Annotated in this window: 136 protein-coding genes, 1 other RNA gene and 3 pseudogenes; 98 read left to right on the forward strand and 42 right to left on the reverse strand. The window is 61.7% G+C overall.

All coding sequences use genetic code 11. The annotated features are described in order from the left end of the window. The coding region (locus RV1423_RS11125; protein WP_034296537.1) for a chloride channel protein at positions 1 to 526 on the reverse strand (526 nt) is incomplete at its 3' end. 273 nt (positions 527 to 799) lie between these two features. Between RV1423_RS11125 and RV1423_RS11130 the strand changes: the two genes are divergently transcribed. After that, positions 800 to 1,132, forward strand: a complete 333-nt coding sequence (locus RV1423_RS11130; protein WP_034296539.1) for an STAS domain-containing protein — start codon at positions 800 to 802, stop codon at positions 1,130 to 1,132. A gap of 57 nt (positions 1,133 to 1,189) precedes the next feature. Here RV1423_RS11130 and RV1423_RS11135 read toward each other — a convergent pair whose 3' ends face one another. Together RV1423_RS11135 and RV1423_RS11140 are read right to left on the reverse strand one after the other, a co-directional pair. Next, positions 1,190 to 2,161 carry a pyridoxamine 5'-phosphate oxidase family protein gene (locus tag RV1423_RS11135; protein WP_051516633.1) on the reverse strand — a complete coding sequence of 324 codons (972 nt, stop codon included), beginning with the start codon at positions 2,159 to 2,161 and terminating at the stop codon, positions 1,190 to 1,192. A 41-nt stretch (positions 2,162 to 2,202) separates the two neighbouring features. Next, complete coding sequence (locus RV1423_RS11140) at positions 2,203 to 2,826, reverse strand: glutathione S-transferase family protein (protein WP_034296541.1); 624 nt, start codon at positions 2,824 to 2,826, stop codon at positions 2,203 to 2,205. A 273-nt stretch (positions 2,827 to 3,099) separates the two neighbouring features. Between RV1423_RS11140 and RV1423_RS11145 the strand changes: the two genes are divergently transcribed. The 4 genes from RV1423_RS11145 to panE all read left to right on the forward strand — a co-directional run bounded on the left by RV1423_RS11145 (position 3,100) and on the right by panE (position 6,061). Further along, positions 3,100 to 3,660 (forward strand): TetR/AcrR family transcriptional regulator, encoded by a 561-nt coding sequence (locus tag RV1423_RS11145; protein WP_051516634.1) that lies wholly within the window; start codon positions 3,100 to 3,102, stop codon positions 3,658 to 3,660. Between the two features lie 246 nt (positions 3,661 to 3,906). Beyond that, entirely contained in the window at positions 3,907 to 4,710 is an 804-nt protein-coding gene (locus RV1423_RS11150) for an SDR family oxidoreductase (protein ID WP_034296543.1), read from the forward strand. A 23-nt stretch (positions 4,711 to 4,733) separates the two neighbouring features. Further along, positions 4,734 to 5,126: a helix-turn-helix domain-containing protein gene (locus RV1423_RS11155; RefSeq protein ID WP_034296545.1), complete on the forward strand. Its 393-nt coding sequence runs from the start codon at positions 4,734 to 4,736 to the stop codon at positions 5,124 to 5,126. Between the two features lie 2 nt (positions 5,127 to 5,128). Continuing rightward, a complete protein-coding gene (gene panE, locus RV1423_RS11160) occupies positions 5,129 to 6,061 on the forward strand; it encodes a 2-dehydropantoate 2-reductase (protein WP_034296547.1) in 933 nt (310 codons plus the stop codon). Positions 6,062 to 6,127: 66 nt separating this feature from the next. Here panE and RV1423_RS11165 read toward each other — a convergent pair whose 3' ends face one another. Next, complete coding sequence (locus RV1423_RS11165; protein WP_034296548.1) at positions 6,128 to 7,579, reverse strand: efflux transporter outer membrane subunit; 1,452 nt, start codon at positions 7,577 to 7,579, stop codon at positions 6,128 to 6,130. Between the two features lie 199 nt (positions 7,580 to 7,778). On the opposite strand from RV1423_RS11165, the gene RV1423_RS11170 reads away from it, so the two are divergent. Continuing rightward, the gene (locus RV1423_RS11170) at positions 7,779 to 8,867 is read left to right on the forward strand and encodes an HlyD family secretion protein (RefSeq protein ID WP_034296550.1); all 1,089 of its coding nucleotides are present in this window, start codon (positions 7,779 to 7,781) and stop codon (positions 8,865 to 8,867) included. Between the two features lie 2 nt (positions 8,868 to 8,869). Then, positions 8,870 to 10,444 (forward strand): DHA2 family efflux MFS transporter permease subunit, encoded by a 1,575-nt coding sequence (locus tag RV1423_RS11175; RefSeq protein ID WP_034296553.1) that lies wholly within the window; start codon positions 8,870 to 8,872, stop codon positions 10,442 to 10,444. Here the strand turns inward: RV1423_RS11175 and RV1423_RS11180 are convergent. Next, on the reverse strand, positions 10,441 to 11,310 hold the full coding sequence (locus RV1423_RS11180) for an oxygenase MpaB family protein (protein WP_034296555.1): 870 nt from the start codon (positions 11,308 to 11,310) through the stop codon (positions 10,441 to 10,443). The two genes, RV1423_RS11175 and RV1423_RS11180, sit on opposite strands and share 4 nt — an antisense overlap. Before the next feature lie 164 nt (positions 11,311 to 11,474). Between RV1423_RS11180 and RV1423_RS11185 the strand changes: the two genes are divergently transcribed. The 5 genes from RV1423_RS11185 (at position 11,475) to RV1423_RS11205 (ending at position 20,834) form a co-directional block, all read left to right on the forward strand. Then, positions 11,475 to 14,693, forward strand: coding sequence for an efflux RND transporter permease subunit (locus RV1423_RS11185; RefSeq protein ID WP_034296556.1), 3,219 nt, complete (start codon positions 11,475 to 11,477; stop codon positions 14,691 to 14,693). 16 nt (positions 14,694 to 14,709) lie between these two features. Continuing rightward, positions 14,710 to 15,963 (forward strand): efflux RND transporter periplasmic adaptor subunit, encoded by a 1,254-nt coding sequence (locus RV1423_RS11190; RefSeq protein ID WP_034296557.1) that lies wholly within the window; start codon positions 14,710 to 14,712, stop codon positions 15,961 to 15,963. Further along, positions 15,963 to 17,396: an efflux transporter outer membrane subunit gene (locus RV1423_RS11195; RefSeq protein WP_034296559.1), complete on the forward strand. Its 1,434-nt coding sequence runs from the start codon at positions 15,963 to 15,965 to the stop codon at positions 17,394 to 17,396. The genes RV1423_RS11190 and RV1423_RS11195 overlap by 1 nt, the downstream gene beginning before the upstream one ends. Before the next feature lie 388 nt (positions 17,397 to 17,784). Further along, entirely contained in the window at positions 17,785 to 20,031 is a 2,247-nt protein-coding gene (locus RV1423_RS11200) for a catecholate siderophore receptor Fiu (RefSeq protein ID WP_034296562.1), read from the forward strand. Positions 20,032 to 20,153: 122 nt separating this feature from the next. Further along, positions 20,154 to 20,834 (forward strand): Fe2+-dependent dioxygenase, encoded by a 681-nt coding sequence (locus tag RV1423_RS11205; RefSeq protein WP_034296565.1) that lies wholly within the window; start codon positions 20,154 to 20,156, stop codon positions 20,832 to 20,834. Between the two features lie 85 nt (positions 20,835 to 20,919). Here the strand turns inward: RV1423_RS11205 and RV1423_RS11210 are convergent, their stop codons facing one another. From RV1423_RS11210 to RV1423_RS11220, 3 genes are read right to left on the reverse strand one after another with little or no spacing between them, the layout of a single operon-like run. Continuing rightward, a complete protein-coding gene (locus RV1423_RS11210) occupies positions 20,920 to 22,458 on the reverse strand; it encodes a DHA2 family efflux MFS transporter permease subunit (protein WP_034296568.1) in 1,539 nt (512 codons plus the stop codon). 13 nt (positions 22,459 to 22,471) lie between these two features. Next, positions 22,472 to 23,698: an HlyD family efflux transporter periplasmic adaptor subunit gene (locus RV1423_RS11215; RefSeq protein ID WP_034296569.1), complete on the reverse strand. Its 1,227-nt coding sequence runs from the start codon at positions 23,696 to 23,698 to the stop codon at positions 22,472 to 22,474. Positions 23,699 to 23,742: 44 nt separating this feature from the next. Next, positions 23,743 to 25,203, reverse strand: coding sequence for an efflux transporter outer membrane subunit (locus tag RV1423_RS11220; protein WP_081768797.1), 1,461 nt, complete (start codon positions 25,201 to 25,203; stop codon positions 23,743 to 23,745). A gap of 174 nt (positions 25,204 to 25,377) precedes the next feature. Between RV1423_RS11220 and RV1423_RS11225 the strand changes: the two genes are divergently transcribed. From RV1423_RS11225 to RV1423_RS11250, 6 genes are all read left to right on the forward strand, one after another. Further along, positions 25,378 to 25,983: a TetR/AcrR family transcriptional regulator gene (locus RV1423_RS11225; RefSeq protein WP_034296570.1), complete on the forward strand. Its 606-nt coding sequence runs from the start codon at positions 25,378 to 25,380 to the stop codon at positions 25,981 to 25,983. A 280-nt stretch (positions 25,984 to 26,263) separates the two neighbouring features. Continuing rightward, positions 26,264 to 27,817, forward strand: coding sequence for a methyl-accepting chemotaxis protein (locus RV1423_RS11230; protein ID WP_034296572.1), 1,554 nt, complete (start codon positions 26,264 to 26,266; stop codon positions 27,815 to 27,817). A 611-nt stretch (positions 27,818 to 28,428) separates the two neighbouring features. Next, the gene (locus RV1423_RS11235; RefSeq protein ID WP_197034923.1) at positions 28,429 to 30,687 is read left to right on the forward strand and encodes a bifunctional diguanylate cyclase/phosphodiesterase; all 2,259 of its coding nucleotides are present in this window, start codon (positions 28,429 to 28,431) and stop codon (positions 30,685 to 30,687) included. A 112-nt stretch (positions 30,688 to 30,799) separates the two neighbouring features. Then, on the forward strand, positions 30,800 to 31,750 hold the full coding sequence (locus RV1423_RS11240; protein ID WP_034296575.1) for a dihydrodipicolinate synthase family protein: 951 nt from the start codon (positions 30,800 to 30,802) through the stop codon (positions 31,748 to 31,750). Positions 31,751 to 32,218: 468 nt separating this feature from the next. After that, positions 32,219 to 33,319 carry a patatin-like phospholipase family protein gene (locus RV1423_RS11245; RefSeq protein WP_034296576.1) on the forward strand — a complete coding sequence of 367 codons (1,101 nt, stop codon included), beginning with the start codon at positions 32,219 to 32,221 and terminating at the stop codon, positions 33,317 to 33,319. Between the two features lie 178 nt (positions 33,320 to 33,497). Next, positions 33,498 to 35,171, forward strand: a complete 1,674-nt coding sequence (locus RV1423_RS11250; protein WP_034296577.1) for a methyl-accepting chemotaxis protein — start codon at positions 33,498 to 33,500, stop codon at positions 35,169 to 35,171. A 147-nt stretch (positions 35,172 to 35,318) separates the two neighbouring features. Here the strand turns inward: RV1423_RS11250 and RV1423_RS11255 are convergent, their stop codons facing one another. Together RV1423_RS11255 and RV1423_RS11260 are read right to left on the reverse strand one after the other, a co-directional pair. Next, positions 35,319 to 35,708, reverse strand: coding sequence for a hypothetical protein (locus tag RV1423_RS11255; protein ID WP_034296727.1), 390 nt, complete (start codon positions 35,706 to 35,708; stop codon positions 35,319 to 35,321). 154 nt (positions 35,709 to 35,862) lie between these two features. Next, a complete protein-coding gene (locus RV1423_RS11260) occupies positions 35,863 to 36,060 on the reverse strand; it encodes a hypothetical protein (protein WP_034296579.1) in 198 nt (65 codons plus the stop codon). Between the two features lie 27 nt (positions 36,061 to 36,087). Between RV1423_RS11260 and RV1423_RS11265 the strand changes: the two genes are divergently transcribed. From RV1423_RS11265 to RV1423_RS11295, 7 genes are all read left to right on the forward strand, one after another. After that, on the forward strand, positions 36,088 to 36,414 hold the full coding sequence (locus RV1423_RS11265) for a hypothetical protein (protein WP_034296581.1): 327 nt from the start codon (positions 36,088 to 36,090) through the stop codon (positions 36,412 to 36,414). 257 nt (positions 36,415 to 36,671) lie between these two features. After that, the gene (locus RV1423_RS11270) at positions 36,672 to 37,547 is read left to right on the forward strand and encodes a fumarylacetoacetate hydrolase family protein (protein ID WP_034296583.1); all 876 of its coding nucleotides are present in this window, start codon (positions 36,672 to 36,674) and stop codon (positions 37,545 to 37,547) included. A 31-nt stretch (positions 37,548 to 37,578) separates the two neighbouring features. Then, entirely contained in the window at positions 37,579 to 38,631 is a 1,053-nt protein-coding gene (gene gtdA / locus RV1423_RS11275) for a gentisate 1,2-dioxygenase (protein ID WP_034296585.1), read from the forward strand. Between the two features lie 82 nt (positions 38,632 to 38,713). Beyond that, positions 38,714 to 39,919, forward strand: a complete 1,206-nt coding sequence (locus tag RV1423_RS11280; protein ID WP_034296587.1) for an NAD(P)/FAD-dependent oxidoreductase — start codon at positions 38,714 to 38,716, stop codon at positions 39,917 to 39,919. 134 nt (positions 39,920 to 40,053) lie between these two features. After that, complete coding sequence (locus RV1423_RS11285) at positions 40,054 to 41,154, forward strand: porin (protein ID WP_051516635.1); 1,101 nt, start codon at positions 40,054 to 40,056, stop codon at positions 41,152 to 41,154. Between the two features lie 76 nt (positions 41,155 to 41,230). Beyond that, positions 41,231 to 42,592 (forward strand): MFS transporter, encoded by a 1,362-nt coding sequence (locus RV1423_RS11290; RefSeq protein ID WP_051516636.1) that lies wholly within the window; start codon positions 41,231 to 41,233, stop codon positions 42,590 to 42,592. Between the two features lie 97 nt (positions 42,593 to 42,689). Next, positions 42,690 to 44,381 carry a methyl-accepting chemotaxis protein gene (locus tag RV1423_RS11295; protein WP_197034926.1) on the forward strand — a complete coding sequence of 564 codons (1,692 nt, stop codon included), beginning with the start codon at positions 42,690 to 42,692 and terminating at the stop codon, positions 44,379 to 44,381. A gap of 15 nt (positions 44,382 to 44,396) precedes the next feature. Here the strand turns inward: RV1423_RS11295 and RV1423_RS28520 are convergent, their stop codons facing one another. Continuing rightward, positions 44,397 to 45,089 carry a TetR/AcrR family transcriptional regulator gene (locus tag RV1423_RS28520; protein WP_081768789.1) on the reverse strand — a complete coding sequence of 231 codons (693 nt, stop codon included), beginning with the start codon at positions 45,087 to 45,089 and terminating at the stop codon, positions 44,397 to 44,399. A 381-nt stretch (positions 45,090 to 45,470) separates the two neighbouring features. On the opposite strand from RV1423_RS28520, the gene RV1423_RS11305 reads away from it, so the two are divergent. The 3 genes and pseudogenes from RV1423_RS11305 to RV1423_RS30635 form a co-directional block, all read left to right on the forward strand. Next, complete coding sequence (locus tag RV1423_RS11305) at positions 45,471 to 46,625, forward strand: branched-chain amino acid ABC transporter substrate-binding protein (protein ID WP_034296589.1); 1,155 nt, start codon at positions 45,471 to 45,473, stop codon at positions 46,623 to 46,625. A 338-nt stretch (positions 46,626 to 46,963) separates the two neighbouring features. Beyond that, entirely contained in the window at positions 46,964 to 47,269 is a 306-nt protein-coding gene (locus RV1423_RS11310) for a DUF4148 domain-containing protein (protein WP_034296591.1), read from the forward strand. Positions 47,270 to 47,469: 200 nt separating this feature from the next. Beyond that, positions 47,470 to 47,637, forward strand: a pseudogene (locus RV1423_RS30635) (porin); the annotation flags it as partial. Positions 47,638 to 47,784: 147 nt separating this feature from the next. Here the strand turns inward: RV1423_RS30635 and RV1423_RS11315 are convergent. Continuing rightward, complete coding sequence (locus tag RV1423_RS11315) at positions 47,785 to 48,684, reverse strand: IclR family transcriptional regulator C-terminal domain-containing protein (protein ID WP_034296593.1); 900 nt, start codon at positions 48,682 to 48,684, stop codon at positions 47,785 to 47,787. A gap of 411 nt (positions 48,685 to 49,095) precedes the next feature. Here RV1423_RS11315 and RV1423_RS11320 point away from each other — a divergent pair, with 411 nt between their 5' ends. The 4 genes from RV1423_RS11320 to RV1423_RS11335 all read left to right on the forward strand — a co-directional run bounded on the left by RV1423_RS11320 (position 49,096) and on the right by RV1423_RS11335 (position 53,169). Further along, positions 49,096 to 49,776 (forward strand): 3-oxoacid CoA-transferase subunit A, encoded by a 681-nt coding sequence (locus RV1423_RS11320; protein ID WP_034296594.1) that lies wholly within the window; start codon positions 49,096 to 49,098, stop codon positions 49,774 to 49,776. Beyond that, positions 49,773 to 50,414, forward strand: coding sequence for a CoA transferase subunit B (locus tag RV1423_RS11325; RefSeq protein ID WP_034296596.1), 642 nt, complete (start codon positions 49,773 to 49,775; stop codon positions 50,412 to 50,414). The genes RV1423_RS11320 and RV1423_RS11325 overlap by 4 nt, the downstream gene beginning before the upstream one ends. A 29-nt stretch (positions 50,415 to 50,443) precedes the next feature. Next, on the forward strand, positions 50,444 to 51,646 hold the full coding sequence (gene pcaF / locus RV1423_RS11330; protein WP_034296598.1) for a 3-oxoadipyl-CoA thiolase: 1,203 nt from the start codon (positions 50,444 to 50,446) through the stop codon (positions 51,644 to 51,646). A gap of 332 nt (positions 51,647 to 51,978) precedes the next feature. Further along, entirely contained in the window at positions 51,979 to 53,169 is a 1,191-nt protein-coding gene (locus RV1423_RS11335) for an ABC transporter substrate-binding protein (RefSeq protein WP_231502204.1), read from the forward strand. A 7-nt stretch (positions 53,170 to 53,176) separates the two neighbouring features. On the opposite strand, the gene RV1423_RS11340 is transcribed toward RV1423_RS11335, so the two are convergent. Further along, the gene (locus RV1423_RS11340; protein ID WP_034296602.1) at positions 53,177 to 54,370 is read right to left on the reverse strand and encodes a diguanylate cyclase; all 1,194 of its coding nucleotides are present in this window, start codon (positions 54,368 to 54,370) and stop codon (positions 53,177 to 53,179) included. Between the two features lie 362 nt (positions 54,371 to 54,732). Here RV1423_RS11340 and RV1423_RS11345 point away from each other — a divergent pair, with 362 nt between their 5' ends. Both RV1423_RS11345 and RV1423_RS11350 read left to right on the forward strand, forming a co-directional pair. Further along, positions 54,733 to 56,430 (forward strand): methyl-accepting chemotaxis protein, encoded by a 1,698-nt coding sequence (locus RV1423_RS11345; protein ID WP_034296604.1) that lies wholly within the window; start codon positions 54,733 to 54,735, stop codon positions 56,428 to 56,430. A gap of 182 nt (positions 56,431 to 56,612) precedes the next feature. Continuing rightward, positions 56,613 to 58,385 (forward strand): sensor domain-containing diguanylate cyclase, encoded by a 1,773-nt coding sequence (locus RV1423_RS11350; RefSeq protein ID WP_034296605.1) that lies wholly within the window; start codon positions 56,613 to 56,615, stop codon positions 58,383 to 58,385. Positions 58,386 to 58,462: 77 nt separating this feature from the next. On the opposite strand, the gene RV1423_RS11355 is transcribed toward RV1423_RS11350, so the two are convergent. From RV1423_RS11355 to RV1423_RS11365, 3 genes are all read right to left on the reverse strand, one after another. After that, positions 58,463 to 58,735, reverse strand: coding sequence for a hypothetical protein (locus tag RV1423_RS11355; RefSeq protein ID WP_034296608.1), 273 nt, complete (start codon positions 58,733 to 58,735; stop codon positions 58,463 to 58,465). 402 nt (positions 58,736 to 59,137) lie between these two features. Continuing rightward, positions 59,138 to 59,428, reverse strand: a complete 291-nt coding sequence (locus RV1423_RS11360; RefSeq protein ID WP_034296610.1) for a DUF4148 domain-containing protein — start codon at positions 59,426 to 59,428, stop codon at positions 59,138 to 59,140. A 229-nt stretch (positions 59,429 to 59,657) separates the two neighbouring features. Further along, on the reverse strand, positions 59,658 to 60,545 hold the full coding sequence (locus RV1423_RS11365; RefSeq protein WP_034296612.1) for a LysR family transcriptional regulator: 888 nt from the start codon (positions 60,543 to 60,545) through the stop codon (positions 59,658 to 59,660). A gap of 236 nt (positions 60,546 to 60,781) precedes the next feature. Between RV1423_RS11365 and RV1423_RS11370 the strand changes: the two genes are divergently transcribed. Next, entirely contained in the window at positions 60,782 to 61,576 is a 795-nt protein-coding gene (locus RV1423_RS11370; protein ID WP_197034924.1) for a TauD/TfdA family dioxygenase, read from the forward strand. Positions 61,577 to 61,591: 15 nt separating this feature from the next. On the opposite strand, the gene RV1423_RS11375 is transcribed toward RV1423_RS11370, so the two are convergent. Beyond that, positions 61,592 to 62,602, reverse strand: coding sequence for a response regulator transcription factor (locus tag RV1423_RS11375; protein ID WP_034296616.1), 1,011 nt, complete (start codon positions 62,600 to 62,602; stop codon positions 61,592 to 61,594). Next, complete coding sequence (locus RV1423_RS11380; RefSeq protein WP_034296618.1) at positions 62,580 to 66,014, reverse strand: ATP-binding protein; 3,435 nt, start codon at positions 66,012 to 66,014, stop codon at positions 62,580 to 62,582. The genes RV1423_RS11375 and RV1423_RS11380 overlap by 23 nt, the downstream gene beginning before the upstream one ends. A 559-nt stretch (positions 66,015 to 66,573) precedes the next feature. Between RV1423_RS11380 and urtA the strand changes: the two genes are divergently transcribed. From urtA to RV1423_RS11425, 8 genes are all read left to right on the forward strand, one after another. Further along, complete coding sequence (gene urtA, locus RV1423_RS11385; protein WP_034296621.1) at positions 66,574 to 67,836, forward strand: urea ABC transporter substrate-binding protein; 1,263 nt, start codon at positions 66,574 to 66,576, stop codon at positions 67,834 to 67,836. A gap of 398 nt (positions 67,837 to 68,234) precedes the next feature. Beyond that, a complete protein-coding gene (gene urtB / locus RV1423_RS11395) occupies positions 68,235 to 69,152 on the forward strand; it encodes an urea ABC transporter permease subunit UrtB (protein WP_034296625.1) in 918 nt (305 codons plus the stop codon). Positions 69,153 to 69,201: 49 nt separating this feature from the next. Then, on the forward strand, positions 69,202 to 70,407 hold the full coding sequence (gene urtC / locus RV1423_RS11400) for an urea ABC transporter permease subunit UrtC (protein ID WP_034296627.1): 1,206 nt from the start codon (positions 69,202 to 69,204) through the stop codon (positions 70,405 to 70,407). Next, entirely contained in the window at positions 70,404 to 71,171 is a 768-nt protein-coding gene (urtD, locus tag RV1423_RS11405; RefSeq protein ID WP_034296630.1) for an urea ABC transporter ATP-binding protein UrtD, read from the forward strand. Before urtC ends, urtD begins: the two co-directional genes overlap by 4 nt. A gap of 31 nt (positions 71,172 to 71,202) precedes the next feature. Beyond that, the gene (gene urtE / locus RV1423_RS11410; RefSeq protein WP_034296632.1) at positions 71,203 to 71,892 is read left to right on the forward strand and encodes an urea ABC transporter ATP-binding subunit UrtE; all 690 of its coding nucleotides are present in this window, start codon (positions 71,203 to 71,205) and stop codon (positions 71,890 to 71,892) included. Positions 71,893 to 71,915: 23 nt separating this feature from the next. Then, entirely contained in the window at positions 71,916 to 72,938 is a 1,023-nt protein-coding gene (locus RV1423_RS11415) for an aliphatic amidase (RefSeq protein ID WP_034296635.1), read from the forward strand. Positions 72,939 to 72,967: 29 nt separating this feature from the next. Beyond that, positions 72,968 to 74,146: a formamidase gene (fmdA, locus tag RV1423_RS11420; protein ID WP_034296637.1), complete on the forward strand. Its 1,179-nt coding sequence runs from the start codon at positions 72,968 to 72,970 to the stop codon at positions 74,144 to 74,146. Between the two features lie 74 nt (positions 74,147 to 74,220). Beyond that, positions 74,221 to 74,517, forward strand: a complete 297-nt coding sequence (locus RV1423_RS11425) for an FmdB family zinc ribbon protein (RefSeq protein WP_034296639.1) — start codon at positions 74,221 to 74,223, stop codon at positions 74,515 to 74,517. Between the two features lie 23 nt (positions 74,518 to 74,540). Here RV1423_RS11425 and RV1423_RS11430 read toward each other — a convergent pair whose 3' ends face one another. Continuing rightward, entirely contained in the window at positions 74,541 to 75,488 is a 948-nt protein-coding gene (locus RV1423_RS11430; RefSeq protein WP_034296732.1) for an AraC family transcriptional regulator, read from the reverse strand. A 168-nt stretch (positions 75,489 to 75,656) separates the two neighbouring features. Here RV1423_RS11430 and RV1423_RS11435 point away from each other — a divergent pair, with 168 nt between their 5' ends. Together RV1423_RS11435 and RV1423_RS11440 are read left to right on the forward strand one after the other, a co-directional pair. Continuing rightward, complete coding sequence (locus RV1423_RS11435) at positions 75,657 to 76,508, forward strand: oxidoreductase (RefSeq protein WP_034296641.1); 852 nt, start codon at positions 75,657 to 75,659, stop codon at positions 76,506 to 76,508. 175 nt (positions 76,509 to 76,683) lie between these two features. Next, positions 76,684 to 76,923, forward strand: a complete 240-nt coding sequence (locus RV1423_RS11440) for a hypothetical protein (protein ID WP_197034925.1) — start codon at positions 76,684 to 76,686, stop codon at positions 76,921 to 76,923. A 162-nt stretch (positions 76,924 to 77,085) separates the two neighbouring features. Here RV1423_RS11440 and RV1423_RS11445 read toward each other — a convergent pair whose 3' ends face one another. Further along, positions 77,086 to 79,185 (reverse strand): TonB-dependent siderophore receptor, encoded by a 2,100-nt coding sequence (locus tag RV1423_RS11445; RefSeq protein ID WP_034296643.1) that lies wholly within the window; start codon positions 79,183 to 79,185, stop codon positions 77,086 to 77,088. A gap of 430 nt (positions 79,186 to 79,615) precedes the next feature. Here RV1423_RS11445 and RV1423_RS11450 point away from each other — a divergent pair, with 430 nt between their 5' ends. From RV1423_RS11450 to RV1423_RS11520, 15 genes are all read left to right on the forward strand, one after another. Further along, a complete protein-coding gene (locus tag RV1423_RS11450; RefSeq protein WP_034296646.1) occupies positions 79,616 to 80,389 on the forward strand; it encodes an enoyl-CoA hydratase/isomerase family protein in 774 nt (257 codons plus the stop codon). Positions 80,390 to 80,452: 63 nt separating this feature from the next. Beyond that, entirely contained in the window at positions 80,453 to 81,511 is a 1,059-nt protein-coding gene (locus RV1423_RS11455; protein ID WP_034296648.1) for an ABC transporter substrate-binding protein, read from the forward strand. A gap of 13 nt (positions 81,512 to 81,524) precedes the next feature. After that, complete coding sequence (locus RV1423_RS11460) at positions 81,525 to 82,583, forward strand: ABC transporter ATP-binding protein (RefSeq protein ID WP_034296650.1); 1,059 nt, start codon at positions 81,525 to 81,527, stop codon at positions 82,581 to 82,583. 18 nt (positions 82,584 to 82,601) lie between these two features. Beyond that, positions 82,602 to 84,338 carry an ABC transporter permease subunit gene (locus tag RV1423_RS11465; protein WP_034296653.1) on the forward strand — a complete coding sequence of 579 codons (1,737 nt, stop codon included), beginning with the start codon at positions 82,602 to 82,604 and terminating at the stop codon, positions 84,336 to 84,338. An 8-nt stretch (positions 84,339 to 84,346) separates the two neighbouring features. Further along, on the forward strand, positions 84,347 to 85,891 hold the full coding sequence (locus tag RV1423_RS11470) for an AMP-binding protein (RefSeq protein WP_034296656.1): 1,545 nt from the start codon (positions 84,347 to 84,349) through the stop codon (positions 85,889 to 85,891). 113 nt (positions 85,892 to 86,004) lie between these two features. Continuing rightward, positions 86,005 to 86,871, forward strand: coding sequence for an IclR family transcriptional regulator (locus RV1423_RS11475; protein WP_034296657.1), 867 nt, complete (start codon positions 86,005 to 86,007; stop codon positions 86,869 to 86,871). 460 nt (positions 86,872 to 87,331) lie between these two features. After that, a complete protein-coding gene (locus tag RV1423_RS11480) occupies positions 87,332 to 89,920 on the forward strand; it encodes a chemotaxis protein CheW (RefSeq protein ID WP_051516639.1) in 2,589 nt (862 codons plus the stop codon). 246 nt (positions 89,921 to 90,166) lie between these two features. Continuing rightward, a complete protein-coding gene (locus RV1423_RS11485; protein ID WP_034296658.1) occupies positions 90,167 to 90,943 on the forward strand; it encodes a MipA/OmpV family protein in 777 nt (258 codons plus the stop codon). A gap of 28 nt (positions 90,944 to 90,971) precedes the next feature. Further along, positions 90,972 to 91,670, forward strand: a complete 699-nt coding sequence (locus tag RV1423_RS11490) for a response regulator transcription factor (RefSeq protein WP_034296659.1) — start codon at positions 90,972 to 90,974, stop codon at positions 91,668 to 91,670. Further along, entirely contained in the window at positions 91,667 to 93,046 is a 1,380-nt protein-coding gene (locus RV1423_RS11495) for a HAMP domain-containing sensor histidine kinase (protein WP_081768793.1), read from the forward strand. Before RV1423_RS11490 ends, RV1423_RS11495 begins: the two co-directional genes overlap by 4 nt. A 143-nt stretch (positions 93,047 to 93,189) precedes the next feature. Beyond that, positions 93,190 to 94,440 carry an Hsp70 family protein gene (locus tag RV1423_RS11500; protein WP_034296660.1) on the forward strand — a complete coding sequence of 417 codons (1,251 nt, stop codon included), beginning with the start codon at positions 93,190 to 93,192 and terminating at the stop codon, positions 94,438 to 94,440. A 308-nt stretch (positions 94,441 to 94,748) separates the two neighbouring features. Next, complete coding sequence (locus tag RV1423_RS11505; RefSeq protein WP_373419956.1) at positions 94,749 to 96,932, forward strand: CHASE2 domain-containing protein; 2,184 nt, start codon at positions 94,749 to 94,751, stop codon at positions 96,930 to 96,932. 508 nt (positions 96,933 to 97,440) lie between these two features. Continuing rightward, entirely contained in the window at positions 97,441 to 99,021 is a 1,581-nt protein-coding gene (locus tag RV1423_RS11510) for a ShlB/FhaC/HecB family hemolysin secretion/activation protein (protein WP_034296661.1), read from the forward strand. A 1-nt stretch (position 99,022) separates the two neighbouring features. Continuing rightward, positions 99,023 to 103,342 (forward strand): S-layer family protein, encoded by a 4,320-nt coding sequence (locus tag RV1423_RS11515; RefSeq protein ID WP_034296663.1) that lies wholly within the window; start codon positions 99,023 to 99,025, stop codon positions 103,340 to 103,342. Between the two features lie 65 nt (positions 103,343 to 103,407). After that, positions 103,408 to 104,127, forward strand: coding sequence for a FecR domain-containing protein (locus RV1423_RS11520; protein ID WP_231502200.1), 720 nt, complete (start codon positions 103,408 to 103,410; stop codon positions 104,125 to 104,127). Between the two features lie 30 nt (positions 104,128 to 104,157). Here the strand turns inward: RV1423_RS11520 and RV1423_RS11525 are convergent, their stop codons facing one another. Then, a complete protein-coding gene (locus RV1423_RS11525) occupies positions 104,158 to 104,931 on the reverse strand; it encodes a 3',5'-cyclic-nucleotide phosphodiesterase (protein WP_034296664.1) in 774 nt (257 codons plus the stop codon). 564 nt (positions 104,932 to 105,495) lie between these two features. Here RV1423_RS11525 and RV1423_RS11530 point away from each other — a divergent pair. The 5 genes from RV1423_RS11530 (at position 105,496) to RV1423_RS11550 (ending at position 112,436) form a co-directional block, all read left to right on the forward strand. Then, positions 105,496 to 107,127 carry an HD family phosphohydrolase gene (locus RV1423_RS11530; protein ID WP_155835089.1) on the forward strand — a complete coding sequence of 544 codons (1,632 nt, stop codon included), beginning with the start codon at positions 105,496 to 105,498 and terminating at the stop codon, positions 107,125 to 107,127. Between the two features lie 85 nt (positions 107,128 to 107,212). Next, positions 107,213 to 108,124 (forward strand): LysR family transcriptional regulator, encoded by a 912-nt coding sequence (locus RV1423_RS11535; protein WP_034296666.1) that lies wholly within the window; start codon positions 107,213 to 107,215, stop codon positions 108,122 to 108,124. 232 nt (positions 108,125 to 108,356) lie between these two features. Then, positions 108,357 to 109,691 (forward strand): MFS transporter, encoded by a 1,335-nt coding sequence (locus tag RV1423_RS11540; protein ID WP_081768794.1) that lies wholly within the window; start codon positions 108,357 to 108,359, stop codon positions 109,689 to 109,691. A gap of 15 nt (positions 109,692 to 109,706) precedes the next feature. Next, the gene (locus RV1423_RS11545; RefSeq protein ID WP_034296667.1) at positions 109,707 to 110,690 is read left to right on the forward strand and encodes a M14 family metallopeptidase; all 984 of its coding nucleotides are present in this window, start codon (positions 109,707 to 109,709) and stop codon (positions 110,688 to 110,690) included. A gap of 264 nt (positions 110,691 to 110,954) precedes the next feature. Then, complete coding sequence (locus tag RV1423_RS11550; protein ID WP_051516645.1) at positions 110,955 to 112,436, forward strand: SulP family inorganic anion transporter; 1,482 nt, start codon at positions 110,955 to 110,957, stop codon at positions 112,434 to 112,436. Positions 112,437 to 112,624: 188 nt separating this feature from the next. Here RV1423_RS11550 and RV1423_RS11555 read toward each other — a convergent pair whose 3' ends face one another. The 5 genes and pseudogenes from RV1423_RS11555 to RV1423_RS11575 form a co-directional block, all read right to left on the reverse strand. Further along, positions 112,625 to 113,128 (reverse strand): DUF1993 family protein, encoded by a 504-nt coding sequence (locus RV1423_RS11555; RefSeq protein WP_034296668.1) that lies wholly within the window; start codon positions 113,126 to 113,128, stop codon positions 112,625 to 112,627. Between the two features lie 163 nt (positions 113,129 to 113,291). Next, entirely contained in the window at positions 113,292 to 114,869 is a 1,578-nt protein-coding gene (locus RV1423_RS11560; RefSeq protein WP_051516642.1) for an efflux transporter outer membrane subunit, read from the reverse strand. 27 nt (positions 114,870 to 114,896) lie between these two features. Then, positions 114,897 to 118,108, reverse strand: a pseudogene (locus RV1423_RS11565) (efflux RND transporter permease subunit). A 76-nt stretch (positions 118,109 to 118,184) separates the two neighbouring features. Next, positions 118,185 to 119,390 carry an efflux RND transporter periplasmic adaptor subunit gene (locus RV1423_RS11570; RefSeq protein WP_034296742.1) on the reverse strand — a complete coding sequence of 402 codons (1,206 nt, stop codon included), beginning with the start codon at positions 119,388 to 119,390 and terminating at the stop codon, positions 118,185 to 118,187. Positions 119,391 to 119,401: 11 nt separating this feature from the next. Further along, positions 119,402 to 120,241 carry an alpha/beta hydrolase gene (locus RV1423_RS11575; protein ID WP_034296744.1) on the reverse strand — a complete coding sequence of 280 codons (840 nt, stop codon included), beginning with the start codon at positions 120,239 to 120,241 and terminating at the stop codon, positions 119,402 to 119,404. A 336-nt stretch (positions 120,242 to 120,577) separates the two neighbouring features. On the opposite strand from RV1423_RS11575, the gene RV1423_RS11580 reads away from it, so the two are divergent. From RV1423_RS11580 to RV1423_RS11590, 3 genes are all read left to right on the forward strand, one after another. Continuing rightward, complete coding sequence (locus RV1423_RS11580; protein ID WP_034296669.1) at positions 120,578 to 121,597, forward strand: LysR family transcriptional regulator; 1,020 nt, start codon at positions 120,578 to 120,580, stop codon at positions 121,595 to 121,597. A 751-nt stretch (positions 121,598 to 122,348) separates the two neighbouring features. Beyond that, complete coding sequence (locus RV1423_RS11585) at positions 122,349 to 123,356, forward strand: AraC family transcriptional regulator (RefSeq protein ID WP_034296670.1); 1,008 nt, start codon at positions 122,349 to 122,351, stop codon at positions 123,354 to 123,356. A gap of 94 nt (positions 123,357 to 123,450) precedes the next feature. Further along, positions 123,451 to 124,458 carry an aldo/keto reductase gene (locus RV1423_RS11590; protein ID WP_034296672.1) on the forward strand — a complete coding sequence of 336 codons (1,008 nt, stop codon included), beginning with the start codon at positions 123,451 to 123,453 and terminating at the stop codon, positions 124,456 to 124,458. Between the two features lie 27 nt (positions 124,459 to 124,485). Here the strand turns inward: RV1423_RS11590 and RV1423_RS11595 are convergent, their stop codons facing one another. The 3 genes from RV1423_RS11595 to RV1423_RS11605 all read right to left on the reverse strand — a co-directional run bounded on the left by RV1423_RS11595 (position 124,486) and on the right by RV1423_RS11605 (position 127,531). Further along, a complete protein-coding gene (locus RV1423_RS11595; protein WP_155835090.1) occupies positions 124,486 to 125,154 on the reverse strand; it encodes a hypothetical protein in 669 nt (222 codons plus the stop codon). Positions 125,155 to 125,434: 280 nt separating this feature from the next. Then, positions 125,435 to 126,190, reverse strand: coding sequence for an HpcH/HpaI aldolase/citrate lyase family protein (locus RV1423_RS11600; RefSeq protein WP_034296674.1), 756 nt, complete (start codon positions 126,188 to 126,190; stop codon positions 125,435 to 125,437). A gap of 66 nt (positions 126,191 to 126,256) precedes the next feature. Further along, positions 126,257 to 127,531, reverse strand: coding sequence for a D-amino acid dehydrogenase (locus RV1423_RS11605; protein ID WP_034296676.1), 1,275 nt, complete (start codon positions 127,529 to 127,531; stop codon positions 126,257 to 126,259). A 353-nt stretch (positions 127,532 to 127,884) separates the two neighbouring features. Here RV1423_RS11605 and rnpB point away from each other — a divergent pair. Continuing rightward, an RNA gene (gene rnpB, locus RV1423_RS28525) (RNase P RNA component class A) lies at positions 127,885 to 128,211 on the forward strand. Positions 128,212 to 128,288: 77 nt separating this feature from the next. Beyond that, positions 128,289 to 129,434 carry an enoyl-CoA hydratase/isomerase family protein gene (locus RV1423_RS11610; protein ID WP_034296677.1) on the forward strand — a complete coding sequence of 382 codons (1,146 nt, stop codon included), beginning with the start codon at positions 128,289 to 128,291 and terminating at the stop codon, positions 129,432 to 129,434. Here RV1423_RS11610 and RV1423_RS11615 read toward each other — a convergent pair. Next, on the reverse strand, positions 129,431 to 130,006 hold the full coding sequence (locus RV1423_RS11615; protein ID WP_034296679.1) for a TetR/AcrR family transcriptional regulator: 576 nt from the start codon (positions 130,004 to 130,006) through the stop codon (positions 129,431 to 129,433). The genes RV1423_RS11610 and RV1423_RS11615 overlap by 4 nt on opposite strands. Before the next feature lie 19 nt (positions 130,007 to 130,025). Then, the gene (locus tag RV1423_RS11620) at positions 130,026 to 130,499 is read right to left on the reverse strand and encodes a nuclear transport factor 2 family protein (protein ID WP_034296681.1); all 474 of its coding nucleotides are present in this window, start codon (positions 130,497 to 130,499) and stop codon (positions 130,026 to 130,028) included. 639 nt (positions 130,500 to 131,138) lie between these two features. Here RV1423_RS11620 and RV1423_RS11625 point away from each other — a divergent pair. The 5 genes from RV1423_RS11625 to RV1423_RS11645 all read left to right on the forward strand — a co-directional run bounded on the left by RV1423_RS11625 (position 131,139) and on the right by RV1423_RS11645 (position 136,739). Next, a complete protein-coding gene (locus tag RV1423_RS11625) occupies positions 131,139 to 131,972 on the forward strand; it encodes an NAD(P)-dependent oxidoreductase (RefSeq protein ID WP_034296683.1) in 834 nt (277 codons plus the stop codon). 14 nt (positions 131,973 to 131,986) lie between these two features. After that, the gene (locus RV1423_RS11630) at positions 131,987 to 132,865 is read left to right on the forward strand and encodes an SMP-30/gluconolactonase/LRE family protein (RefSeq protein WP_034296685.1); all 879 of its coding nucleotides are present in this window, start codon (positions 131,987 to 131,989) and stop codon (positions 132,863 to 132,865) included. 84 nt (positions 132,866 to 132,949) lie between these two features. Further along, complete coding sequence (locus tag RV1423_RS11635; protein ID WP_034296686.1) at positions 132,950 to 133,975, forward strand: TRAP transporter substrate-binding protein; 1,026 nt, start codon at positions 132,950 to 132,952, stop codon at positions 133,973 to 133,975. 70 nt (positions 133,976 to 134,045) lie between these two features. Continuing rightward, complete coding sequence (locus tag RV1423_RS11640; RefSeq protein WP_373419957.1) at positions 134,046 to 135,899, forward strand: TRAP transporter large permease subunit; 1,854 nt, start codon at positions 134,046 to 134,048, stop codon at positions 135,897 to 135,899. Between the two features lie 72 nt (positions 135,900 to 135,971). Continuing rightward, entirely contained in the window at positions 135,972 to 136,739 is a 768-nt protein-coding gene (locus RV1423_RS11645) for a 2-keto-4-pentenoate hydratase (RefSeq protein WP_034296688.1), read from the forward strand. A 149-nt stretch (positions 136,740 to 136,888) separates the two neighbouring features. Here the strand turns inward: RV1423_RS11645 and RV1423_RS11650 are convergent, their stop codons facing one another. Further along, entirely contained in the window at positions 136,889 to 137,173 is a 285-nt protein-coding gene (locus RV1423_RS11650) for an HU family DNA-binding protein (RefSeq protein ID WP_007880659.1), read from the reverse strand. A 657-nt stretch (positions 137,174 to 137,830) separates the two neighbouring features. Between RV1423_RS11650 and mraZ the strand changes: the two genes are divergently transcribed. The 17 genes from mraZ to lpxC all read left to right on the forward strand — a co-directional run bounded on the left by mraZ (position 137,831) and on the right by lpxC (position 157,474). Continuing rightward, positions 137,831 to 138,259: a division/cell wall cluster transcriptional repressor MraZ gene (gene mraZ, locus RV1423_RS11655; RefSeq protein WP_034296691.1), complete on the forward strand. Its 429-nt coding sequence runs from the start codon at positions 137,831 to 137,833 to the stop codon at positions 138,257 to 138,259. A 12-nt stretch (positions 138,260 to 138,271) separates the two neighbouring features. Then, positions 138,272 to 139,234, forward strand: coding sequence for a 16S rRNA (cytosine(1402)-N(4))-methyltransferase RsmH (gene rsmH / locus RV1423_RS11660; protein ID WP_034296692.1), 963 nt, complete (start codon positions 138,272 to 138,274; stop codon positions 139,232 to 139,234). After that, positions 139,231 to 139,503, forward strand: a complete 273-nt coding sequence (ftsL, locus tag RV1423_RS11665) for a cell division protein FtsL (RefSeq protein WP_034296694.1) — start codon at positions 139,231 to 139,233, stop codon at positions 139,501 to 139,503. The genes rsmH and ftsL overlap by 4 nt, the downstream gene beginning before the upstream one ends. Beyond that, the gene (locus RV1423_RS11670) at positions 139,500 to 141,281 is read left to right on the forward strand and encodes a penicillin-binding protein 2 (RefSeq protein WP_034296696.1); all 1,782 of its coding nucleotides are present in this window, start codon (positions 139,500 to 139,502) and stop codon (positions 141,279 to 141,281) included. Before ftsL ends, RV1423_RS11670 begins: the two co-directional genes overlap by 4 nt. Then, the gene (locus RV1423_RS11675) at positions 141,281 to 142,825 is read left to right on the forward strand and encodes a UDP-N-acetylmuramoyl-L-alanyl-D-glutamate--2,6-diaminopimelate ligase (protein ID WP_034296698.1); all 1,545 of its coding nucleotides are present in this window, start codon (positions 141,281 to 141,283) and stop codon (positions 142,823 to 142,825) included. Before RV1423_RS11670 ends, RV1423_RS11675 begins: the two co-directional genes overlap by 1 nt. A gap of 11 nt (positions 142,826 to 142,836) precedes the next feature. Continuing rightward, entirely contained in the window at positions 142,837 to 144,267 is a 1,431-nt protein-coding gene (murF, locus tag RV1423_RS11680; protein WP_034296747.1) for a UDP-N-acetylmuramoyl-tripeptide--D-alanyl-D-alanine ligase, read from the forward strand. A 1-nt stretch (position 144,268) separates the two neighbouring features. Then, positions 144,269 to 145,438: a phospho-N-acetylmuramoyl-pentapeptide-transferase gene (mraY, locus tag RV1423_RS11685; protein ID WP_034296700.1), complete on the forward strand. Its 1,170-nt coding sequence runs from the start codon at positions 144,269 to 144,271 to the stop codon at positions 145,436 to 145,438. Between the two features lie 38 nt (positions 145,439 to 145,476). Then, on the forward strand, positions 145,477 to 147,489 hold the full coding sequence (murD, locus tag RV1423_RS11690) for a UDP-N-acetylmuramoyl-L-alanine--D-glutamate ligase (RefSeq protein ID WP_034296702.1): 2,013 nt from the start codon (positions 145,477 to 145,479) through the stop codon (positions 147,487 to 147,489). Then, a complete protein-coding gene (gene ftsW, locus RV1423_RS11695; protein ID WP_034296704.1) occupies positions 147,486 to 148,751 on the forward strand; it encodes a putative lipid II flippase FtsW in 1,266 nt (421 codons plus the stop codon). Before murD ends, ftsW begins: the two co-directional genes overlap by 4 nt. Beyond that, a complete protein-coding gene (gene murG, locus RV1423_RS11700; protein ID WP_034296705.1) occupies positions 148,748 to 149,833 on the forward strand; it encodes an undecaprenyldiphospho-muramoylpentapeptide beta-N-acetylglucosaminyltransferase in 1,086 nt (361 codons plus the stop codon). The genes ftsW and murG overlap by 4 nt, the downstream gene beginning before the upstream one ends. 106 nt (positions 149,834 to 149,939) lie before the next feature. Continuing rightward, positions 149,940 to 151,349 carry a UDP-N-acetylmuramate--L-alanine ligase gene (murC, locus tag RV1423_RS11705; protein WP_034296706.1) on the forward strand — a complete coding sequence of 470 codons (1,410 nt, stop codon included), beginning with the start codon at positions 149,940 to 149,942 and terminating at the stop codon, positions 151,347 to 151,349. Further along, positions 151,346 to 152,359, forward strand: coding sequence for a D-alanine--D-alanine ligase (locus RV1423_RS11710; RefSeq protein ID WP_034296707.1), 1,014 nt, complete (start codon positions 151,346 to 151,348; stop codon positions 152,357 to 152,359). The genes murC and RV1423_RS11710 overlap by 4 nt, the downstream gene beginning before the upstream one ends. Positions 152,360 to 152,368: 9 nt before the next feature. Next, complete coding sequence (locus RV1423_RS11715) at positions 152,369 to 153,142, forward strand: cell division protein FtsQ/DivIB (protein ID WP_034296708.1); 774 nt, start codon at positions 152,369 to 152,371, stop codon at positions 153,140 to 153,142. Between the two features lie 10 nt (positions 153,143 to 153,152). After that, positions 153,153 to 154,385 (forward strand): cell division protein FtsA, encoded by a 1,233-nt coding sequence (ftsA, locus tag RV1423_RS11720; RefSeq protein WP_007878109.1) that lies wholly within the window; start codon positions 153,153 to 153,155, stop codon positions 154,383 to 154,385. A 131-nt stretch (positions 154,386 to 154,516) separates the two neighbouring features. After that, the gene (gene ftsZ, locus RV1423_RS11725) at positions 154,517 to 155,701 is read left to right on the forward strand and encodes a cell division protein FtsZ (RefSeq protein WP_034296709.1); all 1,185 of its coding nucleotides are present in this window, start codon (positions 154,517 to 154,519) and stop codon (positions 155,699 to 155,701) included. 162 nt (positions 155,702 to 155,863) lie between these two features. Further along, positions 155,864 to 156,370: a peroxiredoxin gene (locus RV1423_RS11730; RefSeq protein ID WP_034296710.1), complete on the forward strand. Its 507-nt coding sequence runs from the start codon at positions 155,864 to 155,866 to the stop codon at positions 156,368 to 156,370. Between the two features lie 168 nt (positions 156,371 to 156,538). Next, positions 156,539 to 157,474 (forward strand): UDP-3-O-acyl-N-acetylglucosamine deacetylase, encoded by a 936-nt coding sequence (gene lpxC, locus RV1423_RS11735; protein ID WP_034296711.1) that lies wholly within the window; start codon positions 156,539 to 156,541, stop codon positions 157,472 to 157,474. 90 nt (positions 157,475 to 157,564) lie between these two features. On the opposite strand, the gene RV1423_RS11740 is transcribed toward lpxC, so the two are convergent. Next, positions 157,565 to 158,071 (reverse strand): DciA family protein, encoded by a 507-nt coding sequence (locus RV1423_RS11740; protein ID WP_034296712.1) that lies wholly within the window; start codon positions 158,069 to 158,071, stop codon positions 157,565 to 157,567. 54 nt (positions 158,072 to 158,125) lie between these two features. Here RV1423_RS11740 and RV1423_RS11745 point away from each other — a divergent pair, with 54 nt between their 5' ends. From RV1423_RS11745 to RV1423_RS11770, 6 genes are all read left to right on the forward strand, one after another. Then, positions 158,126 to 159,100 (forward strand): M23 family metallopeptidase, encoded by a 975-nt coding sequence (locus RV1423_RS11745; protein WP_034296713.1) that lies wholly within the window; start codon positions 158,126 to 158,128, stop codon positions 159,098 to 159,100. 294 nt (positions 159,101 to 159,394) lie between these two features. Beyond that, positions 159,395 to 162,163 (forward strand): preprotein translocase subunit SecA, encoded by a 2,769-nt coding sequence (gene secA, locus RV1423_RS11750; RefSeq protein WP_034296714.1) that lies wholly within the window; start codon positions 159,395 to 159,397, stop codon positions 162,161 to 162,163. Between the two features lie 262 nt (positions 162,164 to 162,425). Beyond that, positions 162,426 to 163,064 carry a DUF2272 domain-containing protein gene (locus tag RV1423_RS11755; protein ID WP_034296748.1) on the forward strand — a complete coding sequence of 213 codons (639 nt, stop codon included), beginning with the start codon at positions 162,426 to 162,428 and terminating at the stop codon, positions 163,062 to 163,064. 117 nt (positions 163,065 to 163,181) lie between these two features. Next, positions 163,182 to 164,417: a bifunctional glutamate N-acetyltransferase/amino-acid acetyltransferase ArgJ gene (argJ, locus tag RV1423_RS11760; protein WP_034296715.1), complete on the forward strand. Its 1,236-nt coding sequence runs from the start codon at positions 163,182 to 163,184 to the stop codon at positions 164,415 to 164,417. A 231-nt stretch (positions 164,418 to 164,648) separates the two neighbouring features. Beyond that, a complete protein-coding gene (locus RV1423_RS11765) occupies positions 164,649 to 165,521 on the forward strand; it encodes an ATP-binding protein (RefSeq protein WP_034296716.1) in 873 nt (290 codons plus the stop codon). After that, the gene (locus RV1423_RS11770; RefSeq protein WP_034296717.1) at positions 165,521 to 165,940 is read left to right on the forward strand and encodes an NUDIX domain-containing protein; all 420 of its coding nucleotides are present in this window, start codon (positions 165,521 to 165,523) and stop codon (positions 165,938 to 165,940) included. The genes RV1423_RS11765 and RV1423_RS11770 overlap by 1 nt, the downstream gene beginning before the upstream one ends. Positions 165,941 to 165,968: 28 nt before the next feature. Here RV1423_RS11770 and yacG read toward each other — a convergent pair whose 3' ends face one another. From yacG to RV1423_RS11815, 9 genes and pseudogenes are all read right to left on the reverse strand, one after another. Further along, positions 165,969 to 166,157: a DNA gyrase inhibitor YacG gene (yacG, locus tag RV1423_RS11775; RefSeq protein ID WP_034296718.1), complete on the reverse strand. Its 189-nt coding sequence runs from the start codon at positions 166,155 to 166,157 to the stop codon at positions 165,969 to 165,971. A gap of 25 nt (positions 166,158 to 166,182) precedes the next feature. Next, positions 166,183 to 166,938, reverse strand: coding sequence for a cell division protein ZapD (gene zapD / locus RV1423_RS11780; protein WP_034296719.1), 756 nt, complete (start codon positions 166,936 to 166,938; stop codon positions 166,183 to 166,185). Between the two features lie 130 nt (positions 166,939 to 167,068). Beyond that, positions 167,069 to 167,719 carry a dephospho-CoA kinase gene (gene coaE / locus RV1423_RS11785; RefSeq protein WP_034296720.1) on the reverse strand — a complete coding sequence of 217 codons (651 nt, stop codon included), beginning with the start codon at positions 167,717 to 167,719 and terminating at the stop codon, positions 167,069 to 167,071. After that, a complete protein-coding gene (locus RV1423_RS11790) occupies positions 167,719 to 168,585 on the reverse strand; it encodes an A24 family peptidase (RefSeq protein WP_051516643.1) in 867 nt (288 codons plus the stop codon). The genes coaE and RV1423_RS11790 overlap by 1 nt, the downstream gene beginning before the upstream one ends. Continuing rightward, positions 168,585 to 169,823: a type II secretion system F family protein gene (locus RV1423_RS11795; RefSeq protein WP_034296721.1), complete on the reverse strand. Its 1,239-nt coding sequence runs from the start codon at positions 169,821 to 169,823 to the stop codon at positions 168,585 to 168,587. Before RV1423_RS11795 ends, RV1423_RS11790 begins: the two co-directional genes overlap by 1 nt. Positions 169,824 to 169,845: 22 nt before the next feature. After that, positions 169,846 to 171,021 (reverse strand): annotated as a pseudogene (pilB, locus tag RV1423_RS11800) (type IV-A pilus assembly ATPase PilB); the annotation flags it as partial. A gap of 152 nt (positions 171,022 to 171,173) precedes the next feature. Continuing rightward, a complete protein-coding gene (locus RV1423_RS11805) occupies positions 171,174 to 172,463 on the reverse strand; it encodes an HlyC/CorC family transporter (protein ID WP_034296752.1) in 1,290 nt (429 codons plus the stop codon). A gap of 165 nt (positions 172,464 to 172,628) precedes the next feature. After that, the gene (locus tag RV1423_RS11810; RefSeq protein WP_034296722.1) at positions 172,629 to 173,858 is read right to left on the reverse strand and encodes an amino acid aminotransferase; all 1,230 of its coding nucleotides are present in this window, start codon (positions 173,856 to 173,858) and stop codon (positions 172,629 to 172,631) included. Positions 173,859 to 173,895: 37 nt separating this feature from the next. Continuing rightward, a partial coding sequence (locus RV1423_RS11815; RefSeq protein ID WP_034296723.1) for an electron transfer flavoprotein subunit alpha/FixB family protein occupies positions 173,896 to 174,638 on the reverse strand: 743 nt, incomplete at its 5' end.

Consider the following 174,638-nt stretch of genomic DNA (forward strand, 5'->3'; position numbering starts at 1 on the left):
GCGTGCCGAACACGGCGGTCATGCCGGCGGTGGCCCCTGCGACCAGCAGCGTTTTGCGTTCCGCCGCGCTGACATGGAAATGCTGGGCGATCAGCGAGCCGATGGCGCCGCCGGTCATGATGATCGGCCCTTCGGCACCGAACGGACCGCCACTGCCGATGACGATGCCGGAGGCCAGCGGCTTGAGCAATGCGACCTTGCCGGACATCTTGCTCTTGCCGAACAGAATCGCTTCGATCGCTTCCGGAATGCCGTGGCCGCGAATCTTGTCGGAGCCGAAACGCGCCATCAGTCCGACGATGAGTCCGCCGGCAACCGGGACCGCCATCACCCACATGCCGAGCGTGTGTTCCGCCGGTGAACGGTCGGCGAGCGAAAACGTCTGAAAAAAGAACAGGTTGGTAAAGAAATGAATCAGGTTCAGCAGTACGAAGGCGGCGACGGTGGCGGCCATGCCGATGCCGACGGCAATGCAGGCGAGGAAAAGTACGCGGCGATCAAGGCCGAAGTCGCGTTGGTGGCGCATGGTGGAAGTTGTTCAAGAAGGATGAAAGGAACTGTTGTCGTCCAGGAATACAGGAAAATAAATATATCACATTGTGATGTATTTATCGGTCTGCCTGGTAAATCATCGATGAAGCAACTTCATTAATTTTAGAAAATGCAATATTTATTGGATTTGGCGGGAGATGGCAATGAATTCGTGTTTAATCCACGGGGTTGGTGATGGTTGGGAAGACGCTAAATACGTCGCCCGATTTTTATCACGACGAGGCGGAATTGTCTGACGAGAAAAATCATGAAGATTGAAACAAGCCAAAGCAATGAAGTGTTGATCGTTCGCGCGGCCGGCCGGCTGGACTCGGCCGGCGCGTCGGAGTTCGTGAGGCAATTGACCATGCGATGCGACGGCACGGCAAGGAGACTGATCCTGGATTTCAGTGAATTGACGGAGCTCGGGTCGGCGGGTTTGCGCGTGCTTTTCCTGCTCAGCAAAAAGGCGCAGGGCGCGCGCGACCGGTTACTCGTGGCGGGTATGCAGCCGGCGGTGCGGGAAGTATTCGACAATACCGGCTTCGCCGCACTCTACAAAGTCATCGAGAGCATTCAGGAATGTCCTTGGATCAATTGAATACAGCCGACTTCAGCGACGTTCCCGGAACGCGCGTTTTCCTTTCCCTGCGGTGAATCAGCTCCATGTGCCCATGGATTCCAGAAACGGTGATTGCACCGCCTCGCCCCAGCGCAGCGGAAGCACCGAACTGACCAGCTTCGCTTGCGTCACCTGAAAGCGCAGCAGCCTTTGCGCGCCTGCATAGGACTCCACGTCGGCGCCGCCCCAGATGACTTCGGCGACGACTGCCAGATAGAGCAGGTCGCCGCTGGCGAAATCGACGAACAGCAATCCGGCGCGCGGGTGCGTGAGCAGATTGCCGATGGTGTTGAAGAAAAAGTTGCCCACGAAGTCCGGCGCCGTCAGTGTGCGGTCGCCATCGATGCGAACGAATCCCGGCTTGCCGCCGCGATGCGAGACATCGGCGCCGTGCCGTCCTTCGGTGCGATTGGCTTCTCCGTGGACGGCGGTGGCAATGAAAAAGGTGTCGGCGGCGGCGATGATGCGCTGCATCGCCGGCGTCAGCACCGCGCTTTCCTCTACGGCGACGGCCGCCGCATCGATATCGACCAGCCGTGGCTCGCGCGCCTGTATGTATTTGGGACAATTGCCGAAGCTCTGGGCGATGGCGACCGAAAATCCGTCGCGGTCGAAACTGTGGGCAATGCCGTTGGCGCGATTGCGCCGCCGCGTGTGCGGTTCGATCCCCAGCAAACCGAGCGCCGCGCCTTCGCGCAGGTTATCGTGCAAAGGATCGGAGCGATGCGGTTGTGCGCGGATGTCGAGCCGCTGTTCGTCGGGAGATGAAACAAAGCCGGGCTCGCCGACCAGGATCGACGCCCAGGGTTGGCCGTCGTCGTCCTGGCTGCCGATCAGCATGAACGGCAATTGTCCGAAGAATTGCCGATGCTGCTCCGGCATGAAGGTGCGAATCACCTTGGAACCGATGGTCGCCATCTTCTCCAGCGCGCCGGCGCGCTGTTGCGCATGCAGCTCGCCGGAGTGGAAGGCGTTGTCGGGCGGCGGGGCGGGGATGAATTCGTTCATGGTCGGCTCCGGCTTTGTCGGTTCATCGCATCAACCAACGATCACGCCGCCAACGGCGAAGCGGGCATCGGCACGAAGTCCGGCAGGCTTTCGATACGGGCGACCCAGCCGCGCACATGCGGATAAGCATCCAGGCTGACGCCACCTTCGGGCGCATGCGCAACGTAGCTGTAACAGGCGATGTCGGCAATGGTCGGGCGCGTACCGACCAGGAAGTTGCGGCCGGCCAGGTGCGCGTCCAGCAGTTGCAGCAACGAGAATGCTTTTTCCTTTGCTTGCTGATAATCCAAAGGCGCGTTGAAGAGTTTCACCATGCGCGCCTTGGCCGGACCTTCAAGCACTTCGCCCGAGGCCAGCGAGAGGAATTGCTGTACGCGTGCTGCGTCGACGGGATCGCCGGGCAGCCAACCACCGTCGCCGTATTGCCTGGCGAGGTAGACCAAGATGGCAGTCGAGTCGTACAGCGTAATGTCGCCGTCCTCGATCACCGGCACCTGGCCGCGCGGATTCCTGGCGAGGAACGAGGCTTCCTTTTGCGCCTTGTTGGGCAGGTCGACATAGATGAACTCATGCGGCAAGCCGAGCATGTTCAGGAACAACTGCACGCGATGGCTATGGCCGGAAAGCGGAAAGCCGTAGAGGCGGATGGGTTGGTTGGGTTGCATGGCGGAATCTCCTCTGGATGATGATAATGACAACGATGGCAACGAAAGCGGCGGATCGGTCGTATCCTCAATAAACTGTACCGAACGATCGGTACAATAAACAATCGAAATCGTATTGTCAAATAAATTTATAATCCTTGAAAACGAAAACCGCGCCGTCACCTGTCCGCAAGCACGTAATCGCACGTAATTGCATCCGGGCGGCGCGTTGCGGACGCGTTCATGTCGCCTTCATGCAGTCCGTCAGCCTCACTTAATCTTGAAATCACGCTTATGCCCGCGCCTACCTTGTCCCGAGATGAAGTCGTCCAACGCATCCTTGCCGAGTTCCGGCGTTCGGGATATCAGGGGGCGACCCTGGCGAGCCTGTCGCAAGCCACCGGCCTGGGCAAATCCAGTCTCTACCATTACTTCCCCAACGGCAAGGCAGACATGGCTGAAGCGGCGCTGGAAGCGGTCGGCATCTGGCTCGGCGAGCATGTGATGCCGGCGCTGGCGGAAGACGCGCCGGCGGAAAAGCGCCTGAAGAAGTTCAGCGCCGGACTGAGCGAGTTTTACGCCAAGGGCGCCAAGCCGTGCCTGACCGACCTGTTCACCATCGGCGAAGCGGGCGATTTGTTTCAACAATACCTGAAGCAGCGCCTGAGCGGTCTGATCAAGGCGCTGGCCGCCGTGGTCGCCGAAACCGGCGTCGGCGCCGAAGAGGCCGCACGCCGCGCCGAGGACGCGATGATTTCCCTGCATGGCGCGCTGGTGGTTTCGCGCGCGCTCGGCAACACTGCGCCGTTCGTGCGCACCATGCGCAACTTCCCGGGCCTGCTGCTCGGCGAGTGATCCGCGAGTGATCCATTGCGTCCATCGGGCGCACTGCTTCGCCGGAAATATTCCGCGCAAGCACTTTCTGTCCACATCCGCATCTGCATTCTTCGCCGATGCGGAAAGAGCGCGTGCGTCGGCCTTAGCCATTCCCTATCGATCCGATTGAAATAGTGTGCTTGCTTGACATGCGTTTAGTTACTATTATAATGAAAGTAACTGTCCGAATGGTCGGGCATTACTTCTAACCTTTCGGAGAACAAGATGAGCAACGCAACAAGCAATAAGTCCGGCACCGCCGTGATCACCGGCGCCTCGACCGGCATCGGCGCCACCTACGCCGATCGTCTGGCCCACCGCGGCTACGACCTGATCCTGGTCGCACGCGACGTGCAACGCCTGGAAAAACTGGCGGAGCGCCTGCGTCGGGAAACCGCCGTGAAGGTGGAAGTATTGCCGGCCGATCTGGTCAACAAGGCTGACCTGCTTAAAGTCGAACAGCGCCTGCGCAGCGACGCCTCCGTGGCGATGCTGGTCAACAACGCAGGCATGGCGATCGCCGGCGAACTGGCGGATGGCGACGTTGAAAAATACGACGCCATGATCCAGCTCAACATCACGGCGGTGCTGCGTCTGGCAGCGGCGGTTGCGCCCGGCTTCATCGCGCGCAAGGGCGGCACGCTGATCAACATCGCCTCGGTGCTGGCGCTGGCGCCTGAAATGTTCAACGGCGCCTACAGCGGCACCAAGGCCTTCGTGCTGAACCTGAGCCAGTCGCTGCAAAACGAACTGGGCAAGCACGGCGTGCGCGTGCAGGCCGTGCTGCCGGGTGCCACGCGCACCGAAATATGGGAGCGTTCCGGCACCGATATCGAACATCTGCCGGAAGCCATGCTGATGGGTGTGGACGATCTGGTCAACGCCGCGCTGGCTGGTCTGGATCTGGGCGAGCAGGTGACGATTCCGTCGCTGCCGGACGTTGCGCAGTGGGAAGCGCTGACTGCGGCGCGCCAGGCCATGGGCCCGAACCTGTCGCTGAAGAATCCTGCTGCGCGCTATCGGCAGTAAGCCGGCGAGCACCGATATCGCGCATGCGCCACAAATGCATCGACGATCAGGAATGCCCAATCGCTTGCACGCTGCAGATGGTGGGCGAGTGGTGGAGCATCCTGATATTGCGGGATTGCCTGCGCGGATTGAGCCGCTTCGACCAGTTTCAGAAAAATCTGGCAATATCGCCGAATATGTTGGCGCGCCGATTGCAGACGCTGATCGATGCGGGGCTGCTGGAACGCCGCCAGTATCGGGAACATCCGCCGCGCTACGAATACATCCTGACCGACCGTGGCCGGGACTTTCATATTGTGATCGCCGCCATGTACGATTGGGGCAACCGTAATCTTCCCTATACCGGCGCCGGTCAAAGCGGTGTGCAGCATGTGACTGCGCAAGAATATCTAGAGGCGAAAAACAAGGAGACTTAGCAATGCGAACATTGGTGGTGGGAGCCGGCGCGGTCGGCGGATATTTCGGCGGCCGCATGCTGGCTGCGGGACGCGACGTGCACTTCCTGGTGCGCGCCAAACGCGCGGAACTGCTCGCGGGGAACGGTTTGCAGATCAGGAGCCCGGTGGGCGACCTGAACCTGCAACAGCCGCCGACGGTGCTGAAAGAGAACCTGGAGCAGAGCTACGACCTGATCATCCTCAGTTGCAAGGCTTACGATCTCGCCGACGCCATCGATTCCTTCGCTGCGGGGGTGGGGCCTCAGACGGTGATTTTGCCGCTGCTCAACGGCATGCTGCATCTCGATGTGCTGAGCGAACGCTTCGGTGCGGAGAAAATCCTTGGCGGCCAGTGCGTGATCGCCAGCACCGTCGACGCCGACGGCGCGATCCGCCATCTCAACACCTTCCACGGCGTGACCTTCGGGGAACGCGATGGCGCCATGTCCGCGCGCGTGGGCGCGATCGAAAAGGAAATGGCAGGCGTCGGCTTCGACGTGAACCCCAGCCCGGCCATCTTGCAATCGATGTGGGAAAAATGGATCATGCTGGCCTCGCTGGCCGGCAGCACCAGCCTGATGCGCTCCAGCATCGGTCCGATCATGGAAGCGCCGGGCGGATTGGAATTCGTCAGCGCCCTGCTCGAAGAATGCAGCGGCATCGCCGCCGCCAACGGCCACGCGCCGGGCGGACCGTTTTACGAACGCACCCGCAAGCTGCTGACCGAAGCCGGCTCGACGCTGACCGCCTCGATGTTCCGCGACATCGGCAACGGCGCGCGCATCGAAGCCGACCACATCATCGGCGACCTGCTGCGCCGCGGGCGCGAAGCCGCTGTCAAGACGGACCTGCTGCAAGTGGTCTATACCCATCTCAAGACTTACGAAGCACGCAACCGGGCCGCATCGGCCTGAAGCCTTTTTGCCTTTCCGCGCACGCTGTCTTGGCAGACGGCTGCGCCGGAAACGCCTTCCTTATCTTTACCAGCCTCCGCCCAAAGAACGGAATGCCGACACCGCAGCACGCGCGTCGTCGCCGCGTACTTGTGCCAACTGGTCGCGGGCGCGCAGCAGCAAACGGTCTTCTTCCAGCACTTCGCTCAGGCTGAGCACGCCGCCCTTGTAGGCATCCTCCGCGGTGCTGCGCGCGTGCTGGCGGGCAGCGACTTCATCAGCCAGTTCGGCGCTTTGCTTTTCCAACTGGACCAGCGTGACGATAGCATTCTCGACGTCTTCGGTGGCGCGCAGGATGGATTGCCGATAGCGAGCCAGTGCTTCGTGGTTGGCGCCTTTGGCGCGTTCCACCTCGGCATCGATACGGCCGAAATCGAACAGGCGCCAGCGCAATCCGAGCGCCGCCTGCGGCTGGAAGCTGTCGGCCGTGAACAGGCCGGCAGCGCCGAGGCTTTCAAAACCGAGCAGCGCCGACAGAGACAGCTTGGGGTAGTACTCGGCCATCGCCACGCCGATGCGCGCATTCGAGGCGGCCAGCTTGCGCTCTGCGGCGAGCACATCGGGGCGGCGGCGCAGCAGGCCGGCGCTGCCTTCGGCGACGCTGATGGCGGGCACGGCGGCGATCGCCGTATCGGCGCTGGCGTTCAGTTCACGCGCATAGGTGCCGGGCGCGGCGCCCATCAGGACGTCGAGCCGATTGAGCTGGCGTTCCAGTTCGATGCGCAGCGGCGGGATGGTGGCGCGCGCCTGCGATAGTTGCGCCAGCGCCAGGGCATCCTCGCGCTGGCTGGAAAGGCCGTCGTGCAGACGCAGCCGGACCAGGTCCAGCAACTTTCCGCTGGTCCGCGCCTGATCTTCCGCCAGGCGGATGCGCGCCTGCGCGCTGCGGATGCGGAAATAAGCGTCCGCCGATTCCGCCGCAATCGAAATGCGCACGCCCAGATGATCCGCTTCGGCGGCGTCGCGCTCGGCATTGGCGGCTTCGGCGCCGCGCTTGAGCGCGCCGGCCAGGTCCAGTTCCCAACTCGCGCCGACGCCGACATCGTACAGTGTCTGGGTGCGCTCATAACCGGGGAAGTTGGAGGCGATCTTGCCGAGCGGACTGTTGAGCGACTGGCGCTGGCGCACCGCTTCGGTGTCCAGCGATGCTTGCGGCAGGCGCTGCGCGCCGGCCTGTTGTGCGGCGGCCTGCGCCTGCTCCACACGCGCCAGCGAAGCGGCGAGGTCGAGGTTCTGTTCCAGCGCGCGCTGTACGATGCGGCTCAGGACCGGATCGTTGAAACCTTGCCACCATTGATCCAATTGCGGCATTGGCGCAGCCGCGTTGTGCTGCTCCAGCAGGGCGGCGTTGTGAAACGGCCCGGTCGCCGTGGTCGGCGCCAGGTAGTCGGGGCCGCTGGCGCAGCCAGCCAGAAAGATGCCCGCCGCCAGTGCAATGACGGAGAGTTTCGCCGATCCCGTGAGTCTGCTGCTGTCCATGTCGCTTCCCCTCAACAAATGTCGAAATGTGGTGTCTTGAAAAGTTACTTGCAAAATGATAGTGTCTAGTTTAATCTAACTATCAAAATGAAAGCAACTAGCAGTTGGAAAAATATTTGTGCAGTAAACAACTTGCCGCAAGGCGACTTTTCATTACCGGCCCCAAGCGGGCGAAACCAAAGAAAGACTGGGGTAGAACATGACGAATCAAGCAAGTGTTGCGGAAACAAGCGGGAGCGCTGCACGGACAGGGAAAAAGGGCGCGGTCAAACTGAGCGTGTCGGCGCTGGTTGCGCTGGCCGTGATCGGCTATCTGATTTACTGGTTCACGGAGGGACGTTATTGGGAGCACACGGACGACGCCTACGTCGGCGGCGACATCACGGTGATCGCGCCCAAGGTGGCGGGCAACATCGCGCAAGTGCTGGTCACCGATAACCAGCGCGTCAAAGCCGGCGACTTGCTGATCAAGATCGACGACCGCGATTACCGGGCAGTGCTGCTCAAACTCGATGCAGCCGTCCAGGCGCAGCAGGCAACGCTGGCCAACATCGACGCCGAGCGCCGTCTGCAGGAAGCCGTGATCGAGCAGAACAAGGCTGGAGTCGTTGCCAGCAACGCCGATGTGACGCGCACGCGCGACGACCAGACGCGCTATCAGAGCCTGTCGGCGAAAGCGGCCGTCTCGATCCAGAGCTTCCAGAAGGCCGATGCCGACTACAAGCAGGCGGTCGCCAACGGCCAGAAGGTGCAAGCCGGCCTGATCGCAGCGCAACGCCAGCTCGACGTGCTCGCCACGCAAAAGCAGAAAGCGCAGGCGGCGCTGCAGCAGGCTGTCGCCGAACGCAACCTGGCCGAACTCAATGTCGCCTATACCGAACTGCGCGCGCCGGTCGACGGCGTGGTCGGCAACCGGCGCGCGCGCCTGGGCGCGTATGCGGCCACCGGCGCACAATTACTGTCGGTGGTGCCGGCGCAGGGCTTGTGGGTCGACGCCAACTTCAAGGAAAGCCAGATCGCCCGTTTCCAGCCCGGCATGGCGGTGAAGATCAAGGCCGACATCCTGCCCGGCGAGGTCTTCGAAGGCCATCTTGCCAGCATCGCGCCGGCGACCGGCGCCCAGTTCAGCATCCTGCCGGCGGAAAACGCCACCGGCAATTTCACCAAGATCGTCCAACGCGTGCCGGTGCGCATCCTGCTCGACGGCGAAGCGGCGCGACTGGGCAAGCTGCGGCCCGGCTTGTCGGTGACGGCGGAAGTCGATGAACGCCCGGCCAAGCGGAGCTGAGCATGAGCGCCGCCGGAGTTTCCGCAGCCGAGTTGACGCAACGCGCCAAGATACTCGCCTTCGCCACGATGTGCGTTGGCATGTTCATCGCCTTGCTCGACATCCAGATCGTCTCGGCCTCGCTGGCCGACATCGGCGGAGGCTTGTCGGCCGGCGCTGATGAAACCGCCTGGGTGCAGACCAGTTATCTGATCGCCGAGATCATCGTGATCCCGTTGTCAGGCTGGCTGTCGCGCGTAATGTCGACGCGCTGGCTGTTCAGCGCGTCGGCGGTCGGCTTCACTATTGCCAGCATGTTATGCGGCGTGGCGTGGGACATCAACAGCATGATCGCATTCCGCGCGCTGCAAGGTTTCCTCGGCGGGTCGATGATTCCGATGGTGTTCACGTCGGCGTTCTTTTACTTCTCCGGCCATCAGCGCGTGATCGCCGCCGCGACCGTGGGCGCGCTGTCATCGCTGGCGCCGACGCTGGGGCCGACCGTGGGCGGCTGGATCACCAGCAATTATTCATGGCACTGGCTGTTCTTCATCAACCTGGCGCCGGGGATTTTCGTGGCGGTGGTGGTGCCGATGCTGGTGCGCATCGACAAGCCGAATCTGTCGCTGCTCAAGGGCGCGGATTATTTCGGCATGATCCTGCTGGCGACGAGTCTCGGTTGTCTTGAGTATTCGCTGGAAGAAGGGCCGCGCCTGGGCTGGATGGGTGACGAGGTGATCCGCACGACGGTGTGGATTTCCATCGTGGCCGGCGTCGGCTTCATCTGGCGCAGCCTGGTCTACGACAATCCGGTGGTCGACCTGCGCGCGCTCAAGGATCGCAATTTCGCGCTGGGCTGTTTCTTCTCTTTCGTCACCGGCATCGGCATCTTTTCGACGGTCTACCTGACGCCGGTGTTTCTCGCGCATGTGCGCGGTTTCAGCGCGCTTGACATCGGATTGTCGATTTTCTCGACAGGCCTTTTCCAGGTCTGCTCGATTCCGTTGTACGCCTATTTTGCCCGCCGCATCGACCTGCGCTGGCTGATGATGTTCGGCATGAGTTGCTTTGCGCTGAGCATGTGGAACTTCACGCCGATCACGCACGACTGGGGCTGGCGCGAGTTGATGTTGCCGCAGGCCTTGCGCGGTTTCGCGCAGCAATTCGCGGTGGCGCCGGTGGTGACCCTGACGCTGGGAGCGCTGAAGCCGGAGCGCCTCAAGCTGGCCTCGGGCTTGTTCAACCTGATGCGCAACCTCGGCGGCGCCATCGGCATCGCGGTCTGCGGCACGATCCTCAACGACCGCGCCAATTTGCATTTCCTGCGCCTGGCCGAACATCTCAACAGCACCAACGAAGCGATGAACACTCTGATTCAGGGCAACGGCGCCAACTTGCTGGCGTGGGGACTGGACGGCGGCAGTGCACCGACGGCGGCCCTGCAGCAGTTGTGGCGCCTGACCATGCGCGAAGCGCAGACGCAGACTTTCGCCGACGCTTTCATGGCGGTGATGGCCTGCTTCCTGGTGGCGGTCGCGCTGGTGCCGCTGATGCGCAAGGTGGGAGCGCCGGCAGCGCCGTCAGCCGACGCGCACTAAGCGCCGGTCACGCGCTGGCGAGCCAATTGGGCGGAACTTTGCCGCACCGCCCAGCGCACCGGTTTGGCTGCGACCGCAACGGCCTGATGCAGGATCGCCTGTTGCAAAGGCCGTAAGGCCTTCACGCCCAGTTGCTGCTTGGCCCAGTCCGGCAGCAAATCCACGCCGGCATGCATCATCAAGCGCGTCCAAGGCACCGCCAGCGCATGCGGCGAAGGCGCATTCATCACCAGCCCCAGCGTCTTCAGCGTGCGTTCTTCGCAGCGTAACTGAGGGCGCATGTTTTCTATATACTCCTGCATGTCTGCCAGGTTGCGTGGCACATTCCTTGCTCCCAATTTTTGTGCAATCAGGGCGATTTCGTCGAGATATTGGTTCTGACGTTCGGGGCTGAACGCGGGATGGCGATAGCGCACATAGGCACGCAGGAAACTCGATACTTCCGCCGCATGCACCCAGGTCAGCAATTCCGGATCGTCCGCCGCATAGACGCGCCCGTCTGCGGCAACGCCGCGCACAGCGCCGTGGATATGGCGCACGCGCGCGATCAGCCGCTCGGCATCGGCGCTGCTGCCGTAGGTGGTCCCCGCAATGAATTGCGCGGTGCGCCGCAGGCGTCCAAGCATGTCTTGCTGAAATGTGGAATGATCCCAGACGCCGGCCAGCGGCAACGGATGCAGCATCTGCAATAACAGCGCGCTGACGCCGCCGATCAGCATGGCGGTAAAGTCGCTGTGCACTTGCCAGCAGGCTGACGCCGGACCGAACAGCCCGGGGTCGCCCTTGGGCAGGCGGAAGTCCGGACTGCCCGGCGGCCGGCTGATACCGATGACGCTGGCCTCGATACGGGTGCGCAAGGCTTCCATGGGATGTCGTGGTGGCATGAGGTTGAAATGGTAAGGCTTTTGTGGGTCGGCTGCAGAAAGACGGCAATATAAAGGCAATAAGGGCGGAAAAGGCCCCGTGATAGTAGCTTTGCAGAAAATTATTCTGAGTATAATTAAAGTCTCACTTCAGGGAACCAACGTTCATGTCCATGGTCGAGCTGGCGCTACGTCGCCCTTACACCTTTATTGTGATGGCGATGCTGATCGTGCTGTCAACGCCGCTGGTCCTCATGAAAATGGCGACCGATATTTTCCCGGAAATCAATATTCCGGTGATCAGCATCATCTGGAACTACAACGGCCTGTCGGCCGAGGAAATGGGCCGCCGCATCTCGGCGCAGAATGAGCGCGGCCTGACCACGGTGGTCAGCGACATCGAGCACATCGAATCGCAATCGCTGGCCGGCGTCGCCGTCATCAAGGTATTCTTCCAGCCTAACGCCAACATCCAGAACGCCATCGCCCAGGTGGTCGCTTCGGTGCAATCGCAATTGCGCCAACTGCCGCCGGGCATTACGCCGCCGCTGGTGATCAAGTATTCGGCCTCCAGCATTCCGGTCATGCAACTGGCCTTGTCGAGTCCGACCTTGCCCGAGCAATCGCTGTTCGATACGGCCATCAACACCTTGCGTCCGCAACTGATCACGATACCCGGCGTCGCGGTGCCGTATCCGTACGGCGGCAAGAGCCGCCTGATCTCGGTCGACCTCGACACGCAGGCGATGCAGGCGCGCGGCCTGTCGCCGGTCGACGTGGTCAACGCCATCAATGCGCAAAACCTGATCCTGCCGTCCGGCACCGCCAAGTTCGGCGCCACGGAATATAGCGTCAAGATGAACGGTTCGCCTGAAGCGGTGGCGGGCCTCAACGACCTGCCGGTGCGCACCAGCGGCGGCGCCACCACGTATATCAAGGACGTGGCCTACGTGCGCGACGGCTTCTCGCCGCAAACCAATGTGGTGCGCCAGGACGGCGTGCGCGGCGTCCTGCTGTCGGTGCTGAAAAACGGCGGCGCGTCGACGCTGGACATCGTCAACAACCTGCGCGCGCTGCTGCCGCAGGCGCAGCAGACCATGCCGTCGGACGTCAAGATCACGCCGCTGTTCGACCAGTCGCTGTTCGTCAAGGCGGCGGTCAAGGGCGTGGTCGCCGAAGCGCTGATCGCCGCCGGCCTGACGGCCGCGATGGTGCTGCTGTTCCTGGGCAACTGGCGCAGCACGCTGATCATCGGCCTGACCATCCCGCTGTCGATCCTGGCCTCGATCCTGGTGCTGTACATGCTCGGCGAGACGCTCAACCTGATGACGCTGGGGGGGCTGGCGCTCTCGGTCGGCATCCTGGTCGACCAGGCCATCGTGACCATCGAAAACATCGAGCGTCACATGCATATGGGTAAGCCGCTGCATGACGCCATCATCGTCGGCGCCGGCGAAATCGGCGTGCCGGCGTTCGTTTCGACCGTGTGTATCTGTATCGTGTTCGTGCCGATGTTCTTCCTGTCCGGCGTGGCGCGCTTCCTGTTCGTGCCGCTGGCCGAAGCGGTGGTGTTTGCGATGGCGGCGTCCTATATCCTGTCGCGGACGCTGGTGCCGACGCTGGTGATGCTGTTGATGGGCAATGCGCATGGCGATGACGGCGGCAAGCCCAGCCTGCTGCAACGCGTGTACCGCGGCTTCGACAGTCGTTTCGAGCGCGTGCGCCGCGCCTACACGCTGGTGCTGTCGTCGCTGCTCTCGCACCGCCGCCGCTTCGCGCTGGCCTTCCTCGGTTTCTGCCTGCTGTCCTGCCTGCTGTACCCTTTCCTCGGGCGCGACTTCTTCCCCAACGTCGACGGCGGTCAGATCCGCCTGCACATGCGCATGCCGACCGGCACCCGCATCGAGGAGACCGCACGTGCCGCCGACCAGGTGGAGGCGGCCATCCGCGAAATGATCCCGGCGGAGGAGCTGGAAACCATCCTCGACAACATCGGCGTGCCCAACAGCGGCATCAACCTGTCATATAGCAACGCCGGCACCATCGGCACGCTCGACGGCGAGATCCTGATGTCGCTGCGTGAAGGCCATCGCCCCACCGAACGATTGGTCAGCATGCTGCGCGCCGAACTGCCCAAGCGCTTCCCCGGCATCGAATTCTTTTTCCAGCCGGCCGACATCGTCACGCAGATCCTGAACTTCGGTCTTCCCGCTGCGATCGACGTCCAGTTCACCGGACAGAATATGGAAGCGAATGCCGCGCTGGCCGCGGAGCTGACCAAGCAGATCCGCCAGATTCCGGGCGCGGTGGACGCGCACGTCCATCAACGCCTGGATGGGCCGAGCCTCGACATGCGGATGGACCGCACGCGGCTGCAGCAATTCGGTCTGTCGGCGGCCAACGTCGGCCAGAACGTGCTGATCGCCTTGTCCGGCAGCTCGCAGACGGCGCCGGCCTTCTGGCTTAATCCGCAGAATGGCGTGGTCTACAACATTGCGGTGCAGTCGCCGCAATACCGTGTCGATTCGCTCGACGCGTTGCTCAATATTCCGGTTGGTGCCGGCGGCGCGGCTGCCGTTGCCGCTGGCGCCCAGAGCAACACCCAATTGCTGGGCAACCTGGTGGAAGTCACGCCGGGCAAGCAATTGGCAGTCGCGTCGCGTTACAACATCCTGCCCGCCATCGACGTCTATGTCAGCGTGCAGGGCACCGACCTGGCGACCGTCGCCGGCAAGGTCGAAAAGCTGGTCGCAGAGATGCGTCCGAAACTGTCGCGCGGCAGCCAGATCGTCGTGCGCGGGCAGGTGCAGACCATGCAGTCTTCCTTCATCGGCCTGGGCGTCGGCCTGGCGATGGCGATCGTGCTGGTGTACCTGCTGGTGGTGGTCAACTTCCAGTCATGGATCGATGCCGCCATCATCATCGCCGCCTTGCCGGCCGCATTGGCGGGGATCGCCTGGATGCTGTTCATCACCGGGACCACGCTGTCCGTGCCGGCGCTGACCGGCGCCATCATGACCATGGGGGTGGCGACCGCCAACAGTATCCTGATCGTCTCGTTCGCGCGCCAGCGCAAGGACGAGGGCGCCACGCCGCTGGCCGCCGCGTTGGAATCGGGCGCCACGCGCATCCGTCCGGTGCTGATGACGGCGCTGGCGATGATCATCGGCATGATCCCGATGGCGCTGGGCCTGGGCGAAGGCGCCGAGCAGAATGCGCCGCTCGGCCGCGCCGTGATCGGCGGCCTCATCTTCGCTACCGTGTCGACTTTATTTTTCGTTCCCGTCGTGTTTGCGGGCGTTCATCAACGGCTGGCGCGCCGTCAAGAAGCACGCCGCCATCGCACGCCGGCAGAGGGTGGTACACATCAGCCGCAACAGCCGTAACAGGAGATTTGAAGCAATGTCGCAAGAACGTCATTCCCAGCTCGGCATCCATCCTCTCGATCCGGGCGAGGCAGGAGAACTGTTGAAGCGCCGGCAGATCGTGCGTCGCACCAGAATCGTTGTGATCGTCGTCATGCTGCTGCTGGCGGCCGGCGCTGCACGCACCGTCGTCAGCCGCGTGTTCAATGCGCGCGAGCTGGAAGCCGGCACCGTCGAGCGCGCCAGGCAATATGTCAAGACCGCCACCGTCAACAGCAGCGGCGCGAGCCAGACGCTGTCCTTGCCCGGCACCCTGCAAGGCTATGTGCAGTCGCCGATCTCGGCGCGCGCCGGCGGTTATCTGAAGCGCTGGTACAAGGACATCGGCAGCCGCGTCGAAAAGGGCGAGCTGCTGGCCGAACTCGATACGCCGGAAACCGATCAGCAACTGTCGCAGGCCATCGCCGCACGCCAGCAGGCCGCCTCCAGCCTCGATCTGGCCAAAAGTACCGTTGATCGCTGGGAAGCGCTGCGCAAGAAAGACGCCGTCTCGCAACAGGAACTCGATGAACGCCGCAGCGCCTTCGCACAGGCCGGCTCCAACCTTGCCGCCGCCGACGCCAATGTCGGACGCCTGCGTCAGGTGGAAGGTTTCAAACGCATCGTCGCGCCGTTCGCCGGCGTGATCACGCGCCGCAACGTCGACGTCGGCGATCTGGTCGATCCGGGTTCGGGCGGCGGCGCGGCGCGCGCGCTGTTCATGTTGTCGCAGACCGATCCGCTGCGCGTCTACGTCAACGTGCCGCAGTCCTACGCCAATCTGGTCAAGCAAGGTCAGAAGGTCGTCGTCACGCAGACTGAATTGCGCGGCCAGAAGTTCGAAGGCAAGGTGGCGCGCACCGCTGCTTCCATCGACACGACCACCCGCTCGATGCAGGTCGAAGTGGCGCTGCCCAATCCGGACGGTATCCTGTTGCCGGGCGCTTTCGTCCAGGTCGCGTTGCCGCTCAAGCCCAGCGGCGCGCTGGTTGTTTCCACCGACACCTTGCTGTTCCGCCGCGACGGCACGCTGGTGGCGACGGTCGACGCCGGCAACCGGGTACGTCTCAAACGCGTGCAGATCGGCCGCAATTTCGGCCAGACCGTGGAAGTGCTGGACGGCATCAGCGGCAACGAGCGCCTGATCCTGAATCCGTCGGACTCCGTGGCCGAAGGCGATGAAGTCGCTTTCGCCACCGAGGCGCAACCGAAGCCGGCCGCCAAGCCGCCTGCCGAGCAAGGCAAGTCGTGATGAAGCTGCGTCCTCTCGTTCTGACCGCCATCGCAGCCGCTGCGCTGGCCGGCTGCGCGGCCGGCCCCAACTACCGCAAGCCCGATGTCGACATGCCGGTGAGCTGGCAGCTCGACGCGCCGTGGCGGCAAAGCACGCCCAGCGACGACCAGGCCAAGGGCGCATGGTGGGAGCGTTTCGGCGATGCTCAACTGAATGCCTTGCAAGAAAAGGCGATGCAAGACAACCAGACGCTGGCCATCGCCAGCGCTCGCCTGATGCAAGCCCGCGCCGCCGCCAACGCCACTTCGGCCGGCATGTTCCCGCAAGTCGGCGTCGGCGCGCGCGCGTCGCGTCTGCGCATTTCCGGCAACCGGCCGCTGACCAACTACAACTCGCCTAATTTCTCGACGGTGCAGAGCGACTTCGCGCTCGGTCTGAACGTCAATTATGAGGTCGACCTGTTTGGCCGCGTGCAGCGCAGCGTCGAAGGTGCTCGCGCCTCGGCCCAGCAGTCGGCTTCCGACCTGCAAAACACGCGTTTGCTGTTGAGCGCCGAACTGGCCTCCAGTTATTTCAACCTGCGCGAGCTGGACGTCGAACTCGACGTGCTGTCGCGTTCCATCGATCTGCAAAGGAAAGCGCTCGAACTGGCGACCTCGCGCCATGATCTGGGTGCCACCTCAGGTCTTGATGTCGCCCAGCAGCAAGCGCTGCTCGACACCACGCTGACCCAGGTCGACGTGCTGCGCAAGGCGCGCTCGCAATATGAGCACGCCATCGCGACACTGGTCGGGACGCCGGCGCCCAGCTTTTCGCTGCCGTCGGCGCTGGTGCCGATGACGCCGCCGGCGGTGCCGGTCGGCGTGCCGTCCGATCTGCTGGAGCGCCGTCCCGACATTGCCGCAGCCGAACGCGCGATGGCCGCCGCCAATGCGCAGATCGGCGTGGCCAGCGCGGCGTTCTATCCGAGCATCATGCTGGCGCCTTCTTACGGCGTCGACAGCCGTTCCTTCGGTGCCTTGTTCGATGCGCCCAGCGTGCTGTGGTCGCTGGGCGTGTCGGCCACGCAGACGCTGTTCGACGGCGGCCGCATCAGCGCCGGCGTCGATTTCGCCAAGGGCGGGTATGAAGCCTCGGTGGCCAATTACCGCCGTGTGGTGCTGACCGCCATGCAGGAAGTGGAAGACGGCATCACCGGCATCGCCGCGCTGGACCGCGCCTATACGCAATCGCAGGCTGCCATCGTCAGTGCGCGCCGCGTACTGGACCTGGCCGACAGCCGTTACGTTGGCGGCGTCGCGACATATCTGGATGTGATCACGGCGCAGCAATCCTTGCTCAACAGCGAACGCCAGGCGGCGCAACTGATGGGTCAGCGCATGCTGACGTCGGTATTCCTGATCAAGGCGCTGGGCGGCGACTGGCCGGACGCCAGGATGGCACTCAAGTAGCGTCGGCAAACATATTCGCCGGAACCGGCCGCCTCTCCGGTTCCGGTTCCAATTGCGCTTTCGGCGGGCGGCGGCTGCGCAATGCATGTTGCCGGATGTGACTCAACGTAAATTTTTGTCTCAAATTTGTAACAATTTATTCAAATAATAACGATTATCACCTAGAATTCGTTCGAGTGAAGAGTGTTGGAATATTCATCTCTCGACGCCGTTCTCTTTGAGCGCCTTGCCAGCCACAGCGGTTTTTTCTTCCGTCCAGCCCGTTTGCGTCGTGAACGTATCGAGCCATCGATACAACAATTAAAACCATTCATCCCCGTGTAGCCCGCCAGATCTGTGTTGCAGATGTAAGCCAGCCAGTCCGAAACTTTTACTATGAGTTCCGTTCATGACTTACATAAGAAATCGCAAACATGCACAGCCTCGCTTCAATCCAAAAGTGACAGCGGCGATTGCCGGCGCGCTTCTGCTGCCGGCGGTCGCCCATGCCCAACAGGCACAATTGCCCAGCGTCGAAGTGACCGCGACGCAGGACAACGGCTATAAGGCGGAGCGGGCTTCTTCCGCCAAATATTCGCAACCGCTGGTCGATACGCCGCAGACCATCTCCGTGATCAAAAAGGAAGTTCTGGCAGACCAGCACGCAATCACATTGACGGACGCAGTACGGAATACGCCTGGCGTCGGTACTTTCTACCTCGGTGAAAACGGCACGACCAATACCGGCGACGCCATCTACATGCGTGGCTTCGACGCATCCAGCAGCATCTACGTGGACAATGTCCGCGACCTCGGTTCGATTTCCCGAGACATGTTCAATATCGAACAGGTCGAAATTCTGAAAGGGCCGGCCGGCACGGACAACGGCCGGGGATCTCCGACCGGCTCGATCAACCTGGTCACGAAACAGCCCGAACTGGTCAATTCTTTCAACTCCTCGGTCTCCTACGGCAGTTGGTCGCAGAAGCGCGCAACCGCCGATTGGAACAAGGTTATCGATGATGAGAAGGGCATGGCCTTCCGCTTGAACCTGATGAAGCAGGATAGCGGCGTCCCAGGCCGCCATGAAGTGAATAACGAGCGCACGGGCATTGCCCCATCGTTTGTATTCGGCCTGAACACGCCGACACGCATCTATCTCGACTATCTGCACGTCGAACAAGACAATACGCCTGACGGCGGAGTGCCTACAGTCGGTTTGCCGGACTATCGGACTCCTGATGCGACGCGTCCCTTCATCAGAAATGCGGGGAGAGTCAGCTCATCGAACTTTTATGGCCTGAGCAGCGATTACGACAAGGTGAAATCCGACATGTTTACCGTCCGGGTCGACCACGATTTTTCGCCCAACGTAAAGCTGCAAAACACCACGCGCTACGCCAGGACGACGCAAGATTACCTGCTGACCGGTTTCATGGGCAGCGCGGCCAACCTGTTGACGCCGAATCCCGCCAATCCGGCGACATGGACCATCGCCCGTTCCAATCCGACGCGCAAGAACCAGGAAAATGAGATTCTGACCAATCAGACCAATATCACGACCGAGCTGGAAACAGGTGCGCTCAAGCACACGCTGGTGGGCGGCGTCGAGGTGACTCAGGAAAAGCAGCACGCGCTCTCGTTTACCCGAGTCGGCAATTTGCCGGCCGCGAACCTCTACAATCCGAATCCCAACGACGCCATTCCGGCCGGATACAGCTTGAACGCGACCGGCTATAACGACGGGAAGACAGATACGGCATCGGCTTACCTGTTCGACACGGTGAAGTTCAATGAAAAATGGTCGCTCAATGGCGGCGCGCGCGTGGATCACTATCGCACGACTTATTTCGCCAACGCCGCCGGGGCGATCACGAACCTGTCCACCTCGGGCAACCTGTTCAACTGGAAGTTGGCCGGCATCTATAAGCCGACGGATTACAGCAGTGTCTATGCCTTGTACGCCACATCGCAGCAGCCTCCCGGCGGCGCGAATTTTGCGCTGAGCGCCGCGGCCAATAGCGCAAGCAACGCCAACTACGCGCCGCAAAAGACAAAGACCGCCGAAGTCGGTACAAAGTGGGATCTGTTGAATAAAAAGCTGGCGCTGACGGCTGCCGTTTATCGTACCGAAGTCGAAAATGAAGTCGAGCTCGACGCCACCAGCGGTCTCTATTTTCAGACCGGCAAAAAGCGCGTCCAGGGTCTTGAACTGGGCGCAACAGGCGAAATTACCTCGAATTGGTCGGTAAGCGCAGGCTATTCGTTGATGAATACCAGTGTCCAAAGCGGCGCGGTTGTGACGCAGGCAGGCGAAAACAGCCTGAGCTATACGCCTCGCCAAGCCTTCACTTCCTGGACGACCTACAAGCTGCCGCACGGTTTCACCATTGGCGGTGGCGGCCGATACGTCGGCAAGCTCTACCGCGGCACCGACGGCCCGGCGGCGTCGCCGACGCCGACACCTCAATATGTGGAGTCCTATTGGGTATGGGACGCAATGGCGAGCTATGTCGTCAGCAAGAATCTGACGCTGCAATTGAACATGTACAACTTGTTCGACAAAGACTATGTGGCAGCGATCAACAAGAGCGGTTATCGATACAATCCCGGCCTTGCACGATCAGCCGTGCTTACCGCCAACATCAAATTCTGATGCGGTTTTGATTCGGCGCAAACTGTCGGTTTTCCCGCATGGTTTATAGTGGGCAGCCGTACAGGCGAATGCATGGAATCTGGCCCCTCCCGCACGGAGGGGCTTTTTACTGGAGAGCGATCATGATGTTGCATATTCCGGAAGTGCTGACGGCAGCCGAAGTGGCGTTCATCCGGCAGGAACTGGCCGGTGCCGACTGGGTCGACGGCAAGGCGACCGTCGGCGAGCAGGGCGCCAAGGTCAAGCGCAATCGCCAACTGCCGGAGTTTTCGCCGATGAGCATCAAGCTCGGCGAGATCGTCCTGGCGGCGCTGAAAAAGAGTCCGTTATTCTTCGCTGCCGCATTGCCGAGAATGACAATACCGCCCTTGTTCAACAGCTACGAAGGCGGCGAGCATTACGGACTGCACATCGACGGCTCGGTGCGTGCCGTGCCGGGCACGTCGCTGAGCATCCGAACCGATTTGTCGTCGACCTTGTTCCTGTCTGAGCCGGAAGAGTATGAAGGCGGAGAACTGGTCGTCGTCGACACCTACGGCATGCATGAAGTCAAACTGCCGGCCGGCGATCTCATCCTGTATCCGTCGACCAGCCTGCACCGTGTGGAGCCGGTTACCAGCGGCGCCCGCGTGTGTTCTTTTTTCTGGACGCAAAGCATGGTGCGCGACGACTGGCAACGCAGCCTCCTGTTCGAACTGGACCAGAACATCTCAAGCCTGCGCGGCAAGATCGGCGACACCGAAGAAGTCCTCGGCCTGACCGGGCATTATCACAATCTGCTGCGCCAGTGGGCTGAGCTGTAAGTGTTGCTGCCGGTCTGAGCAAGAAGTGAAAAAAGGATGCCCTCGATGAAACGGCATCCCTTTTTCTCTCTGGCCGGGTGCGATCTCAGTGAGCGGCCGACGTATCCGCGACCCGCGTCGGCTTGGGCGCAAACCATACCGCCGTCGCCGCCAGCGCGAACGAAATCGCCGCCATCATGAAAATGTGATTGGTCGACAGCATGATGCTTTGCGACTGCAGGATCTGCTCCATGTTTACGCGCGCCTGATCGATCGACATGCCGGCCTGCGTCAACGCATTGCTGACGTCGCCGAACTGATCGACCATGCCGGCCAGCTCCGCATGATAGTAGATCGACTTGTTTTCCCAACTGGTGTTGACCAGCGAGGTGGCGATTGCGCCCGACATGGTGCGGCAGAAACTCATCAGGCCGGCGGCGGAGGCGGTCTCCGATTCGTCGACGCTGGCCAGCGCCAGACCGGTCAGCGGCACAAAGAAGAGCGGCAGACCGATGCCTTGCAGCAGCAGCGGCCAGCCGATCTGGAAGTTGGTCATGTCCGAAGTGTTGAAGCTGCGGAACAGCGTCACCGCGCCCAGCCACATCACGCCGATGAACACCAGCTTGCGTGGATCGACTTTGGTCGACAACCTGGCCACGAAGGGCGCCGTCAGCACCGCGAGAATGCCGCTCATGGCGGTGGTCTCGCCCGAGTGCGTCGCGGTGTAGCCCATGTAGCCTTGCAGCCACAGCGGCGTCAGCACGGTGGCGCCGAAGAAGGCGCCGAAGGCGAGGCAGATAGTGGTCACGCTGGCGGTGTAGCCGCGGTGGCGGAACACGCGCAAGTCGACGATGGGATTGCGTTCGGTCAGTTCCCAGATCAGGAAGGCGATGAAGCCGGCGACGGCAACCAGCGCCAGGATGATGATTTCATTCGAGGCGAACCAGTCCTTCTCCTTGCCTTCATCAAGCATGATCTGCAATGCCGCGACCCAGACGATCATGAGGATCAGGCCGATCTTGTCGATTGGCAGTTTCAGCAGCGGCGACTCGTAGCGCTTGAGCATTCTCCAGCCGATATAGCCGCAGACCAGCGCCACGGGAACGTTGATGTAGAAGATATAAGGCCAACTGTATTGATCGCACAGCACGCCGCCCAGAATCGGTCCGGCGATCGGCGCAATCAGCGTGGTCATGGCCCACAGGCCGATCGCGGCAGGTGCTTTCTCCTTGGGGAAAATGCGCAGCAGCAGGGTTTGCGATAGCGGCATCAGCGGACCGCCGGCCAGGCCTTGCAGCACGCGGAACGCGATCAGCATGCCGAGCGAACCGGCCAGGCCGCACAGCGCCGAGAACACGCCGAACAGGATCATCGAAGCGATGAATACGCGCACCGTGCCGAACCGGTTGGCGAGCCAGCCGGTCAGCGGCACGGTGATCGCTTCAGCCACCGCATATGACGTGATGACGTACGTGCCCTGGCTGGACGAAGCGCCGAGCGCGCCGGAGATCGTCGACACCGACACGTTGGCGATGGTGGTGTCGAGCACCGCGATGAAATTGGCAGCCGCCAGCAGCAGGCCGGCGCCGACCAGTTGCGCGCCCTCCAGCGGCTTCATGGCGGCGTCGGAAAAATGGGATGACATGGGTGCCGCCTGTTTACAGAGTCGGAGATTTGATCGCGTTGTCCGCCGTCACTGCGTTCATTGCGGTGCCGCCGGTAGCGGTTGTACTGCTCTTGCCGCGCGTGTCGATCGAGACATCCATCGACAGGCCGACGCTCAGCGGCTTCTCCACCAGTTCCTTGCGATCGATCGAAATGCGCACCGGCAGGCGTTGCACCACCTTGATCCAGTTGCCGGTGGCGTTTTGCGCCGGAATCACCGCGAATGCGGAACCGGTGCCGCCGGCCACGCCGACCACCGTGCCGTGATATTCCACCGCGCTGCCGTAGATGTCGGCTTTCATCGTGACCGGTTGACCCAGATGCACTTGCGACAACTGGCCTTCCTTGAAGTTGGCGTCGACATGCAGCGCGCGTGTCGGCACCACCGACAGCAAGGCGGCGCCGGCCTGCACGCGCTGGCCGACCTGAACCTGGCGACGCGCGATCACGCCTTCGATCGGCGCGCGCAAGACGGTGCGCTCCAGATCGAGTTTGGCCTGGTCGCGTTTGGCGCGCGCCAGCGTGACTTCCGGATTGGTGTCGACAGTGGTGTTGGCGGTCAGCACGGTGCTGGCCTTTTGCGCGCCGATGGTGGCTGCGCGGTTGGCGTCGGCTTGCACTCCGGCGGCCTCGGAGGCCTTCAGATTGGCTTGCGCGGTCAGCACGGCGGTGCGCGCGTTGGTCAGTTCTTCGCCCGATACCGAACCGGATTTTTCCAATGCCTCGCGGCGACGCAGATCGAGTTCGGCGCGCTGCAGGTCGGCTTGCGCAGACAGCAGTTGCGCTGCCGAGCGTTTTTGTTCGGCTTCGCGCGCCAGCACTTGCGCGGCCAGTCCGCTGTCATTGGCGAAGTAGCTCTGGACACGGCGTTCGGCGCGGCTCAGGTCGGCTTCGGCCTGGGCCAGCGCGAGCGCGGCGTCGCGGTTGTCGATCACCACCAGCACGTCGCCTTGCCTGACGTATTGGGTGTCGACCACTTTTACGTCGGCGACGATGCCGTTGACGGCCGGCGTCACCTGCGAAATTTCCACGGCGGTGTAAGCATTGTCGGTGGTGACGTAGCGCGAACCGATGAAATACCAGTAGGTGGCGTAACCGATTGCCGCGACGGCGATTACGCCGGCGAAGATGGTGAACAGTTTCTTGCGCTTGTTGCCGGCATTGCCGGCGGCGCTGCTGTCCGCGATGGTCTGGATTGCCTGGGAATCACTGTGTGACATATCGTTTCCTTCGTAATCTTGTGGATCGTATTGAGATGACGCGTTCAGCCGGCGTGCTGGTAGCCGCCGCCGAGCGCGCGGACCATCGAGACGTCGAGCGCGAACATGCGCGAACGCAGGGTCGACAGCTCGCGCAGATTGGTCAGCAGCGTGTCCTGTGCAGTGAGCACGTCGAGGTAATTGGCGAGGCCGCCTTCATAACGGTTGCGCACGATGCGATAGGCCTCTTCGGCCGCATGCGCGGCGGCTTCGACGCGGTCGAGACGTCCGCTTAGCGCTTTTTCACTGACGGCGACATCGGCGACATCCTGCAAAGCTTGCGTGACTGCGCTGTCGTAATTGGCGACGGCTTCGTCATAGCTGGCGCTGGCCGAACGGAACTGGCCGCGCAGACGGCCGCCTTCGAAAATCGGCAATGAAATCGCCGGTCCGACGCTGCCGATGTCAGAACCGGCCGAGGTCAGCAAATTGGTGCCCAGCGACTGGAAGCCGAAATAGGCGGTGAGATTCACGTTCGGATAAAACTGCGCGCGCGCCACCTTGATCTGCTTGGCGGCGGCTTCGGCGCGCAGGCGTGCGGCGACGATGTCGGGACGGCGTCCCAGCAGGTTGGCCGGCAATTCCTGCGGCAGGCTGAACGGTTTTGACATGTCGATGACCGGGCGCGCCAGTTGCAGACCGCGGTCCGGACCCGCGCCGGCCAGCGCGGCCAGCCTGTTGCGCTGCAGGGCGATCGATTCGTCGATGCTGAGCAGATCGGCTTCAGCCATGGCGCGGCGCGCTACCACTTGCTTGACGCTGCCTTCGGTTTCAAGGCCGTTGAGGCGGCGTTGTCCGAACAGGTCTTCGGTTTCCACGCGCACCTGCAATGCCGCTACGGCAGTATCGCGCTGGCTGAACAGGCGTTCCAGTTCGGCATACGCGGCGGCAATGGAAGTCGCCAGCGCGATGCGCGCCTGGGCCGCGTCGGCGCGCGCCGCCTCGAGATCGGAAGTGGCGGCCGCCAGCGCGGCGCGGTTCTTGCCCCAGAAGTCGATCTCATAGCTGAAGTCGAGGGCGACGCGGGTTTCGTTGTTGTAATTTTTGGGCACGAAGTCGGGCGGCACGCCGTTGTTGTAACTCTGCTTCATGCGATCAAGCGAGGCGTTGCCGGTGACTTGCGGCAATAGCGCTGCGCCTTGCTGTTGCGCCACGCCTTCGGCTTTCAGCAGACGGGCGCGCGCCACCGCCATCGACGGCGCGCCGCGCAGGGCCTCGCCCATCAATGCGTCGAGTTGCCTGTCGCCGTAGATCGTCCACCAGTTGTCGTCGGGCCAGGCGACTGCGGCTGCGCCGTTGAGCGATTGAGCAGTCTGATAGGCGTCGATGGCCTTGGGCTCGGCGCGTGGGCCGAGGTCGGAAAACTGTGCGCAGCCAGCCAGCGTCAAGGTCGCAAGCGCTAGTGCGGAGAGCGCGGCGACGGAGCGCGAACGTTTTCCTCTGCCGAAAGAAGATTGAACTTGCATGATCGAATTCATTCATAATTAAACTGTACAGTTCAGTATAGTATTTGATTTTAAAGACCGTCAAGCAAAACTGGGCGAAAATAGAACTCGGCAAATGCTGCGTTGGCACAAAAAGCAACAGCCTTGGGGAAACCAGGCGGGACCGAGGTTCCGCCGCATAAGCAAAGAATTGACATGCGCAAGAAGAGTGAAGAGCGACGCCAGGCGATCATCGATGTCGCCGCGGAATTATTTAATGAAATCGGATTCGATCGCGCGTCGATGGCGGAGATATCTGCGCGCCTGGGCGGGTCCAAAGCGACGCTGTACAACTATTTTTCTTCCAAGGAAGAAATCTTTTTGCAGGTCATGAAGCAACAGGCCGGCATGCAGTTCGAGTCATTGTTCGCCATCCTTGGGGAAAGCGGAAAGGGCGATACACGTACGACGCTCAAATTGTTCGCCAACAAATATCTGCATCTGGTGCTGTCGACCGAAGTCATCGCGATCAGGCGTTTGTTGTATTACAACGCCGAGCGCTCGGATCTCGGTTGCATGTATTACGAAAATGGTCCGAAGCGCGGCTGGCTTGCCATCGCGGACTTCATGAAACGGGCAATGGCAAAAGGCGACCTGCGTGAAGCTGACCCGTGGCTGACAGGCATCCAGTTTCGCGCGCTGGTCGAGGCCGAATGGGTCGAAGGCCGTATTCTCGGCGTGATCACCAGCGTGCCGCCGGCCAAGGTCAGGGAATCAGTCGAGCGTTCACTGGACGCCTTCTTCCGGATTTACGGAGTCTGACGCCAGCCTGACTGCATCAGGTCATTTGCTCATCACATTGCCGTGTGAGAATGCCTCAGCGGCACTCTCGCATCGGATCGCTCGCAAGCCAGCAGCGACGGCTCTTGCATACGGATCGCCCAGTACAAATGAATGGTAAACAACCGCCTTCTTCCGTAATGAAGACGGCGGTGGCGTGCGTACCATGAGTGGGCGCAATGCGCCGATTGACGGCGACATTTTGCGCAAACGGTGTAGGTCGCACACCTTATTTCAATTTCTCACCCGCGAGGCAACAATCATGAGTTGGTTCTATAACCTGAAAATCGCCAAAAAACTGCTCCTCTCCTTCTTGGTCGTCATTACGTTGACAGCGGGCTTGGGAATTTTTTCCATCGTCGAGCTGGTCTCGGTCAACAAGGCATCGACCGAAATCGCCACCAACTGGATGCCAAGCATCAAGCTGGGTCTGCAATTGCAGACTTCCATGGCGCGTTACCGCATATCCGAATTGCAGCATATCGTGTCGACCGACGAGAAAGGCTACAACGACGCCGAGCAAGCGATGAAGACGCGCATGGACATCATCCGCAAGGACCTGTCTTCCTATGAGCAACTGATTTCCGAACCCGAAGAGCGAGTGCTGTATCCGCAATTCCAGCAGACCATGGAAAAGTATCTGGCGGAGAACAAGAAGATCATGGCATTGTCCCGCGCCAACCAGAAAGACGAAGCGCGCGCGCAATTCAAGGGCGACTCCAACAAGCTGTTCCGCCAGGCGGTCGATCAACTGGGCGGACTGGTCAAGATCAACGACGACGGCACCACGCGTTCCAATGAGGGGGCCGACCACACATTTGATCTCGCGCGCGGCTGGATCCTCGGTCTGCTGATCGCCATCGTGGTGATCGCGCTGGCGCTGGCGATCTGGGTGGCGCGCATCGTCTCGGTGCCGCTCAACAAAGCGGTAAGCGTCGCCCGGCGCGTGGCCGAAGGCGACCTCGGCGCCGACATTCGCCCTGAAAGCACGGATGAAACCGGTGAACTGATGGTATCGCTCAAAGCCATGAATGACAGCCTGCTGAAGATCGTCGGCGAAGTGCGTACCGGCACCGACACGATTGCCACCGCATCGACGCAGATTGCCAGCGGCAATCTCGACCTGTCGTCGCGCACCGAGCAGCAGGCAGGTTCGCTGGAAGAGACGGCATCGGCGATGGAAGAACTCACCTCGACCGTCAAGCAGAATGCCGATAACGCCCGCCAGGCGAATCAACTGGCCGTCTCGGCGTCCGAAGTCGCGCAGCAGGGCGGGGCCGTGGTGGGCCAGGTGGTCGACACGATGGGTTCCATCAACGAATCGTCGAAGAAGATCGTCGACATCATCAGCGTGATTGACGGCATCGCTTTCCAGACCAATATCCTGGCGCTCAATGCCGCGGTCGAAGCAGCGCGCGCCGGCGAACAGGGCCGCGGCTTTGCCGTGGTGGCAAGCGAAGTGCGCAGCCTGGCGCAACGCTCCGCAGCAGCGGCGAAGGAGATCAAAGTGCTGATCGACGACTCGGTCGACAAGGTCGATTCCGGCAGCAAGCTGGTGGAGCAGGCCGGCACCACCATGGCCGAAGTGGTCGCCAGCGTGCGCCGCGTGACCGACATTGTCGGCGAGATCAGCGCGGCCAGCACTGAGCAGAGCACCGGTATCGAAGAGGTCAATCGCGCCATCACGCAGATGGACGAAGTAACACAGCAAAACGCCGCGCTGGTGGAGCAGGCAGCAGCGGCGGCGCAGTCATTGCAGGAACAGGCCGGGAAGTTGGCGCAAGTGGTCAGCGTGTTCAAACTGACGAGGTCCTGAAGTCCCGGATATTGAACAAGGAAGCAGTTTCGAGAGACCCGCATCGTCTGATCGCGGGTCTTTTTTGTCTGAAAAATGCGAGTAGATAAGAGAAATATCATGCCGTGAGTTGTAAATGCGGCTTGGTTGTTGTTTTGGCAATGTGAAGCATGACCCCCGATGGCGATAGCTGGCTAACGTAGTCACAGTCAAATTCAGCGCGGTACGCTTTCCCCGGACAAGGACAAAATGACAGCCGGAAAACATGTCATTTAACAACCAATTTCGTTGTGGGCAAGCGATTTCTTTGTTAAATAAGCAATATGAAAATTTGCGACTAAAGAAGGGGGCACGGAAAGACTACCTCGCGATAATGGTCAATTCGATTGCTGAGTGGAAACTATTTGTGAGATTATATAAATAGAGACGGCATGTGCCTGCCAATTACGGAGAAATACGAGCAAACGCCAAACTTGGCGTGACCGAACCCGATGGCCGCGTTGAACGGCATCAGCGCAAACGTCACAACGATGGCATTGGCCTTTCGTTGTTTTCTTCCGGCTTGTATTTATCCTAGACAGGTCAGGCGCCGTCCGCCGCGTCATTTTCGTTCCCACGCAAAGATAAAAATAATGTTTCAGTGGCTACTGCTTAAAGAGAATTCGCTGAGCGCAGCAGAGAACACGGTCTGGAAGGAGAGCGCTTTGCGCATCATCCTTGTCTCCGGCTTGCTGCTGGAGTTTTGCATCGGCGTGCTCAGCGTCATTGACGCGTTCAAGGTGGGGGCTTATTACATCCTCCTCGTCGTTCTCGGCTTTTTCGTTGCGCTGTCGCTGGCCGTCTATGCTTCGGTGCGGCGTCCCGTCATCGGCAGCGCGATACTGATCGCGACGATTTACGCGGCGGCGTTTTGCATCGTCTATTTCATCCACGATCTCGAGATTGCCAAGCTCGGGATCATGTTTGTGTACACCGCTCCCCTGATCGGCCGCATTTTCTTCGGCTCGCGCGTTGCATTGATGCTGATGACGGTCAATATCTTTCCGTTCATGCTGCTGGTCCGCAACGAGCCTCTGCCGAGCTATCCCGATCTGGGTCCGCCGCTGGCCAACGCGAATGCCTACATCCAGTCGCTGCTGTTCCTGTTCTTCAACATTTGCGTGCCGCTCGGCGTATTCCGCTTGCTGCATGCGTTGGATGCGGCGATCAAGCGGCATCGTGCGGCGAGCATGGAACTGCAAAGCAGCCACGCGCAGTACCAGGAGATTTTTGAAAATGCCGGCGGCGCTATAGTGCTTTGCGACGCGCAAGCGCGCATTCTCAAGGCCAATACGCTGGCCGACAACCTCATCGGCCGCACCGGCGGTAAAAGCGGCAAGGCGGCAAACCTGTTTGCACTGCTCGAGCACAAATGCCGGAACAAGACGGAGAAAGCCGCCGACATTCTCGACCTCAAGCGCGGGCAGGAGTTTGAAACCAAGGACGGTCGCCTGATCGCGATCGAGAACATCTCGCCGACGTCGGCGCGTCACTATATCGTGCTGTTGCGCGACATCTCGCAGATGCGCCGCATCCAGGAAGCGCTCGACCGCAGCAAGGCGCGAGAGACCTTCCTCAGCAGCCACGACCAGTTGACGCAGTTGCCGAACCGCGATTTGCTGTGCCAGCAACTCGAGGAGCGGATGTCCGCGATGTCGCCGCGTCGCCAACTGGCGCTGATCGTCATTCGTCTCGACAGCATCAAGTACGTCAACGACGCGCTCGGCAGCGCCGCCGGCGATGCGTTGATCGTGGCGTTCGCCGACGCGCTCAAGCGTCTGCTGCCCGGCAGCAGCCTGATTGCACGGCTGCGCAGCGTGGTGTTTAGCTTCACCATTGAAAACGCAGACGCCAGCGGCGACGCGATTCCGCAGATCGAACACATTCGCCGCAGCCTGCCTGAGGAAATCATCCTCGGCGAAGAGAAGCATCCGGTGCAGATTTCAATGGCGGTGGCGTTCTCCCGTCCCGGCGAAATCGGCGGCGACGAATTGATCCAGCGCGGCAAGATGGCGCTGGACACGGCGCGCAAATCGGGCACGCAGGACGTTGCCGTGTTCGACGATGAAGCTGCGGCGCAGATCCGGCGTCGCCTCAACATCGAGCAGGCTATCGTCATGGCGCTGCGCGAAAACGAACTGCGCCTGGTCTACCAGCCGAAAGTGACCCACGACGGCGACATCGTGGGGTTGGAGGCGTTGATCCGCTGGCGCTCGCCGACGCTGGGCGATGTGCCTCCCGCGGAATTCATCCCGGTGGCGGAAAGCAGCGGCGCCATCCATTTCATCACAGCGTTCGTGGTCGACAAGGTTTGCGCCTACATCCGGCAGACGCTGGATGCCGGCCGGCGCTGCCTGCCGATCGCCATCAACCTGTCGGCCATCGATATTGTGCGCACCGATCTGCTGGACCTGGTCAATGCGTGCTGTCAGAAATACCGCATCAGTTCCGACTACCTTGAATTCGAGATCACCGAGACCGGCCTGGTCGGCAACGAGAATCTCGCCATCCGGCATCTGGAAGCGCTCAACGCCAAAGGTTACGGCATCACCATCGACGATTTCGGCACCGGCTATTCGTCCTTGCAGAAGCTCAGTCGCTTCCCGACGAAAAGTATTAAGATAGACCAGTCTTTTGTCGCGCAAATCGGCATCAGCGAGAAGAGCGAACTGATCATCCGCGCAGTGGTGTCGCTGGCAAAAATCCTTTCCTGCACCACCGTCGCCGAAGGCGTGGAGACGCTGGTGCAGGAGAAATTCCTGAAAGCGATCGGTTGCCAGTTTTTCCAGGGCTTCTACTACTATCCGCCGATGGAATTCCAGCAGGTGAATCAACTGCTGAAAGGACGCTGACGCCGAATTCCCGCTTTGCCCTGCCGATGGTGCCGACAAAGACAAGTGGAACGCATCTCACGCCTATTGATGAAATGAGTTCTACATAACAAAACCAAAGAGAGACGACACCATGAGCAAGAAAACACCTCCGGCCGCTTCCGCTTCTGTTCCTGTCTACCGCGGCGTTTTCCCGGTCGCGCCGACCATCTTCGACGACCACGGCGGCATCGACCTGGAAGGGCAGCGCCGCTGCATCGATTTCATGATCGATGCAGGCTCCGACGGCATTTGTATCCTGGCCAATTTTTCCGAGCAGTTCGCGCTCGCCGACGACGAGCGCAGCGCCCTGATCAGCACGGTGCTGGAGCATGTTGCCGGCCGCGTGCCGGTGATCGTGACGACCACGCATTTCAGCTCGCGCGTCTGCGCCCAGCGCAGCCGCGATGCGCAGGATGCCGGCGCGGCCATGGTCATGATCATGCCGCCCTACCACGGCGCCACGATCCGCATCGGCGAACGCGGCATCCATGAGTTTTTCAGCGTTGTGTCGGACGCAATCGATATCCCGATCATGATCCAGGATGCGCCCGTCAGCGGCACCAGCGTGTCGCCGGCTTTGCTGGTCAGGATGGCGCAGGAAATCGCCCATGTCTCCTACTTCAAGATCGAGGTGCCGCAGGCAGCCAACAAGCTGCGCGAGATTATTGCGCTCGGCGGCGACGCCATCGTCGGTCCCTGGGATGGGGAAGAGGCGATCACGCTGATGGCAGACCTCGACGCCGGCGCTACCGGCGCCATGACCGGCGGAGGCTATCCCGACGGCATCCGCCGCATTCTCGATGCTTATGTTGCCGGCGACGTTGAACTGGCGGCGCAGCATTACCAGCAGTGGCTGCCGCTGATCAATTATGAAAACCGCCAGGGCGGCCTGGCGTCGTGCAAGGCGCTGATGAAGGAAGGCGGCATCATCAAGTCCGATGCGGTGCGCCATCCGCTGGCGCCCATGCATCCGGCTACGCGCGAGGGCCTGATCAGGATCGCGCGCCGTCTCGATCCGCTGGTGCTGCGCTGGGGCAAGTAAGACCGCCTAGGCGGAGTCGGCGAGCGGACGATGCGGCGTCTTTTGTGGTTGCATCGTCGCGCGTGATCGTGTCATCGCAAATACGGAGCGACTTCTCCGGTTATTTCATCCGTCACTTTCTTATATGTCGGCGATTTCCTATTTCATTCCATCGCCGACGCATGAAACACGCTCCTCCTTTCATGACGATCCAATGACACCCGGTCGACATTGACGACAGAAATCCGTGCAGCTCCGATGCCATAGCGAAGTTCAAACAGGGGGCGATGCCGCGCAAAGTCATATGGGTCATCCGATATCAGTTCTTTGAATACCTGATATGCGTTAATTAAATCACTGCAAGTACTTCCGCTTTATTTCTTTGCGGCTATATTTCCCTCACGGAGAAAAATTTTGCAGTGCGTCATTTTCCTCTTTTCACCGAGGTGCATTGCTCCAAAAAACACAACGGGAATCTGAGAGGCTTACATGACCAATCAGTATAGGGCGGGAAAAAAAGCATTGGTGATCGGCGGCGGCGCGCCGAATTCCACCTTGATTGCCGGCGCATTGACGGCGTTTCTGGATGAGGGCATCGAATTCGATGTCATCTCGGCTTCCGGAGCGGGCGTACTGATGGGGCTACTGTACCAAGCGCCGCTGGACTGCTCGCCACGCGAGGCGCTGATGCGCTGGGCCGAGGTCGGCGTGGCCGATAGCATCTACAAGCTGTTTCCCATCAACTACAAGATTTTCAAAAAGCCGGGACAAGAGGCGCGCAGCTTCCGCGACACCGTGCCGCCCGTGGCCGGCGTCTCTGCCATGCCGGCAGCCAATCCTTTCCTCGACGTGTTCACGCAGCATTTCGCGGAAGCCTCGGGCGCATGGAACGACTGGATGCACCTGATGCTGTCGGCATTGTCGCCGTCGGACCTGTCGTCCAAGAGTCTGGGATTGTGCGCGCATCATCCCTTCCTCGAACAGTCGATCGACTTCGACGCCATCGCACGCATGAAGCCGGAGTTCTACATCAACGCCTACAACATGAGCAAAGGCGAGATGCAGATCTGGGACAAGAATGAGATTGCGCCGATCCATGTGCGCGCCGCGCTGTCGTTTCCTTTCCTGTATCCGCCGACCGAAATCGACGGCGACGACTATATCGAAGGCGCGGCGCTCGACACCCTCAACTTCAATCCGCTGCTGGCGGGCGGCAAGCACGGCGACATCGACACGCTGGTGGTGCTGGACATCCTCGGCGAAGACCGCCTGATCCGCAAGCCGCGCAATCTCTACGACGCCTGGGTACGCTCCATCATCACGCCGCTGGTGAAGATTTCAAAAACGGAAATGCGCCTGTTCGAACTGGAGCACAACACCCATCCGGACACCGGCGAACCCTTGCGCCGCCTGTTGAAGGTCGATCTCATGGGCGGCATTCCGGAGCAGCATTGGCCGGAAGTGCTGGACTGGTCCTCCTCCAACATGCAGTTGCTGTTCGACGTGGGCTATCGGGCCGGGCTCAAATTCTGCCTCGAACATGGCGAGTCGTTGCAGGAGGCATTGGAAGGAACCTCGCTGGCGGCGTGACCGCCACAGGTTCATCAGCCGGTCATACGCCATCGTTAATATGGCGTTCCGGCCGGCAAGTGCAACACACGTTGCCAATGAGATCGCCAGCATCGCTTCCGTCGCAGAGGAGGCAGCGCCAGTCCCGTCGCCGACGAGGCAGCGGATCCCATTCACTTTCTTGAGAAACGATACGACCATGACAATCACCAAACGCCTGATTCTTACGCTGTCGATGGCCTTGCTGGCTCTGCTGTTCGTCGGTGTCGACGGACTGATGCAATTGCAGCGCGCGCAGCAGCGTTTCGACACCGTGCAGAACCGCATCATCCCCAGCATCCACGGCCTGAACGCCGCCAAGGGTTTCCTCGCCGACACGCGCCTGGCGGGTTATCGCCTGTCGGTGTTCTCCAATCTGGCGGACAAGAGCGCGCTGGACAAGGCGGTGGCCGACGCCAACAAGGCGTTCGATGATATCGTCGCCAAGTATGAAAAAGAACGCATCTACGATGACACCGACCGCAAGATGCTGGAAGCGGACAAGGTCAACATGGAGGCATATCGCAAGGCGCTGATCCCGTTCTTTGCGGCTGCGCATGCGGGCGACATGGACGGCGTGCGCGCCACGCTGGTCGCCGGCAGTCCGCTGGCCGTATCGGCGGCAGGCGTGAAGAAGGGGATCGATGAGCACATCGACTACAACACCAAACTGGTCAATGACGTGCGCGCGGAAAGCGTGGCCGCCTACGAATTCGCCTTCAAGAGCATGATCGCCGTGATCGTCGTGGCCATCCTGCTGACCGGCACGCTGGCGTTGACCCTGTACCGCAACATCAGTGGCAGCCTGCGTAACATCCGCAACACCTTTGAAGAAGTCAGCGCCTCGCTCGACCTGTCCCAACCCATGCGTGTCGATCGCATGGATGAGATCGGCCGTACCGCCACCGCGTTCAATAAATTGCGCGGACGTATCGTCGACGTGATCGCAACCGTGCGCACCTCGACCGACTCGGTCAGCGTCGCGGCCAAGCAGATTGCCGTCGGCAACATCGACCTGTCTTCGCGCACCGAACAGCAGGCGGCGTCGCTGGAAGAAACCGCATCCAGCCTTGAACAACTCACCTCGGTCGTCAAACAGAATACCGAAAACGCCAAGCAGGCCAACCAATTGGCCTTGTCGGCGTCGCACATTGCTTCGCAAGGCGGCGACGTGGTGCGCCAGGTGGTCGACACCATGAATTCGATCAACGAATCCTCGCGCAAGATCGTCGACATCATCAGCGTGATCGACGGCATCGCGTTCCAGACCAACATTCTTGCATTGAATGCGGCAGTCGAGGCTGCTCGCGCCGGTGAACAGGGCCGCGGCTTTGCCGTGGTGGCGTCGGAAGTACGCAGCCTGGCACAGCGTTCTGCCGCCGCCGCGAAGGAAATCAAGACACTGATCGACGATTCCGTCGACAAGGTCGGCTCGGGCAGTAAACTGGTGCAACAGGCAGGGACCACGATGAGCGATATCGTCTCCAGCGTGCAGAAGGTCACCGACATCGTCGGCGAGATCGCCAGCGCCAGCGAAGAGCAAAGCAACGGCATCAGCCAAGTCAACCAGGCGGTGTCGCAAATGGACGATGTCACGCAGCAGAACGCCGCGCTGGTGGAAGAAGCCGCTGCAGCGGCGCAAGCCTTGCAGGATCAGGCCGAGACACTGGAGCAGGTAGTCAGCGTGTTCAAGCTCGACGCCGCCCGCCTGGTGACCAGCGCCGCCTCACAGTCCTCCAGGCAATCGCTCAAGCGCGCCATCGACATCACGCCGCCGGCAGCGCGTCTGGCCAATGCAGGGCCACACCGTCTGGAGCACGAAGCGGAAGTTTAAGTTCCTTCTGCCTCTTCCATCGCCGCAGGCAGGAAGGCCGCACGTGTGCGGCCTTTTTTGTGTGCAGTTTTCTCGATGGATCTTGCGGCTTCATCGGCATCGGGAAGGTCGTGCTGCGATCACAGACGCCTTGCCGTCGCTGCCTTTTTATCTGTCGTAATACACGTCGCGGTATTCGCGACGATATTCACGATAGACCGGACGTTCGCGATATTCGCGTTCGACATACACCGGCGCCGGGCGCACGTAGACCGGGGCCGGTTGATAATAGACCTGCTGTGGTGCTGCCTGGTACACCGGCTGGTACGCGGGTTGGTATGCCGGCTGGTATGCCGGCTGGTATACCGGTTGCGGTGCATAATTCGGCGCTGCGTTGGCGTTGGCGATGATGGAGCCGATCGCAACGGCGCCGATGATGCCGGCGGCGATGGCAAGTCCGTTGTTGCCGTCGCGATCACGCGCGAAGGCGGAAGTGGAAACCGATGCTGCCAGCACGGCGGTGATGAGCAGGGCGGGGATGATTTTCTTGGTGATCATGATGATGTCCTTTCTGTTGAGGCGCATCCGATTTGTGTCGCCACGGTTTGAATATAGGGGATTTCCGTCGCGCCGGAAGGTTTGGCATTACTTGCTTACAATTCTTACCAAGTCGGCGAACTCGGCGCACCGGAATCGGACCGCGCGCTTCGCGTTAGAATGCAGGGCTCGGTTTTTCGGCGGGAAAGACCACCCAGATTTTCCATTCGCAGATTTCCATTTGATGAATTGCACTCCCGGCCGCCCGATGGCCTTTGTTTGCCTCGCGCCCGGCATGTCCCTGGCGGGCGTTTACCTTGCCTTGACCAGGCCGTTGGCGGCGTTCGCCGTTGCGCTGGCCGGCATCGGCCATTCCTGAGTTTTCCGGGCCCGTTTCCGCATGGCGCGCCGCTATCACTATTCTGTCTATGTCGTGGAGCTGTCGGCGGACGTGCTGTACGAGGCGCGCTTTCGCAAGGCCAATCCCGACTACGTCACAGGCAAGCCCTGCGTCTATGTCGGCATGACCGGCCTCAATCCCGACCTGCGTTTCGACAAGCACAAGGCTGGCATCCAGTCCAACCGCTTCGTGCGCGAATACGGCCTGCGGCTGTTGCCGCATCTGTATGACATGTACAACCCCATGCCTTACGACGGCGCGCGCGACATGGAAGTCGAACTCGCCATCGGCTTGCGCGAAGCGGGTTACGGCGTCTGGCAAGCCTGAACTTTCATCCCGTCTTGTTTTTCTGTTATCCCTCTTATCTCCTCTTCACCTTGCCGGACAAGACTTGCACGTGTATTTGAAAATATTTTTATAACACGCTCAAAATTTAATTGACTTCTAAAAATCAAGAGTCAATAATGATCTAAATCAAAAATGAGCGTGTTATAAATTTATAAGAAATCATCAGCACGTTTCGCCAAGCGAGGCTGGATATAAGAATTCGCGCCGAGAGCGCCATTTAATGTTGGGAGATAGAAATGAGAATTTGCCGGTTTAACAACAACCGTGTCGGTCTGGTCGAGGATGGCTACGTATTCGACGTCACAGCAATCACCGGCGAACTGCCGCCGCAGGCATGGCCGCTGGCGCCGGGCGATCAGTTGATCGCCATGCTGCCGCAACTGAAAGGCAAGTTGTTGGCTCTGAAAGCGCAGGCCGAACGCTTGCCGGTCAAGGACGTCAGGCTGTTGAGCCCGGTCGCCAATCCATCGAAGATCATCGCCGCACCGCTGAACTACCATGCCCACGTCGCCGAATCGGCCGCTGACAAACAGATCCACAATGGCGTCCATTTGCCGGGCTATGACGGTTACGACTCTCCGGTGGCCAAATTCGGCGTGTTCCTGAAATCGCCGTCGTCCATTATCGGCGCCGGCGAAGGCGTGCGCATCGCCTATCCGGGCCGCCGCAACGACCACGAAGTGGAGCTGGCGGTGGTCATCGGCAAGCAATGCAAGGACATCCCCGCCAAGGACGCCTTCGATGTCGTCGCCGGCTATGCCATCGGCCTCGACATGACCGTGCGTGGTCCGGAGGATCGCAGCTACCGCAAGTCCGCCGACACCTATAGCGTGCTCGGACCGTACCTGGTCAGCCGCGACGAAATCGCCGATCCGGACAATCTGGATTTTTCCATCACCGTCAATGGCGAGCCGCGCCAGTCGGCCAACACGCGCGACCTGATTACCGGCGTCGCCGACCTGATCCAGGTGGCCTCGCATGCCTACACCCTGTATCCGGGCGACATCATCATGACCGGCACGCCGGAAGGCGTGGGCACCATCGTGGCGGGAGACGTCATGCATGCGCGCATCGCCGGCATCGGCGAGATGGATGTAGCGATCCGCGCCTGACTTCCCGGCGTCCTGACACGGAGACAAGACGATGTCCAAGAACAACGCAGCGACAGCGGTCGATGCAGCAGCAGCGCGCCGCGATTTTTACAGCAGGATCGATCCCGCCAATCTGGCGCCGTTGTGGGAGCAACTGCACAACCTGGTGACCCGGACTCCCGCTTCGGCTTGCCAGGCAGTGCACTGGCCGTATCGCGAAGTACGCGGCTACCTGCGTGAAGCGGGCGATCTGATCACGGCGGAAGAAGCCATCCGCCGCGTCCTGATCCTCGAAAATCCCGGCATGCGCGGTCAGGCGGCGGCGACCACCTCGTTGTACGCAGGCCTGCAACTGATCCTGCCCGGCGAGATCGCGCCGCCGCATCGCCACACGCAATCGGCGCTGCGCCTGATCCTGGAAGGTGAAGGCGCCTACACCTCGGTCGAAGGCGAGAAGACGCCGATGAAGCGCGGCGATTTCGTCATCACGCCATCCTGGACCTGGCACGAACACGGTAACGAGACTGACCAGCCGATGGTCTGGCTGGACGGCCTCGACGTGCCGCTGGTCGCCATGCTGGACGCCAGCTTCGCCGAAAACACCGGCGAGCTCAAAGCGCCGCTGCCGCAGAAAAATCCCGGCGACAGCCGGGCGCGCTACGGCAGCAATCTGCTGCCGGTCGACTACGTCGCGCCGACGCCGGCATCGCCGCTGTTCAGCTATCCCTACGCCGATACGCTGGCGGCGTTGCGCACGCTGGCGGCAGGCGAGACGGCGGACGCCTGCCACGGCTACAAGCTGCGTTACGCCAATCCTGTCACCGGCGGCTATCCGATGCCGACCATCGGCGCATTCATCCAGTTGCTGCCGGACGGTTTTGCGACCGCGCCGTACCGCTGCTCCGCCGGCACCGTCTATGCGGTCATCGACGGCGCGGTCAAGGTCACGCTGGACGGCAAGGAGTTCGTCGCGCAGCCGAACGACGTGTTCGTGATCCCGAGCTGGGCCGGCCATCGTTTCGAGGCGCAGGGAGAAACCACGCTGTTCAGTTTCTCCGACCGTCCCGTGCAGGAAATGCTAGGCCTGTGGCGCGAGCAGCGCTGACGAGACATTGCTTGGCCGTTCTCCCTATTAATCAATGCCGGTGCCGCTGTCGCGCGCGCCGGTCGCATCCCGGAATAGAAACATGGAAAAAAATCCCGTAGTAGTGGCAGGCGGCGGTCCGGTCGGACTGGTCACTGCGCTTGCATTGGCCCGCCAGGGCGTCGACGTCATCCTGCTCGAAGGCGAAGAAGCGATCCCGCGCGATCTGCGCGCGGGCACATTCCATCCGCCGACGGTGGAAATGCTGGAAGCGCTCGGTCTCGGCGAAAGGCTGCTGCAAGAAGGCATCAAGGTGCCGGAATGGCAGATCCGCGACCGCCGCAGCGGCGTTGTGGCGCAATTCGATCTCGGCGTGATCGGCGACCGCACCCCCTATCCGTTCCGCCTGCACTGCGAACAACACAAGCTGTCGCACATCGCCTACAAGGCGCTGCGCCAGTATCCGAACGCCCGCGTGCTGTTCTCGCATCGCTGCACCGGCTTCACCCAGGACGCCGACGGCGTCACAGTGGCCGTGCAAACGCCGGCCGGTGTCGAAGAAATCCGCGCCTCCTATCTGATCGGCACGGACGGCGTGCGCAGCACCGTACGCAAAGGCATGGACATCGAATTCGAAGGCTTCACCTGGCCGGAACGCTTCCTCGTGTTCGCCACGCCGTACGATCTGCGCGAACAGGGTTTCACCGGCAACGCCTACATCGCCGACCCGGACGAATGGTGCGCGATCTTCATCCAGCCGCACGAAGGGCCGCCGGGCATCTGGCGCATCGCCTTCCCGATCCAGCCGGAGATGGAAGAGGAAAAAGTCTTGTCCGACGAGTTTGTGCAGAGCCGCATCCAGGGTTTCCTGTCGCCGGAGCAGACCTACGAGATCGCCTACCGTAGCGTCTACCGCGTGCACCAGCGCGTCGCCTCGACATTCCGTGTCGGGCGCGTGCTGCTGGCAGGCGACTCGGCGCACGTCAACAATCCATTGGGCGGCATGGGGCTAAACAGCGGCATCCATGACGCCGTCAACCTGACGGAAAAACTGGTCGCAGTGCTGGGCGGAGATCAGCCGCAGGACGATCTCGACCGCTATGTGCGCCAGCGCCGCCAGACCAACATCGAATACGTGCAGGCCATCACGATCCGCAACAAGCGCCTGCTGGAAGAGCGCGATCCGCAAGTGCGCCGCGAGCGTCTCGACGAAATCCGCGAACTTGCCGCCGACAAGGACAAGGCGCGGACTTACCTGCTCAACTCGTCGATGATCGAGAGCGTGCAGCGCGCCAGCCAGATTCAATAAATGCAGGACCGCAGTCGCAGAAACAACAAGCAATAAGTAATGAGCAACAAGTGATAAGTAAATAAGCAAGACAGGGGATCGATTGAAAGCGGACGCGCGGGCGTCCCGTACACCTATCAACAGGAGGAGAACAAGTGAAGACCAAGAACAAACTCATCGCGACGGCCGCGATGTCGCTGGCCGGCGTAGCCAGCGCACAAAGCAACGTCACCGTCTACGGCAGCGTCGACGCCGGCGTCAGTTACGTCAGCAACCAGCGCGGCGGCAGCAGCGTGCGCCAGGACTCGGGCAATCGCTCGCCCGACCGCATCGGTTTTCGCGGCGTGGAAGACCTGGGCAGCGGCTACAAGGCGCTGTTCGTCGTCGAAAACGGATTCAACGTCGATGACGGATCGATGAAGAGAGCAGGCGTGCTGTTCAACCGCTACTCGATCGTCGGGTTGTCGACGCCTGCGGGCACCGTGACCATGGGCCACATGCCCGAATTCATGTACGAATACCTGCGCTTCCAGAGCAGCGGCAACATGGGCTCGGCTTACTTCTTCCATCCGGGCAACCTGGACAACATGGCCAACCAGTTCCAGCTCGACAATGCGATCAAGTACGAATCGCCGAACTTCGGCGGGTTCACGCTGGGTGCGATGAACGGTTTCGGCGAGCAGGCCGGTTCGTTCAACAAATCGCGCAGCTACAGTTTCGGCGCCAAGTACCTCGGCAATGCGCTCAACGCCGGGCTGGCCTATACCGTATCGCATGATCGCGCCATCAACGTCGGCGGCACGCTCGGCATCGGTTCCCTGCTGGGCCAGACGCTGAGTGCCAATCCGGTGGCGCCGAACGCGCAATACGCGAATTTCAATGCCGATGTCACCACCAGCATGGGCATCAATGCTTCGTACAAGATCGGCGACTTCGTGCCGCATGCGATGTACTCCCGCGTCAAGCTGGAGAACAAGGCCGGTTCGGCGGCCGAGGCCAATTATGAAATCGGCACCGACTACAAGGTCTCGGTTGCCGACACCGTCGGCGTCTCGGTCTCGCGCAGCACTTTTCAGAACATCCGGTGGAATCAGTTCAATTTGATTAACATGTACCGTCTTTCGAAACGCACGACGCTGTATGTAGCCGGCGCGTATCAGAGAGCGTCCGGCGGCTATGCGGTGATCAACAGCTTTCTTCCCTCCAACAGCCAGTCGCAAGCGGTTTACCGCGTCGGCATCCACCATCTGTTCTGAGCTGGTGGTCCGACGGCCGGCGCGCATCGCTCGTCGGCCGGAAACGCTGCAATGGACAGTACGAAGAGGATAGAGGATGAACACGAGACTTAAAAAAATTGACGTTGTCGACTTGCTCGACAATTCGAAGATCACCAGATTCCATGTGCAACTGATCTTCTGGTCGTTCCTGATCATGGTGGTGGACGGCTTCGACCTGCAGGCCATCGGCTATGTGGCGCCGTCGCTGATCAAGGCCTGGCAGGTCAGCCGCGCATCGTTCGGCGCGGCGTTCAGCGCGGGATTGGTCGGCATGATGATAGGCGCAACTCAGGGCGGCACGCTGGGCGATCGCTGGGGCCGCAAGCGCACCGTGCTGGCCGGCGCCGTGTGCTTCGGCCTGTTCACGCTGGTCACGGCATTCGCCACCGGCCTGAACGGATTGATTGCGCTGCGTTTCTTTGCCGGCATCGGCCTGGGATGCGCGGTGCCCAATGCGATCGCGCTCAATACCGAGTATGCGCCGAAGAAATACCGCGCCACGCTGGTGACGGTGATGTTCCTCGGCTACACCATCGGCGCCGCGCTCGGCGGCGCCGCGGCTTTGCTGATTCCGCGTTTCGGCTGGCAGTCGGTGTTCGTGGTCGGCGGCATCGCGCCGCTGGTGGTGGCTTTCCTGTGCTATTACTTCTTGCCGGAGTCGGTGCGCTTCCAGGTGTTGCGCCAGGGCGCCGTCGAACAGGCGCGGGAGCGCATGCGCAAATGGTTCCCGCATGCCGGGATCACCGACGACAGCGTACTGGAAGTGAAGGAAGAAGTCCGCTCCGGCATGTCGCTGCCGCATCTGTTCAAGGAAAATCGCGCGCCATTCACCGTGCTGCTGTGGATCTGTTTCATCGCCAACCTGATCACGCTGCACTTCATCGCCAACTGGCTGCCGACCGTCATCGAGAGCACCGGCGTGCCGCTGCAGCGCGCCGTGATCGTCACCTCCCTGTTCCAGGTCGGCGGCACCTTCGGCGGCATCGTCATCAGCCGTTTGCTGGATCGCGGCAGCCTCAGGCCGCTGGTGGTTTTCTTCGGCCTGGCGGCAATCACCATCGCATCGATCGGCAAGTTCAGCAATAGTGAAATCATGCTGGAAGTGATCGTGTTCGCCGCCGGCCTGTTCGTGGTCGGCACACAGTTCGGTCTGAACGCGCTGGCCGGCAGCTCCTACCCGACCTTCATCCGCGCCACCGGCGTCGGCTGGGCGCTGGGCATCGGACGTATCGGCTCCATCCTCGGACCGGTCGTGGGCGGCGTGCTCATCGCGCTCAAATTGCCGTTGCCGCAGATATTCCTGTACGGCGCCATTCCCATGCTGGTCGGCTGCATCTCGGCCTTCCTGTTGTTGCGATTGCGCAGCGAAGCGATCCGACGAGGGGAAAAACTCACGATGGTGGCAGGTTCACACTAAAAAGCAAATATTCAAGGACGCACGATCGATTGATCGTGCGTCTTGCTTTGGAAGTTGCGTTTTGGCAAAACAACAAGTCGGCAAGGAGAAAGACAACATGAAGGTGTCGGACATGAAGATAGCGACGCGGCTCGGCATGGGATTCGCCGCGTTGCTGATATTGATGGCGGCGATGTCGGCGGTCGGGATGGTTCGTCTGCGCGAGGTCGGCAACGCCACCGAAATCATGGTCAACGATGCATTGGCCAAGGAAAGACTGGCGACCGAATGGATGAAGATCATTGAAGGCAACGGCATTCGAACACTGGCGCGCATCAAGAGCCCCGACCCCGCCACGCAGAAATACTTTGCCCAGCAGATCGGTGTCCAGACCGTGCGCGCCAACGAGATTTTCAAACAGCTCGAAGCCAGCACGCCGGCCGGCGACAAATTCCTCGCCGACGTCAAGACCCGGCTCGAGCGTTACAAGAACGTGCGCGACGCCGTGCTCAAGAAAAAAGAAAGCGGCGACGAGGAAGGCGTGCGCGACGCCACCGAAAAAGAGTTTGTTCCCGCCATGCTCGGCTATAACGAATCGGTGTTGCGCTTCGTCGACGCGCAAAAGGAGTTCATCAATACATCGGCAGGCGCCATCGCGACGCACTACAACACCGGCCTGATCGTCTTGTCGTCCCTGTCCGCGCTGGGGCTGGCGGTCGGCGCCATCCTTTCGCTGCTGCTGTCGCGCAGCATCGTCAGGCCGCTGACGCGCGCGGTCGACATTGCCCGGACCGTGGCTGCGGGCGACCTGAGAGCCGACATCGCGACGTCGGCAAAAGACGAAACCGGCCAACTGCTGCAGGCGCTCAAGGAAATGAACGAGAACCTGCTCAACACCGTGACTGAAGTACGCGACGGCGCCGTCAACATCGCCGGCGCTTCCGGTCAGATTGCCACCGGCAACCTGGACCTGTCGGCGCGCACGGAACAGCAAGCCAGCGCCTTGCAGCAAACCGCATCCGCCATGGAAGAGCTGACCTCGACGGTGAAGCAGAACGCCGACAATGCGCGCCAGGCGAACCAACTGGCCTTGTCCGCGTCCGCGGTGGCGATCAACGGCGGCGACGTCGTGGCGCAGGTGGTGACGACCATGGGTTCGATCAACGAGTCATCGAAGAAGATCGTCGACATCATCAGCGTGATCGACGGCATCGCCTTCCAGACCAACATTCTCGCGCTGAACGCAGCGGTGGAAGCCGCCCGTGCCGGCGAACAGGGCCGCGGCTTCGCCGTGGTGGCGAGCGAAGTGCGCAGCCTGGCGCAGCGTTCGGCGGCGGCCGCCAAGGAAATCAAGCAACTGATCGACGATTCGGTCGACAAGGTAGGGCAGGGCAGCAAACTGGTCGGACAGGCTGGCGTCACGATGAACGAGATCGTCGTCAGCGTCAGGCGGGTGACAGACATCGTCGGCGAAATCAGCTCGGCCAGCCAGGAGCAGCGCGACGGCATCGAGCAGGTCAATCTCGCCATCACGCAAATGGATGAAGGCACCCAGCAGAACGCCGCTCTGGTCGAAGAAGCCGCTGCCGCGGCGCAGTCATTGCAGGATCAGGCGGCGCGGCTGGAGCGTGTGGTCGGCTTCTTCAAACTGGACAACCAGGTCGTGTTGAAGCCGGCGGCAGCTACTGCGGCCGCAACCGCGCCGCGCATGAAGGATATTGCACCGCTGCCTCGGGCATTGCCGACGGCGGACAAGGACAATCTGCGCTTGCACAATCGCAGCGATGCGGAGGATTGGGAACAGTTCTGACGCCGCCGTCAGGTCTCAGGCGTCGGCTTCGCCCGGCGCCGGTTTGACCCCGCACAGGGCAATCAACATCAGCTTGCGCAGGTGTGAGATGCCGGCGTCGACCTGCGGATGCTCGTCGCTGAGCCAGCGCCGTACCTCGGTCAGGTAGATGGTCATGAATAGCGACGCGATTTCATCGGGGCCGTATTCCGTGCAGATCTTTCCGGCGTCCTGCTTGTTCTTGATGATGGCTGACAGCAGGTCGACGATGCGGCCTCGGCGCGCATAGAAGCGCGCGGTTTCCGGTCCCTGTCCGGTCGAGCCCGACAGGAAGTCGAAGGTCTCTTGCACGGCGGGACGCGACAAACGCGGCTCGCTGGCCCAGTACTGATAGCGCCGGCTGAAAAAATCGGTGAGCTGATCGATCAGGGGCGCGTCCTGCAGCGCGTCGGTCAGTGTCCGGTTCAACTGGTCCAGGTCGTCATTGATGATCATCATCAGCAGGTCGCGTTTGTCCTTGGCGTAGACGAACAAGGTGCCGATGGCGACATCGGCGCGCTCGGCGATTTCACGCGTGGTGGCGGCGTCGTAGCCCTTCTCCAGGAAAACATCACGCGCCGCCTGTTTGATGCGTCGTCGCTTTTCCTGCTTGCCGCGTTCGCGCAAGCCGAGCTTGACCGGTGCTGGTTCTGGTTCCGTGGACGGTGTTGGCGGTATGGATTTGCGCATGAGTGACGGCAGGTTGATCGGCAGCGGAACGAGTGCTGATGAGGCGTTCCGGCCCCGATTATAGCGTGCCGATGGGCGTGAAAATAGTTTGATCAAAATTGATCGCGTATTATTTTTCTCCCCGGGAGCGGCTTCCGGTCTGGATTTGATGCCCAAAGGAAATCTTCCGGATAGCTATCCGACGAAGTCGAAGCCCGTCTCATTCGACAACCCCGGCCGAAGCCTGCATGAGGCCCTGCGCAATCCCGCTGTCCTGCAAGGCCGGAGATGCCCCGTCTTTCGCCCTCATTTTTCCTTTTTGCAACTACTGGAGGCGATGATATAACTGTCCATGTCGCGCGCACACAATTAAACCAGCGCGATGTCGAAAGGACGGGACACATGGAGAAACAAGGCAAGCGCGGCATCCTGCTGCTGGCCGCGGCGGCGCTGCTCGTATTTCAGTTGCCTGATGCGGCAGCCGGAAAGATTGTCTCCATCGGATTTGCCGGGCCGCTCAGCGGTCTCAGCAGCGCCAGTGGAATCAGCATGCTCAATGCCGTCAAAATGGCAGTGGACGATGTCAATAACGCCGATCTCCGCATCAATGGCGAGAAGCTGACGCTCAAATTGCTGGTGCAGGACGACAGGTCCAATCCGCGCATCGCCGAGATGGCCGCGAAGTATTTCGTCAAGAGCGACGTCGCCGGCGTGGTCGGCATTTTCAACAGCGCGGTTGCCGTCAGTTCGTCGGACATTTACCAAAAAGCCGGCATTCCGCATTTCGCCGTCTCCGGCACGCGCCGCTTTACCCAGCAGGGGCATGACGCGGCCTTTCGCATCGCTGCCTATGATGAGCAACGCGCGCATGTGCTCGCGACCTATCTCGCGGAGGAATTGCACAAGATCCGCGTTGCCATCATCCACGACGACAGCGTCTTCGGTCGCGACTACAAGGAAAAGTTTGAAAGCGCCTTCACCAAGCTGGGCGGCAAGATCGTCAGCGTCAATTCGGTCAGCGCCACTACCTACGATTTCAACGACATCCTGAAAGGGATACGCGTCGGCAAGGCCGATTCCATTTTCTTCGGCGGCCTCGGATCGCAGAGCGCCATGCTGGCGCAGAACATGTACCGGCTGGGCATTAACGCCACGCTGGTGACGGCATCGTCGGTGGTCGGTCCGATGTTCCTGCAGACCGCCGGGCCCGGCGCCGAAGGCACGGTCTCGATCATGCCGGGATTTCGTCAGCGCAGGAGCAAGCAGATGGAAGGCTTCGAGAAGAATTACCAGCAACGCTACAACGCCGTCGCAGGACCGTATTCCGCTGTCGCCTACGACCAGGTCCAGGTGCTGGCGGCCGCCGTCGTGCGCGCCGGTTCGGCCAATCCGCGCAAGGTCGGCGCCGCCTTGCACGCAATCAAATACAACGGATTGACGGGGACCGTTTCCTTCGACGCGCATGGCGACCTGCACGAACTGACCTTCTCCACTTATCAGGTAAAGGGATCGGTCTGGACCATGTTCAAGCAGTATCACGTCGGCACCGAGCGATGAGGCGAACGCCGAGACGGTCGTGTCATCTGCAATGAAGAGGTTTTTTCAGCCTGCATCCAGCCTTCATCCGAACACGCATCTTGAAGGCGATACTTCCCGTCGCCGACCCTCTCCGGTATTCGCGGCGAAAGCGGCTTTCAACGCCGTATCGACGTTCTTCCCGTTCTCCTTCCTGTCCTTTCGAAGCAACGATTGTTCCGGAAATAGAAATAGAGCATTGCTTTCATCCCGGTTTTTCTTTGCTGTTGCAACAGATAGGATGTTCTCCATGGTGAACGCAGCGATGAAACAGGATATTCATGGGAATGTCCGGCTGCAGAAACCCGTTGGAGTCAATCATGAACATCAAGAAAATTTCCGCCGCCGTCTTTCTGTTGAGCCTCGCCGGAGCTGTACTGGCAGAAGCACCTTATCCGGAAGACACCAAGTTCGTTTCGACCAAAACTCGCGCGGAGGTCATCGCCGAGCTGGCCCAGGCCCGCGCCAATGGCGAACTGCCGATCAACGACGTTTCCTATCCTGACAAGGCCATCGTTACTGCACCGGTGTCGACCAAAACCCGTGCACAGGTGCTCGAAGAACTGAAGCAGTATCAGCAGGCGCACGCCAACCCAGGTGATGCCGACATGATGTTCCTGCGTTAATTGATGCGCCGTGCATGCCGTTTATCTCGCCAGCGGTCTGGCTCGTGGCGGCAAGCTCATGCTGTGCCGCATCCAAATTACTGTCTTGCGTAGTCATACCGCGACAACGAATATGCTGTCGTGCGAATCTTCAAGATGAAAAAACGCCGTTGATGCAATGCACACCGGCGTTTTGGTCCTGCTCAATTTTTTCGGCCGAGCCGATTTCGACTGCAATGGCGCTGGACGGTCAGGTCACGCGTCTGACGTACAACCTGTCCAAGCGTACGGCGTTGTACAGCTCGCTCGGTTATTAGAAGAACGGCGGCACCGTTGCTACGGGCAAGGAACAGCTCGACATCATGACCGGTATTGGCCACACGTTCTGATGCAAGTCTGAGGAAGTCTTGAGGAGGATAGCGCGTCATCGAACAAGGCGCACCGGCATCCGCAGTATCGACAGGCTCTTATGCTTCGTCTTCAGTCCGGCGACCGCAAAGGTCGTCGGACTGATTTTTTGTGAAGTGCGTCGTCGCTTACGGCAACAGCACGGACAATTCCTGCGAGCCGCGCAACAACACCGGCAGGAACTCTTCCTCCATCTGGCGCCGGCTGACGCGCGCCGCCTGCGCGCCGACGTTCAATGCAGCCAGCACCGTGCCGGAAGCGCCTCGCACCGGTACCGCGATGGAGCGCAATCCAATTTCCAGCTCTTCATCAATGACGGCGTAGCCGGCTTCTCGCACCTCGGCGAGGATGTCGCGCAGGCGCTTTTGCGACACCACGGTCTTGTCGGTGAAGGCGCGCAGCTTGACCTTGTCGAAGTACGCCTTGAGCGCTTCTTCCGTCATATGAGCCAGCATCACGCGTCCGAGCGACGTGCAATATGCAGGCAAGCGGCTGCCTGTATTGAGTGCTACCGACATCACGCGTGCAGTGGCCGAACGCGAGACATACAACACTTCATTGTCATCCAGCACCGCCAGCGAGCAGGATTCATTGAGCGTGCGCGTGATGTTGTTCAGGCAGGGCTGGGCCGATACCGTCAGCGGCGTCGACGACAGATAGGAATAACCCAAGGTCAGGATCTTCGGGCGCAGCGAAAAATTGTTCATCTCGGAGTCGGCATAACCGAGCTGCTTCAATGTATGCAGGCAGCGGCGCACCGCGGCGCGCGGGATGCCGGTCTTCTGGCTGATCTGGGCAATGGTCAGCGTACGGCGGGTGTCGCTGAAGGCGCGCACTACCGCCAGGCCGCGCGCCAGCGACGTCATGAAGTTAGGATCGGTGAGGGCGTCGATTTTTTCGGCAATGGTGAGTTCTTTTTCTTCATTCTGCTCGTCGGCAGCGAGGGCGGCATCGGTATCCGCAATCGCGGACTTTATGGATTTTGCGCCAGTCTTGCGAGGCTTGGCGGGAGCAGGTGTGTTGGACATAGGCGTTCGAAAAATGAGAAAGGGCAATACGCCGGACGGTATGGTCAACGCGAGTGCGTCGGCATGCCAAGGATTCTAATCTGTTGTGCGGATATCGCACAGCCTGTGATGCTTGCTTCGGGTTTCTTCTTGACGCCGCAAGCCGGGTATCGCTACACTAATGTGTGCGAAAAACAAACATTAGTTCGTTTATCGCACACTTTGATTGTATGTGAAAAGATTTGCGTGCGCACGCTTTTTTACTCTGCACAAGAGTCGAAACAGCAGTCTGAAAAGCGCGGGAGCATAGAAAACAAGGTGGAGACAATCCATTCCAGCACGCCCTGGCAGCAGAAAGATATTGTCGGGAGATGGCAGGACAACTTTTATGCATTTGCTGTTCAACGAACGGACTCACGAAAGAGACGCAAGGTGATCGACAAAATTATCGGTTCATTGGAACAAGCCGTGGCCGACATTCATGATGGCGCGACCGTCATGATCGGTGGTTTCGGCAATGCCGGCATGCCGGCGGCGCTGATCGACGCGCTCATTGCACAAGGCGCGCGCGACCTCACCATCGTCAACAACAACGCCGGCAACGGCGACACCGGCCTGGCCGCGCTGCTCAAAGCCAGGCGCGTGAAGAAGATCATTTGCTCCTTCCCGCGCCAGACTGATTCTTACGTATTCGATGCGCTTTACCGGGCCGGCGAAATCGAGCTGGAATTGACGCCGCAAGGCAACCTGGCCGAGCGCATTCGTGCCGCCGGCGCCGGCATCGGCGGCTTTTTTTCGCCCACCGGCTACGGCACCATGCTGGCCGAAGGCAAGGAAACCCGCCTCATCGACGGCCGCCACTATGTGCTGGAGTCTCCGATCCATGCCGACTTTGCGCTGATCAAGGCGCTGCGCGGCGACCGCTGGGGCAACCTGGTGTACCGCAAGACCGCGCGCAACTTCGGTCCCATCATGGCGATGGCCGCCAAGTGCGCCATTGCCCAGGTGAGCGAAGTCGTCGAGCTGGGCGGGCTGGACCCGGAAAACATCATCACGCCGGGCATCTTCGTGCAACGCGTCGTGCTGCAGAAGGCACAGGAGACCAGACCATGAACCGCTTCTCTCGCGATCAGATCGCCGCGCGCGTCGCGCAAGACATTCCCGAAGGCGCCTACGTCAACCTCGGCATCGGCTTGCCGACCAAGGTCGCCAACTACCTGCCGCTGGACAAGGAAGTTTTCCTGCATAGCGAAAACGGCCTGCTCGGCATGGGACCGGCGCCGGCGCCCGGCGAAGAAGACGAAGACCTCATCAACGCCGGCAAGCAGCCGGTGACCTTGCTGACCGGCGGCGCCTACTTCCATCACGGCGACTCATTCGCCATGATGCGCGGCGGCCATCTCGACATCTGCGTGCTGGGCGCCTTTCAGGTGTCCGCGAGCGGCGATCTGGCCAACTGGCATACCGGTGTACCGGACGCGATCCCCGCCGTGGGCGGCGCGATGGATCTGGCCATCGGCGCCAAGCAGGTGTTCGTGATGATGGAGCACCAGACCAAGACCGGCGAGAGCAAGATCGTGTCGCACTGCACATATCCGCTGACCGGCATCGGCTGCGTCAACCGTATCTATACCGATCTGGCCGTGCTCGATGTGACCGGACACGGCTTGCGCGTGCGTGAGATCGTCGAAGGCTTGTCCTTTGAAGAACTGCAAAAGATGACCGATGCGCCCTTGTTGCCCGCAGCGTGATCGAGCAATCCATATGAAGAGAAAACATCATGAATGAAGCCTTTATCTGCGACGCCATCCGGACTCCGATCGGGCGCTACGGCGGCGCGTTGAAAGACGTGCGTGCCGACGACCTCGGCGCAATTCCGTTGCGCGCCCTCATTGCACGCAATCCGCAAGTCGACTGGAACGCCGTCGACGACGTCATCTTCGGCTGTGCCAACCAGGCCGGCGAAGACAATCGCAATGTTGCGCGCATGTCCTCGTTGCTGGCGGGGCTGCCGCAGTCGGTGCCGGGCACCACGATCAATCGTCTGTGCGGCTCCGGCATGGATGCCGTCGGCACGGCGGCGCGCGCGATCAAGTCGGGTGAAGCGCAACTGATGCTGGCCGGCGGCGTCGAGTCGATGACGCGTGCGCCGTTTGTCATGGGCAAGGCCGACAGCGCCTTCTCGCGCAATGCCAATATCTACGACACCACCATCGGCTGGCGCTTTCCGAATCCGCAGATGAAGGCGCTCTACGGCACCGACTCCATGCCGGAAACCGGCGAGAACGTCGCCGACGACTTCAGGATCAGCCGTCTCGATCAGGACAGGTTCGCCGTCGCCAGCCAGGCCAAGGCCGCTGCGGCACAGGCCAACGGCACGCTGGCGCAGGAAATCACGCCGGTTGTAATTCCGCAGAAAAAGGGCGACGCCGTCACCGTCGCCAATGACGAACACCCGCGCGCCACCAGCATGGAAGCGCTGGCAAAACTGAAAGGCGTGGTGCGCGCCGACGGTAGCGTGACGGCGGGCAACGCCTCCGGCGTCAACGATGGCGCATGCGCCTTGCTGCTGGCGAGTGCCGACGCGGTCAGGCAATACGGCCTGACGCCGCGTGCGCGTATCGTCGGCATGGCGACGGCCGGCGTCGCGCCGCGCGTCATGGGCATCGGTCCCGCGCCTGCGACCAGGAAACTGCTGCAACAGGTCAGCCTGACGATCGGGCAAATGGACGTGATCGAACTGAACGAAGCATTTGCATCGCAAGGCCTGGCGGTGCTGCGTGAACTCGGCGTCGCAGACGACGACCCGCGCGTCAATCCGAACGGCGGCGCAATTGCGCTCGGCCACCCGCTCGGCATGAGCGGCGCGCGCCTGATCACCACTGCAATGTATCAGTTGCAACGCAGCGGCGGCCGCCACGCCTTGTGCACCATGTGCATCGGCGTCGGTCAGGGTATTGCGACGCTCATTGAGCGCGTCTGAGGTTATCGATACCCGTTGCGACGCAAGAAGATAGAAGCGAAGACAAAACCGCCTGCCTCGAAGAGTCACGAAAATACAGAGCAGCGTTTGCGCAAGAGATTGAGAGGAGGCCTCGCCCTTCCAGCAGCAGATCCAGCGCGCGGAACTCGATAATGTGGTCAATTCGCGCGCCTTGTCGGCGACATTGGCGGAGAATTACGTGGGTACGTTCTAAGCGGGCCTGCCCGCCCGGATATCTTGCGCCGCGCGGGCAATGCCTGTGAGACACGGCGGGGGTCGTTATACTTATCTCCTTTATAGAGAACAAGACCATGAACTCGCGCATCCACTTCATGCAATACGCCCTCGCGGCTGCCTGCCTGGCAGGCATGATCACTGCCGACGCCTCGGCCCAGGCCACCATCAGGATCGGTGAAATCAACAGCTACAAGGCGCAGCCCGCTTTCCTCGAACCGTATCGCCAGGGTTGGGAAATGGCGCTGGAAGAGATCAACAACGGCGGCGGCGTGCTGGGCAAGAAGCTGGAAGTGATTTCGCGCGACGACAACGGCAATCCGGGCGATTCGGTGCGCGTGGCCGAAGAACTGGTCAAGCGCGAGCAGGTGTCGCTGCTGTTCGGCGGCTTCTTGTCCAACACCGGCCTGGCGCTGACCGACTACGCGAAGCAGCGCAAGATATTTTTCCTCGCGGCCGAGCCGCTGACCGACAAGATCGTCTGGCACAACGGCAACAAGTACACCTACCGCCTGCGTCCTTCGACCTACATGCTGGTGGCGTCGCTGGTCAAGGAAGCGGCCAAGCTCAAGAAGAAGCGTTGGGCCATCGTCTATCCCAATTATGAATACGGCCAGTCCGCCGTGGCCAGCTTCAAGACGCTGATGAAAGCGGCGCAGCCGGACATCGAATTCGTCGCCGAACAGGCGCCGCCGCTGGGCAAGATCGACGCCGGCGCGGTCACGCAGGCGCTGGCCGACGCCAAGCCGGACGCGATCTTCAACGTGCTGTTTGCGACCGACCTCGGCAAGTTCGTGCGCGACGGCAATACGCGCGGCTTGTTCGAAGGACGTGAAGTCGTTTCGCTGCTGTCCGGTGAGCCGGAATACCTCGATCCGCTACGCGCCGAAGCGCCGTCGAACTGGCTGGTCACCGGCTATCCCTGGTACGCCATCAACACGCCCGAGCACAAGAAGTTCGTCGACGCCTATCGCAAAAAATACAACGACTATCCGCGCAACGGCTCGCTGGTCGGCTATAGCGCGTTGATGTCGATCGCGGCGGGGTTGAAGAAGGCCGGCAGCGCCGATTCGGACAAACTGGCGGCAGCGTTTTCAGGTCTGAGGGTCGAGACGCCGGTGGCGTCCATCGTCTATCGCGCGCAGGATCATCAGTCGACGCTGGGCGCTTTCGTCGGGCGCACCGGCGTCAAGGACGGCAAGGGCATCATGTCCAGCTTCGTCTATGTGGACGGCTCCAGCTTGCAGCCTTCGGACGCCGAAGTGAAGAAGCTGCGCGCAGCGGACTGATCCGGCGTCAGGCCAGCGCTGCATTTCCGGCGCCGGCCGCATCGGACGGCTGCTCGGCGTCGCACAGCGATACGCGATTGCGTCCGCTGTTCTTGGCGATGTACAGCGCGCGGTCGGCGCGTGCATTCAGGCGGTCCACCGTTTCGCTACGAACTGCCGTGGCGATGCCGATGCTGATGCTGTAGCGGCACTCGCCGAATTCGCCGCAGACCACCTGTTGTTCCGCATGCATGCGCAAGGACTCGCCCACCCCGTTTGCTTCGGCCTGGGCGGTTGCCGGCAACAGCAGCCCGAATTCTTCCCCGCCCAGTCGTCCCAACGCGTCGCCCGGTCGCATGAAGCCGCACGTCATCTGCACGAATGCGCGCAACACTTCGTCGCCGCCGGCATGGCCATAAGTGTCGTTGATGCGCTTGAAGTGATCCAGGTCGATCAGCAGCAGCGTCACCGGCCGCGTGGGCTGCGCCGCTTCCAGCAGTTTGCGCGAGACGGTTTCAAAACGCCTGCGCGACAAGGCGCCGGTCAGGTGGTCGTGATTGACTGCCTCTTCGACGCTGGCCATCATGTTGTCGTGGACCATCATGACGGCAATCATGGTCAGGGTCGGCATGATGATGGAGCCGACGGTCAGCAAGCCGATGTTCCACATGTTGTTGAGCGCGAGCGCCGCTTCGGCCTGCGGCACCGGAAGGAAATACAGGCCGCGCGCGATTTGCGTCGCGGCGAACAGCAGCGCCATCACGGCGGCGAACCAGAAGTTGTATGGGCTGCGATCGGCCGGGCGATGGCGCAGCAGGATCGCGGAGATAGCCAGGCAGATCGCGGCGCTGAAGGCGCTGCTGGCGACCACGCGCATCGGCAGGTTTTCTTCGAGGTAATGCCAGCCCGCCATCGCCGCGCCCACCAGCACGACTCCCGCGAGCAGCCGCAACCAAGGCACGGGCCGGTTCAAAAAGCGCGCGCAGCCGGCGTAGTAGAGCGCGCCCGCAAGCGCCAGCACGGTATTGGCGACGACGATGGAAGCGAAGTCGGAAATCGATCCGCGCAACGCCAGCAGCGGCAATGAAATGACCATCGCCAGATTGGCCGCGAACCACTCCCGCACGCCGGCTACCGGTGAGCGTAACAGGGACCCTAGCACCAACAGCATTGCGAGGCTGAACAAGGCGGTGGTGGTCAGGATCGAGGCAACAGTAAGCATGATGTACGGCAATATATAGGATAACTACGCATCATAGTTCGCAAAAATGACAAGGCATAGATTGAGATGCTTCCGTGCAGACGCGGCGACCGCCATTTTCTCTTCATCGCCCATCGGCTGCGCGCCGATCTGATTTGTACAGGATGCGTTCTGCAACCGAAAATCCGAGGCAAGTCCGCGTCCGGCTTGTGCGCCGGTAAAAAGCTATTGAATTGATTCAAACTATCAATTTTCTCTAATTGCAGGTTCTCTCTAGAATTGCTTTCCGTAAAGTCTGCTTTGCATCCCAGCGTGCAAATCGCGGGAAAAATATGACAGGCGCCAGCCGTCGGGCCGGTGCATAACCTTCAGGGAGCATTACCATGAGTCAATCTTCACGGCCTGCGATCAGCGTCGCAGCGCGCCTCGGCATCAGCTTCGCCATCGTGCTGGCAATGATGCTGGCGCTGACCGTCCTCAGCATCATGAAGGTCAACGCCATCGAAGGCAGCCTCAGCACCGTCAGCGACGACAACAACGTCAAGCAGCGTTACGCCATCAACTTCCGCGGCAGCGTGCATGACCGCGCCATTGCCTTGCGCGACCTGACCCTGGTCGGCGACGCGGAGGTCAGCGACGTGGTCGGACTGATTGCCAAACTGGACGGCGATTACCAGAAATCGGCGCAGCCGCTGGACGCCATTTTCGCTGGCGAACCGGGCAGGAAAGTCCGTCCCGAAGAGCGCGCCGACCTGAGCACGATCAAGGCCATCGAAGCGCGCGCCATGCCGCTGGTGCAAAAGATCATCGCCGCGCGCACCTCGGGCGACATCGACGGCGCGCGTCAGATCATGCTGCAACAAGGCAAGCCGGCCTTCATCGAATGGCTGGCTGCAATCAACAAATTCATCGACCTGGAGGAACAAATGACGCAGACCGAGTCGGCCCGGGCGCGCAGCGTCGCGCATGGATTCCAGGCGCTGATGCTGGTGCTTCTGGCCATCGCCATGGCGACCGGCGTGGTGCTGGCGACCCTGATCACCCGCCACATCCGCCGCGCGCTCGGCGCCGAACCGGCGCAAGTCAAGGAACTGGCCTTTGCCGTCGACCGCGGCGAGCTTTACCACGCCATCGAGCAGGACAATGACCTCGGCAAAGGACGCGACAGCATCATGGCCGCACTGTCCGAAATGAGCGGCAACCTGCGCCGCACCGTCAGCGAAGTACGCGACGCCGCCAACGGCGTGACCGAGATCAGCGCCCAGATCGCCGAAGGCAACCGCGACCTCGCCGCGCGCACCGAAGACCAGGCCGCTTCGCTCGAAGAAACCGCTTCGGCCATGGAACAACTGACCGCCACCGTCAAGCAGAACGACGACAATGCCAGGCAAGCCAGCCAGTTGGCGCGCAACGCTTCCGAGATCGCCATGCAGGGCGGCGCCATCGTCGGCCAGGTGGTGGATACCATGGACTCGATCAACACCTCCTCGCGCAAGATCGTCGACATCATCGGCGTGATCGACGGCATCGCCTTCCAGACCAACATCCTGGCGCTCAACGCGGCGGTGGAAGCCGCACGCGCCGGCGAGCAGGGACGCGGCTTTGCCGTGGTGGCGACCGAAGTGCGCAACCTCGCGCAACGCAGCTCGGCCGCCGCCAGGGAAATCAAATCGCTGATCGACGACTCGGTCGAGAAGGTCGACACCGGCGCCAGACTGGTCGGGCAAGCCGGCGAAACCATGGAGCAGATCGTCGCCAGCGTGAAGCACGTCACCGACGTCGTCGGCGAAATTTCCGCTGCCGGCCACGAACAAAGCATCGGCATCGAGGAAGTGCACCGCGCCATTGCCCTGATGGATCAGGTCACCCAGCAGAACGCCGCCTTGGTGGAGCAGGCTAGCGCCGCCGTCGGCACCTTGCAGGATCAGGCTGTCAGGCTCAACCAGGCGGTCGGCGTGTTCAGCCTGGAAGACCCGGCGCTGGCCGGTTCGGCCAGGATCCTGCCGCTGCGCCCGGTCGGCGCCGCGGCCAAGGTGATCAATCCGGCTCCGCAGCTCAAGGACCAGCGCCGCAGCGCATAAGACCTCTGTCCCGCAGGCAGCACCTGCGGCTGGCGTCTCGTCGATTTTCAACCGTCGGAGCGGCTTGGCTGATCGTCACTATTTTGCTTCGCCTCCTCTTCATTTTGTCGGTCGGCCAGCCGATAACGGCTGGTAGGTTCGCCATGCGTGGCGACCGACAGAACAATCCGAGGGGGCGATGCATGATCCAATTACTCCGTTCATCGTCTTCTCTGGCGAAGGTGCTGATCCTGCCGTTTGTCGTCCTGATACTGGCGTTGTCGCTGCTGGTTGGCCTGCTGTCCTATCTGGCAGGCCGCCATGCGGTGGTCGCGGTGGCCGAGCAAATGCTGGGGCAGACCGCCGAGCGCGTCGCTCTTACCGTCGAACGCCATGTCGCGGGTGCGGCGACCGTGCTGGAATCGGCGTTTCCGCGCGGAATGCCGGCGGCGGTCGATGTCAACACCGGTCTTGATGCACTCCGCTCGCGCTTCTGGATTGCCACTTCGCTGCACCCCGAGTTGAATAATTACGTCTATTACGGCAATCGCAGCGGGGACTTTGTCGGCCTGTTCCGTTACAGCGCCGAGGATGCCGAATTGCGCGTCAAGCGCGCCGCCGTCGACTTTCGCAGCGCCTATCGTTTCGACGGTATCGACGGCCAGCTCAGCATGCCGAAGAACGACAGCACCGATTTCGACCCGCGCACGCGGCCCTGGTATGCCGCCGGGCAGAACAGCGATCGCGACACCTGGAGCCAGATCTACATCAATTATTGGGACAAGGACCTGGTCGCCACCCGGGCGCGTCGCGTCCTGGCGGCAAACGGCCAGTTCGAAGGCGTCGTCGCCACCGACGTCTCGCTCAAGGCGCTCAACGATTTCGTCAGGGACCTGCACGTCAGCCAGCACGGCGTCGCCTTCATCATGGAAGCCGACGGCAACCTGATCGCCTCTTCCGAAGGCGAGAACATCTATAGCAGCCGGCAAGGCCAGGTCGGGCGCCTGGACGCCGGGCACAGCCAGAGCCTGATCATCAGGAATGCCTATGCCACGCTGCAAAAGCATCTGGCCGAAGCAGAGAATATCGGCGGCGTCGACAGTACGTTCACCTTTGAGGGCAAAGACGGTGAAACGATCTACGCCGCCTACGCATGGGTGCGCGACAACGCCGGGCTGTCATGGATCGCGGTGATTGCGGTGCCGCGCGGCGACTTCCTTGAAACGCTGGATACGAATGCGCGCTGGACCGTGGTGATCGCCGTGCTGGCCATCGTCATTGCGCTCGCGTTCGGCCTCGGTATCGTGCGCTGGGTGGTGCGCGACGTGCGCCGCCTTTCGCTTGCGGCGGCGCGTATCGGCAAGGGGCAGATGAACGTGGCATTGAAGATCGAGCGGCGCGACGAGATCGGCCAACTGGCGCGCAGCTTCATGGAAATGCAGAGCGAACTGAGCACCGACAAGCTGACCGGCGTTACCAGCCGCGGCGCCTTGCTGCGCTATCTCGACGCTGCCGTCCACAAGCGCGGCCGGCGCGCCGCCGAGCTGTTTGAAAAATTCACCGTGATGTTCATCGACCTCAATCGCTTCAAGGCCATCAACGACAAACTCGGCCACGAATACGGCGACCTCACCCTGATCGAAGTGGGCCAGCGTCTGCGAACCATCATGCGCGAGGATGACGTCGTCGCGCGCTTCGGCGGCGATGAATTCGTGCTGGTGTTCTGGGGCATCGCCGATGCAGCCTTCGCCGACAAGGTGCGCAAGAAAATCGAAGAGGCGCTGGCGCCGCCGCTGCTGTGCCTGCAAGACGTCGAAGGCGCCGCCGGCATGACCGTGGGGGCCTCCATCGGTGTGTCTTTCTATCCGCAGGACGGCCAGGACGTCGAGACGCTGATCAAGCTCGCCGATCACGGCATGTACGAAGACAAGGCGGCTGGACGCAAGGACGAGAGAGACGGCGGTGTGAGGCGCTGAAATCTTCGACGAGAAGTCAAAAATCCCCGCAGGGCGACCTGCGGGGATTTTTTGCGTGGGTGTTGCGCGTAAACTATTTACTTTTTATAACTATAGATGCCGATGCGCGCATTCGGATCGATCTGGCGGAGATAAAGCTGATACGTATCGCCACTGCTGGTCTTGAGCTTGGCCATCTTGGTTTGTTTGCAACATGACGGGCAGGCCACTTTCTTTTCCTGTATCGGACGCGCGTCCGGCGACAGTTGCAACATGAGCTGGCCGCAGTGCGGGCACGCCAGACTGATATCTTGCGCATAAACGGTCGCGTGGGCTTTCGCGGGGGTGTTGCCCGGAGTGTTCGATTTCATGGTCGATTATTCTTATAAGGGTTGCCGGAGAAAACCAAAGTCGGTAAACGAAACTCCCGAATCCATGTGGAGCAAGTCGGTGAATGTATCACATTTTATTGACGTGTCCATGCGATTGGCGGAACCCTCCGTTTCGTCTTGTTTTTATATACGCGGCTCATCGCGCGAGATGAGGGGCACGCGGAAAATAATTTGATGGAAGAAGTACGGAATCCGGCCGAAAATTCGGCACCGCGACTTCCGCTCACGCGGCAGCGACGAGCGAAGGAATGCGGAGAATTGCAGGCACTGCGGAGGCAACGGCGAGCGTCACTGCATGGACACGAACGGTGGCGGCGTTACTATCCGCCGGCGACGCATGGCCGCGGCGGATCGTCTGTCATCGGCATGTGCGAGAGTCGATTAATACGAAGAACTGTTGATGTAGTTGGCGCGGGCGACGTTGCCGCCGGCCTGGTTCAGTTCGGCGATGACTTCAGCGCGTGTTTTGGTGGATGCGACAGGTTGGGGATTGAAAGTGTCTTCATAGTTCTTGCGACCGAGATTGCCGCCGGCTTGCTGGACTTCTGCAATGACTTCGGCGCGGGTCTTGGTGGAAACGAAGGGTTTCTCGGCTGGATAAGGCGTTTCGGCGAGTGCGGAGCCGGCAGCGGCGATCAGGGCGGTGGCGGCGATGATTTTTGCGATGTTCATTTTCAATTCTCTCTGATAAAGGTTGAAGCCGGAGGCGGCTCATGACCGATATAGGGTTGCGGTTTCGTTTTGCAACCATCTTCGCGAGAGTTATGGGAAAATAGAATGACTGATATAACCACGGCATGTCATCGCATGCCGGATTGTTCTCGAAATGGGAACACAGAATCCGCGTGGGTGATTGCGACGCGGTTGCCGGGTAGCTCCTGTGTCCCGGCTGAGAAATCATTTACGCCGGCCGCGACAGCAACTCCTCGACGTAGGCAATGAAAGCGCGCGCCTTGGCGCTGGCCATGCGGCCGCCGGGATAGACCGCCCACAGGTCCAGCGGCGGCAATTCCCATTCCGTCAGTACGCGTTTGAGCGCGCCGCTTTTCAGTTCCGGTTCGAACATCCATTCGGAAACGATCGCCAATCCCATGTCGGCCAGCACTGCGGCGCGCACGCCTTCGGCGGCGTTGACCTTGATGCGGCCGGACACCGCCACGGAAATCCGGTTGCCGCGGCGGCGGAATTCCCAGGCATGGCCGCCGCTCGGTCCATGGATGACTGCCGCGTGGCGACGCAGATCGGCCGGGCTGGCCGGCACGCCGGCCATGGCGAAATAGGCAGGCGTGCCGACCACCGAGCGCGGGCTTTGCGCAATCTTGCGTGCCGTCATGTCCGAGTCGCTGAGCGTGCCCATGCGCAGCGCGACGTCGATGCCTTCTTCCAGCATGTCGATATGCCGGTCATCGAGCACGACGTCGATGTTCAGATCCGGATGCGCATCGAGAAAAGGTTTCAGATAGGGCAGGATGCGCAGGCGTGCAAAAGTCACTGCGGTACATATCCTCAGCGGCCCCGCCAGGCCTGCGCCTGCATCGCGCGCGCTGCGGTCGGCTTCATCCGCTTCGTCGATGGCGCGCCGCGCGCGCTCGTAAAAACGCTGGCCCGCTTCGGTCGGCGCCAGGCCGCGCGTCGAACGCAGCAGCAGTCGCACGCCGAGCCGCTTTTCCAGTTGCGCCACGGTTTTGGAAATCGCCGGCTGGCCGACATTGAGACGGCGCGCGGCGCCGGAAAACGAGCCTGCCTCGACCACATTGGCGAAGGTTTCCATGGCATTCAGACGATCCATTCAATATTCCTTCCTGGAATTTACGATAGCGTTCCATTGGCGAAAATTGCCGGTTTTAGTATTGATTATTCCTTGAAGGAATGAATGATATGCCTTTCGCCTGCGTTCCGGGATGCTTTTATTTGCACGAAAATGACGCCATCAATCGCATCGAAGCGATCGCCGCCGGGCCGAAATCGCCGGGCCATTTTGTACGCGGAGCCGGCTGCTTCGCGTGGAGAGAGAAAGGAATCATCGTGAACGTCATTCCCATGGCGGCCGGCTTCGGCGCCCGTATTGAAGATATCGATTTGACCGGCCTGGACGCCGGCGCGCGGGAAACGCTGCGCGTAGCGCTGCTGGAGCATGGTCTGTTGGTGGTGCCGGCGCAGGCGCTCGATCCGCAGGCGCAAATCGCAGCGTCAGAAGTGTTCGGCGCGCTGGAAACCTTCCCGCCGACGCCGAGCCAGATTCCCGGCTATCCGCAAATCTTTCGCGTCGCCAGCCGCGCCGCCGACGGCCATACGGAGGTCGGCCGCTACTGGCATTCAGACGGTTCCTTCCGGACCGTGCCGACGCCGATCTCGGTGTGGCATCTGGAAGTCCAGCCCGAGCAAGGAGGGGATACCTGGTTTGTCGATTTGCAGGCGGCGTATCGCAGCCTGCCTGAACAGATCAAGGCACAGGTCAGGGATCTGCAGACCATGCATCGCAATGGCGTGCTGCATCCTTTGGTCATACCGCATCCGCGCACGGGTGTCGCCGGACTTTATCTCAACATCGGTTTGACCGCTGGCATTGTGGGAATGGGGCGCGAAGAATCGGCGGCGTTGATTGCCGCCATCGATAGCCATTTCTCAAGGGAGGGCGCGGTGTATCGCCATCAATGGCAGGCCGGCGACTTCGTCGTTGCAGACAACTTCCGCATCGCGCACCGGGCCACGCCGCTGTCTCCTTCGCAGCGGCGCATCCTGAACCGCACCACGGTGCGCGGCGACGGCGCGTTCTGGGACGGCGCACGCGTTGCCGGATCGCGCCTGGCGGCCGGTTGATCTGCAGCGCGCAAGTTACTGCAGCAAGCCGCTGTTCCTCGGCGCCGCCTGCTGCGCGCCGCTGGCCAGTACCGCCGCCGCCGAGCGCGTCTCCACGCCGAGTTTGATGAAGATGTGTTCGAGATGTTTGTTGACCGTGCGCGGACTCATGCCGAGGATCTCGGCGATGTCGCGGTTGGTCTTGCCCTTGCCCAGCCACATCAGCACGTCGCTTTCGCGCGGCGTCAGGTGATAGTTTTCCAGCGCCAGCGGATTGACCGCTTCCGTTGCGGACGACGGCGACGATATGGATGGCAGGTCGTCGGAGGGACTGTTTTTTTCTTCCAGCAGCAGCGTGATTTCATGTCCCTGGCCCGCCGCCGACAGTGCGATACGCAGTTCGCTGCCGCCTTGCGTCACGACCAGCGGCCGGATGTCGCCGCTGCCCTGGCGCTGGCGCACCAGGCTTTCGTTGAGCCAGGATTGCAGCGGCGCCGGCAGTTTGTGGCTGGCGCCATTGGCATGCATGTTGACCGGAAAGTATTTTTCCAGCCACATCGAGGCCTTGCTGGTCTGCCATAACGGCAGGCCGTTGCCGCCGAGGACGATCACGGCGTGCGCCGCGTGTTCGAGCATGCCGCGCGCCTGCGACATCATGCGCGCGGTCTTGATGTGCGCGCCGATGCGCGCCACCACTTCCTGCGGTTTGATCGGCTTGGTCACGTAATCGATGCCGCCGACCTCGAAGCCGCGCACCACATGTTCGGTCTCGGTCAGGCCGGTCATGAACACCACCGGCACATGGTTCATGCTCTTGAGCAGCTTGATGCGCTTGCAGGTCTCGAAGCCGTCGATGCCGGGCATGACGGCGTCGAGCAGGATCAGGTCCGGCGTGATGTAGTCGAGCCGCTCCAGCGCGCTGATGCCGTCGGTCGCCACCAGCACGATGTGGCCGCTTTCGTCGAGCGAGTCGGACAGCATGGCCAGGTTGTCCGGCTTGTCGTCGACGATCAGGACGACATGCCTATCGAACGTTGTTGACATCATGGCGGATCATCTCCTTGATACGGGTGACATATTCGTTGAGGCGGAACTGCTTGACCAGTTGCCGCAATTCGGTGGTGAACGGCAGGTAGGCGGAATTCTGCTGTTCCATGTCGTCGAGTTTTTTCAGGATGCCCTTGGCGTAGCCGATGGCGCCCAGTTCCAGCAGGGCGTGCAGTTTTTCCTGCGAGGGCACCAGCATCATGGGCTTGGACTCCAGCGGGGGCGATTCGCTTACGGGCGTCGGCAAGGATACCCAATCGATCTGCAGATGCAGTTTGATCTTGGACAGCAATTCATTATAGGAAATCGGCTTGACCACGAAGTCGTTGTACAGCGGCGGGTCGACGCGTTCGTGCGCGCTTTCGAAGGCATTGGCGGAGACGAAGACGATCGGCAACTGCACCAGGCCGCGCGCCCGGATCGCACGCGCCACCGACCAGCCGTCCATCAGCGGCATGGCGATGTCGAGCAGCACCAGGTCCGGTATCTGCCGCGTCAGCTCTTCGAGGCAGGCGATGCCGCCGTCGGCTTCGATGATCTCGAAGCCGAGAGGCCGCAGCATTTCCTTGAGCAGCAATCGTTGCGAGGCCTGGTCGTCGACCACCAGCACGCGTTTGCACGGACCGACGTAACCCGACATCTGGTCTTCCAGTTTGAGACGCGGGCGCGGTACGTGGACTTCCGGCAGATAGATTTTCAGGTGGAAGCTGCTGCCTGCCCCGACCTTGCTCTTGACCGCCAGTTCGCCGCCCATGATGTGGGTCAGCATGCTGCTGATCGCCAGGCCGAGGCCGGTGCCGATGTCTTCGCGCAGGTTGGCGGCATTGCTGCGTTCGAACGGCAGGAAGATGCGTTCGAGGTCGTCGTCGGCAATGCCGATGCCGGTGTCGATGATGTCGAAGTAGGCGATCTCGCGCACGTAGCGCACGCGTACCGTGATGCCGCCGCGGTCGGTAAACTTGACGGCGTTGCCGAGCAGGTTGATCAGGATCTGGCGCAGGCGCTTCTGGTCGGCGTGGACGATATGCGGAATGCGTCCGGTCTTCTCGAAGCGGAAACTCAATCCCTTCTGCTCCGCCTGCGGCGCGAACATCTCGGCGATCTGGTCGAGGAATTCGGACAGCGCCAGTTCGTCCGACGCCAGCCGCATCTTGCCGGCCTCGATCTTGGCGATGTCGAGCAGGCCGTCGATCAGGCTCAGCAAATGCTCGCCGCTGCGGCGGATCACCGCGATCGCATCCTTGCGCGCCGGCGGGATGGTGGCGTCGACATGCAGGATCTGCGCATAGCCGAGGATGCTGTTCAAGGGCGTGCGCAACTCGTGGCTCATGCCGGTGACGAAGCGGCTCTTGGCCAGATTGGCGGACTCGGCGGCTTCCTTGGCGCGCTGCAGTTCGGCGTCGGTCTGTTTGTGCGCCTCGATTTCCTGCAGCAGCAGGTTGGTCTGGCGTTCCGATTCCTCATGCGCGACGCTGCGGCTTTCGTTGGTCAGGATCAGCCACCACGAGCCGACGCCGATCAACACCAGCAAGGTGCAGAACAGCTTGATGAAGATGCTCTGGATGGAATCGGGACCGCTCGGCGTCAGGCCGGAGATGCCGGCCATCTGCTGGAAGTAGAGCATCCACAGCACCACCGCCAGGCCGCCCGAAAGCAGGCTGAAGACGATCAGGTAATGGCCGATGCGCGTGTTCAGCTTGAGCGTGAAGCGCGCCGGCAAAAAGCTGCTCAGCGTATTGAACATCTGATTCGGCAGGCGCGACGCCGGCGTCTTGCAGCGGTCGTTGCAGCGCGCGTCGAGCGAACAGCACAAGGAACAGATCGCGCCCTGGTAGGCCGGGCAATGGGCCATGTCGGGCATTTCAAACCGGTTGCCGCAGATCACGCAATCGAGTTCGGCGTGTGCGTTGCAGGCGTCGTGCGGCGCATGCAGATGCTCGAGCAAGGTATCGTGACGCGCAATGTAGTAGCGGCTTTTGGTGGCGATCGCGATCAGCGGCGCCGCCAGCAGGGCCGTGCCGAGGGCGATGAAGGGCGACAGCGCATGCGCCAGTTTGCCGAACACGCCGGACATGGCGATGGCCGACAGGATCGAGGCGATCGCCATGGCGCCGACGCCGACCGGATTGATGTCGTACAGATGCGCGCGCTTGAACTCGATGTGCGCCGGGCTGAGCTTGAGCGGCTTGTTGATCACCAGGTCCGACACCACCGCGCCTATCCATGAAATCGCCACCAGGCCGTACAGCGCCAGCACATGCTCGAGCGCGTTGAACACGCCCAGCTCCATCAGCAGCACCGCGATCAGCACGTTGAACACCAGCCACACCACGCGGCCCGGATGGCTGTGCGTCAGGCGCGCGAAGAAGTTGGACCAGGCCAGCGAACCGGCATAGGCGTTGGTGACGTTGATCTTGACCTGCGACACGATGACGAACAGCGCCACCGCCGCCATCACCCAGGCCGGATTGGAAAACACATATTGATAACCGATCAGATACATCTGGGTCGGCTCGACCGCCTTGCCCATCGGTACTTCGTGCTGGATCGCGAGGAAGGCCAGCAAGGCGCCGCCCAGCATCTTGGCGCCGCCGAGCAGGATCCATCCCGGTCCTGCCAGCAGCAGCGCGGTCCACCAGCGGCCGCGATTGGCCGGCGTCTTCTCCGGCAGGAAGCGCAGGAAGTCGACCTGCTCGCCAATCTGCGCGATCAGCGAAAACGCCACCGTCGCGGCTGCGCCGAACAGCAGGATGTTGAACGAGCCGCCGTCCTCGGCGCGACCGGTGAAGGTGATGAGATTGCTCAACGCTTCCGGCTCCTTGTACAGCACGCAGGCGTAGGGCAACAGCAGCAGCACGATCCACAGCGGCTGCGTCCACATCTGCAGCCGGTTGATCAGCGTGATGCCGTACGCCACCATCGGGATCACGATCAGCGAACACAGCACGTAGCCGTACACCAGCGGCAGGCCGAAATAGATTTCAATGGCCTGCGCCATGATGGCCGCTTCCAGCGCAAAGAAGATGAAGGTGAAGCTGGCGTAGATCAGCGACGTGATGGTCGAACCGATATAACCGAAGCCGGCGCCGCGCGTGAGCAGGTCCATGTCGACGCCGTACCTGGCGGCGTAATAGCTGATCGGCAGGCCGGTCAGGAAGAACAGCACCACCACGCACATGATGGCCCAGAACGTGTTGGTAAATCCATAACTGAGCGTGATGGCGCCGCTGATTGCCTCCAGCGCCAGGAACGAGGTCGCGCCCAGCGCGGTGTTGGCCAGGCGGAACTCGGACCAGCGCCTGAACGAGCGCGGGGTATAGCGCAGCGCGTAGTCTTCCAGGGTTTCGTTGGCAACCCAGGTGTTGTAGTCGCGGCGGACCTTGACGATGCGTTGGATGGCGGGATTGGTCACATTTTGCTCGCATTGATCGGGAAGGCTGCGCCGGACCGGAAGCTTGCTCCGCATTTGCCCGCGTGATGCTGCAGGGCGGAAAAGACCGGCTTCGTGGACAGCAGGAGCAACTCGTTCTCCATGAAGCAATTTTCAAACCAATCGCACCGTCCTGGCATACGTCAAATGACGTATGCCGAAACGCCGCCGCGCCGCCGATTCACCAAAACGCAGCGTCGGCGCGGGCAGGAAATTCACCGGCGGCAACGCGCCCGCCGCAAAAACGCACCAATACCATGCCGCGCGTGGGCGAAACCTGTGCGGGCGGGTGCTTCCCCGGGCGCCCGGGTTTTACGTTAAACGACGTATTGTTGCGCCGCATCGCAAAACCTATTCTTCGTCCCAGAACGAGCGGAAAGCAAACCGGCAGGGAGAAAAACACTCGCATGTACCGCACTGCATCTGCATGCAGGCGGCCGGCGGTGGAGATGGGTCGGTCTTTCGGTTCGTTTTGAAGCTGCCCAATCCGACAGGCCTGATAAGCCCGACAACGTCCAATAACGCTCGAAAGGAGTACCGCATGTCGCACCGTTCCTCTTCCAAACCGCCTTCATCGCAACGACGCAAGATCATGATGGGCATCGTTGCCGGCGCCGCCGGTGCTGCCATGGCGCTCCCTGGCCTGGCCGTGGCGCAGCAGTTCCCGACCGCCAAGATCAACACCACCAAGCTGGCCATCACCGACACCGAAGTCACCGTCGGCCAGTTGCACTCCGCCACCGGCACGATGGCCATCAGCGAAACCGGTTCGATCCAGGCCGAACGCCTGGCGATCGACCAGATCAATTCGATGGGCGGCATCCTTGGTCGCAAGATCAAGATCATCCAGGAAGACGGCGCCAGCGACTGGCCGACCTTTGCCGAAAAAGCCAAGAAGCTGCTCGAGAACGACCACGTCGCCGCCGTCTTCGGCTGCTGGACTTCGGCCTCGCGCAAAGCCGTGCTGCCGGTGTTCGAAAAGGACAACGGCCTGCTCTACTACCCGACCTTCTATGAAGGCCTGGAGCAATCCAAGAACGTCTTCTACACCGGCCAGGAAGCCACGCAACAGGTGCTGGCCGGCCTGAACTGGGTGGCCAAGGAAAAGAAGGCCAAGACCTTCTTCCTGATCGGTTCCGACTACATCTGGCCGCGCACCTCCAACAAGATCGCCCGCAAGCACATCGAAAACGTGCTCAAGGGTTCGGTGGTCGGCGAAGAGTACTACCCGCTCGGCAACACCCAGTTCGGTTCGCTGATCAACAAGATCAAGCTGAAAAAACCTGACGTCATTTTCGCCGACGTGGTCGGCGGCAGCAACGTCGCGTTCTACAAGCAGTTGAAGGCGGCCGGCGTCACCGCCAAGACGCAGAACCTGCTGACCATTTCGGTCACCGAAGATGAAATGCTCGGCATCGGCGGCGAAAACGTCGAAGGCTTCTTCGCCTCGATGAAGTATTTCCAGAGCCTCGACAATCCGAACAACAAGAAATTCGTGGCCGAGTTCAAGGCCAAGTTCGGCGCCAATTCGGTGATCGGCGACGTGACGCAGGCGGCCTACCTCGGCCCGTGGCTGTGGAAGGCCGCGGTTGAAAAAGCCGGCAGCTTCGACGTCGACAAGGTGGTCGCGGCCTCGCCCGGCATCGAACTGAAGACTGCGCCGGAAGGCTACGTCAAGGTCCACGCCAACCATCACCTGTGGAGCAAGACGCGCATCGGCGAAGCACAGAAGGACGGCCAGTTCAAGGTCATCTATGAATCGGACCTGATCGAACCGAATCCTTTCCCGAAGGGTTATCAATAAGCCTCATCAACCACAACATCCGTCGTCCTGACGAAAGTCAGGACCCAGCGTCGTGAAGAAGGCCGTAGCGCCGGGCAATGGGATGCGCCAACGCCACTGGGTCCCGGCGTGCGCCGGGACGACGGTGGTGGTTGAGGTGTGCATCGGTCTTGCTGTCGTCCTGACGCAAGTCAGGACCCAGCGTCGTGAAGAAGGCGATAGCGCCGGGCAGTTTGATGCGTTAACGCCGCTGGGGCCCGGTGTGTGCCGGGACGACGGCAGAACCGGTTCGGCGATCGCAGTTGATTTGTTGGCAGCAAAGCGGCGGCGCCTGTAGTGACATGCGGGCGCTGCCGCCCACGTAATTGAAGCACTCAAGGTTTTTATTTTCCTTTTCATCACCCAGGGCGGGAGTCAATATGGTTTCTCTATCCGAATTCGGCGCCATCTTCGCCATGCAGGGCTTCAACGGCCTCTCGGTGTTTTGCGTCCTGCTGCTGATGGCGCTCGGCCTGGCCATCATCTTCGGGCAGATGGGCGTGATCAACATGGCGCATGGCGAATTCCTGACCATCGGCGCCTACATCACCTACCTGCTCTCGCACCTGACGACGACTTACGCGCCCAGCCTGCAGCCTTTCTATTTCTTCGGCGCGGTGGTGCTGTCCTTCATCGTCGCCTACGGCGTTGGCTATCTCACCGAGCTGCTGCTGATCAGCCGCCTGTACAAGCGTCCGCTCGATACGCTGCTGGCGACCTGGGGCCTGAGCCTGGCGATGCAGCAGACTTTCCGTTCCATCTTCGGCGCCAAGGAGGTCAGCGCCACCTTGCCCGACTGGCTGCTCGGTTCGTTCAAGCCGACCGAGAACATCGACATTCCCATCAACGGCCTGTTCATGATGGGACTGACGGTCTTGCTGACCGGCACCATCTTCGTGCTGCTGTTCCGCTCGCGCTGGGGTTTGCAGGTGCGCGCCACGATGCAGAACCGCGTCATGAGCGGCGCCGTCGGCATCAACACGCGCAAGGTCGACCGCACCACGTTTGCGCTCGGTTGCGGCGTGGCGGGCGTGGCCGGCGCGGCGTTCACCACGATCGGTTCGACCGGGCCGACCAGCGGCTCGCTGTACATCGTCGACACCTTCCTGGTGGTGGTGTTCGGCGGCGCCCAGAGCCTGATCGGCACGATCGCTTCGGCCTTCTCGATTGCGCAGACGCAATCCACCGCGGAGTTCTTCCTGACCGGCTCGATGGCCAAGGTGCTGACGCTGTCGGCGGTGATCCTGATCCTGATGCTGCGGCCGCAGGGATTGTTCTCCGTGCGCGTGCGCAAGTAGAGCAAATGAGCGCCACGTTTTCCAGACTTCCCATCCGCGAGGTTCAACGATGAATGCAGCATACGAAAAAATATTGGGAGGCAGATCCGGGCTGGCCGGACTGCTGATACTGGCAGTCCTGTTGCTGGTGGTGTTTCCGCTGGGCCTGGACATCTTCCGTCTCAACCTGGTCGGCAAATACCTGTCCTACGCCTTCGTCGCCGTCGGCCTGGTGCTGTGCTGGGGTTACGGCGGCATCCTCAGCCTCGGGCAGGGCGTGTTCTTCGGCGTCGGCGGCTATTGCATGGCGATGTTCCTGAAGCTGGAAGCGTCCGACCCGATCAGCACCAAGATCCAGTCCACGCCCGGCATTCCCGACTTCATGGACTGGAACCAGATCACCTCCTTGCCGGCCATGTGGCAGCCTTTCCACAGCTTCAGTTTCACGGTGCTGGCGGTGCTGGCGGTGCCGACGCTGCTGGCGCTGGTGATCGGCATGGCGATGTTCAAGCGGCGCGTCGGCGATGTGTATTTCTCCATCGTGACGCAGGCGATCGCGGCGATCCTGTCGATCCTGATCATCGGCCAGCAGGGCCTGACCGGCGGCGTCAACGGCATCACCGACCTGAAGACGCTGATGGGCTGGGATATCCGCACCGACAGCGCCAAGATGATCCTGTATTTCGTCAATGCCGGCCTGTTGTTCGCCTGCATCCTGTTCGGCCGTTTCATCCTGACCTCCAAGCTCGGCCGCCTGCTGATGGCGATGCGCGACAAGGAAGAGCGCGTGCGCTTTTCCGGTTACGACGTCGCCAGTTTCAAGGTCTTCGTGTTTTGCGTGGCGGCGATGTTCTCGGCCATCGGCGGCGCCATGTTCACCTTGCAGGTCGGCTTCATGTCGCCGTCCTTCGTCGGCATCGTGCCGTCGATCGAGATGGTGATCTATGCGGCGGTCGGCGGACGCATGTCGCTGCTCGGCGCGGTGTACGGCACGCTGCTGGTCAACTTCGGCAAGACCTATTTCTCCGAAACCTTTCCCGAGCTGTGGCTGTTCCTGATGGGCGGCCTGTTCATCGCGGTGGTGATGTACTTCCCCAACGGCCTGGCCGGCGTGTACGAAAAGCAGGGCAAGCGCCTGGCGGCCAGGTTTTTGGCGACATTCACGCGCAAACCAGCCCCGGCCGACGAGCCCGACGCGGCAAAGGCGAAAACAGCAGTCAAACCGGATGCCGCCGGGATCGCGATCGACGGCGCCAACCTGGAGGCCAGCAAATGAACAACGCACCCATAGGATTCGAATCGACCGACCATCCGGTGCTGGCGATCGAGGACCTGACGGTTTCCTTCGACGGCTTCAAGGCGGTCGACAAGCTCAACCTGTATGTCCAGCGCAATGAAGTGCGCGTGGTGATCGGCCCCAACGGCGCCGGCAAGACCACCGTGCTGGACCTGATCTGCGGCAAGACGCAGGCGACCTCGGGCAGCATCCGCTTCAACAACCACGAGCTGACCAAGATGAGCGAGCACGCCATCGTGCGCGTCGGCGTCGGCCGCAAGTTCCAGACGCCGTCGATCTATGAAAACCTCAGCGTGTTCGAGAACCTGGAGATGTCGTTTCCGCGCGGCCGCAAGGTGTTCGGCGCGCTGATGTTCAAGCGCTCGCCGGACGTGGTGGCGCGCGTGGAATCGGTGGCCGCCGAGATTTTCCTAGACCAGTATCTGTATACCCAGGCCGACTTGCTGTCGCACGGCCAGAAGCAGTGGCTGGAGATCGGCATGCTGCTGATGCAGGAGCCGGAACTGCTGATGCTGGACGAACCGGTAGCCGGCATGAGCGTGTCCGAGCGCGAAAAGACCGCGCAACTGCTGGGCCGCATCAGCCAGGGGCGTTCGGTGGTGGTGATCGAACACGACATGGATTTCGTCAAGAGCATCGCGCACAAGGTGACCGTGCTGCATCAGGGCAAGATCCTCGCCGAAGGCAGCATGGACAAGGTGCAGTCGGATCCCAAAGTCATTGATGTCTATCTGGGTCACTGAGTCAATCACCAATTAATCCACGGAGCCAGCCATGTTCAACGTATCCAACCTCGCCTCCGGCTATGGCCAGAGCGCCGTCATCCACGACATCAACCTGTCGGTGGCGAAGGAGGAAATCGTCGCCGTCATGGGCCGCAACGGCATGGGAAAGACCACGCTGTTCAAGACGCTGATGGGCATCCTGCCGCTGCGCGACGGCAGCATCAAGATCGACGGCGTCGAGCTCGGCGCGATGGAGAGCTATCAGCGCGTCGCGCGCGGGGTCGCTTATGTGCCGCAGGGGCGCATGATCTTCCCCGGCATGACGGTGCTGGAAAACATCCAGACCGGCCTCGCCGCCGAGGCGCGCGGCAAGGTGCCGGACGAGTTGTACGCGCTGTTCCCGGTGCTGTACGACATGCGCGGCCGCAAGGGCGGCAACCTCTCCGGCGGCCAGCAGCAGCAACTGGCGATCGCACGCGCGCTGGCGACCAATCCGCGCGTGCTGCTGCTGGACGAGCCGACCGAAGGCATCCAGCCGTCCATCATCAAGGACATCGCGCGCAGTCTCAAGGAAATCCGCAAGATCCGCCAGCTCACCATCATCGTGTCGGAGCAGGTGTTGAGCTTCACGCTGGAAATCGCCGACCGTTTCCTGGTGATCGACAAGGGCCGCTTCGTCTACGAAGACACGCGCGCCAATGTCGATGCGCCGACCATCAGCAAATATCTGTCCGTTTAGTTTTAGCGCAAAGGAGCAACATCATGAGGCATGGGGACATATCGAGCAGCAAGGACGCGGTAGGCGTGGCGGTCGTCAATTACAAGATGCCGCGCCTGCACAACCGCGCCGAGGTGATGGACAACGTCCACAGGATCGCGGCCATGCTGGTCGGCATGAAGCAGGGTTTGCCCGGGCTCGATCTGGTGATTTTTCCCGAGTACTCGACGCACGGCATCATGTACGACGAGAAGGAAATGTACGACACCGCCGCCACCGTGCCCGGCGAAGAGACCCGGGTGTTTTCGGAAGCCTGCCGCATCGCCGGCGTCTGGGGCGTGTTCTCGCTGACCGGCGAGCGCCATGAAGAACATCCGCACAAGGCGCCGTACAACACGCTGATCCTGATCAACGACCAGGGCGAGATCGTGCAGAAGTACCGCAAGATCATGCCGTGGACGCCGATCGAAGGCTGGTATCCGGGCGACACGACCTATGTCTGCGACGGACCCAAGGGCCTCAAGGTCAGCCTGATCATCTGCGACGACGGCAATTATCCGGAAATCTGGCGCGACTGCGCCATGAAGGGCGCCGAGCTGATCGTGCGCTGCCAGGGCTACATGTATCCGGCCAAGGACCAGCAGGTGCTGGTCGCCAAGGCGATGGCGTGGATGAACAACGTCTATGTGGCCGTCGCCAACGCGGCCGGTTTCGACGGCGTGTATTCCTATTTCGGGCACTCGGCGATTGTCGGCTTCGACGGCCGCACGCTGGGCGAATGCGAGACCGAAGAGATGGGCATCCAGTACGCCGAACTGTCGGTCGGCGCGATCCGCGATGCGCGCCGCAACTGGCAGTCGCAGAACCATCTGTTCAAGCTGCTGCATCGCGGCTATACCGGCAAGATCAATTCCGGCGAGTCGGCGGCGGGCGTGGCCGATTGTCCTTTCGATTTCTACAAGACCTGGGTCAACGATCCGCAGGCCGCGCGCGCCAGGGTCGAGGCGATCACGCGCAAGACCGCCGGCACGCCGGAATGTCCGGTGCCTGGCATCCCCAACGAATAACCGTCATTCCACACGAGAAGGAGAGTCGCATGCAACACTTCAAGATCAAGCCCGGCGTACCGCTGGCGGAGCAACCGGAGCTCGGACACAATCGCTGGCATCCCGACCTGCCGTTCCTGTCGTCGGTCAAGCCGGGCGAATCGATACTGATCGAATCGCTGGATTTCCTCGACGCGCAGATCAAGGATACCGACGATGTTTCCGACGTCAAGAACGTCGACCTCACGCGCGCGCATCCGCTGACCGGTCCTTTCCACGTCGAAGGCGCCGAGCCGGGCGACCTGCTGGTGATCGACCTGCTCGATATCAAGCCGGTGACGCCGGTCGGGTTCTCGGGCGTGTTTTCCAAGGAAAACGGCGGCGGCTTCCTGGCCGATTATTTTCCTGACGCGGACAAGGCGATCTGGGACCTCAAGGGTTTGTATGCGACTTCGCGCCATATCCCCGGCGTGCGCATCGCCGGCCTGACGCATCCCGGCCTGATGGGTTGTCTGCCCTCGCATGACCTGCTGGCCGAGTGGAATCGCCGCGAAGCGCCGCTGGCCGCCAAGGGCCTGGCCAAGCCGCCCGATCCGAGCACCGCCGTCTTGCGCGGCCTGACCGGCGCCAAGTTCGACGAAATGGCCAAGATCGCGGCGCGCACCGTGCCGCCGCGCGAACATGGCGGCAATACCGACATCAAGGACTTGTCGGCCGGCACGCGGATTTTCTTCCCGGTCTACGTCAAAGGCGCCGGCTTCTCGATGGGCGACCTGCACTTCTCGCAGGGCGACGGCGAAATCGGCTTCTGCGGCGCGATCGAAATGGACGGCGTCAGCCACGTCGGCTTCGACCTGATCAAGGGCGGCATGGCGAAGTACAACATCACCTCGCCGATCTTCATGCCCAGCATCGTCAAGCCGCATTACGAACAATGGCTGACCTTCGAAGGCATCAGCGTCGAAAACGGCGTCAACTACTACCTCGACGCCACGGTCGCCTATCGCCAGGCTTGCCTGAAAGCGATCGACTACCTGACGCACTTCGGCTACACCGGCAGCCAGGCCTACATGCTGCTGACCGCGGCGCCGGTGGAAGGACGCATCGGCGGCATCGTCGACATTCCCAACTGCGCCTGCACGGTGGCCTTGCCGACCTCGATCTTCGACCAGGACATCACGCCCAAGGGCATGCTCAACGACAAGTCGTACTGGGGCCGCAAGCCCTAGTTGCCGAATGTGCGGACGGCGGCAGCGTCGTCCGCACGGCAGCGCATTGAATCAACGTCACACCGGAGGAGAACATGCCCTTATACGATATCCGCTGCAGCCACTGCGAAGGCATCTTCGAGAAATTCCTGAGCATGCAGGCCCTGCATGGCCAGGTGGCGTGCCCTTACTGCAAAACGGATACGACCGCCGCGCCGCTGCTGACCGGCGGCCGCGTCGGCCTGCAGGTCACCGAACGCTGGCGGCCGCGCAACGGCGCCGAACAACTGGCGGGGCAGGGCGCCGCCGGACCGGGGGCGCACGCCGGCGCCGGCCGCAGCAGCGTGCTGCACAATTGCAAGGGACATAGTTGCAGCATTTGCGCCACCTGAACATCTTGCGTTGATGGCGGCATTCAGTGCGATGAGACGAACTGCGCGCCTTCATCCTGCGGCGGCATGGCGAAACGCTTGCGCATGCGCTCTACTTCATCGACCGGCGTGCGGCCGAACAGGCGTTTGAATTCGCGGCTGAACTGCGACGGACTTTGGTAGCCGACGCGTGCGCTGGCGGCGCCTGCCGTCATGTCGTTGCGCAGCATCAGCAGGCGCGCCTGGTGCAGCCGCGTCGACTTCAGGTATTGCATTGGCGAGGTGTCGGTCACGGTCTTGAAATGGGCGTGGAACGTCGGCACGCTCATGCCGGCTTCCTGCGCCAGCATGTCGATGTCGAGCGTCTCGCCGTAGCTGCGATGGATCATGCTGATGGCGCGCGAGATCTTGCCGAACTGGCCCTGCATGGTCAGCGCCGCGCGCATCGATCCTCCCTGTTGTCCGGTCAGCACGCGAAAGTAGATCTCGCGCACCAGCGACGGACCCAGCACTGCCGCCTCCAGCGGATCCTGCATCGCTTCCAGGAAACGCAGCACCGATATGCCGAGTTGCGCTTCCATCGGCGTCGATACCATGCCGCGCGGCCTGGCGTCGCTGGGGCCGACGCGTTCGTCGATCTGCAGCATCAGTTGCGCCGCCAGATTGAAGTCGAGGCGCAGGTAGATCGCCAGCATCGGTTCCTTGGCGCTGGCGTCGGTCTCCATCGAAAACGGCACCGGCACCGATACCGCCAGGTAATGCTGGGCATCGTACAAATACACCTCCGATCCGAGATAGCCGCGCTTGCGTCCCTGGGCGACAATCACGATGCCGGGCTCGTACAGCACCGGCATGCGGCGCAGCGGACGGTTCGAGCGCAGGAAACGCACATCCGGCAGCGGCGACAGGTTGTAGCCTTCCAGCGGCGTCAGCGCCGCCAGCAGGTCGACCATGCCTCGTCGTACTTCCTTGGGAGTTGAAGCTTGTGTCATGTCATCGGATCCGGCAAGCTGGAATGCGGCCACTTTGCCACTTTCTGCGACGTTTTTCCAGTTCGTCAGAGGATCAGGCAAACATAGGAGAAAAAACGGCAGTTGCGGGCAGCGGTGCAAATCGATAATGCGGCATCCGTTCTTCAACGCACCGCAAAGGAAAATGCCATGTCTGCAGCAAAGACCTTCTTCATCACCGGCGTCAGCAGCGGTTTCGGCCGCGCGCTCGCCGACGCCGCCATCGAAGCCGGCCATCGCGTCGTCGGCACCGTGCGCAACGGCGACGCCTGCCGCGAGTTCGAGTCGCGCCATGCACAGCAGCCCGGCCGCGCATTTGCGCGCATCCTCGACGTCACCGATTTCGCCGCCGCGGAGAATATCGTCCCTGAAGTCGACGCAAGCATCGGCGCCGTCGACGTGCTGGTCAACAATGCCGGTTACGGACATGAGGGCATCTTCGAGGAATCCGACATGGATGCGCTCAGGCGCCAGTTCGACGTCAACGTGTTCGGCGCGGTCGCCGTGACCAGGTCCTTCGTCCCTTTCATGCGTCGCCGCCGGCGCGGCCACATCATCAACATCACCTCGATGGGCGGCTTCATCACGATGCCGGGCATTGCGTATTACTGCGGCAGCAAGTTCGCGCTCGAGGGCATTTCGGAAACGCTGGGCAAGGAACTGAAAGCCTTCAACGTCTTCGTCACCGCGGTCGCACCGGGTTCGTTCCGCACCGACTGGGCGGGGCGCTCGATGGTGCGCTCGCCGCGCAGCATCGCCGACTACGATGCGCTGTTCGATCCCATCCGCACGACGCGCAGGGAACGCAGCGGCAGGCAGCCGGGCGATCCGCGCAAGGCCGCGCAAGCGATGCTGACACTGGTCGATAGTCCGACGCCGCCGGCGCATTTGCTGCTCGGCAGCGATGCACTGGGATTGGTGAGGGAGAAACTCGACGAACTGACGGCGGAATTGTCGCGATGGGAGGCGCTGACGCGCTCGACGGACGCCGACGATATCTGACGCCCACGATATCTGACGGATTGCTGAATTCGCTTACAGATTAATACAACTTTCCCGTCTCCGTTCCCGGGCTTTCCGGCGTTAAGGGGAGCAGCGGCGGCAGTGCGCCGGCTTGTATGGACCGCACTGCCGCGTTGAAACCGTAACCGCAGTTTCCCGAAGAGGAGCACATGACATGCATACCAGATTGATCAGATTGGCAGGACTGCTGTCGGCGGCGGTCGTCGTTGCCGCCGTCAGCGGCTGCGTCGTCACGCCGCCCACCATTCGCCCCGCCTACGTCGCGCCGCCCGGGGTGGTTTACGTGGAACCGACTTACGCCTCGCCCGGTCCCGGCTATGTGTGGGCTTATCACGCGCACTACGGTTGGGGTTGGCATCATCCGCAATACGGCTGGCATCGCGGCTGGCGCTGATCGGTATCGATATACCCCGACGCCGTAAAAGACGCGGCCTCAATACGGCCCCGCACTCCTTGTATCCGGAATGCGGGGCGTTTTCATTGCAGGGGCGTCGACGTGTGGGCGCATCGAAGTACGCAGTCGCGCTGCGTACTTCGGATGTCCTGATAACTGGAACTAGAACGAATAGCGGCCTTGCACATAAATTGTGCGCGGTGCGCCGACGATACGGCCTTGATTGCCGTCGCGGGTGCGCGTGTAGTAGCGGCGATCGGTGAGGTTGTTGACGCCTGCAATCACGTCGAAGCCTTTGGCGTCAGGAACCTTCCAGTCCACTTGTGCATTCCAGACGCGGTAGCCCGGAATCTCTCCATCCTTGCCGTCCGTCGTTTCGGCGATGCTGTTGGCTTCGTTGGAGAATTGCCGGCTCTGGTGCGTTGTCGACAGGTTGATGCCCCACGGACCGGTCTGGTAGCGCGCGCCGATGGTGTCGGTCGTGCGTGAGTAGAACGGCACGTCAAGCCCGGCGGTGGCGCCCGATTCCTGCAGCGCGCGCGTGTAGGTGTAGTTGGCGTAGACGTTCAGGCCGCGCAACAGGCCATCCTTGTCGAACGTGTAGTCGACGGCTGTTTCCACGCCGTCATGCTTGGTCTTGCCGATGTTCTGGTACAGGTCGGTGCCGACGTTGATGATCTGATTGTCGAAACGGATATCGAAGTAGGTGAACTCTGCCGACAGCCTGCCGTCCTTCCAGCGCGCGCCGGCTTCGACCGTCTTGGCCAGCTCCGGAGCAAGCGGATTGCCGGCCGACTGCGCGGTAAGCTGGGTGTTCTGCACCACGCCGAACGAGGTGTTGTAGTTGGTGAACAATGTCAGTTCGGGATTGAACAGATAGGCGATGTTGAGCGACGGCAGCGGCTTGTTGTTGGTGACTTCGAATTTGGTGGCCGAGGCCGTGCTCTGGCGCGTGGAGTTGATGTGTTCGAAGCGCACCCCGGGCGTAATGCGCCATGCACCGACCGAAACCTTGTCGTCGACATAGACGGCGTGTGCGTCGGTGGTGTTGTTGAAGCGGCTGGTCGGGCCGACGGCGCCGGTCGCAATCGATTCGCTGAAGCTGTCGTCGTGGCCGCGCTCGCGGATATAGCGGTAACCGACGGTAACGTCGTTGGTGAGTTTGCCGGTAGTGAAACGTTGCGTGAAGCGCGGTTCGATGCCCAGGGTCTGATAATAGCGCGGCTGATGCGTCAGGGTTGTGGTGGATGAACCGATCAGCGCGCTTTCACGCATGCTTTCGTTGTAGTAGGTACGGATTTCAAATTCCTGCGTATCGGAAATCGTATTCAGGTAACCGAGGTCGATCGCCTGGCGATTGCCCTTCCAGTAGTCGCGCGTACGCGTGTTCTGGAACGGATCGGCATTGTATTGCGCCGGCGTCAGTCCGCCCGGGGTGTGCGACATGACGTCGTAGTAAGAGATCTTGCCGTAGATCTCCGCACTGGGGCTGATTTCATAGCGGAATTTCAGCGCGAAGTCGTTGATGCGTTCATTGCTGTTATCGCGCCAGCCGGAACCGTCCGTGCCGGAATACAGCATCGCGAGGCCGAGGCCGTTGTCGAGCTGGGTGCCGGCAAAGGCGCTGTATTGGGTGCTCGAGCCGCCTTCGCCGTAGCTGTTGTAGCGCACGCTGGCGTCGCCCGTGATGCCGGGGGCGGTCGGGATGGCGCGCGTGCGGAAGTTGATGATGCCGCCGACGTTTTGCGGGCCATAGCGCACCGCGCCGCCGCCGCGCACAACGTCGATCGCTTCAATGTTGTTCAGGCTGACCGGCGCAAACGAGATCTGCGGTTGCCCATAGGGCGCAGAAGCCATCGGGATGCCGTCGAGCAGGATCGTGGAGCGCGGCGAATAGCGGCCGGCCAGGCCGCGCACGCCGATATTGAGCGACATCGCGCCGCCGGCGGTGCCGGAGTTATCGGTAACCTGCACGCCCGGGATGCGGCGCATCACATCGCCGATGTTGATCGCACCGGTATGTTCGATCTCCTCTTTTTTGACCACGGTGCGTGCGCCCGGATACGTCTTCACACCGCTTTGCAAGCCGGTGCCGAGCCAGTCGCCGCTGACCTGGATGGTTTCCAGGGTGTTGGCGCTATCGGCGCCGGCATCGGTTTGCTGCGCATGGGCGGAGCCGGACAGTGTCATGAGTGCTGCAGCAATGGCAACGGCGCAGCGGTTGGGTGCGGCAATGGCGCGGGGGAGTCGGAGCGAGGTCATGGTGATTTTTTTGATGAAAAAGCGGGAAATACAGGAAAAGCAATACCAGCCGCGATAGCGGCGTATGCCGAACAGGTGTAAGGATTTTTATGGAAATTGTAATTAATGAGAATAATAACGATTTGTGTTCGTCTCATCAAATAGAACATGCGGATTAGTATGTATTTCCGCCTGTTTGCTGTCGCCAATGTTCATCGGCAGACGTTTTCCGCCTGACGGAAGGCGCTTTTCCCCCGTTTTTCTTACCCTTTGTCCCTGCACCGCGAAAGATCGCGGTCGGCGCATTCGTAGTGCACTGCACTGTAAATCCCTTCCAAGTCGCACCGTTTGCAAGCGAAATATCTAATCTTGCATTGCATATAGACAGGCACATTAATTGCTGTAGCATTTAATGTCGTAATAAAACATTACTTATTGCATAGGAATAGCTATGGAAAAATTCATCAAACTGACGTTCGACGGCAGCGTCGCCATCCTGACCCTCAACAGGCCGGAAAAACTCAATGCCTGGCACACCGAAATGCGTAACGAGATCATCGCCGCGCTCAAGCGCTGCGATCAGGACGGGCAGGTCGGCGCGGTCATCATGACCGGCGCCGGCGACCGGGCTTTTTGCGCGGGGCAGGACCTGGAAGAGGCGCACGGCTTCGATCCGCAGCGCGCCGACGAATGGATGACCGAATGGGAAAACTACTACCGCACGCTGCGTGCAATGAAGAAGCCGCTGATCATGGCGTTGAACGGGACCGCCGCCGGTTCGGCGTTCCAGGTTGCCCTGCTGGGCGATATCCGCGTCGGCCATGCCGGCTCGCGCATGGGCCAGCCTGAAATCAATTCCGGTATCCCGAGCGTCACCGGTCCCTGGATCATGACGCAGATGCTCGGCCTGTCGCGCACCATCGAACTGACGCTGACCGGCCGCATGATGGAAGCGGAAGAGGCGCACCGCCTCGGCCTGATCCATCATCTGGTGCCGGCCGCCGAAGTCATGAGCAAATCGCTGGCCATCGCGCGTGAACTGGCGGCCAAGCCGCCGGTGGCGATGCGTCTCGACAAGCAGCGCTTCTATGAGATCACCGAAGCCGGTTTTGCCGACGCCATCAGCGCCGGCCGCCGCATCCAGGGCGAAGCCTACGCCACCGGCGAACCGGCCCGCATGATGGAAGAATTTTTCAAAAAGCGCGGCCGCGCCATCGCAAGCTGAACGGCGTATCGCGTCAAGCAATCGCAGGTCTGAGGTTCCTCTAACTAATCCAAGGGAGTACGTATGACTGAGCTTCTCAACAGTAATCGCCGCAACGTGCTGAAAATGGCGGGCGGCCTCGCGGTGGCGGGCGTCGCGCCGAGCGTGCTGGCGCAAACCAAACAACTGGTGGTGGCCGACCCGGGCGGTCCGTACACGGCCGCCTATCGCAAGGCTTTCTACGATCCGTTTGAAAAAGCCTCCGGGGTCAAGATCGTCAACGTGGCGCGTGAAGCACAGCCGTTGGCGCAACTGACCGCGATGGTGCAGACCAAGAATTTCGTATGGGACGTGACCACGCTGACACTGCAGCAAGATGTCCCGATCCTTGAAGAAGCCGGCATGCTCGAGCCGCTCGGCATCGCGCCGACCGACTTCAAGAACATGCTGCCGGGTTCGATCACGTCGAGCTTTGTCGGTGTGGACGTGTACGCCACCATCCTGGCCTATCGCACCGACAAGTACGGCAAGAACGCGCCGAAAACCTGGGCCGACTTCTGGAACGTCGAGAAATTCCCCGGCCGCCGTTCCCTGCGCCGCAATGCCATCGACACGCTGGAACAGGCGCTGATGGCCGACGGTGTGCCGATCGACAAACTGTATCCGCTCGACCTCGACCGCGCTTTCAAGAGCCTCGACCGCGTCAAGAAACACGTGGCCGTATGGTGGACCAGCGGCGCGCAAGCGATGCAGTTGATCCAGTCGGGCGAAGTCGACATGATCTCTACCTGGAACGCCCGGGCGCAGACTGCCATCGAAGGCGGCGCGCCGGTGGCGATCAACTGGAACCAGGGCCTGTATTCGGTTGAAGGCTGGGGCGTGCCGAAGGGCAATCCGCGCGCGGCCGTCGCCAGGGAGTTCGCCAAGTTCTGCGCCGACGCCAAGCGCCAGAGCGGTTTCACCGATACGCTGGCCTACGGTCCGACCGCGCTGGAAGCCTACAAGGACATTCCCGCCGCGCGCGCCGCCATCCTGCCGACCGCGCCCGCCAACATCGGCCAGATGCGTCCGCCGAACGGCCCCTGGTGGCACAAGAACCGCAACGCCGTATCGGATCGCTTCAACGCCTGGTTACTCTCCTGATCATCACGACATCATGACCGCCAGACTGCAAACCTGCGCAATCAGCAAGCATTACGACAACGTCATCGCGCTTTCTCCGACCGATCTCGACGTGCGGGACGGCGAGTTCCTGACCTTGCTCGGGCCGTCCGGCTCGGGCAAGACCACGCTGCTGCAAATCCTCGCCGGGCTGGTTGAACCCAGCGGCGGCACCTTGCTCATCAACGGCAAGGACGCCACCCACGCCCCTGCCGGCGAACGCGGCATCGGCATGGTGTTCCAGAGCTACGCGTTGTTCCCGCACCTGTCGGTATGGGAAAACATCGCCTATCCGCTGCGCATGCGCAAGATGGACAAGCCCGCGATGGCCGCCGCCGTCAGGGATGCGCTGGAAATGGTGCAGATGGGAAGCTATGCGAACCGCTTGCCGCGCGAGCTGTCCGGCGGCCAGCAGCAGCGCATCGCGCTGGCGCGCTGCTTCGTCTACAAGCCTTCGGTGATTTTGCTCGACGAACCGCTCGGCGCGCTCGACAAGAAATTGCGCGAGCACATGCAATCCGAGATCCGCAGCCTGCACAAGGATCTCGGCGCGACCTTCATCTACGTCACGCACGACCAGGAAGAAGCGCTGAACCTGTCCGACCGCATCTGCCTGATGAACCAGTCGAAGATCGAGCAGATCGGCACGCCGGAAGATTTGTACGATCGCCCGGCGACGGCGTTCTCGGCGCAGTTCATCGGCTATTCCAATCTGCTGTCGGGCCGCATCGGCGAAACCTCCGGCGGCGCGCAGCTCGGCAACGGCCGCTTTGCGGTGCCGTTGCCGGCGCAGCGGCCGGCCGGCGCGGTCGATGCGGCCGAGATATCGCTGGTGGTGCGCCCGGAAGAAGCGCGCCTGGCCAGCGTCGACGATGCCTACCTGAAGGGCATCGTCACCGACGTCGTCTTCGCGGGTTCGGATTGCCGCGTGCTGGTCGATATCGGCGAAAGCCGGCCTTTCCTGCTGCGTTGCGGCCGGCGCGAGACGCCGTCGGTCGGCGCCGGCGTCGGCGTGAGATGGAATCCGGAACACGCCGCAATTGTGACCTGTTAAGTCCACGGGAAATAGTCCATGTCCAACTCTTCGGCCAAAAAATCGCTGCGCGCCTGGCTGCCGGCCTTGCCGTGCCTGGTGTTCCTGATCTGTTTCTTCTGCGTGCCGGTGGTGGAGATCCTGCAGACCGGCATGTACGATGCCGGCGGCCACGTCACGCTGGACCAGTTCCGCCGCATGACCAGCGATCTGGTGTTTGCCAAGGTGCTCGGCAATACCTTCCTGATTTCGGGGCTGACCGCTTTGCTGTCGGTGCTGCTGGGTTTTCCGGTGGCCTATTTCCTCAGCCAGTTGAGCGACAGGTTCCGTGAAAGATGGATGATCTGGATCATGGTGCCGTTCTGGACCAGCTACCTGGTCAAGACCTTCGCCTGGATCCTGGTGCTGTCGAAGACCGGCATCCTGCTGACGCTGGCGTCCGGCCTGGGACTGGTCGACGATCCGGCGGCGCTGGCGCCGTCGATGACGGGCGTGATGATCGGCATGGTGCACGCCATGCTGCCGCTGGCGGTGATCAATATGCTGCCCATCATGCGCGGCGTCAATGCCCAGCTCCTGCAGGCGGCCGAGACCCTGGGCGCCAATCGCTCGGTAGCTTTCTTTTCGGTGTTCCTGCCGATGGCCGGGCCTGGCATCGCCGCCGCCGGATTGCTGGTGTTCATCACCAGCCTCGGTTTCTTCATCCTGCCGGCGCTGCTGGGCACGCCCAGGGAAACCATGGTCGCGCAGATGGTGATCTCGGCGATCAACGATCTGTTCAACCTGCCATACGCCGCGGCCTTGTCGACCATCCTGCTGATCTTCGCCGTGGCGGTCTTCATGCTTTACGACAAGCTGGTGGGGCTATCCTCGCTGAGCGGCGAGGCCCGCGCCGCGCCGAAGAAGAACCGATCCGCGGCGACGGCCGTGCTGATCCGGGTGGGCCGCCTGTGCGGCAGCGGCTACGGCATGGCCGGGCCGGCATTGGCGAAGGTCAGGGGCTTGCGGCTGTACAGCGTGATGGTCGTGGCCCTGCTGTCGTTGCCGATTCTGGTGGTGTTCCCGATCGCCTTCACCGATTCGCCGTTCCTGTCGTTCCCGCCGCGAGGCTTCAGCCTGCGCTGGTTCGAGGCGTTCATGCTGTCGCCGGTGTGGCAGGCTTCCTTCCTGCGCTCATTTGGGGTGGCCATCGTCACGGCCGTGGCGTCGACCGCGCTCGGCATCGGCGCCGCGCTGGCGCTGACGCGGCTGCCGGCGCGGTGGACCAAGCCGGTGTTCGCTTTCCTGCTGGCGCCGCTGATCGTGCCGCGCATCGTGGTGGCGGTCGGTCTGTTCTATCTTTTTTCCCGGCTGGAGCTGGTCGGCACCGACCTGGGCCTGGTGATCGGCCATACGGTGCTGGCGATTCCCTACGTGGTGGTCACCATGGCGGCGGCGCTCAAGCGCTTCGACTGGCGCATCGACGACGCCGCGAAGATCCTCGGCGCATCGTCCTTCGCGCGGCTGCGCACGATCCAGTTGCCGATGATGATCGGCAGCGTCGCGGCGGCCTTGCAGATGGCCTTCATCATTTCCTTCGACGAACTCACCATCGCGATCTTCGTCAGCGGCGGCATGAAGAACACGCTGCCCAAGCAAATGTGGGACGACATGATCCTGCAAGTCAATCCGACCCTGGCCGCGGTGTCGCTGGTCATGGTCATCGTGATCGCGCTGCTGGTGCTCTTGCCTGCTCTCTATAAAACCGCGCGGCGCCGCGCATCCACTTCTTACTGAACAACGCCATGCATCGCTACACGAATTATTTCCCGTCCAGATCCGGCGACGACAATCTGGACGTCGTCCCTCTGCTCCTGAAAGGCCTACTCGATAACGGCGAGCGCACGCTCATCGAATTCAACGGCAAGAAAACTTCCTTTGCGGATATGGGCGCGCGCGTCGCGGCCATGCAGCAATGGCTGTCAGGCCGCGGCGTCAAGACCGGCGACCGCGTCGCCCTGATGCTGGAAAACGGCCTCGACCATATGGCGCTGATCTATGCGCTGATGCTGTCCGGCGTGGTGTGGGTGCCCGTCAACACGCGCCTGAAAGCGCCTGGCATCAGCTACCTGCTGGGGCATTGCGCGCCGGATCTGTTCATCGCCCAGCGCAGCTTCGCCGAACCGTTGGCCGAACTTGCCGACCTCGGCGGCAAGCTGGTCTGGCTGGACGAGATCGACGTTGCGCAAGACGCGTCGCTGCGACCCGCTGCCGCCGTCATTGCGCCGCGGGATACGCTGTGCCTGATCTACACTTCGGGCACCACCGGCGCGCCCAAAGGCGTGGTTTTCACCCATCGCATGATGCGCATCGCCGGCGAAGGCACGCTGATCGTTTCCGACGTGCGCCCGGGCGAACGCATGTTCGTGTGGGAGCCGCTGTGCCATATCGGCGGCGCGCAAATGCTGCTGGTGCCTTTCCTGCAATCGACTGAGCTGCATATCGTCGAACGATTTTCCGCCAGCAAATTCTGGCGGCAGGTGGCAGCGGCGCGGGCTACCCATCTGCATTATCTCGGCGGCATCCTCGACATCCTCATGCAATTGCCGCCCGAGGCGCAGCCGCAGCGGCACACCCTGCGCGTGGCATGGGGCGCGGGCGTGTCGGCGCGCGCCTGGAACGGCATCCTGGAACGCCTGCAATTGTCGCTGCGCGAATGCTACGGCATGACGGAAGGGTCGAGTTTCACCACGGTCAACGCCAGCGGCAAGGCTGGCTCGATCGGCCGCGCCTTGCCGTGGCTGAAGGTGGAATTGCTCGACCATGCGGGCGCGCCCGTGCCGCTCGGCGAGATCGGCCAGATCGTGGTGTCGAGCGAGGTCGAGGGCTGCTTCCTGCCCGGCTATCTCGACAATCCCAAGGCCAGCGCGGACGCGATCCAGAGCGGCAAGCTGCACACCGGCGACCTGGCGCGCATGGATCAGGACGGCGATCTGTATTTCGTCGGCCGCAAGAGCGACAGCATGCGGGTGCGCGGCGAGAACGTCTCGGCCTGGGAGATCGAGCGCGTCTTCGTCATGCATCCGGCGATCGCCGCCGCCGCCGCCGTCGGCGTTGCCGGCGAGATCGGCGAGCAGGAAATCATGCTCTACGTGCAGTGCAAGGAGGGACAGGAAGCCGCCTTCCCGGCGCTGGCGGAATGGGCGAAGTCTCGGTTGGCGAGTTATCAGGTGCCGCGCTACTACGTGCAGGCGGAGGGATTTGAAACCACGCTGAGCGAACGCATCAAGAAGCATTTGCTGAAGCCCGACCTCGCAGCGGCGTGGGACCGGCTGGCCCGGAGCGTGTGATGCACTGGCCCGGCGACGGCGGAACGACGATAATAGGGAGCTTAATGCAGGGAATGTAATCCCCGGTATTCAATCGCCTACGCTGCAAAAGCAAAAAGCTGACAAGCCATCACATGAAAAAAAATACCGACGCCGCCGACATCAAGGCCCGAGCAAAACCCGCCAAAAAAGCAGCCCCGGAATCCGCATCGGCGCAGGCCGTCGACAATACCGGCGTCAACTCGCCGCTCTACGTCAATTCGGTGGAAAAATGCATGCGCGTGCTGATGGCCTTCGACGGCCAGCAGCGCCAGTTGTCGCTGTCCCAGATCGCGGCGCAGACCGGCTTCGACCTGAGCACGGCGCAGCGCTTCACCTACACGCTCATGACGCTCGGCTACCTGACCAAGGACGAAGAGATCAGGAAGTATGAACTCGCGCCCAAGGTGCTCGATTTCGCCTATCACTACCTGACCTCCAGTGAACTGGTGCGGCGCGCGACGCCCTATCTGCAGCAACTGAGCCAGGAAACCGAGGAAACCACCAACCTCACCATCCTGGACGGCACCGAGGTCGTGTTCGTACAGCGTATCGTCAGCCGCAACGTGCTCAATCCCAACGTCGTGACCGGCACGCGCCTGCCGGCTTATTGCACCGCCTCGGGCCTGGCGCTGATGTCGACGCTGGACGAGGCGGAGGTCGACCGGATACTCGACCAGAGCGATCTGAGAATGTATACCCCGTTCACCATCGCCGATCGCGGCCAGATCAAGAAGCGGCTGGCGCAGTTTCGCGAGCAGGGTTATGCGCATATCCGCGAAGAGTACTTCCTCGGCGACATCTCGACCGCCGCCGTGGTCACCGACTCGCGTCTCGGCCGCGCGGTCGGCGCCGTCAACATGGCGATCACCACGGCGCGCTGGGGCGGCGACGGCGACGAGCGCCGCCATGCCGACCTGGTGATGTCGGCGGCGCGGGCGATTTCCATCCAGGGACGATAATTTGCCGCCATCGCCGCAGCTTTGAGCTACTTCTCCCCCTCTCCAAAAAAGCGACGACTCTTGTCAGCCCGGTAACCATGTTGCAACCGAAGTTGCAACATGGCAATTCCGTATGAATTTATTTACGGAAAGTGAAGCAAACGGCCAGGCCGGCCTGATGCCGTTCAGCTAAGTCCATTTTCCTCAAGCCGTCGCCCCAGCGGACGCTGGGGCCCAGTGTCGCGAAGATGGTCGATACGACACTGGGTCCTGACTTTCGTCAGGACGACAGTCATATACAAGAAGCTTAATGAACGGCATCAGCCAAACCGGCCGGTTTTTTCCGAGATGATGGCGGGCAATATCCGCCTGTCCGGCATGCGCGCGCGTGAGCGGCGTTTCGTCATGGTTTTGTCATATTCGCGTGTTGCCGCATGGCAGACATCTTGCTTCTCGGAATTGACATTTTTTGAGGGTAGGTATGCACCAGACATTACAGACTGCGGAGTTTTTGCGATACATGCCGGCCGTTGCGGTATGCGAACGCTCCTTGCGCGAACTCAATTTCGCATGGCGCCTGATCGAGTCGACGGCCAAAATGGTGTGCCCGGTGGAAGCCAAGACCATCTTGCCGACCATGAAGGTCACGCGCGAAGGCTTCAATCATCTGGAACAGCAACTGATCGCCAATCTGGTGCAGCAAAACATCACCAAGTCGGTGCAGGAGCTCGATTTTAAGGCGCAGGTGATTATCGACATCGTGGTGCGCAACCTGTTCGAACGCACCGCCGATGTTGGTTTCCTGGCAATGGACGACGCCATCCGCGCCTTCATCCTGGATGAAGAACGCGACTCCGCCGAAATCGTCGAGCGGCTGCGCGCCTATCGCGACAAATATACGGTTTACGACGAAATCCTGATTCTCGACACGGAAGGCCGGATTCTCGCCAACCTCGACAACGGCAATGAGGTCACGCGTTCTTTCGATCCGCTCGTGATGCAGACGCTGAAGTCGGACCATTACGTCGAAACCTTTGCGCAGTCGGACCTGCGCGCCGGACCGGAACGCGCGCTGATCTACTCGCACAAGATCGTCAATCCCGCCGACGGCGAAGCGATCGGCGTGTTGTGCCTGTGCTTCCCGATCGCGGTCGAGATGAAGGACGTCTTCGACGGCCTGCACAAGGACGGCGACCGCTCCGTCATGCTCATGCTGGACGAGGAGGGCTGCGTGATTTCCAGCAGCGACCCGGAGCACATCCCGGCCGGCCGCACCGTCCCGCTGGCGCTGGAGGGCGAATACCAGATCGTCATGTATGCCGGACGGGAATATCTCGCCCGCACTTGCGCGGCCCGCGATTATCAGGGCTACGGCGGCCCCGGCTGGTATGGCCATGTCATGATTTCCTGCGAAACCGCATTCCGCCGGGAGACCCTGGACGTCCTCGCCGGGCACGATCCGGCGGTGCTGCGCGGCGTGATGTCGCATGCCAAGTCGTTCTGCCCGCCGCTGCATAACGTCACGGTCATGGCGGAGTCGATCAATCATTCCCTGCGGCGGGTAGTGTGGAACGGCAAGATCATGTCTTCCGGCGAAGACCGCGATCTGCTGCGCCTGAAGTCGATCCTGCACGAGATCAGCCAGACCGGCGACGAAACCAACAGCATCTTCCGGGACTCGATCCAGGACCTGTATGCGACGGTCGTGTCGTCGAGCCTCCAGGACATGCAGTTCATCTCGCGCCTGATGATCGACATCATGGACCGCAATCTCTACGAGCGCGCCAACGATTGCCGCTGGTGGGCGCTGACGCCGGACATCCGCCGCATTCTCGCGGATCGCAAGCGCAGCGCGGAAGATGCGCTGCGCATCACGCAGATCCTCGCATCGATCAACGGCCTCTATACCGCCTATGCAAGGCTGGTGGTGTTCGATGCCAACGGCGCCATCGTCGCCGCATCGGATCCGCATGGCGACGGCCTCGACATGTCGGGACGCTCGATGGATGAAAGCCTGGTGCGCCGGACCTTGCAGTTGTCCGACAGCCAGGCTTATTGCGTATCGCCCTTCGAGCCGACCTGGCTGTACGGCGACCGGGCCACCTATATTTATTGCGCGGCGATTTTCCATCCGGACCATGCCGGACAGGCCGTCGGCGGCATCGGCATCGTATTCGACGCCGCCCCGGAATTCCGCAACATGCTGACGGCATCGCTGCCGGAGCAGGAACATGCCTTCGCCGCATATACCGACCGCGACGGCAACGTCATCGCCAGCACGCATGACGACTATCCGCCGGGCAGCGTGCTGCGTCCCGCCGCCGCCGTCATGGAAGCCGGCAACGGCGTCAGCGCCGCCGCCATCCGCGTGCATCAGCAGCAATACATGATGGTCGGGAACACCACCTCGTTCGGCTATCGCGAATACAAGAATGCGGACAACTACGCCAACGACGTCATCGCCATGATCTTTGTGCCGATCGGCGAACAGAACGACGAAACCGTCAGACAGACCGGATACACGCCGGTCGAGGTGATCGAACACAGCGGCGGCGCGCGCGAGTTCGCGACCGTACTGGTCGACGGCAACATCTTCGCCATGCCGGCGTCGAGCGTGGTCGAAGCGCTGGAAGCCGATCGCATGCTCACGGCCTCGACGCTCAAGCCGCTGATCGCGGGCGTCCTGAATTACCAGGACAACAGCGGCAGCGCATCGGCGTTCGTGCCTGTGATCGACATGCGGCAACTGCTGCACCCCGGCGCGCTCAAGCCCGAAGCGGCGAAGGAAATCGTCGTTGTACGGCACGGCCGCCATACGCTGGGATTGCTGGTCGACGACCTGCATAATGTGCTCGAGTTCGGCAACGCGCAGATCGATCCGCCGCTGCAGATGTTCGGCAAGCGCACCAACTACATCTGCAATATCATCCGCACGGCCAATTCGGGCCAGATGATTCAGGTAGTGGATATCGAAAGCATCATCAACAACGTATTCGGCGGCAGCGTGGAGGATTTCACCTGCGAGGAAGTGCTGGAAGGGAAGGAAGTCGTTATCAGCGCAACGCTGTGAACGCTATGAAGACGCCAGAAAAATAACCAGGCCGATGATTGTCAACGTGCCCATGATCGAAACGATCTCATAGTCGGCACAATCGGCGCTGCGTTACCCGATATCGCCCGCAGCGCAGATCCCGGTTCAGGTCTTCTTGCGGGACTTGTTCAAAGATGAGCAGGACGGCGGCGGGTAAGTAAACAGTAAGACAGCCTGGCCGATGATCGTGGCGCACTTTTCTTCAACACGATCCCGGGAGTCTTCATGCAGCGTTATCAGTCAGTTCTTCGCATCATCGTACTTGGCGTTTCCATGGCAGGGGCCGCAGCGGCGCAGGCGCAGGAAACCGGCGACGCCGGTAAAACGCAGGAACCGACCTGGGGACTGGGTATCGGCGTCGGCGTGCAGCGCAGCCCTTATCGCGATTTCGGCAACAAGACCAGGGCGCTGCCGGTGATTTTGTACAATAGCGAACACTTTCGCGTGGCGGGCACGACCGCCGATGTCAAGCTCGGCAGCGTCGGCAGCTTCGATTTCACCTTGCGCGCGAAATATTCGGATGAAGGTTACAAGTCCGGCGACGCCAGCGTGCTCAACGGCATGGATGAGCGCAAGGACGGCTTCTGGCTCGGCGCCAGCGCCGCCTGGCGCACGCCGTTCGCCAGGCTGACGCTGGAATGGCTCAAGGATGCGTCCGGCAACAGCGGCGGCCAGACCGTCAAGCTGGGTGCGGAGCGCGGTTTTACTTCCGGCCGCGTCAAGTTCACGCCGCATCTCGGCGTGGCCTGGATGAACAGCGATTACGTGGATTACTACTATGGCGTCAAGCAGTCCGAAGTCGCCGCGACACGCGCGGCGTACAGCGGAAAATCGACCACCAACGCCAGCCTGGGTCTGCGCACCGACTACAGCCTGACCGCGGCGCAATCGCTGTTCCTGGACCTGAGCGTGACACACTACGGCAGCGCGATCACCGACAGCCCGCTGGTCGATCGTTCGACTTCGCCGTCGCTGCGGCTGGGGTATATCTACAAATTCTGACACGGGGTTTCGACCCTGAAGGCTTGCAATGAATCGCATCGCGCTGCTGGAAGATCATGAACGGATGGCTGCACTGGTCGTGAAGGCGCTGGGTGCGGTGGGCATCGAAGTCGATGTCTACGCCACCATCGCGCATGCCGCCGACGGCTTTGCCCAGATCGCCTACCCGTTGCTGGTGCTGGACCGCAGCCTGCCCGACGGCGACGGTCTGGAACTGGTCAAGCAGTTGCGCGCACGCGGGATCTTGACGCCCTGCCTCATGCTGACCGCGCGCGACGCTTTGCACGACCGCGTCGCCGGGCTGGAAGCCGGCGCCGACGATTACCTGCCGAAGCCGTTCTCGATGGAGGAATTGGTGGCGCGCGTGCGCGCGCTGATGCGGCGGCCGCCGCAGTTGCAAAGCCTGTCGCCCGAGTATGCCGGCATACTCGTCGATCCCGAAGCCGGGCGCATGCATTGCGGCGAGGAATCGGTGTCGCTGGCCGCCGCCGAAATGCAGTTGATGCTGAGTCTGGTCAGGGCCGCCGGCAAGACGGTGCGGCGTTCCGCGCTTGAAGCCGCAGCATGGGGATTGTCCGAACCGGTCACGCCGAACGCGCTGGACGTGGCGCTGCATCGCCTGCGCCGCAAGCTCATGGCCATCGATTCGGCATTGCAGATCGCCAACATCCGCGGCCACGGTTACGCTTTGCAAGACGCCGACGCGGCTGGGCAGATACGCCCATGACCGCGGCAATCGCAAAGCCTGTCCGGCAGACCAGCCTGTCGTATCGTCTGCTGACGACGACGGCGGTCGTGTTGGCGCTGATCAGCGGCATCGTCGTGCTGGCTATCGCCCTGTTGCTGCATTGGGGGCCGGAAGCCCTGATCGAGCGGGAACTCGATGTCAATGCCGAGCGCGTTGTCAAAGGGCTGGGCTACGATGCCGCTGGCATGCCTGACCGGCTGAAGATCGATTACAAAATGCAGGCGGCCTATGACGCGCTGCGTGTCGATATGGTCTATCGCATCCTCGACCAGCGCGGCACGGTGCTGATGTCTTCGGACCATGTCGCGGATGCATATGCTCCCGACGGCTTGTCTTTCAATCCGGCGCGCAGGCGCTTACGTCTGGTGCGCAACGGCGAGGCGCTGCAAGTGCTGACCATGCCGTTCATGCATGGCGAGCGCCGCTTCTATGTGCAAATCATGCGTAGCGAACGCATCCATAAGGTAATGCTTGGCAGCGACAGCGAGAGGGGCCAGAGATTCGCCATCGCGGCCGCCCTGATTGCCATGCTGCTGTTCAGCGTGGTGGTGGTGGCGACGCTGCATCGCACGCTCAAGCCGTTGCGCAAGGCCTCGGCCGCCGCGGCGCAGATCCAGCTCGACAACCTGTCGGCGCGGCTGTCGCTCGATGGCGTGCCGACCGAATTGGCGCCGCTGTTCAACGCTTTCAATCTGGCCTTGCAGCGTCTCGACGACGGCTACCGCGCCCAGCGTGAATTCCTCGCCACCGCCGCGCATGAACTCAAGACGCCGCTGGCCCTGATGCGCGGCCAGATCGAACTGGACCAATCCGGCAACCGCGCCGGCCTGCTCATGGATCTCGATCACATGACGCGTCAGGTGCATCAGTTGCTGCATCTGGCCGAGGTCAGCGAACGGCAGAATTATGCGATGGAAGAGATCGACGCCGGCGATGTCGCGGCGGCGGCAGCGGCGCAACTGGAACGTCTGGCGCAGCGGCTGGAGGTGCGCGTGGTGACTGCCGCACACGATACTTCGGCGGTGGTCGCGGCCGACCGCGGCGCTCTGTTCGTCCTGCTGCGCAACCTGATCGAGAACGCCATTCACCATGCCCCCGCCGGCAGCGCCGTCGACGTCGACGTGAGCCCCATGGGCATTGCCGTCAGGGATGTCGGTCCCGGCATTCCCGAGGACGCCATGCCTTTGCTGTTCCGGCGCTTCTGGCGCGGCCCGCACCGGCGCGACCAGGGTGCCGGACTGGGGCTGTCGATCTGCGAAGAAATCGCGCGGGCGCACGGCTGGACGTTGCGGGCGGAAAACGCCGCGCCCGGCGCGCGCTTCGTCGTGGCGTTCCCGTCCGCGCCCGCCGCATAGGCCGGCAGCGCCGGTATTTGGTTGTTGTAACGCCAATTTTTTCGCATGGTGGGAAAGCGGCCGCAAGGTGTCCGCTTTACTACAGACATGCGGCGTGCTTTTCTATATCATCCGGCCTTTGCAAAAATACGGCAGGGATAAGCATGTCAGACGCTTGCGGCGTGGATTTCGGCACTTCCAATTCCACCATGGGCTGGAGCAGGCAGGGACAACCTTCCTTGCTGGCGCTGGAAGACGGCAAGATGACCTTGCCGTCGGTGGTGTTCTTCAACGCCGACGAAAACGAATTCAGCTACGGCCGCGCCGCCTTGGCGACCTACCTGGCCGGCTACGAGGGCCGCCTGATGCGTTCGCTCAAGAGCCTGCTCGGTTCCGGCATGATCGACGGCCAGACCGAGGTCGGCGGCCGCGCGTTGCCGTTTCGCGCCTTGCTGTCGCAATTCATCGGCGAGTTGAAGCAGCGCGGCGAGCGCGCCGCCGGCCGCGGTTTCGACAGCGTGGTGCTGGGCCGCCCGGTGTACTTCGTCGACGACAACGCCGACGCCGACCGGCTGGCGCAAGACACGCTCGAAGAAATCGCGCGCGCGGTCGGGTTCCGCCATATCGACTTCCAGTACGAACCGATCGCCGCCGCCTTCGATTACGAATCCACCATTGCCCGCGAAGAGCTGGTGCTGATCGCCGACATCGGCGGCGGCACTTCCGACTTTTCGCTGGTGCGCCTGTCCCCTGAGCGTGCAAAAAAGACCGAGCGCCGCGACGATATCCTTGCCAACGGCGGCGTTCACATCGGCGGCACCGACTTCGACAAATACCTCAGCCTGTCCGGCGTCATGCCGCTGCTGGGCCTGGGCGGCAAGCTCAGCAGCAACAGCGAAGTGCCGTCGAGCTATTACTTCAATCTGGCGACCTGGCACACCATCAACGTGATCTACACGCGCAAGTCCTGGCAGCAATTGCAGGATGTCTATCGTGAAGTCGCCGAGCGCGACAAGTTCGCCCGCCTGCTCGACCTGGTCGAACAGCGCGCCGGTCACTGGCTGGCGTTGCAGGTCGAGGCCGCCAAGATCGGTCTGTCGGCGGAAGAATCGATCGCACTGGAACTCGACCGCCTGCGTCCGCCCGACACGGTGCATCTGTCCCGCGCCGATTTCGACGCCAGCATCGATCATCTGGTGGCGTCGGTCGAGCAGACCGTCGGCAAGCTGCTGGTCGATGCCGGCGTCGGCGCCGACGCCATCGATTCGGTATTCTTCACCGGCGGCTCCAGCGGCGTGCCGCTGTTGCGCAAGCGCATCGCCGCACTGGTGCCCAACGCTCGTCAGGTCGAAGGCGACCTGTTCGGCAGCATCGGCTCCGGGCTTGCTTTGGATGCCGTGCGGAAATTTTGCTGATTTTTTCCTGACGCCTCTTCAACGATACTGTCGTCCCGGCGCACGCCGGGACCCAGCGTCGTTTGCCATTGATCGCGCGACCATGCGCGGCGCCGACGCGCGGTACGCCGCTGGGTCCTGACTTTCGTCAGGACGACGGGTTGTTGGTAATACGTTCTCCCACGTAAATTCCATTGTGATCGGCCATGACTGCTGGCATCATCGCAACAAAATATTCTCAGGGGAAAGCTGTGCGTCGTCTCTTCGCAAAACATGGTGCGCGCTGGCTGCTGGCGCTGGTGTTGACGCTGCTGGCAGGCGCCCAGGTGATGGGCATGCTGCCGGCGCTGCTCACGGACCGCATCGACCTGTTCTTCTACGACATGCGCATGCGCATCGCCAAGGTCGAGACCGACCCGCGCATCGTCATCGTCGACATCGATGAGAAGAGCATCGCCGAAATCGGCCGCTGGCCGTGGAGCCGCGACGTCGTCGCCGAGCTCATCGGCAAGATGGCCGACGGCTACGAGGCGCAGACGATCGCTTTCGACGTGCTGTTCGCCGAACCCGACAACAGCTCCGGCTACGCCACCCTGGAAAACCTTGCACAAGGTGAACTGAAGTCGCTGCCGCAGTTCGGCCGGCAATTGCAGGCGCTCAGGCCCAAACTCGATTTCGATGCGCGCATGGCGACGGCCATCCGGGGCCGGCCTGTGGTGATGGGCTACAACCTGTCCAACGAACCGGACGCCATCGCCAAAGGCCGTTTGCCCAGGCCGGTATTCACCACGGCCGATCTGGGCGGCCGCCGTCTTGATGTCACTCACTGGAAAGCCTATGGCGCCAATCTGCCGCAGTTGCAGGACGCGGCCGGCGCCGGCGGCTTTTTCAATCCGCTGCTGGACAGCGACGGCCTGATCCGCAAGGTGCCGTTGATCGCGCAGGTGGGCGACAACTTCTATGAATCGCTGGCGCTGTCGGCCGCGCGCATGGCCCTGGGCGCCAAACGCATGAAACCGATTTTCCTGCAGCAGGATGCGGTGCTGTCGGAGCAGCAGTTGCGCGATTACGGCGCGCTCGAATCGATTGCGCTCGACACCAGGCCGCGTCCGACGTTCATCCCGGTCGAGCGCCACCTGACCACGCTGGTGACCTATCGCGGGCGCGGCGGCGTGCATGGCGGCGCGTTCCGCTACGTATCGGCGGTCGACATCCTCAAGGGCCGCATTCCCAAGAACGACCTGGCCGGCCGCATCCTGCTGGTCGGCACCACCGTGCCGGGCTTGTACGATTTGCGGGCGACGCCGGTCAGTCCGAACTATCCCGGCGTCGAGATCCACGCCAACATCATCGCCTCCATCCTCGACGGCGACTTCAAGCAGCGGCCCGAATTCGCCGTCGGCTTCGACCTCGTGCAGATCGTCGCCATCGGCCTGGTGCTGGGACTGCTGCTGCCCCTGCTCGGTCCCCTATGGGCCATCGTGCTGTCGTCGGCGGCGGCATTCGGCATCGGCGCCTTCAACTTCTGGCTGTACGACAGCGCCGGACTGGTGCTGCCGATGGCGACCGCCTTGCTGCTGATCGCCGCGCTGTTCATCTGCAACCTCGGCTGGGGTTACCTGTTCGAATACCGCAACCGCCGCGCCATCGTCAATCTGTTCGGCGAATACGTCGCGCCGGAACTGGTCGCCGAAATGGCCGCCAACCCGACCCACTACAACATGGAAGGGGAGAGCCGCGAACTGACCGTGATGTTCTCCGACGTGCGCGGCTTCACCACGATTTCCGAAGGCTTGCCTCCGAACGAATTGCGCGAATACATCAACGCCTACCTGACCGCGATGTCGGAAGACATCCGCGGCAATCGCGGCACGCTCGACAAATACATCGGCGATGCCGTGATGGCGTTCTGGGGCGCGCCGGTCGCATTGCCCGATCACGCCGCGCGCGCGGTGGCGACGGCGCTCAAGATGCAGCAGACCGTCGTCACCCTGAATCAGGATTTCCTCAAACGCAACTGGCCGCCGCTGAAGATCGGCATCGGCCTCAATACCGGCGCCATGCGCGTGGGCGACATGGGGTCCAAGATTCGCAGGGCGTACACGGTGATGGGCGATGCGGTCAACCTGTCGTCGCGGCTGGAATCGATCACCAAAGTCTACGGCGTCGGCGTGCTGGTCGGACAGGCCACGCGCGCCGCCGCGCCGCAGTTCGCCTATCGCGAACTGGACAGCGTGCGCGTCAAGGGCAAGAACGAGCCGGTGCCGATTTTCGAACCGCTGGGACTGGAAGCCGAGCTGACGCCGATGCAGCGCGAGCAGCTCGACAAATGGCATGCGGCGCTGGCGCTGGTGCGTCGGCAACAATGGGATCAGGCCGAACAAGCCATCCTTGCTTTGCAGCAAGAACAGCCGCACGGTTTGTACGAACTCTACCTGCAACGCATCGCCTATTTCCGTGCGCATCCTCTGCCTGCGGACTGGGATGGCGTGACCACGTTCGAGACGAAATGATCGGGCACGACGATCACGATCGTCTCATTCCGCACGTTTAATTTCCGAGTGGAAATTTTACCGACGATCCGTTGTAAGTTAAGCCAAAACCGATACCGAAAATCGACGATTTTTGTCGACAGGAAATAGACTCCCTCTCTATACTTCACGGTATGTCGCGCCGTTCAGGGACGGGGGCGCGATATGGTGGTTGTCGGCGGTTGTCGTTGCAATGCCGGGAGCAGCAGGCGCGAAGAAACAGGATGCGCCGGATTCTCGCGCGCGGCGATGATGATTGCCATCGCACAATATTTTCTCCTCCGAATCGTCGTTCGCCACGCAGAAATGCGCGGTCGTTTGCGGAAGATTCGGCGAGTGGAGATACGGGGCTGCCGGCGTGAGCGCACGCCGGCGGAAAGAGGGTAGGGAAGTTCACGATAAATCGAGACGATGGCCGCTTGCTGTGGGCCGCTGTCGTCCTGAACCAAGCAAAAAAATGAAACGACGTTTAATGCAATGTTTACTGGGGATGACATTGACGGTCGCGGCCACGAGCGCGCTGGCTGAAGACGACCATTTCAATATCACGCGCTTCCAGGTGGAAGGCAACACGCTGTTGCCGGCTGACGAAGTCCAGAGCGCGGTGGCGCCGATGATCGGACCCGGTCGCGTCTACGGCGACGTGCAAAAGGCGCTCGAAGCGTTGGAGGCCGCGTACCGCAAGGCCGGTTACAGCGCCGTGCAGGTCTACGTTCCCGAGCAGGAGCTGACCGGCGGCGTGGTGATCATCCGGATCACCGAAACGGTCATCGGCAAGCTCGTCGTCAGCGACAACAGGTACTTCAGCGAGGAGAATATCCGCGCCAGCCTGCCGCAACTGCAAAGCGGCAAGGCGCCCAACCTGAACGCCATTTCCCAGGCGGTGCAACTGAGCAACGACAACCCCGCCAAACAGGTCAACGTGACACTGGGCGTGAGCGACGACGAAGGCAAGATCGATGCCGACGTCAAGGTGGTCGACAACAATCCGCTGCGCGTCTTCATGACGCTCGACAATACCGGCGCGGCGGCGACCGGCAAGTGGCGCACCGGCGCGGCGATCCAGCACGCCAATCTGTTCGGCCGCGACCAGGTGGGTACGCTGGCGTATACGACGTCGCCGGATAAGCCGAGCGGCGTGAATGTCGACCTGTATTCGGTGGGCTACCGCATTCCTCTGTACAGCATTGGCGACAGCATCGATCTCATCTACGGTAAATCGAACGTCTCGACGGGATCGTCGCCGACGCTGGGCGGCGTCCTGGGCTTTACCGGCAAAGGCGACGTCTACGGTGTGCGCTGGAATCATTTCTTCGCCCGCGAAGGCGAAACCAGCACCAAGCTGGTGGTCGGCCTCGACTACAAAAGAATCGGTTCGCAATGCAACTTCAACGGCAGCGCCATCGAAGGCGTCGGCACCTGCGTGCCGTACGACACCATGCCGCTGAGCGTCACCTACAGCGGCCAGCGTCGCGGCGTAATGCAGAATGTCGACTACAACATCGGCATCGCCCGCAACTGGGCCACCGGCCCGACTTATACGGCGGGCGATCGTACCGACCACTATTCCTTCGTTACTCCAGGCGGCCGCAACACCAACGACAACTTCGTCATCCTGCGCGGCGGCGCTTCGATATTCCAAGGATTTGCCAACGACTGGCAAATGCGCGTGGCGGGCACTGCGCAATACGCCAAGGATCCGCTGGTCTCCGCGGAGCAGTTCGGCATGGTCGGCGCCACCGCCGTGCGCGGTTTCACCGAGCGCGCCGTGGCGGCCGACAGCGGTCTGATCGTCAATGCCGAAGTCTATACACCTGAACTCGCCGCCAAAGGAAACCTGCGTCTGCTGGCCTTTTACGACATCGGCCGCGGCTACAACAACAGCGTCGTCAGCGGCAACGGCCTTCCATCGAGCCTGACCGTATCGAGCATCGGCATCGGCGCGCGCTATGCATTGGGACGCGATTTCAATGTGCGGCTGGACGTGGCTCGGGTAGCAAAAGCCGGTACCTCGACCACCGAAAGCCGCGGCGATTTGAACGCGCACCTGAGCGCGACATTGGGGTTCTGACATGGACAATCAACATCAGACGCAAGGCATCGAAGTGCTTCCTCCCTCGTTCACCATGCGCGTCGGCAACCGCCGGCTCACGCTCAGTTGGCGTCCGCGCAAACCGGTGCCGGGTTTGCTGGCCGGGTTGTTGCGCCGCGCATGGCAGGCCATGTTCGGCACCTCGTTGCGCATCACCGTGGCTGCCGCCGCCGTCTGCGCCGCGTGGAACGCGCCGGCGCTGGCCGCCGCGCCGCCAGGCAATGCGCTGCCCGCCGGCTGGAACGTCGCCGCCGGCAGCGCGACCTTCGCGCAAAACGGCAATACGCTCACCATCAACCAGAGCACCAACAAGGCGATCGTCAACTTCAACAGTTTCAGCATCGGCGCCAACGCCGTGGTGGACATCAGCCAGCCGAGCGCAGCCGCGGCCTTCCTGGCGCGCGTGACCGGTTCCGATCCGTCGCTGATCTACGGCATGCTGAAGTCGAACGGCAGCGTCGCGCTGATCAACCAGAACGGCATCCTGGTCGGACCGACCGGCGTGGTCGATGTGGCGCGCTTCATCGCCAGTACGCTCAATATCAGCGATAGCGATTTCCTGGCCGGCCGCCTGAACTTCACCAACGGCGGCAATGCCGGCAATGTCGAGAACCAGGGCGCGATCAAGAGCGCGACAGGCGGCAGCGTCTACCTGATCGGCGTCAATGTCGACAACAGCGGCATCATCAGCAGCGCCAACGGCGAGATCCTGCTCGCTGCCGGCCAGACCGTGCAACTGCTCGATACCGCCACGCCGGGCGTGTCGGTGAATGTCACCGGCACGGCGGGCAAGGTCACCAATATCGGCACCATCAGCGCCGAAGCCGGACGCATCGGCATCGCCGCCGGCCTGATCAGCAACAGCGGCAACATCAACGCCAGCAGCGTGGTCAGCGAAGGCGGCCGCATCTTCCTGCGCGCTTCGCAGAATCTGACGACCTCGGCGACATCGAAGATCGCCGCGGACGGCGCCAAGGGCGGCAGCGTCGTGCTGTATTCGGACGGCGCCGCGTACATCGACGGCGACGTCTCGGCGCAGGGCGCGCCCGGCAAGGGCGGCTATGTCGAGACCTCCGGCAAGCAGACGCTCGACGTGGTCAAGGTGCCGACCGTGGGCAGCGGCGGCGAATGGTATATCGATCCTTACGACCTGGAAGTGATTGCCGGCGACAGCAACAATGTGTCGGGCAGCAACGCCATCAGTTCTTCCGGCGCCAGCTCCAAGATCAAGGCTTCCACCATCGTCGGCCTGCTTGACGCCGGCACGGACGTGACATTGACGACCGGCAGCGGCGGCGCCGATGCGGGCAACATCACGGTCAGCGCCGACATCGCCAAGATCGGCGCGGTCAACTCCAACCTGACGCTGAACGCCTACAACAATATTTCCATCAACGCCAACATCACCAGCAGCGGCAGCGCGTTGAACCTCAGTCTGAACAGCGATTATCAGGGCGACTCCGGCAGCGCGCACGACGCGACGCTGACCAACGCCAACATTTCGCTCAACGGCGGCATATTGAATGTCACCAACGGCAATACCTCGGCCAATTCAAACAATGGCGGCCTGAACATCGGCAGTAATTCCCGCGTGCTGATCACCGGCGGTTCCGCGCAGTTGAATGCGGGCGCGGTGACCGTCGGCAACACCGGTTCGCTGGTCATCACCGGCGGCAACACCACGATCGATTCGTTCACCAACAACGGCAATTCCAGCGTCAGCGGCGGCAATATCACTGTCGCGTATAGCCTCACCAACAACAACCTGCTCAACCTCAGCGGCAGCGGTTCTGTCGACATCGGCGGCAGGGAGGGCACCATCACGAACGCCAATACCGGCACGTTGAATATCGATGCCACCTCGCTGACGTTCGCGCGCGCGAACAGCCTGACGAACGACGGCACGTTCAATCTCAAGGGCGGGTCGCTCAAATTCAGCAGCGGCCACATTGCCGGGCTGGTCAATATCGCCAGCGGGGCGACCCTGAACCTGGATTACCTGAGCATCGGCAGTGCAACCTTCACCGGCACCGGCAACATGGTCTGGACCGGCAACGTCAGCCTCGACTCGACACTCACGCTCGCGGCGGGCGGACCGAGCCTGACCATGGATGGCGGCAACAACACGCAGTTCGTCCTCGCCAGCACGGATATCCAGGCGCCGGCGACATTGAACACCAACGGCGCCGTCACCGCGCGAGGCGACGTTTCGCTCGACCCCGGTGTGACATGGAACAATGGCGGAACGCTCAACGTGGTGACCGGCAACGGCGAAGCCAATCGTCTGACGGTCGGCGGCGACGGTTTCCTCAACAATCTGGGCGGCGCCACGATCAACATGAGCGGCCCCACCGGCATCGTGGCCACCTCGGGCAGTTTCGTCAACAACGCCAATGCAACGCTCAACCTGGGAACGTGTTCCACGCTGTCGGTCGGTTCGTTCACCAATAACGGCACGATGAACCTGGCTGCCAATTCGACGATCAACTCAGGCGAGTTTTCCTTCGTGAACAACGGCACCATCACCGGCTCGGGCAAGTTCACGGCAGGGCAGGGCTTCACGAACAACGGCGTCGTTGCGCCGGGCGGCGCGGGCACGGTCGGCACCCTGCGTATCGAGGGGACCTACAACCAATCGTCGCAAGGCGAATTGAAAATCGACGTGGCTGGCGACTATAGCTACGACCGTCTGGAAGTAACCGCCAAATCCTATCTCGGCGGCACCTTGCGCACGAATCTGCTGGGCGGTTACGTGCCGACGCTGGGAACCACCTTCCAGGTCATTACCGGCAGCAGTTTCGCCGCCGACGGTTTCTTCCGCACCGTAACCGGCAGCATCGTCGGCAGCGGCGACAACAGACAGATGCTGAAGGCCAGATACGACGCGGTGGAAGTGCCGTTGCAACTGGAGATGAAGGGCAGCGAAAACGTCCACTTCGTCGGCAACGCCGACCATACGCAATGGGATTCCAATACCAACTGGTCCACCAATGCATTGCCGACCGAGATCGACCACGTCTACCTCGACAACGGCCTCACGGTTGTGCATGCGAACGGTACCGACCTTGTCGACAAGCTATCCGTCACCTCGGGTTCCGGGCTGAGCGTGAGCGGCGGCCAGCTTGACGTCAATACGCTGGATTCGGCCGGCACGATCACGATCGGCAGCGGCACGCTGGCGCTTAGCGGCGCTGCGCGCATCAGGTCCCTCGTGATGGATTCCGGCACGGTGACCGGTACCGCCGGTTCGGTGCTGAACGTGACCGACAATTTCTCGCAAGGCGAAGGCATCATCCAATCCAGCGGCGACGTGTCGCTGAGCCAAGCGAGCGGCGACCTGGTCGTCGGCAACATCAGCGCACGCAACCTGGTGCTTGAATCGCAGGCTCAGGCGATCCGCCAACAAGGTCCTGGCCTGCACGTCACCAAACAACTGATCGCCTCGTCGGCGACCGGCACCACGCTCGACAACACCGCCAACCGCATCGCCGCTTTTGCTGCCAACAACCGCGGCACAGGCGACATCGTGCTGGTCAATCATCTGGAGCGTGCGGACGCGTCCGTCGTGACGCTGAACGGCATCACCAACAGCGGCGGCAATATCAGCGTCAACAACACGGGCGGCTTGGCGACCGCAGCGCTGGGCAGCAACGCCGACTTCCTCGGCAACCTGCCGACCGAATCGGGCACACCGAATACGGCGGCGTCGCAACTCGCCACGCTGGGCGTGACTTCCAGCGGCATCGTCAAGTCGAGCACGGGCACGGTGTCGCTGATCACGCATAGCCCGCTGACCATCGGCAGCGGCGGCGTCAACGCTGCCGGCAATATCGTGCTGACCGCCGGCAATACCGGCTCCAACACCGACAATCTGATTGTCAACGGCCTGGTTACTTCGGCCGGCGGCAACATCACGCTGTTCGCCGGCAACAACCTGTCCGTCAACGCCAACATTTCGACCTCGCCGCCAGGCCAGGCGATTTTCAGTGTAGCCAATGGCGTGATCAGTTACTCGCCGGGGGTCAGCATCACTGACGTCAACGGGACGAAGATACCTGTCGCGGTCGCCGTCAACACGCTCATTGCGCCGGTTGTGGCGCCGTCGATCAACCAGATCGTGACCAGCACGCTCAATCCGCAGGTGGTGAACGTCAATACCGTTCCTCCTGTGTTCGCCAGCGGCAACGCCCCTGTGGCGACGCCGGTAAGCACCCAGACCATCGGCGGCACCAGCGGAAACTTTGGCGGCGAAGACGATAAGACCCCGGTCAAGAACAAGCCATTGCCGGTGTGCACCTGATGTCGCGAGGAATCGAGAAAATGGAACACGCCATCCACATGGGATATCGCTGTATGAATCAAACGATGAGAAAAAATTGGCGCCTGCTTGCGCTGATGTTGTTGCTGGGATGGGGAAGCCTGGCATATGCGCAGGTCGTCGGCACCGTGACGAATCTGTCCGGCGTGCTGACGGCGCGGCATCCCGACGGCAGCGTGCGCGTGATGGGATCGAAGTCGGAAGTGTTGCAGGGCGATACGCTGATCACCCAGGCCAACACCTATGCGCGCGTCAAGTTCATGGACGACGGCGAGATCGTGCTGCGGCCCGCTTCCGAGCTGGTGGTGAAGAGCTATCTCTACGATGCTGAAAAACCGGAAAAGAACAACGTTGCGATGGGCCTGGTCAAGGGCGGGCTGCGCGCCGTCACCGGCCTGATCGGCAAGCGCAACCACGATGCCGTCAGCTTCGATACGCCGACGGCGACCATCGGCATACGCGGCACTCACTTCGGCGCCTTGTTCTGCCAGAACGACTGCGGCGGCGTGCCGACGCCGAGCGGAGCGATGCCGGCCAACGGTTTGTACGTCGATGTCGCGCAGGGGGCAGTGGTACTCACGAACAACGGCGGCCAGCAGGTCTTCCAGGCCGGCCAGTTCGGCTATGTCGCCAACTTGAACACGCCGCCGGTTATTGTGCCACCGACGCAGGGCGTCCCGGTGACCATGCCGCAATCGATCAGCAGGAATTCACCCAACCCGCAGTCGATCGGCAGCGCCAGGGTCAACGCCTGCATGGTGCAATGAGGCGCGCGCGAAATCGTAGTACGGAAAAGATCAAAACTCGAACACCGACTCCGCCGTCAGCATCCTGATGTTGCGGTCGCCGACGCCTTGCCGCAGTTCGCGCTCGATCTGCCCGAACAGGCCGGGTTTGGCGTGGGTGACGAAGATGTCGGGGGCGGATTTCAGCTTGACCAGTTCTTCCAGCAGCAGGCTGGGGCAGAAATGTTTGGACAAGATCGCCAGTTCGCGTTCGCTGTCGGGAAAGGCGGCTTCGATGATCAGGTAGCGCAGGTCGGCAATGGCGTTGACCATTTCCCACAGCGGGTCGCAGGAGGTGGTGTCGCCGCTGAAGACCAGACTGGCGTTGCTGCGCAGGTCTTGCAACTGGTAGCCGACGGCGGGTACGGTATGGTTGGCCGGCAACGCGGTGATGCTGCGTTCGTCGATCACCAGCGACTTGCCGACTTCGATGGTGTTGAAGCGCAGGAACGGGTTTTCCGGTGAAGGAATTTCGCTGAAGTCAGGCCAGATCTGCCAGTTGAAAATGTGCTTGCGGATGATGTCTTGCGTCGCTTGCGTGGCGTGCATGGTCAGCGGCGTGTTGCGCATGTCGCCGACGCTGTCGAGCATGAAGGGCAGGCAGGTAATGTGGTCCAGATGCGCATGCGTGATGAAGACATGGTCGATCGCGGCCAGCGCCGGCAGCGGCAGATCGTTGACGCCGGTGCCGGCGTCGATGAGGATGTCGTGGTCCACCAGCAGCGAGGTCGTGCGAAGGGCATTGCCGCCTATGCCGCCGCTGCAGCCGAGAATTTCTACGCGCATTGTATGGACTGGATGGTGATGATTGTTGTGACCGGAAATATATCCGAGCGGAAATTTTTCGCGGTCCCCCGTAATTGGTGTGTCTTGTTTTTGTGCATGAAAATTGCCGCCTGGAAGCAGAATGTGGCAATTTATGCAACATCGTTCGATGGTAAGTTATCCGTCGATCTAAATCAATAAAAAGCGGCCCGGACGCGCGGCGCATGCAAGGAAAAATGACATAAATCAAAGAGACGGCGCAGGGCGAAAAATCGATTTGCCGTACGTCATTGTCATGGAGAGAAAGAGTGTGGCGCGTGCCGCCTGCAATGCACGTCCAGATCGATGGTCAATCTCACTTCGCGGACCGGCGCGCAATGCGCCGGGGCGTATCCGGCAGGTCGCCTTGCCGTGCTGTCGCGTGACGGTAACAAACGGGCAAAAGACGTTCTGCTCGACATTTCGTTGTCAGCATTGAAGCGTATCTTTTCAGGATCGCAAGCAAAAGCATTCGCGCCGCGCCATGTATGCGTGCATACGTACATGCGGCGCGGACCAGCCATTTCCATTGAGCCGACGAACAACATGAAAAACCTGCATCTCGATATCGCCCACCGCCTGGAAAAACTGACCGAGCTCAGCGTGGAGCTGAGCACCAATCGCAATATTCCCCTGTTGCTCGAACGCATCCTGCAGACCGCGCGCAGCATCACGCTGGCCGACGGCGGCACGCTCTATCGCACGGTGGAAGAGGAAGACAGCCTGGCGTTTTACATCTCGATCAACGATACGCTGGGCATGCACCAGGGCGGCAGCAGCGAACAGAAGGTCAGCATCCCGAACATCCGCCTGACCAATGCCGACGGCACCAAAAACCTCAGCGCGGTGGCGGCCTATGCCGCCAACACGCGCAAGTCGGTGAACATTCCAGACGTCTACCAGGCCGAGGGATTCAACTTCTCCGGCATGCGCATGTTCGATGAGAAGTTCGGCTATCACTCGGAGTCTTTCCTCACGGTGCCGATGCAGGATCATGAAGGCGAACTGCTCGGCGTGTTGCAACTGGTCAACGCGATCAATCCCGAGACCGGCAAGCCGCATCCGTTCTCCGAAACCGATCAATATTTCATCGAGGCGCTGGCGTCGCAGGCGGCCATCGCCATCACCAACCAGCAATTGATCTATCGCCTGGAAAACCTGTTCGAGCATTTCATCAGGCTCATCAATATGGGCATCGATGAAAAGTCGCCGCATACCGGCCGTCACTGCGAACACGTGCCCGAACTCGCGATGATGCTGGCGGAAGCGACGCATGCAACGACGGAAGGCCCAATGGCGGCATTCCAGATGAGCGAGCGCGACCGCCGCGAGTTGTGGGTCGCGGGCCTGCTGCACGATTGCGGCAAGATCACCACGCCCGATCATGTGGTGGAGAAGTCCACCAAGCTGCAAACCATTTACGATCGTATCGGCCTGATCGACACGCGTTTCGAAGTGCTCAAGCGCGATGCCGAAATCGCTGTCCTCAAAAAGAAGCTGGCGCTGGGTGCAACGCCCGATGCCGCCAAGAGTGAAGCGCTGGACCGCGAATTGGAGGAGCAGTGCGCGCAGCTCGACGCCGACCGCGACTTCCTGCGCAAGGCCAACATCGGCAGCGAAGGCATGAAGCCGGAAGACCAGCAGCGCGTGACCAGCATCGCCGCGCGCCAATGGCGCGCTCCGGACGGCCGCGAGAGTTCCGCCCTGACAGAGGATGAAATCACCAATCTGCGCATCCGCGCCGGCACGCTCAACGATGCCGAACGCCAGGTGATCAACAACCACATCGTCGTCACCATCAAGATGCTGGAGTCGCTGCCGTGGCCGAAGCAACTGCGCAACGTCACCGAGTATGCCGGCGGCCACCACGAGCGCATGGACGGCAAGGGTTATCCGAGGGGATTGACGCGCGACCAGATGTCGCTGCAGGCGCGCATGATGGCGATCGCCGACATCTTCGAGGCGCTGACCGCCGCCGACCGTCCCTACAAGAAGGGCAACACGCTCAGCGAAGCGCTGGAAATCCTCGGCGGCTTCCGCATGCGCGATCATATCGACCCCGACCTGTTCGACGTCTTCGTGCGCAGCAGAGTCTATCAGAAGTACGCCGACCGTTTCATGAACCCGAGCCAGATCGATGCCGTCGATCACAGCAAGATTCCGGGCTTCGTGCCCTGAGTCCTTTGCGCCATGGCATGACATCTGCTCTCGGACGGACTGGTAACATGGTCCATGCGGATAAAGACGGAAGAGGAGCGGCAAGGTGCATCTGATTTGGCTGGAAGATTTCATCGAGCTGGCGCGCACGCGCAGTTTTTCGCGTGCGGCCGAGAACCGCTTTGTGACGCATCCGGCCTTCGGCCGGCGCATCAAGGCGCTGGAACAGTGGGTCGGCGCCGAACTCGTCGTGCGTTCGCACCCGGTGTCGCTGACGCCTGCAGGCCAGTTGTTCCTGGACGCGGCTTCCCATTCGGTGGATGTGTTGCATGCGGCCAGGGCGCAGTTGCAGGACAATGCCGGTCCCCGTGAACAAGTCTTGCGCGTGGCCACCGGCCGCACGCTGGCGCGGACGTTTTTGCCCGACTGGTATGAGAGCATCAATCGGCGTTTCGGGCCTTTCCCGGTATCCGTCAGCACCGGCGGCGCGCAGGACGTGATCATGCGGCTGGCCGCCGGCGAGGCCGATTTGCTGCTGATCTATTCGAGCCCGACCACGCGTCTGCTGATCGATCCCCTGCGCTACGAATCGTTGACGCTGGCGCGCGAAGTCCTGTTGCCGGTCAGCGCCGCCGATAAAAAAGGCCGGCCGAAATTCAAGCTGTCGACCCTTGCCGGCGCCGCGGCGGCGACGCCGTGGCTGGGCTTTTCGCAATCGCTGACCTTGCGCGGCGTATTGGCCAAGCATCTGGCGGGGCTGTCGCGCAAGCCTGCGTTGCACATGGTCTACGAGGCCGACTCCTATGAGGCGATCCTGGAAATGGCGCGGCGCGGGACCGGCGTCGCATGGCTGCCGCAGCGCCTGCTGCAAGAGGATATTGCCGCGCGCCGCTTGCTGGTGATCGGCGACGCCGGGATGCGCGTGAACTTCGATATCTCGCTGTATCGCATGCGCGGCAACGGCAATCCTCTGGTCACCGCCATCTGGGACGGCGTGGTGTCGGACGCCGTCGACTGAGCAGATTCCGCAGCCCGCGCAGCGGCGCTGAAAAAAGCACGAAGCTGTGCCGAAACGGCAATAAGCGAAAAATCGCGCTTACTATACTCCCCCTCTCAACAAGTCTCCGGAATGCCTTCCGTCATGCCGATGCGCACCGCAACCAGTGTGCCCCGGCCACGGCAACGATGGTTCCGGACATCAATACAATAACCGGCCTGCAGCGCCGGAACGAGAGAATGGGAGTCGCCGCATGTCAGTCGAACCGGAATCGCAACACATACAACATCCCGCCGTACAACGCCACGCGCAGGCAGTCAGGCGCAAGAGTCCCTGGAAAGAGATTTGCGCCGCCAGCATCGGCAACGCGCTGGAATTCTACGACCTGCTGATCTACGGCTACTTTGCGGTGGTGATCGGCAAGCTGTTTTTCCCGACTCAGGACGAAACGACTTCGCTGCTGCTGAGCGTCGGCACCTTCGGCATCTCGTTCGTGATCCGTCCGCTGGGCGCCATCGTGCTCGGTTCCTACGCCGACCGCGCCGGCCGCAAGGCGTCGCTGACGGCGTCGATTCTGATCATGATGGTCGGCACCGCGATGATCGCGTTCGCGCCGACGTACGCGCAGATCGGCATCGCTTCGCCGCTGATCATCATCGTTGCGCGTCTGCTGCAGGGCTTTTCGACCGGCGGCGAATTCGGCGCGGCGACCGCTTTCATGGTGGAGCATGCCGACGCCAAGCGGCGCGGCTTCTTCGCCAGTTGGCAGTTGTCGACGCAAGGTCTGGCGACGGTGCTGGCTGCCGGCGTGAGCGCGCTGCTGAGCTTTAATCTGAGCGAGGCGCAACTCAACGACTGGGGCTGGCGCATCGCATTCTGCTTCGGCCTGCTGGTGGGGCCGGTGGGCATCTATATCCGCAGGCAGATCGACGAAACGCCGGAGTTCAAGCAAATCGCCCGCTCCACAGCGGAAAAATCGCCGCTGGCGACCGTGTTGGTGCGCGACCGCGTGAAGCTCTTGCTCGGCATCGGCGTGGTGGCCGGTGCGACCGCCTTCAACTACGTGCACAAACTGTACATGCCGACCTATGCGCTCAAGCAATTGCATATCCCGGCGACGTCGTCCTTCATTGGTGCATTGATCACCGGACTGGTGCTGATGCTGACTGCGCCGGTATTCGGCACCTTGTCGGATCGCTACGGCCGTTTCCGCGTGCTGACGATCGCCATGCTGGCCATCGGCCTGACTTCCTACCCCTTGTTCATGCTGCTGAACACCTGGCCGAACGTGACCACGCTGATTCTGGTGCAAGGCATTGTGGGCGTGCTGATCGCGGCCTGTCTGGGGCCGATCCCGGCGATGTTGTCGGATATTTTCCCGACGCAGACGCGCGGCACGGGTCTTGCACTGAGTTATAACTTCTCGGTCACGCTGTTCGGCGGTTTCTCGCCGCTGATCGTAACCTGGATGATCGCGGCCACGGAGAACAAGATGGCGCCGAGCTTCTATGTCATGGCCACCGCGCTGATCAGCCTTGTCGCGGTCGTCGCGCTGGGGCGCAGGATGGGCCGCAACCAACAACCTTAAGCTGGAGTCTTTTGCATGAAAACCCTGGAACAAGTACGCGCACAATTGAAACACTATCCGGTCGAGGTGGCGTTTCCCGACATCGACAAATGGCGCGACGGCAACACCGGCGTCGACTACGTACACAGCATCGACAGCGGCGTCGCCGGACCGCACGTAATGATCCTGGCGCTGATGCACGGCAATGAAGTCAGCGGCGCCATCACCGTCGAGCGCCTGCTGCAGGCCGGTTTGCGTCCCCGGAAAGGGCGCGTCACGCTGGGCTTCGCCAACGTCGAGGCATATCGCCGTTTCGATGCGCGCGATCCCGACGCCAACCGTTTTGTCGATGAAGACATGAACCGCGTCTGGTCGCCGTCCCGGCTCGACGGCGCCGAGGACAGCGTCGAACTGCGCCGCGCGCGCCAGTTGCGTCCCGTCATCGACACGGTCGATTACATGCTCGACCTGCATTCCATGCATGAAGAGGCGCCGCCGCTGATCGTCAGCGGCCCGCTGGAAAAAGGCATCCAGTTCGCTGCCGACGTCGGCGCGCCGGGACATGTGATCATCGACGTCGGCCATCCCAACGGCAAGCGCATGCGCGACTATGCCGGTTTCGGCGATCCGGCCAGCGCAAAGAATGCCCTGCTGATCGAGACCGGCCAGCATTTCTCCGCACGCAGCAAGGATGTGGCGATGGATTCGGCATGCCGTTTCATGATCGCCACCGGCGTCATGCCGGAAAGCGACCTGCGCGCCCTGATGCTGCCGGGCGATCCGCCGACGCAGCAATTCTTCCGCGTCACCGAACCGGTGGTGGCGACTTCTTACGATTTTGAATTCGCCGACGACTACCGCGGCATGGAAATCATCGCCAAAGCCGGCACCGTCATCGCCCGCGAAGGCGAGCGCGAGTTCGTCACGCCTTACGACAACTGCGTCATCGTCATGCCGTCGCTGCGCCAGCTCGGTCCTGGTGTGACGGTGGTGCGACTGGGGTATGTCGTCGCGCGCTGAGCGCCATCGGGAAAGGTCGCCGTCGATACGGTAAAATGCCGGGCGGGCGGATTTCTCTGCCTGTCTTCGGCGCAGGCCTTTCCTGCCTGACAATGCAATATTCCCACGACTTCCCCGCTTTTTTGCGACGCCTTCTTTCCTGACGCGTTCATTCACAGTTTGTCGTCGATCGGCACTGCGCCGGCGCAGGTGTGGATATTGCATGCGCCGTTGCCGCCGCTGCCGACGTCTGTCGCTGCGGCTTCAGACTACGGACGGCAATCGATGAAACTGAATTCCCTGCGCGACGCGTGGTTCGCGGACGCGCAAAAAAATATCCTGGCGGGCCTGACCTCATCGTTCGCGCTGGTGCCGGAGTGCATCGCCTTCGCCCTGGTGGCGCAGCTTAATCCGCTGATGGGTTTGTACGGCGCCTTCATCATCTGCACCGTCACCGCCTTGTTCGGCGGCCGGCCCGGCATGATTTCCGGCGCGGCCGGATCGATGGCGGTGGTGATCGTGGCGCTGGTGGTGCAACACGGCGCGCAATATTTCCTGCTCACGGTGATTCTGAGCGGACTCCTGATGTTGCTGTTCGGGGCGCTGCGGCTGGGCAAGCTGGTCCGCATGGTGCCGCATCCGGTGATGCTGGGTTTCGTCAACGGACTGGCGATCGTCATCGCCATGGCGCAACTTGAGCATTTCAAACAGGCCACGCCGACGGGCGCGCATTGGCTGCAGGGAACGCCGTTGCTGATCATGGGGGCGCTGGTGGGCGTGACCATGCTGATCGTCTATCTGCTGCCGCGCGTGACGAAAGCGATACCGCCGGCGCTGGCGGCCATCGTCGGCGTCGGCATCGCCAGCCAGTTGCTGCATCTGCCCACGCGCACGCTGGGCGACATGGCGCATATCGCCGGCAACCTGCCGATTTTCCATTTCCCCGACGTCCCGCTGACCATGGAAACCTTGCGCATCGTCGCGCCCTACGCCGTGCTGATGGCTGTCGTGGGTTTGCTGGAGACGCTGTTGACCTTCAACCTCACCGATGACATTACCGGGACGCGCGGCCAGCCCAATCGCGAATGCCTGGCGCTGGGCGCCGCCAACCTCGTGTCCGGCCTGTTCGGCGGCATGGGCGGTTGCGCCATGATCGGCCAGACCATGATCAATCTCGGTTCGGGAGGGCGCTCGCGGCTGTCGGGCGCGGTCAGCGGCGCAATGATCCTGCTGTTCATTCTGTTCCTGTCGCCGCTGATCGAGCGCATTCCACTGGCGGCGCTGGTGGGCGTGATGTTCGTGGTGGCGCAGCAGACCTTTGCCTGGGGATCGCTGCGCGTGCTGGGCAAGGTGCCGCGCAACGATGCGCTGATGATCGTGGCGGTCACGGTGATTACCGTGTTCACCGATCTCGCGGTGGCGGTGTTGTGCGGCATCGTGATCGCCGCCCTGAATTTCGCCTGGCAGCATGCACGCGAGATTCGCGCCGATGTCGAGGCATCAGCGAACGGCGAAAAAACCTACGTTCCGCACGGCACCCTGTTTTTCGCTTCGGCCGCGCATTTCCAGGAATTGTTCGACCCGGCGCAGGACCCGCGTCGCATCGTCGTCGATTGCCGCCACCTGCACGTGGCCGACCATTCCGCGATCGCGGCGCTGGAAGCCTTGACGGAGCGCTACGCCAAGGCCGGCAAGCAATTGCAGTTGCTCCATTTGTCGAGTCGCTGCCGGCGCATGTTGCAACGCGCGGGCATGGCGTTCGAATGAAAAAACGGCTCGCGCCGCTCGGTCCGTTCAGTGAAGCCTGACAACGTTCTTCCCTTGTTGCCCTCCTGCACCACTGTCGTCCTGACGTATGTCAGGACCCAGCGTCGTATCAGCCGTCTCCACGACACTGGGCCCCGGCGTTCGCCGGGACGACGGCAATGGACGGCGCGAGCCGTTTTTATTGCCGGCTAAAACCCCAGATAATCCAGCTTGCCGATCTTCACGCCCTTGTGGCGCAGGATGTCGTAGGCGGTCGTGACGTGGAACAGGAAGTTCGGCAGCGCGAACGTGAACAGGTAGGACTGGCCGGTGAGGCGGACTTCGCGGTCGCGCAGTTTCATGACGATTTCACGGTCTTCGCTGCCGTCGATCTGTTCCGGTTTCAGTTCTTCAAGGAAAGCGATGGTCTTGGCGATGCGCTCCTGCAATTGCGGGAAGGTGGTTTCTTCGTCCGCAAAACTCGGCGGCTGGACGGCGGCCAGGCGCGCCGCGCCGAACTTGGCGGCGTCGCTGGCGCGCTGGATTTGCGCGGTCAGCGGATACATGTCTTCGAACAGGCGGGCGGTGAGAATGCTCTCGGGATCGAGCTTGTCTTCCTCGATGTGGGCGACGGCCTTGTCGAGCAGTGCGGACAAGACATTCAACGAGCGGATGAATACCGGGACGGATACCTGGTGCATGGAAAGCGACATGGAAATCTCCTGGGAGGGTGAGTTCGGTTGATCGTGCCTGCGCGTATGGTTGGCGGCTACGGCAATTGCATCATAGCCAGAATACGCCGCAGTCACAGGGAATAAAAAAAGCCGACCAGTTCGGCATGGGCAACCGCTCCGGTCGGCAAGGGGACGAAACACATTACATGGCTTTTGTATCGGCCTTGTCGGCAGCCTTGGTCATATCGTCGTTTTTTGCTTGCGTGTCGCTGGGTGCCATCGCTTGCGCCTGGTTGTGCCAGCCGCCGCCGAGCGCGCGGATCAGGTTGACGGTCGAGCGCGCGCGTTCGCCGTCGAGCTGGACCGCAGCGCGCTGTTGTTGCAGCACGGTGCGGTCGGCGTCGATCACGTCGAAGTAGCTGACCGAGCCTTCGCGGTATTGCACATGCGACAGCGTGGCGGCGCGGTTGGATGCCTGCACCGCATTGTCCTGCGCCTTGGTCTGGTCGCTCAGGATGCGCAGGCTGGCGAGGTTGTCTTCCACTTCGCGGAAGGCCGTGAGCACGGTCTGGCGATAGTTGGCGACGTCTTCTTCATACGCGGCGCGGGCGCGGTTGACGCCGGCTTCGCGGCGGCCGCCGTCGAAGATCGGCAAGGTCAGCGCGGTGCCGACCAGCGGGCCGAGCAGGAAGGTGCGGCTGGACCAGTTGAACAGGTCGCCCAGTTTGGCCGACTCATAACCGAGACCGCCGGTCAGGTCGAGACGCGGGAACCAGGCCGAGCGCGCCACGCCGACGCGCGCATTGGCGGCAGCCATGGCGCGTTCGGCGGCGGCGATGTCGGGACGGCGCTCCAGCAGTTCCGACGGCAGGCCGGGCGGGATGCTGATCGCCAGGCGCGACAACGGTTGCGGCGTGAACGAGAACTCGGCCGGCGTCTTGCCCAGCAGGATCGCCAGCGCATGTTCCGCGTTGGCGCGCTGGCGCGCGATGCCGAAGGATTCCGATTGCGCCGATGCCAGTTCCGACTTGGCGCGGGCGACATCGACTTCGCTGATGTCGCCTTCATCGAAGCGGCGCTGGACCAGCTTCAGCGATTGCGCGCGCAGTTCGACGGTGCCGCTGTACAACTCTTGCTCGGCATCGAGTTCGCGCAGCAGGAAATACTGTTGCGCGACGTCGGCTTGCAGCGCCAGACGCACCGACTGGAACAGCGCTTCGCTGCGCTGCGCGTCGGCGGTGGCGGCGTCGACCGTGGAGGCGACGCGGCCGAACAGGTCGGCTTCATACGACACGCCGAGCTGGGCGCGCCACAAGGTGGTCGGCGAAGTGTTGGCGTCGGCCGGCAGGTTTTGCGAAGCGGGCGACTGGCGTTGGCGGGTCGCGCCGAAGCCGGCGTCGATTTGCGGGAACAAACCGGAGCGGGCGTCCTGGCGCAGCGCGCGCGACTGGCTCAAGCGGGCTGCGGCGGCCTTCAGGTTCTGGTTGGCGTCGAGCGCCTGGGCTTCCAGAGCATTAAGGCCTGCATCGTTGAAGATTTTCCACCATTCGCCGCGCGCCAGTTCTTCCGCCGGTTGCGCGGTCTTCCAGTCGGATGCGGCCTTGGCGTCGGCGGCTTCCTTGAAGGCGACCGAGGTGTCGACGGCGGGGCGTTCGTAAGTCGGCGCCACCGAGCAGCCTGCCAGCACCAGCATTGCCGCCAGCAGGGCCGAACCTATCCTGGCGGGCTTGAGCAGCTTGCCGCCCAGGCCTCCGAGGCTGTTGATTGTGCGTGTATTCATTTTATTTTCCTTTGCTCATTGACCGGATCAACGGCCGTCGTGCGGATCGGCCGCAGCAACATGTGTTCCACTAGTCAGCGGCGCTTCGTGCTTGTGCGCGGTGTGCAGCTTCTTGCCGCCGCCGATGCTACGCAGCAGCACATAGAACACCGGCGTCAGGAACAGACCGAACAGCGTCACGCCCAGCATGCCGAAGAACACCGCGATGCCCATCGCGTGGCGCATTTCCGAACCGGCGCCGGTGGACGTCACCAGCGGCACCACGCCCATGATGAAAGCGATCGAAGTCATCAGGATCGGACGCAGGCGCAGGCGGCTGGCGTCGATGGCGGCGCGGATCACGGTGCTGCCTTGCAGTTCCAGTTCGCGGGCGAATTCGACGATCAGGATCGCGTTCTTCGCCGACAGGCCCACCAGCACCATCAGGCCGATCTGGGTGAAGATGTTGTTGTCGCCCTTGGTCAGCCAGACGCCGGTCAGGGCCGCCAGGATGCTCATCGGCACGATCAGGATCACGGCCAGCGGCAGGGTCAGGCTTTCATACAGCGCAGCCAGCACCAGGAACACCAGCAGCACGCTGATCGGGAATACCCACACGCCGGCATTGCCTGCGAGGATCTTCTGATAGGTCAGGTCGGTCCATTCGAAGCGCACGCCGCGCGGCAGGGTGGCGGCGGCCACGCGTTCGGCGGCTTTCTCGGCTTGGTCCGACGAGTAGCCGGGGGCCGGGCCGCCGTTGATGTCGGCAGCGGTGAAGCCGTTGTAGCGCACCACCATTTCAGGTCCGAACGTCGGCTTGACCTTGACCACCGAAGACAGCGGCACCATCTCGCCGGCGGAATTGCGGGTCTTGAGCATGCCGATGTCGTCGGCCGTGGCGCGGAACGGCGCATCGGCCTGGGCACGCACCTGATACACGCGGCCGAAACGGTTGAAGTCGTTGACGTACAGCGAGCCCAGATAGATCTGCATGGTGTTGAACACATCGGTCACGGGAATGCCGAGCTGCTTGGCTTTCACGCGGTCGAGGTCGACGTCCAGTTGCGGCACGTTGATCTGGTAGCTGGAGAACATCGGACCGAGCGCAGGCTCCTTGGCGGCGGCCTTCATGAAGGCTTGCGCCGCGGCGTCGAGTTCGGCGTAGCCGACCGAGCCGTGGTCTTCGATCTGCATCTTGAAGCCGCCCAGCGTACCCAGGCCCATCACCGGCGGCGGCGGGAACACGGCGGTGAAGGCTTCCTTGATGCCGCCGAATTTCTTGTTGAGCGACATGGCGATGGCGTTGCCCGACAGTTCCTTGCTCTTGCGTTCCTCGAAGGGTTTCAGGCCCACGAACACGATGCCGGCGGAAGAGCTGTTGGTGAAGCCGTTGATCGACAGGCCGGGGAAGGCGATGGCGCTGTCGACGCCGGGTTCCTTGAGCATGATGTCGCTCATCTTGCGCATCACGTCTTCGCTGCGGTCGATCGAGGCGCCGTTGGGCAACTGCGCGAAGGCCACCAGGTATTGCTTGTCCTGGCCCGGCACAAAGCCGCCCGGCACGATGTAGGCGATGCCGACGGTCGCGGCCAGCAGGATGGCGTACACGCCCATCACCGAAGCCTTGCGCGAAATCACGCCGGTCACGCCCTTGCCGTAGCCTTCCGAGGCGCGATTGAAGAAACGGTTGAAGCGGATGAAGAAACCGCCGAGGAAGCGATCCATCTGACGCGTCAGCCAGTCAGGTTTGGCGCCGTGGCCCTTGAGCAGCATCGCAGCCAGCGCCGGCGACAAGGTCAGCGAGTTGAACGCCGAGATCACGGTCGAGATCGCGATCGTCATTGCAAACTGCTTGTAGAACTGGCCGGTCAGGCCCGTCATGAAGGCCAGCGGCACGAACACCGCCACCAGCGTCAGCGCGATCGCGATGATCGGGCCGCTGACTTCCTGCATGGCGCGATAGGTCGCTTCACGCGGCGACAGGCCGGCGGAAATGTTCCGTTCGACGTTTTCCACCACCACAATGGCATCGTCGACCACAATCCCGATGGCGAGCACCATGCCGAACAGCGACAGTGCGTTGATGGAATAACCGAAGCCCAGCATCAGGGAGAAGGTGCCGATGATCGACACCGGCACGGCCAGCAGCGGGATGATCGATGCGCGCCAGGTTTGCAGGAAGATGATCACGACGATCACGACCAGCGCGATCGCTTCGAGCAGGGTGTGCACCACCGCTTCGATACTGGCGCGCACGAATTGGGTCGGGTCGTAGACGATGCGGTATTCCACCGATGCCGGGAAGTCCTTGGCCAGGTCCTTCATCGCCGCGCGCACCTGTGTCGAGACGTCCAGCGCATTGGCGCCAGGGGCCTGGAAGATCGGGATCGCTACCGCCGGCTTGTTGTCCAGCAGCGAGCGCAGGCCGTATTCGGAGGCGGCCAGCTCGACGCGGGCGACATCGCCCAGCTTGGTGACGGCGCCGTCCGGCGCGCTCTTCAAGATGATGTCGCGGAACTCTTCCTCGGTCTTCAGGCGGCCTTGCGCGTTGACTGACAATTGCACCGGCACGTCGGGCGAACTTGGGGATGCGCCGATCACGCCGGCGGCCACCTGCACGTTTTGTTCGCGAATCGACTTGATCACATCGCTGGCGGTCAGGCCGCGTTGCGCCACCTTGTTCGGATCGAGCCAGACGCGCATGGCGAGTTGCCCGAGCCGAACAGGCCGACTTCGCCCACGCCCTGGATGCGCGCCAGACGGTCTTTCACGTTCAGCACGGCGTAGTTGCGCAGGTAGGTGGTGTCGTAGCGATTGTCGGGCGAGATCAGGTGGACCACCATGGTCAGCGTCGGCGAACTCTTGATGGTCGTCACGCCGAGGCGCTGCACGTCTTCAGGCAGGCGCGGCAGGGCTTGCGAAACGCGGTTCTGCACCAGTTGCTGGGCCTTGTCGGGATCGACGCCGAGACGGAAGTTGACGGTGATGGTCAGGTTGCCGTCGCTATTGGCCTGCGATTGCATGTACAGCATGTTTTCCACGCCGTTGATCTGCTCTTCCAGCGGCGAGGCCACGGTTTCGGCGATGACTTTCGGGTTGGCGCCGGGATACTGCGCGCGCACCACCACCGACGGCGGCACCACTTCCGGGTATTCGGAAATGGGAAGCTGGAACATGGCCAACACCCCGGCCAGCAGCAGCAGTATCGACAGCACGCCCGCAAAAATCGGGCGGTCGATAAAGAATTTTGAAATATTCATGGGAATTCCCCGTTAATAATCTTTTGAAGCGATCTTTTGATGCGATCTTTTAAAGCCGCGCTTTCAGGACTTGCCGTCAAACCTTGCTCTTGTCGGACTTGGCCGGTGCGGTAGTGTCGGCAACCTTGATCATCGGCACCACGGTCGGCGCCACGGTGTCGCCCGGACGGATGCGTTGCAGGCCGTTGACGACGATGCGCTCGCCGCTCTTGAGGCCGCTTTCGACTACGCGCAAGCCGTCCTGATTGGCGCCGACGCGGATCTGACGGTAGGTGGCATGGTTGTCCTTGTCGAGCACCAGCACGAAGCGTTTGTCCTGGTCGGTGCCGATGGCTTTTTCATCGATCAGCAGGGCCTCGCGCGGCGCGCCGCCGCCGAGGCGGATGCGGGCGTACAGGCCCGGGACCAACTGGCCGTCGGCGTTGTCGAACACGGCGCGCACGCGGATGGTGCCGGACGAGGTGTCGAGGCGGTTGTCGACCGAGCCGACCTTGCCTTCGCGCGAGTAAGCGTCTTCATTGGCCAGGCCGAGGTAGACCGGCACTTGCGCGCCTTTTGCACGGGCGGGATTGACGTACTTGAGGAAGCTTTGCTCATCGACGTCGAACGCGGCGTACATCTTCGACACCGACACCAGCGTGGTCAGCGGCGGCGTGCTGGAGCCGACCGAGACGATGTTGCCGATGGTGACTTCGGCGCGCGAGATGCGGCCAGCGACCGGCGCCACGATCTGGGTGTATTCCAGATTCAGCTTGGCCGAACGCAGCGCGGCTTGGGCCGCCTGGACGTTGGCGGCGGCTTCGCGCGCGGCGTTTTGCTTCTCTTCATAGTCGCGGCGGGCGATCGCGTTGTCGCCCAGCAGGCGCTGGCCGCGCGCGACGTCCGATGCGGTGTAGGCGGCGCGGGCTTCGGCGCCGGCCAGTTGCGCTTGCGCGCGGGCGACTTCGGCGGCGTAAGGACGCGGGTCGATGGTAAACAGCACCTCGCCTTTCTTGACCAGCGCGCCGTCCTTGAAGTGCACGGCGGTCAGGGTGCCGGATACCAGCGGACGGATTTCGACGCGGTCGACGGCTTCCAGGCGACCGGAATATTGCTGCCAGTCGGTGATCTGTTTGCTGATGACTTCGGCGACGTCGACGCCGGCGGCTTGCGGCGCCTGTTGCGCGTTGGCGGTGGAGTCGACGCCGATGGCCGAGAGGGTGCCGGCGACGGCGATGGCGATGACGGCAAGGGCTGCCGCGGTGACGATGTAGCGATTGCGCAAGGTGAAGTTGCTGGACATGATGGACCTCATTAGGAAGGTTGGAAGGCAAGATTGGTAGGGGCTGAACCGGTCGCACTGAAGCGGCGGCGCAGGAATTCGACGATTTCTTTGAGCAGCGGAATATGTGTGCGCAGCGCGCCGTGCGTGAGCCCGGCAAAGCGCGCCACCTGGGTATGCACGCCGGCGCGGATCAGTGCGGCAGCGTATTTTTCCGCTTCGGTGTGCAGCACGTCGCATTCGGCGGTGGCGATGAAGGCCGGCGGCAATCCCGCCAGGCGGCTGGCTTCCAGCGGCGCGGCGTAGGGATGCAGGCGTTGCATGGTCTGCGGCAGGTACTGACGATAGCGCAGGGCGCAGGCTTCGGCGGTCATGTCCGACTTCAGGCGCTTGGCGTCGCCCAGCAGCGTCATGCTGGGATCGAGCATGGGGCTGATCAGCACTTGCGCGGCGAACGGCGCGGCGCAGCGGTCGCGCGTGATCATGGTCAGGCTGGCCGCCAGGTTGCCGCCTGCGTCGTCGCCCGCGACCGCGATGCGACGCGGATCGATGTGCAGCATGCCGGCGTTCTTGACGGCCCAGCAGGCGGCGGCGTAGGCGTCTTCCGGCGCGGCCGGGAACGGCTTGGCCGGAGCCAGCGCATAGGCCACCGACAACACCACGGCGCGGCTGTGGCGCGCAATGTATTGCGCTTGCAGGTCGGCGTCGTCGAGTCCGCCCGAGACGAAACCGCCACCGTGGAAGTACAGCACCAGCGACTGCAAGTCGCCGGTTTTCACGCGTCCCTGCGGTTCATACAGGCGCACCGGGATAGCGCCGATCGGACCGGGGACGGTGAAGTTGGTGACGGTTGAAGCTTGTTCGACTTCCATGATGTGGTCGCGGCCGTTAAAGCCGGATTCGCTAAGTTGAAGCGGATTGTGCGGCACAGCATGGGGGCGGATAAAGCCATCAAATTCAACAACACTGTTCGCCGGTTCCGAACAATCGGCGTAAAATACCCGAATTAGTTTTGCCGAAAAACGCTGCCAGCCACGGCTGACGCGGTTTTTCATTAGTTTCGAGAACTTGTGCCAAAGCCGGGAAAAGCCGTTCGATGGCAACAAAAGATAGCAATTTGGCAGCAAAAAACCACTTGTTGCAAAACAATCGGTGGCAGGTTTTGAGGCAAATTCGGCCACAGAATCGCTGTCGCCAGGGAGAATGAAATGGATCGTTTCCAAGCAATGCAGGTTTTTACGGCGGTGGTCGACGCCAACAGTTTCACGCGCGCCGCCGATAACCTGAATTTGCCGCGCACCACGGTGACCACCATCGTCCAGGGACTGGAAAGCCTGCTGCAGGTGCGCCTGCTCAACCGCACCACGCGCCGCATCAGCCTGACGCCGGACGGCGCGGCTTACTATGAGCGTTGCGTGCGCATCCTGGCCGAGGTCGATGAGACCGAGGCATCGTTCCGCAATGTCACGCGCGGCCCGCAAGGGCGTTTGCGCATCGACGTGCCGGCATCGATCGGGCGCCTGCTGCTGTTGCCCAATCTGTGCGATTTCTATAGCAAGTACCCGGATATCGAACTGGTCATGGGCATGAGCGACCGTCCGGTCGACATGGTGCAGGAGGCGGTCGATTGCGTGATCCGCGTCGGCGACCTGCAGGATTCGAGCATGGTGGCGCGCCGCATCGGCACTTTCCAGGCGGTCACCTGCGGTTCGCCGATCTACTTCGAACGGCATGGCATGCCGTATGTCATCGACGATCTGCAGAATCACCAGTCGGTGCATTACTTCTCCAGCCGCACCGGCCGCACCATCGACTGGGACTTCATGGTCGACGGTGCGCCGGTCGAGGTGAAGATGGCCGGCAAGCTGTCGGTCAACGATGGCGACGCCTACGTGGCGTCCGCCTTGCAGGGCTTCGGCCTGGTGCAGGCGCCGCTGTACATGATCCAGCCTTATATCGAGGATGGCCGCCTGGTGGAAATCCTGTCGCAATGGAAGCCGGTGCCGATGCCGATTTCGGTAGTCTACCTGCACAACCGCCATCTTTCGCCCAAGGTGCGCGCCTTCGTTGACTGGGTTGCCGAACTGTTCGCCACTTGCCCGTTGCAAAAGGGCTGCCAGGGCGGCATCGGCGCCGAAGCCAAGGAATGCCATTTCGCCACCAAGCCGGAAAGCAACACCATCCGCGCCGTCATCGAACAGCACAACATCGCCGAAAGCGTGTTCTAAGCCTGCTTTTGTCGTGCCATGGAGCGACGCGCCTGTATTCAGGCGCGTCGCTGTTTTTACGCATGCGAGGGATGCCGATCGGTACATGTGCGCTTTCGTTGTCGGATCAGAAGTGAAATCAATCGCCGCCGCTGCGATAAAAAGCGGCGGGACCTTCCGCCGGCAGAGCCGGCAGTCGTCAAGTCAATGTCTGGAAAGTTGCTGGAGAGCCGGGACTTCGATGCGAACGCTCGCAGCGGTCGCCGGCGGTTTTGTGATGCACTGTCTTTGATGGTCGATGATGCTGCCCGACAGACAGTCTGAAACTCGGATGAGATTATGCGCGCAGTGCAGCAATTTTCGTTTGCTGAAAGCTGTCGATTATTTGCCTGATTCTCCAATGTATCGGTGAATCGGGCAGTTTTGCCGATAGTCTGGCCGAAACGCGGCTCGCGTTGCCTGGCTTGTTCAGTGGTCGAATTCGCTCAAGCAATCTGATTGCAGGAACGCGAGCGGGCAACTTGAACAGCTTCGCGAAACAGGCTGGAAAAGGCCTTTTGGCGAATGTCCAAAACGGATGTTGGAATGCAAGGCCGGATCGCACAGTTTTGGTTTCAAGGAACAAGGGCAACGGAAATCCGGTTCAAGCACACGGCTTGGATACCTAATTCTCCTGATTATTTGCCTATTTCTCCAGGTGTCTGCGATGGAGATTCAGGCAAGTCGGGAATCTGGAGTAAGCTGGACATCTCCTCCCTCATCCCGAACCGCCATGGATCTGAACGACATTCCCGCCGACCTCGACTATGCCTGCGCGCCGGCAGCGCCGGGGCCGTCCGTCGCGGTGCTGCATGCCGACGCCGATGCCGACGCCAGATTGCAGGCAGCGCAGCGCGAGCTGGTCACGCTGATATCGCGCTTGACGGAGGGGACGGAAGGCTCGCTGGAAACAGCGATCGACGGCGTCGCCATCCACCGCATCGTCAATCCCCAGGGCCCCAAGCATGCCGTGCAAAAGCCGGCGTTCGCGGTGATCGCCCAGGGTTCCAAGCGTCTGTATGTCGGCGACGACATCTACGATTACGACCCCATGCATTATCTGGTGTCGTCGGTGGACCTGCCGATGGTGGGCAAGGTGACGACCAGCAGCCCGGCAGAGCCTTATCTGGGCTTGCGCATGGACCTCGACACCAAGGAGATCGGCGCGCTGATCGGCGATGAAAACCTGCCGCAGGGGATCCCTTCCGACGCCTCGCGCGGCCTGTTCGTCAACCGGCTCAACACCACCTTGCTGGATGCGGTGCTGCGCTTGTTGCGCCTGCTGGAAACGCCGCGCGACATTCCCATCATGGCGCCCATGATCAAGCGCGAAATCCTGTACCGCCTGCTGATGAACGGCCAGGGCGCCTTGCTGCGCCAGACCGTGCTGCAGGACAGCCAGATGAACCGCATCGCCAAGGCCATCCGCCTGATGAAGGAAAGCTTCACGCTGCCGCTGCGCGTGGACGACATCGCGCGCGACGTGCACATGAGCGTGTCGTCGCTGCATCATCATTTCAAGGTGGTGACGGCGATGAGCCCGTTGCAATACCAGAAGAACCTGCGGCTGCAGGAAGCGCGCCGCCTGATCCTGGCCGACGACGTCAGCGTGGCGATCGCGGCGCAGACGGTAGGATATGAAAGTTCTTCGCAGTTCAGCCGCGAATACAGCCGCATGTTCGGCGCGCCGCCGCTGCGCGACAAGCGCCGCTGGCTGGAGGAAGAAGCGCCGCTGCTTTGACCTGTCGACGCATTTGCCGGCCTTCGGCGGGATTTGCCGCAAGGCGCTAGAATCGTCGACTTCGATCTCACCTCACCCAGAACGGAGACTCATCATGCAATATCGACGCCTCGGCAAAAGCAACCTGAAAGTCTCGGCCCTGTGCCTGGGCACCATGATGTTCGGCGACCAGACCGCGATCGACGAAGCGCGCAGCATCGTGGCGTCGGCGCGCGAGCATGGCGTCAATTTCATCGACACCGCCGATGTCTATACGAAAGGAAAATCGGAAGAAATGGTCGGCAAGCTGTTGCAAGGCCAGCGCCATGACTGGGTGCTGGCGAGCAAGCTGGGCAACGTCATGAGCGATGCGCCGAACCGTTCGCATTATTCGCGCCGCTGGATCGTCAGCGAAACCGAAAGCATCCTGCGCCGCCTGGACACCGATTATCTGGACGTGCTGTACATGCATCGCGACTTCCACGAAGAGAATCTGGAAGAAGCCGTGCAATCCCTGGGCGACCTGATCCGCGCCGGCAAGATCCGTGGTTTCGGCGTGTCCAATTTCCGCGGCTGGCGCATCGCCGAGATCGTGCGCCTGTGCGAAAAGAACAACGTGCCGTTGCCGCTGGTATGCCAGCCGTATTACAACCTGCTCAACCGCATGCCGGAAGTGGAAATTCTGCCGGCCTGCGCCAATTACGGCCTGGGCGTCGTGCCTTACAGCCCAATTGCGCGCGGTGTGCTGACCGGCAAGTACAAGCCCGGCCAGAAGCCGGATGAAAACACGCGTGCAGGGCGTGGCGACAAGCGCATCCTGGAAACCGAGTTCCGAGAAGAATCATTGGCCATCGCCGCGCGTCTGCAGGAACATTGTGCCGCGCGCGGCATCAAGCCGGGTCATTTCGCGACGGCGTGGGTGCTGGCCAACTCGGCGGTCAGCAGTGTGATTGCTGGGCCGCGCACGCTGGCGCAAATGGAAGATTATTATGACGCCGTCGACCTGAAAATTTCGGCGGAAGAAGAAGCGCTGGTCGATAGCCTGGTGACGCCGGGTCATGCCTCGACGCCAGGTTACAACGATCCCGGCTATCCGTTTTTCGGTCGCGTTACGCAGAAGTAAACAGGCGTGGCTTTGCACGTCAGGAAATCAGGAAGAGGGAGTCGGCGTAGCGGCTTTTTTCGGAAGCGGCAGCAGTTCTTCCTGCTGCGCCTCTTCGGCGCGGCGTTCTTCGTGCCAGCATAAATTGAGCATCATGAAATGGCTTTGCAGGCTGACGTCGCGCATGAGCGTACAAGCCGGCGCGGGCAGCGATTTGCGGCTGATGGCGAGCTGGATCACGGCCTGACCGGGAGGCAACTCGCGCGCTGTCAGGTCACGCGCGACGGTGCGGCCGGTTTCGTCGACAGTGGCGCCGCCGTGCGTATCCTCCGACGCCACGTCGACGCTGACGCTTTTGACCACCCGCGCGGTGCAGCCGTTGTCGACGTGCATGTTGTCGATGGCGACTTCGGTCTGTTCCGATCTCTTGAGGCGCTTGCCGTCCTGTGTGAGATAAGTGACGCGTTCGCTGGTCTCGGGGAATTCCCGGACCGGCAAGTGGCGTAGCGCTGCTTCGTGTGCGCAGGCTCGGTAGGCTTGTTCCGCCGCACGCAGCGCGTCGCCGTCGGCCAGCCTGTCCCATGAAGCATGGGATGGCGTCGCGGCTGCGGGCGCAAGGTTGTCGATCAGATTCTTGTCTGTACAACTGCTCAGCAGCATGGCGACGGACAGCATGGCTGCCGCAGCCGGTAATGCATGTTTCCTTGATGGCGTCATGATGTTTCCCCTTCGTTCCCTTGCAATGACGAGGCGCGAACTCAAGACGAGCTAGCCAGTCATCGATGTACGGGTAGCGATTATGCGAGTTACAGCATGAGGCTGAAATAGGATAATTCTCAAAAACCTGTTTTTCGTCCGAAAAATAAAATAATTACCATGACGCGTTGCGTGGCTTACGATTTATATATCGAATAAAAATGAATTCCGGGTTTTCTCTTGCAATGTGGCGGAGGGAGCGGCTGCCATCCCGGCGGGACAGCAGCACGACGACGGCGCGTCAGCCGCGCAGGATATCGAGCCGGCGACTGGTTTCCGCACGCAGCAACTGGACATCGGTGCCCGGTGTGAGCATGTCGACGCCGTAGGCTTTCATGCGTTCTGCCATGTCTACCGAGCCGCAAAAAATGCCGACATATTTGCCGTGTGCATGCGATGTCGCGATGAGATGTTTGATCGCCTGATCCAGCTTGTCGTGGCTCCATGCATCGGGCGCCAGGCCAAGTTCGATGGCGAGGTCGCTGGGGCCGATGAAGATGCCGTCGAGGTCGGGCACGCCGAGGATGTCTTCGACAGCGTCCAGGCCTTGCCGGGTTTCGATCATCGCCAGCGTGAGCACGGTGCGGTTGGCATGTTCGAAATAGTCCTTGCCTCCATACAGTACGCCGCGCGCCGGACCGTAGCTGCGGCCGCCGCGCGGCGAGTAATGGCAGGCGCGCACGAAGCGTTCGGCGTCTTCCCTGGTGTTGATCAGCGGGCAGATCACGCCGTAGGCGCCGGCGTCGAGCAGCTTGTTGATTTCGCCGAGGCTGTTTTCGGAACAGCGCACCAGCGGCACGGCCTTGGTGGTGGAGATGGCCTGCAGCATCGGCACCGCCGACTCGACCGAGAACAGGCCGTGTTGCAGGTCGACCGTGACGGCGTCGTAGCCGCAATCGGCGATCACTTCGGCCAGGAAGGAATTGCCGATGGACGCCCAGCCGTTGAGTGCCAGTTTCTTTTGTGCGAACAGTTGGCGCAGAGTATTTTCCCGCATTCCGGTCTCCATATCGTTATTGATGAATCGGGATATGGTATTCGGATTACGGCGATTGTGCCGGGCTTAGCGTGCGTAGCGGAACGGCGCGTCGTCGATGGCCGTTTTGCGGTCGCCGATCTGTGCGGCCAGCATGGCGGCACTGCCGCAGGCCAGCGTCCAGCCGAGCGCGCCGTGGCCGATGTTGAGGTATAGATTCCTGACCGGCGAGGCGCCGATGATGGGTACGCCGCTCGGCGTGGCGGGACGGAAGCCTGCCCACGGCGACAAGCGTGCGGCATTGCCTGCGCCGATGCTGCCGGGGAACAGTTCGTTGGCGCCGTCCGTCAGTTCGTCGATGGCGCGTTGGGGAATGCGTTTGTCCATGCCGACCAGTTCGACGCGGCCGGCCACGCGCAGGCGATTGCCTAGGCGCGCGTAGACGATTTTTTTCGCGATGTCGGTAATCGATACTTGCGGCGCCGCTGCCTGCGCGCCGGCGTCGTCGAGCGGCACCGTGATGCTGTAGCCCTTGAGCGGATACAAGGGCAAGGTGAAACCGGCCTGGCGCGCAAACGTCGCGCTCTCCGCGCCGAGCGCCAGCACGAAGGCGTCGGCGTCGATCGATATCCTGTCCGCGCCGGCCTGCACCGATCGGATGGCGCCATCGTTCATTTTCACTTGCGTGATCGTGGTGGACGGCAGGAAGCGGAAACCGCGCTGGGCCTGCATGATTTTCACCAGGCCCAGGCAGAACTGGGCGCAGTCGCCAGCTTCTTCGCTCGGCGTATATACGCCGCCGGCCCAATGGCGGCTGGCGTTGGCCAGCGCCGGTTCGATCTCGATGCAGCGGTCGGCGTCGATGACTTCCTGTTCGCAGCCATGCTGCGCCTGGAAGGCGACTTGCCGGCGCGCCGACGCCAGACCTGCCGGGTCGGTGTACATCACCAGTTTGCCGGCGGTGCGATGGCTGAAATCGAATGGCGCAACCTGCTGTACTTGCCTGAGTTCGTCGCGGCTGTAGAAGGCCAGTTGCAGCAATTCGATGGTGGTGCGCTGTACGCGCCCGGCATTGCAGGCGCCGAGGAACTTGAACAGCCAGCGCCATTGTGCGGGATCGGGTTGAGGTTTCAGGGTCAGCGGCGAATCGGCGCTGAACAGGTAATGCGGCCAGTGCGTCCATACCGACGGATCGGCCAGCGGCGCGACATAGGAGTAGCTCAACTGGGCGCCGTTGCCCAGGCTGGTGCCGGCGCCAGCCTCGGGGCGCGCGTCCAGCAAGGTCACATCGTGGCCGTCTTGCAGCAGGCGATAAGCCGATGTGACGCCGATGATGCCGGCGCCTAATACGCAGATATGCATTGCCTTTTCCTGTGATGCGGGGATGTTGCCGATTCGAAATTTCAACTATACGCAATTCCGGTTTACCTGTCGCATGCCAAATCGGCATGGTGGATGCGCCGTGTACGGCCAGCGGCTGCTTGTCTACTCGCTTACTTGCTGCCGAAGCTTTGTATCGGGACCCATTTTCCGTCCTGCGCCTGATAGATGGTGTAGGCCGGACCGTTCAATGTTCAATGCCGGCGACGGCGCTGCTATCAGGCCGATTATCGACAATAAGACGGCGCCTCTGAAGCGAAAACGTTGGATATTCATAAACTGTTTGTGCGGCGAGCCTCTCCGGTCCGGCAGGCGGCTGAGGTACAATGACGGCCGAAGCAAGCCAGACAGCCGCTGGCCATCGCGTAATGCGGTGGCGGGAGGAAGGTCCGGACTCCACAGAGCAGGGTGACGGTTAACGGCCGTCCGCTGAAAGCCGCAAGGTATAAGGCGAGGAACAGGGCCACAGAGACGAGCGTATTAAGTTACGGTGAAACGCGGTAACCTCCACCCGGAGCAATTCCAAATAGGCACGCATTGAGGCGGCTCGCGGAGCGTGCGGGTAGGAAGCTTGAGCGCTGGAGCAATCCAGCGCCTAGAGGAATGGCTGTCATAACGGGCAACCGTCGTAACAGAATCCGGCCTATCGGCTTGCTTCATTGAATTGATACAACATGGACCTTCCGGCTCACGAGGCCGGCGAGTCCGGCAAAAAACATCAGAGACGATCAGGACCCCCATGAGCCAACCGGTTTTGTTTGAAGAACTGGCCACGCAAAACGGCCGCCGCATCGGCGTCGCCACGCTGGCTTCCGAAAAAACCTTGAATGCGCTGTCGCTCGGCATGGTGCATTTGTTGACGCCGCAATTGCGGCAGTGGGCGGCGGATGCCGGCATCGCCATGGTGCTGCTGCAAGCCCAGGGCGAAAAAGCCTTTTGCGCCGGCGGCGACCTGCAGCAGTTGTACCGCACCATGCGTGAGCACCATGCCTCGCCCGAGCGCGACGACATTCGCGCCAATCGCTACGCGGCGGAATTCTTCGAGCACGAATATCGTCTCGACTACGAAATCCACACCTATCCGAAACCGATCCTGTGCTGGGGCCACGGCATCGTCATGGGCGGCGGCATCGGCCTGATGGCCGGTTGCAGCCATCGCGTGGTCACCGAGCGTTCGCGCCTGGCCATGCCGGAAATCAGCATCGGCCTGTATCCCGACGTCGGCGGCAGTTGGTTCCTGAGCCGCGTGCCGGGCAAGCTCGGCGCTTTCCTGGCGCTGACCGGCGCCTCGATGAACGCCGAAGACGCCAAATTCACCAAGCTGGCCGATTACCGCATCGCGCATGCGGACAAGCAAAAAGTCGTCGAATCCCTGCAATTGCAGAATTGGGGCGAGGGCGACGACAAGGCCTTGCTGGGTCGCGCGTTGCAGAAGGCCGAAAGCGAAGTCGCCGCCGATGTGGCTTTTGCGCCGTCGGCCTTGCGCGAGAACTTCGATCTGATCAATACATTGTGCAGCGGCCAGACCGTGCCGGACATCGTCGACGCCATCCTCGCGCTCAAGAGCGACAATCCGTGGCTGCAAAAAGCCGCCGCCACGCTGGCGGCCGGCGCGCCCGGTTCGGCATGCCTGTCGCTGGCCTTGCAGCAGCGCGTGCGGCACATGTCGCTGGCCGACGTATTCCGCCTGGAATTGGTCGCGTCGCTGCATTGCGCCGCCCGTCCCGATTTCGTCGAGGGCATCCGCGCGCTGATCGTGGAAAAGGACCAGAAGCCGAAATGGAACCCGGCACGCCTGGCCGACGCCACGCCGCAATGGGTGGAAGGCTTCTTCGCCGACCCGTGGCCGGCGGCGCAGCATCCGCTGGCCGACCTCGGCGCCTAGCGGTCAGCCTGCAGCCGCCGCTGCAGGCGATCCAGCGTGCGCACAAAGACGGCAGGATCGTCGATCGCGCGCGCCAGCACCAATGCTCCCTGAATGCCGGCCAGGATTTCCTCGGTCAGGCCGGCGGCTTCCGCCTCATCCCTGCCGCTACGCAACAGCGCGGCGTTAAGCGCCGCAGCCCAGTCGACGAAATAATCCCTGACCTTGTCGGCAAAGCGGTCGCGTACGTTGACCAGCGCAAACACGCCCACCAGGCACACCTTGCGGCCCGACAGGAAGTAGCGCTTTACTTCGTCGAACATGCGATCGATACCGGCGATGGCGTCCGTGGTCTCGCGCAGCGGCGCGAACACTTCGCGCTGGAACCAGCCGTCGATATGGCGCAAGACCGCGTTCGCCATTTCTTCCTTGCCGCCCGGGAAGGCGTGGTACAGGCTGCCCTTGCCCAGCCCGGTGCCTTCGGTGATGCGCGCCAGGCTGGCGCCTTCGTAGCCGTAGGCGCGGAAGATTTCCGCCAGCACCGGGATCAATTCCTCGCGTTGCGTCGTCGTTGTTGCTGTTGCATCGCTCATCGTGCGCGCATCGCCTTCATCACAGTCCCAAGTCGCTCAGGCCAGGATGATCCGCCGGGCGCGGGGCCGCCTGGTCCCAATGGAATTTGCGGTCGCTTTCCTTGATCGGCAGATCGTTGATCGAGGCATGGCGCACGCGCATCAGGCCGTTCTCGTCGAACTCCCAGTTCTCATTGCCGTAGGAACGGAACCAGTTGCCGGAATCGTCGTGCCATTCGTAGGCGAAGCGCACCGCAATGCGGTTGCCGTCGAAGGCCCATAATTCCTTGATCAGGCGGTATTCCTGTTCGCGCACCCATTTCTTGGCGAGGAAGGCGACGATCGCTTCGCGGCCTTGCAGAAAATCGGCGCGGTTGCGCCAGCGACTGTCCGCCGTATAAGCCAGCGAGACTTTTTCGGCGTTGCGGGTATTCCAGCCGTCTTCGGCGGCGCGGACTTTCTGGATGGCGGTTTCGCGGGTGAAGGGTGGAAGCGGAGGGCGGGTCGTCGTCATGGGGCACCTTTAAGTAAGTTGTGGACTGCTGGCGATGATGTGCTGTTTGAATGCACTTTTGTACCGATCGGTAAACAAAGTCTAGTGCGGGGTAAAACCGCAAGCAAGCGGTTTTGGCAATGAAGGGTGACGGGATCAACTGTGCTTGGTTTCCATGCGGCGAACTGTAATCCACGCATGTGCGGGCCAGGTGGGTGAAGCTTGCTTGTGCGTCGTATGTGTACAAATTGTCATCAGTCATCGGATGACATGTCGACATTGTTCCGCAGGCTGCGCAACCCAGTAACGACAAGGGCTGCAAGGCAGTTTCTTTACCATGATGGATGTCACCGCAGATGAAAAATAGTCCTCGCTAAATCTTCTTGCGCTGAGAATTTTCATGTTGTACGATGACTGTCAATTAAAAATAATGACATCATCGGAGACACGCCATGCCCACTTTCACACGGTTCAGCAGCTAAGCATCCCGCGCGGCCGTTGCGGTTCCGGCGGCGCGTCAGCGGTTTCGTTGTATCTGGTTTGCTGAACGACCAGCCTGGCCGGTCAGCTTCGGCGTCGCCTTTGCCCGGTTATCGTCTGGCAGGGATCGGACGCCGGCATCCTCAGCCCTCGTTGTCCAACCTGAGACGATTCATCGACATGAGCAATCCGCAAGACCATCCGGCGCAGTCCGCCAAGCCTTTCCGGCGCCTGTTGCTGACCGGCGCCGCCGGCAATCTTGGCCAGGTGTTGCGCCAGCATGCCAAACCGTGGACCGCAGTGCTGCGCCTGTCCGACCTCAGCGATCCCGGCGCAGCCCAGGCCGGGGAAGAAGCCGTCGTCTGCGATCTGGCCGACAAGGCGGCGGTATACGACATGCTGGAAGGCGTCGACGCCGTGCTGCACTTCGGCGGCCGCTCGCTGGAGGCGCCGTTCGAGCAACTGATGCACGCCAATATCCAGGGCACCTATAACTTGTATGAAGCCGTGCACAAGCGCGGCATCCGGCGTGTGATTTACGCCAGTTCCAGCCACGCGGTCGGCTATTACCCGACTACCGAGCGTATCGATGCCGACAGTCCGCTGCGTCCCGACGGCTTGTACGGCCTGAGCAAATGTTTCGGCGAATCGCTGTCGCGCTATTACTTCGATCGCTTCGGCGTGGAAACGGTGTGCCTGCGCATCGGCTCATGTTTTCCGGAACCGCGCAATGCGCGCATGCTGGCGACCTACCTGAGCTACGACGATTTCGTCGAACTGGTGCGCTGCGCCTTGTTCGCGCCGCGCGTCGGCCACACCATCGTCTATGGCGTCTCCGACAACCGCATCAATTGGTGGGACAACAGCAAAGCCGGCCATCTGGGCTTTGTCGCGCGCGACAGCGCCGATCCGTTTGCCGAACGCTTTCCCTTCGGTGGAGCCTGGCCGGCAGCCGACGATGCGGGCAACTTCCAGGGCGGGCCATTCATCCTGGCCGGTCCGCAATACGAATGACAAGGGTAAGCACAATGTCGATATTGCCGCTCAACGACAACCGCTACGACGTCGGGGAAAGCCCGTTCTGGCACGCCGCACAGGCGGCCTGGTACTGGGTCGACATTCCGCGCAAGTTGATTTGCCGTCAGAGCGCCGCCGGTGTTTACCGGCAATGGCAACTGCCGGAAATGGTGGCCTGCATCGCACCCGATACGGATGGCGGCCTGATCGCAGGCATGCACAGCGGCATCTTTCGCGTGCGTCTGGCGGACGACGGCAACGCACAACTGGACAAGCTTGGCTCACCCGCCGGTCTGCAAGCCGACCAGCGCTTCAACGACGGCCGTTGCGATCGCCAGGGCCGCTTCTGGAGCGGCGTCATGTGTCTCGACATGTCGCTCGCGCGCGCCGACGGCAAGCTGTACCGCTATGACGGCGCGGGTTTGTCGGCGCCGGTCGTGGATGAATTGATCGTGCAAAACGGGTTGGCCTGGTCGCCCGACGGCAAGACCATGTATCTGTCCGACTCGCATCCGTCGCGCCGGCTGATCTGGGCGTTCGACTACGACATCGCCAGCGGCACGCCGTCGCGCCGCCGCGTGTTCGCCGATCTCAATGACCATCGTGGCCGGCCCGATGGCGCGGCGATGGATGTCGACGGTTGCTACTGGTCGTGCGCCAACGACGGTGCTTGTCTGCTGCGTTTCACGCCGGCCGGCAAGCTCGACCGCGTGATTGAACTGCCGGTGAAAAAGCCGTCCATGTGCGCCTTCGGCGGCGACGATCTGAAGACCATGATCGTCACCAGCATCAGCCTCAACGCGTTGCCTGAGGATGTCGGCGCCGGGCTGGTCTGGACGCTCGACCCCGGCGTCGCAGGCATGCCGGAAACGCCGTTTGCGAAGGAGTAAGCAGGCAGAGACCGCGCAGCGGACGGGAATGGACAGGCATCAGACGTAATCAACGCAGGTTCCGATAAAACCACAGGAGACATGATGAACAGCACCAATGCATCCAAACGGCAGTTTCTCAAGGCCGGCCTGGCCATCGGCACCGCCGCGGCGCTGCCGGGAAATCTCGCCTTTGCCCAGGACAAGCCGCTGGTCACCCTGCGCATGTCGTCCACGTTGCCGCTCGACGCCAACTCCGCGCACTATGTCTGGTATAGCCGCTTCGCCCAGAACCTGAAAAACGCCGTCGGCAACAAGATCGTCGTCAATTATTTTCCCAGCGACCAGCTCGGCAAGGAGTCCGACGTCGTCAACCAGGTGCGCATCGGCAGCGTCGACATGATGATTTCTGGCTCGTCGATCTGGTCCACCACGGTGCCGGAAATCGGCGTACTCGACATGGGCTATCTGTTCACCGGCCTCGACCATTCGGCACGCGCGCTGGACGGCAAGGCGGGCGCCGTGCTGAGCAAGCTCATGGTCGACCGCATCGGCGTACAGGTGCTGGGCTGGGCGCATTCGCTCGGCGCGCGCAATGTCTTCACCAAGAATCCGGTGCGCAGCGTCGCCGAACTCAAAGGCATCAAGCTGCGGGTGCTGCCGGTGAAGAATTTCGTCAGCACCTTGCGCTACATGGGCGCGGTGCCGACGCCGATTCCGTTCGGCGAGATCTATACCTCGCTGCAAACCGGCGTAGTCGACGGCTTCGAGCACGATGCGCCGACCGCGCTGGCGGGCAAGTTCTTCGAAGTCGCCAAGTATTGCGCGCTGACGCAGCATATCTACAACCCGCAGACGCCGGTGATCGGCAAGCGTTCGCTGGCAAAAATTCCCGCCGACTTGCAAAAACCTTTCCTCGATGCCGCCGCCGAGGCAACCGGCTATCAGCGCCAGCGCGCCGCCGACATGGAGCGCGATGCTTTTGAAAAGCTCAAGGGCCTGGGCCTCACGGTCTCCGCCGTTGACCGCGAGGCGCTGCGCAAGGATGTCGCGCCGCTATGGAGCGAGTTCACCGCCCAGTATCCGGCGGTCAAGCCGGTGGTCGATGAGATTGTCGCCGCGCGCGGCTGATGTCGCATCCGAGTCAAAGGAAACCATGATGAAGACGATGACCGCGCCGCTGGCGCCGGTGGAAGAAGCGATGCATCCGCTGCATGCCCCGCCCGACGCCGCCGTGGACTATCCGCGCCTGCAACGCCTGTTGGAACTGGTTGCCGCTGCGGTGCTGGCGATCGATGTGCTGGTAGTGTTCTCTTCAGTGATCTGGCGTTACGCCTTGCATGATCCGCTGGAATGGTCGGAAGAAGTGGCGCGCGCGCTGATGATCACGCTGGTGTTCTTCGGCGCGGCCAGCGTGCTGGGACGCAGCCGGCATGTCGGCATCGACAGCCTGCGCGGAATTTTTCCGAAGTCGTGGACGCCCTATGTCCTGCGGCTGTGCGACTGGGTAATCGCCTTTGTTTCCATGTCGCTGGCGTACACCACCTGGCTGTTGCTGGAAGTATCGAGCGACCAGACCACGCCGTCGGGCTTGCCGCAGACCATCTTTGTCCTGCCGGTGCTGATCGGCAGCCTGCTATTGTCGGTGTTCGCCATGACGCATGCGCTGAAGAAATTCGGCCGTCATGCCCTGGTGTCGGGTTTGCTCGGCGCGGCGGCAGTTGGCGGCGTGCTGGCCTTGCAGGCGTTCTGGCCGGAGCATGCCCTGCGGCCCATGCATGTACTGTTGGGCGGCTTCCTGTTCTGTCTCGTGGCGGGCGTGCCGATCGCGTTTGCGCTGACCTTCGGCGCGCTGATGTTCTTCTTGCTGGAGCCGTCGCTGTCGGTGATGGTGTTTGCCCAGCAGGTGGCGGCTGGCACCGATCACTTTGTGATGCTGGCGGTGCCGTTCTTCATCCTGGCCGGCATGGTCATGGAATACAACGGCATGTCGTCGCGCCTGATCGAACTGCTGCTGCGCATGTTCGGACGGCTGCGCGGCGGCCTCAACCTGATCATGGTCACGGCGATGGCGTTCTTTTCCGGCGTGTCGGGCTCCAAGCTGGCCGATGTCGCCGCAGTGGGCGGGATCCTGATGCCGGCGGTGCGCCAGACCAGGCAAAATCCCAATGAGGCCGCCGGTCTGCTGGCGGCTTCGGCCATCATGGCGGAAACCATCCCGCCCTGCATCAACATGATCATCCTCGGCTTCGTCGCCAACCTGTCGATCGGCGGCCTGTTCTTGGCCGGGATACTGCCGGCGCTGGCGATGGCGATCGCCCTCTGCATCCTGGCCTACTACACGGGCCGCAAGGTCGACGTCAGCGTCGTGTTCATCAGGCCGCGCCCGATGGGCAAGCTGATCGGCGGCGCGCTGGTCGGCCTGATCATGATTGTGATGATCGGCAAGGGCGTGGCTTCCGGCATCGCGACCTCGACCGAGATATCCGCGTTTGCGGTAGTCTATGCAATCGTGGTGGGTTGGCTGGCGTTCCGCGAACTCAATCGCAAGGTGCTGGTCAAGCTGTTCGTCGACGCAGCGTCGATGTCGGGCATGGTGCTGTTCATCGTGGCTGCCGCCGGCAGCGTGGCGTATGCGCTGACGGTGGAACAGATCCCGCACGCGCTGGCGGAACTGATGGTGAGTCTGGCGCACGATTACGGCCGTTGGATGTTCATCCTGATTTCGGTGTTGGCGCTGATCCTGTTCGGTGCGGTGCTGGAAGGCGCGCCTGCGCTGATCATTTTCGGCCCGTTGCTCACACCGATCGCCGTCCAGCTTGGGTACAATCCTCTGCACTTCGCCATCATCCTGGTGATTTCGATGGGTATCGGCTTGTTCTCGCCGCCGTTCGGGCTGGGCATGTACGCCACCTGCGCCATCGCTCAGGTGCGCCTGCAGGATGTGGTCAAGCCGTATCTGAAATATCTGGCGATGCTGCTGGCGACTTTGATCGTCATCATCGTCTGGCCGGATCTGAGTTTGTGGCTGCCGCGCCGTTTCGGGTTTTCCTGATAGGGCGGGCCTGAAAGATTTCCAACCAACGGCGCCTGTTCCGGCGAGCGCCATTTCACTATCAAGCAAGTCATGGACACACAAAAAATCAAAGCGGCAGCCGACCTGCTGCTCGCGGCCCGCAATCGCAAAATTACGCTCGCGCGCTTGCCCGACGAATGTATTCCGGCAGATGCCGAAGAGGCCTACGCCGTGCAGGACCTGGTGTCGCAGGCGCTGGGACCGGTCGGCGGTTGGAAGGTCGGCGCCAAGGCGCCGGGCGCGCAGCCCAGTTGCGCACCGATGCCGGCGCAATTTGTCTTCGCCGCGCCTTATCATTTTTTCGATCTGCTGACCGCCGGTTCGCGCGGCATCGAGGTGGAAATCGCCTTGCGCATGAAGCATGACCTGCCGCCGCGCTCGCGGCCCTACACCCAGGAGGAGGTGGTGGCCGCCGTCGCCACGGTGCATCCGGCCATCGAGCTGGTGTCGTCGCGCTATACGGATTATCCGGCCCGCGATCCGCTGGCTGGCCTGGCGGATGCACTGAGCAATTGCGCCTTCATTTACGGGCCGGGCCGCAGCGACCTTGGGCAGATCGACCAGAGCATCCAGCACGCCGAGTTGTATTTCAACGGACTGGAAGTCGCCAGGACGGTCGGCGGCAACCCCGTCGTCGACATCTGGCCGCTGGCCGTGTGGCTGGCAAATCATGTCGGCGCGCGTTGCGGCGGCCTCAAGGCGGGCCAGTTCATCACCACCGGATCGTGCACAGGCCTGCTGTTTGCCGAAAAAGGCAGCAGCGTGAATGCTTTGCTGGAGAATATCGGCAAGGTCGACATTTCGTTCGCGCAGGAGTGACCGCGGCGATGCGATTGTCCGACAGGCGGGAGAGTTAAGGCTTGGCGCGGAAGGGGAAATGCGGGTGAGACGGGAAAGCGGGAAGGTGAAATGGGGGATGGCGTATTTGAATGCCGTGAGCTCTGGCTCACGGCATTCAAATCGAACCATTATTTCTTCTTCTTGTTCACTGCTTCTTTGAACGACTTACCAGCGGAGAACTTCACTGTTGTTGCAGCAGCGATCTTGATTTCTTCGCCAGTTTGCGGGTTACGGCCGGTACGAGCAGCGCGCTTGCCTGTGGAGAAAGAACCGAAACCAACCAGTTGCACGGTGTCGCCCTTGGTAACTGCCTTGATGATGTTTTCAACGACGGAGTCCAGAGCACGTTGTGCAGCAGCCTTCGAGATTTCAGTATCAGCAGCGATTGCGTCGACCAATTCGGATTTGTTCACGTTAAAATTCCTTTCACTGTTAAGGTGCCGAGATTTTAGCATTGGAATGCGCCTATTCCGCAAGCCCCATCTGATGTTTAATTGAATTGTCATGATCTATTTCGCGAGAATTTCATCGGATTGAAAGAAACGCGACATGCATTGGATGATTTTTGCGTGATCGGGCTCCTGGTTTTTGCTGTTGTTCCGATTGATTGAGCCGGATTTTTTTCAGGCATACTCTGCAAATCGGCAGAATTTTCCTTGATCCTCATCCCACGTTTTTGTGTTTGTTGTGTTTGTATTTTTTGATTGTCTGCAAAATCCCCTCACAACCCGGTCAGGCGTTTACAGACTGGGGCCGTTCCCCAGAACCCGCACGGAATCCGAGATAAACACATGTGTATATCTCAAGTGAAACATTTAATACCTGTCCTAAGTCCTTAATTTTTTAAGGGAAAGCGCTTTTATACGCTTTTTAAGTAAGTGCGCTAAGTCTTTGACTTTATTAAAAAAATCCCTGTTTTCAGCCATGAATATCGCTTGACCTGTATTAGTGCATCCTCTAAAGTGGGCGACAGTGTGAAAAAGTGTTTTTTTGTGGGGTATTTTAAGTATCCTGCACCAAAGCGCTTCATTCATTCATGCCAACAGCGACAGCAAAAAAGGTCAAGCACAGTGTTTCAGGGCGCCTCAGCGATCAATCTCGATGCCAAAGGACGGATGTCTATCCCGGCCAAGCATCGCGACGCCCTCGCGGTTCAGTGCGAAGGACGCGTCACATTGACGCGTCATCCGCATGGTTGCTTGCTGTTTTTCCCGCGTCCGACCTGGGAAAGCCATCGCGAACAGATTGCCGCCTGGCCGATGTCGGCGCGCGCTTGGCAGCGGATTTTCCTGGGCAATGCCTCCGACGTCGAGCTGGACTCGGCCGGCCGCATCCTGATCGCGCCGGAGTTGCGCGCGGCGGTGGGCCTTGAGCGCGACGTCATGTTGCTGGGCATGGGCAGTCATTTTGAAATCTGGGATGCCGCCAAGCTGGCCGAGAACGAATCGGAAGCGGTTGCTGCGGGTATGCCGGATGTGTTGAGCAATTTTTCCTTCTGACGGCACGGCGCGATGACTTTGCAATCGGTGCCCGATTTGCAGCACCGCACGGTGTTGTTGGATGAAGCGGTGGACGCTCTGGCGATAACAGGCGCGCGCGCCGACGGCGTCTATGTCGACGGCACCTTCGGTCGTGGCGGTCATAGCCGCAAGATCCTGGAACGCCTGGGCGCGCGCGGACGGCTGATCGCGTTCGACAAGGATCCGCTGGCGATCGCCACGGCGCAGACGATCGCGGATACGCGTTTCGCGATCGTGCATGACAGTTTCGCGACGCTGGATCAGGCGTTGGCGGCGCGCGGCGTGGCGCAGGTCGACGGCGTGCTGATGGATTTGGGTATTTCGTCGCCGCAGGTGGATGATGCGGCGCGCGGTTTCAGTTTTCGGTTCGATGGCCCGCTGGACATGCGCATGGACACCACGCGCGGCGTGTCGGCAGCGGAGTGGCTGGCAACGGCGGACGAACAGACGATAGCAAAGGTGATACGAGATTATGGGGAAGAACGGTTTGCTCTTCAGATTGCAAAGACGATTGTTGCTCGCCGGGCAGTCGAGCCAATTTCAACCACACGACAGCTTGCCGCGCTCGTGGCACAAGCCGTCAAAACCCGCGAGAAAGGCAAAGACCCGGCCACTCGTAGCTTTCAGGCTATACGGATTTTCATCAATCAAGAGCTTGAAGAACTCGAAATAGGACTGGAAAAAGCATTTCGGCAGATGGCGCAGCATGGGAGATTGGTTGTGATCAGCTTTCACTCGCTGGAAGATCGCATCGTCAAGCAGTTCATGGCGTCCAAAGCCCATGTGCCGCAGCCCGACCGCCGCCTGCCGATTCGTGCAGTCGACCTGCCGCAGCCCCTCGCAACATTGCATCCCCGCATCAAACCGAGCGACGCCGAAGTCGCCGCCAATCCGCGCGCACGCTCCGCCGTGATGCGTTCGCTTGAGCGTATTTCCGTTGAGGCCGCAGCATGATCGGCCGCATGAGTTTCGTGATCACCGTGGTGCTGGTGCTGTGCGCGCTGTCGCTGGTCAATGCGCAATACCAGGCGCGTCGCCTGTTCATCGAACTGGAGCGCGCGCAGTCGGCCGCGCGTCAGCTCGACATCGACTGGGCCCAACTGCAACTGGATCAGTCCACGCTGGGCAAGAATTCGCGCATCGAGGCGCTGGCGCGGCGCGACCTGAACATGGTGGCGCTCACCCCCGAGCGGACCCAATATCTGACGGTGGGGAATAAATGACGCGCATGCCGCCCCGCACAAACGTCGCCGGAGGGCGCGTCGCCGCCTCGCGCGGCGTTGCCTTTTCTGCCAGTCCGGTCTTGCAGGTCCAGATGCCGGCCTGGCGTTCGCGCGTGGTGCTGTTCGTATTGTTCATGGCCTTCCTGGCGCTGGCCGGCCGCGCCTTGTGGCTGCAAGGCGTGTCCACCGATTTCCTGCAAAAACAAGGCGCTTCGCGCTACGCGCGCACGCTCGAGTTGCCTGCCACGCGCGGCAAGATCACCGACCGCAACGGCCAGGTTCTGGCTTCGTCGGTGCCGGTCAAGGCGATCTGGGCGATTCCCGACGACGTCCAGGAAGCGCCTCCGGAGAAGCTGCGCGAGCTGGCCAAATTGCTCGGCATGAGCGATGCGGAATTGCGCAAGAAGCTCGATTCCGATCGCAATTTCGTTTACCTCAAGCGCCAGGTCGAGCAGGACACCGCCGACAAGATCGTCAAACTCGGCATTGCCGGCATCGAGACGCGCAAGGAATACAAGCGCTTCTACCCCGAAGGGGAAGTCATGGCCCACGTGGTGGGCTTCACCAACGTGGAAGACGCTGGCCAGGACGGCATGGAGCTCGGCTCGCAGAAGACGCTGGCCGGCGTCACCGGCAGCCGTCGCGTGATCAAGGACCGCCTCGGCCGCATCGTCGAAGACATCGAGGCCGTGCGCGAGCCGCACGACGGCAAGGACCTGACGCTGTCGATCGACAGCAAGATCCAGTACATCGCTTTCACGCAGTTGAAAGAAGCGGTCGAAAAGAACAAGGCCAAGGCCGGCGGCATCATCGTGGTCGACGTCCGCACCGGCGAGGTGCTGGCGCTGGCCAATCTGCCGACCTACAATCCCAACGACCGCTCCGTACTGACCGGCGCGCAGTTGCGCAACCGCGTGCTGACCGACACCTTCGAACCGGGCTCGACCCTGAAACCGTTCACTGTGGCGCTGGCGCTGGATACCCATCGCGTCACGCCGAGCACAGTGTTCCAGACTTCGCCCGGCAAATTGACCATCGGCACCGCCACCATTGGCGACTCGCACGCGCACGGACCGCTGACGGTAGCTCAGATCATCGAAAAGTCATCCAACATCGGCACCGCCAAGATCGCCCTGGAAATGCCGCCGCAGGAAATGTGGGAGATGTTTACCAGCGTCGGCCTCGGCCAGCAACCGAAGTTCGGTTTCCCGGGCGCGGTGGCCGGCCGTGTACGTCCTTACAAATCGTGGCGGCCTATTGAGCAAGCCACCATGAGTTACGGCCACGGCATTTCGGTATCGCTGATTCAGTTGGCGCATGCCTATACGATTTTTGCCCGCAACGGCGACCTGATTCCGCTGTCGTTCCAGAAGGTCAATGACATGCCGGTCGGGCATCGCGTGATTTCCGAAAACACCGCTTTGCAGATGCGCCGCATGCTGGAGACCGTGGTGGCGCCGGGAGGCACCGCGCCGCAGGCCCAGGTGCCGGGTTATCGGGTCGGTGGCAAGACCGGTACGGCGTACAAGATTGAGGGCGGCAAGTACGTGAAGAAATATGTGTCTTCCTTCGTCGGTATTGCGCCGATGTCCGATCCACGCCTGATCATTGCCGTGATGCTTGATGAACCCAGCGCCGGCAGCCACTTCGGCGGCACCGTCGCCGGTCCGGTTTTTGCCAACGTGACGGCCAATGCCTTGCGCGCGCTTAACGTTGCGCCGGATTCCAGCGTGACCAACATCATCATTCCCAAAGACGCCATAGAGGAGAGCATGTAATGCCTGCGACCATGCTTTCGGCGCAAAAGATCGTCACCTGGCTGCGGGGTGTTGTTGCCGCCGACGCCAATCTGACGGCGGATTCGCGCCGCGTGCAGGCTGGCGATGTGTTCTTCGCCTATCCCGGCGACAGCGCCGACGGCCGTCGTTACATCGGCGACGCCATCGAGCGCGGCGCTGGCGCGGTGGTCTATGAAAAGGCCGGCTTTGCCTGGGACGACAAGGAAAATGTGCCGCATTTCAGCGCCGCCGGCCTGAAGCATTTGGCCGGTTTTGTCGCCAACGCCTATTACAAGCAGCCGGACAAGGACATGTTCACGGTCGCCGTGACCGGCACCAACGGCAAGACTTCGTGCTCTTACTGGCTGGGCATGGCGCTGTCGCGCCTGCAAAGCTCGGCGGCGCCGACCACACCGGTCGCCGTGGTCGGCACGCTCGGCGTCGGCACGTTCCAGAATGGCAAGCCGCATGCTTTCGATGTCACCGGCTACACCACGCCGGATGCGGTGCTGTTGCAACGCAATCTGTCCGACTTGCGCGCCGCGCGCGCGTCGGTGCTGGCGATCGAAGCATCGTCCATCGGCCTCGACCAGGGGCGCATGAACGGCTTGCACGTCGATGTGGCGCTGTTCACCAATTTCACGCGCGACCATCTCGATTATCACGGCGACATGATCGCTTACGAAGCCGCCAAGATTCAGTTGTTCGATTCGCCCGGCCTGCAGTATGCCGTCATCAATCTGGACGACCCGATGGGGCAGCGCCTGATTCCCTATGTGCAAGCCAAGAATATTCCGGTTATCGGCTATTCGCTCGGCACAGCGGGTAATGTCGCCTTCGCCGATGTGTCCGTGTTGCGCGCTTCGGCGATCCGCAGCACCAATGCTGGCACCAGCTTTCACATTGATGCGCCGTTCGGTTCGGGCCAGGTCAAGACGCAACTGGTCGGACAATTCAACGTCAGCAACGCCTTGGGTGTACTCGGCGTGCTGCTGGCCAAGGGTATCGGCTGGGATGCGGCGCTGGCCGCCATCGCTGCGCTGACTGCGGTGCCGGGACGCATGCAGCAATTCGGCGGCCAGGAAGCGCCGCTGATCGTGATCGATTATGCGCACACGCCGGACGCATTGGAAAAGACGCTGAGCGCGTTGCGCCAGGTCGCCGAGCAGCGCGGCGGCGAGTTGTGGTGCGTGTTCGGGTGCGGCGGCGACCGCGATCCCGGCAAACGTCCGCAGATGGGCGCCGTCTCGGAACTGGCCGATCATGTGGTCCTGACCAGCGACAATCCGCGCAGCGAAGATCCGTCCGTCATCATTTCCCACATCAAGAGCGGCATGGCGCGCATCGTGCCACACGTGCTGGAAGATCGCGCGACGGCGATCCTGTGGGCGGTGCGCCATGCGGTCAAGCAGGACGTCGTGCTGCTGGCCGGCAAGGGACATGAAACCTACCAGGAAATCGCCGGCAAAAAAAATCCCTTCCTCGACGCCGACCATGTTGCGCTGGCCTTGGCTGCGCGCGCCACAATGATGGGAGGCGCCTGATGGACAACCTCATGCAGGCGACGCTTGAACAATTGCAGCAATGGCTGGACGGTGCGTCCGTGTATAACGCGCACGGCGAACTGACCGTGCGCGGCGTCGCCACCGACAGTCGCGCCGTCGCCGCCGGCAGCCTGTTCGTCGCTTTGCGCGGCGAGCGTTTCGACGCGCATGATTTCCTCGACGCCGTGGCGGCGCAAGGCGCAGCGGCCGTGGTGGTGGAACGGGTTCCGGCCGGACTGACGATTCCGGCCATTGTCGTGCCCGATACGCGCGTAGCGTTGGGGCAGATTGCGCGTCACTGGCGTCAGCAATTCAAGGTGCCGGTGATTGCCGTCACCGGCAGCAACGGCAAGACCACGGTCAAGGAAATGATCGCCTCCATCCTGTCGGCCGCTTTCGGCGAAGACGGCCGCCTGGCCACGCGCGGCAATTTCAACAATGAAATCGGCGTGCCGCTGACGCTGTTCCGCCTGCGGCCGCAACATCAGGCGGCGGTGGTCGAACTGGGTATGAATCATCCCGGCGAAATCGCCGTGCTGGCCGACATCGCCCGTCCGACGCTGGCGCTGGTCAACAATGCACAGCGCGAACATCAGGAATTCATGGCCACCGTGGAAGCCGTGGCGCGCGAGAACGGCGCCGTCTTTGCTGCTTTGCCGGCCGACGGGGTTGCGGTGTTCCCGGCGGAAGACGACTACGCCTGGGTCTGGCGCGAGATCGCCGGCGCGCGTCCTGCGATCAGTTTCGGACTCGGCAAAGAGGCCGATGTCAGTGCGACGTACCAGGCGCAGCAGTTCGGCAGCGTCATCGACGTGATCGCGCGCATCGGCGGCGCGGTGCGACAGTTCCAGGTCAGGCTGGCCGCCGTCGGCGAGCATAATGTACGCAACGCCCTGGCAGCCGCGGCATGCGCGCTGGGTGCCGGCATTGAGGTCAGCGCCGTGGTGTGCGGCCTGGAAGCATTTGCGCCGGTCAACGGCCGCCTGCAACGCAAGTCCGCGGTGAGCGGCGCGCTGGTGATCGACGACACCTACAACGCCAATCCGGATTCGGTGCGCGCCGCCATCGACGTGCTGGCGCAGGCCGCCGCGCCGCGCGTGCTGGTGCTGGGCGACATGGGGGAAGTCGGCAACGAAGGCATCAGGTTCCACGAAGAAATCGGTGCCTATGCGCGTCAGCGCGGCATCGAGCATTTTTTGGGGTTCGGCGATGCCATGCGCGACGCCGTCAACGCATACAACATATATAGCGCCGCACCGGAAGCAGCGTTCCCGGCTCGGCATTTCGACACCATAGCCGCGATCGGCGCGGCGGCTCAAGAGGCTGCGACGGCGACGGCGACGGTATTGGTAAAAGGTTCGCGTTTCATGAAGATGGAGCGCGTTGTGCAGCATTTGGTCGGGGCGCAGTCCACCGCGCCACTTCACCAGGAGAATCATTAACATGCTGCTTTGGCTGGCTCAGAATTTTCAGCAGGATTTCAGTTTCCTGCGCGTGTTCAACTTCATCACCTTCCGCGCCGTGTTTGCGACGTTGACGGCGCTGTTGATCGGTCTCGTCGCCGGTCCGGCGGTCATTCGCATGCTGACCTTGCTCAAGGTCGGCCAGGCGGTGCGCACCGACGGTCCGCAGACGCATCTGGTCAAGTCGGGTACGCCCACCATGGGCGGCGTGCTGATCCTGATCGGCATCGGCATCGCGACCTTGCTGTGGGCCGATCTCAGCAACCGTTTCGTCTGGATCGTGCTGATCGTCACGCTCGGTTTCGGCACCATCGGCTGGGTCGACGATTACCGCAAGGTGGTCTACAAGGATCCGAACGGCATGCGTTCGCGCGAAAAGTATTTATGGCAATCGCTGATCGGGCTGGTGGCGGCGTTTTATCTGGCGTTTTCCGTGTCCGAAGTCAGCAACATGAAGGTGCTGGACCTGTTCTTCGCCTGGGTGCAGTCCGGCTTCAATCTCGACTTGTCGCCCAAGGCCGACCTGATCGTGCCGTTCTTCAAGACCGTCAGCTATCCGCTGGGCGTGTGGGGTTTCATCGCGCTGACCTATTTCGTCATCGTCGGCACCAGCAATGCGGTCAACCTGACCGACGGCCTGGACGGCCTGGCGATCATGCCGACCGTGCTGGTGGGCGGCGCCCTCGGTTTGTTCGCTTACCTGACCGGCAGCGCCAACTATGCCAAGTATCTGTTGATTCCGCATATCCCGGGCGCCGGCGAATTGTTGATCTTTTGCGGTGCCATGGCCGGCGCGGGCCTGGCCTTCCTTTGGTACAACGCCTACCCGGCCCAGGTGTTCATGGGCGACGTCGGCGCGCTGGCGCTGGGCGGCGCGCTCGGCACCATCGCCGTGATCGTGCGCCAGGAAATCGTGTTGTTCATCATGGGCGGCATTTTCGTGGTGGAAACCTTGTCGGTGATGATCCAGGTGGCGTACTTCAAGTTTACGAAGAAGCGCTATGGCGTCGGCAAACGGATTCTACTGATGGCGCCTCTGCACCATCACTATGAGCAAAAAGGCTGGAAAGAAACACAAGTCGTGGTGCGCTTCTGGATCATCACGATGATGTTGGTGCTGTTCGGTCTGTCGACGCTGAAGTTGCGTTGAACGGACTCGCTTATCAAGAAAGACTCAGGTAACACAGAATGAATTACGTCGATAAACACGCTCTGGTACTCGGACTCGGTGAATCCGGTCTGGCGATGGCGCGGTGGCTGGTCCACTGCGGCGCGCGCGTGCGTGTGGCCGATACTCGCGACCAGCAAGCCGTGGCCGAACGCCTGGAGGCCTTGCGTGCAGCGTCGGCGGACAGCGAATTCGTCGGCGGCAAGGCCTTGTCTGTCGAGCTGCTGGACGACATCGATTTCATCGCCGTCAGTCCGGGTCTGGCGCCGGAGCGCGATCTTGCCGTGCTGTCCGACGCAGCGGCGGACAAGAATATTCCGCTGTGGGGCGAAATGGAGTTGTTCGCACAAGCCTTGGCGACATTGCGCGGAGAGCGCTCCTATGCGCCGAAAGTGCTGGCGATCACCGGCACCAACGGCAAGACCACGGTCACCAGCCTGACCGGCATGCTGTGCCGCCGTGCCGGCCTGACCACCAAGGTTGCCGGCAACATCAGCCCGGCGGTGCTGGATGTGCTGCGCGAAGCGCTGATCGAAGACGAAGCGCACGCAAAGCTGGTTGCCGAGCAATTGCGCATCGAACAGGAAGCCGCCGCACTGCAGGCCGAAGCGGAAGCTGCCGAGGCGGCTGAAGCGGCCGCCAATGCCGCAGCCGAGGCCGCGCCGGCGCAACTGGAATTGAGCGAGCAAATTCAGCCGGTCGAATCGGCTGAGCCGCAAGTCGAGATTGCGGAAGAAGGCGCGGACAAGCTGGACGCGTTCGAAGAACCGGCGCTTCCCGCAGCGCAGGCTGCGGTGATCCGGTCCGACGATGTCCTGACGGTGGAGGCGTCCGTCGCGCCGGACGAGAAAGAGCCGGCCGAAGCGATTGCCGCCGATGCTGAGCCACACGCATCGGAAGAGCTCATATCGGAAGAGCCGGCGCCTGCCGACGACGCTGATGCTATAGCCACGGAAACGGCGGACGATGACGATCACGCGCCGCTGCAACTGGAATTGCCGCCGCCGGAACCGGAAAAGGTTTATACGGGCATCCTGCCGCAGGCCTGGGTGCTTGAGCTGTCGAGCTTCCAGTTGCACGCGACCTGCAGTCTGCAGGCCGATGCCGCGACGGTGCTCAATGTGACGCAGGATCATCTGGATTGGCACGGCAGCATGGAAGCCTATGCTGCCGACAAGGCCAGAATTTTCGGCCACGACACCGTGCGCATACTGAATCGCGACGATCCGCTGGTCATGCAGATGGCCAAGCCGGGCGTTGCCCTGTCCAGTTTCGGCATGGACGAACCGGACAGGGCCGGCAACTTCGGTCTGGTGAACGAAAACGGCATGTTATGGCTGGCCAACGCCGTGGCCATCGAGGATGAAGAAAAACCGGAAGGCCGCCGCCGCAAGAAGGATCCGAAAGAAGCAGTCGAGCAGCCGTTCCTGCTCAAGCGCCTGATGCCTGTCGACGCGCTCAGGATTCGCGGTTTGCATAATGCGCTCAATGCACTGGCCGCGCTGGCGTTGTGCCGCGCCGTCGACCTGCCGCTGGCGCCGTTGCTGCACGGCTTGCGCGAATATGCGGGCGAGCCGCATCGCGTCGAACTGGTGACGACCATCCAAGGGGTTGAATACTACGACGACAGCAAGGGCACCAACGTCGGCGCCACTGTTGCGGCCCTAAACGGTCTCGGCCACGGCGGCAAGCCGAACCGTCTGCTGCTGATTGCCGGCGGCGACGGCAAGGGCCAGGATTTCTCGCCGTTGGCGGAACCGCTGTCGAAATACGGACGCGCTGTGTTCCTGATCGGCCGCGATGCCAGTGCAATCCGTAGCGCAATCGGCGACACGGGCATTGAATTGATCGACTGCGTCACGCTGGAAGAGGCCGTCGAAAAAGCCGGCGCCATGGCGCAAGGCGGCGACGCCGTATTGCTGTCGCCGGCCTGCGCCAGCCTGGACATGTTCCGCAACTATGCGCATCGCGCCGAAGTGTTCGTCGACGCCGTGCGCGAGCTGGCATTGTCGCGTGGCGAGGTAATGCCATGAAACTGACCCTGCCATCGATCACCGGCTGGTTCGGCTCCAGGGATGAACCCGGCACGCGCGGCAGCACACGCGAAAGCGCGCGCGGGGGAAGCCTCAAGGGTATCAGCGGCATCGAGCAGCGTTCGCGCATGATGGAGTACGACCAGCCGCTGGTGTGGGTGGTGCTGCTGCTGATGCTGTTCGGCATGGTGATGGTGTATTCGGCATCGATCGCCTTGCCCGATTCGCCGAAGTACGCCAATTACAAGACTTCGCATTTCCTGATCCGCCAGGCCATGTTCATCGGCGTATCGCTGGTGGTCGGCCTGATGGTGTTCCGCATCAGGATCGAGACCTGGCAGAAGTGGGCGCCGTACCTGTTCGTCGGCACGCTGATCCTGCTGGCACTGGTGCTGATTCCCGGCATCGGCAAAGGCGTCAATGGCGCCAAGCGCTGGCTGTCGTTCAAGGTATTCAACCTGCAGCCGTCCGAGTTGATGAAGCTGTTCATCGTGCTGTACGCCGCTGATTACACCGTGCGCAAGCAAGAAGTGATGCACAAGCTGACCAAGGGCTTCATGCCGATGACGCTGGCGGTTGGCGTGGTCGGTCTGTTGCTGTTGCTGGAGCCCGACCTCGGCGCGTTCGGCGTGATCGTCTGCATCGCCATGGGCATCCTGTTCCTGGGCGGCATCAACGGGATCTGGTTCGGCGGCATCGGCGCCACGCTGGTCGGGATATTTTCGCTGGTGATTGTTCTATCGCCATGGCGGCGCGAGCGGATTTTCGCCTACATGAATCCATGGGTGGAAGAAAACGCGCTGGGCAAGGCCTATCAATTGTCGCACTCGCTGATTGCCTTCGGGCGCGGCGAGCTGTTCGGCGTCGGTCTCGGCGGCAGCGTCGAAAAGCTGCATTATCTGCCGGAAGCGCACACCGACTTCCTGCTGGCGGTGATCGGCGAAGAGCTTGGATTTGCCGGCGTGCTGGTGGTGGTCCTGCTGTTTTACTGGCTGGTCAAGCATGCCTTTGAAATCGGCCGTCAGGCGATTGCGCTGGACCTGACCTTCGCCGGCCTGGTCGCCAAGGGTATCGGCATCTGGATCGGCGTGCAGGCCTTCATCAATATGGGCGTGAACCTCGGCTTGCTGCCGACCAAAGGATTGACTTTGCCGCTGATGAGTTACGGCGGTTCTGGCGTGCTGCTCAACTGCGTCGGCCTGGCGATTCTGCTGCGCATCGATTATGAAAACCGTGTGCTGATGCGCGGAGGCCGCTTATGAGTGCGACGAGCAAGCGGCTTCTGATCATGGCGGCAGGCACCGGCGGGCATATTTTCCCGGGATTGGCGATTGCCGACACCATGCGCGCGCGCGGCTGGCAGGTTTCCTGGCTGGGCACGACGCACGGCATGGAGCGCGATCTGGTGCCCAGGCATGGCATCGAGATGGACACCATCGCCTTCGCCGGATTGCGCGGCAAAGGCCTGGCGCATACGGTCAAGGGTGTGTGGCGCATGGTCGCCAGCTTCGGCGCCTGCTTCCGCATCCTCGGCCGGCGCCGTCCGGACGTGGTGCTGGGCATGGGCGGTTACGTGACGGTGCCGGGCGGCGCGATGGCGCGCTTGCGCGGCGTGCCGCTGGCGCTGGTGAATGCCGATGCGGCCTTGCTGTTGTCGAACAAGACCCTGGTGCCGCTGGCGGACACGGTGCTGTTCGGTTTTCCGGCCGATTTCGGCAAGGCGGCCGGCAAGGCGGAAGTCACCGGCAATCCGGTCCGCAAGGAAATCATCGCGCTGGGCGAACCGGCGCCGCGTTATGCGCAGCACAGCGGTCCGCTGCGCATCCTGGTGGTCGGCGGCAGTCTGGGCGCCAAAGTATTGAATGAATGCGTGCCGGCCGCGCTGGCGAGATTGCCGGCGGACCGGCGGCCGCTGGTCACGCATCAGTCCGGCAAGCAACATGTGGATGCACTGCGTGCGGCGTACGCGCAGGCCGGCGTCGAGGCGGAAGTGGTGGATTTCATCGACGACATGCCACGCCGCTATGCGGAAGCGGATCTGGTGATTTGCCGTGCCGGCGCCATCACGGTGTCGGAACTGACGGCGGCGGGCGTGGCCAGCGTGCTGGTGCCGCTGGTCGCATCGACGACTTCGCATCAGCGCGACAACGCAAAGTGGATGGCGCAAAGCAATGCCGCGGTGCATCTGCCGCAGACCGAGCTGACGCCGGACAGCTTGGCGGCATTGCTGCAAAAGCTGGATCGGCCTGTCTGCCGGAAGCTGGCGCAGGCGGCGTATGAACAAGGCAGGCGCAACGCCAATGAGGCGATTGCGCAGGTGCTGGAAAGATTGGTAAAGCAATGAAACATCGGGTTAAAAATATTCACTTCGTCGGCATTGGCGGCAAGCCGCGCGGTCGCGCGGCGTTTCTTAACCTGGGGCGTAGCCGGTCCGCCGGCGAGTAAAGAACATGAAACATAGAGTCAAAAATATCCATTTCGTAGGCATCGGCGGATCCGGCATGAGTGGTATTGCCGAGGTGATGCTCAATCTGGGCTACGGCGTGTCCGGCTCGGACCTGGGCAGCAATACCGCCACGCAACGCCTGGCGCAGTTGGGCGCGCGCATCCTCTACGGCCACGCGGCGGAAAACATCGAGAATGCCGACGCCATCGTCACGTCGACCGCCGTCAAGGGCGACAATCCGGAAGTACTGGCGGCGCGCAAGAGGCATATTCCCATTGTGCCGCGCGCGGTGATGCTGGGCGAACTGATGCGCCTGAAGCAGGGCATCGCGATCGCCGGGACGCACGGCAAGACGACGACAACCAGCCTGGTCGCCAGCGTACTGGCGCAAGGCGGACTCGATCCGACCTTCGTGATCGGCGGCCGCCTGACCAGCGCCGGCGCCAACGCCAAACTGGGTTCGGGCGATTTCATCGTGGCCGAGGCGGACGAATCGGATGCGTCTTTCCTGAACCTGACGCCGGTGATCGAAGTCATCACGAACATCGATGCCGATCACATGGAAACCTACAATCACGATTTCGCCAAGCTCAAGCAAGCCTTCGTGGAGTTCACGCAGCGCTTGCCGTTCTACGGTGTCGCCGTACTGTGCCTGGACGATCCGCACGTGCGCGAGATCATGCCGATGATCTCCAAGCCGATCCTGACTTACGGTTTCCATGCGGACGCGAACATCCGCGCGATCGACGCCAAAGCGGTCGACGGCAAGATGGAGTTCACGGCGATCCAGGACGGTTATCCGCCGATGCCGGTCAGCCTGAACCAGCCCGGCATGCACAATGTGCAGAACGCCTGTGCCGCGATTGCGATCGCGCGCGAACTGGACGTGGCCGATGCGGATACGCAAAAAGCCCTGACCGAGTTCAACGGCGTCGGTCGCCGCTTCACGCGCTACGGCGACGTGTCGCTGCATGACGCCGCCGGCAAGCCGGCCGGCTCGTTTACGCTGGTCGACGATTACGGCCATCACCCGGTCGAGACTGCGGCTACCATTGCGGCCGCGCGTGGAGCGTACCCGGGGCGCCGCCTGGTGTTGGCGTTCCAGCCGCATCGCTACACGCGCACGCGCGACCTGTTCGAAGATTTCGTCAAGGTGCTGTCGACGCCGGACGTGCTGGTGCTGGCCGAAGTGTATGCCGCCGGCGAGCAGCCGATTGTCGCCGCGGACGGCCGCGCCCTGGCGCATGCATTGCGCGTGGCAGGCAAAGTGGAGCCGGTATTTGTCGAAGACATCGCCGACATGCCGGCAACGATTCTCAACGTGGTGCGCGACGGCGATGTCGTGATGACCATGGGAGCCGGATCGATCAGCGGCGTTCCCGCCAAGTTGGCGGTGCAAGGACAGGGGGCATGATGACGCAGGCGAATCAATTCGGCAAAGTCGGCGTGCTGTTCGGCGGTCGTTCCGCTGAGCGTGAAGTGTCGCTCATGTCCGGCGCCGGCGTGCTCAAGGCATTGCGCAGCAAGGGCGTCGATGCCCATCCTTTCGATCCGGCCGAGCGCAGCCTGGCGGAATTGGCGGCGGAAAAATTCGACCGCGTTTTCATCGCGCTGCACGGCCGCTACGGCGAGGACGGCACGCTGCAAGGCGCGCTGGAACAGCTCGGTATTCCCTATACCGGTCCGGGCGTGATGGCGTCGGCGATTGCGATGGACAAGGTCATGACCAAGCGCATCTGGCTTGGCCTCGACCTGCCGACACCGCGCTTCGCGGTGCTCGACAGCGCTGCGATGCCGCGTGAAGCGTTGCGTCAGGTGCCCGACGTGCTCGGTTTGCCGCTGATGCTGAAGGCGCCGCATGAAGGCTCGACCATCGGTATTGCCAAGGTGGCCGGCTATTCCGATATGCAGGATGCTTTCAAGCTGTGTGCAAAATACGATGAGGTGGTGCTGGCCGAGGAATTCGTCACCGGCCGCGAACTAACCGTACCGGTGTTGGGCAAGGGACGCGACGCAAGGGCTTATCCGGTCATCGAGATCCGCGCACCGGAAGGAAATTACGATTATCAGCACAAGTATTTCACCGACGACACCAAGTATCTGTGTCCGGCGCCGATCGACGAGGCATTGACGCAACGCGTTCAGGAGCTGGCGGTCAAGGCATACAACGCGCTGGGTTGCCGCGGTTGGTCGCGGGTGGATTTCATGCTGCGGGCATCGGACAACGAGCCGTTCCTGCTCGAGATCAATACCTCGCCGGGCATGACCGGGCACTCGCTGGTGCCGATGTCGGCCAAGCAGGCAGGCATGAGCTACGAGGATTTGTGCTGCGAGATATTGAAGCTGGCGGCGCTCGACCTGAAACCGTCGAAGGACTGGAAGCCGCATTCCTCGACAGATGCCGACGTGTCGGAAGAAGGGTAAGACGCGACCATGTGGCAAGACGTCAAAATGCTCAACGCAATCACCAACGCCCTGCTGGCGCTGGTGCTGCTGGCATTGTTGGCGTCCGGCCTGTGGTGGCTGGCGCAGCGGCCGATGTTTACGCTCAAGACGATCCGCGTCGAAGGTGTGGCGGAGTCGTCGTTGCGGCGCGTGAATGCGTTGACCATACGCGCCAGCGCGGTGCCGCGCATCAAGGGTAACTTTTTCACGGCCGACCTCGACGCGGTGCGTTCCGCATTCGAATCGGTGCCTTGGGTGCGCAAGGCCATGGTGCGCCGCGAATGGCCGAACAAGCTGATCGTGAGCATCGAGGAGCATCGCGCGCTCGGCACCTGGGGCGACGAGGGGCGCTTGTTGTCGGTCAAGGGCGATGTGTTCACCGCCAACCTGGCGGAAGCGGAAGACGACGGCGACTTGCTGGAGTTCGACGGGCCGGACGGCAGCGAGAAGGAAGTGGTGGCGCGCTTCGACCAATTTCGCGACTGGCTGGCGCCGATCAAGGTGGTGCCCGAAGCGGTGGCTTTATCGAATCGTTATGCTTGGACCGTCAAGCTGGACAACGGCATTACCGTTGAGCTGGGCCGCGCCGAAAGCGATGCCACGCTGAAAGAAAGGATTGGCAGGCTGGTCTCCGTCTATCCGCAGTTGATGGAGCGCCTGCAGGGGAAGAAAATTGAAAATGTCGACATGCGCTATCCGAACGGTCTGGCGCTGAAGGCGGACGGATTGGTACTGGCTGCATTGAACGGAAAGAAAAAATAAGCGGAACGATATGACAAAAGACGCAAAAAATCTGATTGTCGGTCTCGACATCGGCACCTCCAAGGTGGTCGCCGTCGTGGCGGAAGTCCTGCAGGACGGACGCCATGAAGTGATCGGCCTGGGCCAGTCCGAATCCAAGGGGTTGAAGAAGGGCGTGGTGGTCAACATCGAAGCCACGGTCGAGTCGATCCAGCGGGCGCTGGAAGAGGCCGAGCTGATGGCCGATTGCAAGATCCGCAATGTTTACACCGGCATCGCGGGCAGCCATATCCGCAGCTTCAATTCGAGCGGCATGGTGGCGATCAAGGACAAGGAAGTCAGCGCTGCCGACGTCTCGCGCGTTATCGAAACCGCCAAGGCCGTCAACATCCCGACTGACCAGCAATTGCTGCATACCGTGCCGCAGGAATTTATCGTCGACAACCAGGAAGATGTGCGTGAACCAATCGGCATGAGCGGCATCCGACTCGAAGTGAAGGTGCACATCGTGACCGGCGCCGTGTCGGCGGTGCAGAACATCGTGAAGTGTGTGCGCCGCTGCGGCCTGGAAGTGTCGGACCTGATCCTGCAGCCGATGGCTTCGGCCGATTCCGTGCTCACGCCGGATGAGCGCGAACTGGGCGTGGTGCTGGTCGATATCGGCGGCGGCACCACTGACGTGGCGGTGTTCACCGAAGGCGCAATTCGCCACACCGCAGTGATCCCGATCGCCGGCGACCAGATCACCAACGACATCGCGATGGCCTTGCGCACGCCGACGCTGGAAGCCGAAGAAATCAAGCTGCGCTACGGCGTGGCCAAGCAGATCCTGGCGGATCCGACCGAGACGCTGGAAGTGCCCGGACTGGGCGACCGCAATCCGCGCACCCTGTCGCGCCAGGCGCTGGCGGCGGTGATCGAGCCGCGCGTGGAAGAGTTGTTTGCATTGGTGCATCAGGTGGTGCGCGAGTCGGGTTACGAAGAGGTGCTGTCGTCAGGCATCGTCCTCACCGGCGGTTCCGCGATGATGCCGGGAATGATTGAGCTGGCAGAGGACATTTTCCTCAAGCCGGCCCGCCTGGGGACGCCGGAGTACAGCGGCCAGTTGGCCGACGTGGTGCGCAGTCCACGCTATTCGACGGTATTGGGGTTGTTGTTGGAAGCGAAAAAGCAATATCTGCGCGGTTACATCGTGACCCGGCAGGAAGGTTCGGTAAAGGCAATCTGGCAGCGTATGAAGGAATGGTTCTTGGGTAATTTTTAAACGGTCGCTTAATTTGTAAATTCGTTATTTTTGTTTATTGGATCAGCAACACGCAGTTCTCAGTTGCTAGTCGTCACACCGCGTGATGCCTATCAACTGCTAGCTGCACAACATATATTGAAGGAGTCATCATGGAAATAGATATGCTCGACAATGCCACTCTCGGCACGATCATCAAGGTCGTGGGCGTAGGCGGCGCAGGCGGCAACGCGGTGCAGCACATGATCAACAAGGGCGTGTCCGGCGTTGAATTCATTGCGGCCAATACCGACGCGCAAGCGTTGAAACAGTCGAAGGCGGACAACGTCATCCAGATCGGCGAGACCGGTCTGGGCGCCGGCATGCAACCGCAAGTCGGCCGTCGCCTGGCGGAAGAAACCCGCTCGCGCATCGAAGACGCGCTGCGCGGCGCGCACATGGTGTTCATCGCCGCAGGCATGGGCGGCGGCACCGGCACCGGCGCTGCGCCGGTGGTGGCGGAAGTCGCCAAGTCGCTGGGTGCGCTGACCGTTGCCGTGGTCTCCAAGCCGTTCTCGTATGAAGGCCAGAAATGCATGGACATCGCCGACCAGGGGCTGGAAGAACTGGCGCAGCATGTCGATTCGCTGATCATCATCCTGAACGAAAAGCTGGAAGAGATCTATGAAGACGACAGCATGATCGAATGGCTGGGCCATGCGGACGACGTGCTCAACAACGCCGTCGCCGGTATCGCTGAAATCATCAACGTGCCGGGCCACATCAACGTCGACTTCAACGACGTCAAGACCATCATGGGCGAGCAGGGCAAGGCCATGATGGGCACGGCCACCGCTTCCGGCGTCGACCGCGCCCGCGTGGCGGCCGAGCAGGCTGTGGCGTCGCCGCTGCTCGACGGTATCGACCTGTCCGGCGCGCGCGGCGTGCTGGTCAACGTCACCGCCAGTCGCAACCTGAAGGGTAAGGAAATCAAGGAAGTCATGGCAACCGTGCGCGCCTTTGCCGCTCCCGATGCATCGATCGCGCAAGGCATCGCGTACGACGACGGCATGGGCGACGACATCCGCGTGACCGTGGTGGCGACCGGCCTGGGCCGCTCGCGCAAGTCGGTGCAACTGGTGCAGACGCCGATGCTGCGCACCGGTACGCACAACGAGCCGATGATGGCCGGCACCGGCGGCATGAATGGCGGCGCGCAAGCCGGCGCAGCTTTCGGCGGCATGAAGGCGCCGGCGGTATGGCGTCGGGAGTCGGCTTCCGACACCGTGCGCGCGCTGGAAAAGAACGGTATGGAAACTTACGACATTCCGGCTTTCCTGCGCAAGCAGGCTGACTAAGCAATATCGGACGTCGGCTGAGGCCCGTTCCCGCGGGCAGCAACCAACTTCGTAAACAGGCATACTATCGCCTGCGCGCCGCGCCTCCGAGCGCGGCGTTTTTTTGCCTGTTTTCCATGGCATCCTCCGTACTCCCGAATTACTCACAAGAAGGAAATCATCATGACCATCAAAGTTGGCGATCGCCTGCCGGAAGGCGCCCTGGCGGAATTCATCGAGACCGAAACCGAAGGTTGTTCGCTCGGCCCCAATACCTTCAAGGTATCCGACCTGGTCAAGGGTAAGAAGATCGTTCTGTTCGCGCTGCCCGGCGCCTTCACCCCTACCTGTTCGGCCAAGCACGTGCCGGGCTATATCCAGCACGCGGCGCAGTTCAAGGCCAAGGGCGTCGATGAAATCTGGTGCCTGTCGGTCAACGACGCGTTCGTGATGGGCGCCTGGGGCCGTGAACAGAAGGCCGCCGGCGTCGTGCGCATGCTGGCCGACGGCAGCGCCCTCTTCACCAAGGGGCTGGGCATGGAATTCGACCTGACCGAGCGCGGCATGGGCATCCGCTCGCAACGCTATTCGATGCTGGTCGAAGACGGCGTGGTCAAGCAGTTGAACCTGGAAGCACCGGGCAAGTTCGAAGTGTCGAACGCCGAAACCTTGTTGGCGCAATTGGGCTGATCGATATACCGAAGCAGTCCAATGTTGCAACAGCAGCATCAGGGCGCGGCGAGTCGCTTTGCGAAGGCGGCCGTCGCGCTTTTTTGCATTCTTTTGCAATGCGGAACTTTTTTGCAACAGTGCGCAAGCTCACTGCGGGCCTGATGGCATCTTGGCTATAATGACGGGATGTTAAAACAGCGCACCATCAAAAATCTCGTCCAGACTGTCGGCGTCGGTTTGCATTCCGGCACCAAGGTGGAACTGACCTTGCGGCCGGCCGCCATCGACACCGGCATCATCTTCCGCCGCGTCGATCTCGACCCGGTCGTGGACTTTCCCGCGTCGGCGACCGGCGTGGGCGATACCCGCATGGCCTCGGTGTTGTCGAAGGACGGTGCGCGCGTTTCCACCGTCGAACACCTGCTGTCGGCCTGCGCGGGTCTCGGCATCGATAATTTGTATATCGACCTGACCGCGGAAGAGATTCCGATCATGGACGGCTCGGCGTCGTCCTTCGTTTTCCTGCTGCAGCAAGCGGGTTTGCAAGAGCAGAACGCGCCGAAGAAATTCATCCGCGTCAAAAAAACCGTGGAAGTGCGCGAAGGCGAAGGCGACAAGGAAAAATGGGCGCGCCTGGAGCCGTACAACGGCTTCAAGCTGAAGTTTTTCATTGAATTCAACCACCCGGCGGTCGATGGCACCGGCCAGACCGCCGAGGTCGATTTCGCCATCGAGTCCTACGTCAAGGAAATCGCCCGCGCGCGCACCTTCGGCTTCATGCAGGACGTCGAAACCTTGCGCGGCATGGGCCTGGCGCGCGGCGGCTCATTCGAGAACGCGATCGTCATGGATGAATACCGCATCCTGAACGCAGACGGCTTGCGCTATGACAACGAGTTCGTGCGGCACAAAATTCTCGACGCCATCGGCGATCTGTACCTGATCGGCCATCCGCTGCTGGCCAGCTACAACGCCCACAAGTCGGGCCACGGCATGAACAATCAACTGCTGCGCGCTTTGCTGGCGCAGCCGGATGCCTACGAGATCGTCACTTTCGATAACCTGGAGTCTGCGCCCCAGACCTATGTCATGCAGGCCAAGCAGGAGTGGGCGCTGAATTAAGCGCAGCGAGAGCCGGTTCAAAAACCGGCGCTGCGGCGAAGTTTCTTCCATCAGCGCAAGAACAGGGCGGGGTTTCTTTCCGTTTTCTTCCTATTTGACGCCGCTGTTGCGGCGTACCATGTTCGCCAGCGCTGTCTTCAGCGCCTGATTGCGCGGCGAGTCTTCCAGCGCGTCGTTGAGATCGGCAAAAGCCGAGACCGCCTGCTCGGATAAAGTCAGTTGGCGTCTGACGACCGGGACGACATAATTCTTGCCAACTTGTACTTTGATGCGGATTGCATTAACCTGCCATCCATCTTTTAGCAGACGTTCTTGTAATTTCGGCAACTGTTGTTTGAGCTTGGCGGCAAGCGCCGCATTGGGCATGCTCAGCACCAACTGGCCGCCTTCGAAATTCATGACGTCGCACGATTTGAAAATAGCCGGCAGAATCGCTGCGCAGCTTTTTTGCAGCGACGCCATGCGGGTAATGGCTGGCATCAAGGTCGCCATCGCATTGTCCGACCGCAGAAAATCTGTCGCGTCCCTGGGCTTGCGCATGAGTTGCGCAGCCGAAGGACCTCGGCGATAAGGGGTAAATGTGGAGGGATACTTCATCTTTAAACCTTATCACATCTCGTCTTTCCGAGGACGGGAGTCAAAGGAGTAAAGATGCAAATTATTTTGCTGCACCCGCGCCTTACGCGCGCGCGGTCAGTCACGCTGACTTCCAGGCATGTCGTGCTGCTGCTGCTGTTCCTGTTTGCTTGCATTGCCGGTGCCGCCGCGGGTTTGTCGTATCTGGTGCTGCGCAGCGCCGCCGACGGCGAGAGCCCGCCGATGCTGCGCAAGCTGCTCGTCTCGATGAACCAGCAGGAAGATGATCGTCAGGAAAAATACCTCAAGGAAAACCTCGCAGTCATGGCTGTCAAGCTGGGCGAAATGCAAGCCCAACTGATGCGCCTGGATGCGCTCGGCGAACGCGTGCAAGGCCTGGCCGGCGTGCGTCCGGAAGAGTTCAATTTCAAGGAGAAGCCCGGCCGCGGCGGTGCCGAGAGTTCATCCATCGGCGGCGCCAGCCGCGAGCTGAGCATGAGCGAATTGCAAAAGATGCTCGACGCCTTCTCGACCGACGTCGGCTATCGCTCCGACTACATGAATGCGGTCGAATCCGCGCTGATGGGAGACAAGATCAAGTCGCGCCTGTTGCCGACCAATCCGCCGATCAATGTGGCGTACAACTCGTCGAGTTTCGGTTGGCGTCTCGATCCTTTCACCGGTCAAAACGCGTTCCACGAAGGGCTGGATTTCCCCGCCTCGATCGGCACGCCCATTGTCGCCGCCGCCGCCGGCGTGGTGATCGCCGCTGAATATCATTACCAGTTCGGCAACATGCTGGAAATCGATCACGGCAACGACATCATCACGCGCTACGCCCATGCTTCCCAGCTTTACGCCAAGGTCGGCGATATCGTCAGGCGCGGCCAGCACGTCGCCGACGTCGGCACCACCGGGCGCTCCACCGGGCCGCACCTGCACTTCGAAGTGCGTATCCGCGGCGTGGCGCAGGACCCGCGCAAGTTCCTCGCGCTGGGCAGTCCCGGCAATGCGCCGAAAGCCGCGCCAGTCTTCGTCGCGGGGCGCTGACGGACTTGCCCCGGGCGGGCGATATTGAATCTTTGCGCGCCAGCCCAATCTATTGGCAGTGCTTCAGCGCGAGCGCCGTCCCGGCAAAGGCGTTTTGCCATGGATGTTGCACCAGAGGAAATATCCGGCCGGCCTTGACGGCGGCGTATGCGTGCAAGCGGGTCCACGCCCGGCAGGAACACTGTCTCCGGGCGCTTGCATGCTAAAATCCAAGGTTTATTGGCCTCATTCCGGTTCCGTGCGGGCAAAACCGCCGCGCAGAGTCATTTTTCGGCGCTTTTTTAGAATCCAAGCATGTCATTACTGACCCAGATTTTCGGTAGCCGCAATCAGCGGTTGCTCAAACAATATCAAAAAATTGTCCGTCAAATCAATGCGCTCGAAGCGGACGTCGAGAAACTGTCGGATGCCGAGCTGCAAGCCAAGACGCCGGAATTCAAGCAGCGCGTGGCCGCTGGCGCCAAGCTCGACGACATCCTGCCGGAAGCGTTCGCTGTCTGCCGCGAGGCCAGCAAGCGCGTGCTCAAGATGCGCCATTTCGACGTCCAGTTGATCGGCGGCATGGTGCTGCACTTCGGCAAGATTGCCGAAATGCGCACCGGCGAAGGCAAAACCCTGATGGCGACCCTGCCGGCCTACCTGAACGCCTTGTCCGGCGAGGGTGTGCACGTCGTCACCGTCAACGATTACCTGGCCCAGCGCGACGCTGAATGGATGGGCAAGCTGTACGGCTGGCTCGGCCTGACTACCGGCATCAACCTGTCGCAGATGGACCATGATCTGAAGCAGGGCGCTTATGCGTCGGACATCACTTACGGCACCAATAACGAATTCGGCTTCGACTACCTGCGCGACAATATGGTGTTTGATGCCGAGGATCGCGTGCAGCGCGGCCTCAATTTCGCCATCGTCGATGAAGTCGACTCGATCCTGATCGATGAAGCACGCACTCCGCTGATCATTTCCGGCCAGGCCGAAAACCATACCGACCTGTATCACAAGATCAATGAAGTGCCGCCGCTGCTGACGCTGCAGATCGGCGAAGAAACACCGGACGGTAAAGGCAAGGTCGAAGTCCCGGGCGATTACACCAAGGACGAGAAGGGCCACCAGGTCCTGCTGACCGAAGCCGGCCACGAAAAGGCCGAACAGATCCTGACCAGCATGGGCCTGCTGCCGGAAGGCGCCTCGCTATATGACGCCTCCAACATCTCGCTGGTGCATCATCTGTACGCCGCATTGCGCGCCCATACGCTGTACCACAAGGACCAGCATTACGTGGTGCAAAATGGCGAAGTCGTGATCGTCGACGAATTCACCGGTCGCCTGATGACCGGTCGCCGCTGGTCAGACGGGCTGCACCAGGCCGTCGAAGCCAAGGAAAAGGTCAAGATCCAGAACGAGAACCAGACGCTGGCTTCGATCACCTTCCAGAACTACTTCCGCATGTACGGCAAGCTGTCCGGCATGACCGGCACCGCCGATACCGAAGCTTATGAATTCCAGGAAATCTACAACCTGGAAACCGTGGTCATCCCGCCGAACCGCCCGAGCGCGCGCAAGGACCGCCAGGACCAGGTCTACAAGACCGCGCAAGAGAAGTACATGGCGATGCTCAAGGATATCCAGGATTGCTATGATCGCGGCCAGCCGGTTCTGGTCGGCACCACCTCGATCGAAAATTCCGAGCTGCTGTCGGGCATCCTGAATCAGGCCAAGCTGCCGCACAACGTGCTCAACGCCAAGCAGCACGCCCGCGAAGCGGAAATCATCGCCCAGGCCGGCCGTCCCAAGATGATCACCATCGCCACCAACATGGCCGGCCGCGGCACCGACATCGTGCTGGGCGGCAATGTCGAGAAGCAGATCCAGATCATCGAAGCCGATGCCGGCTTGCCGGATGCCGACAAACAGGCGCAGGCGCAAAAGCTGCGTGACGAATGGCAATCGCTGCACGACCACGTGGTCGGCGCCGGCGGCCTGCACATCATCGGCACCGAGCGCCACGAATCTCGCCGCGTCGACAATCAGTTGCGCGGCCGCTCCGGCCGCCAGGGCGATCCGGGTTCGTCGCGGTTCTACCTGTCGCTGGACGACGCGCTGCTGCGCATCTTCGCCGGCGACCGCGTGCGCGCCATCATGGATCGTTTGAAGATGCCGGAAGGCGAGCCGATCGAAGCCGGCATCGTCAGCCGTTCGATCGAATCGGCACAGCGCAAGGTCGAAGCGCGCAACTTCGACATCCGCAAGCAATTGCTGGAATACGACGACGTCGCCAACGACCAGCGCAAGGTCATCTATCAGCAACGCAACGAATTGCTGGAAGCGACCGACATGTCGGAAATGATCACATCGCTGCGCGAAGGCGTATTCACCGACCTGTTCCGCACCCACGTGCCGGAAGAGTCGGTTGAGGAGCAATGGGACATCCCGGCGTTGGAAGCCGCGCTCAGCAGCGAATGGCAACTGGCCGTGCCGCTGCAGGCAACCTTGGAAGCCGAGCCCAACCTGACTGACGAGGAATTATTGGAGCGCGTGCTGTCGGCGGCCCGGTCAGCGTACGACGCCAAAGTCGAGACCGTCGGCAAGGAAGCCTTCAGCGGTTTCGAACGCAGCGTCATGCTGCAAAGCATCGACAGCCACTGGCGCGAACATCTGGCGGCGCTCGACCATCTGCGCCAGGGCATCCATCTGCGCGGCTACGCGCAAAAAAATCCGAAGCAGGAATACAAGCGCGAAGCCTTCGAATTGTTCGCCCAGATGCTGGACCTGATCAAGAACGAAGTCGTCAAGATCGTCATGACCGTGCGCATCGAAAGCCGCGAAGCCATCGAAGCTGCGGAAGAGGACATGGCGCAATCGCATGTCGAAAACGTGCATTACCAGCACGCCGACTTCGACGCCAACGCCGCACCGGAGGAATTGCTGGCGCCGACGGCCAATGCCGGCAACGACAGCGCGCCGCAACCGCAAGTCAACGGTCTGCCCAAGGTCGGCCGCAACGATCCATGCCCCTGCGGCAGCGGCAAGAAGTACAAGCAATGCCACGGCAAGCTGGTTTGATTTCCAGTTAGCCGTTGCCAAGCCGCTCCCTTGTCCGGAGCGGCTTTTTCTTTGGTTCTTCGGAACGGCGGCTGGCGTCGGCGCCGTCGGATTGCAGGTTTGAAAATAGTGTCGCTTGAACAGAAAAATAAGAAGGAGCAAGACAATGAGGTCCGTGTCCATGGCGTATCGGCGCATAGTGCAGACATTGCGGCAGGTGCGCGTGCAAAGATTCGGCGCCTTCCTGTTGGCGTTGACGCTTGCGGCATGCGGCGGCGTTCCCATGGCGCCGGCCGTGCGTCAGGACGCCCCGCGCCGAGCGGCGCTGCTGGCCGTTGCCGAAACCGAATGGTCCTTCTTCGACCGTCAGCAGATCGATATGCGCGGCGAATTCTTGAGCGCGCCGCGCCTGGGGTTGCTGGAGGATGAAGGCGAAGCGGTCCAGCGCGTCGGCATGTACTGGCAAGCTGTCGGCAAGGACTACACCGGCGCCGACACCCAGCAAGCCTGGTCGGCGGCCTTTATTTCCTACCTGATGCAGACGGCGGGCGTGTCGTCCGACGATTTTTTGCCCAGCGACGTGCATTTCAATTACCTGAGCTATCTCAAGGCGCGCCAGACCTTGCCGGCGCCGCTGTTCGTGCTGCGCCCGGCCGCGAGCGAACCGATTGCGCCGGGCGACCTGATCTGCGCGCCGCGCGACACCAATCAGACCGCGACGCTGGACGATATCCGCCCGGGCTTGCCGGGGCATTGTGATCTTGTCTACGAAATCCATCCGGAACAAGGTTGGGCCGGCGCGATCGGCGGCAACGTTTTCAATTCGGTATCTGAATCGCTCATTCCCATTGACGCCAACGCCCGGCTGCTGCCGCTGGCGCGGCGGCCGTGGTTTGTGGTCGTCAAGAATCTGATGCCGTAAAAGGCGTTTCACGATTATTGATGAAATGCGTTCTAAAAATATTCCCGTCATCCGATCCGATTACAATAGCGCTCTCCCGCATCCCCTTTTATCCCTTATACCGCTGACTAGACAATCATGGCCGTCAATTCTCCTATTCCCGTTTCCGCCGATCTGAAACCCGTTGCCGGCATTGAGCTGGGCTACGCCGAAGCCGGCGTGCGCAAAGCCAACCGCAAGGATTTGCTGGTCATGAAACTGGCGCCGGGCGCCGCCATCGCCGGCGTGTTCACGCTCAATCGTTTCTGCGCCGCCCCGGTCCAGGTGTGCAAGACGCATCTGGCGCAGGCCGACGCCACCGCACCTATCCGGGCGCTGGTAATCAACACCGGCAACGCCAATGCCGGCACCGGCGAAGAAGGCCTGGCGCGCGCCAATGCGACCTGCGCCGAACTGGCGACGTTGCTGGGTTTGAAGCCAGAACAGGTCCTGCCGTTTTCGACCGGCGTCATCCTCGAACCGTTGCCGGTCGAGCGTATCAAGGCCGGCTTGCCGGCTGCCATCGCCAATCTCAAGGCCGACAACTGGTTCAGCGCGGCCGAAGCGATCATGACCACCGACACGCAGCCGAAAGCCGCTTCGCGCACGCTGACCATCGGCGGCAAGAAAGTCGTCATGACAGGCATCAGCAAGGGCGCCGGCATGATCAAGCCGAACATGGCGACCATGCTCGGCTTCCTGGCTTGCGACGCCAAAGTGCCGCAGGCGTTGCTGAACCAGTTGGTCAAGGATGTCGCCGACCAGTCCTTCAACTGCATCACGATCGATGGCGACACGTCGACCAACGACTCCTTCATGCTGATCGCCACCGGCGCCGGTGAACTGGACATTACCAGCGCCGACAGCGCCGAGTACAAAGAACTGGCCGCCGCCGTCAGCGCGCTGTCGCAGAACCTCGCGCACCAGATCGTGCGCGACGGCGAAGGCGCCACCAAATTCATCGAAGTCACGGTGGAAGACGGCAAGAGCGTCGAGGAATGCCGCAAGATCGCCTACTCCATCGGCCATTCGCCGCTGGTCAAGACGGCGTTCTTCGCCTCCGATCCGAATCTGGGCCGTATCCTGGCTGCCATCGGCTATGCCGGCGTCGACGATCTCGACGTCTCGACACTGAACCTGTACCTGGACGACGTGTGGGTCGCCAAGAACGGCGGCCGCAATCCCGACTACAAGGAAGAAGACGGCCAGCGCGTCATGAAGAAGAGCGAGATCGTGGTACGCGTGAAACTGGCGCGCGGTACGGCCAGGGCCTCGATCTGGACTTGCGATTTGTCTCACGACTATGTAACCATCAACGCCGACTACCGCTCCTGAATTCGTTCAGGGCCTACTGCGCGGACCAATCTCGGGACTGCGATGCTCGCCGTACTCAAGTACGGCTGCGCTTCTTATCCCGACCTTGGCCCGCTCGCTACGGCCCTGAACGAATTCAGAGCCTGAGATGTTTTTAGTTGAACGGCTTGCGGTTTTCACGAATTTTATTCACGTGCGGCGGATCGGGTTTCCGTCACAATGCGACGTATCGATTCACTTTGCCAATTTGTCATGACTCCATTAGATCAGTTTCTGCAGCGCGCCGAGGCCTTGCTGTCTCGCATCGAATCCATCCTGCCGCCCTCAAGCGCGGCGACCGAGTGGGACAAGGGTGTGGCGTTTCGCTGGCGCCGCCGTAATGGCAATGGCGGCGGCTATCTGCAGTCGGTCGGGCATATTTCCAATATTGCGCTGTCGGATTTGCATAACATCGGACCGCAAAAGGAACAGATCGACCAGAACACCAGGCAGTTCGTGGATGGCCGTCCGGCCAACAACGTGCTGCTGACCGGCGCGCGCGGTACCGGCAAGTCGTCGCTGATCAAGGCTTGCCTGAACCAGTATGCCGATCGCGGCCTGCGCCTGATCGAAGTGGACAAGGACGATCTGCACGACTTGCCCGATATCGTCGACCTGGTGTCGGCGCGGCCGGAACGCTTCATCATTTTTTGCGATGACTTGTCCTTCGAAGAAGGCGAGAGCGGTTACAAGGCGCTGAAAGTAGCGTTGGACGGCAGTATCGCGGCGCAGTCGGACAATGTGCTGATTTACGCGACGTCCAACCGCCGCCACCTGATGCCCGAGCGCATGTCGGACAACTCGAGCTACACGCACACTGACGACGGCGACCTGCATCCCGGCGAGACCGTGGAAGAGAAGATTTCCTTGTCCGAACGTTTCGGCCTGTGGGTGACTTTCTATCCGTTCAAGCAGGACGACTACCTCGACATCGTCGCCCACTGGCTGCGCCATTTCGGCTGCAACGCGGCGCAGATTGAAGAAGCGCGCGGCGACGCTCTGCGTTGGGCGTTGCAGCGCAGTTCGCGTTCCGGTCGTGTGGCCTGGCAGTTCTCCAAGGATTACGCCGGAAAGCTGAAGGCCTGATGACTGTTGCCTCTGAAACAACATCGCCGCCGATCGACGTCGCCGTCGGCATCCTGATGAAGCCGAACGGCGACGTGCTGCTGGGGCAGCGTCCCGAGGGCAAGCCGTATGCCGGTTACTGGGAATTTCCCGGCGGCAAGGTGGAGGCCGGGGAGTCGGTGCTGGATGCGCTCAAGCGCGAATTCATGGAGGAGCTTGGCATTGAAGTGATCTCAGCCGAGCCGTGGTGCGGCGTGCAGCACATTTATCCGCATGCCCATGTGCGCTTGCACTTTTATATCAGCCGGGAATGGCGCGGCGAGCCGCAAAGCCTGGAAGGGCAGGCGTTCGCCTGGCAAGGCAGCGTCGAAGTTGCGCCCTTGCTGCCGGCGACGGTTCCCTTGATTGAGTGGATAGACAAGTTACGCTTACCGGCCTGAAGCCGGCCTCGGCATTACCGAAGGGCGTTTATTGTAGCGAAGAATTGTCGTCATCCTGCTCCTGCGGCAGGTTGACGGCGGGAATGGTATATTTTTCTTCGGCCCAGGCGCCGAGATCGATTTGTTTGCAGCGTTCCGAGCAAAACGGCCGGTATTTGTTCTTTTCGGTCCATTCCACCTTGGCGCCGCAAGTGGGGCAGTCTACGATTGTTGCCATGACTTCTACCTAAAATCTTTAGTACTCAGAATCCGCACAGCGCCAGCTCGAACGGCACTTCGCCTTCGAACGGCTTGGGTTTCATGTCGCCGTCCTGCGAGGTGAAACGGACCCACAACATGTATTTGTTGGCTGAAATCTCGGGAATCGCGCCTATTTCCTCGTCGATCACCAGACGCAGCATCTGGTAGATTTTACCCTGCAGCATCTGCTGATAGCTACCACCGTCGGCATTGATCTTGACGGGGTGGCCCGACTCGCGCAGCAGGCGCATGACGATGACGACCGCGTCAAACAGCGGCACCAGCGGCGCAAACCAGTGGGAAATGTCGTTGAAACGTTGTTCCGCAGTGCGCTGTTGCCAGGCGTAGTACGACGGCAGGTCGAATTCGCAGGCGCCGCCCGGGATGATGGTGCGGCCGCGGATGCTCATGAGCCATTCATTCTCACGGATGTTCTGGCCGGTCCTGCCTTGCGAGGCCGCCAGCGCTGTACTGGCGCGGTCGACTTCGCTGAGGATGGCGTTGAGCATCTCGGGTTCGACGTTGGGATTGGATTGGTAAGCCAGCAGGACTTGTTTCTGGCGTTCCAGTTCTTGCAGCAGATCGGATTTGAGGTCGGCGCGTCCCGCCACTTCGAGCATTTCGAAAATAGTGGACAGGGCGACATGATGTTGCAGCGGACTTTCCTGATGCAGGAAGAACACGAACTTTTCGTGCAAATCCTCCAACCGCAACAGCGTGCGAATACGCTCGTTGAAAGGGTATTCGTAAACGATCAAAGCGCGTCCCTTTAAAGTTGAATCGGATTCGACAACGCGCTTTATGAATATGTCTTTAAATATCGAAGGATATTGAGGATATTGATAAAGCGCGTTTAATTTACGTGATTCTGACCCATGCAGCGGAAAATTACAAATGCCCGGCGCGATTTGTTTTGGCCAGCGACAGGTAGAGCGCGTGCAGGCGTTCGATTTGCGGCAGCAGGGCGGCGGTATCGAGATTGTTTTCGATGACGTCGTCGGCGACAGCGAGTCGTTCCGCGCGCGTGGCCTGGGCCGCGATGATGGCCTGCACTTGTTCGCGCGTCATGCCGTTGCGCTGCATGACGCGGGCGATCTGGACCTCTTCTGTGCAGTCGACCACCAGGATGCGCGAGGCGCGCTTGCGCCATTGTTGCGATTCCACCAGCAGCGGCACCACGAAGATCAGGTAATCGCCGTGCGCCTCGCCTGCGGCGCGCACGGTTTCGCTGCGGATCAGCGGATGCAGGATGGATTCCAGGCGTTGCCGGGCGCCGGCGTCGGCAAACACATGGGCGCGCATGCGTGCGCGGTCCATGGCGCCGTCGGCGTCGATGAAGCCGTCGCCGAATGCGGCGCGGATGCTTGCAATGGCCGCGCCGCCCGGTGTCGTCAGTTGATGTGCGATGGCGTCGGTGTCGATCAGCGCCGCGCCGCGTTCGGCGAACAGATTGGCAACGGTGGTCTTGCCGCTGCCGATGCCGCCGGTCAGGCCGACGGAAAAAGGCCTTGACGCTGCCGTGAAGAAGGTATCGTTCATCAATACAGTCCGAATGACAGGAAGGATTTGCCATATAGCAGCATCAGCATGCCCGCCAGCGCCAGATATGGGCCGAAAGGAATGGCCTGATCCGAACTCTGCCTGCGTAGCGCGACTGCGGCGAGGCCGACGGCGGCGCCCAGGCAGGACGCCAGCGCCAGCACCAGCGGCAGCGCCTGCCAGCCGAGCCAGGCGCCCAGCGCCGCCATCAGCTTGAAGTCGCCGTAGCCCATGCCTTCCTTGCCGGTGGCAAGCCTGAAAATCCAGTAAATAGCCCAGAGTACAAGATAACCGGCCGCCGCACCCGCCACGGCGTCGCGCAGCGGGACAAAAGCGCCTGCCAGATTAACCAGCAGGCCGAGCCACAGCAGCGGCAGCGTCAGGCTGTCGGGCAGCAGTTGGGTCCGGGCGTCGATGAAGCTGAGCGCAATCAGGAAATATGTGAACGCCAGCGCGGCCAAGCCGGTCGTGCCGAGGCCGAAACGCCAGGCGACCCAGGCCGACATCAGCGCGCTGACGGCTTCGACGACAGGGTAGCGCAAGGAAATCGCTTCCCGGCAGTGCGCGCAGCGGCCGCGCAGCAGCAGGTAACCCAGCAGCGGGATGTTATGCCGGGCGGCGACCGGCGTTGCGCAGCGCGGGCAGGCCGAGCGCGGCGTCCACAGGTCGTAGCGTTCGCGGTGCGGCAGGCTTTGGCCGGTTTCGCGGGCCAGGTAGTTTTCCGCTTCGCGCTCCATCATGTGCGGCAGGCGATGGATTACCACATTAAGGAAACTGCCGATCAGCAGCCCCAGGCACGCCGCGACCGCAGCGACGGCAACGCTGCCGCCTTCCTGTACACCTGCAAGAGTCAGCAATTCGAACATCAGATAACGGATCCCAGTTTGAAAATAGGCAAATACATGGCAATGACCAGGCCGCCGATGACGACGCCCAATACCAGCATGATAAAGGGTTCCATCAAGGTCGAGATGGATGCGACGGCCTCATTGACCTCGATTTCATAGAAATCCGCCACTTTGGCGAGCATCTGGTCGAGCGCGCCGGACTCTTCGCCGACGGCCACCATCTGTCCGACCATGTCGGGAAACAGGCCGGTGTGCTCAAGGGCGGCCGCCAGGCTGGCGCCGTCGCCGACCTCCCGGCGGACGACGTCGGTGGCGTCCGCGTACGCCGCGTTGCCGGCGGCGCCGCTGACCGATTGCAAGGCATCGACCAGCGGCACGCCGGCGGCGAACAGGGTCGCCAGGGTGCGGCTCCAGCGCGCCAGCGCCGCCTTGCGCACGATATCGCCGAATACGGGCAACTTCAGCAGCCAGCGGTCGGTGCGGGCTTGCAGCGCGACAGAGCGCCGCCATGCGCGGGCGAACAGATACGCGCCGCCGCCCAGCATGCCGGCCAGCGCCCACCAATATGCCGTCATGAAGCCGGATATCGCGATCACGACCTGCGTCGGCAGCGGCAATTCGGCGCCAAAGCTGCGAAACACTTCCTTGAAGGAAGGCACCACCCAGATCATGATGATGGACGTCACCAGCACGGCGAAGGCGACGATGGCGGCCGGATAGACCAGCGCGGCGCGCACCTTGCTCCTGGTCTCCAGGATTTTTTCCTTGTAATGCGCCAGGCTGGCCAGCAATTCGTCCAGCAGCCCCGCCTGTTCGCCCGCCGCCACCAGGTTGCAGAACAAAGCATCGAAATGGCGCGGATGGCGGGCAAACGCCTGATGCAGGCTGCTGCCGCTTTCCACGTCGGCGCGCAGCCCGAGGATCAGCCGCCCCAGCGCCGGATTGGCGTGGCTGCGGGCGACGATGTCGAATGCCTGCAGCAGCGGCACGCCGGCCTTGAGCATGGTGGCGAGCTGGCGCGTAAAGAGGGCGATGTCCTTGCCGCTGATGCGCTTGTCGCGCTGGCGGCCCTTGCGTTTGACCGACGTGGCTTGTATCCCTTGCCGGCGCAGCGTGGCGCCGACGATGGCGGGGCCGCCGGCGCGCATTTCGCCGCGCACCGTTTTGCCCTGGCGGTCCCTGCCTTGCCAGGCGTAAAGTTCTTCACGCGGTTCTTCGCGCGCCGGGGCGGCGTTGTTGCGCTGTGTGGATGTCATGTCCCGACTCCTGAAAGACGCGTTACAGGTTGGTGCAGGAAATGACTTCTTCCAGGCTGGTCAGGCCCTCGCACACCTTCCGCAGCCCGGCCTGGCGCAGCGTCAGCACGCCTTCCTGCTTTGCCTGGGCCTCGATCTCCAATGCGGTGGCATGGGACAGGATGAGGCGTTCGATGGCCTCGCTGATCGGCATGACCTGATAGACGCCAATGCGCCCCTTGTAACCGCTGCCGCCGCAGCGCTGGCAGCCGGCGGCGCGATAAGGCGTCCAGCCGCCGGAGAGATCGGCGTCGCCGAAGCCAGCCTCGCGCAACGCCTGTGCCGGCACATCGGCAGGCTGCTTGCAACGGCACAGGCGACGCGCCAGCCGCTGGGCAGTGATCATGATGACCGACGAGGCGATGTTGAACGGCGGCACGCCCATGTTCATCAGCCGCGTCAGCGTCGACGGCGCATCGTTGGTATGCAGCGTGGAGAACACCAGATGCCCGGTTTGCGCCGCCTTGACGGCAATGTCGGCGGTTTCCAGGTCGCGGATTTCACCCACCATGACCACATCTGGATCCTGGCGCAGGAAGGCGCGCAACGCCACCGGAAAAGTCAGCCCGGCGCGTTCGTTGACATTCACCTGATTCACGCCGGGAAGATTGATTTCGACCGGATCCTCGACCGTCGAGAGATTGGTGCCGGGCTGGTTGAGGATATTCAGGCAGGCATACAGCGACACCGTCTTGCCGGACCCGGTCGGGCCGGTCATCAGCACCATGCCGTAAGGGCGGCGTATGGCCTGCAGCAGCAATGCCTTCTGCGCGGCGTCGTAGCCCAGCGCATCGATGCCCATCTGCGCCTGGCTGGCGTCGAGGATGCGCATGACGATCTTTTCGCCGAACAATGTCGGCAAGGTCGATACGCGGAAATCGATGGAACGCGTCTTCGACAGCGCCAGTTTCATGCGTCCGTCCTGCGGCACGCGCTTTTCGGCGATGTCGAGGTTGGAAATCACCTTGATGCGCGAGGCCAGCTTGTCCTTCATCGATAGCGGCGGCGCAGCGATGTCGCGCAATTGGCCGTCGATGCGGAAGCGGATACGGTAATACGTTTCAAAGGGCTCGAAATGCAGGTCCGAGGCGCCGAGACTGATGGCGTCGAGTAATATCTTTTGCAGGTAGTTGACGGCCGGAGCGTCGTCGAGGTCGGAGAGAGGCGCGTGTCGGAGCATGGAACGATGTCGGCAAGAGGATGGCTGGAATGCATGAACGGGCATGCGCCGGCGTCTTGCTGGCATTTCCGTGTCGCTTGTGAAACCTGAACGACGATGATGCGGCTTGTTTGCTGCTTTGTAAATCGTAGCTATTCGGATTTGACGGCTTTTGGCGCGATCAGTTTGACGACCTTGATCGCCTGGTTCTGCACCTGGACGATTTCGATGATGCAGCCGGCGATCCTGACGGAGACATTGGCTTCGGGAATGTCGCGCAGCCATTCCAGCAGGAGGCCGTTGAGCGTCTTGGGACCGTCCAGCGGCAAGCTCAGGCCCAGGCGCTTGTTGATGTCGCGCAAGGTGGTGGCGCCTTCCAGCAGGCACTCGCCGTCCTTGTTCCAGGCGAAGCTGTCGGCGCGCGCGGCGCCAGGCACCGAAGTGGTGAATTCGCCGATCATTTCTTCAATGATGTCTTCCAGCGTCACCAGGCCCTGCACCTCGCCGTATTCGTCGACGATGATGCCGAGGCGCTCGTGGTTTTCCTGGAAGTACTGCAACTGGGTGAAGACATCGGTTTCCTGCGGGATGAAGTAGGGTGCGCTGAGCAGCGCGCGGATGTCTTCGCTGGCGATTTCCTCGTCCTGGCTCAACAGCGCGATCGCCTTGCGCACATGCAGGATGCCCGCGATCTGGTTGATTTCACCCTCGTAGACCGGCAATTTGTTGTGATAGCAGGTCGCCAGTTGATGGCGGATTTCATCGATGGACACCGACAGGTTCAGCGCCTCCACCTGCGCGCGCGGCGTCATCACGTCCTCGACCGAAATTTTTTCCAGGTCGAACAGATTCAGCAAGATGCTCTTGTGCTTTTGCGGGATGAAGTTGCCGCCTTCCAGCACGATCGAACGCAACTCTTCCGGCGACAGGCGCTGTTCGTGGGAACGGCCGCTGGCCTTGATGTGCATGATGCGCAGGATGCCCGACACCAGCAGGTTGACCGCCCACAGCAGAGGCTTGGCCAGCGCCATCAGCGGCTTGAGGACGTAGCTGGTGAACAGCGAGATGCGTTCCGGATAGGTGGCGCCGATGATCTTGGGCACGATTTCCGCAAAAATGATCAACAGGCCGGCCACGCAGGCGGTGGCGATGGTGATGACTTTTTCGTGGTTGCCGAAAGCGGTGATGGCCAGCGCCGTGACCAGCGCTGTGGCGAGCGCGTTGATCAGCGTATTGGCGATCAGGATCAGCGACAGCAGCTTGTCGGTGCGTTCAAGCAGCCACAGGATGGTAATGGCGCGCCTGTTGCCATGCTTGGCTAGATGCCTGAGGCGATGCCGGTTGGCAGCCATCAGCGCGGTCTCGGTCATGGAAAAGAAAGCCGAGCAAAGAATCAGAAGTGCCAGTGCAAGAATTTGCACCCATATGGGCACGGTCTCCAAAGGGTCACCGTAAGGGAAGTTGATGTCGTGTTCGTTCGCCCCGGGAAGGATCAAAGCCCTTTGCCCATGATGCAAACGAAGCTGGATTCTATCATCAATTCGGCCGGTCGAAACTGGCCGGAACCGGCCGAGGCCGTCTTGCCTCAGCCGGAGAGAACGTAAGTCCTATATACCCGATGTCGCGGCAATGACGCCGGAGATCGCGCGCGCCACATAGTCGATATTGCCGGAGTTCACCGCCGCGACGCAGATGCGGCCGGTGTCGATCGTGTGGATGGCGAATTCCTCGCGCAGGCCGCGCACCTGTTCCTTGCTCAGTCCGGTATACGAGAACAGGCCCGACTGCCGCGTCAGGAAAGAAAAATCCCGTCCGGGCAGACGTTCTTCCAGGCGCAGCCGCAACCGGCTCCGGGTATCGCGGATGCGCTCGCGCATGTCCGCCAGTTCTTGCTCCCACAAGGCGCGCAGCGACGGCGAACCGAGCACGGCAGCGACGATATGGGCGCCATGCTCGGGCGGGCTGGAGTAGTTGGTGCGTATCGTGCGCTTGAGCTGCGACAGCAGCCGGTCGGCTTCGTCACGATCGCCGGCCGCCACGCTCAGCGCGCCGATGCGTTCGCTGTAAAGCGAAAACGATTTGGAAAACGTGCTGGACACGAACACCGTGAGGCCGCTATCCGTGAAGCGGCGCACCACCTTGCCGTCGGCCGCCAGGCCATCGCCGAAGCCCTGGTAAGCCATGTCGAGGAAAGGAATCAATCCGCGCCGGCCGACGATGTCGAGCACTTGCCCCCACTGACTGTCGTCGAGATCGAGTCCGGTAGGATTGTGGCAACAGGCGTGCAGCAGCACGACATTGCCGGAGGGGATGATCTCCAATGTTTCGCGCATGGCGGAGAAATCGATGTCGTTGGCGGCCGCGTCGTAATACGGATAGCTCTTGACGGTGAAACCGGCGGACTCGAACAGCGCGGCGTGGTTCTCCCAACTGGGATTGCTGATCCAGACCTGCGCGTCAGGAAAGAAGCGTTTGAAGAAATCCGCGCCGATCTTTAGCGCGCCCGTGCCGCCGGCGGTCTGCAACGTGACGACGCGTTGTTCCTGCAGGGCGAGGCAACCGTCGAACAACAGGTTCTGCACAGCGTTATTGTAGGCGGCGAGACCATCGATGGGCAGATAGGAGCGCGCCTTCGGATGCCGCAACAGTTCGGCCTCGGCCTGACGCACGCACTCCAGCAGCGGCACCTTGCCGCGGTCGTCGTAATAGACGCCCACGCCGAGATTGATTTTGTCCGGATGCGTGCTTTGGTTGTAGGCCTCGGTGACACCGAGAATGGGATCGCGCGGCGCCATCTCGACAGAGGACAGTAGCGATGCAGTTGTGGGTTTGTGCATGGGAAAACGGATTCTGAAATGAGTGATTGGTGGCGGTTCAGCCAAGCCGGGCAAGCAGCTCCGGCACGATCTCAAACAAATCGCCGACGATGCCGTAATCAGCCACGGAGAAGATCGGCGCTTCCTCGTCCTTGTTGATCGCCACGATCACCTTGGAATCCTTCATCCCGGCCAGATGCTGGATCGCACCGGAAATACCGATGGCGATATACAACTGCGGCGCGACGATCTTGCCGGTCTGTCCCACCTGCCAGTCGTTGGGCACATAACCCGCATCCACCGCAGCCCGCGAGGCGCCCATGGCGGCGTTGAGCTTGTCGGCCAGCGGTTCCAGGATCTTGAAGCTCTCCGACGAACCCATGCCGCGTCCGCCCGAGACGATGATCTTGGCCGCCGTCAACTCCGGACGGTCCGACTTGGCCACTTCGCGCGAGACGAAGCTGGACTTGCCGGAGTCGGCCACGGCAGCCAGCGGTTCCACGGTCGCGTTGCCGCCGGCGGCGGCCGCATCGAAACCGGTGGTGCGCACCGTGATGACCTTGATGCCGTCCGTCGATTGCACCGTGGCGATGGCGTTGCCGGCGTAGATCGGACGCTCGAAGGTGTCCGGGCTGTCGACCCTGGTGATTTCCGAAATCTGCGCCACGTCCAGCCTGGCGGCCACGCGCGGCAGGATGTTCTTGCCGTAGGCGGTGGCGGGGGCAAGGATGTGACTGTAGTCCTTGGCAATGGCCAGGGCTTGTTCGGCAACGTTCTCGGCCAGTCCGTCGGCGAATTGCG

The sequence above is a fragment of the Herbaspirillum sp. RV1423 genome, assembly GCF_000577615.1.
GTDB lineage: Bacteria > Pseudomonadota > Gammaproteobacteria > Burkholderiales > Burkholderiaceae_D > Herbaspirillum.

Bases quoted from the DNA above. Each gene is read 5' to 3' on its own strand.
- RV1423_RS11430 (WP_034296732.1), bottom strand. From the start codon at position 75,488: ATGACACAAGCTTCAACTCCCAAGGAAGTACGACGAGGCATGGTCGAC.
- RV1423_RS11790 (WP_051516643.1), bottom strand. From the start codon at position 168,585: ATGTTCGAATTGCTGACTCTTGCAGGTGTACAGGAAGGCGGCAGCGTT.
- RV1423_RS11220 (WP_081768797.1), bottom strand. From the start codon at position 25,203: ATGCAAGTTCAATCTTCTTTCGGCAGAGGAAAACGTTCGCGCTCCGTC.
- RV1423_RS11610 (WP_034296677.1), top strand. From the start codon at position 128,289: ATGAGCCAACCGGTTTTGTTTGAAGAACTGGCCACGCAAAACGGCCGC.
- RV1423_RS11340 (WP_034296602.1), bottom strand. From the start codon at position 54,370: ATGCTTACTGTTGCCTCGATCCTGACCACCACCGCCTTGTTCAGCCTC.
- urtC (WP_034296627.1), top strand. From the start codon at position 69,202: ATGAATGCAGCATACGAAAAAATATTGGGAGGCAGATCCGGGCTGGCC.
- RV1423_RS11640 (WP_373419957.1), top strand. From the start codon at position 134,046: ATGCATCCGCTGCATGCCCCGCCCGACGCCGCCGTGGACTATCCGCGC.
- RV1423_RS11225 (WP_034296570.1), top strand. From the start codon at position 25,378: ATGCGCAAGAAGAGTGAAGAGCGACGCCAGGCGATCATCGATGTCGCC.
- RV1423_RS11630 (WP_034296685.1), top strand. From the start codon at position 131,987: ATGTCGATATTGCCGCTCAACGACAACCGCTACGACGTCGGGGAAAGC.
- RV1423_RS11670 (WP_034296696.1), top strand. From the start codon at position 139,500: ATGACGCGCATGCCGCCCCGCACAAACGTCGCCGGAGGGCGCGTCGCC.
- RV1423_RS11585 (WP_034296670.1), top strand. From the start codon at position 122,349: ATGGATCTGAACGACATTCCCGCCGACCTCGACTATGCCTGCGCGCCG.
- coaE (WP_034296720.1), bottom strand. From the start codon at position 167,719: ATGAACGATACCTTCTTCACGGCAGCGTCAAGGCCTTTTTCCGTCGGC.
- RV1423_RS11195 (WP_034296559.1), top strand. From the start codon at position 15,963: ATGAAGCTGCGTCCTCTCGTTCTGACCGCCATCGCAGCCGCTGCGCTG.
- RV1423_RS11255 (WP_034296727.1), bottom strand. From the start codon at position 35,708: ATGATCACCAAGAAAATCATCCCCGCCCTGCTCATCACCGCCGTGCTG.
- RV1423_RS11740 (WP_034296712.1), bottom strand. From the start codon at position 158,071: ATGAAGTATCCCTCCACATTTACCCCTTATCGCCGAGGTCCTTCGGCT.
- RV1423_RS11350 (WP_034296605.1), top strand. From the start codon at position 56,613: ATGATCCAATTACTCCGTTCATCGTCTTCTCTGGCGAAGGTGCTGATC.
- RV1423_RS11635 (WP_034296686.1), top strand. From the start codon at position 132,950: ATGAACAGCACCAATGCATCCAAACGGCAGTTTCTCAAGGCCGGCCTG.
- RV1423_RS11455 (WP_034296648.1), top strand. From the start codon at position 80,453: ATGACTGAGCTTCTCAACAGTAATCGCCGCAACGTGCTGAAAATGGCG.
- RV1423_RS11260 (WP_034296579.1), bottom strand. From the start codon at position 36,060: ATGGCCGATGCCGGCCAGCGCAACGGCGAACGCCGCCAACGGCCTGGT.
- murG (WP_034296705.1), top strand. From the start codon at position 148,748: ATGAGTGCGACGAGCAAGCGGCTTCTGATCATGGCGGCAGGCACCGGC.
- RV1423_RS11130 (WP_034296539.1), top strand. From the start codon at position 800: ATGAAGATTGAAACAAGCCAAAGCAATGAAGTGTTGATCGTTCGCGCG.
- murC (WP_034296706.1), top strand. From the start codon at position 149,940: ATGAAACATAGAGTCAAAAATATCCATTTCGTAGGCATCGGCGGATCC.
- RV1423_RS11560 (WP_051516642.1), bottom strand. From the start codon at position 114,869: ATGAATACACGCACAATCAACAGCCTCGGAGGCCTGGGCGGCAAGCTG.
- lpxC (WP_034296711.1), top strand. From the start codon at position 156,539: ATGTTAAAACAGCGCACCATCAAAAATCTCGTCCAGACTGTCGGCGTC.
- RV1423_RS11230 (WP_034296572.1), top strand. From the start codon at position 26,264: ATGAGTTGGTTCTATAACCTGAAAATCGCCAAAAAACTGCTCCTCTCC.
- RV1423_RS11600 (WP_034296674.1), bottom strand. From the start codon at position 126,190: ATGCGGGAAAATACTCTGCGCCAACTGTTCGCACAAAAGAAACTGGCA.
- urtD (WP_034296630.1), top strand. From the start codon at position 70,404: ATGAACAACGCACCCATAGGATTCGAATCGACCGACCATCCGGTGCTG.
- ftsZ (WP_034296709.1), top strand. From the start codon at position 154,517: ATGGAAATAGATATGCTCGACAATGCCACTCTCGGCACGATCATCAAG.
- RV1423_RS11770 (WP_034296717.1), top strand. From the start codon at position 165,521: ATGACTGTTGCCTCTGAAACAACATCGCCGCCGATCGACGTCGCCGTC.
- RV1423_RS11295 (WP_197034926.1), top strand. From the start codon at position 42,690: ATGAAGGTGTCGGACATGAAGATAGCGACGCGGCTCGGCATGGGATTC.
- RV1423_RS11335 (WP_231502204.1), top strand. From the start codon at position 51,979: ATGCAATACGCCCTCGCGGCTGCCTGCCTGGCAGGCATGATCACTGCC.
- RV1423_RS11575 (WP_034296744.1), bottom strand. From the start codon at position 120,241: ATGGAAGTCGAACAAGCTTCAACCGTCACCAACTTCACCGTCCCCGGT.
- RV1423_RS11495 (WP_081768793.1), top strand. From the start codon at position 91,667: ATGACCGCGGCAATCGCAAAGCCTGTCCGGCAGACCAGCCTGTCGTAT.
- RV1423_RS11550 (WP_051516645.1), top strand. From the start codon at position 110,955: ATGAAACTGAATTCCCTGCGCGACGCGTGGTTCGCGGACGCGCAAAAA.
- RV1423_RS11450 (WP_034296646.1), top strand. From the start codon at position 79,616: ATGGAAAAATTCATCAAACTGACGTTCGACGGCAGCGTCGCCATCCTG.
- RV1423_RS11675 (WP_034296698.1), top strand. From the start codon at position 141,281: ATGCCTGCGACCATGCTTTCGGCGCAAAAGATCGTCACCTGGCTGCGG.
- urtB (WP_034296625.1), top strand. From the start codon at position 68,235: ATGGTTTCTCTATCCGAATTCGGCGCCATCTTCGCCATGCAGGGCTTC.
- RV1423_RS11515 (WP_034296663.1), top strand. From the start codon at position 99,023: ATGGACAATCAACATCAGACGCAAGGCATCGAAGTGCTTCCTCCCTCG.
- ftsL (WP_034296694.1), top strand. From the start codon at position 139,231: ATGATCGGCCGCATGAGTTTCGTGATCACCGTGGTGCTGGTGCTGTGC.
- RV1423_RS11140 (WP_034296541.1), bottom strand. From the start codon at position 2,826: ATGCAACCCAACCAACCCATCCGCCTCTACGGCTTTCCGCTTTCCGGC.
- RV1423_RS11210 (WP_034296568.1), bottom strand. From the start codon at position 22,458: ATGTCATCCCATTTTTCCGACGCCGCCATGAAGCCGCTGGAGGGCGCG.
- RV1423_RS11500 (WP_034296660.1), top strand. From the start codon at position 93,190: ATGTCAGACGCTTGCGGCGTGGATTTCGGCACTTCCAATTCCACCATG.
- ftsA (WP_007878109.1), top strand. From the start codon at position 153,153: ATGACAAAAGACGCAAAAAATCTGATTGTCGGTCTCGACATCGGCACC.
- RV1423_RS11745 (WP_034296713.1), top strand. From the start codon at position 158,126: ATGCAAATTATTTTGCTGCACCCGCGCCTTACGCGCGCGCGGTCAGTC.
- RV1423_RS11525 (WP_034296664.1), bottom strand. From the start codon at position 104,931: ATGCGCGTAGAAATTCTCGGCTGCAGCGGCGGCATAGGCGGCAATGCC.
- RV1423_RS11810 (WP_034296722.1), bottom strand. From the start codon at position 173,858: ATGCACAAACCCACAACTGCATCGCTACTGTCCTCTGTCGAGATGGCG.
- fmdA (WP_034296637.1), top strand. From the start codon at position 72,968: ATGCAACACTTCAAGATCAAGCCCGGCGTACCGCTGGCGGAGCAACCG.
- RV1423_RS11620 (WP_034296681.1), bottom strand. From the start codon at position 130,499: ATGACGACGACCCGCCCTCCGCTTCCACCCTTCACCCGCGAAACCGCC.
- ftsW (WP_034296704.1), top strand. From the start codon at position 147,486: ATGAAACTGACCCTGCCATCGATCACCGGCTGGTTCGGCTCCAGGGAT.
- murD (WP_034296702.1), top strand. From the start codon at position 145,477: ATGAATTACGTCGATAAACACGCTCTGGTACTCGGACTCGGTGAATCC.
- rsmH (WP_034296692.1), top strand. From the start codon at position 138,272: ATGACTTTGCAATCGGTGCCCGATTTGCAGCACCGCACGGTGTTGTTG.
- RV1423_RS11570 (WP_034296742.1), bottom strand. From the start codon at position 119,390: ATGTCCAGCAACTTCACCTTGCGCAATCGCTACATCGTCACCGCGGCA.
- RV1423_RS11715 (WP_034296708.1), top strand. From the start codon at position 152,369: ATGTGGCAAGACGTCAAAATGCTCAACGCAATCACCAACGCCCTGCTG.
- RV1423_RS11510 (WP_034296661.1), top strand. From the start codon at position 97,441: ATGACATTGACGGTCGCGGCCACGAGCGCGCTGGCTGAAGACGACCAT.
- RV1423_RS11710 (WP_034296707.1), top strand. From the start codon at position 151,346: ATGATGACGCAGGCGAATCAATTCGGCAAAGTCGGCGTGCTGTTCGGC.
- RV1423_RS11555 (WP_034296668.1), bottom strand. From the start codon at position 113,128: ATGTCGCTTTCCATGCACCAGGTATCCGTCCCGGTATTCATCCGCTCG.
- RV1423_RS11730 (WP_034296710.1), top strand. From the start codon at position 155,864: ATGACCATCAAAGTTGGCGATCGCCTGCCGGAAGGCGCCCTGGCGGAA.
- RV1423_RS11175 (WP_034296553.1), top strand. From the start codon at position 8,870: ATGAGCGCCGCCGGAGTTTCCGCAGCCGAGTTGACGCAACGCGCCAAG.
- RV1423_RS11540 (WP_081768794.1), top strand. From the start codon at position 108,357: ATGTCAGTCGAACCGGAATCGCAACACATACAACATCCCGCCGTACAA.
- RV1423_RS11435 (WP_034296641.1), top strand. From the start codon at position 75,657: ATGTCTGCAGCAAAGACCTTCTTCATCACCGGCGTCAGCAGCGGTTTC.
- RV1423_RS11365 (WP_034296612.1), bottom strand. From the start codon at position 60,545: ATGGATCGTCTGAATGCCATGGAAACCTTCGCCAATGTGGTCGAGGCA.
- RV1423_RS11245 (WP_034296576.1), top strand. From the start codon at position 32,219: ATGACCAATCAGTATAGGGCGGGAAAAAAAGCATTGGTGATCGGCGGC.
- RV1423_RS11440 (WP_197034925.1), top strand. From the start codon at position 76,684: ATGCATACCAGATTGATCAGATTGGCAGGACTGCTGTCGGCGGCGGTC.
- RV1423_RS11235 (WP_197034923.1), top strand. From the start codon at position 28,429: ATGTTTCAGTGGCTACTGCTTAAAGAGAATTCGCTGAGCGCAGCAGAG.
- RV1423_RS11240 (WP_034296575.1), top strand. From the start codon at position 30,800: ATGAGCAAGAAAACACCTCCGGCCGCTTCCGCTTCTGTTCCTGTCTAC.
- RV1423_RS11250 (WP_034296577.1), top strand. From the start codon at position 33,498: ATGACAATCACCAAACGCCTGATTCTTACGCTGTCGATGGCCTTGCTG.
- RV1423_RS11625 (WP_034296683.1), top strand. From the start codon at position 131,139: ATGAGCAATCCGCAAGACCATCCGGCGCAGTCCGCCAAGCCTTTCCGG.
- RV1423_RS11605 (WP_034296676.1), bottom strand. From the start codon at position 127,531: ATGCATATCTGCGTATTAGGCGCCGGCATCATCGGCGTCACATCGGCT.
- mraY (WP_034296700.1), top strand. From the start codon at position 144,269: ATGCTGCTTTGGCTGGCTCAGAATTTTCAGCAGGATTTCAGTTTCCTG.
- RV1423_RS11415 (WP_034296635.1), top strand. From the start codon at position 71,916: ATGAGGCATGGGGACATATCGAGCAGCAAGGACGCGGTAGGCGTGGCG.
- argJ (WP_034296715.1), top strand. From the start codon at position 163,182: ATGGCCGTCAATTCTCCTATTCCCGTTTCCGCCGATCTGAAACCCGTT.
- RV1423_RS28520 (WP_081768789.1), bottom strand. From the start codon at position 45,089: ATGCGCAAATCCATACCGCCAACACCGTCCACGGAACCAGAACCAGCA.
- RV1423_RS11305 (WP_034296589.1), top strand. From the start codon at position 45,471: ATGGAGAAACAAGGCAAGCGCGGCATCCTGCTGCTGGCCGCGGCGGCG.
- RV1423_RS11325 (WP_034296596.1), top strand. From the start codon at position 49,773: ATGAACCGCTTCTCTCGCGATCAGATCGCCGCGCGCGTCGCGCAAGAC.
- RV1423_RS11520 (WP_231502200.1), top strand. From the start codon at position 103,408: ATGAGAAAAAATTGGCGCCTGCTTGCGCTGATGTTGTTGCTGGGATGG.
- pcaF (WP_034296598.1), top strand. From the start codon at position 50,444: ATGAATGAAGCCTTTATCTGCGACGCCATCCGGACTCCGATCGGGCGC.
- RV1423_RS11150 (WP_034296543.1), top strand. From the start codon at position 3,907: ATGAGCAACGCAACAAGCAATAAGTCCGGCACCGCCGTGATCACCGGC.
- RV1423_RS11590 (WP_034296672.1), top strand. From the start codon at position 123,451: ATGCAATATCGACGCCTCGGCAAAAGCAACCTGAAAGTCTCGGCCCTG.
- RV1423_RS11530 (WP_155835089.1), top strand. From the start codon at position 105,496: ATGAAAAACCTGCATCTCGATATCGCCCACCGCCTGGAAAAACTGACC.
- RV1423_RS11580 (WP_034296669.1), top strand. From the start codon at position 120,578: ATGGATCGTTTCCAAGCAATGCAGGTTTTTACGGCGGTGGTCGACGCC.
- RV1423_RS11280 (WP_034296587.1), top strand. From the start codon at position 38,714: ATGGAAAAAAATCCCGTAGTAGTGGCAGGCGGCGGTCCGGTCGGACTG.
- RV1423_RS11190 (WP_034296557.1), top strand. From the start codon at position 14,710: ATGTCGCAAGAACGTCATTCCCAGCTCGGCATCCATCCTCTCGATCCG.
- RV1423_RS11755 (WP_034296748.1), top strand. From the start codon at position 162,426: ATGGCGCCGGCCGTGCGTCAGGACGCCCCGCGCCGAGCGGCGCTGCTG.
- secA (WP_034296714.1), top strand. From the start codon at position 159,395: ATGTCATTACTGACCCAGATTTTCGGTAGCCGCAATCAGCGGTTGCTC.
- RV1423_RS11360 (WP_034296610.1), bottom strand. From the start codon at position 59,428: ATGAACATCGCAAAAATCATCGCCGCCACCGCCCTGATCGCCGCTGCC.
- RV1423_RS11215 (WP_034296569.1), bottom strand. From the start codon at position 23,698: ATGTCACACAGTGATTCCCAGGCAATCCAGACCATCGCGGACAGCAGC.
- RV1423_RS11470 (WP_034296656.1), top strand. From the start codon at position 84,347: ATGCATCGCTACACGAATTATTTCCCGTCCAGATCCGGCGACGACAAT.
- RV1423_RS11265 (WP_034296581.1), top strand. From the start codon at position 36,088: ATGGCGCGCCGCTATCACTATTCTGTCTATGTCGTGGAGCTGTCGGCG.
- RV1423_RS11485 (WP_034296658.1), top strand. From the start codon at position 90,167: ATGCAGCGTTATCAGTCAGTTCTTCGCATCATCGTACTTGGCGTTTCC.
- RV1423_RS11180 (WP_034296555.1), bottom strand. From the start codon at position 11,310: ATGGAAGCCTTGCGCACCCGTATCGAGGCCAGCGTCATCGGTATCAGC.
- RV1423_RS11595 (WP_155835090.1), bottom strand. From the start codon at position 125,154: ATGACGCCATCAAGGAAACATGCATTACCGGCTGCGGCAGCCATGCTG.
- RV1423_RS11200 (WP_034296562.1), top strand. From the start codon at position 17,785: ATGACTTACATAAGAAATCGCAAACATGCACAGCCTCGCTTCAATCCA.
- RV1423_RS11135 (WP_051516633.1), bottom strand. From the start codon at position 2,161: ATGAACGAATTCATCCCCGCCCCGCCGCCCGACAACGCCTTCCACTCC.
- RV1423_RS11460 (WP_034296650.1), top strand. From the start codon at position 81,525: ATGACCGCCAGACTGCAAACCTGCGCAATCAGCAAGCATTACGACAAC.
- RV1423_RS11795 (WP_034296721.1), bottom strand. From the start codon at position 169,823: ATGACATCCACACAGCGCAACAACGCCGCCCCGGCGCGCGAAGAACCG.
- RV1423_RS11270 (WP_034296583.1), top strand. From the start codon at position 36,672: ATGAGAATTTGCCGGTTTAACAACAACCGTGTCGGTCTGGTCGAGGAT.
- RV1423_RS11425 (WP_034296639.1), top strand. From the start codon at position 74,221: ATGCCCTTATACGATATCCGCTGCAGCCACTGCGAAGGCATCTTCGAG.
- RV1423_RS11355 (WP_034296608.1), bottom strand. From the start codon at position 58,735: ATGAAATCGAACACTCCGGGCAACACCCCCGCGAAAGCCCACGCGACC.
- RV1423_RS11315 (WP_034296593.1), bottom strand. From the start codon at position 48,684: ATGTCCAACACACCTGCTCCCGCCAAGCCTCGCAAGACTGGCGCAAAA.
- RV1423_RS11445 (WP_034296643.1), bottom strand. From the start codon at position 79,185: ATGACCTCGCTCCGACTCCCCCGCGCCATTGCCGCACCCAACCGCTGC.
- murF (WP_034296747.1), top strand. From the start codon at position 142,837: ATGCAGGCGACGCTTGAACAATTGCAGCAATGGCTGGACGGTGCGTCC.
- RV1423_RS11290 (WP_051516636.1), top strand. From the start codon at position 41,231: ATGAACACGAGACTTAAAAAAATTGACGTTGTCGACTTGCTCGACAAT.
- RV1423_RS11145 (WP_051516634.1), top strand. From the start codon at position 3,100: ATGCCCGCGCCTACCTTGTCCCGAGATGAAGTCGTCCAACGCATCCTT.
- RV1423_RS11475 (WP_034296657.1), top strand. From the start codon at position 86,005: ATGAAAAAAAATACCGACGCCGCCGACATCAAGGCCCGAGCAAAACCC.
- RV1423_RS11185 (WP_034296556.1), top strand. From the start codon at position 11,475: ATGTCCATGGTCGAGCTGGCGCTACGTCGCCCTTACACCTTTATTGTG.
- RV1423_RS11155 (WP_034296545.1), top strand. From the start codon at position 4,734: ATGCGCCACAAATGCATCGACGATCAGGAATGCCCAATCGCTTGCACG.
- RV1423_RS11170 (WP_034296550.1), top strand. From the start codon at position 7,779: ATGACGAATCAAGCAAGTGTTGCGGAAACAAGCGGGAGCGCTGCACGG.
- RV1423_RS11375 (WP_034296616.1), bottom strand. From the start codon at position 62,602: ATGATGTCAACAACGTTCGATAGGCATGTCGTCCTGATCGTCGACGAC.
- RV1423_RS11490 (WP_034296659.1), top strand. From the start codon at position 90,972: ATGAATCGCATCGCGCTGCTGGAAGATCATGAACGGATGGCTGCACTG.
- RV1423_RS11505 (WP_373419956.1), top strand. From the start codon at position 94,749: ATGGGCATGCTGCCGGCGCTGCTCACGGACCGCATCGACCTGTTCTTC.
- yacG (WP_034296718.1), bottom strand. From the start codon at position 166,157: ATGGCAACAATCGTAGACTGCCCCACTTGCGGCGCCAAGGTGGAATGG.
- urtE (WP_034296632.1), top strand. From the start codon at position 71,203: ATGTTCAACGTATCCAACCTCGCCTCCGGCTATGGCCAGAGCGCCGTC.
- RV1423_RS11615 (WP_034296679.1), bottom strand. From the start codon at position 130,006: ATGAGCGATGCAACAGCAACAACGACGACGCAACGCGAGGAATTGATC.
- RV1423_RS11645 (WP_034296688.1), top strand. From the start codon at position 135,972: ATGGACACACAAAAAATCAAAGCGGCAGCCGACCTGCTGCTCGCGGCC.
- RV1423_RS11545 (WP_034296667.1), top strand. From the start codon at position 109,707: ATGAAAACCCTGGAACAAGTACGCGCACAATTGAAACACTATCCGGTC.
- gtdA (WP_034296585.1), top strand. From the start codon at position 37,579: ATGTCCAAGAACAACGCAGCGACAGCGGTCGATGCAGCAGCAGCGCGC.
- RV1423_RS11165 (WP_034296548.1), bottom strand. From the start codon at position 7,579: ATGGACAGCAGCAGACTCACGGGATCGGCGAAACTCTCCGTCATTGCA.
- RV1423_RS11310 (WP_034296591.1), top strand. From the start codon at position 46,964: ATGAACATCAAGAAAATTTCCGCCGCCGTCTTTCTGTTGAGCCTCGCC.
- RV1423_RS11465 (WP_034296653.1), top strand. From the start codon at position 82,602: ATGTCCAACTCTTCGGCCAAAAAATCGCTGCGCGCCTGGCTGCCGGCC.
- urtA (WP_034296621.1), top strand. From the start codon at position 66,574: ATGTCGCACCGTTCCTCTTCCAAACCGCCTTCATCGCAACGACGCAAG.
- RV1423_RS11345 (WP_034296604.1), top strand. From the start codon at position 54,733: ATGAGTCAATCTTCACGGCCTGCGATCAGCGTCGCAGCGCGCCTCGGC.
- RV1423_RS11480 (WP_051516639.1), top strand. From the start codon at position 87,332: ATGCACCAGACATTACAGACTGCGGAGTTTTTGCGATACATGCCGGCC.
- panE (WP_034296547.1), top strand. From the start codon at position 5,129: ATGCGAACATTGGTGGTGGGAGCCGGCGCGGTCGGCGGATATTTCGGC.
- RV1423_RS11205 (WP_034296565.1), top strand. From the start codon at position 20,154: ATGATGTTGCATATTCCGGAAGTGCTGACGGCAGCCGAAGTGGCGTTC.
- RV1423_RS11765 (WP_034296716.1), top strand. From the start codon at position 164,649: ATGACTCCATTAGATCAGTTTCTGCAGCGCGCCGAGGCCTTGCTGTCT.